The 230,686-nt window shown below is 30.0% G+C and carries 207 protein-coding genes, 2 tRNA genes, 3 pseudogenes and 1 CRISPR repeat array (2 of these 213 running past the window's edge); of the genes and pseudogenes, 155 read left to right on the top strand and 57 right to left on the bottom strand.

Annotation, left to right across the window (positions count from 1 at the left end; genetic code table 11):
- Positions 1-2,324: the 5' portion of a right-handed parallel beta-helix repeat-containing protein gene (locus ACMC9J_RS07865; RefSeq protein ID WP_427003183.1), read on the bottom strand. It extends 826 nt beyond the left edge of the window; the window shows 2,324 of its 3,150 coding nt (coding positions 1-2,324); its start codon is at positions 2,322-2,324; its stop codon lies beyond the left edge, outside the window.
- A gap of 242 nt (positions 2,325-2,566) precedes the next feature.
- On the opposite strand from ACMC9J_RS07865, the gene ACMC9J_RS07870 reads away from it, so the two are divergent.
- From ACMC9J_RS07870 to ACMC9J_RS07885, 4 genes are all read left to right on the top strand, one after another.
- Positions 2,567-4,393 (top strand): NosD domain-containing protein, encoded by a 1,827-nt coding sequence (locus ACMC9J_RS07870; protein WP_427003184.1) that lies wholly within the window; start codon positions 2,567-2,569, stop codon positions 4,391-4,393.
- 247 nt (positions 4,394-4,640) lie between these two features.
- Entirely contained in the window at positions 4,641-6,095 is a 1,455-nt protein-coding gene (locus ACMC9J_RS07875) for an ATP-binding protein (protein WP_427003185.1), read from the top strand.
- A 326-nt stretch (positions 6,096-6,421) separates the two neighbouring features.
- Entirely contained in the window at positions 6,422-6,835 is a 414-nt protein-coding gene (locus ACMC9J_RS07880) for a secondary thiamine-phosphate synthase enzyme YjbQ (RefSeq protein WP_019264194.1), read from the top strand.
- Positions 6,836-6,837: 2 nt separating this feature from the next.
- A complete protein-coding gene (locus tag ACMC9J_RS07885) occupies positions 6,838-7,020 on the top strand; it encodes a hypothetical protein (protein ID WP_427003186.1) in 183 nt (60 codons plus the stop codon).
- A 112-nt stretch (positions 7,021-7,132) separates the two neighbouring features.
- Here ACMC9J_RS07885 and pheT read toward each other — a convergent pair whose 3' ends face one another.
- Together pheT and ACMC9J_RS07895 are read right to left on the bottom strand one after the other, a co-directional pair.
- Entirely contained in the window at positions 7,133-8,794 is a 1,662-nt protein-coding gene (pheT, locus tag ACMC9J_RS07890) for a phenylalanine--tRNA ligase subunit beta (protein ID WP_427003187.1), read from the bottom strand.
- A gap of 25 nt (positions 8,795-8,819) precedes the next feature.
- Positions 8,820-9,179: a hypothetical protein gene (locus tag ACMC9J_RS07895; RefSeq protein WP_427003188.1), complete on the bottom strand. Its 360-nt coding sequence runs from the start codon at positions 9,177-9,179 to the stop codon at positions 8,820-8,822.
- Positions 9,180-9,626: 447 nt separating this feature from the next.
- Here ACMC9J_RS07895 and ACMC9J_RS07900 point away from each other — a divergent pair, with 447 nt between their 5' ends.
- The 9 genes from ACMC9J_RS07900 (at position 9,627) to cysS (ending at position 18,989) form a co-directional block, all read left to right on the top strand.
- A complete protein-coding gene (locus tag ACMC9J_RS07900) occupies positions 9,627-12,344 on the top strand; it encodes a valine--tRNA ligase (protein WP_427003189.1) in 2,718 nt (905 codons plus the stop codon).
- A 103-nt stretch (positions 12,345-12,447) separates the two neighbouring features.
- Positions 12,448-13,167, top strand: coding sequence for an SAM-dependent methyltransferase (locus tag ACMC9J_RS07905; RefSeq protein ID WP_427003190.1), 720 nt, complete (start codon positions 12,448-12,450; stop codon positions 13,165-13,167).
- 67 nt (positions 13,168-13,234) lie between these two features.
- Positions 13,235-14,551 (top strand): 3-phosphoshikimate 1-carboxyvinyltransferase, encoded by a 1,317-nt coding sequence (aroA, locus tag ACMC9J_RS07910; RefSeq protein WP_427003191.1) that lies wholly within the window; start codon positions 13,235-13,237, stop codon positions 14,549-14,551.
- 8 nt (positions 14,552-14,559) lie between these two features.
- Positions 14,560-15,189, top strand: coding sequence for an endonuclease III (gene nth / locus ACMC9J_RS07915; protein ID WP_019266232.1), 630 nt, complete (start codon positions 14,560-14,562; stop codon positions 15,187-15,189).
- A 146-nt stretch (positions 15,190-15,335) separates the two neighbouring features.
- On the top strand, positions 15,336-16,283 hold the full coding sequence (cysK, locus tag ACMC9J_RS07920) for a cysteine synthase A (protein ID WP_304160715.1): 948 nt from the start codon (positions 15,336-15,338) through the stop codon (positions 16,281-16,283).
- Positions 16,284-16,373: 90 nt separating this feature from the next.
- Positions 16,374-17,087: a serine O-acetyltransferase gene (gene cysE / locus ACMC9J_RS07925; RefSeq protein WP_019264186.1), complete on the top strand. Its 714-nt coding sequence runs from the start codon at positions 16,374-16,376 to the stop codon at positions 17,085-17,087.
- A gap of 9 nt (positions 17,088-17,096) precedes the next feature.
- Complete coding sequence (locus ACMC9J_RS07930; RefSeq protein WP_019264185.1) at positions 17,097-17,483, top strand: transcriptional regulator; 387 nt, start codon at positions 17,097-17,099, stop codon at positions 17,481-17,483.
- A gap of 50 nt (positions 17,484-17,533) precedes the next feature.
- Positions 17,534-17,605: transfer RNA gene (locus ACMC9J_RS07935), tRNA-Cys, on the top strand.
- A 37-nt stretch (positions 17,606-17,642) separates the two neighbouring features.
- Positions 17,643-18,989, top strand: coding sequence for a cysteine--tRNA ligase (gene cysS / locus ACMC9J_RS07940; RefSeq protein ID WP_427003192.1), 1,347 nt, complete (start codon positions 17,643-17,645; stop codon positions 18,987-18,989).
- Between the two features lie 7 nt (positions 18,990-18,996).
- Here the strand turns inward: cysS and ACMC9J_RS07945 are convergent, their stop codons facing one another.
- Positions 18,997-19,521: a flavodoxin family protein gene (locus tag ACMC9J_RS07945; protein WP_011953792.1), complete on the bottom strand. Its 525-nt coding sequence runs from the start codon at positions 19,519-19,521 to the stop codon at positions 18,997-18,999.
- Between the two features lie 217 nt (positions 19,522-19,738).
- Between ACMC9J_RS07945 and ACMC9J_RS07950 the strand changes: the two genes are divergently transcribed.
- The 11 genes from ACMC9J_RS07950 to ACMC9J_RS08000 all read left to right on the top strand — a co-directional run bounded on the left by ACMC9J_RS07950 (position 19,739) and on the right by ACMC9J_RS08000 (position 36,598).
- Positions 19,739-25,933 (top strand): Ig-like domain repeat protein, encoded by a 6,195-nt coding sequence (locus ACMC9J_RS07950; protein ID WP_427003193.1) that lies wholly within the window; start codon positions 19,739-19,741, stop codon positions 25,931-25,933.
- A gap of 313 nt (positions 25,934-26,246) precedes the next feature.
- Complete coding sequence (locus ACMC9J_RS07955) at positions 26,247-27,545, top strand: O-acetylhomoserine aminocarboxypropyltransferase/cysteine synthase family protein (protein WP_019266227.1); 1,299 nt, start codon at positions 26,247-26,249, stop codon at positions 27,543-27,545.
- 32 nt (positions 27,546-27,577) lie between these two features.
- Positions 27,578-28,765 carry a cysteine desulfurase family protein gene (locus ACMC9J_RS07960; RefSeq protein ID WP_427003194.1) on the top strand — a complete coding sequence of 396 codons (1,188 nt, stop codon included), beginning with the start codon at positions 27,578-27,580 and terminating at the stop codon, positions 28,763-28,765.
- 15 nt (positions 28,766-28,780) lie between these two features.
- Entirely contained in the window at positions 28,781-29,149 is a 369-nt protein-coding gene (gene nifU, locus ACMC9J_RS07965) for a Fe-S cluster assembly scaffold protein NifU (RefSeq protein ID WP_019264180.1), read from the top strand.
- Positions 29,150-29,414: 265 nt separating this feature from the next.
- Positions 29,415-30,650, top strand: coding sequence for an ATP-binding protein (locus ACMC9J_RS07970; RefSeq protein ID WP_427003195.1), 1,236 nt, complete (start codon positions 29,415-29,417; stop codon positions 30,648-30,650).
- A gap of 144 nt (positions 30,651-30,794) precedes the next feature.
- The gene (locus tag ACMC9J_RS07975) at positions 30,795-31,187 is read left to right on the top strand and encodes a desulfoferrodoxin family protein (protein WP_019264177.1); all 393 of its coding nucleotides are present in this window, start codon (positions 30,795-30,797) and stop codon (positions 31,185-31,187) included.
- Positions 31,188-31,464: 277 nt separating this feature from the next.
- On the top strand, positions 31,465-31,914 hold the full coding sequence (locus ACMC9J_RS07980) for a hypothetical protein (protein ID WP_019264176.1): 450 nt from the start codon (positions 31,465-31,467) through the stop codon (positions 31,912-31,914).
- 29 nt (positions 31,915-31,943) lie between these two features.
- A complete protein-coding gene (locus ACMC9J_RS07985) occupies positions 31,944-34,202 on the top strand; it encodes a DHH family phosphoesterase (RefSeq protein WP_019264175.1) in 2,259 nt (752 codons plus the stop codon).
- Positions 34,203-34,712 (top strand): zinc ribbon domain-containing protein, encoded by a 510-nt coding sequence (locus tag ACMC9J_RS07990; RefSeq protein ID WP_019264174.1) that lies wholly within the window; start codon positions 34,203-34,205, stop codon positions 34,710-34,712.
- The gene (locus tag ACMC9J_RS07995; RefSeq protein WP_427003644.1) at positions 34,712-35,614 is read left to right on the top strand and encodes a double zinc ribbon domain-containing protein; all 903 of its coding nucleotides are present in this window, start codon (positions 34,712-34,714) and stop codon (positions 35,612-35,614) included. Before ACMC9J_RS07990 ends, ACMC9J_RS07995 begins: the two co-directional genes overlap by 1 nt.
- Before the next feature lie 9 nt (positions 35,615-35,623).
- Complete coding sequence (locus ACMC9J_RS08000; RefSeq protein WP_019268361.1) at positions 35,624-36,598, top strand: zinc ribbon domain-containing protein; 975 nt, start codon at positions 35,624-35,626, stop codon at positions 36,596-36,598.
- Positions 36,599-36,667: 69 nt separating this feature from the next.
- Here ACMC9J_RS08000 and ACMC9J_RS08005 read toward each other — a convergent pair whose 3' ends face one another.
- Positions 36,668-36,958, bottom strand: a complete 291-nt coding sequence (locus ACMC9J_RS08005; protein ID WP_427003196.1) for a winged helix-turn-helix domain-containing protein — start codon at positions 36,956-36,958, stop codon at positions 36,668-36,670.
- Between the two features lie 521 nt (positions 36,959-37,479).
- Between ACMC9J_RS08005 and ACMC9J_RS08010 the strand changes: the two genes are divergently transcribed.
- The 14 genes from ACMC9J_RS08010 to rrp42 all read left to right on the top strand — a co-directional run bounded on the left by ACMC9J_RS08010 (position 37,480) and on the right by rrp42 (position 48,362).
- Positions 37,480-37,929 (top strand): MarR family winged helix-turn-helix transcriptional regulator, encoded by a 450-nt coding sequence (locus ACMC9J_RS08010; RefSeq protein WP_427003197.1) that lies wholly within the window; start codon positions 37,480-37,482, stop codon positions 37,927-37,929.
- A gap of 10 nt (positions 37,930-37,939) precedes the next feature.
- Positions 37,940-38,233: a 2TM domain-containing protein gene (locus ACMC9J_RS08015; RefSeq protein ID WP_019264170.1), complete on the top strand. Its 294-nt coding sequence runs from the start codon at positions 37,940-37,942 to the stop codon at positions 38,231-38,233.
- A gap of 7 nt (positions 38,234-38,240) precedes the next feature.
- Positions 38,241-39,605, top strand: coding sequence for an MATE family efflux transporter (locus tag ACMC9J_RS08020; protein ID WP_427003198.1), 1,365 nt, complete (start codon positions 38,241-38,243; stop codon positions 39,603-39,605).
- A gap of 508 nt (positions 39,606-40,113) precedes the next feature.
- Entirely contained in the window at positions 40,114-40,359 is a 246-nt protein-coding gene (locus tag ACMC9J_RS08025) for a hypothetical protein (protein WP_427003199.1), read from the top strand.
- Between the two features lie 76 nt (positions 40,360-40,435).
- Complete coding sequence (locus ACMC9J_RS08030) at positions 40,436-41,044, top strand: zinc ribbon domain-containing protein (RefSeq protein WP_019266216.1); 609 nt, start codon at positions 40,436-40,438, stop codon at positions 41,042-41,044.
- 9 nt (positions 41,045-41,053) lie between these two features.
- Positions 41,054-41,773: a zinc-ribbon domain-containing protein gene (locus tag ACMC9J_RS08035; RefSeq protein ID WP_019266215.1), complete on the top strand. Its 720-nt coding sequence runs from the start codon at positions 41,054-41,056 to the stop codon at positions 41,771-41,773.
- Positions 41,774-41,996: 223 nt separating this feature from the next.
- Positions 41,997-42,272 (top strand): hypothetical protein, encoded by a 276-nt coding sequence (locus tag ACMC9J_RS08040; RefSeq protein WP_019266214.1) that lies wholly within the window; start codon positions 41,997-41,999, stop codon positions 42,270-42,272.
- A gap of 113 nt (positions 42,273-42,385) precedes the next feature.
- Positions 42,386-43,090 (top strand): ribonuclease P protein component 3, encoded by a 705-nt coding sequence (rnp3, locus tag ACMC9J_RS08045; RefSeq protein ID WP_427003200.1) that lies wholly within the window; start codon positions 42,386-42,388, stop codon positions 43,088-43,090.
- Complete coding sequence (locus ACMC9J_RS08050; RefSeq protein WP_019266212.1) at positions 43,080-43,442, top strand: Rpp14/Pop5 family protein; 363 nt, start codon at positions 43,080-43,082, stop codon at positions 43,440-43,442. The genes rnp3 and ACMC9J_RS08050 overlap by 11 nt, the downstream gene beginning before the upstream one ends.
- 1,004 nt (positions 43,443-44,446) lie before the next feature.
- Positions 44,447-45,187, top strand: a complete 741-nt coding sequence (gene psmA / locus ACMC9J_RS08055) for an archaeal proteasome endopeptidase complex subunit alpha (RefSeq protein WP_094516136.1) — start codon at positions 44,447-44,449, stop codon at positions 45,185-45,187.
- Between the two features lie 27 nt (positions 45,188-45,214).
- Positions 45,215-45,916 carry a ribosome assembly factor SBDS gene (locus ACMC9J_RS08060; RefSeq protein WP_019266210.1) on the top strand — a complete coding sequence of 234 codons (702 nt, stop codon included), beginning with the start codon at positions 45,215-45,217 and terminating at the stop codon, positions 45,914-45,916.
- 30 nt (positions 45,917-45,946) lie between these two features.
- Positions 45,947-46,843 (top strand): exosome complex RNA-binding protein Rrp4, encoded by an 897-nt coding sequence (gene rrp4 / locus ACMC9J_RS08065; RefSeq protein ID WP_427003201.1) that lies wholly within the window; start codon positions 45,947-45,949, stop codon positions 46,841-46,843.
- A gap of 24 nt (positions 46,844-46,867) precedes the next feature.
- A complete protein-coding gene (rrp41, locus tag ACMC9J_RS08070) occupies positions 46,868-47,572 on the top strand; it encodes an exosome complex exonuclease Rrp41 (RefSeq protein WP_019264163.1) in 705 nt (234 codons plus the stop codon).
- Between the two features lies 1 nt (position 47,573).
- Positions 47,574-48,362 carry an exosome complex protein Rrp42 gene (rrp42, locus tag ACMC9J_RS08075; RefSeq protein WP_427003202.1) on the top strand — a complete coding sequence of 263 codons (789 nt, stop codon included), beginning with the start codon at positions 47,574-47,576 and terminating at the stop codon, positions 48,360-48,362.
- On the opposite strand, the gene ACMC9J_RS08080 is transcribed toward rrp42, so the two are convergent.
- The 6 genes from ACMC9J_RS08080 to ACMC9J_RS08105 are packed head-to-tail and all read right to left on the bottom strand — an operon-like array spanning position 48,359 to position 52,432.
- Positions 48,359-48,973: a molybdenum cofactor guanylyltransferase gene (locus ACMC9J_RS08080; RefSeq protein ID WP_019266209.1), complete on the bottom strand. Its 615-nt coding sequence runs from the start codon at positions 48,971-48,973 to the stop codon at positions 48,359-48,361. The two genes, rrp42 and ACMC9J_RS08080, sit on opposite strands and share 4 nt — an antisense overlap.
- Positions 48,974-48,984: 11 nt before the next feature.
- The gene (locus tag ACMC9J_RS08085) at positions 48,985-49,740 is read right to left on the bottom strand and encodes a hypothetical protein (protein ID WP_019264160.1); all 756 of its coding nucleotides are present in this window, start codon (positions 49,738-49,740) and stop codon (positions 48,985-48,987) included.
- A gap of 23 nt (positions 49,741-49,763) precedes the next feature.
- A complete protein-coding gene (cbiT, locus tag ACMC9J_RS08090; protein WP_019266208.1) occupies positions 49,764-50,327 on the bottom strand; it encodes a precorrin-6Y C5,15-methyltransferase (decarboxylating) subunit CbiT in 564 nt (187 codons plus the stop codon).
- On the bottom strand, positions 50,328-50,876 hold the full coding sequence (locus tag ACMC9J_RS08095; RefSeq protein ID WP_303999691.1) for a UbiX family flavin prenyltransferase: 549 nt from the start codon (positions 50,874-50,876) through the stop codon (positions 50,328-50,330).
- Between the two features lie 9 nt (positions 50,877-50,885).
- Positions 50,886-52,112, bottom strand: a complete 1,227-nt coding sequence (locus ACMC9J_RS08100) for an HD domain-containing protein (protein WP_427003203.1) — start codon at positions 52,110-52,112, stop codon at positions 50,886-50,888.
- Between the two features lie 5 nt (positions 52,113-52,117).
- Entirely contained in the window at positions 52,118-52,432 is a 315-nt protein-coding gene (locus tag ACMC9J_RS08105) for a hypothetical protein (protein ID WP_019266205.1), read from the bottom strand.
- Positions 52,433-52,733: 301 nt separating this feature from the next.
- Here ACMC9J_RS08105 and ACMC9J_RS08110 point away from each other — a divergent pair, with 301 nt between their 5' ends.
- On the top strand, positions 52,734-53,951 hold the full coding sequence (locus ACMC9J_RS08110; protein ID WP_019264155.1) for an ammonium transporter: 1,218 nt from the start codon (positions 52,734-52,736) through the stop codon (positions 53,949-53,951).
- An 11-nt stretch (positions 53,952-53,962) separates the two neighbouring features.
- Positions 53,963-54,301, top strand: coding sequence for a P-II family nitrogen regulator (locus ACMC9J_RS08115; protein WP_011953770.1), 339 nt, complete (start codon positions 53,963-53,965; stop codon positions 54,299-54,301).
- 22 nt (positions 54,302-54,323) lie between these two features.
- Here the strand turns inward: ACMC9J_RS08115 and ACMC9J_RS08120 are convergent, their stop codons facing one another.
- Positions 54,324-54,938: a S24/S26 family peptidase gene (locus tag ACMC9J_RS08120; protein WP_427003204.1), complete on the bottom strand. Its 615-nt coding sequence runs from the start codon at positions 54,936-54,938 to the stop codon at positions 54,324-54,326.
- 9 nt (positions 54,939-54,947) lie between these two features.
- Positions 54,948-55,622: a type I 3-dehydroquinate dehydratase gene (gene aroD / locus ACMC9J_RS08125; RefSeq protein WP_427003205.1), complete on the bottom strand. Its 675-nt coding sequence runs from the start codon at positions 55,620-55,622 to the stop codon at positions 54,948-54,950.
- Positions 55,623-55,786: 164 nt separating this feature from the next.
- Here aroD and ACMC9J_RS08130 point away from each other — a divergent pair, with 164 nt between their 5' ends.
- Positions 55,787-57,322 carry an IS1182 family transposase gene (locus tag ACMC9J_RS08130; protein WP_427003206.1) on the top strand — a complete coding sequence of 512 codons (1,536 nt, stop codon included), beginning with the start codon at positions 55,787-55,789 and terminating at the stop codon, positions 57,320-57,322.
- A gap of 106 nt (positions 57,323-57,428) precedes the next feature.
- On the opposite strand, the gene ACMC9J_RS08135 is transcribed toward ACMC9J_RS08130, so the two are convergent.
- A complete protein-coding gene (locus tag ACMC9J_RS08135; protein ID WP_427003207.1) occupies positions 57,429-61,376 on the bottom strand; it encodes an Ig-like domain repeat protein in 3,948 nt (1,315 codons plus the stop codon).
- A gap of 263 nt (positions 61,377-61,639) precedes the next feature.
- On the opposite strand from ACMC9J_RS08135, the gene ACMC9J_RS08140 reads away from it, so the two are divergent.
- The 5 genes from ACMC9J_RS08140 to ACMC9J_RS08160 all read left to right on the top strand — a co-directional run bounded on the left by ACMC9J_RS08140 (position 61,640) and on the right by ACMC9J_RS08160 (position 69,873).
- Positions 61,640-66,523: an Ig-like domain repeat protein gene (locus ACMC9J_RS08140; RefSeq protein ID WP_427003208.1), complete on the top strand. Its 4,884-nt coding sequence runs from the start codon at positions 61,640-61,642 to the stop codon at positions 66,521-66,523.
- A gap of 343 nt (positions 66,524-66,866) precedes the next feature.
- On the top strand, positions 66,867-67,592 hold the full coding sequence (locus tag ACMC9J_RS08145; protein WP_019265645.1) for a hypothetical protein: 726 nt from the start codon (positions 66,867-66,869) through the stop codon (positions 67,590-67,592).
- Between the two features lie 15 nt (positions 67,593-67,607).
- Positions 67,608-68,468 carry a succinate--CoA ligase subunit alpha gene (sucD, locus tag ACMC9J_RS08150; RefSeq protein ID WP_019266204.1) on the top strand — a complete coding sequence of 287 codons (861 nt, stop codon included), beginning with the start codon at positions 67,608-67,610 and terminating at the stop codon, positions 68,466-68,468.
- Positions 68,469-69,671, top strand: a complete 1,203-nt coding sequence (gene hmgA / locus ACMC9J_RS08155) for a hydroxymethylglutaryl-CoA reductase (NADPH) (RefSeq protein ID WP_427003209.1) — start codon at positions 68,469-68,471, stop codon at positions 69,669-69,671.
- A gap of 1 nt (position 69,672) precedes the next feature.
- Entirely contained in the window at positions 69,673-69,873 is a 201-nt protein-coding gene (locus ACMC9J_RS08160) for a hypothetical protein (protein ID WP_011953765.1), read from the top strand.
- On the opposite strand, the gene ACMC9J_RS08165 is transcribed toward ACMC9J_RS08160, so the two are convergent.
- From ACMC9J_RS08165 to ACMC9J_RS08175, 3 genes are read right to left on the bottom strand one after another with little or no spacing between them, the layout of a single operon-like run.
- The gene (locus tag ACMC9J_RS08165) at positions 69,870-70,511 is read right to left on the bottom strand and encodes a DUF116 domain-containing protein (protein WP_019265643.1); all 642 of its coding nucleotides are present in this window, start codon (positions 70,509-70,511) and stop codon (positions 69,870-69,872) included. The genes ACMC9J_RS08160 and ACMC9J_RS08165 overlap by 4 nt on opposite strands.
- 6 nt (positions 70,512-70,517) lie before the next feature.
- Positions 70,518-70,970, bottom strand: coding sequence for a hypothetical protein (locus tag ACMC9J_RS08170; protein ID WP_427003210.1), 453 nt, complete (start codon positions 70,968-70,970; stop codon positions 70,518-70,520).
- Between the two features lie 42 nt (positions 70,971-71,012).
- Positions 71,013-71,168 carry a hypothetical protein gene (locus ACMC9J_RS08175; protein ID WP_004034277.1) on the bottom strand — a complete coding sequence of 52 codons (156 nt, stop codon included), beginning with the start codon at positions 71,166-71,168 and terminating at the stop codon, positions 71,013-71,015.
- Positions 71,169-71,560: 392 nt separating this feature from the next.
- Between ACMC9J_RS08175 and ACMC9J_RS08180 the strand changes: the two genes are divergently transcribed.
- Together ACMC9J_RS08180 and ACMC9J_RS08185 are read left to right on the top strand one after the other, a co-directional pair.
- The gene (locus tag ACMC9J_RS08180; RefSeq protein WP_427003211.1) at positions 71,561-77,221 is read left to right on the top strand and encodes an Ig-like domain repeat protein; all 5,661 of its coding nucleotides are present in this window, start codon (positions 71,561-71,563) and stop codon (positions 77,219-77,221) included.
- A gap of 110 nt (positions 77,222-77,331) precedes the next feature.
- Positions 77,332-78,555 carry an FprA family A-type flavoprotein gene (locus ACMC9J_RS08185; protein ID WP_427003212.1) on the top strand — a complete coding sequence of 408 codons (1,224 nt, stop codon included), beginning with the start codon at positions 77,332-77,334 and terminating at the stop codon, positions 78,553-78,555.
- A gap of 88 nt (positions 78,556-78,643) precedes the next feature.
- On the opposite strand, the gene ACMC9J_RS08190 is transcribed toward ACMC9J_RS08185, so the two are convergent.
- A complete protein-coding gene (locus ACMC9J_RS08190; RefSeq protein ID WP_427003213.1) occupies positions 78,644-79,654 on the bottom strand; it encodes an adhesin in 1,011 nt (336 codons plus the stop codon).
- Positions 79,655-79,842: 188 nt separating this feature from the next.
- Here ACMC9J_RS08190 and thsA point away from each other — a divergent pair, with 188 nt between their 5' ends.
- The 3 genes from thsA to ACMC9J_RS08205 all read left to right on the top strand — a co-directional run bounded on the left by thsA (position 79,843) and on the right by ACMC9J_RS08205 (position 87,253).
- Complete coding sequence (thsA, locus tag ACMC9J_RS08195; RefSeq protein WP_019264142.1) at positions 79,843-81,498, top strand: thermosome subunit alpha; 1,656 nt, start codon at positions 79,843-79,845, stop codon at positions 81,496-81,498.
- Positions 81,499-81,906: 408 nt separating this feature from the next.
- Positions 81,907-86,415, top strand: coding sequence for a pseudomurein-binding repeat-containing protein (locus ACMC9J_RS08200; RefSeq protein ID WP_427003214.1), 4,509 nt, complete (start codon positions 81,907-81,909; stop codon positions 86,413-86,415).
- Between the two features lie 127 nt (positions 86,416-86,542).
- Positions 86,543-87,253, top strand: a complete 711-nt coding sequence (locus ACMC9J_RS08205; protein ID WP_019264140.1) for a metal-dependent transcriptional regulator — start codon at positions 86,543-86,545, stop codon at positions 87,251-87,253.
- A gap of 42 nt (positions 87,254-87,295) precedes the next feature.
- On the opposite strand, the pseudogene ACMC9J_RS08210 reads toward ACMC9J_RS08205, so the two are convergent.
- A pseudogene (locus ACMC9J_RS08210) lies at positions 87,296-88,503 on the bottom strand (ISNCY-like element ISM1 family transposase).
- A gap of 231 nt (positions 88,504-88,734) precedes the next feature.
- Between ACMC9J_RS08210 and endA the strand changes: the two are divergent.
- The 5 genes from endA (at position 88,735) to ACMC9J_RS08235 (ending at position 92,801) form a co-directional block, all read left to right on the top strand.
- On the top strand, positions 88,735-89,250 hold the full coding sequence (gene endA, locus ACMC9J_RS08215) for a tRNA-intron lyase (RefSeq protein WP_019264139.1): 516 nt from the start codon (positions 88,735-88,737) through the stop codon (positions 89,248-89,250).
- A gap of 108 nt (positions 89,251-89,358) precedes the next feature.
- Positions 89,359-90,447, top strand: a complete 1,089-nt coding sequence (locus ACMC9J_RS08220; protein ID WP_427003215.1) for a tryptophan--tRNA ligase — start codon at positions 89,359-89,361, stop codon at positions 90,445-90,447.
- Positions 90,447-91,106 (top strand): stage II sporulation protein M, encoded by a 660-nt coding sequence (locus ACMC9J_RS08225; protein WP_019264137.1) that lies wholly within the window; start codon positions 90,447-90,449, stop codon positions 91,104-91,106. Before ACMC9J_RS08220 ends, ACMC9J_RS08225 begins: the two co-directional genes overlap by 1 nt.
- Positions 91,107-91,150: 44 nt before the next feature.
- On the top strand, positions 91,151-92,347 hold the full coding sequence (gene thrC, locus ACMC9J_RS08230) for a threonine synthase (RefSeq protein WP_427003216.1): 1,197 nt from the start codon (positions 91,151-91,153) through the stop codon (positions 92,345-92,347).
- 256 nt (positions 92,348-92,603) lie between these two features.
- Entirely contained in the window at positions 92,604-92,801 is a 198-nt protein-coding gene (locus ACMC9J_RS08235) for a histone family protein (protein WP_004034256.1), read from the top strand.
- A gap of 157 nt (positions 92,802-92,958) precedes the next feature.
- On the opposite strand, the gene ACMC9J_RS08240 is transcribed toward ACMC9J_RS08235, so the two are convergent.
- Positions 92,959-93,375, bottom strand: a complete 417-nt coding sequence (locus tag ACMC9J_RS08240; RefSeq protein WP_177812763.1) for a helix-turn-helix domain-containing protein — start codon at positions 93,373-93,375, stop codon at positions 92,959-92,961.
- A 60-nt stretch (positions 93,376-93,435) separates the two neighbouring features.
- Here ACMC9J_RS08240 and ACMC9J_RS08245 point away from each other — a divergent pair, with 60 nt between their 5' ends.
- A complete protein-coding gene (locus ACMC9J_RS08245) occupies positions 93,436-94,968 on the top strand; it encodes an IS1182 family transposase (protein WP_427003217.1) in 1,533 nt (510 codons plus the stop codon).
- A 461-nt stretch (positions 94,969-95,429) separates the two neighbouring features.
- Complete coding sequence (locus ACMC9J_RS08250) at positions 95,430-96,344, top strand: hypothetical protein (protein ID WP_019264136.1); 915 nt, start codon at positions 95,430-95,432, stop codon at positions 96,342-96,344.
- A gap of 236 nt (positions 96,345-96,580) precedes the next feature.
- Here ACMC9J_RS08250 and ACMC9J_RS08255 read toward each other — a convergent pair whose 3' ends face one another.
- From ACMC9J_RS08255 to ACMC9J_RS08275, 5 genes are all read right to left on the bottom strand, one after another.
- Positions 96,581-96,931, bottom strand: a complete 351-nt coding sequence (locus tag ACMC9J_RS08255) for a hypothetical protein (RefSeq protein WP_019264135.1) — start codon at positions 96,929-96,931, stop codon at positions 96,581-96,583.
- 134 nt (positions 96,932-97,065) lie between these two features.
- A complete protein-coding gene (locus ACMC9J_RS08260; RefSeq protein ID WP_019264134.1) occupies positions 97,066-97,245 on the bottom strand; it encodes an indolepyruvate ferredoxin oxidoreductase subunit alpha in 180 nt (59 codons plus the stop codon).
- A 36-nt stretch (positions 97,246-97,281) separates the two neighbouring features.
- Positions 97,282-97,569 carry a DNA-binding protein gene (locus ACMC9J_RS08265; RefSeq protein WP_019264133.1) on the bottom strand — a complete coding sequence of 96 codons (288 nt, stop codon included), beginning with the start codon at positions 97,567-97,569 and terminating at the stop codon, positions 97,282-97,284.
- Positions 97,570-98,100, bottom strand: a complete 531-nt coding sequence (locus ACMC9J_RS08270; RefSeq protein ID WP_019264132.1) for a DUF134 domain-containing protein — start codon at positions 98,098-98,100, stop codon at positions 97,570-97,572. It lies immediately after the preceding gene.
- A 178-nt stretch (positions 98,101-98,278) separates the two neighbouring features.
- A complete protein-coding gene (locus ACMC9J_RS08275; RefSeq protein WP_427003011.1) occupies positions 98,279-99,622 on the bottom strand; it encodes an IS4 family transposase in 1,344 nt (447 codons plus the stop codon).
- A 677-nt stretch (positions 99,623-100,299) separates the two neighbouring features.
- On the opposite strand from ACMC9J_RS08275, the gene rpl7ae reads away from it, so the two are divergent.
- The 15 genes from rpl7ae to argH all read left to right on the top strand — a co-directional run bounded on the left by rpl7ae (position 100,300) and on the right by argH (position 109,266).
- Positions 100,300-100,671, top strand: coding sequence for a 50S ribosomal protein L7Ae (gene rpl7ae, locus ACMC9J_RS08280; RefSeq protein ID WP_019264131.1), 372 nt, complete (start codon positions 100,300-100,302; stop codon positions 100,669-100,671).
- A gap of 32 nt (positions 100,672-100,703) precedes the next feature.
- Positions 100,704-100,910 (top strand): 30S ribosomal protein S28e, encoded by a 207-nt coding sequence (locus ACMC9J_RS08285; protein WP_004034241.1) that lies wholly within the window; start codon positions 100,704-100,706, stop codon positions 100,908-100,910.
- A gap of 14 nt (positions 100,911-100,924) precedes the next feature.
- The gene (locus ACMC9J_RS08290; RefSeq protein ID WP_004034240.1) at positions 100,925-101,086 is read left to right on the top strand and encodes a 50S ribosomal protein L24e; all 162 of its coding nucleotides are present in this window, start codon (positions 100,925-100,927) and stop codon (positions 101,084-101,086) included.
- Entirely contained in the window at positions 101,083-101,535 is a 453-nt protein-coding gene (gene ndk / locus ACMC9J_RS08295; protein ID WP_019264130.1) for a nucleoside-diphosphate kinase, read from the top strand. Before ACMC9J_RS08290 ends, ndk begins: the two co-directional genes overlap by 4 nt.
- A gap of 17 nt (positions 101,536-101,552) precedes the next feature.
- Positions 101,553-103,343, top strand: coding sequence for a translation initiation factor IF-2 (infB, locus tag ACMC9J_RS08300; protein ID WP_019264129.1), 1,791 nt, complete (start codon positions 101,553-101,555; stop codon positions 103,341-103,343).
- Positions 103,344-103,382: 39 nt separating this feature from the next.
- Positions 103,383-103,766, top strand: coding sequence for a 30S ribosomal protein S6e (locus ACMC9J_RS08305; protein WP_019264128.1), 384 nt, complete (start codon positions 103,383-103,385; stop codon positions 103,764-103,766).
- A 66-nt stretch (positions 103,767-103,832) separates the two neighbouring features.
- Positions 103,833-105,047 carry a translation initiation factor IF-2 subunit gamma gene (locus ACMC9J_RS08310; RefSeq protein ID WP_302511653.1) on the top strand — a complete coding sequence of 405 codons (1,215 nt, stop codon included), beginning with the start codon at positions 103,833-103,835 and terminating at the stop codon, positions 105,045-105,047.
- Between the two features lie 9 nt (positions 105,048-105,056).
- Positions 105,057-105,449 (top strand): PIN domain-containing protein, encoded by a 393-nt coding sequence (locus tag ACMC9J_RS08315; protein ID WP_019264127.1) that lies wholly within the window; start codon positions 105,057-105,059, stop codon positions 105,447-105,449.
- A 47-nt stretch (positions 105,450-105,496) separates the two neighbouring features.
- Positions 105,497-106,024, top strand: coding sequence for an inorganic diphosphatase (locus ACMC9J_RS08320; protein WP_019264126.1), 528 nt, complete (start codon positions 105,497-105,499; stop codon positions 106,022-106,024).
- 19 nt (positions 106,025-106,043) lie between these two features.
- A complete protein-coding gene (locus ACMC9J_RS08325) occupies positions 106,044-106,601 on the top strand; it encodes a DNA-directed RNA polymerase (RefSeq protein WP_019264125.1) in 558 nt (185 codons plus the stop codon).
- Entirely contained in the window at positions 106,598-106,774 is a 177-nt protein-coding gene (gene spt4, locus ACMC9J_RS08330; protein WP_019264124.1) for a transcription elongation factor subunit Spt4, read from the top strand. Before ACMC9J_RS08325 ends, spt4 begins: the two co-directional genes overlap by 4 nt.
- A gap of 11 nt (positions 106,775-106,785) precedes the next feature.
- The gene (locus tag ACMC9J_RS08335; RefSeq protein ID WP_019264123.1) at positions 106,786-107,295 is read left to right on the top strand and encodes a GTP-dependent dephospho-CoA kinase family protein; all 510 of its coding nucleotides are present in this window, start codon (positions 106,786-106,788) and stop codon (positions 107,293-107,295) included.
- 21 nt (positions 107,296-107,316) lie between these two features.
- Positions 107,317-107,625, top strand: coding sequence for a 30S ribosomal protein S24e (locus ACMC9J_RS08340; protein ID WP_019264122.1), 309 nt, complete (start codon positions 107,317-107,319; stop codon positions 107,623-107,625).
- A gap of 10 nt (positions 107,626-107,635) precedes the next feature.
- A complete protein-coding gene (locus ACMC9J_RS08345; protein ID WP_004034219.1) occupies positions 107,636-107,791 on the top strand; it encodes a 30S ribosomal protein S27ae in 156 nt (51 codons plus the stop codon).
- Between the two features lie 56 nt (positions 107,792-107,847).
- Positions 107,848-109,266 (top strand): argininosuccinate lyase, encoded by a 1,419-nt coding sequence (argH, locus tag ACMC9J_RS08350; RefSeq protein WP_019264121.1) that lies wholly within the window; start codon positions 107,848-107,850, stop codon positions 109,264-109,266.
- Here argH and ACMC9J_RS08355 read toward each other — a convergent pair.
- The gene (locus ACMC9J_RS08355) at positions 109,263-109,484 is read right to left on the bottom strand and encodes a hypothetical protein (RefSeq protein WP_019264120.1); all 222 of its coding nucleotides are present in this window, start codon (positions 109,482-109,484) and stop codon (positions 109,263-109,265) included. The genes argH and ACMC9J_RS08355 overlap by 4 nt on opposite strands.
- 20 nt (positions 109,485-109,504) lie before the next feature.
- On the bottom strand, positions 109,505-110,536 hold the full coding sequence (locus ACMC9J_RS08360; RefSeq protein ID WP_019264119.1) for a 7-cyano-7-deazaguanine synthase: 1,032 nt from the start codon (positions 110,534-110,536) through the stop codon (positions 109,505-109,507).
- Between the two features lie 109 nt (positions 110,537-110,645).
- Between ACMC9J_RS08360 and ACMC9J_RS08365 the strand changes: the two genes are divergently transcribed.
- From ACMC9J_RS08365 to ACMC9J_RS08375, 3 genes are all read left to right on the top strand, one after another.
- Entirely contained in the window at positions 110,646-111,260 is a 615-nt protein-coding gene (locus ACMC9J_RS08365) for an acyltransferase (protein ID WP_019264118.1), read from the top strand.
- 111 nt (positions 111,261-111,371) lie between these two features.
- Positions 111,372-111,530 carry a rubredoxin gene (locus tag ACMC9J_RS08370; RefSeq protein WP_019264117.1) on the top strand — a complete coding sequence of 53 codons (159 nt, stop codon included), beginning with the start codon at positions 111,372-111,374 and terminating at the stop codon, positions 111,528-111,530.
- A 47-nt stretch (positions 111,531-111,577) separates the two neighbouring features.
- Entirely contained in the window at positions 111,578-111,697 is a 120-nt protein-coding gene (locus tag ACMC9J_RS08375; RefSeq protein WP_004034206.1) for a rubredoxin, read from the top strand.
- Positions 111,698-111,708: 11 nt separating this feature from the next.
- Here the strand turns inward: ACMC9J_RS08375 and ACMC9J_RS08380 are convergent, their stop codons facing one another.
- Positions 111,709-112,311 (bottom strand): YigZ family protein, encoded by a 603-nt coding sequence (locus tag ACMC9J_RS08380; protein ID WP_250416328.1) that lies wholly within the window; start codon positions 112,309-112,311, stop codon positions 111,709-111,711.
- A 71-nt stretch (positions 112,312-112,382) separates the two neighbouring features.
- On the opposite strand from ACMC9J_RS08380, the gene ACMC9J_RS08385 reads away from it, so the two are divergent.
- On the top strand, positions 112,383-112,748 hold the full coding sequence (locus ACMC9J_RS08385; protein ID WP_019264115.1) for a hypothetical protein: 366 nt from the start codon (positions 112,383-112,385) through the stop codon (positions 112,746-112,748).
- 22 nt (positions 112,749-112,770) lie between these two features.
- Here the strand turns inward: ACMC9J_RS08385 and arfB are convergent, their stop codons facing one another.
- Positions 112,771-113,463, bottom strand: coding sequence for a 2-amino-5-formylamino-6-ribosylaminopyrimidin-4(3H)-one 5'-monophosphate deformylase (gene arfB / locus ACMC9J_RS08390; protein WP_427003218.1), 693 nt, complete (start codon positions 113,461-113,463; stop codon positions 112,771-112,773).
- A gap of 13 nt (positions 113,464-113,476) precedes the next feature.
- Complete coding sequence (locus tag ACMC9J_RS08395; RefSeq protein ID WP_019264113.1) at positions 113,477-113,959, bottom strand: RNA-binding protein; 483 nt, start codon at positions 113,957-113,959, stop codon at positions 113,477-113,479.
- A gap of 349 nt (positions 113,960-114,308) precedes the next feature.
- Here ACMC9J_RS08395 and ACMC9J_RS08400 point away from each other — a divergent pair, with 349 nt between their 5' ends.
- The 7 genes from ACMC9J_RS08400 (at position 114,309) to ACMC9J_RS08430 (ending at position 117,725) form a co-directional block, all read left to right on the top strand.
- Entirely contained in the window at positions 114,309-114,539 is a 231-nt protein-coding gene (locus tag ACMC9J_RS08400) for an LSm family protein (protein WP_004034197.1), read from the top strand.
- Positions 114,540-114,597: 58 nt separating this feature from the next.
- A complete protein-coding gene (locus ACMC9J_RS08405; protein WP_004034195.1) occupies positions 114,598-114,786 on the top strand; it encodes a 50S ribosomal protein L37e in 189 nt (62 codons plus the stop codon).
- 141 nt (positions 114,787-114,927) lie between these two features.
- Positions 114,928-115,890, top strand: coding sequence for a DUF4041 domain-containing protein (locus ACMC9J_RS08410; protein ID WP_427003219.1), 963 nt, complete (start codon positions 114,928-114,930; stop codon positions 115,888-115,890).
- A 258-nt stretch (positions 115,891-116,148) separates the two neighbouring features.
- A complete protein-coding gene (locus ACMC9J_RS08415; protein ID WP_019264111.1) occupies positions 116,149-116,559 on the top strand; it encodes a hypothetical protein in 411 nt (136 codons plus the stop codon).
- A gap of 12 nt (positions 116,560-116,571) precedes the next feature.
- On the top strand, positions 116,572-116,964 hold the full coding sequence (locus ACMC9J_RS08420; protein WP_019267528.1) for a hypothetical protein: 393 nt from the start codon (positions 116,572-116,574) through the stop codon (positions 116,962-116,964).
- Position 116,965: 1 nt separating this feature from the next.
- Positions 116,966-117,238: a hypothetical protein gene (locus tag ACMC9J_RS08425; RefSeq protein ID WP_427003220.1), complete on the top strand. Its 273-nt coding sequence runs from the start codon at positions 116,966-116,968 to the stop codon at positions 117,236-117,238.
- A 166-nt stretch (positions 117,239-117,404) separates the two neighbouring features.
- The gene (locus ACMC9J_RS08430) at positions 117,405-117,725 is read left to right on the top strand and encodes an EFR1 family ferrodoxin (RefSeq protein ID WP_427003645.1); all 321 of its coding nucleotides are present in this window, start codon (positions 117,405-117,407) and stop codon (positions 117,723-117,725) included.
- On the opposite strand, the gene ACMC9J_RS08435 is transcribed toward ACMC9J_RS08430, so the two are convergent.
- Positions 117,722-118,072, bottom strand: a complete 351-nt coding sequence (locus ACMC9J_RS08435) for a hypothetical protein (protein ID WP_019264107.1) — start codon at positions 118,070-118,072, stop codon at positions 117,722-117,724. The genes ACMC9J_RS08430 and ACMC9J_RS08435 overlap by 4 nt on opposite strands.
- A gap of 181 nt (positions 118,073-118,253) precedes the next feature.
- On the opposite strand from ACMC9J_RS08435, the gene rnc reads away from it, so the two are divergent.
- Positions 118,254-118,925, top strand: coding sequence for a ribonuclease III (gene rnc, locus ACMC9J_RS08440; protein ID WP_019264106.1), 672 nt, complete (start codon positions 118,254-118,256; stop codon positions 118,923-118,925).
- Between the two features lie 9 nt (positions 118,926-118,934).
- Complete coding sequence (metX, locus tag ACMC9J_RS08445; protein WP_427003221.1) at positions 118,935-120,410, top strand: homoserine O-acetyltransferase MetX; 1,476 nt, start codon at positions 118,935-118,937, stop codon at positions 120,408-120,410.
- Positions 120,411-120,427: 17 nt separating this feature from the next.
- On the opposite strand, the gene ACMC9J_RS08450 is transcribed toward metX, so the two are convergent.
- Positions 120,428-121,714 carry an O-acetylhomoserine aminocarboxypropyltransferase/cysteine synthase family protein gene (locus ACMC9J_RS08450; RefSeq protein ID WP_427003222.1) on the bottom strand — a complete coding sequence of 429 codons (1,287 nt, stop codon included), beginning with the start codon at positions 121,712-121,714 and terminating at the stop codon, positions 120,428-120,430.
- A gap of 439 nt (positions 121,715-122,153) precedes the next feature.
- Here ACMC9J_RS08450 and ACMC9J_RS08455 point away from each other — a divergent pair, with 439 nt between their 5' ends.
- The 6 genes from ACMC9J_RS08455 (at position 122,154) to ACMC9J_RS08480 (ending at position 142,207) form a co-directional block, all read left to right on the top strand.
- Positions 122,154-134,981, top strand: a complete 12,828-nt coding sequence (locus ACMC9J_RS08455) for a hypothetical protein (protein ID WP_427003223.1) — start codon at positions 122,154-122,156, stop codon at positions 134,979-134,981.
- A gap of 176 nt (positions 134,982-135,157) precedes the next feature.
- Positions 135,158-137,866, top strand: a complete 2,709-nt coding sequence (locus ACMC9J_RS08460; RefSeq protein WP_427003224.1) for a type I restriction endonuclease subunit R — start codon at positions 135,158-135,160, stop codon at positions 137,864-137,866.
- Positions 137,867-138,137: 271 nt separating this feature from the next.
- Positions 138,138-138,959, top strand: coding sequence for a hypothetical protein (locus tag ACMC9J_RS08465; RefSeq protein WP_427003225.1), 822 nt, complete (start codon positions 138,138-138,140; stop codon positions 138,957-138,959).
- Between the two features lie 43 nt (positions 138,960-139,002).
- Positions 139,003-139,542 (top strand): restriction endonuclease subunit S, encoded by a 540-nt coding sequence (locus ACMC9J_RS08470; RefSeq protein ID WP_427003646.1) that lies wholly within the window; start codon positions 139,003-139,005, stop codon positions 139,540-139,542.
- A gap of 3 nt (positions 139,543-139,545) precedes the next feature.
- Positions 139,546-141,090 (top strand): type I restriction-modification system subunit M, encoded by a 1,545-nt coding sequence (locus ACMC9J_RS08475; protein ID WP_427003226.1) that lies wholly within the window; start codon positions 139,546-139,548, stop codon positions 141,088-141,090.
- A 13-nt stretch (positions 141,091-141,103) separates the two neighbouring features.
- Positions 141,104-142,207, top strand: coding sequence for a restriction endonuclease subunit S (locus ACMC9J_RS08480; RefSeq protein ID WP_427003227.1), 1,104 nt, complete (start codon positions 141,104-141,106; stop codon positions 142,205-142,207).
- A 65-nt stretch (positions 142,208-142,272) separates the two neighbouring features.
- On the opposite strand, the gene xerA is transcribed toward ACMC9J_RS08480, so the two are convergent.
- Entirely contained in the window at positions 142,273-143,268 is a 996-nt protein-coding gene (xerA, locus tag ACMC9J_RS08485; protein WP_427003228.1) for a site-specific tyrosine recombinase/integron integrase, read from the bottom strand.
- A 96-nt stretch (positions 143,269-143,364) separates the two neighbouring features.
- The gene (locus ACMC9J_RS08490) at positions 143,365-144,420 is read right to left on the bottom strand and encodes a restriction endonuclease subunit S (RefSeq protein WP_427003229.1); all 1,056 of its coding nucleotides are present in this window, start codon (positions 144,418-144,420) and stop codon (positions 143,365-143,367) included.
- A 281-nt stretch (positions 144,421-144,701) separates the two neighbouring features.
- Between ACMC9J_RS08490 and ACMC9J_RS08495 the strand changes: the two genes are divergently transcribed.
- Positions 144,702-147,014 (top strand): Ig-like domain-containing protein, encoded by a 2,313-nt coding sequence (locus ACMC9J_RS08495; RefSeq protein ID WP_427003230.1) that lies wholly within the window; start codon positions 144,702-144,704, stop codon positions 147,012-147,014.
- Between the two features lie 33 nt (positions 147,015-147,047).
- On the opposite strand, the gene cas6 is transcribed toward ACMC9J_RS08495, so the two are convergent.
- The gene (gene cas6, locus ACMC9J_RS08500) at positions 147,048-147,776 is read right to left on the bottom strand and encodes a CRISPR-associated endoribonuclease Cas6 (protein WP_427003231.1); all 729 of its coding nucleotides are present in this window, start codon (positions 147,774-147,776) and stop codon (positions 147,048-147,050) included.
- Between the two features lie 334 nt (positions 147,777-148,110).
- On the opposite strand from cas6, the gene cas8a1 reads away from it, so the two are divergent.
- The 7 genes from cas8a1 to cas2 are packed head-to-tail and all read left to right on the top strand — an operon-like array spanning position 148,111 to position 155,050.
- A complete protein-coding gene (cas8a1, locus tag ACMC9J_RS08505; protein ID WP_011953731.1) occupies positions 148,111-149,469 on the top strand; it encodes a type I-B CRISPR-associated protein Cas8b1/Cst1 in 1,359 nt (452 codons plus the stop codon).
- Positions 149,470-149,471: 2 nt separating this feature from the next.
- Positions 149,472-150,458 (top strand): type I-B CRISPR-associated protein Cas7/Cst2/DevR, encoded by a 987-nt coding sequence (cas7i, locus tag ACMC9J_RS08510; RefSeq protein ID WP_427003232.1) that lies wholly within the window; start codon positions 149,472-149,474, stop codon positions 150,456-150,458.
- Positions 150,459-151,079, top strand: a complete 621-nt coding sequence (gene cas5b, locus ACMC9J_RS08515) for a type I-B CRISPR-associated protein Cas5b (RefSeq protein WP_427003233.1) — start codon at positions 150,459-150,461, stop codon at positions 151,077-151,079. It begins immediately after the preceding gene.
- Positions 151,080-151,087: 8 nt separating this feature from the next.
- Positions 151,088-153,292 (top strand): CRISPR-associated helicase Cas3', encoded by a 2,205-nt coding sequence (gene cas3, locus ACMC9J_RS08520; RefSeq protein ID WP_427003234.1) that lies wholly within the window; start codon positions 151,088-151,090, stop codon positions 153,290-153,292.
- Complete coding sequence (cas4, locus tag ACMC9J_RS08525; protein WP_427003235.1) at positions 153,293-153,799, top strand: CRISPR-associated protein Cas4; 507 nt, start codon at positions 153,293-153,295, stop codon at positions 153,797-153,799.
- Between the two features lie 14 nt (positions 153,800-153,813).
- A complete protein-coding gene (gene cas1b / locus ACMC9J_RS08530) occupies positions 153,814-154,782 on the top strand; it encodes a type I-B CRISPR-associated endonuclease Cas1b (protein ID WP_427003236.1) in 969 nt (322 codons plus the stop codon).
- Between the two features lie 4 nt (positions 154,783-154,786).
- Entirely contained in the window at positions 154,787-155,050 is a 264-nt protein-coding gene (cas2, locus tag ACMC9J_RS08535) for a CRISPR-associated endonuclease Cas2 (RefSeq protein ID WP_011953725.1), read from the top strand.
- A 342-nt stretch (positions 155,051-155,392) separates the two neighbouring features.
- A CRISPR array of direct repeats spans positions 155,393-160,626; the repeat unit is 31 nt; unit sequence GTTAGAAATAAGACTATAATAGGATTGAAAT.
- Positions 160,627-160,680: 54 nt separating this feature from the next.
- Here cas2 and ACMC9J_RS08540 read toward each other — a convergent pair.
- A complete protein-coding gene (locus tag ACMC9J_RS08540) occupies positions 160,681-161,280 on the bottom strand; it encodes a hypothetical protein (protein WP_427003237.1) in 600 nt (199 codons plus the stop codon).
- Between the two features lie 98 nt (positions 161,281-161,378).
- A complete protein-coding gene (locus ACMC9J_RS08545) occupies positions 161,379-161,900 on the bottom strand; it encodes a hypothetical protein (protein WP_427003238.1) in 522 nt (173 codons plus the stop codon).
- 564 nt (positions 161,901-162,464) lie between these two features.
- Here ACMC9J_RS08545 and ACMC9J_RS08550 point away from each other — a divergent pair.
- Together ACMC9J_RS08550 and ACMC9J_RS08555 are read left to right on the top strand one after the other, a co-directional pair.
- The gene (locus ACMC9J_RS08550; protein ID WP_427003239.1) at positions 162,465-163,667 is read left to right on the top strand and encodes an AAA family ATPase; all 1,203 of its coding nucleotides are present in this window, start codon (positions 162,465-162,467) and stop codon (positions 163,665-163,667) included.
- A gap of 47 nt (positions 163,668-163,714) precedes the next feature.
- Positions 163,715-165,142 carry an asparagine synthetase B family protein gene (locus ACMC9J_RS08555; RefSeq protein ID WP_427003240.1) on the top strand — a complete coding sequence of 476 codons (1,428 nt, stop codon included), beginning with the start codon at positions 163,715-163,717 and terminating at the stop codon, positions 165,140-165,142.
- An 11-nt stretch (positions 165,143-165,153) separates the two neighbouring features.
- On the opposite strand, the gene ACMC9J_RS08560 is transcribed toward ACMC9J_RS08555, so the two are convergent.
- The gene (locus ACMC9J_RS08560) at positions 165,154-168,381 is read right to left on the bottom strand and encodes a C1 family peptidase (protein WP_427003241.1); all 3,228 of its coding nucleotides are present in this window, start codon (positions 168,379-168,381) and stop codon (positions 165,154-165,156) included.
- A 239-nt stretch (positions 168,382-168,620) separates the two neighbouring features.
- Between ACMC9J_RS08560 and gatC the strand changes: the two genes are divergently transcribed.
- From gatC to ACMC9J_RS08635, 15 genes and pseudogenes are all read left to right on the top strand, one after another.
- Positions 168,621-168,836 (top strand): Asp-tRNA(Asn) amidotransferase subunit GatC, encoded by a 216-nt coding sequence (gene gatC, locus ACMC9J_RS08565; RefSeq protein ID WP_019265636.1) that lies wholly within the window; start codon positions 168,621-168,623, stop codon positions 168,834-168,836.
- Between the two features lie 11 nt (positions 168,837-168,847).
- Complete coding sequence (locus tag ACMC9J_RS08570; protein WP_019264093.1) at positions 168,848-169,333, top strand: amino acid-binding protein; 486 nt, start codon at positions 168,848-168,850, stop codon at positions 169,331-169,333.
- Positions 169,334-169,340: 7 nt separating this feature from the next.
- Positions 169,341-170,360 (top strand): homoserine dehydrogenase, encoded by a 1,020-nt coding sequence (locus tag ACMC9J_RS08575; protein WP_019264092.1) that lies wholly within the window; start codon positions 169,341-169,343, stop codon positions 170,358-170,360.
- 27 nt (positions 170,361-170,387) lie between these two features.
- Positions 170,388-171,620, top strand: a complete 1,233-nt coding sequence (locus ACMC9J_RS08580; RefSeq protein WP_427003242.1) for a cofactor-independent phosphoglycerate mutase — start codon at positions 170,388-170,390, stop codon at positions 171,618-171,620.
- Between the two features lie 163 nt (positions 171,621-171,783).
- Positions 171,784-173,148: an MATE family efflux transporter gene (locus ACMC9J_RS08585; protein WP_427003243.1), complete on the top strand. Its 1,365-nt coding sequence runs from the start codon at positions 171,784-171,786 to the stop codon at positions 173,146-173,148.
- A 49-nt stretch (positions 173,149-173,197) separates the two neighbouring features.
- Complete coding sequence (locus ACMC9J_RS08590) at positions 173,198-173,905, top strand: hypothetical protein (protein ID WP_427003244.1); 708 nt, start codon at positions 173,198-173,200, stop codon at positions 173,903-173,905.
- Positions 173,906-174,468: 563 nt separating this feature from the next.
- Positions 174,469-175,260 carry an alpha/beta hydrolase gene (locus tag ACMC9J_RS08595; RefSeq protein ID WP_427003245.1) on the top strand — a complete coding sequence of 264 codons (792 nt, stop codon included), beginning with the start codon at positions 174,469-174,471 and terminating at the stop codon, positions 175,258-175,260.
- 14 nt (positions 175,261-175,274) lie between these two features.
- Positions 175,275-176,405, top strand: a complete 1,131-nt coding sequence (locus ACMC9J_RS08600) for an aldo/keto reductase (RefSeq protein WP_427003246.1) — start codon at positions 175,275-175,277, stop codon at positions 176,403-176,405.
- A gap of 275 nt (positions 176,406-176,680) precedes the next feature.
- Positions 176,681-178,297: a CTP synthase gene (locus ACMC9J_RS08605; RefSeq protein WP_304130230.1), complete on the top strand. Its 1,617-nt coding sequence runs from the start codon at positions 176,681-176,683 to the stop codon at positions 178,295-178,297.
- Positions 178,298-178,381: 84 nt separating this feature from the next.
- Positions 178,382-178,708, top strand: a pseudogene (locus ACMC9J_RS08610) (prepilin peptidase); the annotation flags it as partial.
- Positions 178,709-178,933: 225 nt separating this feature from the next.
- Positions 178,934-179,251, top strand: a complete 318-nt coding sequence (locus tag ACMC9J_RS08615; protein ID WP_304130280.1) for a peptidase A24 — start codon at positions 178,934-178,936, stop codon at positions 179,249-179,251.
- Positions 179,251-179,679, top strand: a complete 429-nt coding sequence (locus tag ACMC9J_RS08620) for a class III signal peptide-containing protein (protein WP_427003247.1) — start codon at positions 179,251-179,253, stop codon at positions 179,677-179,679. The genes ACMC9J_RS08615 and ACMC9J_RS08620 overlap by 1 nt, the downstream gene beginning before the upstream one ends.
- 28 nt (positions 179,680-179,707) lie before the next feature.
- Positions 179,708-180,457 (top strand): SseB family protein, encoded by a 750-nt coding sequence (locus tag ACMC9J_RS08625; RefSeq protein ID WP_427003248.1) that lies wholly within the window; start codon positions 179,708-179,710, stop codon positions 180,455-180,457.
- 116 nt (positions 180,458-180,573) lie between these two features.
- Positions 180,574-181,380: a hypothetical protein gene (locus ACMC9J_RS08630; RefSeq protein ID WP_019264081.1), complete on the top strand. Its 807-nt coding sequence runs from the start codon at positions 180,574-180,576 to the stop codon at positions 181,378-181,380.
- Positions 181,381-181,386: 6 nt separating this feature from the next.
- Positions 181,387-182,067 (top strand): TIGR00289 family protein, encoded by a 681-nt coding sequence (locus ACMC9J_RS08635; RefSeq protein ID WP_019264080.1) that lies wholly within the window; start codon positions 181,387-181,389, stop codon positions 182,065-182,067.
- A gap of 2 nt (positions 182,068-182,069) precedes the next feature.
- Here the strand turns inward: ACMC9J_RS08635 and ACMC9J_RS08640 are convergent, their stop codons facing one another.
- Genes ACMC9J_RS08640 through ACMC9J_RS08650 form a run of 3 tightly spaced genes read right to left on the bottom strand, consistent with a single transcriptional unit; the run spans position 182,070 to position 183,758 of the window.
- Positions 182,070-182,612, bottom strand: a complete 543-nt coding sequence (locus tag ACMC9J_RS08640) for a nucleoside monophosphate kinase (protein ID WP_250416285.1) — start codon at positions 182,610-182,612, stop codon at positions 182,070-182,072.
- Positions 182,613-182,627: 15 nt separating this feature from the next.
- Entirely contained in the window at positions 182,628-183,362 is a 735-nt protein-coding gene (locus ACMC9J_RS08645; RefSeq protein WP_019266174.1) for a 4-phosphopantoate--beta-alanine ligase, read from the bottom strand.
- A gap of 12 nt (positions 183,363-183,374) precedes the next feature.
- Entirely contained in the window at positions 183,375-183,758 is a 384-nt protein-coding gene (locus tag ACMC9J_RS08650; RefSeq protein ID WP_019264077.1) for a hypothetical protein, read from the bottom strand.
- A gap of 348 nt (positions 183,759-184,106) precedes the next feature.
- Between ACMC9J_RS08650 and ACMC9J_RS08655 the strand changes: the two genes are divergently transcribed.
- Entirely contained in the window at positions 184,107-185,162 is a 1,056-nt protein-coding gene (locus ACMC9J_RS08655) for a ribonuclease H-like domain-containing protein (protein ID WP_427003249.1), read from the top strand.
- 75 nt (positions 185,163-185,237) lie between these two features.
- On the top strand, positions 185,238-186,761 hold the full coding sequence (locus tag ACMC9J_RS08660) for a flagellar protein (RefSeq protein ID WP_427003250.1): 1,524 nt from the start codon (positions 185,238-185,240) through the stop codon (positions 186,759-186,761).
- 25 nt (positions 186,762-186,786) lie between these two features.
- Here the strand turns inward: ACMC9J_RS08660 and ACMC9J_RS08665 are convergent, their stop codons facing one another.
- Positions 186,787-187,563 carry a 4Fe-4S binding protein gene (locus ACMC9J_RS08665; protein WP_427003251.1) on the bottom strand — a complete coding sequence of 259 codons (777 nt, stop codon included), beginning with the start codon at positions 187,561-187,563 and terminating at the stop codon, positions 186,787-186,789.
- Positions 187,564-187,810: 247 nt separating this feature from the next.
- Here ACMC9J_RS08665 and ACMC9J_RS08670 point away from each other — a divergent pair, with 247 nt between their 5' ends.
- The 3 genes from ACMC9J_RS08670 to ACMC9J_RS08680 all read left to right on the top strand — a co-directional run bounded on the left by ACMC9J_RS08670 (position 187,811) and on the right by ACMC9J_RS08680 (position 190,441).
- Positions 187,811-188,890, top strand: coding sequence for a Coenzyme F420 hydrogenase/dehydrogenase, beta subunit C-terminal domain (locus tag ACMC9J_RS08670; RefSeq protein ID WP_019264073.1), 1,080 nt, complete (start codon positions 187,811-187,813; stop codon positions 188,888-188,890).
- 67 nt (positions 188,891-188,957) lie between these two features.
- Complete coding sequence (locus ACMC9J_RS08675; protein WP_004034092.1) at positions 188,958-189,989, top strand: M42 family metallopeptidase; 1,032 nt, start codon at positions 188,958-188,960, stop codon at positions 189,987-189,989.
- Positions 189,990-190,021: 32 nt separating this feature from the next.
- Positions 190,022-190,441 (top strand): acyl-CoA thioesterase, encoded by a 420-nt coding sequence (locus ACMC9J_RS08680; RefSeq protein ID WP_019264072.1) that lies wholly within the window; start codon positions 190,022-190,024, stop codon positions 190,439-190,441.
- On the opposite strand, the gene tsaA is transcribed toward ACMC9J_RS08680, so the two are convergent.
- Positions 190,442-190,927 carry a tRNA (N6-threonylcarbamoyladenosine(37)-N6)-methyltransferase TrmO gene (tsaA, locus tag ACMC9J_RS08685; RefSeq protein ID WP_331865337.1) on the bottom strand — a complete coding sequence of 162 codons (486 nt, stop codon included), beginning with the start codon at positions 190,925-190,927 and terminating at the stop codon, positions 190,442-190,444.
- Between the two features lie 139 nt (positions 190,928-191,066).
- The gene (locus tag ACMC9J_RS08690) at positions 191,067-191,276 is read right to left on the bottom strand and encodes a TOBE domain-containing protein (protein ID WP_004034969.1); all 210 of its coding nucleotides are present in this window, start codon (positions 191,274-191,276) and stop codon (positions 191,067-191,069) included.
- A gap of 208 nt (positions 191,277-191,484) precedes the next feature.
- On the opposite strand from ACMC9J_RS08690, the gene ACMC9J_RS08695 reads away from it, so the two are divergent.
- Positions 191,485-193,713 (top strand): hypothetical protein, encoded by a 2,229-nt coding sequence (locus ACMC9J_RS08695; RefSeq protein ID WP_427003647.1) that lies wholly within the window; start codon positions 191,485-191,487, stop codon positions 193,711-193,713.
- Positions 193,714-193,909: 196 nt separating this feature from the next.
- On the opposite strand, the gene ACMC9J_RS08700 is transcribed toward ACMC9J_RS08695, so the two are convergent.
- From ACMC9J_RS08700 to ACMC9J_RS08710, 3 genes are read right to left on the bottom strand one after another with little or no spacing between them, the layout of a single operon-like run.
- Positions 193,910-194,347, bottom strand: a complete 438-nt coding sequence (locus ACMC9J_RS08700; protein WP_019268346.1) for a molybdenum cofactor biosynthesis protein MoaE — start codon at positions 194,345-194,347, stop codon at positions 193,910-193,912.
- Positions 194,348-194,351: 4 nt separating this feature from the next.
- The gene (locus ACMC9J_RS08705) at positions 194,352-194,891 is read right to left on the bottom strand and encodes a nicotinamide-nucleotide adenylyltransferase (protein ID WP_427003252.1); all 540 of its coding nucleotides are present in this window, start codon (positions 194,889-194,891) and stop codon (positions 194,352-194,354) included.
- A gap of 5 nt (positions 194,892-194,896) precedes the next feature.
- The gene (locus ACMC9J_RS08710; RefSeq protein ID WP_019264067.1) at positions 194,897-195,613 is read right to left on the bottom strand and encodes a hypothetical protein; all 717 of its coding nucleotides are present in this window, start codon (positions 195,611-195,613) and stop codon (positions 194,897-194,899) included.
- 125 nt (positions 195,614-195,738) lie between these two features.
- Between ACMC9J_RS08710 and ACMC9J_RS08715 the strand changes: the two genes are divergently transcribed.
- The 7 genes and pseudogenes from ACMC9J_RS08715 (at position 195,739) to ACMC9J_RS08745 (ending at position 198,671) form a co-directional block, all read left to right on the top strand.
- Positions 195,739-196,410 (top strand): hypothetical protein, encoded by a 672-nt coding sequence (locus ACMC9J_RS08715; protein ID WP_019266167.1) that lies wholly within the window; start codon positions 195,739-195,741, stop codon positions 196,408-196,410.
- On the top strand, positions 196,411-196,926 hold the full coding sequence (locus ACMC9J_RS08720) for a DUF367 family protein (protein ID WP_019266166.1): 516 nt from the start codon (positions 196,411-196,413) through the stop codon (positions 196,924-196,926).
- A gap of 128 nt (positions 196,927-197,054) precedes the next feature.
- Positions 197,055-197,210: pseudogene (locus tag ACMC9J_RS08725) on the top strand (ArsR family transcriptional regulator); the annotation flags it as partial.
- Positions 197,210-197,389, top strand: a complete 180-nt coding sequence (locus ACMC9J_RS08730; protein ID WP_427003253.1) for a phosphatase PAP2 family protein — start codon at positions 197,210-197,212, stop codon at positions 197,387-197,389. The pseudogene ACMC9J_RS08725 and the gene ACMC9J_RS08730, both read left to right, overlap by 1 nt.
- Positions 197,376-197,975 (top strand): DedA family protein, encoded by a 600-nt coding sequence (locus tag ACMC9J_RS08735; RefSeq protein ID WP_019264061.1) that lies wholly within the window; start codon positions 197,376-197,378, stop codon positions 197,973-197,975. Before ACMC9J_RS08730 ends, ACMC9J_RS08735 begins: the two co-directional genes overlap by 14 nt.
- A gap of 144 nt (positions 197,976-198,119) precedes the next feature.
- Positions 198,120-198,266, top strand: a complete 147-nt coding sequence (locus tag ACMC9J_RS08740; RefSeq protein WP_004034072.1) for a 50S ribosomal protein L40e — start codon at positions 198,120-198,122, stop codon at positions 198,264-198,266.
- Positions 198,267-198,530: 264 nt separating this feature from the next.
- Complete coding sequence (locus tag ACMC9J_RS08745) at positions 198,531-198,671, top strand: hypothetical protein (protein ID WP_427003254.1); 141 nt, start codon at positions 198,531-198,533, stop codon at positions 198,669-198,671.
- 86 nt (positions 198,672-198,757) lie between these two features.
- Here ACMC9J_RS08745 and ACMC9J_RS08750 read toward each other — a convergent pair whose 3' ends face one another.
- Complete coding sequence (locus ACMC9J_RS08750) at positions 198,758-198,949, bottom strand: hypothetical protein (RefSeq protein ID WP_427003255.1); 192 nt, start codon at positions 198,947-198,949, stop codon at positions 198,758-198,760.
- Between ACMC9J_RS08750 and ACMC9J_RS08755 the strand changes: the two genes are divergently transcribed.
- The gene (locus tag ACMC9J_RS08755) at positions 198,942-199,346 is read left to right on the top strand and encodes a hypothetical protein (protein ID WP_427003256.1); all 405 of its coding nucleotides are present in this window, start codon (positions 198,942-198,944) and stop codon (positions 199,344-199,346) included. The two genes, ACMC9J_RS08750 and ACMC9J_RS08755, sit on opposite strands and share 8 nt — an antisense overlap.
- A gap of 17 nt (positions 199,347-199,363) precedes the next feature.
- Positions 199,364-199,633 (top strand): hypothetical protein, encoded by a 270-nt coding sequence (locus ACMC9J_RS08760; protein WP_427003257.1) that lies wholly within the window; start codon positions 199,364-199,366, stop codon positions 199,631-199,633.
- 16 nt (positions 199,634-199,649) lie between these two features.
- Here ACMC9J_RS08760 and ACMC9J_RS08765 read toward each other — a convergent pair whose 3' ends face one another.
- Positions 199,650-199,772: a hypothetical protein gene (locus ACMC9J_RS08765; RefSeq protein ID WP_427003258.1), complete on the bottom strand. Its 123-nt coding sequence runs from the start codon at positions 199,770-199,772 to the stop codon at positions 199,650-199,652.
- A 607-nt stretch (positions 199,773-200,379) separates the two neighbouring features.
- On the opposite strand from ACMC9J_RS08765, the gene ACMC9J_RS08770 reads away from it, so the two are divergent.
- The 5 genes from ACMC9J_RS08770 to ACMC9J_RS08790 all read left to right on the top strand — a co-directional run bounded on the left by ACMC9J_RS08770 (position 200,380) and on the right by ACMC9J_RS08790 (position 207,881).
- Positions 200,380-201,132, top strand: coding sequence for a geranylgeranylglyceryl/heptaprenylglyceryl phosphate synthase (locus tag ACMC9J_RS08770; RefSeq protein ID WP_094516433.1), 753 nt, complete (start codon positions 200,380-200,382; stop codon positions 201,130-201,132).
- A gap of 60 nt (positions 201,133-201,192) precedes the next feature.
- On the top strand, positions 201,193-202,251 hold the full coding sequence (locus tag ACMC9J_RS08775) for a DNA double-strand break repair nuclease NurA (RefSeq protein WP_019264053.1): 1,059 nt from the start codon (positions 201,193-201,195) through the stop codon (positions 202,249-202,251).
- Positions 202,252-202,269: 18 nt separating this feature from the next.
- Complete coding sequence (locus ACMC9J_RS08780) at positions 202,270-203,781, top strand: helicase HerA-like domain-containing protein (protein WP_427003259.1); 1,512 nt, start codon at positions 202,270-202,272, stop codon at positions 203,779-203,781.
- A 126-nt stretch (positions 203,782-203,907) separates the two neighbouring features.
- Complete coding sequence (locus tag ACMC9J_RS08785) at positions 203,908-205,131, top strand: metallophosphoesterase family protein (RefSeq protein ID WP_427003260.1); 1,224 nt, start codon at positions 203,908-203,910, stop codon at positions 205,129-205,131.
- Entirely contained in the window at positions 205,128-207,881 is a 2,754-nt protein-coding gene (locus ACMC9J_RS08790) for an AAA family ATPase (protein ID WP_019266153.1), read from the top strand. Before ACMC9J_RS08785 ends, ACMC9J_RS08790 begins: the two co-directional genes overlap by 4 nt.
- A 32-nt stretch (positions 207,882-207,913) precedes the next feature.
- On the opposite strand, the gene ACMC9J_RS08795 is transcribed toward ACMC9J_RS08790, so the two are convergent.
- Positions 207,914-208,315: a nuclease gene (locus ACMC9J_RS08795; RefSeq protein WP_427003261.1), complete on the bottom strand. Its 402-nt coding sequence runs from the start codon at positions 208,313-208,315 to the stop codon at positions 207,914-207,916.
- A gap of 95 nt (positions 208,316-208,410) precedes the next feature.
- Here ACMC9J_RS08795 and ACMC9J_RS08800 point away from each other — a divergent pair, with 95 nt between their 5' ends.
- The 3 genes from ACMC9J_RS08800 to ACMC9J_RS08810 all read left to right on the top strand — a co-directional run bounded on the left by ACMC9J_RS08800 (position 208,411) and on the right by ACMC9J_RS08810 (position 211,665).
- Positions 208,411-209,691, top strand: a complete 1,281-nt coding sequence (locus ACMC9J_RS08800) for a Mur ligase family protein (RefSeq protein ID WP_019264048.1) — start codon at positions 208,411-208,413, stop codon at positions 209,689-209,691.
- Positions 209,692-209,776: 85 nt separating this feature from the next.
- The gene (locus ACMC9J_RS08805) at positions 209,777-210,961 is read left to right on the top strand and encodes a hypothetical protein (protein WP_427003262.1); all 1,185 of its coding nucleotides are present in this window, start codon (positions 209,777-209,779) and stop codon (positions 210,959-210,961) included.
- Between the two features lie 44 nt (positions 210,962-211,005).
- Complete coding sequence (locus ACMC9J_RS08810; protein ID WP_019267481.1) at positions 211,006-211,665, top strand: nucleotidyltransferase family protein; 660 nt, start codon at positions 211,006-211,008, stop codon at positions 211,663-211,665.
- On the opposite strand, the gene ACMC9J_RS08815 is transcribed toward ACMC9J_RS08810, so the two are convergent.
- Genes ACMC9J_RS08815 through ACMC9J_RS08825 form a run of 3 tightly spaced genes read right to left on the bottom strand, consistent with a single transcriptional unit; the run spans position 211,648 to position 216,054 of the window.
- Positions 211,648-212,325 (bottom strand): DUF169 domain-containing protein, encoded by a 678-nt coding sequence (locus ACMC9J_RS08815; protein WP_019264045.1) that lies wholly within the window; start codon positions 212,323-212,325, stop codon positions 211,648-211,650. The two genes, ACMC9J_RS08810 and ACMC9J_RS08815, sit on opposite strands and share 18 nt — an antisense overlap.
- A gap of 26 nt (positions 212,326-212,351) precedes the next feature.
- Positions 212,352-213,578 carry a PD-(D/E)XK nuclease family protein gene (locus tag ACMC9J_RS08820; protein ID WP_427003263.1) on the bottom strand — a complete coding sequence of 409 codons (1,227 nt, stop codon included), beginning with the start codon at positions 213,576-213,578 and terminating at the stop codon, positions 212,352-212,354.
- Between the two features lie 16 nt (positions 213,579-213,594).
- Positions 213,595-216,054 carry a UvrD-helicase domain-containing protein gene (locus ACMC9J_RS08825; protein ID WP_427003264.1) on the bottom strand — a complete coding sequence of 820 codons (2,460 nt, stop codon included), beginning with the start codon at positions 216,052-216,054 and terminating at the stop codon, positions 213,595-213,597.
- Positions 216,055-216,210: 156 nt separating this feature from the next.
- Between ACMC9J_RS08825 and ACMC9J_RS08830 the strand changes: the two genes are divergently transcribed.
- The 10 genes from ACMC9J_RS08830 to ACMC9J_RS08875 all read left to right on the top strand — a co-directional run bounded on the left by ACMC9J_RS08830 (position 216,211) and on the right by ACMC9J_RS08875 (position 224,391).
- Positions 216,211-218,811 carry a DEAD/DEAH box helicase gene (locus tag ACMC9J_RS08830; protein ID WP_427003265.1) on the top strand — a complete coding sequence of 867 codons (2,601 nt, stop codon included), beginning with the start codon at positions 216,211-216,213 and terminating at the stop codon, positions 218,809-218,811.
- A gap of 149 nt (positions 218,812-218,960) precedes the next feature.
- A complete protein-coding gene (locus ACMC9J_RS08835; RefSeq protein WP_019264041.1) occupies positions 218,961-219,170 on the top strand; it encodes a hypothetical protein in 210 nt (69 codons plus the stop codon).
- Positions 219,171-219,304: 134 nt separating this feature from the next.
- Positions 219,305-219,682, top strand: coding sequence for a hydrogenase maturation nickel metallochaperone HypA (gene hypA / locus ACMC9J_RS08840; RefSeq protein ID WP_019264040.1), 378 nt, complete (start codon positions 219,305-219,307; stop codon positions 219,680-219,682).
- Between the two features lie 16 nt (positions 219,683-219,698).
- The gene (hypB, locus tag ACMC9J_RS08845) at positions 219,699-220,349 is read left to right on the top strand and encodes a hydrogenase nickel incorporation protein HypB (protein WP_019264039.1); all 651 of its coding nucleotides are present in this window, start codon (positions 219,699-219,701) and stop codon (positions 220,347-220,349) included.
- A 5-nt stretch (positions 220,350-220,354) separates the two neighbouring features.
- Positions 220,355-221,395, top strand: coding sequence for a DUF354 domain-containing protein (locus ACMC9J_RS08850; RefSeq protein ID WP_019264038.1), 1,041 nt, complete (start codon positions 220,355-220,357; stop codon positions 221,393-221,395).
- Positions 221,396-221,450: 55 nt separating this feature from the next.
- A tRNA-Ala gene (locus tag ACMC9J_RS08855) sits at positions 221,451-221,523 on the top strand.
- 44 nt (positions 221,524-221,567) lie between these two features.
- Positions 221,568-222,662, top strand: coding sequence for a hypothetical protein (locus ACMC9J_RS08860; RefSeq protein WP_019264037.1), 1,095 nt, complete (start codon positions 221,568-221,570; stop codon positions 222,660-222,662).
- Positions 222,663-222,675: 13 nt separating this feature from the next.
- Complete coding sequence (locus ACMC9J_RS08865) at positions 222,676-223,128, top strand: DUF1890 domain-containing protein (RefSeq protein ID WP_019264036.1); 453 nt, start codon at positions 222,676-222,678, stop codon at positions 223,126-223,128.
- Between the two features lie 4 nt (positions 223,129-223,132).
- Complete coding sequence (locus tag ACMC9J_RS08870) at positions 223,133-223,438, top strand: DUF1894 domain-containing protein (RefSeq protein WP_019264035.1); 306 nt, start codon at positions 223,133-223,135, stop codon at positions 223,436-223,438.
- Between the two features lie 8 nt (positions 223,439-223,446).
- Positions 223,447-224,391 (top strand): methionine synthase, encoded by a 945-nt coding sequence (locus ACMC9J_RS08875; RefSeq protein WP_019264034.1) that lies wholly within the window; start codon positions 223,447-223,449, stop codon positions 224,389-224,391.
- A 3-nt stretch (positions 224,392-224,394) separates the two neighbouring features.
- Here ACMC9J_RS08875 and cobM read toward each other — a convergent pair whose 3' ends face one another.
- Positions 224,395-225,147, bottom strand: a complete 753-nt coding sequence (cobM, locus tag ACMC9J_RS08880; protein WP_094516441.1) for a precorrin-4 C(11)-methyltransferase — start codon at positions 225,145-225,147, stop codon at positions 224,395-224,397.
- Positions 225,148-225,264: 117 nt separating this feature from the next.
- Here cobM and ACMC9J_RS08885 point away from each other — a divergent pair, with 117 nt between their 5' ends.
- Genes ACMC9J_RS08885 through ACMC9J_RS08895 form a run of 3 tightly spaced genes read left to right on the top strand, consistent with a single transcriptional unit; the run spans position 225,265 to position 226,542 of the window.
- Entirely contained in the window at positions 225,265-225,657 is a 393-nt protein-coding gene (locus tag ACMC9J_RS08885; RefSeq protein WP_427003266.1) for a hypothetical protein, read from the top strand.
- A complete protein-coding gene (locus ACMC9J_RS08890; RefSeq protein WP_427003267.1) occupies positions 225,654-226,148 on the top strand; it encodes a hypothetical protein in 495 nt (164 codons plus the stop codon). Before ACMC9J_RS08885 ends, ACMC9J_RS08890 begins: the two co-directional genes overlap by 4 nt.
- A 25-nt stretch (positions 226,149-226,173) precedes the next feature.
- On the top strand, positions 226,174-226,542 hold the full coding sequence (locus tag ACMC9J_RS08895) for a hypothetical protein (RefSeq protein WP_019264030.1): 369 nt from the start codon (positions 226,174-226,176) through the stop codon (positions 226,540-226,542).
- On the opposite strand, the gene ACMC9J_RS08900 is transcribed toward ACMC9J_RS08895, so the two are convergent.
- The 3 genes from ACMC9J_RS08900 to mtxX are packed head-to-tail and all read right to left on the bottom strand — an operon-like array spanning position 226,539 to position 228,843.
- A complete protein-coding gene (locus ACMC9J_RS08900) occupies positions 226,539-227,300 on the bottom strand; it encodes a TatD family hydrolase (RefSeq protein WP_427003268.1) in 762 nt (253 codons plus the stop codon). The two genes, ACMC9J_RS08895 and ACMC9J_RS08900, sit on opposite strands and share 4 nt — an antisense overlap.
- A 5-nt stretch (positions 227,301-227,305) precedes the next feature.
- Positions 227,306-228,070, bottom strand: coding sequence for a polyprenyl diphosphate synthase (gene uppS, locus ACMC9J_RS08905; RefSeq protein ID WP_094516442.1), 765 nt, complete (start codon positions 228,068-228,070; stop codon positions 227,306-227,308).
- Between the two features lie 56 nt (positions 228,071-228,126).
- Positions 228,127-228,843 (bottom strand): methanogenesis marker protein Mmp4/MtxX, encoded by a 717-nt coding sequence (gene mtxX, locus ACMC9J_RS08910; RefSeq protein WP_427003269.1) that lies wholly within the window; start codon positions 228,841-228,843, stop codon positions 228,127-228,129.
- A 92-nt stretch (positions 228,844-228,935) separates the two neighbouring features.
- Between mtxX and ACMC9J_RS08915 the strand changes: the two genes are divergently transcribed.
- Together ACMC9J_RS08915 and ACMC9J_RS08920 are read left to right on the top strand one after the other, a co-directional pair.
- A complete protein-coding gene (locus ACMC9J_RS08915; protein ID WP_019266143.1) occupies positions 228,936-229,526 on the top strand; it encodes a TetR/AcrR family transcriptional regulator in 591 nt (196 codons plus the stop codon).
- A 13-nt stretch (positions 229,527-229,539) separates the two neighbouring features.
- On the top strand, positions 229,540-230,686 hold the 5' portion of the coding sequence (locus tag ACMC9J_RS08920) for a YhgE/Pip domain-containing protein (protein ID WP_019264025.1). It continues 119 nt past the right edge of the window; 1,147 of the gene's 1,266 nt are visible here — the first part of the coding sequence; its start codon is at positions 229,540-229,542; the stop codon falls past the right edge of the window.

Raw genomic sequence — 230,686 nt, forward strand, 5'->3', positions numbered from 1 at the left:
GTATATACTCCAGGTCTTAAATAAATGTTCATTTCAACAACACCCTTGTCATCAGTGGTTTTGTTGTAAGAAACACCATTTATAGTAACTGTAATATTGGTTTTAGCTAAGTTGTATCCGTTATTGTCTTTTAAATTAATATGTAATTTAGTTCCATTTTTATAATACATTGTAACATCATCAACGATAATAACTGCTTGTGGTTCTTTTGCAGAGTCATAGTAAGTTCCTTGTGCTTTGTCAGCATCTTGGTATTTATTATCTGCTTGAACAATGTAATATGGGAATGATGGAGGGAATGGTAATCTGTCTAAATTGTAATTATTATTACTGATAGTTACATTGTAGTATCCACCACCAACAATTATGCCTATTCTACTTCCTGTTAATGTGTTGTTGAATATTGCTTCATTACCTGAACCGTATGCAGTTATGGAGCTTAAAGTACATTTAATAATAGTGTTATTGTATACTTTGTGTCCGGAAGAGTGCATAAGGTATATTCCTTCTTTTGAACCGATAACTATGTTGTTGAATACAGTTACATTTGGTCCGGTTCCGTGTCTTACGTCAATACCGTGGTTTACAGCATTGGTAACTGTGTTATTTGCAATAATGCTGTTAGCTGATCCAAAGTTTATTAATCCAGTGGTGTATTGGTCATGGATGTTGTTATTTGTAATAACAGCATTTTTATTGTATTGTAAGAAAATACCCCATGAAGATCCTTTAACATCACAATTGGTAATTGTTATGTTTTTATTAGATTCTGAGTAAAGTGAAGTGGTTTTATATTCGTCAGTGGTTGTACTAACAGTATTTGGATTATATCCTGGAGCTTTTCCAACGATGTTTAAATCAGATACAACTGCATTATCAGTATTGAATAAATATAATACTGATAAGTAAACACAACCGTATCCTCCTTCATTGGTTTTTTTCCATACTTTTGAAGGAATATTGGTGTTATTAACTCCTTTTGTTTCATATCCGATTAATGTTGCGTTGTTTCCAAGTATTTTAATGTTTTTATCAACATAAATACAAATATTTTCATAAATTCCGTTTTTTTCAAATGATAAAGTGTCACCCTCTTTCATTGAATCAATCATTTTTTGAATATTTTCACTTGTGGTGCCGACAGGAACAGTATATGTAGTTCCGGTAGGTTTTAATATTCCACTATAATCAATTACAATGTCTTTAGGAGTTTCAATGTCAGTTTTATTGGTATATGCTGGAGAGTAAGTACTGATATCACTATAAGTTCCACTTACACTTTGTGGACTTTGATATGCAGAATCTGCAATTCCTACATAATATACAAAAGTAGGTGGGTAAGGTAAATTAGCTAATTTATAGGTATTTTCACCAATGGTGATATTTGAAAATCCGGAACCTAACAATACTCCCATTCTGGATTTGAACATTGTATTGTTGTATATATAAATATCAGAAGAACCATAACAGGTTATTGAACTGATGGTACAGTTGATAATGGTGTTGTTATATACATTGTGTCCTCCGGAATGCATAAGGTATATTCCTTCTTTTGAACCGATAATTGTGTTGTTGAATACAGTTACATTTGGTCCGCTTCCGTGTCTTACGTCAATACCATGATTTATAGCATTTGTAACTTTATTATTTTTTATTATACTTTTTGCAGATCCAAAGTTTAAAATACCAGTTGTTGATTGATTTTTAATGGTATTTTGATTTATTGTAGTATTTACACAAGTTTGTAAATAAATACCCCATGAAGATCCTATTATAGTATTATTAAGTATTTCTAAATTTTTAGCTTGATATGCATAGAGTACCACATTAGAATAAGTTGTACTGTTTAAACCAACCATGGTTAATCCGTTAAGTTTTACATTTGCTGTTTTAAGAATATAAACAGTTGCAAAATTAGTTATTCCATATCCGCCAGTTTTTGTTGTGTTTTTAACAATGTCTGGAATATTTGTATTGTTAATTCCTGGTGTTTGATAACCAATTAATTGTGCACCATTACCGTTTACAGTAATATTTTTATCAATATATATGCAAATGTCTTTATATTCACCTTTTTCAAAATTCAATACATCTCCGTCATGCATACTGTTTATAGTATTTTGAATAGTTGTACTATTTGAACCTGTATGAACAGTATAATTGGAAGATGCTGTTGCTTCCCCATAAACTGCATTATTTGTCATTGAACTTGAAACGCTGTCGTCAGAAGTTGCATTACTTATGTCTTCTGCAAAAACAGAGCCTGAAGATAAAATAACAATGAATGCTAAGAATATGGATAATATCAATCCTTTTTTATTCATTATTCTACCTCATTTAATGATATTAAATACGTTATGTATTTAATGGTATATCCTTTGTTTGGTGATATGATAAATATTTCGATTTGAATTTTAATTATATTTACTTTAAAAATGGTTATTTTTTCATTTAATCTGGTTTATAGTGTTTTAAATTATTGAAAATATTTATATGCTTTGATTTTCATATACATTTTTAATCAATATAATTATTGATTTATAATGTATGTTGATGGTGGATTGATATGGTTGAAAAGAAATATAAAAAATTGTTAAATCTTTTTATCATATGTCTTTTAGGTTTAATCCTAGTTTCATCTGTCTACGGAGCTGATGAATTACAATTTAGTAATGATGATGTTGCTGTGGAAGGCACTGTCTATGATGTTTCTTCTGATTTGTCCAATAATGATATTCAGTCAATGTTGGATAATGCTGGACAGGGAGATACCTTTAATTTTGTTAGCAAGGAATATAAGGGGATTTCATTAGTTGTTGACAAAAAAGTAAATATTGTCTCTAATGTTAACAGTACGATTTATACATCTGGTGATTTGTCCAATAAAGTTCAGGAGTTAAATACTGATAAAACTTTTGGTTTTTATTTCACAAAAAATAGTGCCGGCAGTGTATTGTCAGGATTTAATATTATAGCTGCATCATCTGATTACGGAGTTATTGTTGATAATTCGGATAATACTATTGTTAAGGGAAATTCCATTGTTGGTGCTGGAAATAATCTTCTGGTTAAAGATTCTAATGATATAACTTTATGGGGAAATGTTTTAAATAAAGCTAAGGAAAACGGACTTCAGCTTCAAAATGTTTCCAATTGTTATGTAGCCAATAACACAATGATGTTTAACGGCAGATCAGGAATTGAGATTTATGATATTGATAATTCCAATATAACTTCAAATTATTGCTGTAATAATAGTTTTAACGGAATTTCATTATACGGCAAATCTTTTAACAATTCCTATACTCATAATTTCCTTAATTATAATACAAATGGTATTTATGTAAATTGTCAATCCAGTGGGGATGAAATTAAAGCAAATACTCTTATCCACAATATTCAAAACCCCAACTGTGAATTAGGTGGTTTTGAATCTGGTAATGGTCTTTTATTTGGGGATTCATATCGTGCAGTAGCTAATAATGGAGTTTATGTGTCCTATAATTCATTTGCACATAATGAAAACTTTCAGGCTAAAAACAATCCTTTACAAAATATGATTACATTAGGTCCGAATTTTTTCAATTCTGACGACCCTGAAAATACATTTGTCTGTCCGTTATTGCTTGCAAAAATCCTAAGATTAAATGCAATATCCTTACCTAATGGTATAGGAATTCAAATGGTTGAAGGAGATACACCAGTAAAAGAAGCCGGAACTGTTTCAGTTCAGGTTGAAGTTGACGGTAATATGTATACTGCAACTTTGGAGAATGGTAAAGCAGTAATTAAAGCAGATCCTAATGTTGACCATCAGGTTGAAATTCAGGTTGGCGGAGAACATAATCAGGAAGTTAAAAAAATAAAACAGAAAGTAACTTCCTATAATAAAAAGGATGATTCCGGAAGTTCTGATTCTGGTAATAAAGATAACACAGGATCTGACGGCAAACCTTCTGATACTGATGGTGATAATTCAGGTGATAAAACTGGTGATAATTCTGGTTCTGGAGATGCTTCTGGTGGAAATACCAATTCTTCAGTAATTAGTGATGGTTCAACTTCTTCTGGCGACAGCGGTTCTGCAAATATCAAAAACTCTGATGAATTTTCACAGTACCTTGGAACAAATAGTTCTGATTACTATCAGAAATATGAATCTTTAAGCGGTAAAGATGCTATGGCTAACGGAGATCAGAGTTCAGCAAAATCTTCAAGCAGCAGTGATTCTCCAAGTGATGACGGTTCATCAAAAGAAGGAAAATCTTATGAGTTAGTATCTCCAAATAAAATAGCTAAAGCAATTCAGAACAGTTCTGGAGTTATTATTCTTGCAGTAATTGCTTTATTGGTTTTATTTGTAATAGGATATAAACGTAAAAATAAAATGTGATAAACATTTTTTTCATTTTTCTTTTTTTAATTTTTAAATACTTGTTTTATATAATATTTTCATAATTGGAAATATTAGGTTTAATTTGGATACAAATAAACTAAATGAAGATGTAAAGTTAAATTTTAAAACTATGGTGATTAAAAGGTTAGTTATATATAAATAACTATAACTGTTAAAAATAGTAGTATATATAAATAACTATGACTATATATGATAATAATTATTATTTTGAGGGGGCAAAACAATGAACGAATTGCAAAATAAATATATTAGAAATCAAATATTGTCAGTACCTATGAAATTAAATCAGGAGTTAACATACAAAGATAAAAAATTTAACAAACGTTCTGATTATGATAATATTATAAAATATATTGATAATTTTCTTGAAGGGGAAGATATAAATCGTTTTATTGTTTTACCTGGGGTGCGTGATGTTGGAAAAACAACTCTGCTATTTCAGGTATATGAATATCTTCTAAAAGAAAAAGGGATATCTCCTGAAAATATTTTGTATTTTTCCTGTGACCGATTAAAAAAAATAGGTAATGCTGATATTTTTAATGTTGTTAATTCCTATTTGGAAACATATCATAATTCAATAATTGAAACATTATCTAAACCGGTATTCCTTTTAATTGATGAAGCACAGTATGATAAAGAATGGGCGTTAAATGGAAAATTAATATTTGACGGCACTAAAAATATTTTTATGATTTTCAGTGGATCATCTGCACTAAAACTTTCTTATAATCCTGATGCTGCAAGGAGATTATTAAATATTCCAATTTACCCGTTAACATATTCAGAACATTTAAAATTAAAATATGGAAATTTTAAAAATGATATTTCAGAGTCATTAATTCAAATGATTTTTGACGGAAATGTGCAAAATATTGCCGATTTAGAAAGAAGAATAATTAATATATATTCAAGTTTTTCAAACTATGATATGTATGAATTGAAGAATTTCTTAGAATTTGGAGGTTTTCCATCTTCATTTTATCAAAATACTAATGATATAACTAAAAAAATTGTTGATATGGTGGATAAAGTTGTTACAACGGATATGGCCAATATTGAAGGTATAAATAATGATACACAATATCTTGCTTTTCAGATTTTGAATTTTTTTGCTTTTCAAAATCCTGGTGAAGTTTCAAAAGGTTCTCTTTCAAATCATTTTGATGCCAAGATTGCTTTAGTCACTAAAGTATTAAATATTCTTGAAAAAACACAATTAATATTTCATATTGAACCCTTTACTTCATCAGTAAAACGAACAACAAAACCTTATGAATATTTTTTTGCAACATCAAGTTTAAAACATAATCTTATATTAAATATAGGCAATGCTACCTTTGAGGATGAAACAGCATATATGGGAAAACTGCTTGAAACTTATGTAGCTTCAAGTTTCCATGATTTGGATAATAAAAATCACATAAATTATAAAATATACTATGATGACAGCAATAAAAAAAGTAGTGGGAAAAATGTTGACTTTATTGTTCAAAGAGGATTAGAAAAACCTATTCCAATTGAAGTAAGCTGTGGTAAAAAGGATAAAAGTCAAATTAAACGTGCTATTAGTACATATAATTCTCCTCACGGTATAATTATTTCAAATACCAAATCAAATATTGCCAAAGAGGACAATATTATTTATTTACCTCCTGAAACATTTGCGTTTATGTAATTGGGGGGGGAGTTTTTGAGTAATTTACTGAATACGTCATATAATAACTTATATTTGCAAAAGTCTTTAATGAAAATAAATAGTAAGTTGATTGAATGGAGAAAAATACTTAAAATGATGATTAGAATGATATCTTTGTTTATTTCTTTATTTTTTTTAGCATTGATTTTTCAAAACCAAAATCTGAAAGATTTTTTCTGCTTTGAAAATAAATTACTAACTCAAGAATAAGTCTGCAAAGCCAAAAAATTAAAAAACTATTTAAGTTTCACTGTATTGATTTGTTTTTTAATTTTTAAATACTAGTTTCATATAATATTTTTATAATGCTAATTGAAAATATTGAGATTAATTTAGATACAAATAAGACTTTTGAAATTATTGACATAACATCTAAAATTAATGAAATAATAACTAATTCCAAGGTCAGCAATGGAATTGTAAATTTATTTTCTAAACATTCTACATCAGCTATTTGCGTAAATGAAAATGAGGAAGGCCTACTTGAAGATTTGGAATTTGCATTATCCAATATAATTTCTAATAAATTTAGTTATAAACATGATAATATTGATAATAATGCTAAAGCTCATTTAAAATCATTTTTACTTTCTTCTAGTGAGTCTGTTCCAATATATAACAATAAATTAAATTTAGGAACTTGGCAATCAGTATTTTTTATAGAATTAGATGGACCAAGACATAATAGGATAGTTAACATAACTTTAATTGGAGAATAACTATGAATAAATGGGTTTTATTTTTAATTGTAATTATAGCTGTTGGCGGTGTTTTGATAGCTGCTGAACAAATGCCACAATATGGTGAAGATTCACAAAACATTTCAGTTAACAATTCTTCTCAGAATAATCCTGATGTAAATTACTCTGAAATTGATGTTCAAATGAAAAAACTGTGGTATTAAAGGGCTAATTATCTAAATTGCCTAATAATTGGAAAAATTGCTTTATGAAATTGATTTATCTTTAAATCCTCTGATAAAATAAAATTAAAAAAAGAGAAATTAGAAAATTGAATTATTCCTGTGGGTTAAATTCAATTTCAAATCCGATTACCGGATAATCTAGAGTAAAGTTAGTGATTACTTCAGGGGAGAATTCACCAAAGAAACCGGATACATTTCCATTAGCTGAAGTTCCTTTTACATCACTTACCCTTCCAGCTATAAAACTGGAATTGTCGCTGTCACTGATTTCCATGGAATAACCTAAGTTTTGAAGTAAGCTGGTTACAACAGATTTGATTTCAGTAAAGTTTGCACTTGAGTGGCAGATTAATCCAGCTAGTTTTTTAGAAGCTCTTACTTTGGTTTCTTGGGTTTCATCCATATATAAGACATCACCTATTTCGAATATCTTTTGAGGTAAATCTTCGTGTTTATTGTCTTCTAAGAATTCCATTAAACTGTTGATTAAGCTTGTACGAATCATGGTTCTGTCAATTGTAATCGGTCTTGCTACCTGAACATGGTCGATTTCTTTTTGTTTCATTTTAGTGAAGTGTGCATCTTCATTAGTAAGCATTAAACTCATAATTTCCTGAAATCCTAATCCGATCATAACTTCTCTCATAATTGATTCTGATCTGAACCAGTCATGTTCGTAAGCTATTGTTGAAATGTCTGGAAGTTTAGCTTCAACATCATTAATTCTGTATTGTACAGCAATGTTTTCAACAACATCCACTTCGTGAAGAATATCTATTCTGTAAGATGGAATATAAACTTTCAATTCATTGTCATTTAATATTTCTGAGTCAAAACGTGCTTGAGATAATAGCTGTTGTATATCTTCAGCATTTAAGTCAGTTCCGCCAATTAAACTGTTAGCTACATCAACATGGACATTTTTTACCTGAGGAGTTAAATCAGGAGTAGTTATGATTTTATCCTCGTATTTAATTTCCATACTTTTTATTTTTCCGCCGACTTCTGCAAATGAACTGCAGATAATGTTTAAACACTGATTAACTGCACGTTCATCAGTTCCAGTTACATCTACAATAATGTTTTTTACATTTTCATCAATTTTTGTAAGTTCTCCATTAATGATTGGAGGCATGGAAAGTACCTGATTGTCTTTATCTAAAATTAAAGGATATTTATCAAAATCTTCAAGAAGATGAGCATAAGCAACTCCTTTTTCATGCTGGGTTAATACTTCTTCAGGAGTCATTGGAGTATCTTTTTCAAGAGCAACAAATGCATTTTCATCGTTAGGAGTAGCTATATAATGGAATGGCTGGGATACAACATCTGCATTGTGAATACCAATAGCTACTTTTTTCCTGTCCCTTCCGATTACCCAGTGAAGGTTTTCCTGAAAATCCATAATATATTTAAGTTTATCACCGGTAAAATCAACACCTTCGATTTTTGCAAAGGCAATGTAAGGTCTGATTTTAGCCACTTCAGCATCTACAATTACACTTTCATCTGATGGTGCAACTTCATATTTTGGAAGTCCGGTTTCCTGATTGATAAAGCCTTTAAAAGATCTGGCAACTCCTTCTACAGATAAATTGTCCGGACGATTCGGGAAAAATTCCACTTTAATTTCTTCATCATCAAAGTCTTCAATATCACTTGACATCATTGGTAAAGTGTTTATTAATTCGTCTTTTTCCATATCTATTCCTAAATCTTTTAAATCTTGATATTTGAATGTAATAACTGGCATTTAATATACTCCAATAAAATTATTTTTATAATCCATAAATAGCTATGAAGAATAATGATTCAATTACAAAATGTAATGACCTGTGTTCTAATTCATTCATATGACTGCTAATAAGTAATGTGTGGCTTACATCTATTACAAAATGAATAAATGCTGCTAATATTCCTATTTCTAAATTTAAAAATACTATTGACACAAAAATAAAGTGGAATCCTGCTTCCATTAATTCATGTATAATCCATGTTTTCCATGGAGCATTTACTGAATTGTTAATTATTCCTCCTAAAATAAGGTAGAACTTATTAAAGATTTTCCACACGATTTGGGTGTGGACTGTGTCGCTTATAGCTAGTACGATTGCAACATAAAACCATAATAATTCCATTTTTAACAGTCCTTTTATATTCTTTTATACATTTATTATTTAGTGTAGTTAATCATTATTAAAGTATCTGTTTTTATTAAGTTTCTGACTCTGTTGAAATTTTTCTAATTTTTTTACAGTAGAAGTTGCATATTGATTTATTTTAATTACTGATCTGTTATATGGTTTTTAAATTCTGGAATACTGAATTTATCTAATGAGATATTAATGAAGAAATTAAATACCTCTTGAAATCCATCGTTAAATAAAAATAAAATGAAAATTCAGTAGGATAACAGCACTAAACCGTATGGATGTGTAAATGAGGAATGCATCTTAAAATATTAGTTTTATTCAACAAAATTTCAAAAAAGATTTTCGGATAATTTAAATTTTTCTTATATATTTTTAAATAAAGAAATACATATTTAATAATATTATTTTTATTTAATTATTTGGAGAAAAGATATGTCAAATGAGAATATTCCTAAAGACTATGATTTTAAAAAAGAAAAGATTTGGGAGCAAAAATGGGAAGATGAGGAGCTTTATAAATTCCTCGGTGATGGAACTAAACCTAGATATATAATTGATACTCCACCGCCATATCCAACTGGTTCTATTCATTTAGGACATGTGTTAAATTGGGTTTACATTGATATGAATGCAAGATACAGGAGATTAAAAGGCTTTGATGTTCTATTTACTCAGGGATGGGATTGCCATGGTCTTCCTACTGAAGTTAAAGTTGAAGAAACTCATGGAATTAAGAAAAATGATGTTTCAAGAGCTAAGTTCAGAGAGTATTGTATTGAGTTAACTACCCAGAACATAGCTAAAATGAAAAATCAAATGCAATCTTTAGGTTTTTCACAGGATTGGAGCCGTGAATTTATTACAATGACTCCGGAATACATGAAAAGGACACAGTATTCCTTTTTAAAAATGTATGATGAAGGATTGATTTATCAGGGAATACATCCTGTTAACTGGTGTCCTCGTTGTGAAACAGCTATTGCTTTTGCAGAAGTAGAGTATAGTGATAATGAAACCTTTTTAAACTATGTCAACTTCCCGCCAGCTATGGAAGATTCTTATGATGATATAACCAGTTCTAAAGTTTCAGGTAAAGAGGCCAATCCTAAAGATGAGGGGGTTATGATTGCAACTACCCGTCCTGAGTTAATGTCTGCTTGTGTAGCTGTTGTAGTTCATCCTGATGATGAAAGATATGCTCATTTAGTTGATAAATATGTTGAAGTACCTTTATCTCATCAGAAAGTAAAAATTTATCCTGATGAAGAAGTAGATCCTGAATTTGGTACTGGTGCAGTAATGGTTTGTACTTTCGGGGATAAAACAGATGTAGCTTGGGTAAATAAACATAATCTGGAAATTATTGATGCTATTGATGAAAAAGGCAGATTGACTGCAGCTGCCGGAAGATATGAAGGAATGGATTTAGCTACCTGTAAAGCTAAAACTATTGAAGACTTGAAAGAAGAAGGATACCTTTTAAAACAGGAAAAAGTTGATCAGAATGTTGGTCAGTGCTGGAGATGTAAAACTCCTATTGAAATTTTAGTTAAAAAACAGTGGTTTGTAGCTGTAAATAAATTAATCGAGCAAACTAAAGATGCAGCAGAAGAAATGAACTGGGTTCCTGAACATATGAAAAGCCGTATGATTAACTGGGCAGATTCTATGGAATGGGACTGGTGTATTTCAAGACAAAGGTTATTTGCAACTCCTATACCTGTTTGGTTCTGTAAAGATTGTGGAAAAGTAATGCTTCCTGATGTTGAAGACTTGCCAGTTGATCCAACTCATGATAAACCTAAAAAAGCATGCAGCTGTGGATGTGAGGAATTTATTGGAGAAGAAGATGTTTTAGATACCTGGATGGACAGTTCTATTTCACCGCTTTCAATTGCAGGATGGCCTAACGAAGGTTATGAAAACAATTTCCCAGCTAATATCCGTCCGCAAGGACATGACATTATCAGAACGTGGGCATTTTATACAACACTTCGTTGTCTTGCTTTAACAGGTAAAAAACCATTTGATGATATTGTAATCAATGGTATGGTATTTGGTGAAGACGGATACAAAATGAGTAAGTCCAGAGGAAATGTAATTGCTCCTGATGAAGTAATTGAGCAATACGGTGCAGATGCTTTAAGAACATGGGCAGCTAACAGTGTACCTGGTTCAGATGTAATATTTGACTGGAAAGACATTAAACACGGTTACAGATTCTTAAGAAAATTCTGGAATGCATTCAGATTCATCAGTATGCAGATATTTGATGAAGAGGTAAGCTACGATGAAATAAAAGGTAACTTTGATCCTCTTGATTTATGGATTTTATCTAAGTTAAATAACCTTAATAAAGTTGTAGATAATGCATTTGCAAATTATGACTTTGCAACTATAATTACATCAATTGAAAAATTCATCTGGCATGATTTCTGTGATGAATACATTGAAGCAGTAAAATACAGATTATACAATGATGATGTAAGTGATTTATCAAGAAAAGCAGCTAAATACACTTTAAGAAATGTTATTGAAACTTCATTGAAATTATTGTCTCCAATTGTACCATTCTTTGCAGAAGAAGTTTACCAATACTTTGGTGATGGAGAATCTATTCATAAAACCTCCTGGCCGGAAGTTAATGAGGATTTAGTAAGTGAAGATTACGAAAACAAAGGTAATATCACTGTAGATTTAATTGATGAAGTAAGAAGATTCAAATCCAGTTCAAAAATACCTCTTAACGCTCAATTGTCTGAAGTTAATGTTTATACTAATGATGAGAATTTAGTTGAAATATTTGATGAATTTTCACAGGATATTGAAGGAACTCTTAAAATTGATGATTTGTCTATTAAAACAGGAAAACCTGAAGTTCATGAAAAAATCATTGAAGTTGAACCTGACATGTCTCAAATCGGACCGATGTTTAAAAAAGATGCCGGAAAAATCATCGGTTACTTAAAATCCACTGATATTGAAAAAATAGCTGGTGAATTAGAAGAATCTGGCGAATTAGCTATTGGAGATATTGTTGTGGGTAAAGATTTATTAAACATCTCAAAAGAAATTGTAGGAGCTTCCGGTAAAAAAGTAGATATCTTGCAGTCTGAAAATTTAGATGTTATTGTTGAAGTAATGAGATAATTTTACTTCAATTCTTATTTTTTTTAACAGTAAACTTTTTATTCTTCTTTTATCTAAAATTAATTTGTTTTTATTAAATTAACAATTTTTTTAAGTGATTACATTGAATTATGAGAAATCAATAAAGTATGATAAAAATTTAGTTGAAAATAAAATTATGGGTCCGAATCCTTTAAAACTAGTTGAAGAATTATTAGTAAATCATAATATTTCAGATTCTGCTGCTGTGATGGATTTAGGAAGCGGAAATGGTTTAACTTCAGTATTTCTTGTAAAAGAATATGGCTTTAAAGTTTTCCCTACTGATTTGTGGAGTGATCCTACAGAAAACAAGAAATTTTTTGATGAAATGGGGCTTTCAGGTGATGAAATAATTCCTATCAAAGCGGATGCTAATGATCTGCCATTTGCTCATGAATTTTTTGATGCAATAATTTGTACAGATTCCTATAATTACTTTGGAAGAGATTCAAGCTTTTTAGATGAAAAAATAATTCCGTTTATCAAACCTGGAGGTTATGTGTATATTGCAGTTCCGGGTATGAAAAAAGACTGTCATGACGATTTGCCTGACGAATTATTGCTTTCCTGGAATGAGGAACAGCTGGATTATATTCATGATATGGATTATTGGGAAGATATAGTTGATAAATCTGATAAATCAAGGATTATTTCAATTAAACAGATGGAAGGAAATGAAGAACTTTGGCAGGATTGGATTAATTGTGACAATGAATATGCTGCAGGTGATAAAAAAGCTATTGATGCAGGAGCCTGCAAATATCTGAATTTCATATCTATTGTACTTCAAAGAAAAGAGTAATTTTTTATTTAACTTAATTAATCAGATAACTATAATAATTATTATAAGGTAAATAAGATTGATAACAATGAATCTTAAAGTTAAAAATATTTCCAATATTGGAGGTGAGGTTAAAGCACCACCTTCTAAAAGTTATTCTCATAGAGCAGTTATACTGGCATCTTTAGCTAATGGAACATCTAAAATTTATAATATACTTTTTTCACAGGATGTTTTATCATCTATTAATGTTTGCAGGGCTTTAGGAGCAAATATTACTAAAAAAGATGATTATCTGGAAATAACTGGAACCAATGGTAAATTGCATAATTCATCAGAAGTTCCTATTGATTTAGGTAATTCAGGAACTACTTTAAGATTAATGACCAGTATAGCTAGTTTAGCTGACAATGAAGTTATTTTAACAGGAGATGAATCTTTACAGACAAGACCTATGGAAATTTTAACAGAATCATTAGCTTCATTAGGTGTAAATGCAACTTCCATCAACGGCAATGGAAAAGCACCTATTTTAATTAAACCAGGTTATGTGGGTGGTGAAACTAGTATTTTAGGTAATGTCAGTTCCCAATTTATTTCATCAATTCTAATTTCTGCCCCTTTGTCTGAAAAGGGTGTTGATTTATTTGTACTTCCTGAATTCAAGTCACGTCCTTATGTAAATATGACCTGTGATATAATGGCTAAATTTGGTGTTAAAATTAAAAATGAATTTTATATACGCCATGATGACTGTGATAAGGAATTTAAAAACTGCCGCATTGATGAATTTAACATAGCTAAACAGGAATATAAATCCTGTGATTATATAGTTGAAGGGGATTATTCATCAGCGTCTTATTTGCTGGCAGCTGTAGCTATTTATGGTGGGAAAGCTAAAATATTAAATTTATTTAAAGATTCCAAACAGGGGGATAAATTAATATTGGATATTTTAAGACAGATGGGTGCAAAAATAGAAATATCTGATGATTATGTTGAAATTTCATCTGAAGGTAATTTAAAAGGAATTGATGTTAATTTATCAAATGCTCCTGATTTATTAATTACAGTAGCTATTTTAGCAGCTCTGGCTAATGGAACTACTAACATTACTGGTGTTAAACATGCCAGAGTTAAAGAAACAGATAGAATAGATACTACATGCAGAGAACTTGAGAAATTAGGATGTAATTTAAAAGAATTTGAAGACGGCATGTCTATTGAAGGTGGAATCCATTCAGGTACTGTTGATTCACATAAAGATCATAGATTGGCTATGGCATTTTCTTTAGTTGGTCTGAAACATGATATAGAAATTACGAATGGGGAAGTTTTTGATGTGTCTTTTCCTAATTTTATTGAAGCTATGGCAGAAATTGGAGTTGAACTGGAGTTAATTTAGGAAGTGGTTTGGTGTTGGAACTAACAAAAACTGATAAGGTTATTAAAATTGTTGATGAGTTAAATAAGTTATATAAAATTAGAAAATTTCTAAATAATGATCCATACAAGGTTTTAGTCAGAACAATTTTATCTCAAAGAACCAGAGATGAAAACACAGATCAGGCTACTAAAAACTTATTTGGCAAATATAAAGACATTTATGAAGTTGTGGATGCTCCAACTGATGATGTTGAAGAGTTAATCAGATGTTCCGGATTTTACCGTGTAAAAGCAGCTAGAATTAAGGAAGTTTCAAGGATTTTAATTGATCAGTATGGGGGAGAAGTTCCGGATAATTTAAAAGAGCTGGTTGAGCTTCCTGGTGTTGGCCGTAAAACCGCTAACTGTGTTCTGGTTTATGCATTTGAACTTCCAGCTATTCCTGTTGATACTCATGTTCATAGAATTTCCAATAGGATTGGTTTGGTAAATACCAAAACACCTGAACAGACAGAAGTGGAATTAGCTAAAATAGCTCCTAAGGAATTATGGATTAAATTAAATGATTTAATGGTTCAGTTTGGCCAGACTATCTGTAAACCGATGAGTCCCCAATGTGAAATGTGTCCAATATCAGATATTTGTGATTACTGCTGATTTTCCGAAACATTTATAAATAAAAACATTGTTATATAACATTAGTTATAAACAATAACTATTGTTATATTAGGTATTCCAAAATATAACAATTAATGATAACCCTTTATAATATACCTTAAATAGATTAATTAGGAGAAATAATTATGGTAAATGTCCCAGAATTAAAAAGAGGAGTTTTAAATAGTGTTATTGATGCTATTGGAAATACTCCTATTGTAAAATTAAATAATATAACTGAAGATTTAGATGCAGAAGTAGATGTAAAAATGGAATCTTTCAATCCAACTGGAAGTGTAAAAGACCGTGTTGCAGTTGCAATGATTGAAGATGCTGAAGAAAAAGGTTTGCTTAAAGAAGGTTCTGTAATTATTGAACCAACTAGTGGAAATACCGGTATTGGATTAGGTTTTGCTGCAGCTGCTAAAGGTTACAGATTAATTTTAACCATGCCTGAAACCATGTCTATTGAAAGAAGGAAATTGTTAGGTATCTTTGGAGCAGAACTGGTATTAACTCCAGGTTCAGAAGGTATGGGTGGAGCTATAGCTAAAGCTGATGAATTGGAAAAAGAAATTCCAAATGGTATTGTTTTACATCAATTTGATAATGAAGCTAATACAAGAATTCATTCTAAAACTACTGCTAAAGAAATTTTAAGAGATACTGAAGGTAAAATTGATGCTGTAGTTGCTGGTGTAGGAACTGGAGGAACTATCACAGGTATTGGAAAAGTATTAAAAGAGGAAAATCCTGATGTTCAAATTATAGCTGTTGAACCTGAGTCTTCTCAAACCTTAGGAAAAGGAGTTAAAGGTCCTCATAAAATCCAAGGTATTGGTGCAGGTTTTGTTCCGTCTATTTATGATTCTGATATTATTGATGAGATTATACCTGTTAAAGATGAAGATGCAGGTAACACCTTACTTGATTTAGCTAAAAAAGAAGGAATCTTTGCAGGAATTTCATCTGGAGCAGCAACATGGGCTGCAATTCAAGTAGCTAAAAGGGATGAAAATAAAGGTAAAAGAATATTGGCTATTTTACCTGATGACGGTTCAAGATATTTATCTGTTGACTGGTTATTTGAATAAATTTATATATTATGTATTATAGAAAATGTATATACTATATGTTATATTTTTATAGATATACATATTCTAAATACAATTTGGGGTTTGTTAATGCTTGGTAGATTAAAGAGTGAAATCAAGACAATAAAGGAGAAGGATCCGGCAGCACGCAGTACTCTAGAGATATTTTTATGTTATCCTGGTTTTTATGCTATTATTATGCATAGAGTCAGCCATTATCTATGGAATCACTCTTTAAAGTTATTGGCTAGAATGAATTCAAATTTAGCCAGATTTTTAACAGGTATTGAAATCCATCCTGGTGCAACTATAGGTCAACGTGTTTTTATTGATCATGGAATGGGTGTTGTTGTTGGAGAAACTGCAATTGTTGGTGATGATGTACTTATTTATCAGGGAGTAATTCTTGGAGGAACAAGCACACAAAAAACTAAAAGACACCCAACTATAGAAAAAGGAGCAATTATTGGTGCTGGAGCTAAAGTAATGGGTAATATTACTGTTGGCCAATATTCTAAAATAGGAACTGGTGCTGTTGTTTTAAAAGATGTTCCTCCGGATTCCACATGTGTCGGAGTTCCCGGAAGAATTGTTAGAAGTAAAAATGCAGAAAATATTGAAATTCACCATAAAACTGTTGATTTAGATCATAATAAGCTTCCAGATCCAGTAGCTGATGCAATTAATACTCTTACAAAGCATCTTAAAGAAAATGATAAACACATTAAGATATTATATGAAAAAAATTCAATTTGTTTAGCTGAAGATGATGAAGACGAATTGGATGATTTATTGAAAAAATAGGAGATTAACATGAAACCGCCTTGTGAAATTGTTGTATGGTATGTAATACCTGCAATTAGATCAGAATTAGCTAAAGATTTATTGGCTTTAGGTATGAAACAAAAGGATGTTTCTGAACTTATGGATATAACTCAACCTGCTGTATCTCAGTATATTACTGATAAAAGAGGTAGTGGTGTTGTTTTAAGTTCAAATGTAAAAGAAATGGTTAATGAATTAGCTATTCAATTACATAATGGTGAAGCTAAAAAAACAGAAATAATTGGTAGAACATGCTCTATTTGCAAACATATTGAAATTGGGGATGTTTTAAAACAATTAAACATTGATAAAAATGATCTTGATGAAGATTGTCAAGGTTGTTTAGGTTCTGAAGTTACAGAATGTAAATCGTAAACTATATATGTAATAATAGTCAAACTATTAATTACTGTTTTATTTTTTATGGCAAGCTGACCGAGCGGCTTAGGTGCGTGGCTGCAGACCATGATACTGGGGTTCAAATCCCTAGCTTGCCTTCATTATTAATTATATTGCTTTTTTTGAGGTATTTTTATGGAAATTTATTCTACTTTAACTCGTAGTAAAGAAAGTTTTGAAACCATGAATGATAATAGAATTAATTTATTTGTTTGTGGACCTACTGTTTATGATGATGCTCATATTGGCCATGGAAGAACTTACATTTCTTTTGATACAATAAAAAGATACTGGGAATATAAAGGTTATACAGTATTTTATATTCAGAACATTACTGATGTTGATGATAAAATAATTAAAAGGTCAAAAGAAACTGGAATTCCTGCAGGTGATATAGCTAAGAAGTTTGAAAAAAGATATATTGAAGACATGGCTAAATTAAATGTCACAGGTGTTAATTTATTTGCAAGAGCTACTGACCACATGGGTGAAATAATTGACCAAATTCAAAGATTAATTGATAAAGGTTTTGCTTATGAAACTGAAGACGGAGTCTATTTTGGAATAGACAATTTTAAGGAATTTGGAAAATTATCAAATAGAAACATTGAAGAATTGGAATCCCATAGGGAAATAGCTAAAACTACTAAGAAAAATCCGATTGATTTTGCATTATGGAAAAAAAGAGAAAATGTAGATGAACCTGTATGGAACTCTCCATGGGGTGAAGGAAGACCTGGATGGCATATTGAAGATACAGCTATTACTGAATACTACTTCGGACCGCAATATGATGTTCATGGAGGTGGGCTTGACTTGATATTCCCTCATCATGAAGCAGAAATCACCCAAATGGAAGCAGTTAGCGGAAAAAGTCCTATGGTAAATTACTGGTTACACACCGGATTTTTAAATGTTTCAGGAGAAAAAATGTCCAAATCTTTAAATAATTTCATTACGATTCGTGAATTACTTAAAGAATATGATGCTGATGTATTCAGGTTCTTTGTATTGTCTACTCATTACAGAAGTCCAATTGACTTTTCAAAAGAGTCACTTCATCAGTCTGAAAAAAGTTTAGATAAAATTAAAAAATATTATGAATCATTAGAATGTGAAATCATAGAAAATGCCACTTCTGATTATGCTCCATTAAAAATTGCTAAAGAAGAATTCTTTAAAAGTATGGATGATGATTTCAACACTCCAAAAGCTATTGCAGCTATTTTCGGATTAATAAATGATTCCAAAAGTGAAATTGATTCTTTAGCTGATGAAGATGTTTCAGCTATTCGTGAATTTTTAGATGATGTTGGTTTTATTTTAGGTATTGATTTTGTTTTAAAAGATACAGGATCTTCTGATGAATTATTAACTTTAATTTCAGATGTTAGACAAAAATTAAGAAACAACAAACAATATGAATTGTCTGATAAAATAAGAAATCAGCTAACTGATTTAGGTTATGAAATAAGTGATTAGAGGAGATTTATAATTTATCTCCTATTTTTTCTATTTGTGCAATAGCTTCTTCTAATCCGTCACCTTTTCCAGCAGCTCCTTTTGCAACAATGGTATCGATTATTTCCATACCCATGTATCCAAATGGTATAACTTTCATTGAATCAATGTAGGCTGCAAATGCATCGCTTGGTTGAGCCTGGGTAAATATTTCTATTACTTTTGTACCTTCTAAGCTTTTATTTGGATTTTGTGAAACTTGATAGAATCTGTCAATTAATGTTTTTGCTTGTCCGCTCATTTGACCATAGTAAATTGGGCTTGAGAAAATAAATAAATCTGCTTCAAGCATTTCATCAATGATTTTTCTTGCATCATCATCTTTTACACAGTCACCTTTTTGACAGGCTTGACAGGCTTTACAAAAACCAATATCTAATTCATTAAGATAGTAAATGCTTTTTTCACCGTCAATTTTTTCCAATACTTTGTTTACTAAAATATCACAGTTTCCATCTTTTCTAGGACTTCCTACGATTGCTACAGTTTTCATAATTTTACACTCTCCTATACTTGTAAATTTATGTTTGTGTTATATTTAAATTATTGTTTTTTGCAACATTTTTCCTTAATTTGCTCAAAATATTTTGACAAATCATAAATATGCTTGTATTATAAATATATTGATTAAACTTAAGAATTATTTTATTTCAATAAAAAACTTTAAGTTTCAATGTATATTAATTTAAAATGAAGTTAACGGGGATATGATGATTAAAAAAAGATTTATTTTAGTTATCATGATTATTTTAACATTTTCCATGTCATTAGTTAATGCTAATGAAGATTTAAATAATGTTGGATATAATGATGGCTTGCAAGTTAATTCCACATATTCTGAGGATGTTTTAACTGCTCCTGAGGATGTTGGAACATTTAGTGATTTGAATTCGAATATTCAGGCAAATCCGAACATAAGTTTGGATAAGGATTATAAATATGATTCTTCAAGTGACGGTTCTTTATCATCAGGTATCATAATTGATAAAGATACAACTGTTGATGGTGCATCACACATAATAAATGGAAGCAATTCCAAAGATGTAAGGTTGTTTGCTGTTAATAAAGGTACTTTAACTTTAAAAAATGTTATAATAACTGATTTGAATTATAATGCAGATGATAAAGGGTTAATTTATCAAAATGGAGGTAATCTTGTACTGGATAATGTTACTTTTCAAAATTCAGGATATAAAAGTTTAATATGGGCTGATGGAGGTTCATTAACTGTAACCAATTCTTATTTTATCAATAATACTGCAACTAACATATTCAGAGTCAGCGGATATAATTCAGTTTTTATAAACAGTAATGTAATAATGAATAACAATATTTCCAATGCATTACTTGAAAATGGATTGAATGTAAACACTATTGACAATAATGTTTTTATAAACAATATCAATCATGTAAATATTGAATATATTAAAAGCTGTAGGGATAATTACTGGGGTACAAATGCAGCTACCTATGGTTCTGTTGGAATATTGTATAAATGTGATTTTACAATAGCTAAATTAAGTATTGTCGGTAATAATACTATTTCTGGAGATTCTGCTTATCAGATTGTATTTAATAATACAAAACTGCCTGTATTTAATCTTAATGCAATTATCGATGAAAAATATGCTACCTTGAATCAGAACAGTATAACTGTCAAAAACGGAGCTGCAGAAGTTAGCGTTAGCCCTAAAGCTAATGGTGTTGCAACGTTAAGTGTTGGTAAAGATTTAATTAAAGATTCCAATACTAAAAATATTAAAATTAATCTTGACGGAAGTATTGATGAGTTATGGGTAGCAACTACAGGTAGTGATACTAACGACGGCAGTAAAGACAAACCATTAGCCAGCATAACTAAAGCTATTGAAATAGCAAAATCAGGTTATACTATTCATATAATGGATGGGGAGTATTCTCAAAAAGTTTTAGAAATCAATAAAACCCTATCATTTATTGGTGAAGGAAATAATGTGGTTGTAAGAGGAACTGGAAACCGTGCATTTTCATGTACTGAAGACGGATGCAATTTGGAATTTATAAACATTACTTTTGCAAATTTAATATCTGAAGAAACAAGATCTGCAGCATTATATATTGAAGGTGATGGTTCTCTTAAAGTAATTAATTGTACTTTTAAAGATATTGGAGCCAGATATGGTGCTATGGACATAGGAACTACTGCAAATGCAGAAATTAAAAACTGTACTTTTGAAAATGTAGTGGGAACTGCTTCCAGATCAGCTATTATTCATGTTTCTGGAAGTGGGGAGTATATTTTTGACGGATTAACTATTTCAAATTCCAAATTAGCTGATAATATTGTAGAAAATGATAAGTATGCATATTTAAGGGGGATATTTTATATTGATGATTCAAATGCAGTTGTAACTTTAAATAATACTGTTATTAGAGGTTCATCCGGTCCAATGCAGGCAGTAATAGAAACAAGAGGAAAACTAACTATTTTCAATACTGTAATTGTGAATAATACTGTTGGTATGACTTCTACTGGTTTTGGTCAGTATCTTATTTACGGATCAAGTGCAAATGCCAATATTAATATTAAAAACACGGTAATTTCAAATAATACTGCTGGAGACAGCTCTGAGAGTGAAATTTTCCAGCTTACAAATGGAAATGCTCTTGATGTATCTTATTCCAGCATTGTTGATAATAAAGTTAACAAAATATTCAATGTTAAATCAGGAAATGCTGCAGTTACTATGGATTATAACTGGTGGGGAAATAATACTGTTTCCAATGATAAAATCAGCAAATGGATTATAATGACCACACCTGAGAATATAACTGCTCAAAAAGGTAAAACAATTGATGTGGAAGTATATTTCAATCATTATACAGATGCAAGTGGTAAAATTTATGATTTGGCTGTAAATGTTCCAATAACTGTTAAATTCAGTACAATCAATGGAACTTTGTTAATCAATGTTGCATATAGTGTTAATGGAATAGCTAGTGTTCCATATACTGTAAATAATAATGATACAATTACTGTAAAATCAGGTAACCAAACAGCTACTATTAAGATTATTTCCAAAGTCATTGATGCTATTTGGGTGTCAGCTGATGGTAATGATGCAAATGACGGCAGTGAAAACTCTCCGGTAGCTACAATAGCTAAAGCAATTGAGCTGGCTAAAAATTCATCTACAATATATGTTATGGAAGGAACTTATTCTCAAGGTCAGATAACAATAAATAAGGAAGTATCTATTACAGGTTTAGGTAAAGTTATTTTGACCAATAATGCATTTGTCTGCAAAGCAGATAATGTGGAATTTAATAACATTGTATTTTCACAAAATGACGGATCTGCAGTTTTAAAAGTATATGGCAATAATATTAAAATATATAACTCTACATTCAGCAATATTAATGCTGATTTGGGAGTATTGTATATTTCTTCAGGTTCTGTGGATATTGTTAACACTCTAATAAACAATGTAAACAGCAAATATTTAATTTCAATTTCTAAAAATACTATTTTAAAAATGTCAAATTCTGTTGTTGACGGAAATAACCTTGAAAACAGTATTTTTTATTTTGGAGACGGATCTTCTTTAAATGCAGATTATTGTATTATCACTAACAACAGATTTGTTAATTATACAAGTGTGGAAGAAGACGGCAAATCCGAAATTTCTCTTGATTATAACTGGTGGGGAACCAACACACCTGCAGGAAAGGATATTAAAAATTGGGTAATAATGAATGCTCCTGAAAGTATTTCCGGTGAAAAAGGTGAAACTATAAATGTCAATGTTGATTTCAACCATTATATGGGTGTTGGTGGTAAAATTCATACATTAACAAAACATATTCCGGAAACAGCAGTTGATTTTGATGGAAATATTCTAAATACTGTCAACGGATTAGTTACTTTTTCATATACTATAGAAAACAGCAATAAAATTGTTGTAAAGTCTGCCAATCAAAGTTCAGTCATTGATGTCATTATAAAAGAAGTTAAAAGAGATGTCTGGGTATCTAAGGAAGGAAATGATGAAAACAATGGTAGCCAAACCAGTCCTGTAGCTACAATCAAAAAAGCTTTAGAATTAGTAAGTGACGGATATTCAATTTACATAGCGCCGGGAACTTATCTGGAATATGGATTGGAAATAACCAAGTCTGTAAATATAATTGGTTCAGGCAAAGTCATTATTGATGCTGATAATAATGGCAAAATAATTTCTACAACAAATAAATCTGCAGTTATTAATTTAGCTAATTTGGAATTAACTAAAGCAAAAAGCAACTTTGGATGTGCAGTTTATAATTTAGGAGCTGATTTTACACTAAATAATATAAGCATTTATGATAATGAAATAACTGATGCTTTAGCTAATACTATGAGTGCTATTTACAATACTGGAGTAATGACAATCAAAAACTCTAAAATAATTCATAATATTGGACATGGATTAATATACAACAGCAATAATCTTGCATTGATTAATTCAACTGTATCAGGCAATGATATCGCTTCAGGCACTTCATCATATGGAATTGTTTATTCAACGGGAGGTACTGTAAAAATAGTTGATTCTGATTTTGACAATAATATTGCAAGATTGGGAACTGTTTATATTTCCAATGGAAACCTTATAGTTGAAAACTCTATTTTTGAATCTAACAGAGTTACTGTAGGAAATGGAGGAGCTATTACTTTATGGTCTTTAAGTTCTAAAGTAAACATAACTAATGCCACATTTAGAGATAATATGGCTGCTAAGGATGGTGGAGCTATTTTGGCTAGAGGTGATGTAAACATATTAAATTCCATATTTGAAGACAATGCTGCAGGTAATGGATATTATGGAAATGCAATTTATAATTATGGTAATTTAAACATTCATTATTCAGTATTATTGGAAAATGCTTCCCCTAATTATGTAATTTATAATTGCGGATACAATCCTTCTGCTAATGCACAATACAACTGGTGGGGAACTAATAATGATCCTTCAAAATTGGTTGGTGCAGGTAAATGGGATGAAGATACTCCATGTGAAGATGTAGATGTTTCAAATTGGATTATTATGAGTGTAACTCCAAACATTATTGAAAATATCACAGGAAATCAAGTTATAAAAGCAACATTTGATAAATATCAAGGCAACGATGGAAAACTTTATGATTTAACTAAAACTCTTCCTGAATTTAATGTTAAATTCAGTGCGATTAATGGCACATTATCAGATAATCTGGCTAAAGTTATTAATAATGCAGCTAGTGTTAATTACACAATATCTGACAATGATACAATTACTGTAGAATCTGGTAATGAAATATTTAATATTAAAGTTATTGTAGCTAAAGAAACCTCAATTATTTTAATCAATGTTAATGATATTGTTGTAGGTGAAAATGCTACAATTGATGTATTTGTCAATAAAAATGCAACAGGTAATGTGGTTGTTAGTGTTAACAATAAAAATACTACTGTTAATATTAAAGATGGTAAAGCCAGTTTAATTGTAAGTGACTTGCCTGTCGGCAAATATGACATTGTAGTTAAATATAGTGGAGATGCTAATTATGGAGCTAGTACAAACATAACCTCATTTAATGTAGGCAAAATAGCTAAATATGACATTGATGTTGATATTTCCAGGGTTCAAAGTGGAGAAAATGCTACAATAACTGTAAGTCTGCCAAAAGATGCAACAGGAAATGTTACAATAATCATTGGAAATAAAAAGTATAATGCAACTGTAGTTAATGGAACTGCTAAAATTACCACTGATGTATTGGATAATGGTACTTATAATGTTGTTGTATCTTATTCTGGAGATAATAACTATGTTAATTATACTAAACAGCTTAATATGACTGTAGATATTAATAAAAATGTTAACTTAAAAGCAAATGACATTGTTATGTTTTATAAAGATGGAAGCAGATTTACAGCAGTTTTAACTGATTATAAAGGTAATCCGATAGCTAATGAAACTTTAATATTTGTAATTAATGGTGTAAATTATACTAAAATTACTGATAATAAAGGAACTGCTTCAATGGCACTTAAGTTAATGCCCGGAGTATATGAAGGATTAGTACTGTTTAATGGAACTTCAAATTACAACAATATCTCTGTTAAATGTAATATAACAATTAAATCTACTGTTATTGGCCATGATATTGTTAAAATGTTTAGAAATGCAACTCAGTATTCTGCACTATTCATAGACAGCAACGGTAAAGCTTTAGCAAATACTGCGGTTAAGTTTAATATTAATGGTGTTTTCTATACTAAAAATACTAATGGTGAAGGTATAGCTACTTTAAATATTCAGTTGCTTCCTAAAGAATACATTATAACTAATTATAATCCGGTTACTGGTGAGGAAAACTCAAATAAAGTAACTGTCAAATCATTACTTGTTGGTAATTCTGATTTGGTTAAATATTACTTAAATGAATCCGGTTATACTCTTAAGGTTATTGGTAAAGACGGTAAAATTGCAGCTGGTCAGGAAGTAACCTTCAACATCAACGGAGTCTTTTACCACAGAGTATCTGATGACAATGGTATTGTTAGCTTGGGTATTAAGTTACGTCCGGGCACCTACATTGTAACTGCTGAATACGAAGGCTGCAGAGTCTCCAACAACATTACAGTATTGCCAACTTTAATTACTAAAGATCTTGACATGAAATACTTAGACGGCAGCAACTTCACTGCACAAACATTAGACGGTCAAGGCAAAGCATTAGCTAAACAGAACATATCATTTAACGTAAACGGTGTATTCTACTATAAAACAACAGATGAAAACGGTATAGCTAACTTGAATATACGATTAAACCCAGGTAAATATATCATCACATCTATCTGGAACGAATATCAGGTTGGAAACAATATTACAATTGCTTAAAAAAGAGGATTCCAAATTCTCTTTTTCTTTTTTTAATAAAAACCTTTATATATTTTAAATGTCTATTGTTATATGATATTATAACACACATTATAATTTCATTTATTTTTCGTAAGCCCTATTTTTAGGTTTACCCAAACATTTATATATGTTAAATAACTATTGTTATATATCACTATAACATGTGATATATTTATATTGAAAATCATAATGCACATCATATTTAGTTTAGAAGGGATATAAAATATGGGATTTTTAAGAATATGGGTTGTAGTGTAATAATATTAAATTTAAAAGAATTATAGGTGATTATATGGTAGAAAAAAGACAATACAAATCATCCACATTAGGTGTACGTGCAGGTCAAGAACCGGATCCAGTTACTGGAGCATGTGCTGTACCGATTTATCAAACAAGTTCATATGTATTTAAAGATGCTGCAGAAGCAGCAAGGAGGTTTGGATTACAGGAATTTGGTCAAATTTACTCCAGATTAACTAATCCAACAACTGAAGTATTTGAAAAAAGGATAGCTGCTATTGAAGGAGGTAATTCTGGATTAGGTACTTCAAGCGGTCTTGCAGCAATTACTTATGCAATTTTAAACATTACCTCTCCAGGTGATGAAATTGTATCTGCAGATAATCTTTACGGCGGAACTTACCAGTTATTTGATTACACCTTCAAAGATTTGGCAAGGAATGTTAAATTTGTGGATTCAACTGATTTACAGGCATTTGAAGATGCGATTACTGATAAAACCAAAGCTGTTTACTGTGAATCTATCGGTAATCCAAAATTAGATGTGCCTGATTTCGAAGCTTTAGCTGAAATTGCTCATAGTCATGATATTCCATTAATTGTAGATAATACAATTGGTGTAGGTTTAGTAAGACCTTTGGAACATGGTGCTGACGTTATTGCAGCTTCTGCAACTAAATATGTTGGAGGTCATGGAACTTCTATTGGAGGATACATTGTAGATTCAGGTAAATTTAACTGGGGTAATGGTAAATTCCCACAATTTACAGAACCTGATCCAAGTTATCATGGATTAGTATTCTGGGATGCATTTGGAGATGTTCCAGAACTTGGAAATATAGCTTTTACCTTAAGGGCTAGAGCAAGATTATTACGTGACTTGGGATCAACTCAGGCACCAGTTAACAGTTTCTTGTTTTTACAAGGGCTTGAAAGTTTGGATGTGAGAGTAAAAAGACATTCTGAAAATGCTTTAAAAGTAGCTAAATTCTTAGAATCCCATCCTAAAGTTAAATGGGTAAGTTACCCTGGTTTAGAATCTCATCCTTCACATGAAACTGCTAAAAAATACTTAAATGGTTATTATGCAGGTATTTTAGGTGTTGGTATTGAAGGCGGAGAGGAAGCAGGTAAGGAATTTATCAATAACTTGGAATTATTCTCTCTTCTTGCAAATATTGGTGATGCAAAAAGTTTAGCAATACATCCTGCAAGTACTACTCACCAACAACTTTCAGAAGAAGAACAATTAGCTACTGGTGTTACACCGGACTTTGTAAGGTTGTCTATTGGTCTTGAAGATGCAGATGACTTGATTGATGATCTTTCACGTGCTTTAGATAAAATTTAAATTTTAATAAAAAAATAAAAGGAGATTATAAGATGTATTTGGATAATTCAGCAACTACTGCAGTTAGTGAAGAAGTACTAAAAGAAATGGAGCCTTATTTCAGAGAATCCTATGGAAATCCGTCTACTTTGTACTCTGTTGGTCGTGAAGCTAAAAAGGGTTTAGATGAAGCAAGACAAAGAGTAGCTGATGCTATTAATGCTGATTCTAAAGAAATAATATTTACCAGTGGCGGATCAGAATCTGATAATTTAGCTATTAAAGGTATAGCTTTAAAATTAAGAGGTAAGGGAAACCATATTATTACTTCTGAAATTGAACATCCTGCAGTTAAAGAAACACTCCATTTCCTTGAAACTTTAGATTTCAAAGTAACTTACCTTCCGGTTTATGAAAACGGTATTGTAAAAGTCGAGGATGTTAAAGATGCTATTACTCCAGAAACAATCTTAATTACCATTATGCACGGTAATAATGAAATTGGTACTCTTCAGCCAATTGCTGAGATTGGTAAATTAGCAAGAGAACATAAAATTCTTTTCCACACTGATGCAGTTCAGACATTCGGTAAAGTTAAAGTGGATGTTGAAGAATTAAATGTTGATTTATTATCCTTATCATCTCATAAAATCCATGGTCCAAAAGGTGTTGGAGCATTATATATTAAAAAAGGTGTTAGAATAACTCCTCTTATTCATGGTGGTGGCCAGGAAAGAGGAATCAGATCAGGTACTGAAAATATTCCAGGTATTGTTGGATTTGGTAAAGCCTGTGAAATAGCTAATAGTAATCTGGAAGAAAATTATGAAAGATTAGTCAAAACAAGAGATGAAATTATTGAAAAAGTATTGGATGCAGTTCCTGAATCTTATCTTAATGGTGATAGAAATGAAAGACTGCCTAATATCATTAATTTCAGATTCTCATCTATTGAAGGAGAATCATTAATTCTTCTTTTAGATGCAAAAGGATATCAGGCATCAACAGGGTCAGCATGTTCATCTAAAACTTTAGAAGCATCTCCTGTATTAAAAGCTCTTAATCTTGATGATGTTGATGTACATGGTTCCTTAAGAATATCTTTAGGTTCCCAAACTCACTTCGATGATGTTGACGGTTTAGTAGAAGCAATTAAAGAGTCAGTAGCTACTTTAAGGAAAATGTCTCCTTTATGGAATTCTGATGAAAAATATGAAGAAATGATGGGTCAAAGTAAATAAATTGAGGTGTTAAATATGTACAGTGAAAAAGTTATGGATCATTTTGCAAATCCAAGAAATTCAGGAGAAATGGAAAATCCTGACGGAGTAGGAACAGTAGGAAACCCAACCTGCGGGGATTTGATGACTATATATATTAAAGTTAAAGACGATGTTATTGATGATATCTCCTTCCAAACTTTTGGTTGCGGAGCAGCTATTGCTACAAGCAGTATGATTACTGAAATAGCTATTGGCAAAACATTAGAAGAAGCATTAAAAATTAGCCGTAATGATGTTGCAGAAGAATTGGATGGTCTTCCACCAGTTAAAATGCACTGTTCCAATTTGGCTGCAGATGCACTTAAGGCAGCTATTGATAACTATTATGAAAAGTCTAATTAAAGCTGTTCAAGGTTTACAATCATTAATTTTCTGCTTGGTTGTTAATATTGGTGGCATTAATCTTTTAAGGAAGTTAAACTGCCCGGCTATTTGAACATTAAGAAATAATCATGATTTTATTAATATTGCGAAAGTATTATATGCTTATTATATATAATATTAAATTAAGAAATTTTTCTTTTGCAGATGGAATTTTTTATAATTCCTAGAAATTTTTCTTTTGCAGATGGAATTTTTTATAGTAAGTGTAAATGAGTTGATATTAATGATAAATAAATTAATCAAACGTGATGCTTATGTTAATCAATTAAAAGATTATATTAACTCTGATTTTGTTAAAGTATACATTGGAATTAGAAGGTCGGGTAAAACCAGTTTAATGTATAATATTATTGATGAACTTAAGTCAATGGGTATTGAAGATGAAAACATAATATTCATCTCCTTTGAATCAAGAGAATATGCATACATTGATAATTCAAAACAGTTAGATGAAATTGTTTATAACAAAACTGAAAACCTTGAGGGAAAAATATATCTATTTTTTGATGAAATTCAACAAGTAAAAGGATGGGAAAAATCCATTAACAGCTATAGAGTTTTCATTGACTGTGACATATATATTACTGGTTCAAATTCAAAATTACTGTCTGGTGATTTGGCAACACTTTTGACTGGAAGATATCTTACAATCAATGTTTACCCATTTTCATTTAAAGAGTTCCTCAAATATAAAAATGAAGTCGAAGGAATTGAACTGTCAAATGATTCAATCAATAGATTATATGATGATTACTTCAACTTTGGAGGCATGCCGGGTATTTTATCATTGGGAAGCAATGAATTTAAAAAATTAGCACTAAAAGATATTCATAACTCCATATTGTTTGAAGATGTGGTTTCCAGATTTAAGATAAATAACATTGATTTGCTGCAACGTTTCACAAGATATATGATTAGCAGTACTGGGGAAATATTTTCATCCAAAAGCATAAAGAACTATTTAAAAAGCAATAATATCTATACTTCTCAAGACACGTTGCTTAAATATAATGAATATTTAAACCAATCATTTTTCATTTCCAAATGCAAATGCTTTGAATTGAAAGGAAGAAAAGAAATGAAAATCCTTGGAAAATATTATTTGATGGATCATGGCTTTCACCATGCACTAATCGAAGATAATATTTTGAAGGTAACTAAAATCCTAGAAAACATTGTTTATGTGGAACTATTGAGAAGAGGATACAAAGTCAATGTAGGCAGAAATAATGACAATACAGAAGTGGATTTTGTTTGTGAAAAATCAGGTAAATACAAATATGTCCAAGTATCCTACAGACTAACAAGTGAAAAAACATTAAATCGTGAAATCACTCCTTTATTAAGAATACCTGACAAATATGAATCAATATTAATAACAACTGAAAATCATGATTTTTCAAAAAAAGGTGTTAAACATATTAACATTATAGATTTTTTATGCGGAGATGATTTATAAAGGGAAAATTGGCGGTAACCTATTTTCGGATATGTGTTTGTTCAAAAAGTAGAATGCAATTCAAATAGTACTGTGAAAATAATCAATAATGTTATATACTTTAAAATATAAACTTTCTTTAAATTATTATGAGGAGATGTTTGTATGGTAGAATATGGAAAAATATTCAAATGTGAAGACTGCGGAAGCATAGTTGAAGTTTTAGTAGATGCACATGAAGAAAAAGACTGCTGTGACTCTTCTAAAAATGTAATTGAACCTCAAACTGAAGGAGATAAAGCTCCTAAACATGTTCCGGTTATATCAGTTGATGGGAATGAAGTTACAGTTGCTGTTGGTGAAGTTCAACATCCAATGGACGATGACCATTTCATCCAATTTGTTGAATTAATCGTTGGTGATGAAAGATATATTAAACATTTCAAACCGGGAGATGTTCCAAAAGCTACATTTACTGTTGATGCAGATTTACTTGCTGCAAACGAAGCAATTGCAAGGGAATTCTGTAACTTACATGGCCTTTGGGCCAGCCAATAAATTTTAAGATGCTTTTCTTAAAATTTATTTCTTTTTTTTATTACTGTGGAATCGGATATTTTCATAGCTGAGCAGATTATTTGACATCTATTATTATTTTGTTTAATTAATGTTTAATGTTATGAAAAATATGGTATAATTAGGAGCACATATTCTGTTTAAATCGCGAATTATATATTAATATTTTATAAAAAAAATTTTAAGTACTTGTTTTTATAAAAATTATATTGTGTCAGATTATAAGAAAACATTAATTTTTATTTTTCTTTTAGTTATAATGGCTATTGCTATTGTTTATGTTGGATTTTCTATGAATTCTCTTGATAATTCAATGGCTGAAATTAGTGATAATATAGCTAATGGTGATAAAGAGTATAATGATGCAGTAAATTTAATAAATAATAAAAATTATGATGATGCATTAGAAAAAGCACTTTATGCAAGCGATAATTTTAATAAAAGTTCAAGGGATTTGTTAGTTATACAAAATAGTAGTGATAATTTTAAAGAGGTCCATAAAGAATATATAGTTACTATTATTGATGAAGTAGAATTAAAGCAAGATGCTGCATCTAATTTGGTTCATGCTATTTATTATTTTAAAAATAATGATAATTCTACAGGAAGTAGTTATGGTAATAAGGCAAATAGCTTAATGGATGAAGCTATTCAGTATCAAGATGCAAGAAATAAGTTAGTTAATGATAATCCAAATTTATTCAGATAAAATTTTTACTTTAAAATGAGGTTTTTAAATTGAAAAAAAAGTGTCCAAAATGTAGGGGAACAGGTTCTGTAGTTGTAGATTATAAAGACTGTGATAGCTGTGGCGGAACTGGTTACCAAGATTCCTTTGATGTAGGAAATCATTTTAAAGGAGTTAATAGTAATGCAAAAGCTAAATTTGATTTAGGGGCTGATCAGGATATTCCATGTGAAGTTTGTCATGGAAAAGGTCAAATTGAAGTTTTTGAAGAATGCCCTAATTGTCATGGCAGTGGTCAGATTAATGTATGTAATGACTGTGGAAAACCAATTAGCGAAAAATATGATTTATGTAGAGATTGCCACACTAAAAGGAAGGAAGATAGAATGAAACGTGATAAAATACGGGAGAGAGAAAATGAAGTTAAAGATGTTTATGTCTTAGATGCATTATGTCAAATGAGGGATATGGACAGAGACAGACTTTATAAAGGTAGAGTTACCCGTGTTGAAAAATATGGTGCTTTTGTAACATTAAATAATAATGTCTGGGGACTTATGAGAGGAGATATATCTAATTATAAAGTTGGAGATGATGTTATTGTATTTATAACAGCCATTAAATCAAGGGAAAGAAAAATTGATTTGGCTCCGGCATATGTTAAAAATTATAATATTATAAAACAGACAAAAAGCATTCCTAGAACTATCATATCTGATTTGGAAGAAAAAATGGGTAAATTGGTTCGTGTTGACGGTGAAGTCCTACAGGTTCAGCAAACTTCCGGTCCGACTATTTTTACAATTACTGATGAATCAAATATTACTTGGGTAGCTGCTTTTGATGAAGCAGGAGTCAGAGCATATCCTGATATTGATGTTGGAGATGCTGTAGAAGTTTTAGGTGAAGTTAATCAGCATGGTGGCAAACCTCAAATTGAATCCCAGTCTATTTCCAAATTGGAAGGTGAGAAAAAAGCCAAACTTCAGGATTTGATTGAAGATGCATTAAATAAAAGGGCAGAACCTGATGATGTTGATTTCATGGTTAAAAGTGATGTTTTAAACAGATTGAAACCTAAAATGAGGGAAGCAGCTCAAAAGATTAGGAGAGCTATTTTAGATGGCAGATCTATTTTATTAAGACATCATAACGATGCAGATGGTATCTGTTCTGGAGTAGCTATGGAAAAAGCTATTGTTCCTCTTGTTGAACAGGTAAATCCAAGTAATGATGCCCAATATTATTATTTCAAAAGGTCTCCAAGTAAAGCTCCGTTTTATGAATTGGAAGATGTAGTTAAGGATTTGTCTTTTGCTCTTGAAGACAAAGAAAGACATGGCCAAAAATTGCCGTTAATTGTTTTACTGGATAATGGTTCTACAGAAGAGGATATTGTAGCTTTAATGCAGGCTAAAATTTATGATGTGGAAGTTGTAGTAATTGATCATCACTCTCCTGGAGAATTGCTTACTAAAGAGGAAAAAGATGGGGAAATTATTGGGGGAACTGTTGTTGTTGATGAATATGTTGATACTCATGTAAATCCTTATCTGGTTGGGGGAGATTCTCAGCTAACTGCAGGAGCACTGGCTACTGAAGTGGCACATATTATAAATCCTGAAATTAAAGATTTAATCAAACATCTTCCGGCTATTGCAGCTTTAGGAGATCATGCTGAATGTGGTGAAGTTTATCAGTATCTTGAATTGGCAGCAGAAAAAGGATTTACTAAAGAACATTTAGCTAAAATAGCTGAATGTGTTGACTTTGAAGCTTATTTCCTTAGGTTTATGAATGGTAGAGGAATTATGGATACTATTTTAGCTGTTGATAATATTGATAAGCATGAAAAAATGATTGATGCATTGTATAAAGAATATTTAAAACGTGTTGATACTCAACTTAAAGCAGCTATTCCTAATATTGAGAAAGCTCATTTTGAGAATGGTATTTACTTCAATATGATTGATGTTGAAAAATATGCTCATAAATTTACATTCCCTGCTCCTGGAAAAACCTGCGGTTTTGTTCATGATAGTGTTGTTCAGGAATTAGGTGAGGATAAACCAATTATAACTTTAGGACATGGTCCTGATTTTGGTGTAATAAGAGCTACGGATGCTGTTAATGAAAAATTTGGATTCAGTGTCAATAATATTGTTCCTAAACTAGCTGAAATGATACCTTCAGCAGGTATTGACGGAGGAGGCCATGAATGTGCCGGTTCTATAAAATACATTGAAGGTTTAGGGGAAGAAGTTTTAGATGGTTTTGTTAATGAAATAAGAAACATGAGTGAACTTTAAATGAAATATTGTCCTAAATGCGGTTTTGAAAATGCTAATTATGCCAAATTTTGTGTAAAATGCGGCAATTCTTTTGTTGACATGGACATTAATACAATTAAAAAACATAATTCAATTATGAATTCCATGTATTCAAAAGAAACAAGCGAAATTTCACAAAAGAAAAAGGTTAATAATACATTTAATGAATCACATTTTAAAGATAATGTGCATACTAAACCAACTTTTAAATTCAAATTGTTTCATATATTTGATGAGAGAAAAAATAAATACAGGATTAGCAAATTAAGAGTAATTTTAGCAATGGAAGCTGTTTTCTTTTTTACAGTTTCTGTTTATATTTCCTTATTTGTAGATTCTGAATTTTTTTTAAGTGAATTTGCGGTTAATCCTGTTGTTGCGATTTTGCTGTTGATATGTGTAAGTATAGTTATAGCAGGATTATTTGTAATTCCTACGGGGATTATAGGGTGGATTTTAAGAAGAATTTATCTTTATTTGACTAAATGATGATGTGTATGGGTTTACAAAATTATTGTGGCAATTGTGGCAAAAGATTATCCCTTAATGAAGAATACTGCAGGAATTGTGGAGCTAGAACAGTATTTACGGATAATGGGGATGATTATATGTTTACACTTCCAATTTATGACATCGGATTTTTTGATTTGGATATAGATTTTTCACCTTATATTGAAAGCACCAGAAAAGATTTTAAATATGAAATCTGTTCCTGCGGATATTTAAATTTTAAAGAAAATGATTACTGTTATCATTGTGGTGTTAAAAGAACACATAGTAAATTAAGAAGAATTTTTAAATCTGAACCAAAACCTACCTTTTCATTTACAACCGTTACCTGTGAATGCGGACATGTTAATTCTAAAGAAAACTTGTTTTGTGAAATGTGTGGGAAAAAATTAGTTGAAGATGAAGAAACTCCATTAAGAGATCTTTACAGTAATTTCGAATTTGAATGTGATTATCCTATTTTTTGTTTTTGCGGACAGGAAAATGATGAATTCAGTCAGTTTTGCAGTAACTGTGGATTTCCGTTAGATAATTTTGAAAAAACTAATGGAAATATTCAAAAATTATGTTTTTGCTCTACATTAAATGATGTTACTGCTGATTTCTGTGTTGACTGTGGAATTGACTTAAAAAATGAAAACAAAGCTTTAATTTGTGTTTGTGGAACTAAAAATCCAATATCTGCCAAATTTTGTAGCAGCTGCGACAGACAATTGAATCCAAAACGTTTTGTTAAATCTAAATTGGTTTGTAGTTGTGGAAAAATTGTAGATTATGATGTTGAATTTTGCCCTAATTGCGGTAAAAACATTAAAAAAGCCATGAATCGTAAAATTAAATTGTCAAATGCTGGAAAGTCTATAAGAAATGTTTTCAGATAAGGTGTAGTTATGAAAGAATGTGATGTATGTGGAACTCCTAATCTTAAAGCAAATAATTATTGCACTCACTGTGGAAATAGAATAGCTATGGATAATATCTGTCCATTTTGCGGGGAATTAAATTCAGATGATAGCAGTTATTGCAGTAATTGCAATAAGCAAATTCGTCCGGTATCTATTGATAGCTTTGAAAAGCTGTTTACTGATTATAATAAATTATTATTAGCTAAAGCTGAAATTTCTGATGAAGATTATAATAAATTATTATCAAATATTTTTAAGAAATTAAAATTTTCAAAGATTGTAGGTCATAATCCTAAAGAAAAAATATTAAGTATAGCAGAAGTATTTGCCGAATGTAGACCAAAGGCCAGAGGTGAAGAACTCGGATTCGAATTTGGTCATGTTTTGTATTATGATGACCGTTTGGATGATTCATTTCAGATAGCTACTATTATTCATGAATTGACTCATTTTTTATTGTTTGACATAATTGAAAGTTTGCTTTGTGATGTGTTTCAAGTAAAGCAGTCTTCTACATTAGAAGGTTTTGTCTGGTATTGTTTGTCTAATGATTTGGCTTTAATGAATGAATATTGTGCTCATACTGTTGAAGGAAGGTTTATTCCTCATGGATATCAAAATTATGCTTCTTTTGAGAATTTGCTTGAAGAAACAACTTTTGATGATGAAAAAATTGGGATTTTGATGGTGCTGGGCAATACTTTTGCCGAGGAAATAATTGGTCAGCTGGAAGATTATATAGATTATGATTTAAGGGAAGCTATTAAACTGCAATATAAAAAAGATTTAAAAAATCCGGATTATAAGTCTATAGGTTACGAGTCTATGGACTCTGTGAAAATGGATGTTAAAAATCAGATTATATTTAATTATTTATTTGATAGCTTTGATGAAGCTTCAGATGTTAATAATCGTGAAAATTTGGAATTTTTAAAGGAAGGTATTAAAAACAGGGTTTAAATTATTTTTTTTAAAGAAACATAAGAAAAGAAAAATGTAATTGTTAAAGGAAGTATGAAAAGTGCAGTTTCAGTTTTCTTCCTCTTTTTTTTCATTTATAGATTCCAATACTTCTTTACCTGTATCAGTTAATCTGTACAATCTTCCTTTTCTAGCTTCTTCATTTATACATTCTACGATTTCTTTACTTTTAAGTTCACTTAAAACTTTAGAAATATGGTTTGTTCTAATACCGCTGTCTTTTGCAATGTTTGTTGGTATTTTAACATTATTTCCAATAGATTTTAAGGTTTTTTCTCTGTACTTTGAAATTTCAACATATGAAGTTAATTTCAAAAGTTCGTCATCTTTTTGTGACATGTTAGTATACTCTATATCTCATAATATAAAATGTTTTGTACTATTATATGTTCTTCCTATGGTCATCTTTAACACAATTAATATTATCTTTTTCCATTTTTTTATAATTTTGTTTAGTTTATTTAAATTTTGTTATATGTTCATTTGCTATTTTATTGTAGTTTATATATAATGTTTATTTTAGCTTTTTTGAAAGGAATGTTGATTATATCAACATTCAACTGTTTATTTTGAAACAATTTTTATAAGTTTGGTTATTTTTTTGGAAGTTGTACAATTTTTTTCAAAATTTTTTCAGGCATTTGTTGATTTGATTTTGGGGGGGGGTAAAAAGCTTTGAAATATTTTAATTGAACTTTTTAACATTTGTTTAATCTAAAAAAACGATTGCATAAACAACTGTTTTCTTAAAAACATTTATATGTTTAACTGTACAATTAAAATATATCTATTTTAAAATAATGTGGGTAGAAATGAACAGTAATAAAGAAAAATAGATATTTTTTAAATGATGTGTTAATATGGGTATGGGTAAAGAAAAGGATATATTTGATGATATGTCTTTAATTTTATTGATGTACAATATATCTCAGAATGGAATTAAGTTTGCAAGGTCAAAATCAAAGGAACTGACTAATCTTCGTGATAGTTATTATCTGCTTAAAATTTATTTTTCTGAAATTGAATTGTCACAGGAGGATCTCTGTGATATATTTTGTCAAAGTAAAGGAACTGTAGCTAAAACTCTTAGAAAATTAGAAGACAAAGGTTATATTGAAAGAATAATAAATAAGGATAATAGACGAAAATATATCTTAAAATTAACTAAAAAAGGAGAGGAAGTAATCCCTGTTTTAAAAAGAGAGGTGGATTACTGGCATAATTCAGTAGGACTTGCTAAAATAAGTGATGAATCTATGGCTGTAATACGGGATGTAGCTAGAAAGAGTTACAATTTAGTAAATGACTGAGGTTTAAATAATGGATGAAGAGATACTTTATAAAAAAGCTAAAAGCCTTGTTAATAAAAAAGTAAAATTTTACAGATACTTATACGGTTATATTATTGTAAATGTATGTTTATTTTTTATTAATCTTTCAGAAATTCATGGAAATTGGACTAATTTACACCAGTGGTGGTTTTTATGGGTAACTGTTCTTTGGGGTGTCTGGTTAATATTTCATTATATTAAAGTATTTGTTCTTCATGACAGATTTGACGATGATTGGATGGAAGAGAAAATTCAAAAAGAAATGGATAAAATGAGGAAATAGGGTAATTATGGGTAATAAAAATGTTGAAGTAATGAGAGGTAATCCTGAAACAGCTGTTAAGAAATTGGCGATTCCAATTATGATTTCTATGCTTTTAACAGCATCCTATAATATTATTGACGGGATATGGATAGCAGGACTTGGTCAGGAAGCTATTGCAGGCATTGGTTTTATAACTCCAATTTTTATGATATTAAATGGGGTAAGTGTAGGACTTGGAAGTGGTGCAACAAGTAGTATAAGTCGTTTTATTGGAGCTAAAAATCATGAGAAAGCCAGTCAGTCAGCAGCACATTCTTTGCTGATTTTTTTAGTAGCTTCCATAGTTTTAACAATTGCATTATTGATTATTCAGGAACCTTTGCTTAAATTATACGGAGCAAGTGGCGAGTCATTAGCTCAGGGAATTAAATACGGAACTCCTTTATTTTTAGGTTTATTTGCTTTTATATTTGCAAATGGTGCAAGCGGCATCCTTCGTGGAGAAGGAGATATGAAAAGAGCAATGTATGCAGTTGTTGTTTCCGTAATATTAAATGCAATTTTAGATCCGATATGTATTTACATTTTAGGATGGGGATCAGCAGGAGCAGCTATTGCAACAATTTTAAGTTCAGTCTGTTCAGCTGTTGTTATATTGTACTGGATTTTAGTTAAAAAGGACACATATGTAGATGTTAATTTAGGTGAATTTAAATTTGATTCCAGTATAGCTAAAGATATTTTAAAAGTAGGTATTCCTGCATCAATGGATATGCTTGTAATGTCCATTGCAATGTCTTTGTATATGATATTTATTTCTTCAATTGCTGGAGAATTTGGAATAGCATCATTTACATCAGGTCAAAGATTATACTTGTTTGCAATAATGCCGCTTACAGCTATTGGAACAGCAGTTACAGCAGTTGTAGGCAGTTCATTTGGAGCTAAAAACGGAGAGTATATTTCAAGGGCGCATAAATTCGGTGCAAAATTTGGAATAATATTTGGAACATGTGTAACTATTGTTTTAGTAGTTTTTGCAACTCAATTAGCTACTATATTTGCATATACTGCTGAAACTGCACATTTGGTTCCGGAAATAACCAGATATTTACAAATAGCCTGTCTTTGTCTACCTTTAACCGGTGCAGGAATGGCTTCAAGTTTCTTTTATCAGGGAATTGGAAAAGGAACAATCAGTTTATCATGGACAATTATAAGGGAAGTTCTTTTTACTGTCGGAGCTACATTTTTCTTTGGAATTTACTTAGGCTGGGGATTAATTGGTATTTGGGCAGGATTGGCTATCGGACGTGCTGCTGCCAGTATCTTAAATTACTTCTATGCCAGATACACTATTAAGGGAATTAGAGAAACACTCGGAAACTAATTTCTTTAATCTTTTTTTATTTTTACTTTTTATAATTTTATTTAAAGCTGTGCACTGGTTTTAAAAAGAAATATTTAATATTTTAATTGGAGTATAAAGTGTAAATACAATATAATAACAATTCTGTTTTTTTTGTAATGTTAAAAAGTGTTTTTACGATGGAAATTTAATAAAAATGTGTAATTAATGCAGTTTTGTCTAAACTGTGGCAGAAAATTAGATGATGATGTGGTTTTGATATTGAAAATAATAAATCTTCAATAATTAAATCATCAGATAATGAGATTTTAGGAAATAATAAGCTTGTTATCAGCGGATTTATTGCTGTAGTCATTTTTATTTTAGTAATTGGAATATTCAGCTTAAATTTCGCTGATATAACAATGGGTGGAGTTAGTTTCAATATTCCTGCAGATTTTGAAGAAAATATTGATTTGCGCAGGGACGGTGAGCCAATGCCTTATGGCGGGATTCACATGCTAGTTTTTATCAGGATGGGGATGAAAATATGGTTGGTTTGGGTGTAAGTTTAGGTACTGATTATTCATATATTGATTTAACTCCTTTTTTCGAAGCTCAAAATGCAGCTAAAAAGAATATTGGTGGAAAAGAAAGAGGGTTATGGAGAGAATGGATCAATCGGGATACAAATGGCCAAAGCCAATATGGATATCTGTTTTCATATTTGGACTGTGAAAATATGGTTGTAATATATGCTTCTGAAGAGCATCTTATTGGGGAAGTTATTGCATAAGATAAAAATCATATAATTAAATTAATATGTATCTTGTGTTAAAAATAATAATGATTAACTAAATTTTTTTGATATTATGAAATGTGAAAATTGTGGATTTGAAAATAATGGAAAGGCTAAGTTTTGTACTCGGTGTGGTGCATCTTTAGCCCAAAAAAATGAAGTCCAAACTCAACAAAAAGATGGAAATAATACAAAATATTTGATTGTTGGTTTAACTGCACTTATTATAGTTCTTATATGTGCAATTGGTTATTTTGCAATAAATTTAAATGACGGGGGTGCAGATCAAGCAAGTGACTATTCTTCTGATAGTTCAGCTAGTTCCACATCTTCTGTTAATGAGTCTAGTTCTACTTCAAGTTCCGAATCTAGTTCAAGTGAATCCGGTGAATGGAAATTAATCGGTTCATATTCAGGTTCCGGTTCAGGTTCTCAGGCTGTTAGTGTTCCAGCGGGTAAAATAATGGTTAAAATTACAGCATATCCTATTAAAAATTATGCTACTAATCATTTGTATGTTTCTGGTTCTAATGGTCAGTCAGCAGGTGTTGATTGGGGTTCTAGAAGTGCAGTTGCAAGCAGATATGATTCTCTTACGTATGAATCATCATCTTCAGAAACTTTCAATATTGATTATTATGAAACTGTAAGCTGGTCTGTTGAATTCTATAAATATGAATGAGGAGTTTTAATGTTTTGTCCTAAATGTGGAAAAGATTTACCTGACAATTCAAAATTTTGCAAATATTGTGGCAGTCAGATTAAAAATAAAGGAACTTTAAGTCATGCTCCAACATCTGCTGGAGATGATGAGAATGGTAAAAATATAATTATAATAGGTTTAGTTGCATTAATCGTTGTTTTGATTATTGTTTTTGCAGCTATCGGTACTGGAATGTTTAGCGGTTCTAATGAAGAGATTTCTTCAGATGCTTCTTCATCATCTTCTTCTGTAAGTGGTGATTCTGGAGTTCAGTCATTGTCTTTAAGCAGTTTTCCAGTTTCTGAAGCACCTGGATTAGCACAGGCTATTAAAAATAATGGCGGCAATTTCCCGGTTAATTATAAGTCATTATCTTTATCTAAAGCACAGTGTCTGTATATTTTAACAAAATCCGTGGCTTTAATTGGTCAGGGAGATAGCGGAGCAACAATTTCTGTTGGAAATCCGTCTTATGCACCTCATCCTAGCGGTCGTGATTATTCAAATTCAATAGCTCAGGCTAATTATGTGGATATGTCTAACAGGTTCGCTTCCTGGATTGATAGAAACGGTCAGGTACCAAACTATGTCGGAATTTATACTGGTGGTGTTCCGGATATTTCACCATCTAAAATGTTGGATATTGAAATAGCTATTTTACTTCAATATGGAAGTACCGGTACCTTGCCGGCATCGGTTTCTGTTTAAGTGATTATTATAATCACTTTATTTTTTTATTTATTTGTTCATTTTTTAAGCTGTTTATCAATTATTATTTCATCTTTTTCTAAAATTATAAAAGTATTTATATATTCTAATTATAGATAATATAATAATCATCAATTTTTAAGTAATAATTTGATGAATGTATTAATTTATTCTGGTTTTTTTGAATAAAAGAATAAATATTTTAAAAAATTATGTGTTGGATATGAATATTAGATATGGTAATATTTTTATTTTCTTGCTTGTTTTGGCTATGATAGGAACTTTAGTAACTGGAAGTAATGTAAATTTCTTCCCATTTACTTATTTCATGTTTTTATTATTCTTTTTAATCTCAGCAGATTATTTTTATATTATTTTCCAGTATTATAAGCAAAAAAATATTAATAAATCTATAAAATTTGGAGTTCTTATAAATATTGTATTTATGATTCTGGTTGTCTATGCAATATTTAATTCTCCTCCATTAATTTTTTCTTAGTTTTTTGTAGTTTCACTCTACAAAAAATTATTTTCTTTTTTGATACTTTTTCCATAATATTAATAATAAATAAAATTTAATATTTAATATAGCGATTCAATAGGATTTTTAAAATGTTTTTTGATTTAAATGTTAAAGGAAATAGCTATGATAATAATTTAAAATTAGCTATGGAAGCTTCAAAGTATGGCTGGAATCATATTAATTTTTCTTATGATCAAAATAAATTTATGGGAGCTTTGGAGTTTAAAGAGGATTTGCAGGATAATTTGGATATTAATGTAAATTATACTTTGGAAATAGATTCCAATAATGCTAATGATATTAGAAAAATAGCTAGAAAGTTTAGGGATAAATCATCTTGTATTAGTGTAATCGGTGGTGATTTAAAAGTAAATCGGGCTGTTTTGGAAAATATTCAATTGGATGTTTTATCAAGGCCTTATTTAAAAAGATATGATAGTGGCATTAATCAGGTTTTAGCTAAAGAAGCTTTGAAAAATAATGTAGCTATTGAAATTTGCTTTATAGATATTTTGAAATCTTATTTAACACATAGAGCTAAAACAATAGCTAATATTAAGGACATAATTTCATTACATAGAAAATTTGACTTTCCATTAATTTTATCTTCAAGGGCAGAGTCTGTTTTTGATATTAAGACAACTAAGGATTTCGCTTCAGTGTTTCTTTCAATTGGACTAACTCAAAGGGAAATTGATAAATCATTCATAACAGCTAAAAACATTTTGGAATTTAATAAAAACAGAAAAAACATGATTTTAAAAGGAGTTAGGGAGGTTAATGATGAAGCTTAAGGTTCTTCCCCCTACACTTAGGAAAAATAACCGCTATCTGGCATTAGATGTTAAAGTTAAAAGTGTTATTTCTAAAGATGATCTGGTTAATATTGTTTGGAACGGATGTATTCGCTTTTTTGGTGAAAACGGAACAGGCAATTTTAGTTTATGGGTTATGAAGTTTTATGAGCTTGAAAAAACAGATGAGTATAATCATTATCAGGCCATTCTTCGCTGCCAGAGGGAGTATGTTGATGAAGTAAGATCTTCTCTTGCTTTAATTTATAAATATAATGGAAAAGATATTTCAGTTTCCACTATCGGTTTATCCGGAACTATCAAGGCCTGTCAGAAATTTATTGAAAAATAAAAAGGAAAAATTACGCAAAACTTCAGCTCGCGGACATAAAAAATCAAAAACCTTTTTCATATTCAACTATCAATTATTTTAATCGTTTATATTATTAAATTAATAATATGTAATATGATTAAAATTACATCTAAAATCATTGTTATATGATTTAACACATGATTCACCTCCTGGAGAGGTAAAACTTAAATTTAACTTTATCCGTTTATTTTTGATAAAGTTTATAATTTTTTTATTACTTTTACTATTATAAGTAATACTATTTATTATTATATAAACTGTGAAAAAGCTTATTTTAAAAAAAGTAGTTATGAGTCTAAAAAAGTTTGTAGGCTCTTGAAAAGTTTACAAACAAAACCACGAGATTCAGACTCTTTTTTTTATCAAAAACACGGAAGTGAAAATTGATAGTTTCTGTTTTAAACAGATTATAGAAGAATATATGGATTATATATTCTACAATTAACATTATTGTTATTTTAAGTATATATACTTATGGATTGTTCTTTGATTAGTTTTTATTTGGACATTAAATCTTTAATATTGATTTTAAATCTGAATATTGCTTTAATTATGAAATAATTATCATATTTCCGTATATCTGGTTATATGTCTAAAATTGTTTATGTATTTATTTAAAAAGTTTACAAACAAAACCACGAGATTCAGACTCTTTTTTTATCAAAAACACGAAAGTGAAAACTGATAAAAAATTTCTTTTAAATACTGAATTGTTAAGGGATTTTTTCTTAATTTTTTGCTGTTTGGTTATGGAAAGGTTTTTAATAACTTTTAGTTATTTTAAAATAGAAAACTTTATTAATAATATACACATATAAATATGAATTGAATTTATGGAAAAAAGATTTAAAAAACTATATCATTACAGATATGTAATGAAATACCATTTCATGGAGAATTTGGTTTATTTTTAAAATAATTGTATTTTTATAGTAGTTGAACTTAAATTTATTATAATATTAAAAAATGTGAGGTATTAATTTATGCAACCTTTACAAAATGCTGGTTATGACAGGGCAATTACTGTATTTAGCCCAGATGGAAGACTTTTCCAAGTAGAATATGCAAGAGAAGCTGTTAAAAGAGGAACCACTTCAATAGGAATTAAATGTTCTGAAGGTATTGTTTTAGCAGTTGATAAAAGAACTACTTCCAATTTAGTTGAAGCTACATCTATTGAAAAAATATTTAAAATAGATGAACATATTGGAGCAGCAACTTCAGGTCTTGTTGCTGATGCAAGAGCTTTAGTTGAAAGAGCAAGAGTAGAAGCTCAAATAAACAAAATCACCTACAGTGAACCTATTAGGGTAGATAGCTTATCTAAAAAATTATGTGATATGTTACAGATGTATACTCAAAATGGTGGAGTAAGGCCATTTGGTTCTGCTTTAATCATTGGTGGAGTATATGACGGTAGCTGCAAATTATTTGAAACGGACCCTAGTGGAGCATTAATTGAATATAAAGCAACTGCTATTGGATCAGGCAGATCTGCAGCTATGGATATCTTTGAAGATCAATATAAAGATGACATGAATTTAAATGATGCTATTAAGTTAGCATTAACAGCAATCAATGAAGCAACTGAACATGAAACTACTGCAAACAATGTTGAAATTGCTGTTATTAAATGTGATGAAGAAGTATACACTAAACTTTCTCAGGAAGAAGTACAAACTTTCATTGATGAAGTAGTATCTAAAGAAGAAAGTGAAGAATAAATAATTTAATTAGTTGGGGGTTTTTCAATGGTAAATGTAGATGATGCAATAATAGCTAAATATGAATATTGTGGGGAACATTTTGAAATATTAGTGGATCCGGATTTAGCAGCGGAATTTAGAAATCCTGATGGGAAGGATGTAGCTATTGAAGACCTTCTAGCTGTTGAAGAAATTTTTAAGGATTCTAAAAAAGGAGATAAAGCTTCTGAAGAAGCTATGCTTAAAATATTTGAAACTACAGATCCGATTGAAGTTTCTAAAGTTATACTTGAAAAAGGACATGTTCAATTAACTGCTGAACAAAAAAGACAAATGCAGGCTGATAAAAGAAGACTTGTTATTAATAAAATCTCTAGGGAAGCTATTAATCCTCAATCAGGTCTTCCTCACCCTGCACAAAGGATTGAAAATGCTGTTAATGAAGCTAAAGTTAAATTTGATCCTTTCATATCAGTTGATCAACAGGTACAAACAGCCCTAAAAGCTATTAAACCACTTATTCCAATCAGGTTTGAAAAAGTTAAAGTAGCTGTTCGACTTCCAGGTTCTTCAGCAGGAGGAGCATACTCTGCAATTCATCATTTTGGTGAAATTCTTAATGAGGAATGGCAACAGGATGGTTCCTGGATTGGTATTGTTGAGATGCCTGGTGGCCTTCAAGATGATTTCGCCGCTAAAATGGCTGAAATTTCAAGTGGTGAAGCAGAAACAAAAACTATCAAATAATTAAATTAATTTTCAACTTATGGGATTTTTATGATATATGTGGAAAATAAAGATTTAGTTATTCCTGGTGAAGTATTGGCAGATGATGAATACTACTCAGGAAGAGGTACCTTTAAAGAGGATGGTAAAATTTGTTCTTCTTTAATGGGACTAGTTTCTTTAAGGAATAAAAAAATTAGAGTTATTCCTCTTAAAAGTAAATATGTTCCTAAAAAAGGAGATGTAGTTATTGGTAAAATTAAAGATGTCAGGTTCTCTATGTGGGATGTAGATATCAATTCACCATATTCCGGAATTTTACCTGCTTTTGAAGTGTTTGGAAGAGAGAAAAAAGAACTCAATAAAGTATTTGATGTTGGGGATGTTCTATTTTTAAGAGTTGTTGATGTTGACGAAGTTAAAAAAGTCAAACTTGGATTAAAAGGTAGAGGAATGGGTAAATTCAGAGGAGGAATAATTGTAGATATTACTCCAACTAAAGTTCCTAGACTGATTGGTAAAAAAGGTTCTATGATCAACATGATTAAGGATAAAACCAATTGTAAAATAATTGTTGGTCAAAATGGCCTTGTTTGGGTCAAAGGTGATGAAGATATGGAACAGCTTACTAAAGAAATTATCCATATGATTGAAGCTGAGGCTCATACTTCCGGTTTAACAAATAAAGTTAAAAATAAACTATATTTAGTTATTGATGGTGAATTGCCACAGGAAGACGATTATAGTGATGATTATGAAGAATTGGAAAAACCTAAACTTCAAAATTTCAAAGAAGAATTAGAACAGGAAGAAAAAGAGGAACAATCAAAAAAAGACAGTACTGATTTTTATAAAGTAATTGAAGAATTAAAAAAGAAAAATAAAAAGGATAAACATTTGTCCTACGGCAATAATTCTGGCAATTCTTATATATTAAATAACAGATAATTCTTTGATGATTATGAGGTTGATATGATGTCTGAAATGATAAGAGAGGATGGCAGAAAGTATAATGAATTACGTCCTATAAAAATTGAAGCAGGTGTTCTTGAACGTGCAGACGGATCTGCTTATTTGGAAGTTGGTGGAAATAAAATTTTAGTAGCAGTGTACGGACCTAGAGAATCATATATCAGAAGATTGCTTGAACCAAATACTGGTGTAATAAGATGCAGGTATAATATGGCTCCTTTTTCTGTTGATGATAGGAAAAGACCTGGACCAGACAGAAGATCTTCTGAAATTTCCAAAATTACTGCTGATGCATTAAGACCAGCTTTAATGCTGGAAAATTATCCTAGGTCTATGGTGGATATTTACATTGAAGTAATTGAAGCTGAAGGAGGAACACGTTGTGCTGGAATTACTGCAGCTTCTGTTGCACTTGTTGATGCCGGAATTCCTATGAAAGATATTGTTGTAGGATGTGCTGCAGGTAAAGTAAATGATGAAGTTGTTCTGGATTTATCTGAAGTTGAAGATAAGGAAGGACAGGCTGATGTTCCTATAGCTATGATGCCAAGAACTGGTGAAATTACTTTATTACAAAGTGACGGTGATTTATCTCAAGAGGAATTTGAAAAAGCAATTGATTTAGCTATGGAAGGATGCAGGAAAGTAAATGAAATCCAAAAAGAAGCTTTAATGAAAAAATATTCTGCTGAGATGAGTGATTAATATGGTTGAAATTGTACCTGAAATTACAAAGGAAAGTATAATTAATCTTGCTGTCAATGATAAAAGGGAAGATGGCAGGGAACTTGATGAATATAGGGATATTTCTATTGAAACCGATGTAATATCCAAAGCTGAAGGTTCTGCAAGAGTTAAAATAGGAGATACTCAGGTTATTGTCGGTATCAAACCGCAGATTGGTGCACCATTTCTGGATACTCCTGATTTAGGAGTTTTAATGACCAACTGTGAAATGCTGCCAATGGCTGACCCTACTTTTGAACCGGGACCACCAAGTGAAGATTCAATTGAACTTGCACGTGTTGTTGACAGGGGAATTCGTGAAAGTGAACTTGTTGATTTGGATAAGTTATGTGTTGAAGAAGGCAAACATGTTTGGATGTTATTTATAGACTTGCATATTATAGATAACTGTGGAAATCTTTTTGATGCCTGTGAACTTGCTGTAATGGCAGCTTTAAAAAGCACTAAATTACCATCTGCAAGTGTTGCTGATGATGAAGTTGTATTTGACTATGAAAACACTATAGATTTACCTATCAATAATGAAGTAGCTATGTGTACTTTTGTTAAAATAGGAGATAAATTGATTTTAGACCCTACTTTAAATGAAGAAAAAGTAGCTGATGCTCGTTTAAATGTAGGTGTTACTAAAGATGCTAAAATTTGTGCTATGCAGAAAGGCGGAATTTTACCGTTAACAAAAGAAGACATATTTTACTGTGTTGATAAAGCAATTTCAAAAACAAAAGAATTAGTTGAATATCTTTAAATGTCTGTTGGACGATTAAGATTTCTAAATTCTTTTTTTAATAATTTTTTATTGTCTATTAATATAAATTTCGTATCTATTTTTTCTATCAGTCCCTTAATATGCAGTATATCATTGGATACTAACTCTTCAATTTCAGGAATGATATTTTTACTGTAAATTGAATGGAGAGGTTCACTTGTTTTTAATCTATTTTCATTGTCATGATACGGAACAATGGCCTGATACCTTGAGTCCAATTCATTAAAAATATTTTCAATTAAATTTTCTGTTACATAGGGGCTGTCACAAGGCAGTATTAAGGCATAATTGGAAGTAATGTGCTTCAGCCCGGTCAATATTCCGGACATCGGCCCAATATTTTTTATTTCATCTTCCGCAAAGGTTACTGTAAAATTATAATCTTCCTTTTTGATGAAATTTTTATATTTGTCAATACGGTCTTTATTGTTTAAAACAATTATCACTTCATTTATTTCATTATTTAAAGTTGAAAGGACATGATTAATCATAGGTTTGTCCTGAATAATCATAGATCCTTTGTCCTGACCCATTCTTCTGCTTTGCCCGCCACATAAAATGATGCAGGAATGATGTTTTTTACTATTCATAATGCATTTTCCTAATCTTTTATATAGACATCAGCATCTTCATCAAATGGATTTGTACGGATAATTAATGAAATCATATATGGGTAATGGGTATTAAGGTATTTTAAGTAATAGAGCCATTCATATATTAATTTTGAATAAATCCTTTTGATATCTCCATTTAAATGATTGAAATCAGTATCTGTAATCTGATTCAAATCAGGTCTGTGTTCTAATTCTTCATCAAGGTGCAATATTGAAATCAATAATCCTGAAAACTCCTCTTTTTCAAATAACTGTGGATTGTTGATTAAGTTAATTAAAAATTCTCTTTTGGATTTCAGTAATGTTCTAAGATTTATTAAGAATTCTGCTCTTTTGTCACCTTCAATATCTACATTAAAGTCAATATTTGCATTTTTTAATTTTTTCAGCTGTTTGTCGTATTCTTCATCATCCCAATTAGGAATAGCTTTTAAATAACTGGTGCTAGCTTTAAATTCATTTGCACTGCTGAATTCTTCTATTAATTCATTACCTATTTCAGTAAAGAAAGTGCTGATAAGCATATCCAATTTTTCATAAATAGCTTCTTTTTCTTTTCTGCTCATTATATCTTCAAGTATAAATGCAACAATAATAATGTCTATAGGAATAAATCCGATGTGGAGCCAGACATATGAAACAATACTGTGTGTGTCTTTTAGGACAAGGTAATTGGTTCCAAAAATAACAATAGCTGCAATAATCATCAATATTGAAAATTTTATTTTCCATTCTCTTTTCATTTTATAATCTCCAAAAAATTTTTTTATCTTTTACTTGCACTAATGACAGCTATTGGATTTTCACTTATCATCATAACCCCGCGATCAAGAACTCTCCCCTTTGAAATATTAATTTCCATGATTTTAGGATTGTAATTCAGCTTCTTTAATTTGTTTATAGCTTCTATTTTAGTGTCAACAAGAATAGCTGTAATGATTATTCTTCCTTTTGAATTTAATTTGGAATCTATAATTTCCAAAATATCTTCAAGTTCCCTGCCGCTGCCTCCAACAACAGCTATATCTATATTGTCAATATTTTTTAGTGCATTGCTTCCGGAATCATTTATTAACTCTACATTATCTCCTAAATTAAATTTTTCAAGATTTTGTTTGGTAACGCTAATTGCTTCCGGATTTGTATCAATGGATGTTACTTTTTTTGCTCTTTGGGCAAATTCGCAGGTAATTCCTCCAGTTCCACAGCCGACATCTACCACATTGTCATCAGATGTTACAGCTGATTTATATAATATGATTGCTCTTATGGCTTCTTTGGTAGGGCCGGGAACATCACAAGTTTTAATAAAGTCCATATCATTTAACATTTATTCCCACCTTTTATAGATGTTATTTTCAATATTCAGTGAATCCAGGATTTTACCTACAATAAAATTAATCTGATCATCAATGGTATCACTGTCAGAGTAAAATCCAGGCATTGCAGGTAAAATCACAGCTCCTTCTTTTGATAAATTCAGCATATTTTCGAGGTGTATGCTTCTGAGAGGTGTTTCACGGGGAACAATAACTGTTTTTCTTCTTTCTTTTAAGCTTACGTCAGCTACTCGTGTAATGGTGTTAGATGCATATCCGTTAGCTATTGATGATAATGTTTTCATGGAACATGGTACAATAGCCAGTCCGTCAAATTTAAATGATCCGCTGTTGATTGATGCAGTTAAATCGTCAAATTCATAATAATTGTCTGCTAAACTGATTATCTCTTCAATTGATTCTTTTACTTCATGATTTATTACAGTTTTAGCAGCATCACTTATAATTAAGCTGTTTTCAATATTTAGTTCATTTAGAGCTTTAAGTAATCTAATTCCATAAATTACTCCGCTAGCTCCTGTAATTCCAACTACTATCATATTATTCTCCTAAAATAGTTTGATTTGGTCATAATGAATGCCATGGAATTTATCCTTATTGATTTCAGGTAAATCCAGGTAGTTTTCTAATTTAAGTTTTTCAAATTTAGCTTTATCCTCTTTTGGTACATAAACACTGATATCCGGAATGTTGAATCTTGCTTTACTTAGTGCTCCAACAATATTTGAAATTTTAGTTAAAGGATATAATTTTCCGTCAACACTTACCTGTGTTTTCATTTCATCAAAACGGGGATATTCAGCTATATTGATAGTTATATAATCTTTATCCATATCAAAATCATAAGCTATTTCCTCTTCAGCTTTCCTTAGTGTTTCCTGTGAGGTTTTGTATAATTTTTCAGGATTTTTAAAGTTTTCCAGTCTGATAACCTTTACCCGTTTAAATAAATCCCTGTTGTCCAGACGGGTAATCATATCCCGTACAAATGGGTTTTCACTGTTTCTGTAAATGCTGACCATATCCATATCATCATATTTGTACATGTCATTTTCGTCTATTTCTTTTGAGTTTATTAGCTTTTTTAAACCTCTTCTAAACATTGAATTGGCAATACGTGTTGTATGATGTTGATATACACTTGGATACATGAAATATCTAGATACTAAAGCTCCTTCAGCAGCCTGAACTCCTTTTATGTCTAATACTAAGTTTTTGGTTAGTTTCAGATTAGAGATTATTCTTTCATAATCAATGACTCCGTAAGCTACTCCGGTATTATATGAATCCCTTAAAAGATAATCCATTCTGTCTACATCCAATTCTCCAGACACAATCGGACCTAATTTGCCTTCTCCGGAGATTATCTTATTTATTTCTTTAATATCAAATTTTTCTTCCAGATAATCTCGCATTGATGTTTTGGAAATAACATACTTTGTTAATTCTTCATGAGGAAATGACAATACTCCTTCAGACACATGTGAAAAAGGACCATGTCCAATATCATGAAGCAGAGCAGAGATTCTAACAAGTTCAATTTCATCTTTACTTAGCTCTAATTCGTTAGCTAATTTGGATCCAAGATTCATTGTTCCGATTGAATGCTCAAAACGGGTGTGATTTGCACCAGGATAAATTAAGTTAATTAATCCTAATTGTTTAATTCTTCTTAAACGTTGGAATTGAGGCATGTCCAATACTTTTTGTTCAAATTTGTTTAAGCTAATGTCTCCATAGACACTATCTCTAATGAATTTCTTTTTTTCACCCATTATAATCACCAATTTGAATATTCATTCCATAAATCACTTAAATTTTCTTTTGTATTATTTAAAATGTCAGTAATATTTGTATCATCAATCCAATTTGTTTTGTTGGTTAAATTAGTATCATTAATAATTTTAGGTTCCGGGATGTATGTAGGAACATAATCCACTTTTTGAGGTGTGAAATTATCATCTTCAATAGCTAGCAGAGTATTGTCATTGGGATTTTCTATTAAAATAATATTTGCAGCTATTGAACTTGCAGCAAATGCAATAATTGCAACAATAAAAAACACAATTAATTTTGCTTTTGTTTGCCCTCTCATAATAACACATTTTTTCTTTTTGAATTTGCAAATTTAAAGTTTTCTTTTATTTAATTTTAAAGATTAACTGTTATTTATTTATATATTTATATATTATTAATATTTTTTATTGAATTTTTTTAAAGCATCATATTTTTTTGAGATCCATTTTACCAAAACCTTTATATACCTGTAAGTTCAACTACTATATATCGGAAGAAGGATTCCGACTTCCGACTTCCGTTCAATCAAAATTCATAAAAATTTAAAAAAATAATTTTGATTTATTGTTATTAATTTATTTAAAAAGAGAAAAGATATAATGGATATATTTAGCGCAGGAGATACAGCTTGGGTTCTTGTTTGTAGTCTTTTAGTACTTTTAATGAGTATTCCGGCTGTCGCATTCTTTTATGGTGGTTTAAGTAAACGTAAAAATGTTTTAAATACTATGTTTTTAACCTTTATCGCATTTTCAATTGTAAGTGTTATTTGGGTTATCTTCGGTTATCAGTTTGCCTTTGGAACTCCGTCACTAGGAGGATTTATAGGAAGCCCTTCCAATTTCTTCTTAAGTGGAATCGGACTTGATGATTTAAGCGGAACTATTCCAACACTATTGTTTGTTATGTTCCAACTTGCATTTGCAGGTTTAACAGCAGCATTGATTTCTGGTGGTGTTGTTGGAAGAATGAAAACAAAAGCTTGGGTAATTTTCATCCCGATTTGGGCTTGTCTTGTCTACATCCCTATTGCTCACTGGGTATGGGGTGGAGGATGGTTAATGAATATGGGAGCACTTGATTTCGCAGGTGGTACTGTTGTACATATTAATTCAGGGGTTTCTGCATTAGCTATCGCACTTGTATTAGGTAAAAGAAAAGACATTTCATTATTACCACATAACTTAGGATATGCAGTATTAGGTGCAGCACTTCTATGGTTCGGATGGATGGGATTCAATGGCGGATCCGGTTTAGGTGCAAATGGTCTTGCAGCAAATGCAATTATTGTTTCAAACGTTGCAGCTGCAGCTGCTTTAATCGTCTGGACTATATTAGATACAATTGTTGTTGGTAAACCAACTGTTCTTGGTGCAATTTCCGGAGGAATTGCTGGTTTAGTAGCTATTACTCCAGCAGCAGGATTTGTTGATGTTCCTGGAGCATTAGTAATTGGTGCAGTAGCTCCTTTAGTATCTTACTTTGCAATTTACTACTTAAAAGCAAAACTTGGTTACGATGATGCATTAGATGTATTTGGTATACACGGTATGTCCGGTATATGGGGAGCAATTGCTACTGGTATCTTTGCAGCACCATACATTAATGAAGCAGCAGGATTATTATATGGAAACCCATATCAGGTTGTAATACAAGTAATAAGTGTAGTAGCTACTATTATTTACGCATTTGTAATAAGCTATGTCTTAGCTAAAGTACTTGATAAAGCTATGGGTGGTATCAGAGTAGAAGATGAAGATGAAGTTGTTGGATTAGATGCAAAACTTCACGAAGAATCTGCATATAATTTTAACTAGAAGGTTTTAAAATGAAAAGTATTGTTGCAATTATTAGACAGGAAAAGTATCAGGACGTTAAAAATGAACTTACAGCTGTTGGCTGTCAGGGGATGAATGTTTCTGAAATTAAAGGAAGAGGCAGTCAAAAAGGTATCAAAGAATCATATAGGGGATCCAGTTACTGTATTGACTTAATTCCAAAAACACGTATTGAAATTGTCACAAAAGATGAAGGTGTAGATACTATTGTTAAAGCCATCCAAAAAGGTGCAAAAACAGGTAACATCGGTGATGGTAAAATCTTCATTTACCCGATTGACAATGTAATAAGAATCAGAACCGGTGAAGAAGGAGACAGTGCTGTATAAGCACTTTTCCTATCCTTATTTTTTAATATTTTATAACTACACCATAAATATCACTTGAATCAACCCATGTACTTATTCCTTTTGTTTCATATAGAACACCATTGATTTGACTGTATTCTACATTTTTATTATCACTTACAAGGTGAATTTGATTATCATTAACCTGGTCAACTCTTTTTATAATGTTTCCATATTCTGAAGAATTGGCAACTACAATATCTCCAATATGAACATTTTGTGTTTTATTAACTAAAACATTCTGTCCGTCCTGCAGGGTTGGAAGCATGGAAGTTCCATCAACCTGAAAAATAACAGGAACATTATTTTCGCCTAAAGAAGAATCAATATTGATATTGGAGGTATCAAGGCCATGACTTAAGCATATGTCATGAATTCCTGATTTTAAAGTATCTATATTTGTGTTTGGTCGGTTCATTGATTCAAGAGCATAGTTACAAATTTCATTGTTAAGTTCATCAGTATTAATTTCAGTGTTTAATTCGGGATGTGTTGATGCAGTTACATTTTCTCCATCTATATAAACATCAACAGAACCAGTATCTTCTGTTAAAAATATTCCTAAAAAAATAGCTAAGATAACTATTAAAATAAAAGCTAAAATACATTTTTTAGCCATTCTAATCACCTATTCTATAAGATTTAAATCCATATTAAGCAATGATTTCATGGTTTCAATATCAATTTGCCCCGGGGCGGTTACATCTCGTCCTGCAGCAAAAGTAATTGGAGAATCAAATTTGGAAGCCATAACTCTAGTGTAGCTGCCTAAATCACTCATTGAAATAGCTATTGTATTTTCACAATGTGAAAGAATAGCTAATATTTTTAAAGTATCATCCAAATCATTAGGCATAAAAGCTACTTTAGCGATATCTCCAAGTTTATGTTCTTTTTCAACAATATACATGATTTCATTAATTTCAGGAGTTTTATGAAAATCATGATATGAAACAATGGTAGTTACTCCGGTATCATGTATCTGTTTTATATATTTATCATCACTTTGAAGTTCAATGTCCACATAATCAACTAAAGGAGCACATTTTAATAAAATATCAACTCTTTCTTCTTCTGTTCCTTTAAAAGAACCGCCTTCAGATGAAATTCTATTGGTAGCTATCATTGGAAAGTTGATTTCTTCAATGATTTCCTGTATATCTTTAAAGTTAGGATTGTCCAGTGCATCTATTCTAAATTCAAGTACATCAGCACCTTTTTCAATACAATCTTCAGCTACTTTAATTACATCTTCCTTTTTTGCTTGAAAAATGGGTATTGCTATTTTAGTTTGTGGATACATTAATTATATTTTTTGAGTGATGTTATTAATTAATTTTTTCAATTTGAAGATGGGACACGAACTCACTAATTTTTAAATTTTTTTTACTTATTTTTCATTTAATTTTATATACTATGAAGTACAATCTATTATTATAGATATAAGTCTTTGTGGTTGTTTTATTTATGGTTTTAAGAGATGATACTATTAATCAGACCATGTTAGTGCCTATGGACTTGAGGAAATTGATTCCAAAAGACCATCCGTGTTATTTTATTAAAAATGTGGCTGATTATATTGATTGTTCCGAAGCGAACCGTGAGTTTGCTGATACGCCTGGTGAATTTGCTTATCCTCGTGAATTATTACTTAGGCTAGTTTTGATGAGTGTTTTTGATGGAGGACTATCATCACGTGAGATTGAGCGAAGAACCCAAACGGATGTTGGTTATATGTACTTAGCAGGTATGCAACATCCTAGTTATCGTACAATTTTGAGATTTAAGCGCAATTATTCTAATCTGATTGATGAAGCTTTTAAAATGACTATAAAAATTGCAACCGAAGAAGATTTAGTTAAAATCCATCATGTAAGCGTTGATGGAACTAAAATAAAATCAAAAACATCAATTAACAAATTAACAAACAAACAGCAATTAAAAATAATGAAACAACATCTTGAAAAAAGCATTAAACTAGACGAAGAAGAAGACGAAGAATTAGGTGAAGAATCCGGGAATTCTGTTCCAGAAACATTAACTGATGAAGAAAAATTCAAAGAAATCTTTGAAAAAGTCAATAAATCTTCCAAAGATGATAGAAACAAAAATAAATTAAGAGCTTCCAGCAAAAAGCTCTTAAAACAAGCAGAAGAAAATCCCGAAAAAATTCTCAAAAAGGTCGAAAAACTTGAAGAAAAACTCAATGAATCTGAAAAAGACGTGATTAGCATAAATGACCCTGATGCAAGGTTAATGAAGAATAAAAAAGGACGATGGGAATTTGATTACAATGCACAAATCGCAGTAGACGAACACAAAGGAATAATAATCGCATCACACGTTACCAATAATCCAAGCGATCATCACGAACTTATTCCAGCAATAGAACAAGTAAAATCAAATCTAAGCGAAATATACAATGAAACACCATCTAATTTCCAAGTAAGCGCTGATAATGGATATTCCACAGACATAAATGCAGAATATCTCGAACAAGAAGGTTTAGATGGCTACATATCTTCACGAAAACTCTCACGAAAAGAAAAAAAATACAATTTAACCGAAAAACCATTTTCCAAAGATAATTTCAATTACGATAACGAAATAAAGACATATATTTGCCCATTAGGACAACCATTGTACTGTGTGAAAGAATACGAATACAAAAACAAGCCAAGAATTGCTTATTGGACAAAAGAATGCAAATACTGTCCAATACAAGAGTATTGCGCAAAAAGCCAACGATATAAAACGATTAGTGATTATGGAAATCCCTCCAAAATCAGAATGCAACGGAAAATGGAAACTCCTGAAGCGCAAGAAATCTACAAATTAAGATCAAAAACAGCTGAATTACCATTTACAAACATGAAACAAAACATGCACTTAACAGAATTCACAACAACAGGATTAAAACAAGTAAATACTGAATTCAAACTATACGCAATCGGACATAACCTAAAAAGAATCTATAATGAAATAATCATGAAAAATAACTAAAAAATAAGAAACAAACATAAATTTTTCTAGAAATAGAAATTCGTTAAATTTTGCGTCCCATCTTCAATTTTAAAAAAAAGAATAATAGGGTTTTAATAACCCTTTTTTAAGATATTTTTATTGTGTTTCCTGTTTGGAAGTCGTTCCAGTAGGAAGTTATGATGTATTCGCCGCTCATTAACCTGATTCCTAAGCTTGCAATACCGTCTTTATTAGTAACTTTGTGATAGAAGACACCGTTTACGTTAAATGATACTTTTTGGTTAGCTAATGGTTTACCTTGACCATCTAAAGTTTGTGCAGTGAAATTGCTGCCGTCAAGGTACTTCATGGAGAGATCTTTTGTTACTAAAGTTGGCAATACATTAACTTTGTTTCCAATATCAAGTCCTTCATACATTGTTGTAATAGTATATTCTCCCGGTCTTAAAGCAATTCCCAAGCTTGCAACACCATTTTCATCTGTTTTTTTGTGATAGAACACACCGTTGATGTTAAATGTTACTTCTTTGTTTACTGCTAAAGATCCGTCTTTATTGTAGACAGTTGCTTCAAATCTAGAAGCATTTAAGTAATATTTGGTTAAGTCATTTTGCATGATTAATGATTTTACAGTTATGTTAAATCCTTTTTCTTCACCTGTTACAGGGTTGTAAGCAGTTAAAATGTAAGATCCAGGTCTTAACATAATGCCTAAATCAGCCATACCATCTTTATCAGTCTTTTTGGTATAGAAAACACCATTAATATTAAATTTGATTTCTGTGTTAGCCAGTGCTTTTCCAGTGCTGTCAGTAAACTTAGCATAGAATCTGGTATCATTCTGATACATTTTAACTAAATCTTTACTTATAATAGTTGGATTAATAGTTACAGTAATGTTTTTAGAAACTGCATTATACTTATCTGAACCTTTATATGAAACAGTAGCTTTGTACACATTAGACGCTAAGTTTAATCCCATGGAAGCAGTACCGTTAGCATCAGTGGTTTTATTGTAAGTTTGACCATTGATGGTAAAGTATAATGTAGCATTGACTATTGCTTTTCCTTGGAAATCTGTTAATTTAGCAACTAAACGTGTTCCGTCATGGTAAATCATTACAACATCATTAACATCTAAGTTTACATTTACATTTGGAATTACAGTTATGTTTCCTTTTTTAGTTATGGAATCATATTTAGCATCACCAGAGTAAGTTGTAGTGATATTATGATTTCCAGCACTTAATCCAAAAATATTTACTTTTGCAATTCCATTAGTTACATTTGCAGTGTATTTTTTACTGTTGATTTCAACAGTGACTGTTCCAGTTGCATCTTTAGGTAAAACCACACTAATAGTGGAGTTTACTCCTTCTTTAAATTCAGGAACAGTAATGTTCATGTTATAGTCTGATATTTTGGATACTGTGAATTTGGTTGTGTTTTGATTAGGATTATAATTGTTGTCTCCAGCGTATTTAACAGTTACAGTGTAATTGTTTGCTTTAAGATCAGCTATTGTTTTAACTGCTTTACCATCTACAATATCTACAGTGTAATCTTTACCGTCAACAGTAATAATTACATTGCCGGTGGCATCAGAAAGCACATTTACGGTTACTGTTGCGTTTTCACCGACTTTTATGTCATTAACATTAACAGTGATATTTGAATCTGCTTTAGCTACAGATATATTTTTAGTAATTTCAATAGGTGTGTATTTGTTATTACCTGTATATTTAACAGCAATTGTATAATTATTAGCAGTTAAATCTTTAACAACTTGTGTAGCTTTACCATTTTTAATAGTTACTGTGTAATTTTTGCCGTCAACTGTGATAATTACTTCACCAGTAGCATCAACAGGTAAATTAACTTCAACAGTTAAATCTTCACCAAATATTATATTATTAACTGTGATATTTAAATCTGGAGTTAATTGGGAAACTTTAAATACTGCAGTAGCCATACCCTGAGCTTCATCCCCTACAAATGATGCAGTAACATTATAAGTGCCTACTGCCAAATCAGAAATGGTAAATATAACAGTTCCGTTAACATTATTTTTAGTGTAGTTTTTATTATTTACATTAACAGTAACATTACCAGTTACGTCCGCCGGTAAAATTACACTAACAGTAGCATTTTCACCACAAATAATATCATTGGCTGTTATGTTAAATTTTAAATCAAGTTTGTCAACTGTAAATGTTAAATTATCTTTAGAGGGGATATAGTTTTTATCTCCTCCGTATCTTACTTTAATGTCATAAGTTCCCGGCATTAAAGTAAGTTTTAATGTTGCTTGTCCATTTTCTATTTTTTTTAGATATTCTTTTCCTTGGAATGTAAATACAACATTTCCAGTTGCATCGGGGTTAATTGTTGAAATAATAGTTACATCGGTTTTATTTATTTCTTTTACACCTAGTGTAAGTGTTGTGGTGTTTCTAGAAGTTATTGTTATGTTTTTGGAAGTTTTGTATCCTATTGTTGAAATTATATGGATTAATGTTTCTTTTTGAGTTATATTTAATTTAAAAGTAGGTTCGGGTCCAAATTCCTTTTCAAATACTTCATTTACATATAATTTGTAAAATGTTTTATTTAGAATATCTTTGTCATATCCATCAGGATTTTCCAGTTCTATGATTACTTTAAATTCACATTCTTTGTTTATTTCAATGTTTGAATGAGTTGGAACAATATTGAATGTTTTAAGTTTGATAGTTGAATTTAAGTAAGTATTATTTTTAAGAATTGCAGTTGTATTTGTACCTGTTTTTAATTTTATTGTTAATGTGTCTGCAGCACTAGTATGATTTATGAATGTATTGTTGATTAATTCAATGTCAGGATCATCACCATATCCTTCTACATAATATGCACATATTGCCTGTCCAATTGAAGCACTGTTATTGATAAATTTTGTATTATGTATTATTAATCCTCCTTCATCCATAACAGATATTGCACCTCCACGTCCGGTATTTTTACATATGTTGGCATTGTTTTCAAAAAGACTGTTGTTTATGGTTATGTAATATTTTGTAAGATAATCACATGCTCCAATTGCTCCTCCACCATTGTTGGTTGTACAATTGTTGCCTGTAAATGTTGTGTTGTAAATTTGTAAGTAACTGTAGGTGTATAATGCTCCACCGTTCCAACCTGCCACATTGTCTGTGAAGTTGGAGTTGTATATTGTTGTATTTGCTCCACCGTGAGTATGTATTGCTCCAGCCCACCAAAATGCACTGTTTTTGTAAAATGTGGAATTTTTAACTATTAATTGTCCACAATTGTTGATACATCCAGGTTCTACATGTGCATAGTTGTCTTCAAAGTAGCAGTTTTCAACTAACATTCCTGCAGTTGTACAGTTTTTTGTAGGGTCTTCTGCCGGGTCGTATATGCTTAAAACTCCAAACTCAGTAGTTATGTTTTTAAAACTGCAGTTTTTTACAGTTGCATATCCGCGTTTTAAATAATAAACACATCCGTGACCTGTTCCACTGTTAATATTATAAAATGTAGAATTTTCAAGTAAATTATCCTTTGAATTTCCTCCCATTTGTATAAACATACCACTTTCGGCAGGTATATTTTTTTCAAGATCCATCCATTTAAAAGTAGTATTTAATATTTTTAAACTGATTTTAGAATCATCTTCAGTTACTATTGGTGTATAGTAAATGGATATTGGGTTAGGGTTTGTGTCTCCAAAATAGGACCCTTCGCTACCGATGATTGTAACATTATTTTTAACTATAATTTGTTGGCTATAATCAGTTCCATTATCCGGATAAAAATTAGTATTTTCTTTCAGATGAATTATATAATTTTTATCTGATTTTTCACAATATGTTTTTAGTTCGTTCCAATTATTTGCATAAACTGTGTTGCCGGTATCTGTTAGAATACTCTGATTTTCATTATTTATGCCTGTGATTTCAGCAGAATATGTTTCCATATCTGTATCGTTGCTTAAATCACTTGCACTTGCACTGCTTATTCCACAGATAAATGCAAATAATATAAGTAATATTAATAAGGGCTTATATCTCATTTTTATCAGCTTTTTTAATCTATTTCTTTATAAAATACATTTTAATTATCTTAAATTATATTTTATATATAATATTTTATAGTTTGAAGTTTATTTAATCTTTTCTCTTTTAATGGCCGAATTTTATTTTAAAAATTGTTTGGTTTATTTTTTCTAGTTTAAATGGAAGTGTTTAAATAGGATTTATTTTCATATTATTAATTAGTACATCATATTTTAATTTTAATAAAATTAAACTGATGTATTGTCTTTGGTGATTAAAGATGAAATTTAAGAAATTTATTTTAATCACAATGATGTTTTTAGTCATGTTATCAGTAGGTGCTGTTAGTGCTGTTGATGATGTAAACTCTACAGACAATGTCTTTGTAGATGGAACTAATGATATTAGCTGTGATTTACAAAATGAGTATAATGATGTTGAACAGGTAAGTAATGATTATGTGATTGTAAATAGTTCAAATTATTTGAAGTACTTTGATGAGAACGGAACTTTAAAATATAATGATGATTTGTGTTTTATGGGCAATTTCAGCAATCTTAGGTTTAGTTCTTTTGTAATTGATAAGTCTATTGGTCTTGATTTTAATAATGCTAATTTTAATAATATTGGTTTTACTCTAAAAGCGAATGATTTAACTTTAAAAAATGCAGTTTTTAATTATGATGTAAGTGGAGGTAGTGTTATTTCACTAGAAGGTACATCAAATGTAATTATTGATAATGTTACAATTGATTATAAAACTTCCTCTGATTCTAATTCATATGCTGTTGATTTAATTAATTCCAATAATGTTCAATTATTGAATAATAATATTCGTTATTTTACTAATGTTACCAATACAAATGTTTATAATTATGTTATTAAAGTGGTTGGGGGTAGTAATAATTTAGTTAGGGGAAATAAAATTAATGCATTTCTTCCTTTGAAAGATTGTGATTTTAGCATACCTTTCCCAAATACTGATATTGATTTAGTTGCAGGTGTTGCTGTCCAGTCATCAAATGGATTTAAATTTTTAAACAATGAATTAAATGTATCAGTTAGTGCAAGAGACAGTAATTTGTTTTATCCTACTTTAGACTCTTTTTTAATGGTTGAATCAAACAATTCTGTTGTTGCAGGCAATAATATAATAGAATTAGATTCAACAACAGAAACTGGGTCTGCTAATTATTTGTACGGTATTGATATTTATAAATTAAATAATATTTCAATTTGGAATAATACTGTTAAAATGAATACTAATGGTGGAAATATTATTGTAAATGGATCAGGTAGTGCATATCCAGTTCAAATTACAGGACCTATTAATGATTGTAATATTTACAATAATACATTAATTACATACAATAATGGTCCTAATCTGGGAATTTATTCTCAAAATTTCTATGGTGCAACTTATTTAAATATTTATAATAATTTTATTAATGTAACCGGAAGTGCTGCTCTTCATAATTGGGCATTAGTTTCAGGTATGGAATTACAAGACACCTTTGATATAGTTCATGATAATATTATTTATGTTACAAATAATGGTGATTATGCTGACTCCAATAATATTTATGGTATTAGTTATTCCCAATCAACTTCTTCATCTCATTCTTTTGATGTATATAACAATACTATTTTTACAAATGGTAATTATGCTGTTTATTTAAATGGAGTATCCAATACTAATGTTACAAATAATGGATTGTCTGCTTATATTAAAACTGGAAATGATGCAGTTTATATTGCTGGAAGCAATAATAACATAAATGGCAATTATAATCCTAATCCAACTTCTAATAATGATGTTTTAAATTTACCTATTTTGAAAGCTAATTTTAGAAATGAAATTATTTCAGAATCTGAAAATAGTGAAAAAATAGTGTATGTTGCTGTGAATAAAAACATTACTGCAGATGGAGGTAATGGAAGTATAGAAAATCCATTTAATACTTTAAAAGCAGTTAATAATTATATTGTGAATAATCCTCATAGAAATTATATTATATATTTTATGGGAGGATATTATATAATTCAAAATAATGATTATTTGTATGCTGATACAACAATGAAGGGTTATAATGTTACAATTAAACCATATAATAATGAAAAAGTAATTATATTCAATAATAATGATGGTCCATCTAGATTCATAGATTTTACTGATGTGAATACTCTTAACATTTCAGATATATATTTTGAAAAGTTTGGTGTTGGCTTCATAAGTTTTGGTAGGTATGGAACTAATTATGTTGATAATTGTACTTTTAAAGATTATAACTGGGCTTCTTCAATGTTTGTTACTGTGAATAAACTAATTGTAACAAACTGTAATTTTATTAATATTTCTGGTTCAATTTTTGTAGAAACCATGAAAGCTAGTAGATATTTTAATGAGAATATTACAATGAACTATTGTAATTTTATTGATATAACCAGCAGTAATTGGTTTCGACCAAAGAACAATAATTTTTTAAATTTGAATAATTGCTGGTTTGGTTATAATAATGTTAATATTAATAATGCTAATGTAATTGTTTCCAATAATGCTTTATTTAGCATATCTGAAAATCAAATTGCACCTGGATTATTTGAAATTACTGGTAAATTGATGTGGAATGATACTACAATGGATGGTATTGATAAGTTAGGTTTAAAAACTGTTTATCTGTCATCTCCTTCTGGAAATTTCAGTGACAACAATCCTGTTTTGAAAAATGGTACTTTTACTGTAATTTATAAAAGTGATTCAACTGCCCATAATATAACTGCTGTTTTAGATAATGAAGTTCAAAATTTATTATTTAATGAAATTAACATGTCTGTAGAAACAACTGATATTGTTTGTGGTGAAAATGCTACTGTTAGTGTAATTTTACCGGCGAACGTAACTGGTAATGTTACTGTTAATGTAAATAATAAAAACTACACCAAAAACAATGTTAACAGAACTGTTATATTTACCATTTCTGATTTGGCAGTAGGCACTTATAATGTTACTGCATCATTTGTAGGGGATGAAGCTCAGGGTATGGCTACTGCAGTATTTAAAGTTTCCCAATTAACTCCAGATTTAAATATCACAGTTAATAATATAATATTTGGTGAAGATTTAACTGTTGAAGTTAATTTACCTGCTGATGCTACTGGTGAAGTAATTATCACAGTTGACGGCAAAAATTACACAGTAACTATTAAAAATGGTAAAGCTACACAAGTTGTTAAAGATTTAACTGCTAATAATTATACAATTGCTGTTAAATATACAGGTAATAACAAATACACACCTATTGAAATTACTAAAAATATATCTGTAGCTAAAGCAGATGCAAATCTTGATGTATCTATTGCAGATGTTGATTACAAGAACATATTCACTATTGAAGCTGTTTTAATGGGTATTAATGGTGTTAAATTAACTGGTGATGTAATTATTAATATTAATAATAAATTATACACTGTTAAAGTTGTTGATGGAAAAGGCACTACTGCAGGTGATGCATTAGCTGCAGGTACTTATAACTTCACTGCTACATGGACAGGAAATAACAACTATAACAATATTAAGTCTGAAGGTGTTTTCAAAGTTAACAAAATAGATTCAAATATAACTGTTAATGCTGATGATATTAAAGTCGGTGAAAATGCAACAGTAACCGTAAATGTGCCTTCTGATGCCACCGGCAATGTAATTATTACTGTTGACGGTAAAGATTACACTGTAGATATTGTAGATGGTAAAGCAGTTAAAACAATAGCTGATCTTAAAGCAAACAATTACACTGTAACTGTTAAATACGCTGGAGACAACAATTATAATCCTAATCAAAACACAACCAAATTCACAGTATCCAAAATATCAGACTATAACATGAACATTACTGTTCCTGAATTTAAAGAAGGAGTAAACTCCACTATTAGTGTGGTTTTACCTAAAGATGCAACTGGAACAGTCACTGTTGAAATCAACAGTAAAAAATACACTGCAAATGTAACTAATGGAATTGCAAAAGTAAATATTTTTGGATTAAGTGCTGGAAATCATAATATCACTACAACTTACTCTGGTGATGCTAAATATGATTCCATAACTAAAAAAGGAAACATAACTGTAATTCCAAATGTAAATGTAAACTTAGATGTTAATGATGTTGTAATGATTTACCATGACGGAACACGTTTAGTTGCTAAATTAACAGATTTCCAAGGAAAAGCAATAGTCAATGCTACATTATACTTTACCATCAATGGTCAAACTTACAATAAAACCACTGATGCTAACGGTACTGCTTCCATGGGATTAAACTTAGTATCTAATGTTTATCAGGTTACTGTTTCATATAACGGTTCAGAAATACATGATAAAGTAAGTAAGAATATTACTGTAACTATTAATCCGACTATTATAAGTAAAGATTTAGTTAAAATGTATCAGGATGATACCAGATTCTATGCTAAGTTTACTGACAGCACCGGAAAAGCAATAGCTAATGCAGAAATCAAATTTAATATTAATGGTGTTTTCTATACCAAAAAGACTGATAAAGATGGTATGGCTGATTTAGGTATTATGTTAAGACCTGGAAATTACATTTTAACTGCTTACAACCCGTTAACCGGTGAAGAAAAAGGATTTAACATAACTGTAAAATCATTAATCGTACAAAGTGATTTAACCAAATATTACTTAAATGCTTCTAAGTTCCAAGCAACTATCTACAACAAAGACGGATCTTTAGCAGTAAACAAAGAAGTAACATTTAACATCAACGGTGTATTCTATCACAAAAAAACAGATGAAAATGGTGTTGCAAGCTTAGGAATAGCTTTAAGACCTGGAGAATATACTATTACAACAATGTATGATGGTTTGGATATTGGAAACAAAGTTAATGTATTGCCAACTTTAGTAACAAAAGATCTCTCTATGAAGTACCTTGACGGCAGCAATTTCACTGCACAAACTTTAGATGGTCAAGGTAAACCATTAGCTAACCAAAACGTATCATTTAACGTAAACGGTGTCTTCTATCACAAAGTTACTAATAAAGACGGTATTGCAAGCTTAGGAATCAGATTAATGAGCGGCGAATACATCATAACTTCCTACTGGAATGACTTCCAAACAGGAAACACAATAAAAATCAGTTCTTAAAGAGAATTCATAATTCTCTTACTTTTTTTCTTTTTTAACTACTTAAAATTAACAACTTCTTTTAAAAAGGAGTATGCTTTGATTTTTTAATATTTTTTTGACACACGATTTTTTCGGTTTTAAAGGCAATAATATTAATTGTTTTAACAATAAGATTTTTGGGTACATAGAGAGTCAAAATATTTCAAGCTTTTTGATTTTGTATTATATTTTTTTGAATTTCATTAATCTGAAAATCCTTTCATCATTCCTTAAATTATATATTAAATAAAGGACATAATATATAACAATAAAATAAAAATTATTTTATTTATTTTTATAATCAATTATAAAAGGTGTTATTTTGAAAATTACAGCTATAGGTGCAGACATTTCTAGGAATGACGTGTCCTGTAGTAATACATTAGTAGAAAATATTGAATCTGACCTTTACAAACTTAAAGCTTTAGGTGCTAGAGATGCTGCCTTAACAAATGTAACTGGTGATGATGTAGTTATCAGTGCATTTGTAGAAGATGATTTACTTGAAAATGTTAATGAAGGTATTGTAAATATATTAAAGGACAATGCTGAAAATTTAGGTGACCTTTCAGGAATATCTCAAAGTCCGGATACTGCCGGTGAAGGCATATCTTATGCTGAAGCTAGTATTCGTCAAGACAGATATCCTGATGCTATCGTTTTAGGTTTTGATACCTATGGTGGAGAGTCATTTGTAGGAGATGCTGCCAATTCAGCTATTGAAGCAGCTAAAGGAATGAAAAATATGACTGATGTTTCTGATTTAATAGAACCTAAATCCAAAAAAATTCCAGGTGTAGGTTATGTTTCACCGGAAACTGATGATCCTGTAATAGTAGCTACTGTTGAAAATATAGAATCAGTTGGTGTAATAGCAGGTGCAATGATTGGAGCAGCACTTGGAAATAAAAATGTATATCTGGTTAAAAGAGGCACTAACTGTAATGTATTGCCTGGAAGTGTCATATTTTCTGCTACGGCTTTTATGAATGGAAATGTAATTGATTTAGCAGTTCCATTTGAAAACAAAACAAGAATTTTACGTTAAATAGGTGGTTGTTTTATGATTTTATTAGATAATGATACAAAATGTTTGGTTCAGGGGATTACTGGAAAACAGGGATCTTTTCACACTGAACAAATGTTGGAATATAATACAAATATTTTAGCAGGTGTAACTCCTGGAAAAGGCGGTCAGGACTTTTTAGGTGTTCCTGTTTTCAATTCAATTGAAGAAGCAAAAGAGGAAACCGGTGTTAACTCTTCAATTATTTTTGTACCTGCAAAATTTGCAAAAGATGCGGCATTTGAATCTATAAGACATTTGGATTTGGTTGTTATTATTTCAGAACATATTCCTGTTCATGACAGTTTAAAAATAATGAATTATGCTCGTGAAATGGGTACTACAGTTATAGGTCCAAACACTCCGGGAATCATAACTCCAGGTGTTGGTAAACTGGGAATTATGCCGACTCATATTTTTAAAGAAGGTAATGTTGGAGTAATTTCAAGAAGCGGAACTTTAACTTATGAAGTAGCCAGCCAGCTTACCCGTGGGGGAATTGGTCAAAGTACCTGTGTTGGTATAGGTGGAGACCCTGTAATCGGTACAAATTATATTGATATTCTTAAAAAATTTGAAGCAGATGATGACACTGAAGCTATTGTTTTAATTGGTGAAATCGGAGGTAATGCTGAAGAAAATGCAGCAGAATTTATTAAAGACAATATCTCCAAACCGGTAGTTTCATATATCGCAGGTAGGACCGCACCACCAGGTAAAAGAATGGGGCATGCAGGAGCTATTATTCATGGAAGTTCAGGTACTGCAGAAAGTAAAATTAATGCATTAACTGATGCCGGTGTAAGTGTAGCTAAAATGCCATCAGAAATTGTAGATTTAGTAAGGAAGTCAATTTAAATGAATTCTAAAGAAATTATTGATAAACTGTTAAATGGTGAAATGAAATTATACCAGGTAGACAAATATGTTTCACCAAAGGAAGCCACAGATATTAGAAGGGAATTTATAGAAAAAACGGCAAGCTGTGAATTGCCACATATGGCTAATTATTCTCTGGACATGGAAAAGGCATCTGCAAGAAACATTGAAAATCCGATTGGAACAATCCAGCTTCCTGTAGGTGTAGCAGGTCCGTTAAAAATCAACGGAGATTACTGTAAAAGAGAGGTTTATGTTCCCTTAGCTACATCTGAAGGAGCACTTGTAGCATCAATTAACAGAGGCGCATCAACAATTACAGCATCTGGAGGAGTAAACGCTCATGTTATTTCAGATATTATGACTAGAGCGCCGGTAATCAAAACCTCTTCAGCAACTGATGCTTTAAAAATTAAACAATGGTTTATTGATAATTTTCAGGAACTTAAAGAAATTGCAGAATCTACCACTTCTCATGGTAAGCTTTTAAAAATTGATCCGATTTTAATTGTTGGAACTTATGTTTATCCACGTTTTGTTTACTTTACTGGAGACAGTATGGGTATGAATATGGTTACTATTGCTTCAGAAAAGATTTTGGATAAATTGGCAGAAGAAACAACTGGAAGACACATTGCATTAAGTGGAAATGTTTGTGTTGATAAAAAGCCTGCAGCAATTAACATGATTGAAGGAAGGGGAAAAAGTATTGTTGCAGATATTTTAATTCCTGAAGAAATAGTAAATAAAAAACTTAAAACAACTGCTGAAGCTATTGAAGAAGTGAATGTAGCTAAAAATTTAATAGGGTCTGCAGCAGCAGGTTCTATGGCATATAATGCTCATTATGCAAATATGGTTGCAGCAATCTTTTTAGCAACAGGTCAGGATGCTGCACATGCAGTAGAAGGTTCTTTAGGTATTACAACAGCTGAAAACAGAAATGGTGATTTGTATTTTTCAGTAAATCTGCCTGATGTACCAGTAGCTACTGTTGGTGGTGGAACAAGTTTGGAAACTGCTCATGAAGGTTTGGATATCCTTGGTGTTGCAGGTTCCAATAAAGCTCGTGAATTTGGTGAAATTGTTGCAGCTACTGTATTGGCTGGAGAATTATCTTTAGTTGGTGCTCTTGCAGCAGGACATTTGGCAAGAGCTCATCAGGAACTTGGAAGAGGATAATATGGATGAAAATATATTTTATCCAGAATTAACTTTGGAAACTGATGATATTATAATGGAATTGGCTATAAAAAAAGATTATTCTAAAATCAGAGATTCAGATAAAAGAAAAGAAGAGTTTATAAAAGATTTGCATGACTTTATTGACGAATTCAGTCAGGCTGATGAATCTTTGGATTTTATAAAATATTATGATGATTAGTATTTGGAATCCAGTTTTTCAAATACTTTTTTAATATCTACTTTTGTTTCAAAACAGCCTGTTTTAGAAAGTAAAACTCCTTGAGGGCAATAATCAGAAAGCAGCATCATCATCTGATTTAAATCTTCATGACAGGCCACTCCAATAACTGCTTTAAAGTTGTTTTCTTTAACTATTTTTTTAACAAAGCTGGATCCTGGAACTATATATAAACTGTATCCCAATTTGTCTGCTTTTTTCTTAATAACTCCAATGGAACATTTACCGCATTCTGTACATATCACTCCTTCTTTTTGAAGTGCCGCCTGACAGTCCCTGTGTCTTAAACAGTGAGGTAAAAATATTAAAGTTTCCTCTGCAGGTATTTTTTTAAATTTTTCCCTATTTACATCATCTCTAACTTCGATGCTGATTCTGTCAATCATGTCATCGTCTATTTTTAACAGTCTAGCTATTGTTTTAAAAGGTGAGTAAAATACATCTACAACAAAAAGAATGAATCTTGGAAATAAAATTATGTTCTTTTTAAGCAGAATTTTACCAAGAGTAATAGCTATTATAAATAATATAATAATTAATATGATTATAAAGACTATTCCCTGTCCCAGTATTGTGTAAATAAAATCTAAAAGTTGCATTTTAATCTAAAACTTTTCAATTGTGTAATTATCAAATTCTTTGTTTAATTTAATCCCAGTTTCTGTTTTATCAATTTCTAAACCGGATAGTGAATCACAAGAACATAAAACGTCCTGTTCAGGGTGTGTTCCAGGGGTAATATTGCAGTTTAGACAGACTCTAGCACCTACAGATAGAACAGTTTCTAATCGTTTAGTAGATGGGTGATTTTTGTTTAGAATTACAAGTGGTGAATTTTCCACACGAGTTAAATATGCCTGAGAGCGGATAGCTCGTTTGTCTTTTTTAAAGTTAGATACAGCTATTAAGTCATCTTTTTCTAAAAATTGGACAATTTCTTCATTGTCCTGTGTAGCTATAAATAACATTTTATTTTCATAGGCTACTTTTATGATTCCTACCATCCCGGTTTCACCTTCCAGAAATAGAATTTCATCATTATTAAAATCAATAATCAAAGTACCACCTAAAAAATAAAAATAGAGTAAACAATTGCAGGTTTACTCTTTACATTCAACATTGTCACTTTGGCAGGATGGGCAAATTACTTTTCTGCCAAGGCCTTTGAAATCGTTTCCACAATCTAAACATCTGTATCTTTTTGTTTTTAATTTTTTCAAATCAATGTCCGCCATTGGACCTCCTGTAGAACACATTGTAAATCACCTATTATTTTAATCTATATAATATATGTTATTATGTTACTATTTATTCTTTGTTATTGTAATTTTACAGCATATTGTTATGAATAGTAATATAATTCATTGTACTTAAAATGTTTTAAATTCTTTATTTTCTTTATTTATTTGATTTTTAACTTTTTTATTTAATTTAACTAAGTTTTAGTTCAAATTTTTAAGTGTATATGATTTATATATTAAGTTTTATATAGTAAATATCAGCATATCGAAAGACATCTATATGCATTTCGATGTATATAATTTACAAGTTTTATCTAATTAAATCCAATATATTTCGGATTTTATTAGTTTTGATTAAATTTTTAATCTATTTGATGTGTGTTTTACAATAAATGGAGGTAATAATCTTGTCTAGTAAAAAAATCAGCAAGAATCTTTTGATTTTAATGGCTTTAATATTTGCTATGTTAGTTATTCCTGTATCTTTTGCAAGTGATAATTTAACTGATACAAATACTATTTCATTAAATCAGTCATCTGATGCTAGTCAAATGGCTATTGATGATTCAGGTTCTCTTGGTGATGCGGGAGATAAATCGATTTATGTTTCTACAGCAGGTAGTGACACTGAAGGCAGCGGATCTTCAGACAGTCCATATGCTACTGTTGGAAAAGCTTTAAATGAAGCTAATGGAAACCAAAATTTAATTTTTATATCAAATGGTACATATAAAGAAAACAATCTGATTATTAAATCAAATGTAAACATTACAGGTTTAGGTGATGTAACAATTGATGGAAATAAGGCTGGGGGTATTTTTACAATTGCTGTTAATAATCTTGATGTTGAGTTTAGGAATATTAATTTTGTAAATGGTAAAATTACTGAAGAGAGGCATAATGGTGGTGTTATTTGTATTGAAAATAATGGTGGATTTGTTTCTGGTGGAACTTTACTTGTAAATAATTGTACCTTTGTAAACAATACTGTTGAGAATAAATTTGGTTATGGTGGAGCTATTTATAATACTAGGTATGATTTAACTATTAATAATTCTGTATTTGTAAATAATAGTGCTCCTTGGAATGGTGCTGTAACAAATACTGGTGGAAATCTTTTAGTATTAAATTCTGTATTTGTTAATAATGTTGCAAGTAGTAATGTAGCTAATTGGGGTGGTGCTATCAGATCAAATGGTGGAATTTTAAATGTAACAAAATCAGTATTTATTAATAATGTTGCTTCTAAAGGTTCAGCAATTATGGTTGCATCTTCAGTCACAAAAGCAAATATAAATTACTGTATATTTGAAGGTTATAATACAACTATTCCGGTAATTGAATCTAATATTAAGACTATTACAGTTGATGCTAATTATAATTACTTTGGAACTAATGTTAATCCTGTAAATTTTACTTCCGGTAATATGAATCTTGCTTATTGGACTGTTTTAGGTGTAACTCCTGAAGTTGGTGAGATTATTGCTGGTGAGAGTGTTAAGTTGAATATTGATTTTACTAAGTATACTGATGGTACTGGTGTTTATGTTCTTAAGGAGGCTATGCCTGCTTTAACTGTAACTTTAAAACCTACTATTGGTGTTGTTAATCCGACAACTGTTATTTGTGAAAATGGAATAGCTAGTGTTAATTACACTTCACCGGTAACCGGTAAAGAGATAATTTACATAAATGCTCCTGAACAAGTAGGAACTTTAGAATTCAATGTTTTAAGTAAAGAAATTAATATTATCTATGTTTCACCAAATGGTGATGATTCAAATAGAGGTACTAAAGACAGCCCACTTAAAACTTTAGATGCAGCTATAGCTAAAAACCATGAATATGGTGGAGGCAAAACTATTTACTTATTTGATGGTAATTACATTGCATCTAATTTAAATATAACTGATAATGTGACTGTCATTGGTCAGTCTAAAATGGCTATTGTTGATGCTAAATCTAAAACATTTATAACTACATCTGATGTCAGTGTTAACATTCTTAATTTAACAATTAAGGATGCAGTTAATGGAATTATTAATAATGGTGATATGGCTATTGAAAATGTACTATTTTCCGGCAATAATGTAGCTATTTTAAACAATAAAAAATTAACTGTTGAAGACGCTAATTTCATTAATAACAATGGAGCTATTGTAAATACGGGTAATTCAATTATTAAACAGTCTAATTTTGACAATGATAACAGAGCAATTTCATCAACTGCAGGTAGTGTAACTGCAATCAGTTCCAAATTTGTAAACAACAAAGATTCTGGAATTTATATTGAAAACTCTACTCTTTCATTAGCTAATAATGTTATGGAAAATAATAATGTAGCTAATATTTACATTAAATCCGGTTCAATTGTATCAAATGTTAATGTTGTATTCTTAAATAATAAAACTGTAAGAGCTCAAAACAATGATTCAATTGTAATTGGAGCTGCAATTACTGATGATGCAGACAACACAATAACTGGTGGAAATATTACATTTACTGCTAATGGTAAAGTATTGGGAACTGCAGGTATTGTTGATGGAATAGCTAACTACACTATAACTAATATTGCTAATGGAATCTACACTATTTCAGGTACTTCTTCAATCGGATCTAATTTAATTATTAAAACCGGAATTTTAAATGTTTATAGTGCTTCATGGTTTATTGGTAATGTCGGATATGAAACATTAGCTGATGCTGTTAGTGCAGCAAAAGACGGAGATGTTATTGAAGGTTTACCAGGTATTTACAGATATAGTGAACCTGTTGAAATCAATAAAAACATTATTATTAAAAATAGAGGTCAGGGAGAAGTAATTCTTGATGCTTCATTAAATAAAGATAATTATATTGTGTATCAAATAGGAAAAGAATATATAAATAATATTTTACGTATTCCACAAAGAGGAATTGTCGTTGGTTTATATAACTTAACATTTATTAATGCATATAATCAGGGACATGGTGGAGCTGTTTACAACCACGGAATATTATCTGTTTATAATTGTACTTTCATAAATAATACAGTTGTAGGAGATCCTGATCATGATTTTAATTATGGTGGAGCAGCTATCTTTAACTATAACGGTCAGTTAACAGTTAGTGATTCTTACTTTGTAAATAACACTGGATATGAAGGTGGAGCTATCTATGCAGCTGCAGATTCTGATGTGGTAGCTATTCTTGATATTAACAATACTAAATTTGAAAATAATGTGGCTACTACAGTTAATGATGGAGGTGGTGCTATCTATGCAGGAAACTACCTTAAATTAATTGTAAATAATACTGAATTTATAGCTAATAAAGCTCCAACAAAAAATCCAAAAATGATTGCTGGAGGAACTGGAGGAGCAATATACATAAGATCAACTATTGAATCTTTAATAGAAAATTCCAACTTTGTTAATAACTCTGCATTCTATTGGGGTGGAGCTATTAAATCTTATGGTGCTAAATTCAATATAACTAACTGTAACTTCACTGGTAATTATGCAGGAGCATCTGGTGGAGCTCTACACTTTGGAAGGTCATCATTTGGTTCTGATATATCAACTATGATTAATAATTGTTTATTTAGTAATAATGATGCAGGTTCTATTATTAGTGCTGGTGGATCAAATAATAGGGGTGGAGCTATTTGTGTTGAAGGTATTATTGCAGTTTATAACTCTATATTCTACAAAAACACAGCTGTTGATGGTGGAGCTATTTATGCAGGATTTGTAAATAGTATAATTGACAATTGTACATTTATAGCTAACAGTGCTGTTAATGGTGGTGCAGTTAACAATTATCATAATTCACTTAATATATCTAACAGCTGCTTTGAAAGAAATATAGCAAGTTATGGTGGAGCTATTGTAAATTACCAAACTTACGGTTATGCAAACTTCTTAAACAACACTTATAAAGATAATAGTGCTGCTTATGGTGGTGCAATTTATTCTACTAAAGGATTTAATGCTTATTCATTAGATGTTTTATACTCTGAATTTGTAAACAACTCTGCATCTGCAGACGGTAATGAAATTTATGTTATTGGTAATGCAAACATCAATTACAATTCATTTGTAAATAGTATTCCAGTAAGTATTCCGGATATTTATGTTGATGCTAAATCTGTAAACTATGTTTCAATTGAAAACAATTGGTGGGGAACCAGCAATCCTGACTGGGATAAAATATTGTCTGATACTAATGTAAGCATTCCTAAAGTTTATGCAGTTTTAAACGGAACTCTTGAAGAATCTGGAATCGCTACATATGATTTAATCATTAATATGTACTGGAATGGAACTAAAAATCAAACTAATATTTCAAATATTCCAGCAAGATTAGTTAAATTAAATGCAACTGGCGGATCATTTAGTATTGATGAAGGTAAATTTGTAAATGGTGTATTTGATTCTGAATTTACAGCAAAAACCATTAAACAATTTGTAGTCATTGCTTCTATTGATAATGAAGTAATTAAATTTAATTGTACTAATTTAGATACAAGTTCAGTTAATGTTACTGTTACTGGTGGAGACAGTCTTAGAGACACTGTTATTTCTGTTGTTGTAAGTCCAAATAATGCTACTGGAAATGTAACATTTAATATTGCAGGTAAAGATTATGTAATTGATTTAGTAAATGGTAAAGGAAATATTACTATTTCTGATTTACCTGTTGGAGAATATAATGTTAATGTAACTTATAATGGAGATAATAATTATTATCCTTCTTCTACAGTAGCTAAACTCAATATAACATTTACTCCTAAAACTTCTGTTAATGTAACTGTTAATAAAGGTGATGATCCAAGGGATAATGTTATTTCAGTTATCGTTGACCCTAAAGAAGTTACCGGTAATGTAACTGTTAATGTAGACGGTAAAGAATATATTGTGGATTTAGTAAATGCTAAGGCTAATATCACTGTATCTAATTTAACTGCTGGTGAACATATAATTAATGTTACTTACAATGGTGATAAAAACTATGATTCATCAAATGTTACTGTTAAATTCAATGAAACATTCAGTCCTATTGTTAATCTGACTGTTGCTGATTTGGAAAAATACTTTGGCGGATCTGAAAAACTTGAAGCTGTTTTAACAGATTGTTTAGGTAAAGCTATTGTTAATGGAACTGTTATTTTCACAATCAACGGTAAAGACTATGTTAAATACACTGATAAAAATGGTAGTGCATTTATGAGCATTAATTTAGTTCCAGGTAAATACAACATTACAGTTAAATTTAATGGAACTGGTCTTTATAATCCAATGACTGTTAATAGTAGTGTAACTGTCAAATCTACGGTTATTGGTAATGATATTGTTAAAATGTTTAGAAATGGAACTCAGTACTCTGCTTTATTCCTGGACAGTAATGGTAATCCTTTAGCAAATACTACTGTTAAATTTAACATTAACGGTGTTTTCTATACTAAATCTACTAATGATAAAGGTATAGCTACTTTAAACATCCAATTGCTTCCTAAAGAATATATCATAACCAACTATAATCTTGTTACTGGTGAGGAAAACTCAAATAAAGTCACTGTCAAATCTTTACTTGTAGATAATCATAATCTGGTTAAATATTACTTAAATGAATCCAGCTATACTCTTAAGGTTATTGGTAAAGACGGTAAAGTTGCAGCTGGTCAGGAAGTAACCTTCAACATCAACGGAGTATTCTATCACAGGGTATCTGATGATAATGGTATTGTCAGTTTAGGTATTAAGTTACGTCCGGGCACTTACATTGTAACTGCTGAATATGAAGGCTGCTGGGTATCTAACAACATTACAGTATTGCCAACTTTAATTACCAAAGATCTTGATATGAAATACTTAGACGGCAGCAACTTCACTGCACAAACATTAGACGGTCAAGGCAAGCCATTAGCTAACCAAAATGTATCATTTAACGTAAATGGTGTCTTTTACCATAAAACAACTGATGAAAAAGGTATAGCTAACTTGAATATTCGATTAAACCCAGGTAAATATATCATCACATCTATCTGGAACGAATACCAAGTTGGAAACAATATTACAATTGCTTAAAGTGAATAAATTTTTACTTTATTCACTTCTTTTTTTAGGCTTCCACAATAATTATTAATATAATAGCGAACAAATTACTATTTGATAAAATTATATTTAGGTGATTTTTTATGAAAGCAGATGCTACTAAAATTACTGATGGAGTATATTGGGTCGGTGTATTAGACTGGGATTTAAGAGATTATCACGGTTACAGTTTAGATGGAACTACATACAACTGTTATTTAGTATTTGGTGAAGATAAAGTAGCTTTAATTGATAACGTATATCCTGGAACCTCTGCACAGTTATGGGGCAGAGTAAAAGATGCATTCCAGCAAGAAGGAAGAGACTTTAAAATAGATGTAATTATTCAAAACCACATTGAAAATGATCATAGTGGTTCACTTCCGGAATTTGTTAAAAAATTCCCTGATGTTGAAGTTTATTGTTCACAGATGGCTGTAAATGGATTAAAAAATCATTTACCATCTTTAAAAGACTATGATTTCAATGTTGTAGGAACTGGAGATAGCTTAGATTTAGGTGGAAAAACTTTAGCATTTGTAAATGCACCAATGCTTCACTGGCCGGACAGCATGTTTACATTATTAGTTGAAGATGGAATATTATTCTCTAACGATGCATTTGGTCAACATATATGTCTTAGTGAAAGGTTTAGTGATGAGGTAGAAGAATCAATCCTAATTAAAAATGCACAAAAATTTTATGCTAATTTAGTTGTTAATTCTTCTTTAATGTATAATAATAAGATGAAAGAATTAACTGACCTGGATTTAGTCAGTAAAGTTAAAATGATTGCGCCTTCTCATGGTCAAATCTTTAAAGACCCTTCATTAATTATTAATAAATATAATGAATGGGCCAACGGTGTATGTAAGGATAAGGTAACTTTAATTTATGACACTATGCACCATTCAACCCAAAAAATGGCTAAATCTATTGCAGAGGGTATTATGTCTGAAGGATTTGAAGTTAAAATGTACTTCCTCCATGAAGATGACAGAAGTGATGTTGTAACTGATGTTTTAGACAGTAAAGCAATCTGTTTAGGTGCACCTACTATTATGAACAAACCGTATCCAAGTGTTGGAGACATTATTTATTATTTGGATGCTCTTAACTTTAAAGCAACAGGATACACCAAAAAAGCAGTAGTGTTCGGTTCTAAAGGATGGGGTGGAGGAGCTAATAAAAAAATGAGTGCTGAATTGGAAGCTGCAGGTTTTGATGTTGTTGATCAATTTGACACTATTTTCATACCTGATGATGATGTTTTAGATCAATGTTATGATTTAGGTAAAAAATTAGCCCAATCTTTAAAAGATGAATAATTTTTTTTTATTTGTCTTTATACTTTTTTTTTAAAAAAATAAGAATGAAAGTTTTTATAAACTTTCAAAATTTAATTTTATTTTATAGTTAACCAATAATAAAACGTTTAACTATAACAGTTTGGGAAACAAATGATTCTCCGAATGTTGCAGTACATATATGGTATGTAGTTCCCCAATCTGCATTAATATATATGATGGCATCGATTATACCAAATTTCTTAGTAGTGCCTTTATAAATGATTCCATTTATATTAAATGTTACTAGTTGATTAGCTAAGGGGTTTCCTTTTTCGTCAAGAGTTGTTGCTCTGCATTGAGCATAAGCCTTTCCATTACCAATAGACATTACAGGTATAACATATCCCCCAGGCAGTATTACATTTGATGCATTATTTAAATCTAGCAGTTGTATTCTTGACACTACATTAATGTTATTGGATTTTTCTTCACCTGTAACCAGGTTGTAAACCGTTACAATATAGTTTCCAGGATCTAGGTTAATATTTAACTGAGCTACTCCTTTTTCATTGGTTTTACGTTCGGAGAATATTCCATTTATATTGAAACGCACGGTTTTATTAACTAAAGCTTTTCCAGTTTTATCATACAATGTAACTGAGTATTGTGTTGCATTTTTAAAGTATTTTGTAAGGTCGCTACCGTTAATACTTGATAGAACAGTTATATTATTAGTTATTGTTTCATTGGTGGTTGGATTGTATGATATTATTGTATAGTTACCTGATTCTAAATTAATATTTAATTTGGCAGTACCCTTATTGTCAGTTGTTTTAATATAGCTTACTCCATTAACACTAAAAGTTATATTTTTATTAGTTAGTGGAGTTCCATTTTCATTATAAAATGTAGCACAGAATCCTTTATCATTTTTATAATATTTCTCTAAGTTATTTGAGATTATAGATGATTTATTTCTAAGTTCATTAGATGGGGCTATTGATTCATCTATTAAAACTTCATTTAATGGATTAATATCGTTTGTAGTATTAACATCAATATTTTGTGCACTTACACTTGAAATGGAAAATAGTGCTAATGTTAATAGCAATATTAAAACTATTTTCTTAAGTTTCATAATAATCACATTTTTTAATGTAAATTAATTTTTGCATTATGTAATGTATATGTTACATTTTATATTATATATATGTTATGTAATTTTGAATATGCTAAAGTTTTTATATAACCTCAAACTCATTATTAATATATAAAACTTTTTGATTTTATATTGTTTTTTTATAGAAATTTATTAATTAAGGTGATATGATGGCAAATCAACCAATATTCATTCTTCCTGAAGGTACTGAAAGGTATTCTAAAAGAGATGCTTTAAGAATGAATATTACAGCAGCTAAAGTTTTAAAAGATATTGTAAGAACTACTTTAGGTCCTAAAGGAATGGACAAAATGTTAACTGATTCATTAGGTGATGTTATTGTTACTAATGATGGTGCAACTATAATGAGAGAAATGGATATCACTCAACCTGCTGCTAGAATGCTTGTAGAAACAGCTAAAAAACAAGAAGACATTGTTGGAGACGGAACCACTTCCGTTGTTGTAATAGCTGGTGAATTATTAGTTAAAGCTCAAGAATTATTAGAAGATGGAATTGCAACTTCTGTTATTGTAAAAGGTTACAGAAATGCAGCAGCTAAAGCTATTGAAATTTTAAACAATGTAGCTATGGATGCTGATGATAGGGAAACTCTTAAAAAAGTAGCTATGACTGCTATGACCGGTAAAGGATCAGATTATGCTAAAGATAAATTAGCTGATTTAGTAGTAGATGCAGCTTTAAGAATAGCTGAAGATGGTGAAATCGATATTGACAACATCAATATCCAAAGAATTTCCGGAGATTCAGTTGAAGATTCATTTTTAGCTGAAGGTATTGTTATGGATAAAGATCCAGTATCTAAAAACATGCCTACTGATGTTGAAGATGCTAAAATTGCTTTAATTAAATATCCTATTGAATTAAAAGAAATCAACACTGATGCTAAAATTGATATTACAGACCCTGCACAATTTGAAGCTTTCTTAAACAATGAAGAAGAAATGATTAAAGATTTAGTAGATAAAGTTGTTGCATCTGGAGCAAATGTCTTATTCTGTCAAAAAGGTATTGACGATATGGCACAACACTACTTAAACAAAGCAGGAATCATGGCTTATAAAAGAGTTAAAAAATCCGATATGGAAAGAATCAACAAAGCTACCGGTGCTCAGTATGTAACTGATATTGAAGATTTAACTGCTGACAAATTAGGTTCTGCAGGTCATGTATATGTTGATAAAATATTCGACCACAAATTAACTTTCATTGAAGAATGTGAAAATCCAAAAGCATCTTCAATTGTACTTAGAGGAAGTACCCGTTATGTAACTGAACAAATTAGCAGAGCATTAGATGATGCTTTAGGTGTTGTAGCAGCTACTATTGAAGACGGTAAAGTTCTCATTGGTGGAGGAGCTTGTGAAATTGATTTAGTAAAAGGATTAAGAGCATATGGTGAATCTGTAAGTGGAAGAGAACAATTAGCTATTTTAGCTTATGCAAATGCAGTTGAAGTTATTCCAAGGACTTTAATTGAAAATGCTGGTTTAGATACTATTAATTTAATTGCAGAATTAAAAGCTGCTCATGAAAACTCTTCAACTACTGGTATTAATGTATTTACCGGTAAACTTGTTGACATGGAAGAAGCTGGTGTTATTGAACCACTTAGGATTAAAACACAAGCTATTAAAGCTGCTAGTGAAGCTGCTGAAATGATATTACGTATTGATGATATGATTGCAGCTAAAAATGCATTAAACTCTCCAGGTCCTGATGAATCTGGAAATGATGCTAGCGGAATGCCTCCAATGGGTGGTATGCCTGGAGGTATGGGTGGTATGCCACCTATGATGTAAAATTATTTACATCTTTTTTTATTTTCTATTTTTCTTGCTTATTTTTCAATTTACTAAATTTTTTGGTTTGTTTTTTTATATAATTCAATTCAAATTAGTTTTTTTATTTTTTATAAATTGTTTGTCATTTTATTTTAATTTAAATGAAATTTTCATAATCTTTTATAATTTCATAATCTTATAAAACTTAAAAGATTACTTGTTGTAATTTTAACTTATTATCCTTTAAATCAATATAATTTTTATTAATTTCTTAATATTCTGGGGTTTTAATACTTAATTTTTTAAATTAGAACTATTTAAGCAGTTTTATTAAATAAATAGATTTATATACAATATTCTTAATATAATTAAGTACTGAAAATAATTTTTTAATTTATAGTTAAATTAAATTTATAATGGAGGTAAATGATTTTGAAAAAACGTGTAATAATCTTTGCACTGGTGATTCTAACTGTATTTTTGTCAGTTAGTGCAATCTCTGCAATGGATGTAAATACTGTTGACTCAAATTCTACAGTATTAACAGCTCCTGATGATTCTATATCTGTTAATGAATCAAATAATAATGTTGTTTCTTATAGTAATGTTATTGAAGAAAATAGCAATAATGTAATTGGAGAGAGCAACCAACAAAAAGCTGTTAATTTAGATGCTCCTAGTATAGAAATGTATTATAAGAATGGTACTAGGTTCATGATTAATTTAACTGATGAAAACGGAATTGGATTAGCTAATCAATCTATAAGTATTGTAATTAATGGTGTTACTTATAATAAAGTCACTAATGAAAGTGGTTTAGCTTCTATGGGTGTAAATTTATACTCTGGTTTGTATAATGTTACTGTGAATTACAAAGGAACAAGCGAATATGCTCCAGCTAGTACTACTTCACTTATTAAAGTAATTCCAACTATAAATGGTGATGATATTACAAAGTTCTATAGAAATGGAACTCAATATTATGCTACTTTTTTAGATGGTTATGGCAATCCTTTAGTTAATACTACTGTTAAATTTAATATTAATGGTGTATTTTATACTCGTGATACTAATGATAAAGGTGTAGCTCGTCTTGGTATTCAACTTCGTCCTAACACTTATATATTAACTGCATATAATCCTAATGATGGTTATGAATGTGCAAATACTGTTAAAGTATTGCCTACTGTTGTAGCTGATGATTTAAATAAATTATATTTAGATGAAAATCAATTTTATGCTACTTTCTTACATGGTGATGGTACTCCTTTAGTTAATACAAGTGTTGCTTTCAATATTAATGGTGTACTTTATCATCGTGATACTAATGACAAAGGTGTAGCTAAACTTAATATTAAGTTATATCCTAAAACATACATCTTAACTGCATACCATCCACTTGATGGATATGATGTAGGTTACACTATTACTGTTGTTGATTCTGTTAACACTATTATTAAAACACAACACTATGATTTTATAGCTGATGATAATAAAGTTGTAAGTATTACATTATATGATCAGTTTAATCATACTGTAAGTAATCAAAGTGTCAGTCTTAATGTTGGTGGTGTTACATATACAAGCACTACTGATAGTAAAGGTATAGCTAAATACAATATTAACTTAGCTACTCCGGGTAATTATACTGCAACTTATAACTTTAATAAAAATGGTGGGTATTTAGCGTCTAGTACATCAAGCACTATTTCTGTTTATGAAGGTAAAGATGTAGTTTTCACACCTGAAGATAATGTAGTATTAAAAGGTGATGCATTTTCAGTTTTAGTAAAAGATGACGATGGTAATTTAGTAATTAATAAAAATGTCTACTTTAATATAAATGGAGTTAATTATTTAAGGGTAACTGATAAAAATGGTGTTGCTAGTATAAATCTTAGATTAGATGTTAAAGTATACAGCATATCATATACATTGAATGATACCGGTTACAAAAAAGTCACTGGATCAACTATTGTATCTTTAATAGATACTAATAAAACAGTTATTCATGGTGATGATATTACTGTAGGTAAAAATGCAGGTCAAAAGTTCAATGTTTTATTGACTGCAGGCGGAGTTCCTATAGTTAATAGAAATGTAATTATTAATATAAATGGTGTAAATTATACTAGAACTACTGATAACAATGGTATTGCTAGTTTAACTATTAGTTTAAATACAGGTACTTATTATATTACTTATTTATTTAAAGGAGATTCTAAATTAGCTCCAAGTAATGGTGAGGCATATTGTATTGTTGTAGATAGAAAAGATTCATCATTTACTGTTAATAGTGGTACTGTATTTACTCAAAATTCAAATGATGAATTTAAAGTTTTACTTAAAAATGGTGATGGCAATCCAATATCAAATGAAAAGGTTATATTTACAATTAATAGTGTAAATTATACCAAAACAACTGATGCTAAAGGAATTGCTAGTTTAAATATAAAATTAGGAACTGTAGGTACATATGAAATATCATATAAATTTGCAGGCAATAATGAATATTTAGGCTGTGAAGGCACTAGTTCAATTGTAATAACTAAATACATTAATAATGGAAACGGATACTGGGTTCAAGGAGTTAATATGTATAATGTAGACTTAACTAGTCTAGCAGCTTCTGGAACAGGCAATATTTTCTTAAATTTCTATGCATTCACTAAATATGGAGAATCTAGTGTATTATCATGGATTAAGCAAGCTAATTCTTATGGTATCAAAGTTCATATATGGATGCAGGTATTTTATGATGGTGGATGGCTTTCTCCATTAAATAGTGACGGATCCATGAACACAGCTTTATTCAATGAGAGAATAGCTGAAGCTAAAAAATATGCTGCACTTCCTGGTGTGGCTGGTGTTCACTTTGATTATTTAAGATATCCTGGTACTGCATATAAACATCCTGGTGGAACTGAAGCTATAACTGAATTTGTAAAATTAGCTACAGCTGCTATACGTAGTGTTAATCCTAATTGTTTAATTTCTGCAGCAGTAATGCCTGAGAAAAATGATGCATATGTATATGGTCAGGATATTCCAGTTATCAGTAAGTATTTGGATATTATAGTTCCTATGGCTTATAAAGGAAATTATAATTCAGGAACCAGTTGGATTTCATCAATCACTCAATGGTTTGTTGAAAATTCTAATGGAGCAACAATTTGGGTAGGTTTACAAACATATGTCTCTGATAATGATATTACAAAGTTGTCAGCCTCAGAGTTGTCAAATGATGCTCAAGCAGCATATAATGGTGGTGCAAGTGGTGTTATGATGTTTAGATGGGGTGTTTGTAACTTTATTGATTTCAATAAATTAAACACTCATAATGTTACTCCATCTTATGGCGATTCTGTATCTGTAAGTTCTATTGTAGGGGCTTCCGCATCCTTAAAGAAATATATTGAAGCTAATGGTGTATTGCCAAAGTTTATAACTATTGGCAATTCTAATTATACAATGCCTCAGTTTTTATACTTAATGACTAAAGCTGCTGAAGAAATAGGCAACAGTGATTCCAAAGCAATTACTGCTATTTTAGTTAATGCTTCATCTAAAACTTCTGGTGATGTAATCAATAAGCAGTTAGTAAAATCTGAATTTGTATCATTAGCTAAAACATTAGCTGATTATATTGCTGCAAATGGTGTAGCTCCAGGTAATATTTCAAGTACTTTAGGTGATATTAAATATGAATCATTAATTTATGCATATGCAAGGATTTTATCATATTATAACTCTAACAGTGCATTTCCTAACTTTGTCTTTGTTACAAATTTATTGGACAATTATTCCTTAACAGTTACAATGAAAGTAAGTGCTGGAGGCACATCTTACAATCCTGGTGTGTTCTACACTACTGTTTGGTTAAATTATTGTCCTCAATGCGGGTATTACGGAACTTTATTAATTAATCCAAAAGGTACTGCAGAAGGAGAGCTTACCTGTGCATACTGTGACTGTGATTACTGTGGTGTTTCTGGTAAGGAGAAAATTTCATCTTCTACTAATGTGTTAACTAGATTAACTGAAAGTATTCCAGAATCTTCAGGTAAAGTAGGGGATAATATATCTATAAATGCCATATTGTCTGCGGCTAAGGTTTTAAAAGCACATATTCAAGCAAATAATGCATTGCCTGATTATGTAATTTTAAATGATGAACAGTATACTTTATCTCAATTCTTATACTTGATGAGTAAAGCTATTGTGAATATTAATGGTGGTAATTTAGGAGATATTGCTGTTGTTGGAGCATCCAGTCCGTCTACTCCAAGTGGTGACAGAATAACAAGTAACCTTAATAAAACTGAATATTTGGATGTTGCATCTAGAGTTTCTCAGTTTATCATTAACAATGGACAAGCTCCTAATTATGCATCTTCAAGTGCCGGTAAAATAAGCTATTCTGAATTATTAGATGCATTTTCAAGAATATTGGCTTATTATGCTGATAATAGTAAAACATTACCTAATTCAGTATTTATTAATAATACTATGGATTCTGGAGCTTCAGTAAAAGTTGCTGATAAAGCAAAAGATTTGGTCAGAGGTATAGACTCTACATGGGATAAGGCAGATGCTTTATTTAAATTTGTTAGAGATAACATTGCCTATAAAATGTATTTTGATACAGTTTATGGTGCTGAAGGTACTTTAATTAAAGGTTATGGAAACTGTTGTGACCAAGCACAATTATTGGTGGCAATGGCAAGATCTGTTGGTTTAACTGCTAGATTTGCTACAGGTAAATGTGTATTTACAAGTGGATTGGATGTTGGTCATGTCTGGGTTCAATTTTACATTGATGGAAAATGGGTTGTTGCTGATCCAACAAGTACCAGAAACTCTTTAGGCGTAATTAAGAATTGGAACACTAATTCTTACATTAACAAAGGAACTTATGATGTTTTACCTTATTAACTCAATTTTTTGAGTTAATACTTCTTTTTTTATTTTTAAAATTTTTTTTTAATATTATATTTAGGCTATCCCAAACTTTTTATACTCTTAATTCCAATATATAATTGTTTAATCTAGGTGAAATCTTATGGCAAATGATGGAATTAGTGAAAATATTGAAGAATATTTGGAAGTTCTTTATCGTAATGGTAGTAATAAAGAACAAATCTCTACTACAACTTTATCTAAGGAATTAGAGATTGCACCTGGTAGTGTAACTCAAATGCTTAAAAAATTAGAAAAGTTAAATTATGTTAATTACATTCCATATAAGGGAGCTTCTTTAACTGATGAAGGGATGAAGATTGCTCAAAAAATAACAAGGAAGCATAGGATTCTTGAAAAATTTTTAATTGAAGTTTTAAATATTAAACAAGAAAATGTACATGAACAAGCTTGTAAAATGGAACATACATTATCAGATGAAGCTGAAAGAGCACTTTGTACAATGTTACATCATCCAGATTTAGGTCCTAGTGAGAGTATTATCCCGGCCTGCGATTTGGAATTCAGTAACTGCAGTCAGTGTTTCTCAGTAAAGGATTTTGATCAAGTTATAAACAGGAAATTTAATTTATTATCTATTTCAGAATTAAATTCAAGTACGGAAGGTATTGTATCTTTTATTCGTGGAAATTCTGAACTTTTAGATAAAATTTCTGATTTAGGAATATCTGTTGGGTCAGATATTTATTATCATGATTATCATGATGATTCTGATGTTTTCGTAGTGTCTATTGGTGATAAAAACATTGAATTATCAAGGGACATGGCAAATAATATTTTTATAAGAGTTTAGCTCTTATTTCTTTTTTTCTAGAGTCTGTAAAATTTTATAGGCTTATTTGATTTTAATGTGTTTTTCAGTCCAATTTTGCATTTGATAGTCTAAAAATGTCAGGATTCCATTTTTGGTTTTGTATATTTTCTTTATTTTTTCAGGATTGGTTTGTCTGTAGTAATTTTCGACTTTATTTGATGTTTTTTCTATATTTTCATCATCAAGATATTCTACGTATCTGTGGAAGTGATTTATGATGTGTTTTCTTATGAAATCTTTTAAAACAACTGGCATGGCTGTATATTTTTGTAAATATTGTTTAAATTGTTCTATTGCTTCTTTTTTTGAGTTTTGTCTGAAACAGTTTTTTAATTCTTGTGCATTTTCGTAAAATATGGTCTCTTTGTTTTCCATTAATCTTGTTTCTTCTACAATATACTTTTAATTTTATGGTTTATTGTTTGAAACAGATGAAATATGCACAATTGATGTTTTACTCCTATTTCATCTGCTACATTACGATACATTGGGAATAAATCGGTTGTTAGGCAAATGAATGGTTTATTTTCTGTTGATTCTAAGATAAATTTTTTCGTGTTTTTTGGTATTCTGCGACGTACTATTAGTTCTGTGACTGGAATATTGAGTATTGCATCAAATAAAGTTAATCTGTAGTGTCTAGTCCCATTAAGTCTTAAAAATTGCTCATCATATAAATAATAGCCAGAATATTCAAATTTTTCATTGCTGATGCTTTCTTCGTGATTTTTGTCAGACCAGTTCTTGATTGTTTGATGAGATATTCTGATTCCAAGGAATATTTCAAAGTATTTACTTATTTTACGAAGTGATTGGTACCCTATTTTCATTATTCCTGGAATTTTATCCATTATTTCTTGTAAAAATTGTTTATTTTCACCAATTAATGGATTATTGTATATTCCGAATTTTTTTCCACATTTTTTGCATTGATATTGCTGTTCTTTGAATTCTGTTGTTTTTCCATTAGTATTTTGTTTGTTTTTCTTTATTGTGCCTTTTTTGATTATTTTGTGGCTTCCACAAACTGGACAAATGGGATTATCATATTTAAAAGTATTATTTTCATCTAAAAATAGTTTATGATTAGTATTTTCAAAATTAGGTGTTTTATTCAATCTTTTTGAAATGATTTTTTCTTGATCAATTTTTTCATCAAAAAAATCATAAAGTTTAAGTTGTATGAAGTCTATATTACTATTGAGGGCAGATTTGTTTTGTTTGGTCATAAAATATTATTTGTCCTCACTTATTAAAGTATTTTACTATTTTTAAATCATTTATATTAAAATTAAAGAAAAATTAGAATGAAATTTCATCAAAATGAAAGTTCAACTGTAAAAAATTAAAAAACAAATAAGCCTATAAAATTTTACAGACTCTTTTTCTAAAGATATATATAATATCGTAACCATAAATAACTCCATTAAATATAATTTTTTTCTTTTGATGGTGTTTTAATGCGCGGAAATTTATCTAATGATATTGTATCTATAAAAATTGAAGAAGGTAGCAAAAGACCGATAGCTTTACATGAAAAAAGTCTATTTGGTAAAATTGAAGCAGATACTTTGAATCTTTCTTTAATTGAAGCTTGTTATTTACTTGAAAAAGGTCGTTTAGATGTTTATGAAGATGAAATTAAATGTAGTTTAGATTATTTTATTGACCTTTTGAAAAATAAGGAGATTTATGGAAAATACATTGTTTTTCGTGATTTAAAAGACCGGGGTTATGTTATTAAAACCGGATTTAAATATGGTTCAGATTTCCGTTTGTATAATAGGGGAGGAGGTCCTGGAAAAGGGCATTCTGACTATTTGGTTAAAATTATTTATGAAACTTATGAGATTAATGCACTGGATTTCTCAAGTTATGTTAGAGTTTCTCATGGTGTTAATAAGAAACTTCTTTTAGCTATTGTAGATGATGATTTGGATATTACATACTATAATGTTGAATGGACAAGACCATAAGTTTTAATTAAAGAAATGATTTATATTTTTATAGGTAATTAGATTTACCATTATAATTTTTAATTATATATTTAATTTAATGTAGTTATTGGAAGTAAGGTGATTTATTTGATAGATCCATGGGCATCATCAAGTGTAGATTATGATAAGTTAGTTAATCAATTTGGAATTCAAAAATTTTCAGACTTAATTAATGATGTAGAAAATCCTCACAGATTAATGAAAAGGGGAGTAATTTTTGGACATAGGGACTTTGATAAGGTCAATAATTTAATTAATAAAAAGGAAGACTTTGCAGTTGTTGGCGGAATGATGCCAAGTGGACAAATGCATATTGGCCATAAAATGGTTGTTGATCAATTGAAATGGTATCAGGACAAAGGTGCAATGTTGTCTATTTTAATAGCTGATTTGGAATCATATGCAGCCAGAGACATGAGTTTTGAAAAGGCAAGAGACATAGCTGTCAATGAATATTTAACTAATTATATTGCATTAGGTTTGGATTTGGAAGAAGATAATGTTAATGTTTATCTTCAATCTAAAAACGATACTCTTAGAGATTTAGCTTTTAAAGCTTCTAAAAAAACTAATTTCAATGAATTAAAAGCTATTTATGGATTCAACCAGTCAACAAATATTGCTCATATTCAGGCACCTCTTGTTCAGGTAGCGGATATTTTACTTCCTCAACTTGAAGAATTTGGAGGTCCTAAAAGGGTTGTAGTTCCTGTTGGGGTAGATCAGGATCCTCATATAAGGCTAACAAGGGATATTGCCCATAAACTTAATGATGAATATGGATTTTTGCCTCCGTCTTCCACTTATCACAGGTTCCTGACTGGTTTAAGTGGAGATAAAATGAGCAGCAGCAAACCTTCTACAGCAATTTATTTAAATGAAGACAGTAAAACTGCAGCTAAAAAAGTTAAAACAGCTAAAACCGGTGGTAGGGAAAGCTTAAAAGAACAGCAGGAATTAGGCGGTCAGGTAGATAACTGCGTAATTTATGAAATGTTTGTATATCATTTAATAGATGATGATAATGAACTTGAAAAAATACGCCATGACTGTTTAGACGGATCTTTACGCTGTGGAGACTGTAAAGCAAAAGCCAGCGAATTAATGGTTGAAATGTTTGACGAAATTCATGACAGACAGGATGAAGCTCGTGAAATAGCTAATAATCTGATATAATGTTAAATATTAGAAATGAAATTAAATTAGCTTTTTTAGAAAATAAGACAGCTATTTATATTTCAGTTATCCTTTTACTAGGTACTTTAATTGCAGGTTATATATTGCACCCTTATTTGCAGAGCATATTTGATCCGGTTGTAGATAAGTTAACTGAAGATGTAAAAACTGGTGTTATAACTTTAACATTTCAAACAATTTTTACAAATAACATTTTAATTGTTTTCAGAATGTTTTTATTGGGAATATTCTTCTGTTTTTCAGGAGTTATTCTTGCATACAACGGTTTTTTTGTAGGTTATTATATAGCTGATTCTCAAAATCTTTTTAAGGTTTTGTTATACATTATACCTCATGGGATTTTTGAATTTTCCTCATGTATAATAGCTACTGCTTCCGGCTTTGTACTGTTCCATTTTTTATTCAGACTGATGTATAATATAGCAAAGCCTGATTTTGATTATATCAGATTGGAAGATAAATTTTATAATTTAACATTTAAGGATAAATTAGTATACTCACTGGAGAAAAATTATGACAAATTAAAACAGTCATTGATTTTACTTGGTGCTGCGGTTATTTTAATGGCAATAGCTGGTGTTATTGAAGTTTATTTAACTGTACCAATTGCAAATTTTATTCTTTCAATTTTTGGTTAAATTTTTATATTGATGATTATTAAAATAATATGTAGTGATTTTTTATGATTAGATGTGTTTCATGCGGAGAAGAATATGATAATGATGAGATAATTTACACTTGTGAAAAATGTGGATCTGTTCTCGAACTTGTTAGTGATTTTGATGTTTCTAAAGATATCTTTGACGGCAGAAAAGATACTTTATGGAAATTTAAAGAATGTATACCTGTTGATGAATCTAAAATAGTTTCCCTTAACGAAGGAGGAACTCCATTTTGCAAATGTGACAAATTAGGTGATGAATTAGGTATCAATTTACATGTTAAAGTTGAAGGATCAAATCCGACAGGAAGTTTTAAAGACAGGGGAATGACTGTTGGTATGACTAAAGCTATGGAATTGGGAGTTCACACTGTCGGATGTGCTTCAACTGGAAATACTTCAGCATCTCTTGCAGCATATGCAGCTAGAGCAGGTTTACGTTGTATTGTATTTTTACCTTCTGGAAAAGTAGCTTTAGGAAAATTAGCACAGGCTATGTTCCATGGTGCTGAAGTAATGTCTATTAACGGAAACTTTGATGAAGCACTTGAAGCTATGACTGCTCTTGCATTAGAAAAACATCTTTACTTGTTAAATTCAATTAACCCTTACAGACTTGAAGGTCAAAAAACAATCGGATATGAAATATTAAGGGATTTAAGCTGGCAATCTCCAGACAGAATTATTTTGCCTGTTGGAAATGCAGGAAACATTTCAGCTATCTGGAAAGGTGTTAAAGAGTTTTACGAAGCAGGTTTTGTAGATAGTGTACCTATGATGACTGGAATTCAAGCTGAAGGTGCATGCCCAGTTACAAATGCATTTAAAAAACATGCTGACAGAGTTGTTCCAGTAGAAAATCCGGAAACAATAGCTACTGCAATTCGTATAGGTGCTCCTGTAAGTGATATTAAAGCTTTGAGAGCTATTTATGAATCTGACGGATATTCTGAAACTGTCAGTGATGAAGAAATATTGGATGCTCAAAAATTATTAGCTAGAAAAGAGGGAATTGGTGTTGAACCTGCTTCTGCAGCTTCAATTGCAGGTCTTAAAAAATTATGTGATGAAGGTGTTGTAGATAAGGGAGAAACAGTAACTTGTGTTGTTACTGGCCACTTACTTAAAGATCCGAATACTGCAATTGATGCATGTACCAAACCAAAACAGGTAGATGCAGATATTGACACTTTAAGAAAAATTTTAATGAATAAATAGATTTATAGCTATTTAAATCTTTTTTCTCTTTTTTTATTTTTAATTTTTTTATAAATACTTTATATTTTCATATTTTTATCTGATTTTTTATTTTGATTACTCTTTGAAAAACATTTTACTTTTCAGTAAGTAGCACCTTAAAGATAGGATAGTTCACTTTATTATATTGAAATTTTGTAAATTTAAGGAAAATATACCAATATATTTATATATGGGAAAGTTTAAACTATCTATATAAAAAAATGAGGTGTTAATTATGGAATTACCAATTGCTCCTGTAGGCAGGATATTAAAAAACGCTGGCGCTCAAAGAGTCAGTGATGACGCAAAAATCGCTTTAACCGAAGCTATCGAAGAATGTGGAAACGAAATCGCTCAAAAAGCTGTTGGATTTGCACGTCACGCAGGTAGAAAAACTGTTAAAGCAGAAGATATTAAATTAGCTATCAAATAGATTTGTTAATTAAGTATCTGTTTTAGATAGTAATTTTTTAATTGCTATCTTCTTTTTTATTATATTGTTTTATTTTTGTACTTTTTTTCTAATTTTGAGGGTGGGAAGAAAGTAATTTGATCTTATTTTTCACATACTTTTGTTTTTATTTTTTTGTTTATTTTAGATTCATTTTGTGTATTAATGTTCTTACGTGTTTTTCTGAAAAATTTACTTGATATTCATCTTCTATTATTTGTTTTATTTCTTTTGTGTTTGTTATATTGTTTTTTATTAAGTATTTTTTTAGTTCTTCTAATTGTTCTGAAGATATTTTTGATTGTTTTCCGCCTTTATATCTTGGTTTTAAGCCTTCAATGCCTTCTTTGTTCCATCGCTCTTGCCATATGTATCCGACTCGTTTAGTAACACCAATTAGGGCTACTGCTTCATCTACACTTTTTCCTTGATATCTGTAATTAATAAATTTTAAGCGTTCTAATACTTTTAATTCTTTTTCTAAATCTTTTATTTTTTGTGTAAGTTCTTTTTGAGTTATTTTTCTCTCAATGGGTATTTGTTCTTGGTTTGTCATTAGTTTAATATTTATAGTATGAAGTATAAATATATTAGTATAAAAAGATAGGTTAATATAATGTATTTAAATAACATTATTAATAATTCAATGGATTTAAATGAACTTAAAAAGTTATTAGATTTTGAAGATATAAAAACAAAGCATGAAAAATTTGTATTTTTCATTGATTACTTTGTAAACTGGTTTTTCAACAATCATGATATTGAAAAACGAACCAATAAAATTGGCCGACCAAGATATAGTGAAATTTCACTTTGTAAAGTGCTTATTTTGGCATCAAGCGAAGGCATAACAAGTGGAAGAAAAATAAACACGAAATTATTATTTGATACAAGATATCAAAAGCTAATGAACTATGAAACACCATCTTATCATTTGATAAATGATTTCAAAAGAAAATCACATCAAATCATAAGTGATTTATTTGTTGACTGCGTTAAATTCGCCCAATATTATCAATTCTTAGATTTATCAACTATTGCAATTGATGGAAGTAAAATACGGGCAAATGCATCAAAATCAAAAATATTAAAAATGGAAGACATCTATTTCCTCCAATATATCTTTAAACAAGAAAAAACACAACAATTCACCAATCAAATCGAAAAATCACACACTATTTCAAGAAAAGACAAATTAATAAAAGAAGCACAAAAATATTTAATTGAAACTAAAAAAGAAATAAACAAAAACAACTCAAAACAAAAAAAGAAAGTACGAAAAGGCTGTATAAACTATTTTACAAAAGCAATAAAATCAATAAATCATTACACACATGCAATAATCGAATTAGATGAAATGGAGCAAATTTTAACTAAAAGCAAACAAAGAAGCATAAGCACAACAGACAAAGAAGCACTTTGGATGCTAAATAAAAAAGGAGGAACGGACTTCAATTACAACATACAATCAGTAAATGACACAAAAACAGGAATAATAATAGATATAAACTTAATACGAGACCCCATAGATTTAAACTCATTAATACCTGAAATAAACAATGTTCAAAAAAATTTAAACATCACACTCAAAAACACAGTAATACTAGCAGATAATGGATATTACTCAGAATATGCACTTGATTACATGGAAAACCACAATCTAACAGCAATAATACCAAATAGAACACAATCAATGAAAGTAAAATCAAAAAACAAAGAAAATAAACCATTTGGAAAAGTAAACTTCACATACAAAGCAGAAGAAGACACTTATATATGCCCAAATAACAAAATACTCCCATTTCAAAAAGAATACTTCTCTAATGGCACAACTAAAAAATTATATTACACAACAGAATGCAAATACTGTCACAATCAAACAAAATGTGCAGGATACAACCAATACAAAACAATAACCGAATATGGAACAGAATCAAGAAAAAACATGGCCATTAAATTCGAAGATCCAAAAGAAAAAGAAACCTACAAAAAAAGAAGCACAATAGAAATAGTCTTTGGAAACCTAATAAAAAACCTAGAATACAGACAAACAAACTCATACGGACTACAAAACGTCAAAACAGAACTAACACTACTCATAATAGCAATAAACCTCAAAAAAATATTCAACAAAATAACCGAAAATTAAAAAAAAACATAATCAATGGATAAAAATAACCCTAAAACAACTATCAAATAAAAATATAACAATTGATATAAACTTATTTTACCAATACAAAAATAACAAAACAATTAACGAAAAATAAAAGAATTTAAGATAGTAAAACAATCAAATACCAAAAAATATTAAAAAACAAATCAACTCAAAAAGTTAATTTTTTCCCATCCTCATTTTTACTGATTTTAAAAATGAATAAATGTTTTTTTCCATCTAAAAACACAAATTGTATACAATATTAATTATTTTTTTTATGATGATTTTTGTTGGATTAATTTGTTGTTCTGTCAAATTTGTGGTGGTGTAGATGTACTATCCTTGAAAATAAGAATTTAATTGTTGTTAATTTGAAATTATGTCTGCAAAAAATATTCAGTATGGAAATTAGTTAATAATATTAATATTAATTAATAAAATTATATATTGATTGTATGAATGAAGAAGAATTTTTGTTATTAAAAAACATTGCATCATCTTTAGAAAGAATTGCTGATTCATTAGAAAAGAATGAAAATAATGAAGTTAATGATAAAGTTGATGTGGCTGTTGAATCTAGTGAAGATAACCATGAAAACGCAGATATGGACTCTGGTTGCAGCATCAAAGAAATTGATGTCAGTATATTGATTGATAAACTGCAGGAGAAAAACATCACTGTTAAAACGTACGTTGATTCTTTTCAGGAAAACACTTCACTTGACAACATCGCATATTTTATGGGAAATCGGTACAAAGATATCAGAAAAGTTTATGAAACTATCAAACGTCATTTAAATAAACCTAATGGATTTCATTTAGATTTAAAGAACTCAACACAAAGCGAAATTTCAGCTTCATGCCAGCTATGCACCACTCTTTACGATATAGCATTTTTATCAGAATACAAATACGATAAGTCACCAAGATATTTTATTCATGCAACACCAAATAAAATTCCGATTGCAATTAATTTTCTTACCGGGCACTGGCTGGAGGTCTTTATTCGAAAAACAATACAGGATTCATTAAAATCATTACCTGTAGCTATTGAATATACATATTTAATTAATCCTCAGATTATTCTTCCAAATGGAAATGATTTTGAATTAGATGTTGTTTTTTTAATAAATGGTGAAATATACTGGGTTGAAGGAAAAACCGGAAATTACCAGCATTATATCAACAAATATTCTCATGTGGCAAATATGCTAAATTTGGATAAAAATCATTCATTTTTGGTTTTAACTGATGTAATTAACCCAAACACTATCTATATTTTGAGTAAAACTTTTGACATGACCATAATTCCCGTTGAAGAATTTGAAGAAGAAATAAAATATGTTTTTCATGAAAATTTAATGCCATAACTTTTTTTTAGATTTAAAAAGTGTATGGATATTTTTTAACTGAAAAATGCATTTAATCTCACTAACAGAGATTATTGGGAAAATACTAAAGACAGTTAAAATAAAAAAATCTGATTCATAAAAAACACAGGAAAGTGAAAAAAAATATTTTTGTCTGCGTCTATGAATCAATAGCTGTTTTACACTTATAATTGGGAGTTTTTTGTATTTTGGATTGTCTCAGTTTTTTTAGTAATTTAGTTTACACTAGATTCAGGAAGTTTTAATTCAGATGAATTGATTTTCCCTTTTAATTCTTTGCTTCTTTGTAATATATAATATTCCATTTGATTATTGAATTCGGTTTCATCTTTATAGCTTCTATAAATGATATATAGGGCATAGATTCCTAAAGTTATAACACTAACAAACCATGTTATAATCATTTTTCCTACTTTTCCGTTTAAACCATAAAATAAACCTGCAATAAATATGCTGGTCCACCAGTATTTTTTTTGGTTAGTAGTTCTTATATAATTTAATTCATCCATATCTTCGGCATTTGCAATTTTTTCTTTTAACAATGTCAATTCTTCATCGAAAATCATATAATCACATCTATATATCTATAATTTAATGCTTTAATCAGATATATAATTTTTGTAAGACATAATAAAGTAAAAAGTCATGTTAATTTGTTGCTGTTAGTGAAAAATAGATAAAAAAAGAAAGGTTTTAAAGTTTATTCAATAGTGATACATTCATTTGGACAGATGTCCGCACAGCTTTCACAGTAACTACATTCATCAGGTTCATTTATGGTTAATTTTTCATCTTCAAGAATTAAAACTTCCATTGGACAAACATCTGCACAGTCACCGCAATTATCACATTTATCATTGTTTATTATAATATCAGCCATTTTTTAACCTCCAATAAAAATAAAAATGAGCATGTTTTAGCATACTCTGTGGCCACAGCATTTTTTAGGGTCATGTGGGGTATTTGGATTGTGGTGGTCAGGATGTGGTTTTCCACAGGTTAACGGTCCTCTTCCACGGGCAGAACCGCAGCATCCACCCATTCTTTTATTGTGGTTTAATATGGAATCAATATCCAAATCTTTTACTTCACCAATATATTCAATTGTTTCGCTGTGGCATTTTGGACAGATATGGTGCTCACCATTTAAGGTTATCCAATTGAAACCGCATTCTTTACAAACATATTCTAAATTATCAGCCATTTAAATTATCTCCTTATTGCATAATCTTCTTTGTAGTGATGAACCGCATTTGGGACATATTTTAGTTCTGCATGGTATTCCCCTAATTTTTGCTTCACTGTAACTGCAATTAGGACAGCTGCAGGTGTCATCTGATACATTATTTTTATTATTTGCATTTAATTTACGAATATTTGTTGATTTGCAATCTGGACATTCTTTGTATTCTTTTTCTGGATTTGACCATTGAAAACCACAGTCTTCGCATAAATATTTATTTGGATCAATCATTGTATCACCTTTGACAATAACTATTGGTCGGCCTTCAATCAAAGAAGTAGACAGTTTATGTCTTGCAGAATTTAGAATTCTGTGGAATGTTGATTGTGAAATTCCCATGAACTCTGCAGATTCTGTCTGTTTGATGTTATGATAATCTTTGAATCTGATAGCTTCAAATTCATCTACAGACAGTTCTATCGGTTTTAGATTTTTATTTAATTCATGTCTGTGACATGTAACTACTCTTCTCATTCTTTTAGGTCTTACCATGATTTTGTCCCCAAATGTCTTTAGGTATTATGAATATATATTCATAACTTTATATAAAGGTTAGCTTTGCCGGTGAAAATTAAATTAAAAATTTTTAAGATCTGAAATTGCAGTATTTGATGGCTTTAGGATTAGCTTTTTTCAGTACTATCAAGTTAAGTGATTTTTTTTCTGATTTTTAGAATCCTTGGCTTTTGCTTGTTTTGCAATTTTTATTCCAATTTCTTTTTTTATCTCTTTCTGTGTGTGTTTGTGGGGGTATTTTTGTTGCTACGAGTTCTTTAGAACCTATTTCCATTATTTCTTTTATTACTTTTTGTATTTCGTCTTGGTTGTCTGTTAGGAGTCTTGGTAGTTGGTCTTTGATTTCTCCGATGAGTGTGTTGATGTTGGAGTGGTATTTGTAGGTGTATTTTGCTGTTTCTTTTGGTTTTCGTGTTATTTTTAGTTCTGCATCGTGTTTTATTCCTATTAGTAGGTTTAGTAGGAATATGTGGCTGTAGAAGTCTTGTTCGATTATGGTTCGTCTTCTTCCGCTGAATTTTTCGATGTATAGTTTGTTTTTTAGTCTGTCGTAATCGGTTTCTATTTTCCATCTTTCGCCGTATAATTGCTTTAATTCTTCGGGTGTTGCTATTTCTTTTGGTAAATTGGTAAATAGTATTTCTGTTTGTCCAGTTTTTAATTTTACTTTAACTATTCTGACTTGTATGCTTTTTTGTTTTCTTGCGATTTTTTTCAGTTCTTCGTCGTGAAATTTTTTTATTTTTGCGTTATTTAAGCTGATATCGAATGTTTCGTCGGTTTTTTTATCATTATCCATTTTTTGTTGTTGTTTTTTGAATGTATTTGTTTTTCCTCGGATTAGATAGTATGAATTCAATGTTTCTGTTTTTAACATGATTTCTGTGGAATTATAGTATCTATCATAACAGGTAATTATGTTATTCATATTTATTTTGTTTTTTACATCGTCTAAGTGTCTTAATGCTAGTGTTATTTCATCTATGGTTTGATTTTCAATTATTGATGATATTACAAAGTCCATTTTTGTATCTACTGTGCATGAAATTCTTGCATTTGCAGCAAATGTTTCAACTTCATTATTTGATGGAACTCCCATTTCTTCACGTGCCTGTGGATGATTTGGAATTTCAACATAAGATCCATCAGTTGCAAAAACGTGAAATCCTTTAAAAGTTTCCATTTCTTCCACATTGTTGTATATTTCCATTATAACTCCATCATTCATGTCTATATAAACTTTGGGATTGATATATTGCATTCTATCGCAAACACCAGAACCAGTTATTTTCATAGAATAATCACCTGTTTGACTCCTTAAATACCTATTAACTTCATTAAATTTTGTTTTCTTACGATTAAATAAAGGAAATTTAATTGCAGTTTCCAAACTCCATTTACCACTACGAACAAAAGCATTATCACTTAATATATATTTTTCATCAACAAAATTATTAAAACTTGCTAAAAAATTTGAAAACACATATTCAAAAACCATCAAAAACCACCCTAAAAACAACAATCCTCAAATAAAAACTAATATTATTAGATAATAATACTTTATAATTAATAATATATAATATTAACTATATAAAATACTTAAAAATAGATATAAATAAATTTACACCTAATAAAATAAAATTAAAATAATAACACACCGATACAAGCAAAATAAATAAAAAAATAAAAAAATTGGAAAAAATTAAAATTAAAAATCAGAAAAATCACTTAACTTGATAGTACTGAGCTTTTTTCAAAAGTATTAAAAAGTATAGATTACTATTATTAAATTGGTAAACTTATTTTTAGGAAAAAGTATGGAAAACATTTATATGTAATAAAAACATACTTAATACTGTCTAGTTCTCTAGAATTATTTCATTAATTACTAAATTTTTATTTTTAGTTTTGCTAAAAATTATATGAAATTCAGAAGTATTTGTATTGAAAGTTTAATCCCTCTTTTTTTTATTAATGGGATTATATTTAGTGATATATGAATGTATTCAAGAATTAGTATTATTAAAAACTATAAAATTATTCGCTCATTGAATAATTTGAGTAATTTCTATAGTTAAAATAATATAACTATATATAATTACGAATATTATAATTCAAGGAATTATAATATCTGCCGATGGATGGCATAGCCAGATGAAAAAGGAGGTATATATTATGGCAAAAGCAATTTATGTAAAATTTGATACACCTGAAGAATTAGCTAATCAAGCTGAAGAAGCATTAAAAACCGCACAAAACAGTGGTAAAGTAGCAAAAGGAACTAACGAAGTAACTAAATTTATCGAAAGAGGAGACGCAGCACTTGTTGTTATCGCAGAAGATGTTGATCCTGCTGAAATTGTTGCACACATTCCTGTTCTCGCTGATGAAAAAGAAATTCCTTACATTTACTTACCTACTAAAGAACAAGTTGGTGGAGCTGCAGGTTTAACTGTTGGTACTGCATCTGCTTGTATTGTTGACGCTGGAGATGCTGAAGGCGACGTAGCTGAAATTGTTGAAAAAATCGCAGAATTAAAAGAATAGATCTTCTTTTTGAAGATTAAAAGGTGATTTATATGGAAGAAGCTACTCCTGCTGAAGTCATTAATGTTTTAAAAAGAACTGGTATGACTGGAGAGGTTATGCAAATTAAATGCAGAATCCTCGATGGTAGAGACAAAGGAAGAATTTTAACAAGAAACATTATGGGTCCTGTAAGAGAAGGAGACATTTTAATGTTACTTGATACTATTAGAGAAGCTAAGGAAATTAAAACTCCTTAAGAAGGTGTAAGAACATGAGGACTTGTTCATTCTGTAATAAAGAAATAGAAGAAGGTACAGGAAAAATGTACGTTAAAAAAGATGGTTCTATTTATTTCTTTTGTAGCAGTAAATGTGAAAAAAACATGATTAAACTTGGTAGAGTTCCAAGAAAAGTTAAATGGGTTAAAGAATGATTCAAAAAAGTTTTGTAATGATGAAACCAGACGCAGTTCAAAGACGTCTTATGGGTAAAATATTATCCCGTTTTGAAGAAAAAGGTCTTCAAATCGTTGCTGTAAAGTTAATGCAAATTAATGAAGATTTAGCAAAAACTCATTATGGAGAACATGCAGATAAACCATTTTTCGGTAGTTTAATTGAATACATTACATCTTCCCCATCTCTTGCTATGGTAATTGAAGGAGAAGAAGCTATCAGTACTATCAGAAAATTAGTTGGAGCAACCAATCCTTTAGAAGCAGATCTCGGAACAATTAGAGGAGATTTTGCTATGGATACAGGTAGAAACATTATTCATGCTTCTGACTCTCCAGATTCTGCAGAAAGAGAAATCAATTTATTCTTTAATGAAGATGAAATTTGCGATTACGAAATCGTTGATAACAAATTAATTTACGAATAATTATTATTTAAGATAACATGAAAATCAGATCCCCAATTGTATCAGTTTTAGGACATGTAGACCACGGTAAGACCACTTTATTGGATTATATCAGAGGAAGTACTATTGCAGCTAAGGAAGCTGGAGGTATTACTCAGCATATCGGTGCTACTGAGATTCCTAATGATACTATTGAAAATATCTGTGGAGATTTCATATCCAAATTAGCTATTAAAGATTTAATTCCTGGTTTGTTTTTCATTGATACTCCGGGACATGCAGCATTTACCAGTTTAAGAAAACGTGGTGGTGCATTAGCTGATTTAGCTGTATTGATTTTAGATGTTAATGACGGATTTAAGCCACAAACTTATGAAGCATTAAACATTCTTAAAATGTATAGGACTCCATTTATTGTTGTAGCTAATAAAATCGACAGGCTTTTTGGTTGGGAAGTTCATGAAGGTGCCTCTTTTAGGGAAACATTTTCCAATCAGGCTAAAAGTGTTCAGCAGGATTTAGACAATAAAATTTATGAAATTGTCGGTGAACTTCATAAAGAAGGATTCCAGTCTGAGAGATTTGACAGAGTAAGTAACTTTGCTTCCCAGATTAGTATTATCCCAATTAGTGCTAGAACTGGTGAAGGAGTTATAGAAGTTTTAGCTATGCTTTTAGGACTTGCTCAAGAATATTTAACTGAACAACTTGAAATCGATGAAAATGCTCCAGCTAAAGGTACAGTTTTAGAAATTAAGGAAGAAACTGGTTTAGGAGTTACTCTTGATGCTATTATTTATGATGGTGTTTTAAGAACCAATGATGAAATAGCTTTAATGCTGTCTTCAGAAGATGTATTGGTAACTAAAATCAGATCTATTTTAAGACCTCTTCCTCTTGAGGAAATGAGGGATTCTAAAAAGAAATTTAGAAAGTTGGATGAAGTTGTTGCAGCAGCAGGTATTAAAGTAGCTGCACCTCATTTAGATGATGTTGTTTCTGGTTCTCCCCTTAGAGTTTTAAGTGAAGATACTGATGTTGAACAGGAGATTTTAAATGAAATTGACAACATTACTATTGATACAGAAGATGAAGGTATTTTAGTTAAAGCAGATACTATTGGTTCACTGGAAGCTGTTGTTAAGCTATTAAGGGAAATGAATATTCCAATTCGTGCAGCGGATATTGGTGATGTAAATCGTAGGGATATTATTAATTCTTCAATTGCTTATGATGAAAATGAACTTCATGGAGCAATTATTGCTTTTAATGTAAATGTTCATCCGAATTCTGAAGAAGATCTTAATAATTCTGAAGTCAAGCTCTTTTCCGGAGATGTAATTTATCAGATTATTGAAGAGTATGAAGAATGGGTTAAGCAAAAACAGGAAGATAAGAAAAAGTCATTTTATGATGCTATTATTAAACCTGCAAAATTTGTGTCACTTCCAAAATTAGTGTTCCGTCAAAGTAAACCTGCTATTATAGGTATTGAATCTTTAAGCGGAACTCTTAAACAAGGTCAACAGTTGATTAATAAAGATGGCCATGTTGTTGGTTCAATAGCTAGTATGGAAGATAAAGGTGAAACATTACCTGATATTTCCAGAGGTCAAAGGGTGGCTATGGCTATTAAAGATGCTATAGTTGGAAAAGACTTTGAAGAGGGAGACGAGCTATATGTTGATATTCCTGAAAAACATTACAAATACATTGAAAGGGAATTTAAGGATAAATTGACTGAAGATGAATTTGAAACCTTATATGAGTTTTTGGAAATTAAACGTAAGCAGGATCCTGATTGGGGAAGTTTTGGTCTTTTTGAATAATAAATATTTTTTTATAAAACAATTTAAAGGAGGAATACCATGGCATTCAAAGTAGTTGTATCTCAAAAAGAAGTAACTCATCAGATTGAAGTTGAAGATGGCAAAGCTCTTAATGGTTTAGCTATCGGTGATGAATTTGATGGTGGAATCGTTGGTTTAGACGGTTACACTTTAAAAGTAACTGGTGGTGCTGATAAAAATGGATTTACCATGAAAAAAGACGTACCAGGTACTAGAAGAATCAAAAGTTTATTAAGTGGTGGTATTGGTTATCATCCTAAAGCTGACGGTGTAAAAAGGAGAAAAACCGTAAGAGGAAATACCATTGCTGATGATATCGTACAAGTTAACACTGTTGTTGTTTCAGCTGGAAGTAAAGCTATAGCTGATATTCTTGGTGTTGGCGATGAAGAGGAAGAATAGTTTTACTATTTTTCTTATTTTAACTTTTAAGTTAAATTTAAAATTATAATAAAAAGGTGGTTATCTGTGAACATACAGTCAGATGTAAACATAGGTTTAGTTGGTCATGTGGACCACGGTAAGACTACTCTTACCAAAGCATTGTCAGGAATATGGACTGATACTCACAGTGAAGAAACAAAAAGAGGTATTTCAATTCGTTTAGGTTATGCAGACATTGAATTCAGAAAATGTCCAGATTGTGATGAACCTATGTGTTATACTACTTCTAAAACTTGTGAAAACTGTGGAAGCGAGACAGAATTAGTTAGAAAAGTATCATTTGTTGATGCTCCAGGTCACGAAACCTTAATGGCGACTATGTTATCTGGTGCTGCAATAATGGATGGTGCAGTTTTAGTAATTGCTGCAAATGAATATTGCCCACAACCACAAACTAAAGAACACTTAATGGCTCTTGATGTTATTGGTGTTAAAGACGTTATTGTAGTTCAAAATAAAATTGATATTGTTTCAAAAGAAAGAGCTATTGAAAGTTATCATGAAATTAAAGAATTTGTAAAAGGTACTTGTGCAGAAGATGCTCCAATTATACCTGTATCTGCTCAACAAGGAGCTAATATGGATATTTTAATTGAAGCTATGCTTAAAAGAATCCAGCCACCAGAAAGAAGTTTGGATAAAACTCCTTTAATGCATGTTGCAAGATCTTTTGATATTAACAAACCGGGTTCCGGCGCTGCTAAAATCAAAGGTGGAGTTATTGGCGGAACTTTAGTTCAGGGTACTTTTAAGCTTGGAGACACTATTGAAATAAGGCCTGGAATTACAAATAACAATAAAAGAATAACCTTGAAATCCGAAATTATTGGTCTTGAAGCTAATGGAAAAGATGTTGAAGAAATAGGTCCTGGAGGACTTATTGGTGTAGCTACAAAATTAGACCCTTCATTAACTAAAGCTGATTCATTATCCGGTTCTGTTGCTGGTGCAGTAGATACCTTACCTGATGTTTTAGACAGTTTTACAATGGAAGCACATTTACTTGACAGAGTAGTAGGTACAAAAGAAGAACGTGATGTAGCTCCAATTAAACTTAAAGAGCCTTTAATGATTAATTGTGGTACTACAACAACTATTGGTGTTGTTACTTCTACTAAGAAAAAGAATATTGAAGTTGCTCTTAAATTGCCTGTTTGTGCCAGTTCTGGAACTAGGGTAGCTTTAAGTCGTAGAGTAGGAGCTCGTTGGAGATTAATTGGTTATGGAATTATTATATAGAGGGAAATAATGGAGTCTAAAGAAGTTGTGATTGATACCAATTTTTTTATGGTTCCTTTTCAATTTAATGTTGATATAATCGACGAACTTGAAAAAGCACTGCCTTCATATAAATTAACTACTCCAAGCTTTGTTATTAATGAACTGAAAGGTTTAAAAAGAAATAATAAAGGTAAAATTAGGCTAAATGCAGATTTAGCTCTAAAGTTAGCTAATTCTTCCAATATTGAAATAAAGGATATTTCATTAGAAAATAATGAAACTGTGGATGATGCGTTACTTAGAGTTTCAGAAGTTTTAGCTACAAATGATATTGAATTAAAAAAACGTGCTAAAAAGAAAGGTATAACAGTAGCATATCTAAGACAGAAAAAGTATATAGCTATTGATGGAAAAATATAAAAATTAGACTTATTAATTTATCATAAAATTAATTATAGGTGATTTAAGTGAATTTATGGAGTGAAATTGAATCAGGTTCTGATATTCCTGATGTTGTAACAGCAGTTATTGAAGTACCTAAAGGTTCAAGAAATAAATACGAATATGATAAGGAAAAAGAAGCTTTCATGTTAGATAGAGTATTGTACTCTCCTGTTGTTTATCCGGCAGATTACGGTTTTATACCTAAATCTATATATGATGATGGCGATCCTATGGATATTCTTGTTCTTATGGAACAACCTACATTCCCAGGATGTCTTATTGAAGCAAGACCTATTGGAATTATGGGTATGATTGATGGTGGAGATAAAGATTACAAAATCTTAGCTGTACCGGAAGATGATCCACGTTTCAGTGATGTTCAAGATATTAGTGATGTTCCATCTCATTTATTAAAAGAAATTGAACACTTTTTCTCAGTTTATAAAAATCTTGAAGGAAAAGTTGTTGAAACTAAAGGCTGGGAAGATAAAGAATCAGCTAAAAAAGAACTTTTAAGATCTTTAGAAATGTATAAAGAAAAATACGAATAGAGGGATTGTTTTGTATTACATGACTAAAATTGAGGATACTGTAAGAATACCACCTTATAGATTTGAAGATCCTCTTGAAGAGGTAGCTATTCAAACTTTAAATGATACATATAATGGCCGTTTAGATAAAAAATTAGGTTTACTTATTTGTGTTAATGAAATTGAAGAAATTGGTGAAGGTAGACTCATCATGGGAGATGGAGCTTCTTACCATAATGTTGTGTTTAATGCAATATTCTTCAAACCTGAACAGCAAGAAGTTATTGATGGTGAAGTAATAGAAATAGCTGAATTTGGTGCTTTTGTCAGAATTGGACCTATGGATGGTTTGGTTCATGTTTCTCAAGTCACTGATGATTATATTAATTATGATTCTAAAAGAGGAGCACTCCTTGCAAAAGAATCTAATAAAACTTTAGATGAAGGAGATTTAGTTAGAACAAGAATTGTAGCTATCAGTCTTAAAGACAACTCTACTAAAAATACTAAAATAGGTCTTACTATGAGGCAAAATAATTTAGGTAGATTTGAATGGATTGAAGAAGCTAAAAATAAAAGTAAGAAGGCTAAATCATGAATGCATGTACAGTTTGTAAATATATTACTAATAAGGAACGTTGTCCAGTTTGCGGTAACCCAACTTCAGATAACTGGAGCGGTCTTTTGATAATTACAAAACCTGAAGAATCTGAGTTAGCTAAGGAATTGAATATAGATTTAGCTGGCGAATATTGTTTAAGAGTAAGGTAGAAGGTTTTATTGTGTTACGTTTAGATGCAGAATTAAATAAGGATACTATTTCAAAGCTTAAAAAACCATTAGGTAAATTATATCCTGACTTTGAAGATGCTATTGAAGAAATTAAATCTTCTGAGTTTTTAATTTCTGTTGGTGATGCAACTTTTAATAATCTTACTAAATATGAATTATATCCTGATATTGGTATAATTGATAATTTAATTCAAAGAAAAAATCATAATCATGAAGTTATCAAGGCAGAAAATATTTTAAAAGCTAAAAACCCTGCAGGAACCATTACAGATGATCTATGGGAAACCATAGGCCAAGCTATGGAGTTATCTGGCGATGGAAATTGTCATGTAATTGAAGTAGACGGGGAAGAAGATCTTGCAGTTCTTCCTTGCATCTTAATGGCTAGTGATGAGACTACTATCTTGTACGGTCAGCCAAATGAAGGTTTGGTACTTTTAAAAGTTTATGATGCTAAAGATTATGCTCAAAATCTTATTGATACCTTTATTAAAGAATAAAAATTTAAAAGAGGGTTAATTATGGAAATTGATATTTTTGAAGATAAAGAAAATAAAGTTTTTAACAGAAGAGAAGTAAAATTCTATGTTGAATATGAAGGAGAAGCTACTCCAAAAATTATTGATATTAAAAGTAAATTAGTAGCTTTATTAAATTCTAAAAAAGATGCTACTGTTGTAGATAATGTGCAACCTCACTACGGTGAACCTAAAGCATTAGGTTATGCTAAAGTTTATGACACTGTAGAAGATTTAGAATACATTGAAACTAAAAGTGTAATAGCTAAAAATACTGAAGCTTCTGAAGAAGCTGAAGAAGACGAAGAATAAGGTGATTTTAATGGTAAAAAAATCTGATCTTTACAAAGTAGACGGAGATAAAATCGAAAGAAAAAACCCAGTATGTCCTCGTTGTTCTGATGGTGTATTTATGGCTGATCATGGTAATAGATATGCATGCGGTAAATGTGGATACACTGAAATGAAAAAAGATTAAATAATCTTTTTTTAACTATTTTTTTTTATAAAATTTATTTTTAAGAAGGGAGTCTTGTGAATTTAAGAAGTGGTAGACTTAAAACAGAAATGACTGATGAAGCTGCTGAATATACTTCATCACTTGAATTTGATAAAATTATTTTTGAAGCTGATATTAAAACCAATTTTGCACATACTTTAATGTTAAAAGAAGAAAATATTATTGATAGTGAAATAGCAGATAATATTTTAGGTGCTCTTGACCAATTAAAAGAAGATGGCTATAATGAGCTTGTTTTCGACCCTTCTGTTGAAGATATTCACATGGCTATTGAAAATTATGTTACTGATAAAATAGGTCCAACTGCAGGTTTTATGCATACAGCCAAATCACGTAATGACCAGGTAGCTACTGATGTCAGATTAGTTCTTCGTGATAAAATTACTGAAACCCAAATCGGAATTTTGGAATTTATGGAAGGATTAGTTGAAAAAGCAGGTGAGCATTTGGAAACTGTCTTTATTGGTTATACTCATCTTCAGCATGCACAGCCAATTACAATAGCTCATCATTTAATGGCTCATGTACAGGCACTTAAAAGGGATTATGAACGTTTGGAAGACACTTATAAACGTGTTAATTTAAATCCTTTAGGTTCAGCAGCTATGACTACAACCAGTTTTCCTATTAACAGGCAGTTAACCACTGATTTGCTTGGTTTTGATGCTTATCTTGAAAACTCAATGGATGGTGTTTCTTCAAGGGATTTCATTTCAGAAACAGTTTTTGATTTATCTGCATTATGTACAACCTTATCTAAAATCTGTGAAGAACTTATTTTATGGAGCACTTATGAATTCGGTATTATAGAAATGGCTGATGAATATTCGTCTACATCATCTATTATGCCTCAAAAGAAAAATCCGGATGTTGCTGAACTTGCAAGAGCAAAATCAACAATTGTCAATGGTGAACTTGTAACTATTTTAACTATTTTAAAAGCAATTCCTTACACCTATAATAGGGACTTACAAGAAATCACTCCACACTTATGGAATGCAGTTAAAGTAACTCAAGACACTTTATCAATAGTTACAAAAATGTTGCTTTCTGTTAAATTCAATGAAGAAAGATGTTTAGAATTAGCAGGAACTAATTTTGCTACAGCTACAGATTTGGCAGACATTATGGTTCGTGAAAAACAGATTCCATTTAGAACAGCTCATAAAATTGTTGGAAGGATAGTTAATGAAGCTACTGCCAGCGGTTTAAAAGAATCAGACATTACATCAGAATATATTGATGATATAGCTTCAGAACTTGGTTTTGAAAAATTAGGTCTTGAAGATGATTTGGTTCAAAAAGCTTTGAATCCTTTGGAAAATGTTAAAATGAGAACTGTTCCGGGTGGTCCTTCTCCTGCTATGGTTGAAATAGCTAGAGATAATATTAAAGAATTTTTAAATGAAGAATTTGAGAAAAAAGGAATTTAATCTTTTTCTAACTCTTCATTTTCATCTGTGTTTTCCTGAGGATGTTTTTGTGATTCAAGATATGCTTCACGTATTTCTTCAGATAACTCCTCATTACCTTCTATAATTGGGCCTGTGTAATCACAGTCATAACATTCCCATGTTGACCAGTTTTGAGGAATAATCCATTTCACTCTTTTTGATCCACAACGTGGACAGATTTTAAATAACATATTCATTAATTTTAACTATTCCATATTTAATCTTTTGTATTATAGAAACTCCAGATTAAATCAAGAGCTTCCCCTACTTCCAGAGCTGAAGACCTTGTTTCTCTTAATATTCTTTGAATAGAATATTTTTTTAAATATGGGTATTTTTTATGGACTTCATATAGTAGAGGACATCCAAATCCGCTAAATGACTGTAAATTAAATTGCTGTGACAGGGATTTGTTTTCCTGTTTTCCAACAGCTAAACTGGCAGGTAAATTAAGGCGGTACAGGTCTTTTTCTTGCAGGGTTATACATTGTGTTCCTGTTGAGAGCATATCTCCAAATATGGCTATTGGAATATTATTGTTTATTGCATATTGGTTTATTAGCTCTTCAGTATGTTTGGAGCATCTTCCGCAGGGGTGAAATCTTCCATTTAGTGATTCTCGGATTATTTCACTGTAATCGGCTTTGATATATTCATGGTCTACATTTAACTCTTCAGTTAATTTTTTAATGTTTCTTTTATATTGATTTGGTAAAATGATAGTTCCAGGATCAATTGTAATAGCTATTGGGTTAAATCCAAGGTATTTTGCTAAAATTAATGAAAAGCTGCTGTCAACTCCACCGGATAGTGCAACTACTGCTTCTGTTTTTTCAGATTCTTCAAATGTATTGTTTTTAAAATAGCTGTTATAATCAAAGCTGTAGATGTTTTCTAATTTAGTATTTAGAATTTTTTTCAGGTTTTGGATTCCTGTTAAATTAGAGCTAAAGTTATCTAAAGTTTTTTTGGAAAGTTTAAGTTTGTATTCTTTAGTTAGGTAATCTCCGTAACTTTCTACATGGATGCTGTTTATTTTTAATTTTTCTTTTAGTTTTCCAACTACCCATCCGCCTTTTCCAATAATTGCAGATTTGTCTGGTCGGTCTTGTGTTATTATCCATAATTCCTTTTCTTTTTCGTTGTAATAAATGTCTTTAATATGAATTTCAAGTTCTTCATGACCTATTTCTTTTCTTACCTGATTTATTTCTTCTAGCAATTTTTCTTTAGTATACAAGTTTTTCACCAAATTTGCAATATTTTTCTTGATTATCTAGTAAATAATATATACTAAGATGTTATTAAATATAGTTTAATAGATATCATATTTTTAAATTAAATAAAGGTGCGATAAAATGGTTAAGTTTTTAGGAGGATTGGGTGATAATCGAGTAAGAAATGTAGAAACACCTACTTTTCTACCTGAGGACAATATAAGATTTGGTGTAGAATATTCTCCGGACTCCAGGCCTCCAGTTATTGGAAGAAATCATACAATTCGTTCTAATTCAATTATCTATAATGATGTTGTAATTGGAGATAATTTCAGAACAGGACATAATGTTGTTATTCGTGAAAATACTAACATTGGAGATGATGTTTTAATTGGAACAAATACTGTAATTGAAGGTGATGTTATAATTGGAAATGATGTCAGCATTCAGTCTAATGTTTATATTCCTACTAATTCAGTAATTGAAGACAATGTTTTTATTGGACCTTGTGCTTGTTTTACTAATGATAAATATCCTGTAAGAATTAATTATGAATTGCAGGGACCAAAAATAAGAAGAGGAGCTTCTATTGGTGGTAATACTACATTTTTATCTAATGTTGAGATTGGTGAAGGATCTATTGTTGCTGCTGGTGCTATTGTTATTCATAGTGTCCCTCCGTTTTATTTAGCTATTGGAACTCCTGCAAGAATCAAGCCTCTTCCTGATCATTTGAAAGTTCCAAACAAATTATAGTTTGTATATTTTCGAACAAATTTCGAAAAGATTATATAGTAGTTTTAATAACATAAATAATTGTTTAAATTGAATAATTTAAATTGGAATAAATTTTAGAAAGGAGATATTATGTCTAAATGGAAATGTAGTGTATGCGGATATATTTACGACAGTGAAAAAGGCATACCAGAAAAAGGCATTGAACCAGGTACTGAATTTGAAGATTTACCTGATAACTTTAAATGCCCAAGATGTGGTGCTGGTAAAGCGTTGTTTAAACAGTTATAAGTTTAGACGAAAGAAATAGATTCTAAATAATTTAAGGAGGAGTTATTATGGCTTACGTATGTAAAGTATGTGGATATGTTTATGAAGGCGACGATTTTGAAGACTTACCTGATGACTGGGTATGTCCTCTTTGTGGTGTGGGAAAAGACCAATTTGAAGAACAATAACTATTTATTCTTCATTTTATCTTTTTTAAAACCTGCTTATTTTTAAAATTAACCTTAATCTTATTGTGGAATTTTTCAAATATTTCTTTTATATTTCTATTATTTTTGGAAACTAAATCATAGCTAATTTTATCACTGAAATCTTTTTGAATAATTGTTAACTTGTTGTTTCTGATTTCTCTTTCAATATCTTTTAAATCAGAATAATTAAATGTAATATTATAAACATCATAATATTCAACTTCAATTATTTCGCTGGCTTCAATAGCTTCAAGAACAGATTTGCTGTAGGCACGAACTAAACCTCCTGCTCCAAGTTTAATTCCTCCGAAATACCTTGTAACAACTGCTGTAACATTATGCAAATCATTTTTCCTTAAAGCATTAATCATAGGTTTGCCTGCAGTTCCGCTTGGTTCACCGTTGTCATCATAACCTTCACCGTCATTTGTAATGTATGCTGTGCAGTTATGGGTAGCATCATGATATTGCTGATTTAACTTTTGAATAATCTCCTTACTTTCCTTTTTGGTTTTAGTTGGAAATAAAGAGCAGATAAACTGGGATTTTTTAATATTTATTTCACTTTGAACAGCTTTTTCAATAGTTTTCATAATATCAAATACTTTTATATATTTTTGGAGACATAATTTAAGTTAATTAATTATAATATTAAGGTGGTATTTTGTCAAGTAAACCTGCTACATTATTGGTAGTTTTTGTAATATCTGTTGCGGCATTTTGCATAGCTAGTGTTTTTGGAGCTATGACTGGTGAAATAAACATTTTACCAAATGAAACAGATCTATTAAATTCATCAGATAATATTACAGATAATGCATCTGTAAGTGATTCATCATCTTATGATTCTGGAAATGATTATAGCTATTCTTCATCAGATGATTCAGGAGCTAGTTCATCTCAAAGTTATGATTCAGGATATAGTCATGATTCTTCTTCAGGTACTCATGATCAGCTTCCAGATGGGAGTCCTTCTGAAAATCCGGATGAGGGTTCTTCTAGTTCTGGTGGAAATGAAGGGCATAACTAACTCATTTCATTTCTCTTTTTTTTTAAAAATCCAAAAGTTTTTCAACATCAAATACAACAGAGTTAATAGCTAAATCAAAGAGTTGTTTTCCATAGACTTCATCAACATAAACTCCATTTTCTTCAACATCTCTTGCACCTTCTTCAATGTTAGGATCATTTTCACGGGCTTGCTTGAAACCATATAGACCAACTTCTTCATATTTACTTAAATCTGTCTGGTTTTTAATTTCAGCTTCATTGATTATTCCTAAAACCTTTGCCATTGAAAGCTCGCCGCTGCCTCCATGAGGGCCTTCTGTTGAAATAATTTTATTATTAAAAATAATAGTCAAACCCGTTTCATCTTCAATATCATACAGTTCAGTCATTAAAGGAATATTTCCTCCATGTGAATTTACAATAACTACTTTTTCAATATCCAAATATTTTTTAGCAGAATTGAGAGTTTTAATTACATTTCCCTTTAATTCATCTAAAGAAACATGTATTCCATGGTCTATTTCATCTAATTCATAAGCCGGAAATATTATTCCCAAAAATTTAGCTCCGCTTTCAAGTGATGCCTGAAATGCAATGTGAGCACCGATTTTAGCATCAGTATCTATAGGTAACGCCGGGCCATGATTTTCCAAGTGTGATCCAAGAGCTATTATTCCAATTTTATGAACTCCGGGATTTTTAATTTTTCCTGCTCTGTATCTTAATTCTGCCATTTAAATCACCAAATTATAATTCAAAGTTCCAAATGTCGTCTCCAACATAATGTTTTGTTTCAATAGCTTTACCAGAATCATTTTCAACCATTTCTTCACCAGTAATTAAGCTTATTCCAATAGCTAATGGTTTTCCATGTGTTTCATCAATAATTAAAACAATGTCTCCAGGATTGATGTTTTCATCAGCAGCTACAATTCCCGGACTCATAATATCGGCACCATTACTTACAAAACGGATAGCACCCATATCTACTGTTACTTTTTTTCCATGGATTTCATTAGCCAGTGCAGCTTTTAAGGTTGGAAATGGCTTTTCATCAATTAATATGATGTAAGGTTCACCATCAACTAAAATAAATGAATCAGGTTCGGCTTCAAGTATTTCTACATTTTTCTTATTTTGCAGCAGTTCACCATATTCTTCTAATTCTTTTTTAATTTCTTTAATTTTCTTTTTTTTCAGGAAGTTTCTTTTTTTAACTTTTATAGTCATATTTTTTCCATACCTTAAATTTTGATATGATGTATTATCTGATTTTTATTTATTATATTCTTTGGTTATGAATTCAGTTAAATTTTTTAATGACTTTGTTTAAAATAAATTTAGATGTCTTATATAGTGTAAATTACGGTTAAATTAGTGATTTATATTATTTTTTGGGCTTAAATCAAACTAAACATTTATATAGTAGTAAAAGCATATAATTTAATATTAGTTTTAATTAGGTTTTGTCTTATCTAAACTTGATTATATTATGTCTAATATTTAAGAAAGTGATTATTTCCAATTGCTTTTAAATTATAAAATACAATAAAAAATTATAGTAATATAAGGTGATAAAATGAGCGGACAAAATGTTCAAAGACCACTTGATGCTTTAGGCAAATCTGTAAACTCTCCTGTTTTAATAAAACTTAAAGGAGATCGTGAATTTAGAGGAATACTTAAAAGTTTTGATTTACATATGAACTTAGTTCTTAATGATGCAGAAGAACTCCAAGACGGAGAAGTTACTAGAAGACTTGGTGTTGTGCTCATTAGAGGAGACAATATTGTCTATATCTCACCATAAGTACTATTTTAATTCTAATATTTGTAATAAACGAACTGATTAATTAGGAGGTGTATCAGTGTCAAAAGGTACTCCATCAATGGGTAAAAAGAATAAAAAAACCCATATAAGATGCAGAAGATGTGGAAGAAACACTTACCACATACATAAAAAAGTTTGTGCTTCCTGTGGATTCGGTAAATCTAAAAGGATTAGAAGATACAGCTGGCAAAACAAAAAACCAACTACTAGAAAAAGATTAGTTTAAGTTGGTAAAATCGGAAGATTATTTATTTAATCTTCATCAATTCTATTTTTCTATTTTTATAAAAACTTATTTAGCGTTTTATTGGATTATTTTTTATTAATTAAAATTTTTATTTTCAAAATAATTTTTAGGATTTAACGCATGTCTGAAAGGGAAGTTTTCATAGCAAAAGAATTAGGCAGTGAAATAAAAAGTGACCATTTAATTAGAAATCTTTTTAAAAATTTAAATAAATTTGACAGAGTTATAATGAATTTTGAAGATGTTAATGTTATAAGTTTATCTCCAGCTTATGAATATGTACTTCAGAGAGTGGCTGCTGAATTTGAAATTGTTGAGATTAATGTTCCTGAAAATATTCAGGGAATATTTGACATTGTTATACCATTTCATAATCTGAATACTGTTGCTGTTAAACAGGAATTAAGTGAAATTGAAAACTGGCCGGATATGAAATATAAATTTTCTGATTTTACTGCAGAAGGAAAGCGAAGAGAGGTAAATAAGATTTCTCAGGAATTAAGGGCAAAACAGGAAGAACTGGTTCAGGTTAATTATGCACTTGATGCTCAAAAGTTAGGGTTTTATGATCCGGAATATGTTTCGAAAAACTATGGAGATTTTAAAGATAAATTAAATTTAATTCGTAAAAAACAGAAGGAATTAGTTTTTGATAATCAAGCTACTGTAATTAATAAAAATAAGGAAATCAGGGGACATTCATTAACTGGCAATATATTTTATTCTTCTATTGTAAAGCTAATGATTAGAAATTTCAATATTGAATCAGAAATGATTATTAGCAATGTGAATTATTTAAATAGATTAAATTCTATAAAAAGATTGGAAAAATCTTTTGATTATATAAATGGATTACATAGAGTATTTAACATTGCATTATCTAAAAAATATCTTGATTTAAAGATTCAGGAATTAAATCTGGTTTCTGATTTTAAATTAAAAGCCAGTGAAGTTGATGATAATTTTACATATGATGAGCCATATCATAATTTAACTTTGGAGCTGATTGACGGCAAGTCTTTTAAATTTCTAATCAGGGGATTAACTAAAGATGATGGTATCAATGTAAAAACAGAAGGTTAGATGACGGAATTGCAATTGAGCGATATGTCTGTGAAAAATGTTTATTGAACTTTGATAAAAAACACTTACCTAAAAATATCTTTGATTTACTGCCTGTAGAAACAATTGAGGAAATTTTTAATTTAATCTGCAATTTTTCAGGAATCTGGCCATAATTTTTGTGTACCTAAAAAATAGTTACATTTATAAATAAGTTATGTAATAACATCATGCAATGGAATAAGTTATTTCATTAAATTTCATAGGGGGTTTTTAATTATGACTCAATTAAAAGAGATTGTTAAAAAAGAAAACATAAACTTGGATGAATATGTAACCTTTGTAACAGATAATCAGGAAGTATTGGCAGCTAATGTTAAATATGTAAAGATTAAACAAAGGCAAGATCATTTAATGGGTATAACATTTACTATAAACCCTAAACAATTGAAGGATGTTAATGAATTTTTTGATTCCTTAACTTCCGGTGAAAGAATTTATTACAATATTAGTCAAACTGGCTATATTCCTGTAAATTACAGGGGAATGTTGCCGATTTCTAAAAATGTAACACATAATCCTGAGGAAACATTTTCAATAACTGTCATGGTAGACCCGGCTATTAATATCCCTAAAGATACTTATGAAGAGCCTACCTGCGATAATTGCGTGTTTCATCATATAAAATAATAGGTGTAAAAGATGGATGATAACGAGATAAGCCCTTATATAACAATGACTAAAGTTCGTTCTGGTGAAAAACTGCAGATTGAACAGAAATATGTTAAAATCAGAGAGGGACAAAACAAATTAATGGCCGTTAGTTATCAAGCTCCAATTTATGAAATGGTTGAACTTGAAAGGTTTTTTGAAGATTTTGCCCCTTCTGAAAAAATAAAATTTAATATTGGTGGGACTGGAAGCATTGGTGTAAATTTCAGAGGCATTATTGAAGGAGGTCAAAAGAATTTCAGCAAAAATATTGACCATAAAATAATACTTTTGGAAGAGTATAAATGTCCTAAAAAAGATGAATATGCTATTCCTAAAAGGTCTTCCAAGTTTGTACCTAAAGTAGCTCAGAAATCCAAATAATATGATAATTTATTATTCTGCAACTGGAAACTGCAAATATGTTGCAAATAGAATAGCTAGTAAAACACGAGATATTGCAAAATCCATGATTGGATATAATGATTCTGTTTATTTGGAAAAAGACGAGTCTTTAGGTATTGTAGTTCATACTCACTTTTGGGGCCTTCCCACATTTGTTGAAGGGTTTTTATCAAAGATTAATATAATATCTGAAGATAAAAATCCTTACATTTTTTTAATTGCTACTTTTGGAACAAGTCCCGGGTACTGCTGAGGATATCTTGCTGATTTAATTGAATCTAAAGGGTTTAATGTATCTGCTAAATTCAGCATTCTAATGGTTGATACATGGGCGCCGGTTTTTAATTTATCAGATAAAGATATAAATTAATAAAAAGACTTTAAATTCTTATAGGCTGATTGAAGATGTAATTTCTAAAATTGCAAGTAAAAATCAGGGGGATTTTGTTAAAAGAAAGTTACCTAAATTTGCCTGTGATATTTTTAGAAAAATCAGCAAATCCAGCAGAAAAACCGGTCATTTGCATATTGATGAAAAATGTAGTGGATGTGGATTATGTAAAAACAACTGTCCAGTTGATGCTATTGAATTACAGATGAAAAAACCAGTATGGATTAAAAATGAGTGTGTTATGTGTTTGAGGTACCTTCATCTGTGTCCCAACTTTGCAATTCAATATGATAATAGAACCAAAAATCATGGACAGTACTTAAATCCACATATATATTCTCTGGATTAATCGATTACACTTGGAACTTCATCTTCTACAGCATCCCATAACTCTGTAGCCCATCCCTGTGAACCGTCAATTACCATATCCAGGAGTCTTACTTTCCCATCTTTGAAACGGAATAGTCTGTAGTCCTGCTGAGATTTTTTAGTAGTTCCTTCTTTATTGCAATCAAGGTATAATCCTTCATCATATTCTTCTTCAAAGTCTCCTGCTTTTACAAAGTCTCCAACAAGTGAATATCCGTTTTTTACTGTTTTATCTAGTTTTTCAACAGTTTTTAACCATCCGCCCTGTGCTCTAAATTTTATATCAGGGTCAATTCTTTTTATTTCTTCGAACCAATTTAATTTCATAATTACCAAATCCTGTTATTTCTAATATTGGTTATTTTTGCATTATAAAAAGAAAGGAAGAGCATTTGAAAAATAATATTTTTTTATAACAATAGTTATATATACTTCTTTTTACAACTATATATTTATATAAACCTAAAAACAAAATTTATTAACATATTTAAAGAAATCCGGTCTTATTATGAATTTATTAGAAAAATTTAACATAGTCCCAAAGGATAAACATCTCTATGATGTTGCATTTACTCATGGGTCTTACGGAACAAAACACGGTTTGGATTATACATATGAAAGATTAGAGTTTTTAGGAGATTCTGTTTTGAATATGATTGTTTCAGAATATTTATATAAACAATATCCTGATTATGAAGAAGGTAAATTAACTAAACTGCGAGCAAATTATGTTTGTCAGGCAGCATTAATTTATTATTCCCATGAATTAGGTTTGGATAAGCATATCAAAATATATGGTGATGACAGCAAAATAACTGAAAATGAGGTTTTGTCAATTACTGCAGATGTTTTTGAATCATTTTTAGGAGCAATATTTTTGGATCAGGGTATAGAATTTGCAAAAAATTATATTTCAAAAATAATATTTCCATATATTGATGCAAAAAAAGTATTTTTCTTTGATTATAAATCAGTAATAAAAGAATACGGTGACGCTCAGGAAGTGGATATTGAATATAAAATACTTGATGAGTGTGGTGTGCCTCATAATAAAACATTTATAATATCTATATTGATTGATGGAAAGGAAATGGGTGTTGGTAAAGGTAAAAATAAAAAAGAAGCTGAACAGGCTGCTTCAAAACAGGCTATGAAAAAATTGAAAATACAGAAATATTAGGTGTTTTAAATGAAAAAAGAATCAGTTGGAGTTGTTCAAACAAAGTATTATAATATTGAAGAGCCAATTGAACTAGAAAGTGGAAAGACTCTTGATAACATCACAGTAGCTTATGAAACTTATGGTGAACTTAACAAAGAAAAGGATAATGCAATTTTAATATGTCATGCATTATCTGGAGATGCACATGCAGCAGGATGGCATGAAGGAGATAAAAAACCGGGATGGTGGGAAATAGTAATAGGCCCTGGAAAAGCTTTGGACAGTGAAAAGTACTTTATAATTTGTTCTAATGTATTAGGTGGATGTAAAGGAACAACAGGTCCATTATCAATTAATCCAAAAACGGGTAAAGAATACGGTCTGGATTTTCCGGTTATTACAATAAAAGACATGGTTAAGGTTCAAAAAAGATTGATTGATGCATTTGGAATTGACAAGTTATCTGCAGTTGTTGGAGGTTCAATGGGAGGAATGCAAACCTTGCAATGGCTTGTTTCATATCCTGAAATGATGAAAAAAGCAGTTGCAATAGCTACAACAGCAAGATCTTCACCACAGCAAATAGCATTTAATGAAGTAGGTCGCCAGTCAATAGTAGGTGATCCAAACTGGAATGGTGGAAATTATTACGGAACAGGTAAAATTCCAAAAGAGGGACTGTCAGTAGCTCGTATGATAGCTCATATTACTTATTTAAGTGATGAATCAATGTATCTTAAATTTGGTAGGGATTTGCAGGATAAGGATGAAATTACATATGATTTATCAATGGATTTTCAGGTTGAAAGTTATCTTCATCATCAGGGAGCAAGCTTTGTAAAACGTTTTGATGCAAATAGCTATTTATATATTACAAAAGCAGTAGATTTATTTGATCTTGCCCAAAACAACTCCTTAATTGATGGTTTTAAAGATGTTAAAGCAAAAGTTGAAATTATTTCAGTAGATTCAGACTGGTTATATCCTGTTGAACAGGGAACAGAAATTCTGACTGCTCTTAGTGCAAATGATGTTGAAGTAAGCTTTTCAGAACTTAAATCTAATTACGGTCATGATGCATTTTTACTTGAAAAAGGACAGCTTAACTATATTTTATCCAAATTCCTGTCAGATAATATAGTTGAAGATTTAATGCTTACAGATGTAGCTACAATCACAGAACAGGCACAAATAGAAGAAGCTGCAAAATTAATGTTTAACCGTAATGTTACTCATATTCCAGTAGTTACAACTGATAAAAAACTGATTGGAATAGTAACCAGCTGGGATTTGTCTAAAGCAATAGCTACAAATTCAAATGATTTAAAGGAAATAATGACAAAAACAGTTAAATTCTGTCATGCAGATGACTCTATTGAATCAACAGCACGTAGAATGAGAAAATTGGATATTTCATGTCTTCCAGTTGTAGATGATGATTTCAAACTAAAAGGAATTATTTCTACTGATCAAATAAGTCATTTAGTATCAGAATATAGGTAGAAAGGTAAAAATCCTTTCTAGCTAACTGCTTTTTTTAATGCCTGGTCAATATCAGCTATCAAATCTTCAGCATCTTCAATACCTACAGACATTCTGATAAAGTCGGGTGTAATTCCCCCTTCAAGCTGTTCTTTTTCGGTCATATTGGAATGAGTGGTACTGGCCGGATGAATAACTAAAGATTTTGCATCACCAATATTAGCTACATGACTTAAAAGCTCAACACTTTCAATAAACTTCTTACCTTCTTCCAAGCCACCTTTAATTCCAAAACCAACAATTCCACCATAATTGCCGTTTAAGTATTTTTCAGCCATTTCATGGTTTTCATTATCTTCAAGACCAGGATAATTAACCCAGGAAACAGCTTCATGATTTTGTAAAAACTTAGCTATTTCTAAAGCATTTTTACAGTGCTGGTTAACTCTTAAGGAGAGAGATTCAATACTTTGCAGGATTAAAAATGCATTAATCGGACTTAAAACAGTACCTAAATCTTTCATTAAATGCACACGGGCTTTGGTGATGTAGGCTTTATTTCCAAAAGCTTCACTATAAATTAAACCGTGATATGCAGGATCAGGTGTGGTAAACTGTGGGAATTTACCATTTGCCCAATTGAAAGTACCTCCATCAACAATAACTCCACCCATGCTGGTTCCAGTTCCTGATAAGAATTTAGTGGCAGAATGAACAACAATATCTGCACCATGTTCCAAAGGCCTGATCATTGTAATAGCTGAAGTATTATCAACAATCAAAGGCAAATCATGCTTATGAGCTATTTTAGCTATTTCTTCAAAATCAGGAATGTCTAATTTTGGATTACCGATGGATTCACAGTAAATTGCTTTGGTATTTTCATTAATTGCATTTTCATAAGCTTCCAGATCATGAGTAGGTACAAAATTTACTTTAATTCCCCAATTAGGCATAGTGTTTTTGAATAAAGTAAATGTACCTCCATAAAGGTTATTTGATGCTACAATTTCATCTCCTGAGTTAGCTATATTTAAAATAGCAAGTAAAATTGCACTCATACCTGTTGACTGTGAAAGAGCTCCAACACCTCCTTCAATGGCAGCTACTCTTTTTTCCAAAACATCTAATGTCGGATTTGATATTCTGGTGTATAAATAACCTTCTTCTTCAAGAGCATATAATTTTTTAGCTTTTTCAGCACTTTCAAAAGCATATGAGCTGGTATGGTATATAGGTGTAGCTCTGGCTCCTGTAACAGGGTCTACTTCTTCACCTGCATGAACTTCTAGAGTTCTCTGTTTGTATTTTTTTTGATTATTCATGTTATTCCTCAACTTTTATTTTTGTTAATCATTTATTATAATTAGTTAGGTAATTATTTATATGATTTTTAGGTGGACGTAATATATTGAACGAATATTATATCATTTAAAGTATTTATTAAACATTTTCGTGTTATTTTTCATATTTTTTAGTTATAACCTAATTGAATATTATTGTTATTTTGAATGATATATAGTTAAAACTGATTATGTATGATATTTTTGCCATATTGGGGGGGGGAAATTATATATTGTTTAATTAAATTCTGTTATTTATAATATTTTGTATAATTAACTTTTTTAATTATAATATTTTGTATAGCTGAATAGAAACATATATACATCATATGTTCCAAATATAATCCTGTAGAATTTTCATGTTCACATAATAATTTACATGAGAAAATTTTTTGAATTCTATAATTGGTGTGTTGATAAAATGGTTAAAAAAATATTCGCTGTTGTAGCGTTAGCTTTATTATTTTTATTAATAATTGGAGCTAGTTCTGCAGCAGACATTGATATAAATAATGATGGAACATTTAGCGATGTTCAAAACGGAATAAATCAGGCTCGGTCTGGTGATACAATTTATTTAAACAATCACACTTTCACAGGATCTGGCAGTGAGATTTCTGTAGATGGTGGATGGTTTTCTAATAAAGATAATATTATTATTGACGGTTCTATTAATCCAAACAAAGGTGGAACTGGTAATGAGATGTCTATATTAGATGCAAAATCAAGTTCTCGTGTGTTTAACATTGGAGCCAGCAGTATAACTTTGAAGAACATTATTATAACTAATGGTAAATATTCCGGACGTGATGCAAATGGTGCTGGTGTTTACAGTTCAGGTTCTAATCTTGTTTTGGAAAATTGTGTTATAAGTAACTGTGAAGCATCATCTAGCTCAAGAGGAGATGTTCATTCTGCATTATATTCAGAAAATACAGTAACATTATCTCGTTGTACTTTGGTTAACAATAAAGCTACCAGTACTTACAATACTGTAACAAATAGTTATGTTGTCAGAACTGCCAGTTTTGACGGGTCAATGACTGACTGTATTGTTCGTGATAATTATGTTTCGTCTATAGGAACAATGGCTATTGGAATTACAATTGTTGGTTCCAGCAGTAATAAAGTGACAAACACTAAATTTATGAACAATTATGCTACATCAACAAAGGGAAATGCATTTGGTGCTGCATTACAGGTATTGGGTACAGTTTCTAATTGTACATTCGAATATAATCAGGCAAATTCGGATGTTAATAATTCCCATGCTGGTGCACTTTGTTTCAGACCTGGAAGTACTGTTTATAACTGTACTTTTATAGGCAATATTGCATATATGGGAGCGGCTACCACTTTCCATGCAAGCGGTGAATTGAAAGATTGTATATTTATTAACAACACTGCAACCGGTTTTGGTGGTGCAATCTCTACCGGATATGACGGTACTACAGGTCAAAAGGTAAAAATTTCAAATTCTTATTTTGAAGGAAACGCTGCACCTATCGGTGGTGCTATTACTACTCACGGTAACGATATAACTGTAGATAACTCCACATTCATATCAAATAAAGCTGCTGATGATGGTGGAGCTGTTTATGTTGTTGATGATGGAATCACTGTTTTAAATTCTAATTTTGGAAATAACTCTGCTAAAAACCATGCCGGAGCTATTTATGTAAAAGGAAATAATGTTAAAATTCAAAATGCAACATTTGTAAATAATTCTGCACACTTCGCAGGTGCTGTGAGGGTGGAAGGAAATTATGTTAATGTTTTGAACGCTACTTTTATAAGAAATAAAGCTATTTCTGATGGTGTTTCAAAATCTCAAGCAGGAGCTTTAGGAATCAGTGGAAATAATGTTAATATAGACAGTTCTTACTTTGCAAATAACACTGTAGAAGGTGATGCAGGAGCTATAGGTGTAAAAGGAAGTCATATAAAAGTAACCAATTCACAGTTCTACTCCAACCATGCTAATCCATTTAACAATGATTTAAATACTGGTTTAGGTGGAGCTATATATACTATGGGTAATAATATAACTTATGATAATGCAATATTCAGATATAATACAGCTGTTAACGGTTCTGCTTTATTTGTAGACGGTGTAACTTCTCTTAAAAATATTGTATTTTACAGAAACCAGGCTTATACTTATGCATTGCCTATTATTGTTCAAAATCCGAAAAATCCTTATGGAGTAACTGTTAATGTTACTGTAGTGATTATTGGTGGAAACAATATTGCAAATGCAATACATCATGTAGGTCAGCTTAATGATATTTCATTTGATAATGTAACTTACTTATTTAATGTAAACGGAACAATCATGAACAGAACAACCGGAGCAGATGAACTTCATCCGGTTGATGGTGTGGAAAACAGTAAAAACGGTACTTTAATCTATAGGGATGAACGTGAAAATACTCAGTCAATCAATCCGATTGTTTTTTATGATGAAGACGGAAACATTATTTACAATGAAACTTTAATCTCTTCAATTTATGGTGATGTCAGGTTTTCATTAAGCGGTCTTGCTCCTGGTAATTATACCATTAAAGCAGAACATCCTGAAGATCTCTTTTATAAAGCTATCAAAAATGAAACTAATTTTGAAGTAGTTGGTTTTGTTGATTTGGATGTTGATATTACAACTGATAAAAATTATTATGGATTAGACGAGGAAGTTGAATGGACTATTAGTTTAACTAACCATGGTCCGCATACTGACAATTATTGTTATGTAAATGGAATTAAACTTGATGATATTGTTGGTTTTACTCCTTCAAAAGGTACTTTTGATGCAGCTACAGGTGTATGGAATGTTGGAAAATTAGCCAAAAATGAAGTTGTTACTCTCAAAGTTAAAACAAAAACTACAAGTCTTGGCACTATTACTCTAACTGTTAATGCAGTAAACAGTACTGAAGATACTAACATAAGTAACAATGTGGCTACTAAAACCATATACATACAAGAACAGCCTAAGGTAGTTCCTACAAAAGATGTAAATGTTACTAACCCTAACTATGGTGATAAAGTTAAATACACTATAGTAATAAGTAATGTTGGTAAAATTGCTGCGGATGTAACTTTAAGAGATATTCTTGATGAAGGTTTAATATTTGCCGGTGCTAGTGGCAATTATGAATATGATTCTACTACCCGTACTATTACCTGGAATATTGGCGGTTTGCCTGTAGGTCAAAACTTAACATTCTATGTATATGCTACTGTAAATGCTTATGGTGTTTTAAACAATACAGTTGCTGTTGGAGACAATACTTTTATAAGAAATGTAACTGTTCCTGAAATTACTCCGGATAAAACCATTGACAATGATTCACCTAATTTCGGTGATAAGGTATCTTATACTGTTACTGTTACCAATGGTGAGTTTGGAGCTAATAATGTTGTTGTTAAGGATACTGTTGGAGAAGGATTAACTGTTACTGGCATTAGTGATAACGGTCAATATGATCCTATTACCCGAACTATCACTTGGATTGTTGACTTAGCTAAAAACGAAGTAAAAACATTTACTGTTGAAGCTACTGTTTCAGGCTATGGAAATATATCTAACAAAGTTGTTGTTGGAAATAAAACAATCTTTAAAAATATAGATGTACCTGAAATTACTCCTAAAAAAGATGTTAACAATACAACTCCTAATTTCGGTGAAAATGTAGCTTATACTATTGTTGTTTCTAATGATGGTATTGCTGATGCTAAGGATGTTGTTGTAAAAGATGTTCTTGCAAAAGGACTTAAGTTCATTGAAGCTAATTATAATGGTGTTTATGATAAATCTACACATACTGTAACTTGGATTTTAGATATTAACGCAAAAGATAAAGTTACTTTAAATGTAACTGCTGCTGTAGATGCTTATGGTGTTTTAAACAACAATGTGACTATTGGTGATAAAACAAGTTCTGTTGATATTACAGTTCCTGAAATTATTCCTGATAAAACAGCTAATACAACTAACACTAATTATGGTGATGATGTAACTTATAGTGTCATTGTCACTAATGATGGTGATGTAGATGCTAAAGATGTTATCATTGTTGATCAGTTAGGTAATGACCTTAAATATGTCAGTTCTTCAGATGGTGGTGTTTGGGATGAAAAAACCAACACTGTTACTTGGATTATTGATTTATCTAAAGGTGAAACTAAAACATTTACTGTTGTAGCTACTGTAGTCGGATACGGCAATGTAACTAACTCTTTAACTGTCGGAAATAAAACTTCTAAAATAAATGTTACTGTTCCCGAAATTACTCCGGATAAAACTGTAGATAACGAAAACCCTAATTTTGGCGATAATGTAACTTATACTATTGTTGTTTCTAATGATGGTATTGCTGATGCTAAGAATGTTGTTGTAAAAGATGTTCTTGCAGAAGGTCTTAAGTTTATTGAAGCTAATTATAATGGTGTTTATGATGAAGCTACAAGAACTGTAACTTGGATTGTGGATATTAATGCTAAAAATCATGTTGATTTAACTGTTAAAGTTAAGGTTGAAGATTATGGTGTTTTAAACAACAATGTAACTATAGGTAATAAAACCAGTTTCGTAAACATTACAGTTCCTGAAATTATTCCTGATAAAACTGCAAGTATTGATAATCCTAACTTTGGTGATGAAATAACATACACTGTTAATATTACCAATGCAGGTAAAGTTAATGCTAATAATGTAGTTGTTCATGATGTTTTAGGTGAAGGTTTAGAACTTATTTCAGCAGATGGTGGGGTATATGATGATAAAACTCGCACTATTACATGGACTGTTAATCTAAATTCCGGTGAAACCAAATCATTTAAAGTAGTTGCTAAAGTAATCGGATATGGGAATGTAACCAACTCTTTAGTTGTAGGTAATAAAACCTCTGCTGTAGATGTTAATGTTCCTGAAATTATCCCAAGTAAAGATGCTAATAATAAAGCTCCTAACTTTGGTGATAGCATAGATTACACAATTACTGTTAATAACATTGGTAAAGCAGATGCTAAAAATGTTGTTGTTGTAGACCATTTAGCTAAAGGATTGAAATATATCAGTTCTTCTGATAATGGTGTTTATGATGCAGCTACCCATACTGTTACATGGGTAATTGATATTGCTGCAGACAGTTCATTTGATTTGACTGTAACTGCTGCTGCTAATGAATATGGTGTTTTAACCAATATTGTATCTGTTGGAGATAAAAGCGCTTCTGTAGATGTAAATGTTCCTGAAATTATTCCTAACAAAACTGCAGACATTGAAAATCCTAACTTTGGTGACAATGTAACATATACTGTAACAGTCACTAATGGCGGAAATGCAGATGCTAAAGCAGTTGTTGTTCATGATGTTTTAGGTAAAGGTCTTAAATTTGTTTCAGCTACTGGTAATTACACCTTTGATGAAGCTACTAACACTATTACATGGATTGTTGATGTAGCAGCAGGTAAAACAGAAACATTTAATGTTGTAGCTACTGTTATCAACTATGGTAATGTAACTAACTCTTTAGTTGTCGGTAACAAAACATTCAGTAAAAATGTAACTGTACCTGAAATTACTCCGGACAAAACAGTAGACAATGAAAATCCTAATTTCGGAGATACTGTAACTTATACTGTTACTGTTAAAAACGAAGGAGATGGAAATGCTGCTGATGTAGTTATTGTTGATACTCTTGGTAAAGGTTTAGAATATATCAGTTCTACTGGTAACTATGATAATAAAACTAATACAATTACCTGGAAAGTTAACCTGGCTTCTGGAGAAACTAAAACATTTACTGTTGTTGCTAAAATCGTCGGATACACAGATGTAACCAATGAAGTAACTGTTGGTAATAAAACAGCTATTGTAAATGTAGATATACCTGAAATTATTCCTACTAAAGATGTTAACAATACAACTCCTAACTTTGGAGATACAGTTGAATACACTGTAACTGTTAACAATAATGCAAATACCGCTGCAAAACAAGTTGTCATAGTTGATACTCTTGGTAAAGGTTTAAAATTCATTAATGCAAGCCATAACGGTAAATATGATGAAGTTACAAGAACCATTACATGGATTGTTGATTTGGATGCTGGTGAAAGTGTTGTATTTAGTGTAAATGCTACTGTTGAAGCATATGGAAACATAAATAACACAGTAGTTGTAGGAAACAAGTCATTTACTAAAAATATTACAGTACCTGAAATTACTCCAATTAAAAAAGTTGAAATTACTAATCCTAATTTCGGTGAAGAAATAACTTATTTCGTTTCTGTTTTCAACAGTGCTGTTGTTGATGCTAAGAATGTAGTTGTTGTGGATCATTTGGATAAAGGATTGAAATATGTCAGTTCCTCCAATAATGGTGTTTATGATGCAGCTACTCATACTGTTACCTGGATAGTTGACATTGATGCAGACAGTTCCATTGATTTGACTGTAACTGCTGTTGCTGATGAGTATGGTGTTTTAACCAACATTGTATCTGTTGGAGATAAAAGCGCTTCTGCTGATGTGACTGTTCCTGAAATTATTCCTGGTAAGTCTGTTGATGTTGAAAATCCTAATTTTGGTGATACTGTAACTTATACTGTTACTGTTACCAATAATGGTGTTGGTGATGCTAAACAGGTTGTTGTTAGGGATACTCTTGATAAAGGATTGAAATTTGTTAAAGCTACTGGTAAGTATACTTTTGATGAATCTACTAATACTGTTACATGGATTGTTGATTTGGCTAATGGTGAGTCTCAAACTTTCTATGTGACTGCTGTTGCTGAAGCTTATGGTGTTTTATCTAACAATGTATTTGTTGGGGATAAAAGTGCTTCTGCTGATGTGACTGTTCCTGAAATTATTCCTGGTAAGTCTGTTGATGTTGAAAATCCTAATTTCGGTGATACTGTAACTTACACTGTTACTGTTACCAATAATGGTATTGTTGATGCTAAGAATGTAGTTGTTGTGGATCATTTGGATAAAAGATTGAAATATTTCAGTTCTTCTGATAATGGTGTTTATGATGCAGCTACTCATACTGTTACCTGGATAGTTGACATTGATATAGGCAGTTCCATTGATTTGACTGTAACTGCTGTTGCTGATGAGTATGGTGTTTTAACTAATGATGTAACTGTTGGGGATAAAAGTGCTTCTGCTGATGTGACTGTTCCTGAAATCACTCTTGATAAAACAGTTAATATTACTAATCCTAACTTTGGCGATAAAGTGGAATACACTATCACAGTTAGCAATAATGGTGTTGGTGATGCTAAACAGGTTGTTGTCGTTGATACTTTAAATGAAGGATTAACCTTTGTAAGTGCTTCTGATAATGGTGTTTGGAATCCTTTTAAACGTACTGTTACTTGGACTGTTGATTTGGCTAAAGGTGAATTTAAAGTATTTAATGTGATTGCTACTGTTTCAGCTTATGGAAACATACTTAATACTGTTGTTGTTGGAGACAAATCAAGTTCTGTAAATATTGCAGTGCCTGAAATTATTCCAGGTAAGTCTGTTGATGTTGAAAATCCTAATTTCGGTGATACTGTAACTTATACTGTTGTTGTTACCAATGATGGTGTTGGTGATGCTAAACAGGTTGTTGTTAGGGATACTCTTGATAAAGGATTGAAATTTATTAAAGCTACAGGTACTTACACTTGGGATGAAGATAGTCGCACTATTACGTGGATTGTTGATTTGACTAAAGGTGAATCTCAAACTTTCTATGTGACTGCTGTTGCTGATGAGTATGGTGTTTTAACCAATGATGTAACTGTTGGGGATAACACTGCTTCTGCTGATGTGACTGTTCCTGAAATTATTCCTGATAAAATTGTAGATATTACTAATCCTAATTTCGGTGATGCTGTAACTTATACTGTTACTGTTACCAATAATGGAATTTGGGATGCAAACAATGTAGTTGTCAAAGATGTTTTAGGTGAAGGTCTTAAATTTGTTTCAGCTACTGGGGAGTATACTTGGGATGAAGATAGTCGCACTGTTACATGGGTTGTTGATTTGGCTAAAGGTGAAAGCAAAGTATTTACTGTTAATGCTACTGTTAGTGGTTATGGAAATGTTTCTAACTCTTTAGTTGTTGGTAATAAAACTGCTTCTGTTAATGTGACTGTTCCTGAGATTATTCCTGATAAAACAGTTAATATTGCTAATCCTAATTTCGGTGATAATGTGACTTATACTGTTACTGTTTCTAATGAGGGTATTGGTGATGCTAAAGGTGTTGTTGTTCGTGATGTTTTAGGTGAAGGTTTAGTTTTCGTTAGTGCTTCAAATGGTGGAGTATATGATGAAACTACACGTATTATTACATGGATTGTTGATTTGGCTAAAGGTGAAAGCAAAGTATTTACTGTTAATGCTACTGTTAATGCTTATGGAAACATTCTTAATACTGTTGTTGTTGGAGACAAATCAAGTTCTGTAAATATTGCAGTGCCTGAAATTATTCCGGGTAAGTCTGTTGATGTTGAAAATCCTAATTTCGGTGATACTGTAACTTACACTGTTACTGTTACCAATAATGGAATTGTTAATGCTAAGAATGTAGTTGTTGTGGATTATTTGGATAAAGGATTGAAATATGTCGGTTCTTCTAATAATGGTGTTTATGATGCAGCTACTCATGCTGTTACCTGGATAGTTGACATTGATGCAGGTAGTTTCATTGATTTGACTGTAACTGCTGTTGCTGATGAGTATGGTCTTTTAACCAACATTGTATCTGTTGGGGATAAAAGTGCTTCTGCTGATGTGACTGTTTCTGAAATTACCTCTGATAAAACAGCTAATATTACTAATCCTAACTTTGGCGATAAGGTAGATTACACTATTAAAGTTACTAATGTTGGTATTGGTGATGCTAAAGGTGTTGTTGTTCGTGATGTTTTAGGTGAAGGTCTTAAATTTGTTTCAGCTACTGGGGAGTATACTTGGGATGAAGATAGTCGCACTATTATCTGGATTGTTGATTTGGCTAAAGGTGAATCTAAAATTTTCCATGTAATTGCTGTTGCTGAAGCTTATGGTGTTTTATCTAACAATGTATTTGTTGGGGATAAAAGTGCTTCTGCTGATGTGACTGTTCCTGAGATCATTCCTGATAAAACAGCTAATATTGCTAATCCTAATTTCGGTGATGATGTGACTTATACTGTTACTGTTTCTAATGAGGGTATTGGTGATGCTAAAGGTGTTGTTGTTCGTGATGTTTTAGGTGAAGGTCTTAAGTTTGTTTCAGCTACTGGTAATTATACCTTTGATGAAGCTACTAATACAATTACATGGATTGTTGATTTAGCTAAAGGTGAATCCAAAACATTTAAAGTAAATGCTACAGTTTCCGGATATGGAAATGTTACTAATTCATTGGTTGTTGGTAATAAGACTGCTGGTGTTAATGTGACTGTTCCTGAGATTAATCCTGATAAAACAGTTAATGTTGCTAATCCTAATTTCGGTGATGATGTAACTTACTCTGTTACTGTTACTAATATTGGTATTGGTGATGCTAAAGGTGTTGTTGTTAAAGATACTCTTGGTAAAGGATTGAAATTTATTAGTGCTACTGGTAATTATACCTTTGATGAAGCTACTAATACTATTACTTGGATTATTGATTTAGCTAAAGGTGAAAGTAAAGTCTTTACTGTTAATGCTACTGTTGATGCTTATGGAAATGTTTCTAATTCTTTAGTTGTTGGTAATAAGACTGCTGGTGTTAATGTGACTGTTCCTGAGATTAATCCTGATAAAACAGTTAATGTTGCTAATCCTAACTTTGGTGATGATGTAACTTACTCTGTTACTGTTTCTAATGAGGGTATTGGTGATGCTAAAGGTGTTGTTGTTCGTGATGTTTTAGGTGAAGGTCTTAAGTTTGTTTCAGCTACTGGTAATTATACCTTTGATGAAGCTACTAATACAATTACATGGATTGTTGATTTAGCTAAAGGTGAATCCAAAACATTTAAAGTAAATGCTACAGTTTCCGGATATGGAAATGTTACTAATTCATTGGTTGTTGGTAATAAGACTGCTGGTGTTAATGTGACTGTTCCTGAGATTAATCCTAACAAGACTGTAAGTATTGAAAATCCTAACTTTGGTGATGATGTAACTTATACTGTTACTGTTTCTAATGATGGTATTGGTGATGCTAAAGGTGTTGTTGTTAAAGATACTCTTGGTAAAGGATTGAAATTTATTAGTGCTACTGGTAATTACACCTTTGATGAAGCTACTAATACTATTACTTGGATTATTGATTTAGCTAAAGGAGAAAGTAAAACTTTCTATGTAAATGCAATTGTTAATGCTTACGGAAATGTTACTAACTCTTTAGTTGTCGGTAATAAGACAGCTTCTGTTAATGTGACTGTTCCTGAGATTAATCCTAACAAGACTGTAAGTATTGAAAATCCTAATTTCGGTGATAATGTAACTTACACTGTTAGCGTTTCTAATGTTGGTATTGGTGATGCTAAAGGTGTTGTTGTTCGTGATGTTTTAGGTGAAGGTTTAGTTTTCGTTAGTGCTTCAGATGGCGGAGTATATGATGAAATTACCCGTATTATTACTTGGATTGTTGATTTAGCTAAAGGTGAAAGTAAATTCTTTACTGTTAATGCTACTGTTGATGCTTATGGAAATGTTTCTAACTCTTTAGTTGTTGGTAATAAGACTGCTGGTGTTAATGTGACTGTTCCTGAGATCATTCCTGATAAAACAGTTAATGTTGCTAATCCTAATTTCGGTGATAATGTGACTTATACTGTTACTGTTTCTAATGAGGGTATTGGTGATGCTAAAGCTGTTGTTGTTCGTGATGTTTTAGGTGAAGGTCTTAAGTTTGTTTCAGCTACTGGTAATTATACCTTTGATGAAGCTACTAATACAATTACATGGATTGTTGATTTGGCTAAAGGAGAAAGTAGAACTTTCTATGTAAATGCTACTGTTAGTGGTTATGGAAATGTTACTAATTCATTGGTTGTTGGTAATAAGACAGCTTCTGTTAATGTGACTGTTCCTGAAATTAACCCTAACAAGACTGCAAATATTGAAAATCCTAACTTTGGCGATAATGTAACTTATACTGTTACTGTTTCTAATGATGGTATTGGTGATGCAAACAATGTTGTTATTGTTGATAGGCTTGGTGAAGGTTTGACCTTTGTAAGTGCTTCTGATAATGGTGTTTGGGATCCTGTTAAACGTACTGTTACTTGGATTGTTGATTTGGCTAAAGGAGAAAGTAGAACTTTCTATGTAAATGCTACTGTTGATGCTTATGGAAATGTTTCTAACTCTTTAGTTGTTGGTAATAAGACAGCTTCTGTTAATGTGACTGTTCCTGAAATTAACCCTAACAAGACTGCAAATATTGAAAATCCTAACTTTGGCGATAATGTGACTTATACTGTTACTGTTTCTAATGTTGGTATTGGTGATGCAAACAATGTTGTGGTTAAAGATACTCTTGGTAAAGGATTGAAATTTATTAGTGCTACTGGTAATTATACATTTGATGAAGCTACTAACACAATTACATGGATTGTTGATTTAGCTAAAGGTGAATCCAAAACATTTAAAGTAAATGCTACAGTTTCCGGATATGGAAATGTAACAAATACTGTAATTGTTGGCAATAAAACATTTAACAAAAATGTAACAGTTCCTGAAATCAATTCAAACAAAACAGTTAACAATGAAATTCCTAATTTCGGTGATAATGTAACTTATAGTGTAACAGTCACTAATGATGGAATTGGTGATGCTAACAATGTAGTTGTTTGTGATATTTTAGGTAAAGGATTAAAATTCTTAAATGCAGATGGAAATTTCACATATGATGAAAAAACTGGTACAATTACTTGGATTGTTGATTTGGTTAAAGGCGAAACTAAAACATTTAATGTAAATGTTACTGTTTTAAGCTATGGTGATTTATCTAACAAAGTAGTTGTGGGAAATAAAACAGTTATCAAAAACATTACAGTACCTGAAATTAACCCGGGAAAAGAAATTAACATTGAAGTTCCAAACTTCGGTGATAATGTAACATACACTGTAATTGTAAACAACACCGGAAAAGTCAATGCTACTGATGTTGTTGTAGCTGATAAATTAGGTGAAGGTTTAACTTTTGTTAATGCTTCAAATGGTGGAGTATACAATGAAACTACTCGTACAATCACTTGGATTATTAACTTAACTGCTGGTGAAACCAAATATTTATATGTAAATACCACAGTTTCAGCATACGGCAATATAACTAACAGTGTAATTGTTGGCAACAAAACATTTAACAAAAACGTAACAGTTCCTGAAATAATCCCTGTAAAAGAAGTTAATTCCTCTGATATCCATATTGGAGATGAAATAACTTACACTATTGCTGTTTCAAATCCTGGAAAAACCAATGCAACAAATATCGTAATTAAAGATGTACTTCCTGAAGGATTAAAATTCATTAATGCTTCAAATGGCGGAGTATATGATCCAGCTACTGGGATTATTACATGGATTGTAAACATTACAGCTAATTCAACTGTTGATTTAACTGTTGTAGCTAATGTAACTAAATCAGGAAATATTACAAATACTGTAAATGTTGGAAACAAAACTGCTAACTGCACTATTGAATCAAAGGATATTGCTGATTTGGAAATACACATAGTTGCTGACAAATCTGAAATATACATTGGGGACTCTGTTGTCTGCACAGTTACTGTCATAAATAACGGACCAAGCGATGCAATAAATACAATTGCTAATGTACTTGTACCAAATACTTTAAGCATTATTTCATATAATGCAACAAAAGGAACATTTGACATAACTTCTGGCAAATGGTATGTAGGAAACTTAACAAATGGTGAAAAAGTCGTATTAACATTTGTAGCTAAAGCATTAAATGAAGGCAATTCAACAGTATATGTTAATGTAACAAGCGAAACATTTGAGGTAATCTTGGAAAACAACTACGACAATGTAACTGTTAAAGTCCTTAAAAAAGCAGCTCCAATCGGTCCGGATAAACCAGTTCATCCAGACGATTCATCTTCAGCTGATGATGGTTCATCTTCAGATGCAGGTAGTGAATCTGTAAGCTTACCAAATACAGGAAATCCACTAGCAATATTGCTCTTATGTATTTTAAGTGTAATATTCGCGGGATCTAGAAAAAGAAAATTATAATTTATTTGTGATTTGGGTTTAAATACTCAAATCAGCTTTTTTTATTTTTTTAAGATTATCTATTTTTTCATTTGCTATTAATGGATTGCTCTTATTATTTTCTTAGAAATTAACAGTAACTTGTATATAATCAGCACAACAAATATTAAAAATAATTTAAGTATTGTTGTGATAATATGGCTAGTCAAAGTGAAGCAGCTTTAGAAAATAATTTAATTAAAACTTTAGTTGATGGAGGTTATGAGCAAGTTTTAATTAAAGATGAAAAAGAGTTAGAATCTAATTTTAAACAGCAATTGGAAAGATTTAATAACACTACTTTCACTGATGATGAGTTTAGAAAGATTCTTATTCATTTGGAAGGAGGTTCTATTTTTGAAAAAGCTAAAAAGCTCAGAGACCAATATGAACTTTCTCGTGAAGATGAAACATTCTATGTTAAATTTTTAAACAAAAAAGAATGGTGTAAAAATATTTTTCAAGTTGCAAATCAAATTACAATGGAAGGAACATATAAAAATCGTTATGATGTAACTATTCTTATTAATGGTTTGCCTTTAGTTCAAATTGAACTTAAAAAGAGAGGTGTTGAACTAAAACAGGCTTTTAAACAAATTCAAAGATATCAGCTACATTCATTCCATAATCTTTTTAATTATGTACAGATTTTTGTAATAAGTAATGGTGTAAATACTAAATTTTTCTCAAATAACTCAGAACTAAATTATAACTTTACATTTTTCTGGAAAGATAAAAATAATAACAATATCAATAATTTAGAAGATTTTGCAACTACATTTCTGGAAAAATGCCATTTATCTAAAATGATTTCACAATACATTGTTTTAAATGAAACAAAAAAATCACTGATGGTTTTAAGGGCATATCAGTATTATGCTGTTGAAGCTATTCTTGAGAGTGTTTCAAATAAATCTAACGGATATGTATGGCATACAACAGGTTCCGGTAAAACTTTAACTTCATTTAAGGCTTGTCAAATATTAACCAGTAGAGAAGATACAGATAAGGTAATGTTTATTGTTGATAGAAATGATTTGGATTATCAAACAACTAAAGAGTTTAATAGTTTCTCAGCAGGAGCAGTAGATGGAACAGATAATACAAATGCTCTTATTAAACAATTAAAAGGTAAAAATAAACTTATTATTACAACAATACAAAAGCTGCATCGTGCTGTAAAAGGTAGGGCAAAACAATTAGAAAACTATAGAAATCTTCGTATGATTTTAATGTTTGATGAATGTCACAGATCCCAGTTTGGAGATATGCACAAAGACATTACAAATTTCTTTACTAATATTAACTATTATGGTTTTACAGGAACTCCAATTTTTGCTGAAAACGCAAATAAATCAAGAACTACTGAAGATTTATTTGGAAAACGCTTGCATTCCTATTTAATTAAAGATGCTATTCATGATGAAAATGTTTTAGGATTTGCAGTGGATTATGTTGGAACATATAAGAGCAGGGTTAAAACTGATATTGAAGTTGAAGCTATTGATACAAGAGAAGTTATGGAATCTGAAGAAAGATTGGAGAAAATTGTTGATTATATTATTAAATATCATAACAATAAAACATATCACAAAGAATTTACAAGCATGTTTTGTGTTTCATCAGTTCCCGTTTTAAATAAATATTATAAGATTTTTAAAAAGAAAAATCCCGATTTAAAAATTGCAGCTATTTATTCTTATGGGGATAATGTAGATTTGGAAGAAGGCAATAAACATCCTCGTGATAACTTAGAAAGCCATATTGCAGATTATAATAAAATGTTTGGAACTAATTATTCAACAGATGATTTTGGTTCGTATTATGTTGATGTAAGTAAAAGAAGTAAAAACAAGCAAATTGATATTCTTTTAGTTGTCAATATGTTTTTAACTGGTTTTGATAATCCTTTATTGAATACATTATATGTTGATAAGAATTTGCAGTATCATGGTTTAATTCAAGCATTTTCAAGAACAAATAGGATTGATAATGTTAAAAAAACACAGGGAAATATTGTCTGTTTTAGAAATCTTAAAAAAAGAGTTGATGAGGCAGTTAGACTTTTCTCAGATACTAATGCTACGGGTTATGTAATAACTTTACCTTATAGTGAATATGTTGAAAAATTTAATTCCTGTGCAAACAGACTTTTAAAGTTAGTGCCAGATGTACAGGATGTTGATAGTTTAGAAGATGAAAAAGACATTGAAAAATTTGTTTTAAACTTTAAAAATATTCTTAGGGTTTTAAATAGGATGACTACATTTGCAGAATTTAGTTATGATGATTTAAAATTAACAGAACAAACTTTAAATGACTATAAAAGTAAATATTTGGATTTATATGAAGTGCTTGGTCGTAGTGAGAGTCCTAAAAAATCAAGTATTTTAGACGACATTGATTTTGAAATAGAACTTACAAGGCAAGATAACATTAATGTTTCATATATAATAAATCTTTTAAAAGATTTAGATCCAAAAGATTCTTCATTTAAGAAAGATGTCAGATTAATTCATGATTTAATGCAAGCTTCACATGAACTTAAAAGTAAAGCAGAGCTTATTGATAAGTTTATACATGAAAATATTGTAGAAGCTAATGGTCAAATAGATATTGATGAAGAATTGCCACAATACTTTGAAAAAGAGAAAAATAAAGAAATTGATGAAATGGTAGCTTCTGAAAACTTATCTAATGAGGAAACCAGGAAAATCATTGAAGAGTATGAATATAGTGGTAAATTACGTGATGATGATATTAAACAGTCATTCAATGAAGATATTGGATTTTTAGAACGTAGACATAAAGTTAACTTGTTAAAAAGTAAAATAATTGATTTGGTAGATAAATTTGCATTGATTTAATTTTTCTTATTTTTGTCCTAATTAATTAGGACAGAAACATTTATATGGTAAGAAGTGTAAATTATAATTTGTCCTACAAAAATAGGACAAAATTAATTTAAGAATAAAAAAACTTGCCATGTAAATATGACAAGTAAATTGATTGCACTTTAATCTATTTATTTCAACATTATTAAATCTTTGTTTAATCATGGAATTCAAATAGAAATATAAAATTTGTTTTCATATTTACAGGCAGTTTTTTTCTAAATAAGAAAACAAAGGTCTTAAAATGAACAAACAAACTACTCAACAAAAAGTACAAGAATTAAATGATGACGGAATAACTTTTGATAGATTTAATGATAAATTAGTAATTCATAACAATAATCAGGAATATCTAATTTCTGATAATGTATTGGAGGTTATTATACAACATGGAATTAAAAAAACAGTATTTAATGAAGAAGACATATTTAATCTCTTCAGAAAATATGAAATATATGAACCATTAACAATTGCAGACTATGAAAGAGTATTGGAAGAACATGAAATTCTTAAAAATGAAATACCAAATGATGAATCAATAGAAAACAGTGATGCTGTAAAATTTGGATTAAACTATTTCATCAACCATGAATATGATAATGGGGGATTATACCAAACACTAAAAATCATCGATAGTTATGATGAAATTTCTGTAATGCCATTAATAGGATTTCAGTTTGAAAACAATTATCGGGCTAAAATATTAGAAATATTTGGAATAAACGATTTTGGAAATTTTTCAAGAAAATTATATAATAAACAATATGTTTTACTTGAAAGTGAATTTGATAAACTGTTACTAACAAGAAATAAATATGCAAGGGTTGTAAATGGAGTTAGATATAATGGAATAGATGAAGTTCCCTTACACAAGATAATGGAGTACGGGGAAATTTATAATAATATTTATCGTAACCTTCGTGTGAAATGCGGATATAAATTCAATCAAAAACCTTCAACATATAAATTAATAAATCCCTTATCTTTAGTTAAATATGCTAAAATAGAATATCATGATAAGGTTGGTTGTGAATTCAGACCTATGGGATTAAAATGTTCTATATAAAAAATTTGGGGGAATTTAAATAGAAATAAAAAGATTATCACAGATAGCTGATGTTTTTTCAGGAGTTAGATTATCTAGATATGGTGATGAGCATGGAGAATCACAAGTTGTGGTTCACAAAACCTACTCTGATAATTTTTTAAAGTTTGACTGTGAATCTAAAACAGTTTCAGATAATTATCTTAAAAAATTTGAAAAATACTTTTCAAAAGAAAATGATATTATTGTTCATAGTTTTGATCTAGATAAAGTAACTAAAATTACAAAAAAGGGAATCATAATTCCAAGCGATTATATAATCATAAGATTACATGAGAATATAGATTCTGATTTTATGGTTTTTCTTTTAAAAAGTAGTATATTCCCGCGTGAACTAAATAAGTTAAGAGAAGGTTCAGCGGGAAAATGGATTAAAATTAATCATATGAGGGAAGTTAAACTACCAATTCCAGATTACAATAATCAAAAAGAGTATGGTAAATTATTAAGATTATTAGAAGATAAAATTCAATTAAAATTAAAATCAGTAGAAAACAATAAAAAAGCACAAAAAGCAATATTGGATAAATTAGTGGGGGATTAATAAATGTCAGACAAACAACAAAATTTAGAAACAAAATTATGGGCAGTAGCAGATGTATTACGTGGAACAATGGATGCAAATGAATTCAAAAATTATATTTTAGGATTTATTTTTTACAAGTATTTATCTGAAAAAATTGAATTAAGATTAACAAATGAATTAAAACAGGACGGTTTAACTTTTGAACAGGCATATGCAAAAGATGAATTCAAAGAAGATTTAAGACAGGAAGCTATTGAAAATTTAGGATATTTCATAGAACCTCAGGATCTTTTTTCAAATTTAGTTAAACAGGCTAGTGTTGGTGATGAAGATTTAATTCAAAATGTTGAAAGAGCATTTAAAAAAGTGGGAGATTCTTCAATTGGTGGAGAAAGTGCTCAGGATTTTGAAAATCTTTTTGATGATGTGGATTTACAGTCATCCAAACTTGGAAGAAAAGTATCCGATAAAAATAAGTTAATTGGACAAATAATAAAACACTTATCTGAAATAGATTTTGAACTTGAAAATGATGAAAATGACATTCTTGGAGATGCATATGAATATCTGATAAGTCAATTTGCATCAGATGCCGGTAAAAAAGCAGGAGAATTTTATACTCCTCAGGAAGTAAGTAAGATTTTAGCAAAATTAGTTACAGTTGGTAAAAACAGATTAAAATCTGTTTATGACCCAACATGTGGTTCAGGTTCACTTTTGCTTCGTGTAAGTAAAGAAGTAAGAGTAACAGACTTTTATGGTCAGGAACTAAACCAAACAACTTATAACTTAGCTAGAATGAACATGATTCTTCATGATGTAAATTTCAATGATTTTGATATTCGCCAGGGAGACAGTTTAGAGGAACCATTGTTTATTGACGAGAGATTTGAAGCAATAGTAGCAAATCCACCATTTTCAGCAAAATGGAGTTCAGATAAAAAATTCTTAGATGATGAAAGATTCAGTGCAGCAGGAAAATTACCTCCAAAATCAAAAGCAGATTATGCATTTGTAGAACATATGATTTATCATTTGGATGAAAACGGAACAATGGCTATAGTATTACCTCATGGAGTATTATTTAGAGGAGCAGCTGAAGGAACAATTAGAAAATTTTTGGTTGATGAGAGAAATTACCTTGATGCAGTAATAGGATTGCCGGCTAATCTTTTTTATGGAACAAGTATCCCTACATGTGTTTTAGTATTTAAAAAATGTCGTGAAGAAAATGATGATATATTATTTATAGATGCATCTCAAGAATTTGAAAAGGTTAAAAATCAAAATAAATTAAGAGAAGAAGATATTGATAAAATAGTTAACACATACATCAATCGTGAAGAAATAGACAAATACTCACACAGAGCTTCACTTGAAGAGATTAAAGAAAACGATTTTAACTTAAATATTCCTCGTTATGTTGATACTTTTGAAGAAGAAGAACCAGTAGATTTAGATGAAGTATGCAAAGAACTTGAAAAGATTTCTGAAGAAATGAAAGAAGTTGATGCAGAAATTAAGAAATATTGTGATGAATTGGGTATTAAAGCACCATTATTTTAGGGATTGATTTTGCATGAGTGAAGAAAAATTAGTTCCTAAATTGCGATTTAGCGGATTTACGGATGAATGGAATGAAGTCACATTAAATGATGTTGCAACTTTTTCAAAAGGTAAAGGGATTTCTAAAAATGATATCTCCAATTATGGTATTGAATGTGTGAGATATGGTGAGTTATATACAAAATATAATGAAATGATTTACAACATTGAGTCCAAAACAGATTTAGATAAAAATGAACTTAAATTATCTGAAAAGAATGATATTTTAATACCTTGTTCTGGTGAAACTGCAATTGATTTAGCAACTGCTTCATGCATTCAAAAAGATCAAGTTGCAATTGGTGGAGATATTACAGTCATTAAAACTAACCAATATGCTCCATTTATTACTTATTATTTAAATCAAAAGAAAACTGAAATTGCTAAATATGCTCAAGGAGTATCTATTGTCCATTTATATCCTAAGGATTTTAAAGTAATGAATATTAGAATTCCATCAATAAATGAACAAAAAATGATTATTAGACTTCTTGAAGAGATTACTAAAAAAGAACAATTGTTGGAATCAAAATATCAACAATATCAAGAATTCAAAAAGTATTTAATGCAACAAATTTTCACACAGAAATTAAGATTTGATGATAATTGTCACTATAAAACAAAAAAAGTTAAGGATTTTTTGACTGAAAGTAAAATTGAAGGTACTGACGATATTAATAAAAGATTAACTGTTAAATTAAATTTAAAGGGCATTACTGTTCGTGAATCAAAAACTATTGAAAAAGAAGGTGCTACAAAGCAATTTATTAGAAAATCTGGGCAATTTATTTATGGTAAACAGAATTTGCATAAAGGTGCTTTTGGAATTGTTCCAAAAGAACTTGATGGATATCTATCATCATCAGATATTCCCTCATTTGATTTCAAAGGAGAGATAGAACCTAAATGGTTTTATTATTATTTTTCTAGAAAATCTTTTTATGAAAGCTTAGAGAGTTTATCCACGGGAACAGGATCAAAAAGAATATCTCCAAAAGAATTCTTAAATATAAAACTTATTGTACCTGAATTAAAAGAACAGCACAGAATTGTTTGTTTAAATTTTATTCATGGATAAAAATTAAATTATAAAATAGAACTATTAGGACTTTAAAATCTTAATTCTATTTTATAAATCTTTTTTTAACTTAAATATTTTCTATGTGAGTTTTTCACATTGTTCTGATTAACCATAGCATAGTGCATTGTTGTATCTATTTGTACATGTCCTAATAGTTTTTGTACTTGTTCTATTGGCATTCCTTTGTCAATTGCATTTGTTGCCATAGTTCTTCTGAATTTATGGGGGTGGACTCTTTTGATATTGGCCTGCTTTCCAAGTTCACGTATTCTTCGCTCAACACCATTTATTCCCAAACGATTGTATGGTTTTTTAAATGAGACAAATAATGCAGGATTTTTATCTTTACGTGTTTCTAAATAGTTCATTAAATGTATTTTTGTTTTAGCATCAAAATATACTGTTCTTTCACTATCACCTTTTCCCAAAACAATACATTCACGTTCATTAAAGAATACATCATCTATATTTAAGTTTACAAGTTCTCCAACACGTATTCCAGTTGAATTTAAAAGTTCAACCATTGCAAGATCTCTAATATTAGTACAGGTGTCTCTTAATATTTCGAAGTTTTCATCAGTCAAAACTTCTTTTACAGTTTTTCTTGTTTTTATTTTATGAATACGTCTTACAGGATTTTTGACAATATAGTCTTCGTCTTCTAACCAGCTAAAAAAGCTAGATAAAACTCTTCTTATATTGTCGATGGTTATTTTGGATGAATTTGTTTCTTTTTTATAGTTTGCAAGATATGTTCTTAAATCGTCTGTTGTAATGTGTTCTATTTTCTTTTTAATTTTATCAAGCATTTTTATTATTGTTGCCCTATAGTATGTTACAGTTCTTTGTGAGCAGCCTTCTACTTGTTTTGCTGATAGAAAATTTAAAACAAGGTCTTGATTTTTCTTAGATTCAATTGATGTTAAAATTTTGTCTTTTTTTATCACATCAAAATGTTCTAAATTTTGTTTTAAAGTATTTTCTAATTTTTTCAGCTGATTTTTATCTAAAAAAGGTTTCATGTCTGTCTGAATATTGGTTATAATTTTAGTTTTCATTAAAACACCATTTTTAGATATGTTTCTTATTTTGTAATAATGATAAAATTAATTGTACAACAAACATTTGTTGTAACAATGATTTTTTAAATCTATTCATCTGTAAAATTTGATTTGAAATTCCATTAATTTCCTCATCAACTTTCGCAAACAAACAAACATTTGCTGGAGAAGTCCTTTTTTAAATTCTTCTGTTTCTTGAAGTTGAATTTTAGTATATTTTAATTTTATATCAATATAGGTAAATATCTCAGATATTTCATTTTGTTCTTCTAAAGTAGGTATAGGTAGCTTAATTTTTTTTATAATTGAAAAATGTCTTTTATATCCTTCAGGTTTGATATTAAAATGTTCTAAAGCATAAAATAGATATTTTGGATTGGCATTAAATTTTGGAATTAATAGCTTAACTCCATCTGCTCCAACAATAAATGGTTTATCTCTAAATTTAACAAATGTAGTATGATCTCCATAAATAATAATTGGTAATTCTTGACATAACTTAGTTTTATCATTAAAGTATCCAGCAATTTCATCTTGACCTTGATTGATGACTTCAAAATCTCCTTTATCCAATATATCAGCACTTTTAATTTGATATTTTTTAGTTGAAACAGACTTAAATATCTCACTAAAATTCATATAATTCCAATCATCAGTAAAATTAAATCTTAATTTCTGTGTGAAAATCTGTTGCATTAAATACTTTTTGAAATTCTGGCACATTTGTAGTTTATTATCTAAAATTTCTATTTTTGCATCTAGATTCTTAAGCAATATTCCTATTTTTTTCTGTTCATCATATTTAGGTATTTTAACTTTTTCAATTGAATAATCTTTAAAATATATGTGAGGGATTGTTGACCCTGTTTTATATTTATCTAAGTTAATTGTTTGAAGTAAATAGAAAATAAAATGAATATTTAGATTTTCCTTAGGCAAAATATATTCTGATGTATTAACAACAGATGTGTTTTTTTCATGAAAACTGATATTTCCAACACCAGATCCATCTTTAACAATAGAAATATAATCACTATCCATTTCATAAAAATCTATGCATTTTAAAAATCCACTAGCACCATATAAAGGATAATTACCAACATTATCCTCCAATTGATTAATAGATATACTAGATGATTTATTATGCAATAAATCTTTTAATTTGAATGATTTCCATTCATCCGTAAATCCGCTAAATCGCAATTATTATTTTTAACTCTTATTTAATGATTATTAAAAAAGCTATTTTTACATATGGAATTATAAAACAAAACCATGGTTGAATTTTTTAGTTTTCGGATAATTTCTGTTTTTTAGTTGAATCCGTTACTGATTTATATTCTAAAAACACATCTGAATTTCATAAAAATGTTTATATTTTAACATACAATCATTACATATCTGTTAATTAATAGGTTACAGGTGAATTCATGTTTAATAGAAAGTATTTTATTTTAGTTTTTTTTGTTTTTCTGATAGCTATAACTTCAGTCAGTGCGCAGGATGATGCTGTAGCTAGTCAGGATTTAGATGAATTGTCATTTAATGATAATGTGGTGTTGGATACTAACACTGATGCAGAATACTATGCAGACGGTGCCGTAAGACAGGACACAGGTCAGACTGCTGATGATTTGATTAATTTAAGTGAATGCAGTTCAGCTGTTCTTCAGGTAAGTGATAATGAAGGAGTTATCTGTGTTAGGCGTGATGCTACAAATGCTGCGGATATTTATATTGAAAGCGGCAGCTGGGGAGATATTGGTTATCTGAAGCAATATAAAACCAGTGATGGATATTTTTCACATGCAATTGTTACGTCCAACGGCTGGCTTATTGGTAATGGCGGTGTAACAGACGGTTCGGCATTTCGCCAGATTGAAAGCATAGCTTCTGAAATGGTTGTCAACAATCAGATTACAAATGACTATCTTTCAAGAATTTATAAGATAATGTCCAGATATTCTTTAGGTCATTTTGTAATTAAGGCAGCTGACGGAACCTATGGTGTTGTTTTCAGTAATTTGTATCATGTTTCTAAACTGCAGCCGGGACAGTATGTTTTATGTCCTAATGTTTATTCCATGTCTCAGAAAGGCAGTTATGACAGCAGTCTGAATCCTGTTGATGCAGCTATTAAAAAAGTTTATACTGACAGCTATGGTGTCAACAGGAGAAATATAATGACTTATCACTGGAAGCTGACTGCTTCTCCCAACGGACTGTCCTATGGAGTAGATTCCTATGCATCAAATGATGACGGTGCAGGTGTTGGCCGCTCAACATCCCATATGGCAGATAATGTTTATTACTTCAGTAATTTCCATTCAAGAAATTCCCTTCCCTTAGCAAGGGATAAAGTGTTTTTGGGAACTCATGTTTTTGGCAGCAGTATGGAAGTTTTCAGATTACTGACTCCCGTCAGCTCATGTCTTGCTGGGGATAATATTGAGCTGAAATATCAGGTTAATTATATTGCTCATTCAAGCCCTGTAGTTCAGTTTGCTCTTCCGGAAGGATTTGATTTTAATAGTGCAACAGTATCTAAAGGAAATTACAGATTGGATTCTAATCGTATTGTAGTTTGGAATTTAAATGACTGTGATGTGAATAATTACATTACACTTTCTCTTAAAGCTGTCAGATCAGGACAGTTTGATTTTTACCATTCACTGGATAATAATTTTGTCGGCAGCGATAAGTTATTTGTAAATGATTATGGTGCCGTACTTTGGGTAAATGATGTAAACAAATATTATAAAGGTCCTGAAAGGCTTAATGTATACTTAAAAGATGTTAATGGTAATCCTATTGCTGGTGAAAATGTTATCATTAATATCAATGGTGTTGATTATAAAAAAGTTAGTGATGATAAAGGCGCTGCTTCACTGGCAGTTAATTTGGAGTCTGGGGAATATCCGGCTAAAGTAACTTATAATGGACGTTTCGGCAGTGATTCTAAAGAAGTCAATATAAATGTATCAAAAACTATTGAAAGTAATGATATTGTAAAGATGTTCAGAAATGCAACACAGTATTATGCAAAATTCATTGATACTTCAGGAAATCCTTTAGCTAACAGGGCAGTTACATTCAATATCAACGGTGTGTTTTACACAAGAAACACTGATGATTCAGGTTATGCAAAATTAAACATTAACTTAAGACCAGGAACCTACATTTTAACGGCATACAACCCTGTAAACAATGAGAAAAAAGGTTTCAACATAACTGTCAAAGCACTTATCTGTGAAAACCATGATATAGTCAAATATTATAAAAACAGCACACAATACACAGCAAAAGTCTATGATAAAGAAGGAAGCTTAGCTGTTGGTAAAACCGTAACATTTAACATAAACGGAGTATTTTATAACAGAACAGTTGATGAAAATGGAACAGTAACACTAAATATCAATTTGAATCCCGGAAAATATATTGTAACTGCAATATATGAAGGATATGATGTGGGAAACAATGTGGTTGTTAAAAGTGTTCTGCTTACTGATGATTTGTCCATGAAGTTTAAGGACGGCAGTAAATTTAATGCAACTGTTCTTGACGGTCAGGGAAAACCCTTAGCTAATCAGACAGTGATATTCAATATAAACGGAGTATTTTACAATAAAACAACAGCAGATAATGGTGTTGCAAGTTTAAATATCAACCTCCTTAAAGGAAAATATATTATCACTTCAGCATGGAACAGTTATCAGGTTGGAAATAAAATTACAATCAGTTAGGAGAAATCTTCTCTTAACTCTTTTTTTATTAAATTATTCCAATAATTTAACCATTCCAAAGCCCATTGAATTTTTCTCACCTATTCCAACATCATAAGCAAATTCAATCAGGTCAAGGTCTCCTTCTAAAATAAGATCCATCATATAAGCTCTGTGATGAGTTGTAGCATTGCCTTTATTTATTGAAATTCGTTTTCTTTTTACAAAATTCATATCTGAATATATATTGATTTTTTTATCGGTTTTTGTTAAATTATTAAATTTAATATATTTTTTTATTAAATTATTTTCCAATGATTTAAAAAACTTATCTGAAGGTGCAAGATCCCAAATTTTAAGTTCACCATCAATTTCTTTTTTAGTTCTGACAATTATTGGTGCCAAGGTTTTAAATTCACTTTTAGATGAAAATTCAGGGGTTTTTAATGCTTCAATTTTTTGAATTGTTAATTTTTGGTTTTGAAAGTTTATTTCTAAATCTTCAAGAAATCCATCAACAAGACTTTTAATTAAAAAATCATTAGGTGAAGATATATAAAAACTAATAACTCCGTCTTTAGCTATTATTCCATCTTTAACGATTCTTCTTTTAGGAATATAGATTTGAGAAAAAGTAAAAAATTTAAATGATTTTGATGAGTGCAATTCATTGGCAAAATTTAAATCAGCTATTTTATTGTAAATAATTGCTGATAAAATATGATTGTAATTAAATGGAACTTTAAAGTTGTTTTTTCCTTTTAAGATAATTTCGAGTCTCATTAATATTCTTATTTATTTTGGATAATTAAAGTATCTTTTGTTTTTGAATTTAAAATCAATTTTGAACATTGTTTATAATATTTTAGAGATGGTTTTTTATTTTTTAAGATTAAAATCGATATATTTATAAATATTTGATTATAATATTATTTATTAACAAGTTATTATCTTTCATTAATAATTTTCTTAAGAATATGTTCATTAGGTTACTTTTAAATAGTTGAAGTTACAAAATATTAAATTGTATAATAAGTACATTTTGTGATTGAAAAAATGAACATATTCTTAAAATCAGTCTATTTTAGGATAAATAAATTTAATAAGGAGAAAAAGCATGTCTAAAAATTTAGATTTAAAAATAACTGGGAATCCTTTTATTGATGCAGGTATTTTTGCACTTAAAGGTATGCTAGATAAATCAATCAACAATATCACGATTGAAGATATTGAGAATGAAGCAAAATTCATTTCTAAACTTTATCTTAATGATGCTTGGAATAAAAATATGTATAGTATTTTTCCAAATTCTTCTTTAGTTAATAATGCCATTAAAGGAAATCGTTCAGAAAAATATTTTGATGATTTAAAATGTGAAATTGAAAATATTCAAGATATTCAAGATGAAGGTTCTTGTATAGGTTGTGGTAGAAGAAATTCAGTTAATGTGTTTGGAAAAAGTACAATTCCATTAACTGGATCTGGATCTTTAAAAAATTATTTTTCATTTGCTAATGATGGGGCAGATTATTGTTCATTATGTGCTATTTTAACTCAATTTTCTCCATTATTAATGTATACCTGTGGAGGAAAATTTATTTTATTGCATTCTGATTCAGAATTAGTAATGAGTTTATGGGCTAAAGAAACGATTCAAAATGTGGATAATCAAATAGCATTGAAAGATTACACTGGTTGCTGTAATGATGGAATTACAAGACCTGTCAATGCAATTTTTGAAATTATTATAAAAGTGATTTCTTTATCTGATTTGTGGGAAGATGAAAATCCATCTTTGAATTTTTATTATTTTACTAATTATAATCAAGGACCAGAACTTGAAATTTATACATTGCCTATGGAGGTGTTTAATTTTTTAGTAGATATTCCATTAGAAGATAAACATAATTGGAATTTTATTCTTAAAAAAGGATATCAATTTGTTAAATGGGATAAAAAAGAAACTTTTAACAAGGATAAAAAAAATTATTATTACAAAAACAAACCAAATGTTGTTTATAACAATTTATTATTGAATAAATCTATTTTAAAGTACTTTTACAATTTTAAATATAAAAAAACTTATTGTTCATGGAAATTAGTTAATGCATATATAAGAGAGGTTAGAAAAATGGATGAAAAAAGAATTGATGCAATAAAAACTGTTGGAGATAAATTATCAAAATACATTGAAATTAATGATAGTAAAAAAACATTATCTAGTTTGGAGAATGCGTCTTCGTATAATAATTTTAGGAATGTTTTAAGAAAAATTCTTAAAAGTAAAATTAAAGATGATAATGAATTATTATTTACTTTTGATGATTATGTAGTTAATTTATTTCCTGAAGGTAATTTAACTTGGAGAGAAACTCAAGATTTGTTGCTTTTTAGAATATATGAAAACTTGCATGATTGGATGGTTGAAAATGATTTTGTTGAAGAAGTTTCAGAAGAAGAATTATTGGAGGAATAAAAATGACAAATAATGTTGTAGGTTTAATGTTAATTGATGCACCTCATTCTGCGCTTAATAATGCAGGATCTGATGCTGGAGATAGAACAGATAATATTGTTAGAGTTAAAACTATTAGAAAAGGAATGACTAGGTATCCTTATGTTTCTGGTCAAGCTTTAAGATATTGGTGGAGAGAAACTTTGGAAGATAAATTTGATTGGGAAATGTCTCCTATTAGTCGTGAAAAAAAGATTGCGTTCACAAGTGCTAATCCTATTGAATATCCTGATGATGATGTTTTTGGATATATGAGGGCCATGTCTAAAAAAGAAGGAGGAACTGTTACAAGAATTTCTCCTTTAAAAAATTCACCTCTAATTGCAGTAATTGGTCAGAATCCAACTGAAGATTTTGGTGTCATGTCTCGTCATGAGGGGGATCCTGTACCTTATGAACATGAATTTTATTCAAATATTTTAAAAGGTATTTTTTCAATTGATTTAGGTGCTGTTGGAATATTTTCTGAAAGTGAAAAAACAGGATATAAAAATATGTCTGCTGATTTATTAAAATTAGCTGAAGAAAAAGGATTGGAACACGAAGAAGATAAATGGATAATGGATAAAGAGATTAGAGTTAAACGCACACAAGATATTATTAATGCATTACCTTATTTGTCTGGAGGTGCTAAATCTGCATCCCATTTAACAGATGTAACTCCAAAAATAATAGTTCTTGCTGCTATTGATGGTGGGAATCATATTTTCATGAATATTATCCGTGAAGAAAAAGGAGAACTTATATTTGATTTGAATGCTTTAGATGAAGTAATTTCAGATTATTCTGATATTATTAAATCAGATATTTTCATTGGTGTTAGAACAGGATTTTTAAAAGATACTCAAGATAAAATAATTGAATATGCTAAAAATAAAGAAAATGTTCATATTGGAACTATTAAAGAGATAACTGATAAATTTTCTGATGAAATTCCTAAGTTGATTTAAATGAAATATTTAAGGATTTTAATTGAGGGGTGGACTGCTTCATTTAGATATCCTGCATTTATAAGTGGATTTCAGCCAACATTGCCAGTTCCTCCTTTAAGTACAATTTATGGATTATTGTCTGCTGTTAAAGGAGAGTTAGTTACTCCTGATGAAACAAATGTTGGTTTTGTTTTTGATTATGATGCAAAAGCAGTAGATTTAGAGACAATTTATGAATTAAAAGGATTAAAAGGAAACAAATCTAATGTAGCTAAAAGGGAGTTTCTATTTAATCCTAGTTTATATTTATATATTGATAATTTGGAATTTAAAAACTATTTTAAAAATCCAGCATATCCAATTTTGCTTGGAAGATCTTCAGATTTAGCTATTATTAGTGAAATTAAAGAAATTGAAATGGAAAAAAAGAATAATGTTAAGTTAGGTAAAACAATTTTACCATTTGGTATTGAAGGTGCATTTGGAATTATTCAAGCATTACCTACACATTTTTCAAATTCAATTCCTAGAAAAGCAATTGGAACCAAACCATATCTATTGATGAATCAATTTTTTGATTATTCTGGCGATTGTTATTTTGATTCTGAGTTAAATTGGGGAGTTTGGATTCATAAGTAGGTTAGATTATGGTTATTTTAGCTAAACCTAATGAAACATTAATGGAGCATACGGAAAATACTTTAAAAGTTTTTAAATGTATTAAAGAATGTTATCCTGATGTTCCTAAAATATGTGGTGTTCCTGATTTTTGGGAACATCTTTTTTATATTTTATTTTTCCACGATTTTGGTAAAGCAGCAGTAGGTTTTCAAAATTCTTTAAATTCAAATAATTATTGGGGATATAGGCATGAAATACTATCTGCATGTTTTATTATTTCTTTAAAGGATATTTTTCCAGAAGTTACAATAAATGCAATTGGTTTAACAATTATAACTCACCATAAAGATGTTAAAAAGTTAAGAAAAGATTATCAAATAAAAAATAAAGAAGCTAAACGTGTTTTTGATGAAAAATTATTTGAGTTAAAACCTAATTTTGATGAGTTATTATCTTATTTAAATTTAGTTCCAAAATTGAGCGAAAAATATTTGGGATATAAATTAAAAACGCCTAATAATATTTCTTTTGAGGATTTAAGAAGTGTTTATAATCAAACAGTGCTTAATTATTTTAAAGATTTTAAGACAGGTAATTATAATGAATTACATGGTATTTATGGTTATTTTTTAAAAGGCTTTATGAATGCTTGTGATTATTTAGCTTCAGGATCTAAATATGAAATACTTTCAGCAGTAAAAAATGGAGATTTATATACTTTTGATTCATTAAGAAAAACACAACTGATAGCTTCTAAAACAAAAGGAAGTAGTTTCTTAATAGCTCCAACAGGCAGTGGTAAAACAGAGGCTTCTTTTTTATGGGCTGATAATAATCAGACTGATAATTTTTCTAAAAGGATTTTTTATGTTTTGCCGTTTACTGCAAGTATAAATGCTATGTATAATAGATTGGTCAAAGATTTGGGCTCTGATGAATTAGTGGGAATCTCTCATGGAAAAGCATCTTATTTTATTTATAAATCTGTTGAGTCTGGAGATTATGATGAGTCTAGCTTGGAAACTAAAAGAATTCAAAATTTAACAAAGAAAATATATCGGCCTTATAAAATTTTAACACCTTTTCAACTTATTAAATTCTTTTTTGGAGTTAAAGGTTTTGAAATGGGATTATCTGAATTAACAAACAGTTTGTTAATTTTAGATGAAATTCATGCATATGATGCTAGGGTCACTTGTTTGTTATTAGAATCTCTTAAAATTTTAAAAAGTAAATTTGGTGTAGATATTTTTATCATGTCTGCTACACTTCCGTCTTTTTTAAAAAATCTTTTTTCTAAGGAATTGGATATTTCTAATTTTATATCCTTAGATTCAAAAGAATTAGATTCATTTACTCGCCATAAAGTTAATATAATTAATAATTGTATTGAGAATTGTTGTGATAAAATATTAAATGATATAAATTCTGGTAAAAAAGTATTGATTGTCTGCAATACTGTGGATAAAGCCCAATTTATTTATGAATGGTTTAAGGAAAATGATGTGGATAATTCTGCATTATTACATAGTAGATTTATATTAAAAGATAGGGAAAGAATAGAAAAAAATTTAGATAATTTAAATCTGTTAATAGGTACTCAAGCTATTGAAGTTTCTTTAGATATTGATTATGATGTTTTATATTCTGAGCCAGCTCCATTGGATGCATTAATTCAAAGATTTGGTAGGGTTAATCGCAGAGGATGGAAAGATGATATTATTAAACAGGTTAATATTTTTAAAATAGGGTCTGATAATGATAAATATATTTATAATCAAAATTTGGTTAATAAAACATTAGATGTTTTAAATAATTTTGATATTTTACAAGAAAGTAAAATTCAAGAGATTATTGATTATGTATACAGTGAGGGTTATGATTCAAAAAATCAAGAAACTTTTGATGAAGTAAAACTCTCTTTTAACAGGTTATTAAAAAATATTGTCCCTTTTATAAATTTTAATAAAGATAATGATTTTTATAATCTTTTTGATTCTTATGAGGTTGTTCCTCAAAAATTTAGGGAAAAATATTTGGATGAAATAAATAATAAACAATATTATAAATCTATGAGTTATTGTTTGTCAATTAGTAAAGGTCAATTTTTTAAACTTCAAAAGGATAATAATGTTGAATTTGATTTAAATAGCAATACTTACTTTATCGATGTAAAATATGATTCGGAATTGGGATTAAAACTTTCGGATGAAGAATCTACAATTTTATAAATGAATTTTATGATTTCTAAAATTAATGGAACTCAAATTAATTACTATTTCATATGTAAAACTAAATTATGGTTATTTTCTCATAATATCCAATTAGAAGATGAGCATGAGAATGTTAAGTTAGGCAAATTTTTACATGAAACTAGTTTTAAAAGAGAAAAAGACTTTCTTATTGATAACTTAATCAATGTGGATTTTATTAAAATAACTGATTCTGTTGAAATTCATGAAGTAAAAAAGTCACAAAAAATGAATTTAGCTAATGAATATCAACTTTTATATTATATGTTTTATTTAGAACATGAAAAGGATATAAAAAATGTTGTGGGTTTTTTAAATTATCCGAATAGTCGCAAAAAGAAGAAAATTACTTTAACAAAAGAAAAAGAACGAGAGTTATTTGAGATAATTGAAAATATCAAAAACATTTTTGATAGTTCGATGCCAAAACCTAAAAAGAAAAGAATTTGCAGTAAATGTGCTTATTTTGAGTTTTGTTTTTCATAGAGGTGTTTTTTTAAATGTCAAAAAAGAATTATTATATCTTGTCTGAAGGGATTCTTAAAAGGAAAGAAAATACTATTTATTTTGTCAATGAAAAAGGTAAAAAACCAATTCCAATTAATAAAGTATATTCAATTTATGCATATGGTCAGATAACCTTTTCTTCACAGGTAATGAGTCTTTTATCTAAAAATGGAGTTCTTATTCATTTTTTCAATTATTATGGTTTTTATAGTGGATCTTATTATCCTCGTGAAACATTGCTGTCTGGTGATTTATTAGTAAAACAAGCAGATTATTATTTAAATATTCAAAAAAGGTTGGAATTAGCTAAATTATTTGTTGAAGGAGCAGCAAATAATATTTTAAAGGTTTTGGCTTATTATAAAATTGAAAACAATATTAAAGAAACATTATCAGAGTTAAATTCAACAAATAAAATAACTGAAATAATGAATATTGAGGGTAGAATTCGCTCGGAATATTATTCTAAATTTGATGAAATTCTTCCCGATGATTTTAAAATGGAAGGCAGATCCAGACAACCTCCTAAAAACATGATAAATTCTTTAATTAGCTTTGGAAATTCAATGATGTATTCTACAGTTTTGACAGAATTGTATAATACACAATTAAATCCTACAATATCTTATCTTCATGAACCTTCTGAAAGAAGATTTTCACTATCTTTGGATCTTAGTGAAATTTTTAAGCCGATTTTTGTTGATAGGTTGATTTTTTATATGGTTAACAAAAGAATGTTGTCTAAAAAAGATTTTAATGAAGATTTAAACTGTTGTCTTTTAAATGATAAAGGACGAAATAAATTCATAAAAGAATACAATAAACGACTTGAAAAAACGATTAAACATAAAAAATTAAAGAAAAATGTTTCTTACCAAAGATTAATCCGATTAGAAGCATATAAACTTAAAAAACATATTTTAGGTATTGAAAAATATGATCCATTCGTAAGCTGGTGGTGACTTTATGTATGTAATTATAGTTTATGATATTAAGGTTGAGCGGGTCAATAAAGTAAAGTCATTTTTAAGGCAGTATCTCTTTTGGATTCAAAATTCTGTTTTTGAAGGAGAAGCTAGTGAAAGCGAGTTTAAGATAATTCATGATGGTTTAATGAAAATAATTGACACAGAGGTTGATTCAGTTATAATTTATAAATTAAGAATGGCTGATGTGATGAATCGTGAGGTTTTAGGTATTGAAAAAGCACCTATCGATGAAATTTTATAAATTTGATATTTTTAATTTTATTTAAACTGTTAAATTTGATAAAATAAATTTTAAAAGTTTTGTTTATCACATATTTTATTTTTTGATTATTTTTTAGCTATTTAAAAAATTTTATTTTTTGATTATTTTTTTAAGTTTTATTTATTTAAATAAGTTAATTCTCTTTTAAACAGGTTATTATTTTATTTTATAAATTTTTAAGTTTTATTTTTTATTTTAAGTTATTTAGATTTGTTTGTTGATACATATAAATAAAAAACATTTTTTGTTATCGACAAATTTAAGTATATGAATAAATAAATTATAAATTGTTTTAGCCCTTTTTGAGAAAAAATGTGGCCTGTTAGAAATAAGACTATAATAGGATTGAAATTTTTGATATATTATCACTTCCTTAAAATATTCGCTGGTTAGAAATAAGACTATAATAGGATTGAAATAGCCATCATAACAAGAACTAAACTGTTTAAAAATACCGTTAGAAATAAGACTATAATAGGATTGAAATATATGAGATTATCAAATAATTTAATTTAGAATAAATGTTAGAAATAAGACTATAATAGGATTGAAATATCACAATCAACGCAACAACATTAAACGGCTTATCCTCGTTAGAAATAAGACTATAATAGGATTGAAATAGGTCAAGAATGGAATGTGTGGTGTTGCCAACAATGGTTAGAAATAAGACTATAATAGGATTGAAATCAACATTACAAACTACATGAGCATATATTTTCTCACCGTTAGAAATAAGACTATAATAGGATTGAAATAAAAATATAAATAACAACAAAACACAAAAAAATATAGTTAGAAATAAGACTATAATAGGATTGAAATAACATTTCATAACGTCTTATTATAATACTATTGTTGTTAGAAATAAGACTATAATAGGATTGAAATTTCGTTAGGAACTTATTAAGCTTAAAAATGTTGTTGTTAGAAATAAGACTATAATAGGATTGAAATTTTTTTATATTGTAGTTAATAAGAAATTTCCATAATCGTTAGAAATAAGACTATAATAGGATTGAAATATTCAATTGCAGTACTAACATAATCAATGTTTTGTGTTAGAAATAAGACTATAATAGGATTGAAATACCCATTTTATCAATTAATTGTTTGATTAATGAGGTTAGAAATAAGACTATAATAGGATTGAAATCCATACAATCATAAAAGGTGGTATAAAAGTTGTCAAGTTAGAAATAAGACTATAATAGGATTGAAATCTTTCCTTAAAGTTCCTACTGGAACTATACCAAGTTAGAAATAAGACTATAATAGGATTGAAATCAACTTTTCAATGTTAAAGTATATTTTATATCGCTTGTTAGAAATAAGACTATAATAGGATTGAAATAAGAGTAATCTACATTCTGAATCGATTGTATACAGTTAGAAATAAGACTATAATAGGATTGAAATTGTTTTCTGCCGTAGTAGTTGCTGAAGGCTGCCCAGTTAGAAATAAGACTATAATAGGATTGAAATTGTTATAATCTGACACATCACTTGTAATATGTCTATGGTTAGAAATAAGACTATAATAGGATTGAAATTAGAATACACTCCAGATTTAGATGACACTGGAATAGTTAGAAATAAGACTATAATAGGATTGAAATGTACCTGAAGTTGTTGTTCCAGCTACACTTGCAATAGTTAGAAATAAGACTATAATAGGATTGAAATTTTTCTTGACATAGGAAGCTATGATGACTCAAAAACAGTTAGAAATAAGACTATAATAGGATTGAAATAATAATTTGTTTTTCTTCTTTTAAATCATATAATAAAGTTAGAAATAAGACTATAATAGGATTGAAATAGATGTCCGCTTCCCAGGTTTTTCACTGATTCGTAACGTTAGAAATAAGACTATAATAGGATTGAAATTACACTGTTTATGAAATCTGTTTGGGTTTTGTATTCGTTAGAAATAAGACTATAATAGGATTGAAATGAATCATGAATGATGAGCAGAAAAACGCTAAATCATGTTAGAAATAAGACTATAATAGGATTGAAATCTACCATAAGTCTTTAAATTTGAACACATACATTCGTTAGAAATAAGACTATAATAGGATTGAAATTTAAGAAGTGTAATCTTAAACAAAGGCAAATCAGTTAGAAATAAGACTATAATAGGATTGAAATGTAACTCCTATTTTATTAATAATATACTCTGTCACAGTTAGAAATAAGACTATAATAGGATTGAAATTTCGTTCGTAACTTATTATCACTAAAAAGGTTGTGTTAGAAATAAGACTATAATAGGATTGAAATTTCCTCTACTATATCCGAGAGGGTCGAACATTACTCGTTAGAAATAAGACTATAATAGGATTGAAATACATAAATAAGCTAACTCATCTTCTGTTTCGTTAATGTTAGAAATAAGACTATAATAGGATTGAAATATAGTTGGGACAACTTCAACTGCGAATACACAAACAGTTAGAAATAAGACTATAATAGGATTGAAATAAATTGTATATAACTCTATTTTTTTACTTTTTTTTAGTTAGAAATAAGACTATAATAGGATTGAAATGCAATTGGCGATTATATAATCCGCGATTCCACTACGTTAGAAATAAGACTATAATAGGATTGAAATAGCTGATTTCAAGGTCTTCAATAATCCCTACAGGGTTAGAAATAAGACTATAATAGGATTGAAATGTATATGAAATATAATTTCATCATTTCATGATTTCATGTTAGAAATAAGACTATAATAGGATTGAAATATGCACTAGGGGAAAACATTAATTTACTTAAAAGAGGTTAGAAATAAGACTATAATAGGATTGAAATTTTATTTGATGTTTGGGGAGGTCGTGGATTTCTATCGTTAGAAATAAGACTATAATAGGATTGAAATTACAACAACAGATACACTGAAGATGACTATCATTACAGTTAGAAATAAGACTATAATAGGATTGAAATATCTGCATATTCAATATTTGCAGACAACTCATAAAAGTTAGAAATAAGACTATAATAGGATTGAAATTATTTAAACACATCCTTTAATTTTTTTGTAGCTGCTGTTAGAAATAAGACTATAATAGGATTGAAATTTTTTCTTCATATTTTCTTTGAAACCGTATATGGTGTTAGAAATAAGACTATAATAGGATTGAAATCTTTGAACTTCATGGCACAATAATTTTTTTTTGAAAGTTAGAAATAAGACTATAATAGGATTGAAATATAGTTATAACTTGCTTTTGTTTCATAATAAGATTCGTTAGAAATAAGACTATAATAAGATTGAAATTAAAAACTCATATAATAAAACTATAACATAATATTGTTAGAAATAAGACTATAATAGGATTGAAATGGAGGAAATAAAATCATAACAGTATATGATAATGTTAGAAATAAGACTATAATAGGATTGAAATACATTTTATCACTCTTTTTAATTTTTGCCTACTTGAGTTAGAAATAAGACTATAATAGGATTGAAATGTTTATTATATTTTTCAGATGTTGCTGTTAGTGATCGTTAGAAATAAGACTATAATAGGATTGAAATTTTTACCAAAATCAATTGGGGAATGACAGAAGTGTTAGAAATAAGACTATAATAGGATTGAAATGTCTGCACTATTACAACCTTTGACACTTATATATATGTTAGAAATAAGACTATAATAGGATTGAAATATTCCTCAGTATATGTAATATTCAATGTATCTGAATTGTTAGAAATAAGACTATAATAGGATTGAAATCAAGCACTTGCAAGTGTTAATTCGTTGATATGTATTGTTAGAAATAAGACTATAATAGGATTGAAATTGCACTAATAAAATAATTATCCCCAAGGGGACTGTGTTAGAAATAAGACTATAATAGGATTGAAATTCGAAAACAGATTTATATTATGAAACAATAAAAGAGTTAGAAATAAGACTATAATAGGATTGAAATGATAAAAAATGGATTAATTTAACTGCTTCAGAAATGAAGTTAGAAATAAGACTATAATAGGATTGAAATTTGCCCCTCTTCTAATGTCACCTGCTTATTTGATAAGTTAGAAATAAGACTATAATAGGATTGAAATGATTTTTAAGGAAGTGTTAAAAATGATATTGTTAGGTTAGAAATAAGACTATAATAGGATTGAAATATGCTGCCTGTGCTTAAATAGTATCCATCAGCTGGCTGTTAGAAATAAGACTATAATAGGATTGAAATAACATTAAAAAACAAAGGATCAGATGCTTTCAACGTTAGAAATAAGACTATAATAGGATTGAAATGTCTTAAAGGACAGATACAAAGATAAGGTAATTCCTGTTAGAAATAAGACTATAATAGGATTGAAATTAACAATCATTACATATATTGCAATATCCTTTTTTACTGTTAGAAATAAGACTATAATAGGATTGAAATTTCAAATAAAAAAAGGAAGGATGATTTATATGGATGTTAGAAATAAGACTATAATAGGATTGAAATCAGTCATTAACTGGTAGGAAGATACGATCATGTTTTCCAGTTAGAAATAAGACTATAATAGGATTGAAATTCTGATAAGCTAATGACTGAATCTGAAAGAGTAGAGGTTAGAAATAAGACTATAATAGGATTGAAATCAGTTAGTATATTAGAATAATAAACATACGAACACTGTTAGAAATAAGACTATAATAGGATTGAAATTACAGTTTTATGGTTTGTGAAAATGGGGAAGCGCCGTTAGAAATAAGACTATAATAGGATTGAAATCCACGAACATCACATCCATTATGGATTTGAAGTATAAGTTAGAAATAAGACTATAATAGGATTGAAATAATGGAGGAGATTCACAAGAAGACTTAAAGAAGAGTTAGAAATAAGACTATAATAGGATTGAAATTTAGCATAAGCATCAGTGTAACCTTTACTATAAGCGTTAGAAATAAGACTATAATAGGATTGAAATAATAATTCAAAAGTAAGATACACATTATTGACTGGTTAGAAATAAGACTATAATAGGATTGAAATAATACTCATCAACAGCACTAACATAAGACAACTTCAGTTAGAAATAAGACTATAATAGGATTGAAATACTATTGAACACATGATTTAATATTAAATTTTGGAGTGTTAGAAATAAGACTATAATAGGATTGAAATAATTAATCCGTTTAGTAGAACTGAAAAGGATAGTATTGTTAGAAATAAGACTATAATAGGATTGAAATTTAACACATAATACACTTTATAAGCATCTGTAATAGTTAGAAATAAGACTATAATAGGATTGAAATCTTTCATGGAGGGAATGGGAGTATCAGCATCAACAGTTAGAAATAAGACTATAATAGGATTGAAATCAAGGGATTACAGTCCATTCACAGTATTTGACGTTAGAAATAAGACTATAATAGGATTGAAATAAAGATAGCTATACGGACAGCTACTATGTGGTTATGGTTAGAAATAAGACTATAATAGGATTGAAATTCATTACGAGCTACTCGCTACACTACCTGCATTCTCTGTTAGAAATAAGACTATAATAGGATTGAAATTCATTTTGCACCTATTGATATATAAATTTAATGATGGTTAGAAATAAGGCACTGTCAATAACTTTGGTGATGAATGCCTCGGAAGTTTCTCTGCACCCAGTATTTGGTTTTGAGATAAAATCTTGTCCTAGCTCCTTCAAAAGTTCTTAATGTTTTTTTAATATGCTTAGGGAAAACTTTTTGAAAGAAATTTTCAATTTTATTACTTGTAGTTGGAACATTACTATTTTCAAGATGAAATGTTATTGTTTTAAAGTAAGGAATGATAAAAAACCACAATAAATTAAAAATAACTTTCGGCAAATTGTTTTGTATACTAATAAGATAATCTCTACCTTTTTTAGCAGATTCTAAATCATTAGCATTCAAAACATCAAAAACTAATTGTTTACAATAATTTAAGTATTCCAATTCTTCATCAGAATAATTATTTCTTTTCTTATCCTCTCTAATGTTCCTGTTTATCTTTTGTTTTGTGTGAAACATACAGAATTGATGTCTAACCCCAACTTTTTCAATTGCTGGATGATACTCATCTTTTAAATCAGATACAATACAAATCTTAGGCTGATTATGTAGGGAATCATCTAAAAACTTATATATAGTTTCAATATCCTCTGATTTCACCAGATCCATAGAAACAACAGAATTCAATTTAACATCAAATAAGACTAAAAAATAGTTCTAAACACTGTTAATTTTAGTCCAAAGACTATCAAACAAATAATGTCTGGAATAAGATTCATTCACACTTATATCATCATTTTCATCCAGATTATTATGCAAGATTCAATACTTTGATGTGAAATATTTACATTGAAGAATCTTTTGAGCATATACTGAATTTTATAAATGCTATTTCCAGAAACAGAGTATATTTCGTTGATATATTCTATTACAGGCTTTGTAATATTGCAATTTTCATCAACAATAGATTTAATATTCGTATAAAAAATTTTACCGCATTTTTTACATTTATATTTCTGAATAATGCATTTTTGTTCTTCAACATTTAAAAAATACAATTTACGAACATAATTACCATTTTTAACAACATTTGAGGAATAACAATTAGGACAAAAGGTATATTTATATTTAAAATAAAAATTACTATGTTTAGTAAGCCTAATTAAATTATCATCCGAATTTAAACATCCATTGCTTAATTTCTCCCCATAAGATTCATATTCAGAAAATTCTTCAAAAAAATCGAAAAGTTTAAGTTGTTTATCCTCCAATATAGAACATGGAGCTTTTATATTGTCTTTATTCATATTAATATATTAGCTCCACTTAATATATTAAATTTACTATCTTATTTTAAAAAATAAAAGCCAAAAAAGCATTTAAAAAATTTTTTGAAATTAAAAATTAAAAATTCAAATCACCAAAGTCCTTGACAGAACCTTTTAGTTACTCCAACATAAATTAAGCTAATAGTATCAATTCCAAATGAATCTCCAAGTATTTTAGTAAGATTTATACTATTTATTAACAAAATTATATCCTATGAATACTCATAAATTAATTTTAATAATATGTGCTATAATTGGCTACTCATAATTGTGGTGAAGAATAAATATTCTTAACTATAAATCCCTATACTTTCTTCCTTCAGCTCCAGTTATATCTTTCTTAACTTCATATAACAGCTTGTTTGATATATATGTTTTATTATATCACATTAGCCACTGTCAAACAGTGAGCAGAATTATGTATAACTTGATTTTACATTAATTGTACTGGGTAATGAGTAGTTAAACAAAAATGTTTATTTATTTAGTAGATTATAATAGTAGTATTAAAAGGTAGTAATGGATATTAAGGAGTGAATTTTAATGTTGGATGATTTTGATTTTGATAAGGAAAGTCCGTTTCAACCAGGTCATCCAGTCAGTCCATATTATTTTAAAGGAAGAACTAAAATAGTTAAAAAAATTTTAAGGTACTTGAATAAAGCAGAAAAAGGTGATGTTCAGCATTATTTTATCACTGGGAAAAAAGGTATGGGTAAAACATCTTTAGCAAGATATGTTCAGGACTTTGTTCAAGACAAAATGGTGGGAGTATATATTTCAAATAAAGGAAATCATTCTTTAGAAAATTTAGTAAAACAAATTTTAGAAGAGTTGATTAACTCTGCACCAAAAGATTCCATAAAATCTAAAATTAAAAATATTTTTAGAGATTATGTTGAGAGTATTGAAGTTAAAGGAACTAAATTCAATTTTAAACTAGATGAGTATGCCTCTAGAGATATTGTTGATAATTTTTTATATTATTTGAATAAATCATATGAAGAATTATGTACTGAAAAGGGTATTTTTTTAATTATTGATGATATTAATGGTTTATCTGAATCAAAAGAGTTTGTAGATTGGTATAAAAAGTTTGCAGATTCTATTGAAATGAAAAATTATAATATTCCATTATATATTTTATTAGCAGGGTACCCTGAAAAATTTAATAATCTTGTAAATCAAGATGAGTCTTTTTCAAGAATTTTTCATTATGATCATATTGATTATTTAAATTCAGAGGAAATCAATGAGTTTTTTCAAGATACATTTGATAGTGTAGGAATTAAATGTGATGAAAAATCTTTAGAATACATGATAGCTTTTTCAGAGGGTATTCCTTTGATGATGCAGGAAATAGGAGATTCTGTTTTTTGGGAAGTTGAGAGTAATAGTGTTAATATGGATTATGCAATTAAAGGGATTGTTGAGGCAGGCAGATTAATAGGTAAACGGCAGATAAAACCAGTTATGGATAAATCTATCCGTAGTAAGAATTATGAAAGTATTTTAATGAAATTAGGGGATAAAGGAGTTGATTCATTTAAGAAAAGCGATTTTGAAAAATTTTTATCACCTTCTGAAAAAAAAGTTTTTTCCAAGTTTCTTCAAAGAGCAACAGAACTTAATATTTTGGAATCTATTGGTAAAGATAAAAGTGGAGAATATAAATTTAGTAATAGATTATATTTAGTTTATTTCATGATTTTAAATTTAGAAAAAGAATATAATTTAAATTGGTAAATTAAATGTTAAATTATATTATAAAAAAGTAGGATATATAAGGTAATATGTGTTCAATAGTTGGTCTTCAAGGTAATTTCAAAGCTGATGATTTAATAGCTATGTTAAAAACCTCAAAAAGTAGGGGAAAAGATGCTTCCGGAATATTTTTAGACGGTAAAATACAAAAAGGGATTGATTTAAACGATTTTGATGATAACAACACTTATTCTTTAGGTTTAGGTCATAATCTGCTGGCTGTCCATAATTTGGAAAACAGGACTTCTCACACTCAGCCAATAGCTAAAAACAGTTTAACTTTGGTTTTCAATGGTGAGATTTATAATTATTCTTCTCTAAAGAATTTGCTGGCTAAATTAACAAAAAATAAAGATATTTCTTCTGATTCTGAGTTATTGCTTAATTTAATTGATTTTTATTATGGGGATGATCTGCTTCAGGCAGTTGAAAAAACAAATAATCTCTTAGACGGGGATTATGCCTATGCTGTTACAGACGGAAATAACTTGGCGGTCTCAAGAGATCCTTTAGGTGTCAAACCTTTATTTTACACAGATAATGCTTTTGCTTCTTCAAAACAATGTTTAAAAGGAGACATCAAAACATTAAAACCGGGCTATATCCTTTACAACTGGAAAGAGATACCTCCTAAAACAGATATTTTCCAAAAGAGATTTGAAACCGACAACAGAAAACTTGAAAAACTTGTTAAACTGGCTGTTTTAAAAAGAGTTGACGATTTGGAGGAAGTTGGTGTAATTTTTTCAGGCGGTGTTGACAGCTCTTTAATAGCTTTGCTGCTTCGCGATATTTCCTTAAATAAAAATCTTAAAGTTACTTTGTATGCTGTAGGCAAAAAGGATTCCAAGGATGTGGCTGCTGCTAAGTGTGTAGCCGAGTATTTGGGACTTCCCCTAAAGGTTCATGACATTACAGAAGATATTGTAAAGGACAATCTGAAAGCTGTAGTCAAGTCAATCGGTGAAAACAATCTGATGAAAATCGGAGTTGGAATGACTGTTTATCTTGCTTCTAAAATGATAGCTGAGGACAATATTAAGGTAGCTGTTTCCGGTCAGGGTGCTGATGAGTTGTTTGGAGGTTACAACAGATATTTAAATAGCTATATGGAAAATACTTTAGATGATGAGTTAAGATATGATATGGCTAATATGTATCATGTTAATCTGGAACGTGATGATGCATGTTCAATGGCAAATGGCGTTGAGCTGCGCCTTCCTTTTTTAGATAAAAATCTTGTTGAATTTGCTCTTAATATTCCTGTCAGGTATAAAATTTCAGGTTCTGATGATAAGCTGCGTAAAAATATTTTAAGAAAACTGGCTTTCAATTTGGGACTGGATAAGCAGATTGCTTACAGACCTAAAAAGGCAGCCCAGTACGGTACCGGAATTGATAAGATTTTAAGAAAAAAAGTTTTAAGGGATATTGATATTGAGGAGTATTTAAAATAGAGTTTAAAACTCTATTTAAGGACAGTTACTCCATATCCCATATCTAAACCAGTTACAGGTTCAATAGCTGTTATGATATATTTTCCGGGCATTAAATTTATATTTAAAGTAGCCAAACCGTTATCATCGCTCTGGCAGATATAGAAAACACCGTTTATGTTAAATGTTACATTTGTATTAGATAGCGGATTACCGTTTCCCTTAACAAAGCTTGCATTGAATTGTGATGCATTTAAATATGTTGTTAAGTTTTCAGCTATAATTGTAGGTAAAACTGTAATGTTAAATCCTATATCCAATCCGGTTTCAGGATTAGTAGCTGTTAGGGTGTAATTTCCAGGTCTTAAGTTTATATTTAACTTTGCAACACCGTTACTGTCAGTTTCACGGGTGTAGAAGACTCCATTAATATTAAATGTTACATTTGTATTAGCTAGTGCTTCTCCATTGCCTTTAACAAACCTGGCATAAAACTCTGTTCCGTTTTTATAATATTTAACAAGATTATCTCCAATAATTGCAGATAAAACAGTTACTGTGTTTGTTTTATTTATTCCGTTGAAGTAAGTTGTAATATTATAAGTTCCAGGTCTTAAGTTAATATTTAGGTAAGCTGTTCCATTTTCATCACTGGTTTTTGTGTAATTGACTCCATTTATGTTAAATGTCACATTTACATTAGCTGCGTTAACATTTGCACTGAATTTTGAAGCATTTTTATAATATTTTACTAAATCGCTGCTTTGGATTGAATTAGCTATTGTGTAAACTTTCAAACAGATTATATTTTCAGATGTATTCCATATTTTGCCGTCGGCACTTATAAATGATGTATAACCGTCATTGTGTACTCTGGTATTTATTGATAATGGAACATTTACACCTTTAATTACAGCTCTAAAAAGGTCTCCTTTGTTAACTGGAATGTAATTATTTAATTTAATAGTTGAAAAACCGCTAAATGCGCTTATTCCACTTTGTGTGTGTTTTAATATATCATTTACATAGATGCTGATTTCGTATTTTTCACCACTGTTGTTGAAGTAGGTTCCAACTGCAGCTATCAAATCATTTTCAAGGGCTTCAAATTCATTGGCATAATAAATATGACTTAAATTGAAGTTTTTATATTTGTCCATTCCGCTAATATCAATTTGGTAGTTTTTATTATATGAAACAGTGTTATTTATAATAACTCCTATTGCCTGATAGCCTGTTACAAACTGCGTATCATAATATGAAATGTATAAATATCCTCCGTCACCGAAATTGCTTCCCCAGCTGTTTTTAAGGATAAATGCACCGTCGCCAGGTGGAGTTATCAGGAAGTTGTCTTTGCTGTAGTTATCATCCCATCCGACAAGAAGAACTGCATGGTTTGCGTCTTCAGTTCCGTTATAGTACTGTGCTGAGGTTTTTGAATTGTAGTATGGTGCCTGCTGCTGAGCATTGTATGCAACCCAAAGCCCTCCATATTTAATTAAAGCATCTTTCAGCTGATTGTTGTCAGTTGAATTTATGCGGGGGTGAACAAAAATCATGTCCTGAATGTGAATATCTTCATCAGTAGATATTAACGAGGATATTTTTCCAAGTTCGTCATATGTGTCATATTTGGTTGGAAACATTCCAAGCCAGCTTAACAAATATCCTGCTCCCATAAATTCGGTTCCGCCTTCATTTTCTATGGTATGACCGTAAAGGGAGTATTTAATCATACTGTTTTGAACATTGTTTTCAGAAAAATCATATTCAGTATCTGTTGCTTTAAGAAGAGCTGATTCTAAAGATCCGCAGGTTCCGAATGTCCAGCATGCACCTATTGCACCCTGATTTTTAACTGAACTTACCCATCCGAAGTCACGTAAATCAAATCTTGAAGGAAGTTTAGTTAAAGTTATTGTATTGTTTACTAAAGTTAATGTAATTCCGGAGCCGTCAACAATTGTTGCATAGATTGTATTATTTAATGAAATGATGTCATCAGTAAAATTGCAGTTTAGTGCAGTGTAGTTTTTATCAAATGCAGAAAAAATTCCTGTTGTGTTAAATTGGGAATTATTGGTGAAATAGTTTTTATTCATAAATAATGATGTGTCATAGGTGTATATTGCCCCGCCGTCAAATGCAGCAAAGTTATTTGTGAAACTGGAATTGGTTATTGTTGCATTTGTCATGTCCAGATATAAGCCGCCTCCATTTGATCCCCTGGCATCGTCATTTAATCCGCGGTTGTCTGCAAAATTGTTATTGTTTAATTTTAAATTAACATATGATGCATATATTGCTCCGCCATCATAAAAAGCGGTGTTCTGTGTGAAATTACAGTTTTCAACAGTTAAACTGCCTTCAAGCTGAAGTATAGCTCCTCCAAATTCTGCATATGAGTGTGTAAAAGTTGAATTTGAAATTTCCACATTTTCAACTAAATCAAAGTATAGGCTTCCTCCGTTTTTTTCGCAGCTTATATTTTTAAATTCAGAGTTTTTAATTATAACTTCTTTTGATTCTTTAGATCCGATAGCTCCTGCAGTTTTGTTGGATTTTAAGTTGGTGAATTTGGATTTGTCAATCATAACTTTGGAACCTGTAGCATAAACTGCACTGGCATAATTTGAGTTTAGATTAACAAAATCAGTATTGGCAATATTTGCATTTGCACCTATAAGATACACTGCACCCCAGTCTGAATGGGATGTTCTGATTTCGCTATTGCTTATTTTAATATCTCCGTAAGCTCCAAAAACAGCACTTCCTTTTTCGGAAGTTGTATTTATAAATGAGGAATCTTCAATAGTTAAGCTTCCCCCACTTATCAGACATGAGCCTGCCTGAGTTGAATTCATGTTTTTAAAGGTTACATTATTTAAAATAATATTGGAATCTTTGGCATATATTCCTGAACCGTATGATGATAATCCGTCAGTTAAAATAAGATTGTTTATTGTTAGATTACATTGAGTTACAAGAAGTATTCTTGCATGATTGGATCCGTCAACAGCATATCCGTTCCCGTTAATTACAAGTTCTCTGTTGTTTATTGTAATTCCCTCAGAATATTTGCCGTCGGCAGTGTCATTATAAACATAATTATGATTTATGTTTAATTCATTACCTGATTCATCTATTGCTGTTTGCAAATCTGTAAATGTATTGCTTTCATTAGCCGAAACACAAGTTAAAGATAACAGCAAAACAAAAGATACAACTAAAATACTTAGTTTGGTTTTATTTAACATTTTACCCACATTTTTAATTTTTTTTTAGTTCTTATGAACATTAATATAATATTAATTTATGATTATTAAATGATGTCGCCAATACAAATAATATTTTTTACACAAAATTGTGTTTTGTCTAAGAAAAGTGATGATATAATTTTAAGTTAGTAAAAAGCCCAAGTTTTAATAAACATTTATTAATATTAAAAAACAAAATTATTTTTATTATTATTGAATTAATCATAGGAGATTTATTTATGAAAATTGAAAAAGATGCAGAAAATATTTTAAACAAGTTTTCAAAAACTTTAGAGGATATTCCAGATCTTGAAGAAACTTGGTATATTACTGATAATTTAAATCTTACTCGTGAAGATAAATCTCATGAGAAACATCCTGAAAAAATTTTAAGGAATGCTCATATTGACAAAGAAGGTAAACTTGTTGTTAAAAGAGCAGATTGGGTTAATTAGGGGAATTTTTTATGAAAATGGATTTGGTTTTAGAACTTATGGATGTTCCGGGACAGCTAGTTTCTGTTTTGGATCCGATTAGTGGCCTTGGTGCAAACCTGGTTACTGTAATCCATAAAAGAGATTCTAAAAATGAAAAAGGAATGATTCCGGTTCAGCTTACTCTTGAAGGTGAACGTGATAGTCTTGACAGGGTTATTGAAAGATTCAAAGAGTTGGGAGTTTCCATTATTGCAATGGACGGAGTTGTTAAAAAGGAAGTTGTGAGCACTATTTTAATTGGCCATATTGTTGATAACGACATTAGAGACACTATGGATAAAATTAATTCTTTGGAAGGTGTTTATGTAGTTGGATTTGATATTAAATTAGATGGAGAATCTAAATCTTCTGCTTTAATTAATATTGAAACAGACTTTGGCATGAAAGAATTTGTATTTGATAAGATTGGTAAAATAGCTGCAGAAAAAGATTTACTTATGATTAATGAAGTTTAGGGATAATATGAAAGAATGTAAAGTCATAGTAATGGGATTTGGTGCAGTTGGTCAAGGTGTGGCTAGAGCAATCTCATTAAAAAAAGACATGATTAAAGAAAGATTTGATGTAGAATTAAAAATAGTAGCTGCTGCAGATTCTTCATCTTCTGCAATTTGTGCTGACGGATTAGATGAAGAACTGCTTGTAAATACTAAAAATGAATTTGGAAAGTTATCCAATTATCCGGAATATGGCAGTACTATTTCAGGTTTGAATGTGTTGGATGCTGTGGAATATGACTGTTTGATGGAAGCAACTCCAACCAATATAACTGATGCAGAACCTGCACTGTCTTTAACTTTAAAAGCATTTAAAGCTGGAAAAGATGTTGTAACCTCTAATAAAGGACATTTAGCTTTAAAATTCAAAGAAGTTGTATCTGAAGCTGAGAAAAACAATGTTGAATTTAAATATGAAGCCAGTGTTGGTGGAGCAATGCCTATTATTAATTTCACAAAAGAAACACTTTCATCCTGTGGAATCAAATCAATTGTAGGAATATTGAACGGTACCACCAATTACATTTTATCAAGAATGGCATCAGAAGGTTCCTCCTATGATATAACCTTAAAAGAATCTCAAGAGTTAGGAATAGCTGAAACAGACCCAACTCAAGATGTTGAAGGTATTGATGCAGCTTGTAAAACTGTAATTTTAGCTAATTCACTTTTAGGAATTGATGCTACTTATGATGATGTTGATGTTGAAGGTATTTCAAATATTACTTCACAGGCTATGGATTTAGCCAGAAAAGAAGGTTATTTAATTAAATTAATAGCTGAAGTTTCTAAAGATAAATTACAGGTATCACCACGTTTAATTAAAAAAGGCAGCGCATTTGACTTAAGCGGAACTTTAAACATGGCTACTGTTCGTACTGACCTTGCCGGTGATGTTAGTGTTATTGGACTTGGAGCAGGATCTCTTGAAACTGCTTCTGCGATGTTGACTGATTTGATTAGTATTTTAAAAGTTAAATACTAATTTACTTTTACTTTTTTTGATGATAATATGAAATATGTAATTTTTATCCCTGACGGTTCAAGTGACTATCCAATTGACGAATTAGACGGTAAGACTCCACTTATGGCAGCTGATACTCCAAACATTGATAAAATGGCAAAAGCGGGTTTTGGAGGTTTAACCAATAATGTTCCTGATGCATATACTCCAGGTTCTGATGTAGCCAATATGAGTATTTTTGGATTTAACCCTGCAAATTACTATACCGGTCGCGGACCACTGGAAGCAGGAAGTATGGGTATTGAAACTACTGATAAGGATGTAATTTTCAGATGCAATACCATTACCCAGAAGGACAACCATATGGATGATTTTAATGCAGGTCATATTACTTCTGGGGAAGCTGAAATACTTATGGACAGCTTAAATGATTACTTCAATGAAAAATATGATGATTTTAAAGGCAGATTCTATTCCGGAGTTAGTTACAGACATCTGTTTGTGTATTCATGTGACAGTGCTGAAGATGCTGAGCTATTGGCTGGTTTAAAGACTATGCCTCCTCATGATATTGCCGGTGAAGATTTAAATAAAAATACCTCCGGTGACAAATGGGATGAAAAATTACCTGAATTCATTAAAAAAATCATGTGGGAATCAGGAGAAGTTCTGGAAAATCATGAAGTCAATAAAAAAAGAGTAGCTGACGGTAAAAAACCTGCAAATATGGTATGGTTATGGGGTCAGGGAGTAACTCCAACTTTACCTAATTTTAAAGAGGTTTACGGATTGGATGCAGCAGTAATTACCGGTGTTGACTTGTTAAAAGGAATTGGTGCTTTTGCAGGTTTTGATATTATTAATGTTCCTGGAGCTACCGGATACTTTGATACAGATTATGAAGCTAAAGGAAAATATGCAGTTGAAGCTTTAAAAAATCATGACGTATTGTTTGTACACATTGAAGCTCCTGATGAAGCAGGCCATGCATCAGATACTGCTGAAAAGGTTAAAGCTATTGAACAAATTGATAAATATATTGTAGGTCCGGTTTTAGACAGCTTAAAAGGTCAGGACTTTAAGGCAGCTATTCTGCCGGATCATCCAACTCCTGTTTCAGTTGGAACTCACACAAGAGATGATGTGCCTTTAATAATATATGCTTCTGATAAAACAGGTGATGAGTGCGAATCATTTGATGAACAGGGTGTTCTTAAAGGCAGTTTGGATAAAAAAGAAGGATATAAGTTAATGTCCAGACTAATTAATGATGATTTTTAGAAAAATCATCTCTTTAATTTATAGCTCACTAAAAGATTCTGCATTTATAGGGCTGGTGAGTATAAGTTTAATGTTGTTAATCGCAACAGTTATATATTAAAAAATTTATAATTTATGTTGTAATTTACAACAGTAATTTTATTTTTTTCATGGTGCAACAAATATGGAATCTTTAATTAAAACCCCGAAACATTATTTATTTTCAAATAAAGCATTATTTGCATTATTTTTACCATTGCTTATTGAACAGGGACTGGAATTTTTTGTAGGGTTTGCTGATTCTGTAATGGTTGCATCTTTAGGTGAATCAGCAATTTCCGGTGTTTCATTAGTTGATTTTCTAATGCAGTTATTAATTTTCGGATTTTCTGCACTGGCTACTGGAGGAGCAGTAATAGCCGGTCAGTATTTAGGAAACAATAAGCCGGAAAAAGCTAGAGGAGCATGTAATCAGCTTGTATGGTTTTCAGGAATTTTATCAGTTTTTTTAATGATATTTGTTTTAACAGCTAAATCATTTTTAATAAATACATTATTTGGCCAAATTGAAGCAGACGTATGGAACTATGCAAATATTTATTTATTGTTTATGGCTTTTTCAATACCATTTATAGCTATTTACAATGCAGGAGCAGCAATTTACAGAACCAGTGGAAATGCAATCCTTCCAATGAAAATAATGGTTATCTGTGATATTTTAAATGTTATAGGTAATGCAGTTGGTATTTACTATTTGGGTTTAGGTGTTGAAGGAGTAGCTATTCCTACTGTAATTTCAAGACTGGTTGCAGCAGCAGCTATAATGCATTTTACATTAGATGAAAACTTCAAACTGCATATTAAAAGAACTTTAAAACATAAATTTGATTGGAAAGTTCTTAAAAAAGTGCTGAATGTAGGTATTCCCTACGGTATTGAAAACGGTTTATTCCAGTTTGGCCGTGTGCTGGTTTTAAGTTTAGTTTCAACTTTTGGAACAGTAGCTATTGCAGCTAATTCTGTAGGTTATGCAATTGGAGTATTTTCAGTATTGCCAGGCTTTGCAATTAATCTTGGAATGACTGCAGTAATCTCAAGATGTGTTGGAGCAAATGATTATGAACAGGCAAGATATTACAATAAAAAGATTATTTTAATTGTTGTTGTGTGTCATATTATTGTCAATGCAGTAATATTTGCCCTGTTGCCGGTTATTTTAGGTCTTTATAATTTATCTCCGGCTACTGCAGCACTGTCCGCCAAGATGATTATCTGGCATGGTACACTTGGAATTTTAATTTGGCCAATAGCATTTACACTGCCTAACCTGTTTAGAGGTGCCGGTGATGCAAAATGGGCGATGGCGGTAAGCTTAGCAGTAATGTTTACCTGCAGAATAGGTTTATCTTACATTTTAGCAATAAACTTTAATATGGGAGTATTTGGAACATGGGTAGCTATGTTTATTGACTGGTTCGTAAGAGGCGGATTATACATCTACAGATACTTCAGCAATAAATGGACGGAATATAGAGATGTAGAATCCTAATTTTTCTTTTTTACATAAAAATTCAAATAGTAATGTTTATATTTTTATTTTGATAGGTTGTTTTATTGGTGAGCTTTTTGATTCAGTATATAATAGAATAATTAAAATTGGCATTATTAATCCTTTAAATACAATAAAAGATATACTGATGTATGCAGTTGGTGATTTTTTTAACACAGATTTAAACGAGTATGTTGAAAGATATGTCGCTGATCCTAAGTTTTGGGCTGGTATTGGTGGTGGATTATTGTTTGACGCTGGTAAAATTGCTATATTTACTGGAGTTGGTGCACCTGTAGGTTTAGCTTTAATGGGTGTGGGAACATTTTGCACTGCATATAGCTGTGGTTTGTTTGATATGGATAGCGAAGGTAATTATGTTGGTTTAACTGGTGAGAATATGGGTAATTTTGCTTTTTCAATGGGTTGTAATATTATTGGTAGTGGTGAGGCAGCTTATGCTTCTAGGATTGCATTTAAGAGTATGGGTGGTGAGGTGTTACAGCAGTCTACTAAAAGGGTTGTTTCAGCAAGTTCTTATGGAGGATATTATAGAACAGTGTTACGTAGTGATAGTAAAATAGTTTCATTTAAAAACCCTGCAAAGACGATGCCTGCAAAAAAATATTTAATTGATGAAACAGTGGGTGACACAAATGTAAAAAAATTAGGAAGACTTGGTAAAAACCATGTTGAAAGTGTTTTTGGAGATTATATTTGGAGAGGTATTTGGGAGTCACAGTACTCTAATAATTAGATGTTTGGTGGTATGATTATGGATATTAATGTTAAATGTGTTTTTGTTTTTATTTTTTTTGTAATATTTTATGTATCATTTGCTTGTGATAGAGATTATGCAAAGATTAATCCCATTGTAGAAAAAGATAATTGGCCATCTAGGCTATTTTATATATCTTTTATTTTAATTGCTATTATTATTCCACGTATATAATTTTGAGATAATATTATTTTGGGTGTATGTGTTCTATGATTAAAGATGTTGTAAATGTGATTTTGCTTAGTATTATAGTAATTTTGACTATTTATTATTACTGTGTCCTTTTCTTTAAGAAAATAAATATTAACTGGCCTGGAAGGATTATAATAATTGTATTTTTTTTAATTATTATAATAAATTTTAAGAATATGCTTGATTGGTTCCATTATTTTTTTAATTTGTAGCCATAAAAGGCATGAAAAGTGGAATGGAATATTTAATTTTAATTTGCAAATAACAGAAATAAAATGGTTGTTAAACACAACAGTTATATATTAAAAAAATTAAAAATTATGTTGTAATTTGCAACAGTTTGTGATATTATGGTATTGTTTAGAGGAGATATTAAGTGCAAGTCACTTCAGAGAAGAACATCTGTCAGTGTGATTTTACCTGCAGACAACATACATTACTTGCAGGGTACTGAAGAAATAGCAGAAAAGCCATATAAAACATTATATTTGCTGCATGGGCTTTTTGGTAGTGATGATATATTTTTGGCAAACACTACAATTCAGAAATTTGCAGAAGATCATAATATTGCAGTTGTATTGCCAAGTGGAGAAAATAGCTTTTATGTAGACCAGAAAGACTCTCACAAATATTATGGTGAATTTATAGGTCGTGAGCTTGTTGAAATGACAAGAAACATTTTTCCGCTATCTCATAAAAAAGAAGACACATATCTTGCAGGTTTTTCAATGGGAGGATATGGAGCTATTAGAAACGGATTGAAATATCATGGTACTTTTGGATGTATAGGTGCAATATCTGCAGCTCTGCTGAGTGATGATTTGCATAATTGGGGCGAGGGAGATGATTTACTCTCTTCAAGATCTTTTGCACAGTCCTGTTTTGGTGATTTGGATAAAGTAATCGGAAGTGACATGGACCCCAAATTTTTAATCGATGATTTGATAGCTAAAAATATTGAAATTCCAAAGATTTTCATGGCAGTTGGAGATAATGACTTCTTATATAATGAAAACATAGATTATTACAATTACTTGAAATCAAGAAATGTTGATGTGGAATTCAGATGCTCCCCAGGAGAACACACCTGGGAGTTTTGCAATGATTATATTAAAGAATTTATAGAATGGCTTCCATTATAAAAAGAGATGATAATATGAAAAAATTCGGTTTTGGATGCATGAGATTGCCATGTAACAGTGACAATCCTGAAGATATTGACATGCCTCAGGTATTTGAAATGGTTGATAAATATATTGAAAGCGGATTCAATTACTTTGACACTGCATACGGATATCATGAGGGATTAAGTGAAGTGGCAATTAGAAAGGCAGTTATTGAAAGATATCCGAGAGAAGATGTAATAATAGCTGATAAATTACCTGTGTACATGCTTAAACCTTCACATAACCTTGAAGAAATATTCCGTGAGCAAAAAGAAAGATGCGGTGTTGAGTATTTTGATTATTACATGCTGCACAATATTACAAATAACTTCTACAATGGAATTATTCCTCAGTTAAATTGTTTTGAGTTTGCAGAAAAGTTAAAGGAAGACGGATTTATCAAACACCTCGGAATTTCATTTCATGATGATGCAGACACTCTTGATAAAATATTAAAGGAACATCCTTCTATAGAATTTGTGCAGTTGCAGATAAACTATCTTGACTGGGACAATGAGGGAATTCAGTCAAGAAAATGCTATGAAGTAGCCAGAAAATACAATAAGGATATTATTGTAATGGAGCCTTTAAAAGGAGGGTCACTGGTAAATATTCCAGATGAAGCAGGTAAAATACTGACAGATTCAAATTCTGATTTGTCACTTGCATCATGGGGAATCAGATTTGCAGCCGGTCTGGAAGGTGTTTTAACAGTACTGTCCGGAGTAAGTACATTGGAACAGCTTGAAGACAATTTAAGCTATATGAAAGATTTCGCTCCATTAACTGAAGATGAACAGAAGGTTATTGGGGATGTTGTTGAAATTATTAATGATTCAATAGCTATTCCATGTACTGGGTGTGATTACTGTTTGGACGCATGCCCTACAAACATTCCAATTTCAAAGTTCTTTGCTCTTTACAATGATGTTAAACAATCTATTGAACTTCAGTTTTTACATTATTTCTACTATGATAATTTAGCAAGGAAAAATGCACCTGCATCTTCATGTTTGGAATGCGGGGAATGTGAAAAAAATTGCACTCAGCATATAAAGATTGCTGATGAACTTAAAAAGGTTAAAGACTTGCTGGAAGTTGATTTGGAATCTATGTTATGATAGCAAAGTATTTATAAATAATGCTATAAATGTTACTATCGGAAGAGTTTTACTCTTTCTGATTTTTGTTTAAAAGAATTTATCTGAGGTGATTGGTCATTCCACCACCCAACCCGATGGCTGATTGTCGGAATTCTTTTAGGTAAAAATTAGGTAGCTATACAATTACACCACCCAAGTATAGCTACCATAATTTAATCTAATTTTTTTCAAATTATTATATATATCATGAATAACTAAACTATAAATGTATATAATTTTATTTTTTTATAAAAATGGAGAGGATTTTTCTGACAAAGTATATTATTATAACTGGTGGGGTAGTTAGTTCTATTGGAAAAGGAATTACTTCTGCATCTATGGGTCGTATTTTAAGATCTTATGGTTTAAAAGTAGCTGCTATTAAAATAGACCCTTATTTGAATTGGGATTCAGGAACATTAAACCCTTATCAGCATGGTGAAGTTTTTGTAACTAATGATGGAATGGAGACTGACTTGGATTTAGGTCATTATGAAAGATTTTTAGATGTTGAACTGCCTGGTTTATCTAACATTACTACAGGTAAAGTTTATAAATCTGTTATTTCTAAAGAAAGGGAAGGTAAATTCTTGGGGGCTTGTGTTCAAGTTATTCCACATATTACTAATGAAATTAAAGAAATGATCAGGTTAATCTCTGATAATGGAGATTATGATGTTGTTTTAATTGAGTTAGGTGGTACTGTTGGGGATATTGAAAGCCAACCTTTCCTGGAAGCTTTAAGGCAACTTAGAAATGAAGAAGGGCATGATAATGTCATGTTTGTTCATGTTACATTTATTCCATACCTGAATGCTGCCGGTGAATTTAAAACCAAACCAACACAACATTCTACAAAAGAATTAAGAAGTATGGGTATTAACCCTGATGTTATTGTATGCAGATCTCAGGAACCGATTGATGATGCTTTAGAAGGAAAAATAGCTCATTTCTGTGATGTGGATCAGAAAGCTGTTGTAAACACTCCTGATGCAAGTACTATTTATGAGGTTCCATTGGTTTTAGAGGAAAATAACATTGGTGAATTAATAGTTAACAGAATAGGATTGGATATTAAACCGGATTCCTCAAAACTTGATGACTGGCGTAAAATTGTAGAATCTCTTAAGATTGAAAGTCCTGTTGTGAATATTGGAATTGTCGGTAAATATGTTGAGCTTGAAGATGCATATATCAGTATCAGAGAATCTCTGCAACATGCTGCAGCTAGTGCAGGTGTAAAAGCCAATATTATTTACATAAGTTCTGATGTTGACAAGTTGGATGAAGGTGTTATGGGCAATCTCCATGGTATTCTTATTCCTGGCGGATTTGGAGAACGAGGATTTGAAGGCAAACTTGATGCTGTAGATTATGCTATTGAACATAATGTTCCACTCTTCGGTATCTGTTTAGGAATGCATTCTATTGTAACCCAATTTGCAAGACGCAACGGATATCCTGAAGCTAACAGTGCAGAATTTGACAGCAATAATCCTCACCCAGTTATTGACATGATGGAAGAACAGAAAAAAGTTAAAAACATGGGTGGAACTATGCGTTTAGGTTCTTATGACTGTAAGCTTATTAAGGGAACTAAAACATATGAAGCTTATAATAAGGAAGATATTGCAGAACGTCACAGACACAGATTTGAATTTAACAATAATTACAGGAAAGATCTGGAAGACAAAGGTTTGATTATTTCTGGAGTTAGTCCTGATGACTTCTTAGTTGAAATTGTGGAATTGCCAAATCATCCATGGGCTGTCGGTTGCCAGTTCCATCCGGAATTTAAATCAAGACCGAATAGGCCACATCCATTATTTAAATCATTTTTAGAAGCTATTTGTGAGTATTCTAAAAACTGATTCTCTTCATTTTTTCATTTTAAAAACAATTTTACACTCTTATTTTCTAGCTAATTAATATATTTCTTAGTTTATACTAGAATTATGGATTTTAGTATTATATTTTTAGTTCAAATTATAGTTACATCTTTATTTTGTTGTTTGGCTGCAATTTTTGATGTTAAAACAGGAATTATATCTAATAAGCTAAATTTCTCTCTGCTTATTTTCGGATTAATTTCTAACCTGTTTTTGTCAGTTCTTTCTACTAACATTAAATACATTTTATGCTCAATAATTTCAATGTTTGTAACATATATAGTAACTTTGCTTTTTTGGAAATTAAAAATTTGGGGTGGGGGAGATGTAAAATTACTCACAGCTATTGCTACAGTTATACCATTTGGCATAAATATTAACTTTTTAAATATTTATCCTCAGCTATCAGTTTACCCCTTTTCATTTACAGTAATTATAAACAGTATTTTAGTAGCATTTCCATTTCTGCTGATTTTTACTGGTTATCTGGTATTAAAAAACACAATATTTAACTCAAATAAGGATATGTTATTTTCATTTTTAAATATAAATTCCATATCTCTATTTTTAAAGTTAAATCTAAATAAATTAATACTGGTTAAAGACCTGAAGGAGGGAATGATTGTCAATGACTATTATTTTAATAATGAAAAGATAGCTATTTTAATTAATGACATCAACGGCAATTTAAAAGTTTATAAAACAAAAGATAATCCGGATTTTGACTACTACTTCAAATCCCAAAGTGCAGGGGGAATAACCCTTCAGGATATGTATTTGTTAAAGATTATGAATGCTCAAAAAATCATATCCAACAACATTTCAATAAAAATAGGATTTCCATTTTCACCGGCAATACTTGCAGGATTTTTAATATCTGTTATTTATGGTGATTTGATGATGCTGTTTATAAAAAAGTTCTTTCTGGTGATGTGATGCTTAAAGAAAATAACGGCCAAATTTCAGTTGAATATCTCTTTATATTTGCAATAACTTTAATTCTTTTAACTGTTTTTACTCTGCCTTTAGCTAATCTGGCTATTGAAAAAACAACAGACATTTCAGATACCATAAATGTCAAATCCCAGTTATATAAAATAGCTGATGGAATTAATCAGGTATATGGTGAAGGTCAGGGTGCAAAACAAAGTGTTAATCTGGAACTTGATCAAAGCATTAATGTCAATATCTACAAAAAACATCTATCAGCAGGTGTAAAATTCAATGACCACTCATCTAAGCTGATTAAGGTAAATCATGATGGGGATGTTATCAGCGGAATTCTAAATTTAAATAAAGGTAAAAATACTATTGTTATTGAATGGCCTGCTGAGAGTGAAAATATATTTATCTCTAAAAAGTAAATTAATAATGTATGTGTGAGGTTAATTTATGAGTAATCTAGATAATGCTAAACTTAAAGAGTTAATGAAAATTGAACCGGAATCTATGAGTAAAGAAGAATATGAAAGTTTTGTATATGAATTTAAAAATGCACAACTTTTACTTCCTGTTGAAATATATTCTAAAACTCAAAGTGATGAAATAAATGAACCTCTTAGCTTTAAACCTGTTACAATTGAAGAAAATGGGTGCAAATGCATTCCATTATTTACCGATAATGTTGAACTGAAAAAAAACAATCCTCCAGTTTCTGTAATAGCTATTTTCATGAAAGATTTAAAGGATATGCTGGAAGATTCATCAGAAATTGATGAAATCATGATAAATCCGTCTAGTAAGGATACAGTTTGCATTGATTTGGATTCATTTTTTGACTTATTTGCCATAAATAATAATTCTAATGATTGGATTTTTGAAAAGGCCCGACCTTTAAATCAGGAAGTTAAAGTTTATTATCGTGAATTTGAACCTTTAATGAAAAAACAGGCTATTGGCGGTGTTTATTCTTCTAAAAATCCATTTAAAGCCAGTGTAAATATGCATTTTGAAGATCATATTCCTTATTTAAATGTTTTAATACTTCCAAAAGACACTAAAACTGTTTATTTGGGAGGTATGATGGATCCTGAAATGAGTTGCGATATTCTTCTAGCTCCTGAAACGGAATTTAAATTTATAAGTCAGGAAGACGAACATACAATGATTTGGAAGTGTGTTAATCAGAAATTTTATGATTGATTAATTCTTATTTATTCTTCTTTTTTTAATGGGATATAATCCATTATTCTATCCAAAACTTATTTAAATCACTTGTTATCTTAAATAGTAATATTTATTAATTGGCGCGTGAATTTATGGATATTTTAATTGCTATTGTATATGTTATTTTATTCCTTATACTGATGGTATTTGTTTTTTCTATAGGAATGTTAAAGCCATTTATGCCTAAAAAAGAAATAGTCCTTGTTCTTGTTGTAGCTTTTCTTATAGGTGCTATTGGTGGAGCATTTTTCCTGGAACCTTTATATGAAGAGTTTCCATCGGTTGTAGGCGAACTTGAAAAGAATGTTCCAGGAAATGAAGAAACATTATATTTGGATTTGTCTTCTGCCACAGATGTAGGTGAATTGGAACAGAATTTATCTAAAATTGAGGGTTTTAAGTCATTTAATGAAACTGGAATAACCTTTTTCTTATGGAGTTTTAATGACCGGGAATTATCTTATTTTAATAGTGTAATAGGCAATATTGATTCTCATTATGCAAATTATACAGTTGAACCTTCTGGTAGAATTAATATTACTTTAGAACCGGGTTACACATCTAGTTCTGCATTGCAATCATTTTCTGATTGGTATAAATTGGTTTATGGTGATTCTATTGCTTATGCTCAAATACATGCTAAGTTAGTTGTATCATCTGCTTCTTTAGAGGAATTTGAAAATGCTTTATTGGAAAGAGGAATTGTTGCAACTCATATTGAAGGACCAACACAGGATGTTATTAATCAGACTAATCAGTCAATGTTATCTGATAATGAATTTATAGCAGTTTCAGGGGTTGTTGGTGTAATTGTTTCTATTGTTGGAATTTACTTCGATGCAGTTGTTGTCAGTTATAGGAAATTCAAAAAGTTCCTTAATAAAAAGGTTAAAAGGTAGTATTTGATGAAAGTAGCTGTTTTATTTTCTGGAGGCAAAGACAGTACTATGGCAGTATATAATGCTTTAGAAACAGGAGAAGATGTTAAATATCTTCTTTCTATGAAATCTGTTAATGATGAATCTTACATGTTTCATGTTCCGAATATTCATATAACTGATTTGCTTGCAGAAGCATTGGATATTCCAATTATTACTGCACAAACTCAGGGTATTAAAGAAGAGGAACTTGAAGATTTAAAAATGGCTTTTATAAAACTTAAAGATTTAGGTGTTGAAGCTATATATACCGGTGCACTTTATTCAGTTTATCAAAAATCAAGAATTGAAAAATTAGGCGGTGAAGTTGGACTGGAAATTATATCTCCGTACTGGCATGTAGATGAACTTGAATACATGCGAAAGATTGTTTCTTTAGGTTTTGAAGTTATAATAAGTGGTGTTTTTGCTTATGGCCTTGATGAATCATGGCTAGGTAGAAAAATCGATGATAAAGCTATTGATGAATTAGTTGAAATCAACAAAAAAGTTGGTATTAATTTAGCTTTTGAAGGTGGGGAAGCAGAAACACTAGCTATTGACGGTCCAATCTTTAAAAAAAGAATTAATATTTTAAAAGATAAAAAAACATGGCATTTGGATAGTGGTTTGTATATTATTGAAGAAGCAGATTTGGAAGATAAATGAATTTAAAGTGTGGTGTTTTCTTTTAAAAATTCATTTATTTCTTTTTCATAGCTTTCAAGATCTTTTTCATTAATAATGATTTTATCAGATAATGAGATTACAGTTCCAATACCGAAATCCAATTCCATCTGGTCTCTTTTTAGGAAGTCTTCATAATTTTTAGAGTCATCTTCTCTGTTTCTTTCCTGCAATCTTTTAAAACGTATTGCAGGATTTGCAAAAATAGAAAGAATTATAAAATTATCAAAGTTTTCTTTAAACATTTTTACTTCAAAAGGGCTTCTGATTCCTTCTACAATAATTGTTGTAGCTAATTTGTCTTCAATCATTTGTTTGATTTTTTCAATAGTCAGCTGTGCTACAATATATTTTCCATGCTCTTTTCTAAGGTTGGTTGCAGTTTCCTTTGAGCTTTCTCCTCTTTTTTTAGCTTCTTCACGTATTATGTCTCCCATACTTACAACTACTGCTCCTTTTTTAGTTGCAATTTCAGACACTAAACTTTTTCCAGATCCAGGCAATCCTGATATTCCCATTATTTCCATTTTATATTCCTCGTTTTAATTATTTTTAAATAGTTTTAGTGATTCTTTAAGGTTTTCCTTGTTGTCAAAGTCATTTACCATGTTTATTAAAAGCTGTTTGTCCTGAGTTTTCAAGTCTTTAGCAATTTCTGTCATAAACGGAAATGCACGTACAACATTGTCTACAATTGAAATGTTTGAAGTTTGTGAAGTTCTAGATAAAGGATTCAAATCGATAGTGATTGTTTTTTTACCTGTTTTACTTAGAATTTCTGCTCTGTCTCCATCCTCTAAAGGTACAAGAACAGTGTCTGCTGAATAGATACCTGTTTTGCTGGCTGAAGCTCTTTCATTTTTAATGCTTTTCAGGTATTTGATGTCGTCATCTTTTGTTCCAAGTATTTGGCTGTATCCATGTTTCTTGTAGAGCTCAGTTATTTTTTCTACTCTTTCATCAGTTCTGTAAAACAAGTTGATTTCTATTTTGGCATTTACGGTTTTTGCAAATTGAATTACTTCATCAATAGCTAAAGCAGTTGTATTTCCATTTACGGATATGACGGGATTTTCAGATAACAATATTGTAGCTACTGCTGCATACATTGCTCTTTTAGCGGGAAATGTGGTTTTTTCACCAAGAAGATAGTCAAATGCTTCTCCTCTCCCATGTGCAATCATTGCAGAATCTGCCAAATATCCTTCCTTTTGGGCTTTAACTATTTTGTCTCTTAAAACTAATGATTCATAACGTGGATGTGATTTAGGTATCATATTCAAACCTCTTTATTTTAAATCTATTTCCATTTGTGCTAGATAACCTAGTAATGTAGTTGTAATGAGAGTTAATATAATCATAGAAATTACATGAATCGGATAATCGTCAATCAGGATATTTGTTTTATTGCGAAGTATAAAAAATACAAAATCACAAATAACATCCATTAAAATAAAGATTATTCCAATTTTAAATCCTTCAATAACTTCATTTTCATTTATATCTCTAATGTAGAGGATTCCAAAAAAACCGGTTACTACGATAATAGCTATTGGAGCAACAATATTGATGTATGGAATGTTGTCACTTATCAAGGGGCTAAATATTGCTGTAATTAGATATACAAAAAACCATATTAAAATTCCGTAGATTATACCTAATTTTAGCTTCATTATTGCAACCTTAATATTTTATATATTAACTAATTTTAATATTAGTTTTAAAATATTATTATAGTTTTCTAAAGAATTTTTTTTTAAAAATAGTATTTTTTGGGATTATAAGGCAAGTATTTGAGAGTTTCCTTGCCTTATAATGTGTTTGTTTTTACAAGTTTTTTAGAGAAATGAATTTTAAAATTGGCTGTTTTTTTATCTATCTCTGACTACTAATAATTGCTGAAGTTATTAGTAGTCAATTTACTATTGTATCAATCTACTATATAAACTTATTTATATTTTATTAAAATTCAATTATACTTTAATTAATAATATATACAATAAATGACTAAATTAATGTAAATGACACAAAGAGAAGAACACGAAAGGTATTTGTTGGAAGCGATATTGTCAGATTCAATATCTTCAGATAACCCTTCTGAAAAAGCTAAAGAAAAAGCTAGGAAAACTTCACCATCTTATTTTAAAGCATTGGAAGAAAATCTTCTAGTCAAATATGAAAATAAAAAGCTGTCAGATATTAACGGAAGTAAAATAATAGATACTGATGCTGGTGAAACATTATGTATAACTGAAAGTGAAAAAATAAACTTCAAATTAGCTGAAAATAATTTTAAACAACAGATGAACCACAATCTTAAATTACTTCCAAAAATAGGTGTTAAAACAGAACAAAACCTAAAAAATGCAGGATATGACACTATTGAATCTCTTGCTAATCATGACAGATACGGATCATATGCAGACAGATTCATAGCCAATATTGAAGAGATGTCATTTAAGGATGTTTTGGGATTACTGAATAAAAACAAGTACGGTAAAAAGTGCAGAGATAATTTAATTAAATGTGCAAGTATTCCTGATGCAGAAAACTTTAAATTTATGGATATTGAAACATTAGGTTTATCAAATGTTCCGGTTATTCTGATTGGTGTAGCTGAAATTAAAAACAATAAAATAACCTCTTCACAATATTTCTTAAGAGACATTTATGAGGAACCTGCAGTTTTGGAAGCTTATCTGTCTCATTTGGATGATGATTCTATTCATGTAACCTTCAACGGATCAATGTTTGATGTTCCATTTATTAAAAACAGATGCAGCTATTACAGAATGAATCCCCATTTGGATTTGCCACATCTTGATTTATTGTATTTTGCAAGAAATCTGTGGAAAGACAGTCTGCCGAACTGCCAGCTTCAAACAATTGAAAAGGAAATCTTTGGAATTGAAAGAAAAGATGATGTTCCTGGCCAATACATTCCGGGTTATTATCAAACATACTTGACTGAAAGGAATATAGGGCCGATAGTTCCGATTATAGAACACAACAGACAGGATATTGTTTCTCTGGCCAGCTTTTTAATGAAAATGTATGATATAGTAAATGAAAGCTGATGATTTTATAGATATGTTATGTTAAATAAACTATTTTTATTATAAAATATAATAAGTATCAAATGAGGAATTACAATGGGATTTTTTGATAGATTTAAAAAGAACAAAAACGCCAATAAAAAGGTAAAAAGGGTTGAAAGAAAAAGAAAAGCAATTGATAAACAGCCGGACATTGAAGAATCCCAGTTAGTTTTAAGAGAAATAGCTGTTAACAGTAAAAACAGACACGAAAGAGCACAGGCTACAGATTCAATTACAAATCAGTATGTAGCATTGGATATAGCTAAACATGTAACTGACAGAGCTATAAGATTAATAGCTGCAAATAAAATTCAGGATGAAGACCTTTTATGGGATGCAGCTGAAAATGCCGAGTTTTATGATGTCAGAAGCTTCGCTTATGAAAGATTAGGTGAAAACAATAAGTCAATAGCTGAAATTGTTATTAATCAAAAGAAAAACCAGCATGTAACTGAAATCTTTGAAAAAATCGAGGATGAAGAAACCTTAAAGGATATAGCTGTCAGTGCCGTTGACAGGAAATTCAGAAAATTGGCACTGGAAAAAATTGACACTCAGGAAATACTGGAAAGCATTGCATTTGAAGCTAAGGATAATGAAATTAGAAAAATGGCAGTCAATAAAGGCAACTTTTATAATGAGGATGTACTTCAGAAGGTAGCTGTTGAAGATAGAGATGACGGTGTGCGAATAGCTGCTGTAAATAAAATCAATGATGAATCTAAACTGGTTGAAATAGCTAAAAATGAGGAAAATACAAAAGTGAGAAATGTTCTTTTAAGTAAAATTGTAAATCCTGAATTACTGGAGGAAATTGCACTTACTTCCCAGACTGCAGATATTCGTCTTGACTTGGTAAAAAGGTTGGATAATGAGGATTTGCTTGAAAAAATAGCTTTGGAGGATAATGATACTGTTGTTAGAACAGAAGCTATTAAAAAACTTGATAATGAAGAGATTTTAACTAAAATAGCTAAAAGTGAAGCAGACCGCTTAGCCCGCCAGAGTGCCGTTAAAAAACTTACTTCTCAGGAAACACTGGTCAATATAGCTCTTGAAGATGTAGATTCATTTGTAAGAGCACATGCTATTAACAATCCTAATCTGACTGATGAGAAGTTGTTTGTTGAAATAGCTGTTAACACTCCTTTTAAAGAGACTGCTGATGAAGCTATTGAACATATCAGCAAAGAAGCTTCATTTATTCAGATTTTACATAATGCAAAATTAGAGGAAGTTAGAAAAGAGACTTTATCTCATATTGATGATATTAAAGTCCTGATTGAAATAATTAAGGAAAATGAAGATACCGAATTTTCTCTAAAAGCTTTAAATAAAATCGATGATGAGGATATTTTACTTAAAGTTTATGAGGCCAATATTGCAGAGGAATTGTCTGTAAGAGCTGTTTCTAAAGTAAAAACACAAAAGCCTTTAATTGAATTAATTAAAAATGAGCCTTCCTGGAGAGTTCGTGAAGCTGCTGTTAAAAATATTTCAAATAAGAAAGTTTTAAAGGAAGTTGCAGCAGGTGATGAAAGCGAATATGTAAGAAGCGTTGCAAAAAACAGAATTTAAAAAAGAAAATAGCTAAACTATTTTCTTATAAATAAAATTCACTTTCTTTTCTTTTGCTGAAATTAGCTAGGAATTTTTCTTTCATTCCTTCAAATAAGTCTCCGGTAAAGTATCTTGCATCTTCAGGACATGCATATATACAGGCAGTACATGCACTGCAAAGATTAGTATCTGTTTCTGCAGGGGCCATATCTGGAATAGCTTCTTCAGGACAGGATGAAACGCATTCGTAGCAGTAAACACATAATGATTCATCACATATTGGAGCTAATGGAACTTTTTTATATTCGCAGTATGGTTTATTGCCCGGAACTTCAATGTTTTCAAATTCTTCAGAATCTAATTTTTCTTTGCATTTTTCTACAAATTCATTAAGTTTTTCCAAATCTTTGCTGTCTGGTCTTCCTGTTGCAACATCTGTTACTATTGAGTGCTGACTGACTGTTGCACCGGTTCCCGCAATGTTAAATCCATTTTCTTTTAATATGTCGTTTAACTCAAGTAGTGCATCTCCGATATTTACATTTCCGTAGTTTACAATAGCTATTGCAGGAATATTTTCTCCTTTGAAGTTCATTAATTTTTTACTGGCTGTTTTTGGAAGTCTTCCAGCAAAAATAGGCATTCCTACAATTACTAATGTGTCATCATCAAATTCTTTAGGAGTATTTCCACTGGCTGCATTTAATAAATCATATTCTTCCTGTGTACCTTCGAATTTATTGGCTATTTCATCTACTATTTTCCTTGTTGTACTTGATGGGCTAAAATAGATTTTAGCAATTTTTGTAAATGTTTTCATACTCTCACCTTTGTTTTATTAATAATAATCATGTATTATTTAAATGTTTTGTTTAAATATTATTTAATATTTTATACTATAATTATATTTTTGTATAGTTTTATTTGGTATAAATTAGATTATCTAAACAAATTTTTGTTTTAATTTGCTTTTAAAGTGTTTTGTTTAGTTTGATAAAAAACTTTAAATGATATTACGACACATATATTATATTAATATGATTATGTTAGCATAAGAGGTGAAAAATATGGGTAATAAGAAAACAGCTATGGTAGGAACTCCTTGCCAAATTTTAGCAGCTACAAAAATTAATAGATATGAAGAAAAAACCGGCGGTTCTCCTATTGATGTTAAAATAGGTTTGTTTTGTATGGAAAACTTCTCATACCAGTATCTTAAAAGATATTTAAAAAGTCAGGGTATTGAATTATTTGAAGTTAAAGAATTTAGAATAGAAAAAGGACAATTTGTTGCATATTTAATAGATGGTAATGTATTTAAAATACCAATAGCTGAAACTGAACCTTTTACTCGTAAAAATTGCCATATTTGTACTGATTATACTTCTGATGTTTCAGATATTTCTGTTGGATCTGTTGGTTCTCCGAAGTATCAGTCAACTGTTATTGTAAGAACTGAAAAAGGTAAACAGATAATTGATGCATGTATAGCTGAAGGATACATTGAAGCTGAACCGATTTCCAAAAAAGGTCAGGAATTACTGGAAAAAATAGCTAATCAAAAAATCACTAAAAATACAAGGATTTACAAGAAACGGGAAGCTATCGGAAGACCTGTTTTATCAAAAAGACAAATATCTGAAGAAGAGTTTTATGATGAATGCAGCAAATGCCAATTTGATAACTTGCAAAACGATGTAATCAGTGTAGGAGCCTGTGTTTTATGCGGTGCATGTGAATATGTCTGCCCAATTGAAGCTATTCAGATAAACAACAGAAAACCGGTATCAATAAAAGAATGTGAAGAAGAATGTCACGCATGTTACTTTGCATGTCCTAGAACATTTATCAGTGATGCAATATATCCTGAAGGAATTGATGAACAGCCGTTAGGTGAATACCTTGAAATTTACTCTGTAAAAGCAGATTCAATTATGGGTCAAGACGGTGGTGTAGTATCAGCTATTTTAGTATACCTTCTTGAAAATGACATTGTTGATGAAGTTTCTGTTGTTGGTGAAGATAAAGATGCACCTTGGAGACCTGAATCTTATCTTACATCTAAAATCCAGGATGTTATTAAAGCTGCTGGAACTAAATACAGTACTACTACAATTGGATTTAAGGCATTAACAAATAAGAAGTAAATCTTCTTACTTTTACTTATTTTTTAAACTATTTATAATATAAAAAATACATTTATTTAGTGGTGATATGATGGAATTAATGAAAGAGCTTTCTTTAACTCCAGGTGTTTCTGGATCTGAAGAAAAAATAGCAAACATTATTAAAAGAGAATTAAAAGATGTTGCTGATTCTATTGAAGAAGACAGTATGGGCAATGTAATAGCTACTAAAAAAGGTGAGAAAAAAGCACCTACTGTAATGTTAGCTTCCCATATGGATGAAATCGGATTGATGGTTAGATATATTGATGAAAAAGGATATGTCAAATTCTCAACAATTGGTGGAATTAATGACCAAATGCTAATGAATCAGTCTGTAATTATTCACAGCAGCATTGGAGAAGATGTTCCGGGGGTTATCGGCTCAAAACCACCTCATGTTACAAAACCTGAAGAAAGAAACAAAGTTGTAAAAGCAGATGACATGTTTATTGATATCGGTGCAAAAGACCAGGAAGATGCAGAAAAAATGATTCGTATTGGAGATAAAATAAGTTTCAGAGCTTGGTTTGAAGAATATCCAAACGATTTAATTATGGGTAAAGCATTAGATAATCGTGTAGGCTGTTATGTAATGATGGAAGTTTTAAAAAGAGTAAACACAAGAGCTACTGTTTACGGTGTAGGTACTGTACAGGAAGAAGTAGGTCTTAAAGGAGCAAAAACTTCTGCATTTAAATTAAATCCTGATATGGCTATTGCATTAGACGTTACCTTATCTGGGGACCATCCTGGAATTAAACCTGAAGAAGCACCAGTGGTAATGGGTAAAGGTCCGGCTATAATTTTAGCTGATGCAAGCGGACGTGGAATCCTTACTCAACAATCAATTAAAGACTTGCTTATTAAAGCAGGTGATGAAAATGAAATTGATTACCAGTTAGAAGTAAGTGACGGCGGAACAACTGACGGTACAGCTATTCACTTAACAAGGGAAGGAATTCCAACTGGAGTTTTATCAGTTCCAACTAGATATATACATACTACTGTAAGTGTCTGCAGTATGAAAGATGTTGAATCAACTATTCAGTTAATTACAGAAGCTATAAACTCTTTATAGCTTTTTTCAATTTTTTTTGGAGATTATAAAAAATGTTTAAAACTACTGTCACACCAAAATTTGGAGATCTTGATGGTTTAAGGCATATTAACAACAATACATTAGGTGATTGGTTTGAAACCGGGAGAAATGAATTATTCAGAATATTCACTCCTGATTTAAAAGTTGATTATGAACACTGGAAATTAATTTTAGTTCATAATGATTATGATTACTTAAAACAAATTTTTTTAGGTCATGATGTTGAAATAAGGACCCATCTTTTAAAAATAGGAAACAGCTCTTTTACATTAGGTCAGGAAGCATGGCAAGACGGAAAATTAAAAGTTAAAGGAACTTGTGTTCTTGTTCACTTTGATTTTATGGAACAAAAATCAGTTCCAATACCTGATGATATCAGATTGCAGCTTGAAAAACATTTAATTCCTGTAGATGAATTTGGAAAAGAATAATTATTTAAATCTGTCATCAGATTTTTGAGATTTAGCCTTTTTATGGTTATTCTCAAACCAACCTATTTTTAACTCATCAATTGTGTCTTCGTATAGTTGGGGAACATAAGGTTTAATGTCCAATAGGGGTGTACCATTCAGAACATCAATATTTGAGATGTATATGGTATTTCCTTCAATTTTATCTAATTTTACTACAGAAGAACCTATGCGGTTTGGTCTTTTGGGAGATCTTGTTGCGAAAACTCCGTGTGTGTTGTTGTCCATAAAAGGTTTTACTTCCAGCAGATATCCTTCAACTTTATGGAGCAGGTAAAGCAAATGTATGTGGGAAAAATCTTCCAAATCCTTTAAACCTGCTGCATATTTTTCATCAAGTACTATTTTTCCTTTAATGCCTTTTGCACCTGTTGGCTGTATAGGCATACCTTCAATATTTTCAAACTCGGTATGTATAGTTCCAATAGATTCTAATTCGATTTTCATATTTTTTAATTTAAATTTCAATTTATTTAAAACAATCGAATCTGTATTAAATAGGAATTTTAATAATGATTCTGGCTTTTTGGTTGTAGAATTTGGATTATATATTGGTATTGGTGATAAAAAATAAGTTTGTAGGTAATTATTCTTTACCTACAATAATTTCAGTTGATTTGATGATAGCTGTTGCATCATCTCCTTCTTTTAAACCGAGTTTTTCAACGGACTCTTTGGTAATTAAAGCTGTAATTTCACCAGGTTCTTCAACTTGGATTTTAACACTAGCCATAACTCCGCCAGTTTTAATGTCGGTTATTTTTCCATTCATTTTATTTCTAGCACTGATTTCCATTTTAAAATCTCCTTAGGATATTTTCAATAATATATTAATATCGAATTGCATATAAATCTTTCGTTTTATTGAATATTAAAACTTTTTACAACGATTACATATTTTTTTACATATCGATATTTAAAGTATTATTTAAATACAATATATTAATATGAATAAAAAGGTTGTATTTTTAATAAGCTTATTTTTTCTGCTGTTAACAATACCATTGGCTGCAGCTGATGATAATATAACTCAGGAAAATTTATGGTATGTAAAAGCAGGACCTGATGATGGAGACGGTTCCAGCAGCAATCCATTTAATTGTTTAGATTCAGCGTTAAACAAAGCTAATGATAACGATACTATTATCGTCAATAATGGATATTACAATGGTCCGCATAATAACGGACTGGAAATATCAAAGAATAATCTGAATATTATTGGCTGTGAAAACACTGTTTTTACCGGGCAAAATTATGAAAACTTTTTTAAAATAACAGGCAATAACATAACAGTTAAAGGAATCACATTTACTGAAGGGTATGGCGGAATAACTGTAAATAAAGATGCCAGCTTAAAAATCATGGATTCAAAATTTATTGAAAACAGCGGAATCAATGGAATATGCATTGATAATCACGGTAATTTAACAGTAATTTCCAGCTATTTTTCAAATAATACAGCAATACGTGATGCAGGATGCATATCCAGTCTTGAAAGGAGCCATACAACAATAATTAACTCTACATTTGAGTTTAATAGTGCTGGAAGAAATGGAGGAGCACTTAAAATAAATGATTCTTATGCAGATATTTTCAATTGCAGTTTTATTAATAACACAGCTTCAGGTAATGATAATTATGGCGGAGCTGTTTATCACTGGACAGGAATAACAAGAATTTATAATTCATCATTCATTAATAATACAGCAAGCAAATGTGGCGGAGCAGTTTATACAAACGGAAAAAATGGATATGGGATTTTTGAAAGTTATAACTGCGAATATTTAAACAATACATCTCCGGAAGGTGGGGCAATTTATATAAGAAGTACAGGGGGTCAGATTAACTATTGCGGATTTATCAATAATACCAATACAATCTATTATGAAAATTTCAAAGAAAAAATGGATTTGAATGATAACTGGTGGGCAAATAACAATCCGAATTTCAGTAATTTAATAAACGGTCAGATAAGCATTAAAAACTATACTGCTGTAAAACTGAATATGGATTCTGAAGCTAAAGTTAACACACCTGTATCTATTAATCTTATATGGAATAATGCAGTTTTTAAAAGAAATGCAATATTTAAAAGCACAGGTGGGGATATAAGCGGAAACATATTCACAACCAATACTTCAGGTAAATATGTGATAACAGCTATTGTGGACAATGAAATCTTAAATACAACTGTTGATGCAGTTCAAAATGCATTTTTAAGTCTTAATGATCTTGACATGTATTATAAAGACGGATCCAGATTAATAGCTAATTTGTCTGATAATTTCAAAAAGCCAATAGCTAATGCTATAGTAACATTTAATATCAATGGGGGAGTTTATAATCGAACAACAGATAATGAAGGTTTGGCATTTTTAACAGTCAATTTGAAAGCTAATCACTATCTGGTTAATGTAAGTTATAATGGAAACTTCACTTACAATCCAACTGAAGCTAGCGGAAAAATAAATGTCAAATCAACTGTTTTAGCCAGAGATACTGTTTTAATGTATCAGAATGGTACAGACTTCATTGCTGAATTTTTAGATAATACTGGATGTGCATTAGCTAACAGTAAAGTTAAATTCAATATTAATGGAGTATTTTACACTCGTGAAACTGATGGTAAAGGTGTAGCTAAATTAGGAATTAAATTAAGACCGGACAATTATATTTTAACTGCCTATAATCCGGCAAATTCTGAAGAGAGAGGATTTAACATCACTGTAAAAAGTTTAATTGCAGCTTGTGATTTAACAAAATATTATTTAAATGCTTCCAAATTCAATGTAACACTTTATAATAAAGATGGAAGTTTAGCTATTAATAAAAATGTAACATTCAATATAAATGGAATATTCTATACTCGTGAAACTGATTTAAATGGTTCAGCTAGTTTAGCAATCAATTTAAGACCTGGAAAATATGTTATTACAACAATCTTTGACGGACTGGAAATAGGAAAACAGGTTAATGTATTGCCGACATTAGTAACACGAAATCTTACTATGGAATATCTGGACGGCAGCAGCTTTACAGCACAGGTGCTTAACGGTCAGGGCAGACCACTAGCTAATCAAAATGTTTCATTTAATGTAAATGGAGTGTTTTATCATAAAATTACTGGTGCTGATGGTTTAGCTAGTTTAAATATTCGGTTAATGTCGGGGGAATATATCATAACTTCAATATGGAATGAATTCCAGACAGGAAATACAATAAAAGTTAGTTAATAATAAAAATAATTTTAATTATATGAGAATACCTGAGTTAGAATAGCTGTTGCATCATATCCGAAGACTGTCTGAAGTGCGAAAAATAAGAAAATCAGTGCCAGAACAACAAAAATAAACTTAATGTTTTTTACTATTAAGTAAATGACTAAAAACAGGATTATTAATTTAATAAAAAAAATTAGAGGTATAAAAATCAACCTCCAGCCAGTATTGTTTTGCTTCCATTATCTGAAATTTCTTCTTTTTTAAACTCAACATCATATTTTACTTTTTCAATTACTTCTTTTAGTGCATCAAGTGACTCTCCTCTATGGCCACCTAATACAGCAACTAAAAACAGACTGTCTCCTGTGTAAAATTCTCCAATATAATGTATTACAGATATTTCAAAAACATTGAATTTGATTTTTGCATCTTCAACAATATTTTCAATGTCTTTTAAGGTTTTTTCTTTATCGGGTGTAGTCAGTATGAGTTTTTCAAGGTTCATATTTTCTTCTTTTCCACGAACAATACCTTCAAAAGTAAAGATAGCTCCAGAATAATCTACTTTGTTTGATTTTTTCAAATCAGCTATTAAATCAGCCATTGTTACTTTATCTTCTTTTGCTTCAATAACTCTAACAACCATTTTTTTAATCTCCAAGTTCACTTATTTCTTTTATAGCTAAGTTTTTTAATCTTTCAACACCATTTATTTCTTTTATAACATCTATTGTAGCTTGAGGAACAAGTTCCTGCCAGTTTTCATCTTTAAGCATTCTTTTTCTAATTTCTGTTCCGGATAAGTTCATTCTGTCATAAAGCGGAGGATTTCTGACTTCAAATCCTTCTTCATAAAAGAGCTGTTTAACTAATGAATTTCCAGAATAAACAACAGAAAAAGGAGGTGTCATCATCTTAACATGAGCAACCCATATTGCATTAAAATTAATATCTTCCATTGGTATGATGTAGTAGCTACCCGAATCGATATTATTTTCAATTAGTGCATGATTTAACATCACTACACGTTCTCCTGCAGTAAACGGGTCTTTTAATTCATGACTTTTTTGAGCACTGCCGATTCCTATTATTATTTCATCTACTTCTTCCAGTGTTTTTTTAATGACTTCAATATGTCCATTATGGACTGGCTGCATCCTGCCGATTAATATTCCGCGAATTTTTTCCATATTAATCACTTTTTCAAATTATCTAATGTGTAAATTAGTTTTTCTGCAGTATTATGTTTTTCTTGCAAGGAATTTGTAATACAGGTTTCCATTAATAATGTGTTTATTCCTTGAGCAGCTATTGGCTCTGTAACTTTATGAGGACTTGTACCTTCTGTAAAGTTAAAATTCTCAATACTTAAATTATCCGCTATTATATGAGCATATTCATTTGATTTTGCACTATTATTTGATATTGAATAAATAAAATTGGAATATTCATATTTAGGATCAATTTCATGAACATCAATTACAACAAATGGATTATCTGCTTTTATATTGGGAACAATAAAGTCATGAGCTAAATTTTCACCAGCAGGTCTTGTGTCATCACGTGAAGTTAGATTATCATTTGCAACAACATAGTAAATTACGAATTTTTTAGTTAAATTATTCGTTCCGTTTTCTCCTGTAATATTAGCAATCGTTTTATTTACTTCTTCATGGATTTCATGTTCTCTAGGATGAACTCCAAGGATTACCCCAACAGTATCATTAGAAGAATTGTTTCCGGCTATAATTTTATAAACCGTTCCGTTTTCATTATTTCCCACAGTTGTCATATTATAGCAGTTTTCATCATCACTTTTTTTTTCAGGGTGGCTGATAACAACTGCAGTGTTTATCAGTACAACACCTATTAGAATGATTAAAATTAATTCGTACTTTGCTTTTTTATTCATAATTAACAACTAAAATTCTTTGTTTAATAAGTTATTGTTTTTAGTATAATAAAAGTTTTTGTAAAATTATATAAAACATGTTGATTAAAATTAAATTATAGTAAACTTATTAATGGAGTTTTATAATGGAAAAAAAGAATATGATGATAATAGCCGCAGTTGTTATTTTGGCTATTGTAATTGTTGTAGGTTTTATTTTTATTTCTGGTAATTCTAATGATTCATCTAAAGGATCAACTTCATTTTCTTCTCCTTTCATGGAGGGTAGTTTTGTAGGTAATGTTTCTTTAGAAAATGATTCTCTAGATTATGCTCATGCGTATAAAGATAAAGCTCATGATATAGAATATAATATTACTACAATGGATAATGCATCTGCATTAATGGAAATTTATGAATTCCAGGGTATTGGTACTCCGGAAAAAAGAACTTTCAATGGTCAGGAATGGAATATTTACTTTGGTGAAGCTGTTCCTAATAGTGGAGATAATAATTCTACAAAATCCAATGATACAATGGGAATTATTATTTGTGAAGTTCAAAAAGAAAACCAAGGTTATGTTATTAATGTAATCTTTGGAAATAATTCAGATGTTAACTTTACTAAAAATACTTATGGTGATTCATATATTGATTATGTGGAACCATTACTCAAATCTATTAGTTTAAAAGAAAGCAAGGATGTTCCATCTGTAGCTGATCAATTCGGATTGTCTCAGGATGAATTTAATCACCAAATTGATTTAATACATCAATATGAAGCAGGAAATACTTCTGTATTGGAAGGCAGTGTTTAAATGAAAATTACAGTTTTTCATGCAAATGAATGTGATAGAAAGAAATGCACTTCTATTAAAATGGAAAAATTAGGTAAATGTAAATTAGTATATAATATTAATAAAATACCTAGTGGAGCTGTTGTGTTAAACCCATTTGCCCAAAAAGCTGTTTCATACGAAGATTACAGATATGTTCACAGAAGAGGAATTGTAGGACTTGACTGTTCATGGAATGAAGTATCAAGTTCTAAAAAATTCTTCTCTTTATCTAAATATCATAGGTCTCTTCCGTTTTTAATAGCCACTAATCCTGTTAATTATGGGAAACCATGTATTTTATCTACTGTTGAAGCTATTTCAGCTACTTTATATATTACTCGTTTTAAAGATGAAGCAAAAGATATTTTAGATGGTTTTAAATGGGGACATACATTTTTAGAATTAAATCATGATCTTTTAGAAGCTTACAGTGAAGCTGATACTAGTAAAGACGTTGTTCGAGTTCAAAACGAATTTTTAGAATCTAAAGAATAATTTTAGATTTTTATTTTTTTTTAAAAGCCGCTTTTTGATTTTTAAGTTAGTAAAATTACTGCAGATAATATTTTATAGTCTAAATTCTAAAACTGATATTATAATTTCATTTTAAGGATTTTTTGATTATGAAACATATTGAAAAGCTGCTTTGGTGGTTAATCACCGGTAAAAAAGGAGGCATCAACAGAGCTAAAATTATTAAAAAGCTTAATGAAAAGCCATGTAATGCCAATCAATTAGCTGGTGAACTTAATTTGGATTATAAAACTATTAAACATCATTGATTTATATTACATTAGCTATTGCAGCTGTTGTTGGATTTTCAAGAATCTATTTAGGTGTTCATTATCCGATAGATGTTTTAGGAGGTAGTGGTGTAGGCGTTTTGTCTGGTTTTGTTGCTTTAAAATTAGGAGACTATGTATTTAAAAATTTAGGTGTATATAATGGCAATTACTGAAGTTTTATCAATGTTTGTAGTTCATGTTATTGAAACATTAGGTTATTTTGGTGTTTTTATAATGATGACATTAGAAAGTGCATGTATTCCTTTTCCAAGCGAAGTTATAATGCCTTTTGCAGGCTTTGTAGTTCAGGAAGGGCAATTAAGTTTTCTTGGAATTGTAGTTATCGGAACTTTAGGAAATCTTGTTGGATCTTTAATAGCTTACTTTGTTGGTTTGAAAGGCGGAAGACCAATTTTAGAAAAGTATGGAAAATACATTTTAATTACTGAAGATAAACTGGATTTGGCTGATGATATTTTTAATAAATACGGGGCAGCAACAGTATTTGTTGGGCGTATTTTACCTGTTATAAGAACTTTCATTTCCCTGCCTGCTGGTATAGCCCGTATGGATATTAAAAAGTTTACACTTTACACAGCACTTGGATGTTTGCCGTGGACTTTAATACTTGCATATTTAGGTGTAATATTAGGTCAAAACTGGTCTGTTCTTACTAAGTATTTCCATATTCTTGATGCGGTTTTAGTTATTGCTGTTGTAGGTTTGATTTTATATTGGTGTTATAAATTTAAGAAATAATGAGGGTTTTAACTAAACATTTAAATACTATTAAAACAAAATAATTTATTAATAGTTATGATAATTAAAATTCTTATTTTTGTTTCATAACATATTTTCTTTAATTAAAATTACATTTTTCATGATTATAAGGAGGAGTTATTAATGGCAAGATTTGAAGAAGCAGAAAACAGAATGTTTAATGTTAAAATCTGTTTAAAATGTAATGCTCGTAACCCTGCTGCTGCAACTACTTGTAGGAAATGTGGGTACACAGGTTTAAGGTTCAAAGCAAAAGAACCAAGAGGATAATCTTATTCTCTTTACTTTAATTTCTTTTTTTTTAAGGCTTATGTCTTTTTTAATATAATAATTACTTTATATGTTTATTTCTGATATTTTTTAGGTAAAAATCCTTGCAGTTTAGCTAATAAAATCATTTTATTAGATTTTGATTGCTTTAAGTGCTAAAATAGCTAAAACTGAGGTTAGCACAAAATACTGTTTTATGTTAAAGTTACTATTCTAACTGCTGAAGATGCTGATGTCTGCATTTTATGTTTGGATAATGTTTACTTGTTTAATAAAAGTGAGGATAATGTTTATCGTCCTGGTTTAAAGGATAATGTGCATTGTATTAGTGATTTGGATAATGATAGTATGTTGTCTGTGTATCCTAATTGCCGTTGTACTTATTTTGAGTGTCTGGGACAGTAAAACTGGAGGTAGTGTTGAGCCTGAAGTAATTAACCTAATACTATTGAATGAATTGTCTGCTACCAATAATTTAAATAATAATTACACTAAATATATTCTAACGATAAACTAGGCATTCCTAATGCAGATAGGTATGCTATTGAAGTCAAAGAATTAACTAATAAAGAATTACTCCTTAACAAATTAAAAAAAGCAGCAGCATCACAACCTGCAGATAAATCATGGAGAGTAGACATTCCCGATGATACTTCATTTTTTGATAATTGTAGAATGTTCATCACCAAGAATGGGAGTACAATAGCTATTCGTGATGATGGGGATATTATAAGTGTATGTGCAAATAATTCAGGCAATGTAAAAGACAGTAGTAGTTCTTTATTAAAATTCGCAACAACAAAAGGCGGAACCAAACTAGACAGTTTTGATGGTAATTATAAGTTTTATTGCCATTGTGGTTTCGAACCAGTAACTCATGTTGAATTTAATGAAGAATATGCTCCTTCAAATTGGGTGAAAGGAAGAGATGAAGCTGAGAATGTGATATTCTTTAAATATACTGGTAAACAAAGTAGATATACTAAACCTGAACAGTTTTATGAAGCAGTTTCTCCAGTAACTGGTGATGATGCTTATGATAATGCTTACACAATCAGGGATGAAAACCAAACACGGTAAAGTAAGGAAGGATAATAATGAAATCTGAAACTATTGATGAATCCAAATACCCTATGACTTATGAAGAATTTGAGAAAAGAGTTAGTGAATTATTTTTAGGAGAAGCTGATTCTCCCAAGGATTTGGAATTTAGAAGATATCTTCTAAAAGAAGAAAAGGAAGATGGCATGTTAAGAAGAGAATATGAAAGTGCATGTTATTATTATTATGATCCTAAAAGTCCAGATAATGAATTCACTGATGAAGGTTTGCTTATGCAACCAGTTCGTATACTTGAAATGATTTAAAGTAGAAGTAATGATATTATTTTTCAATGTTTATGTATCCTTTCTCAATCATATAATCTGAGTTATCCTTAGGAGTATAATGGTTGTGTTCTTGTTCTGTTTTCTTAGTTTCTTGGGTTTCTTCTGGAATTGTATTCACCTCCTTTTAATTTATATTTATAATGTATAATCCTTTCATATAATCTATATTTTTTTTCTAACTGTCTAGTGTGAATATTGAAGAAGATTAAAATATGTATTTTTTTGGTTTTCTTCAAAAAAATATCATTTTTTTTATCGCCTAAAAAAACAATAAATAAAAAAACCGGAAAAAACATCTTTTTTTAATAATAGTAATGAGGATGGAGGGTGAATAGTTAACACCCTCACCTTTTACTATTAAAAAAAGATTCCTAATATAATAACGATTATGACACTTAAAAACAACCAATTCCTTGTCTACCTACCATTAACCAAAAACCAACAAACATAATATAACTTAAACGAAGACGGAACACTGAACATAATTGGAATAGCAAGTACAACAACCCAAGAATTGTAAAAATGATATTATACAATCACCAGCTGTAAAAGCATTGAATGTACTTGTTTTATGAGGTCTGTAATAAAATATTAAAAACATAATATAGAATTATTAGATGAAAAAAGAACAGAGAGTAATAAAATCTCTAACTGATGTAATTAAACATTAATTTAATATAATATTGTTTACACAAATAGTTATATTAAGATATTTAGGGATTTTTATGGAAATGGTCGAAGAACATATTAAAGGCATATTAAAAAATAGGAAAATTCATTTTACTTTAATTGATCCGGATGAACAAACACCTCAGGAAGCTTTAAACATAGCTGAAGAAGCTATTCTTGGTGGAACTGATGGAATTATGATTGGTGGATCAACTGTTAATAATGATGAAGTTGATGAAACTTGTAAAATATTATCTGAAAATATAGAAGTTCCAATTATTTTATTCCCTGGAAATATTAATAGTGTAAGTAAATATGCTGATGCAATTTTCTTTATGAGTTATTTAAACTCTACTAATCCTTATTGGATTTATGGTGCTCAGGCATTAGCTGCACCAATTGTAAGGCAAGCAGGAATTGAAGTTTTACCAATGGGTTATATGGTTGTTCAACCTGGAGGAACTGTTGGCTGGGTAGGAGATGCTAAATTAGTACCTAGAAACAAACCAAAAATACCTGCAGCTTATGCAATGTCTGCTGAACTTTTAGGAATGAGATTTTTCTATATTGAAGCAGGTTCCGGAGCAGATAAACCAATTCCACCAGAAATGGTAGGATATACTAAAAAAGCTACTGAAGACATGATAATTATTGTTGGTGGAGGTATCCGTGATGGTGAAGCTGCATATACAGCAGCAAAAGCTGGCGGAGATATAATTGTTACAGGAACAATTGTTGAAGAAACCAATGATGTTAGAGGTAAAATTGAAGAAATTACATCAGCTATCAGAAAAGCTTCAATAGAATAGTTTTCAGACACTCTTACCTAATTTTTTTATTATTTAACTAACTTATTTTTATTAGAGATTATGTTAAATTCATTATATATTAAAGCAGCTAGTAAAAGAGGATCCATTAAAGAAATTATCCCGGAACTTGAAGGAAATTCCATTGTTTCAGATAACTGGAACGAAAAAAACATTACAGGCAGTGATGATGAATTTTCAATTGGTGCTGGCGACGGCAGTTTCAATAAAAAGAAATTTTTAGGATTTAACTTTTATGCAGTAGCTGCCGAGTCATTGATTTTTGACGGACAACTTAAAACAATTGAACAAAGTGACATTGATAAATTTCCTTATTTGTCATATTTGGATGAATTTTTAAGTAATTATATGTCTATTTTTGAGCTTAAATGCTGTTTAAGTTCTCTTGAAGAATATAATGTGGATTATTATTTAATAGACGGATCTATTTATGGAGATTTGCAGAATCCATTTCCAAGAGGTGTTGAAACATCTGCCAAGGCTAAAAAAGATTTGATATCTGCTACATTAAATGATTTTGAAGATATGGTTAAAAATCCCTCTGATAAAAGTGTTTATTCTCCAAAATTATTTAATAAATATTTTAAGATCTATCAGGAGCAAAAATATCCTTATATTTTGTATTTAACAACTATTGAAAGATTAATAGTCTTAAAAGAGATTTTAAAGAATCCTAAAAAAATGATAGCTATTTCTAAAAGTTCTTCAAATAATGATATTTTCCATAGTAATATTCCGGATATAGCTATTTTTGATAAATACACTCAAAAACAGGGTATTTCAAGAGTAATTCGTAAAAAAGTATCAAAAGATATTAATACAACTTTCCCGGTTTTTGATGAATTTTTTAAGGATTTAAAATTTACAATTTTTTATTTAAGATTAGATGATTATAAAAATGTATTGAAAGTGGAGCTTCCTTATGATGCTTCTATGGCTGAAATTGAAGAAATTGCCGCAAAACTTAAAAAGTTTTCAACAGATGGATATCCATATCTGCTTAAAAAAGCACATAATGATGTGGTTATTTCAGATAAAAACATAAAAGAGCTTATTAATATAGCTAAAGTTCGTGAAAAATCAGGTAGGGAAATGTTATAAATTAAAGGTGTGATATTGATGATTATAGGAAGATGTATAGGGGAAATTTCATTATTGGAAGTTGATTTTATTTCAAATTCAATGCCTCAGGTTGGAGAATATGTTTCCATTAAATATGACGGGAAAAATGTGTTGGGAATGATTGAAAACTTAGTTAGAGGTAATGTAGCATTAAATAGTGAAATATATGATGTAGATGACATTGAAACAATAACTAAGGTTAGCGGAAATGATTTATATGTTAAGGGAAAAGTTCGCTTACTTGGTGATGTGGATGATAATTTAAAGCTGCCAAGGATCCCTGCACCTCCAGGAACTCCGATTACAAAAGCAGATGATGAACTTCTAAAAAAAGTATTTAACTTGAAAAATCCCCTTAAATTAGGAACATTAGTTAATCAGAGTGATGTTGAAGTTAATGTGGATGTAAACTCTATTATGAACAGGCATTTAGCTATTTTAGCTATGACTGGAGCAGGTAAATCAAATACAGTATCTGTTTTAATTGACGGATTATTAAAATACAATGCCCCTGTTTTTGTTTTTGATATGCATGGAGAATATGTTGATGCCACTTTTACAAATGGTGAAGTAAACGTTATTGAACCTGTAATAAATCCAATATACATGTCCTTTTCAGAAATTAAAAATTTGGCTAATATTAAAGGTTCAGCTCATATTCAGGAAAGATACTTCAGAAAAGCATTTAATGAAGCTCGTGAGGTTATAAGCAGTGGTGGATCTAGCTCAAAAGACTTTTTAGAAATTATTTTTACAATTTTGGAAAATTGGTACAATGATGAAAACAGTAGTTCCAATGAAAAAACTAAAATCATGGATGTTATGAATAAGGTTGATGATTTAAGAGAAAAATATGAAAACCTTTTCAATATAAATAAAGGCAATATTTTAGGAACTATTAAAATAGGTAAAGCCAATGTTTTGGATTTAAGTCAGGCTGATGAATCAACTGCTGAAGTTCTTGTAAGTCATATTATGAGAAATTCATTACAGTATAGGAAAAATGCAGTTCATAAAACAAGCAATAAAACCTTGGATTTCCCGGTATTTTATATTCTTGAAGAAGCACATATTTTAGCTCCTAATAAAAGAGATTCCAACTCCAAATTCTGGATTCAAAGAGTAGCCAGGGAAGGACGTAAATTCGGTCTTGGATTATGTTTGGTAAGTCAGTCTCCAAAAACAGTGGACCATGATGCATTATCTCAAATGAATAACATGATTATTTTAAGATTAGTTGAACCTGAGGATCAAAGGCATGTGCAATCAGCTAGTGAAAGCTTATCTGGTGATTTGGTAAAACAGTTACCTTCCTTAAATGTTGGTGAAGCTATTTTAACAGGACTTATGACAAATGTTCCGACACTGGTTAAAATCGATGAATTTAATGGTCGCAGACATGGTGGAGACTTGGATATTGTATCTATGCTGGATAATTTTAAGGAAGATGAAGCTGAAGAAATCAAAAAACAGGAAGAATACATTCTTAATTTAGGTTACGACTATTGATTTAATCATATTACTTTTCTAATGCTACCATAATATTAAATATTACTATTAGCTATATAATTAATTGTTAAATGCTTTAATTTTAGAGTGTTTGTTGGTTATATAAAAAATTTAAAAGGTAATATAATGAAATTTGCACATTTGGCAGATACTCATTTAGGTTATAGACAATTCGGCTTACTTGAGCGGGAAAAAGACTTTTATGAAGTATTTGATAAAATTATAGATAAAATAATCGAAGAAAAAGTTGATTTTGTAATACATAGTGGAGATTTGTTTGATTCAGCAAGACCATCACCATCTGCTCTTTTAGCTTTTCAAAAAGGTTTGCTTAAATTAAAAGGTGCAGGAATACCAATGTATGCTATTGCCGGAAATCATGATGTTGTAAACCGTAATGGAGCTATACCTCCTCAGGTCTTATTTAAAAAATTTGGTTTAAAGTTAATAAGCAAAATTAATGCAAGTTATATGCACGATAATGTTTTTATTGCAGGATTGCCATTTTATCCAGCTTCCCAAAATAAAAATGTTAAAAGCAAATTAGATGAATTGTCCAAAAAAGCAGAAAATCATGAAAAATCCATTCTTGTTTTACATCAGGGAATTGACAAATATTTCAATTTACAGTATGAATTGGAAATTGGAGATATTCCTGATAATTTTGATTATTATGCATTAGGCCATATTCATAATTATATTTGTGATGATTTTGGTAAGGGAAAACTGGTTTATCCTGGATCAACTGAAACATGGAATGTTAGTGAGTTAATAGACCTTAAAAAGAATGGTAAAGGTTTTGTTGTAGTTGATTTAGACGGACCAAAAATGAATGTTAAAAGAATTAAAATGGATATTCCTCGTGAATTCATTGTAAAAACTATTGATTATAGGAATTTAGGTGCTGAAATAGATTCTATTAAAAATACAATAAAAGACTTTGATAAACAGCCTATTTTAAATCTTAAAATCAACAACATTGATTCAAATATAGGGGAAATATATGAATTTATTAATAGGGAACTTGGTGATTTGGCATTAATGATCAGGCCTACATTTAATGTACTTGATAGGGAAGTGGATGTTAATGCTATTATTAATGATAAAAATGCTTTAGGTCCTAAAGAGCTTTTAATTGATGAATTAAAAGAGTATGATAGTGAAGATGTCAATAATTTAGCTATTGAATTATATGACTTGCTTTCAAAAAATAAAACAGATGAATCTGAGGATTTAGTTAATCAATTTTTCAATGAAAAATACAATATTATAAATGATGATTCTGGTGATGAAATAACTGAAAATAAACCTGAAGACGGTCAGGTAAGATTTAGTGGGGCTCTTCAATGATTTTTACAAAATTAACATTAAACAATTTCAAATCCTATAATCATGAAGTTATTAGATTTGGTGATGGGATTACAGTTATTGTAGGGGAAAATGGTGCTGGAAAATCTACTATTTTAGAAGCTATTAGTTTTGCATTATTCAAACAGCATACTGCTAAAAAAATTGATGATTTAGTGAGAAATGGCAGTAATGAAAACATGTATGTTGATTTGGAATTTATTTCTAATGGTAAGGAATATAAAATTCATCGTGAAAAAACCAAATCAGGTTTAAAATCAACAATTCTTAAAAAAACCACTTCTAAAGGTCAATTTATTCCATCATGTGCTGGAGATAAAGAGGTAGCTAATGAAATTCAGTCTATTTTGGATATTGATTCAGATTTGTTTTTAAATGCAATTTACATAAGGCAAGGAGAAATTGCAGAATTAGTTGATAAAACTTCCTCTGAGAAAAAACAATTAATTGGAAAATTATTAGGTTTGGATTCTCTGGAAAAAGCCTGGAAAAACTTACAGCCTATTATTAGCAATTATGAAAAAGCTCAGTCAGAACTTAAGGGTAAGTTATTTTCATCTGAAGAGTTAAAAGAGGAATATAATCATAAAAAAGCATTATTGGATAGTCTTAAAGAAAAAGGGCTTGCTTTAGAAAAACAGATTGAAGAAGTTAAAGAGATGAAAGCTGAAAAGCAAAATGAAAAAACCAATATGGAAAGAGAAAAAGAAATCTTTGATAACTTCAATAATAATTTAGATGCTGAGAAAAAAAGATTGGATTCTCTTGAAAATGATAAAAGAGCACTTCAGGATAATTTAGATGAAATAAAAAAAGCCGAAGAGCAAATTGTAAGATTGGAAAAATTTGTTAAGAAATTACCGTTATACTTGGACTTTGAAAAATCTGTTACAAGTATTCAGCAGTTGGAACTTGATAAACAAAAAATTGAAAAAGATTTAGATTCAATTGCAACACAGGAAGAACTTTTAGCATCTAAAAAAGAAGGATATAATAAATTTTTAGTAGCCGATGAGAAAATTGAAAAATTAAACAATCAAAAAATTAATCTTGAAAAAGAATTAGCTACTCTTACCCAACTTGAAAAAGATAAAAAGCAACTTCTTAAATCAATTGAAGGAAATAGAAATGAAATTGAAAGTTTTTTTTCTGTAACTAAAGATAAATTATATGATAGTGGTTTGTCTCAGGATATTTTAGCTGATGTTGATAATTTCAGTCATTTAGAAGATGTTACCAACAACTTCAGTGAGGAAGTTTCTAATAAAGTTAAAGATTTAAGTCTTGAGATTATTTCTAAAAATGAGGAAATTGTTAAATTTAAACAAGCTATTGATACAGCACAAAAACCTTTAGATGAATTATTGGATGTTGAAAATAAATGTCCTGTTTGTAAATCTGATATTAATCCTCAAAAGAAAAATGAATTAATTGATTCTTATAATAGTGAAATTAATGTTAATAAGAAAGCTATTGTAGAAAATAATGAAAATATTCGTCTTTTGAATAAAAATAAAGATAGTTTTGAAGAAAAATATAATAAACTTCAGGATTTATCTAAAGATATTATAGGATATAAAAATAAATTTGACAATTTAGAAAAAGATCTGGTTAAACTTAATGAGATTGATGAAGGATTAGAATCTAAAGAGTACACTAATAATAAATTAGGCGAACTTATACTGGATATATCTAAAGAAAAAATTGGCCGTGAAGAAAATAAAGAAGATTACAATACATATATAAAATCAAAAGGAGCACTAGATGTTTTAAGTAGTAAAACTGAACTTCAATATAAATTAAATCAGGTTAATAATGAAATTGATGTTCATGTTAAAAATATCAAATTAGCTATTGACCAAGATCCTCATTTAAGCGGTGATATGAGTACTGCTGATTTACAAGCACGTATTACTGATTTAAAAAATAAGGAAGAAGAATTTAATCAGCTTAAAGGTTTTGTTCAAAATAAAAAAGCTTTTGAATCTCAGTTAACTTCTAAAAAAGATGATATTGGTGTTTCACTTAATCAAATTGAAATCTTGAAAAATAAAATAAATGCTTCTGTTTATGATAAAGAAAAATATGAAAAAGTAATTTACTTTTACGAAGTTTATGAAAGAAGATATGATGAGTTTACAAATGAGCTTTCAGGAATTAAAGGTCAAGCTAAAGAATTAATAGCTAATGTCAATGATTTAACAGAAAAAATATTAACTAACTATAAATTCCAACAAGAATATAAAAACACTACAGATTATATTGATTTATTGAATCATATTAGAACATTATATTCTAAAAACGGTATACAAAAAGAGTTAAGGAATCGTTCAAGGCCTGTAATTCAAAAATACACTAAGGACTTCTTTGATGAATTTAACTTTAATTATTCTGATTTAACATTGGATGAGGACTATGAAGTAACTGTATTTGGTCCTGAAGGTGAATCTTCAATGAGTATGGTTAGTGGTGGTGAAAAAATAGCTATTGCACTTGCTTTAAGACTTGGTATTACTCAGGCTATGGCAAAAGGTGATTTGGACACTATTCTTTTAGATGAACCTACAATACATTTAGATAGCTTTAGAAGACATGAATTAATTAATCTGTTAAAAGACATGACTGTTTTACCGCAAATGATTATTGTGACTCATGAAAGTCAGCTTGAAAATGCTGCAGATAATTTGATTAAAGTAGAAAAAGATAATGGTATTTCAAAAGTATCTAGTTAGATACTTTTATTTAATTTTTTTAAGTGATTAATTTAGATTCTGCCTATTTCCTCAGCATTTTTTATTGCATCTATAATACAGTTAGCATTCCATCCTACAATTGTTGATGCTTCTTTTTCCAAGTTTTCAGGAATTTCTTCAAGTCCATGTGGTCTTACAAGAACTATTGGAATATTATAGTTTTCACTAGCTTTAATTAAATCATTAAAAGTTTCTTTATTGTAATTATATAAACCTGCTAAAAGTATTATAACATCTATTTTTTCAAAAAATTCTTTATTGGCTGTTGAATAAGACCCGGAAATAGATTCTTTCCATAAAAAATCATTTTTAGAATACATTTGTTCAATAAATTTCATATATTCCTTATTTTTGTCATAACCGTTACTAATGATAAGACGATATATTTTATTATCATTTTCCTCTTCAAACATTATTTCACCTTTTAAATGAATTATGAATGTTATAATATTTATACTTGAATAACAATATTTTATACTGTTATAAATAATAATAAAGGTATTTTTTTATGAAAGCAGCAGTTATAGGTTTAGGTGTAGAAGGAAAAAAAGCAGTTAATTCTCTTTTAAATCATGGTTGGGATGTTTATGCAACTGATTTAAATAGTAAAGTTGATTTATCAGATTTGGAATTACCTATGATTTCAATGAATTTGGTTAGTGGTGATGAAACTGTTTCTATTGTTTCTGATAATTTAACTGTTGATTTAGGTTTTTCAAATTCACATGCAATTGAAGAATGTGATGCAATAGCGATTAGTCCCAGCATGTATGGGGGAGCTTTTGCAAATAAATTGCTTGAAAAAGGTAAACTGTTAAGTAATGTTGTAACTAAGCATAAAGACCTTTTTACTATTGGCATTACTGGAACTAATGGTAAAACTACTAGTGTTCATATGTTAAAAACTATTTTGGAAAATGCTGGTAAAAAAGTTTTAGTCGGTGGAAATGGTGGTGGAGGCTTTTCCGGTTACTATGATTTAGTTTTAGAAGCCTCAAATGACGATTATGATATATTACTTGTTGAAGTTTGTGACATGACACTTGATTTTTGTAATTATTGTTTTGATTTTGACATGGTAGGTCTTACTAATATTGGTAATGATCATATGAATGTTCATAAGACAATAGCCAATTATAAAAATACTTTAGTGAGATTCTTTGAAGGAAAAACGATTTTTACAGCTTTTAATCAAGATTTCAATGCTGATTTTAAAGAAGTTGCTGATAAAGCTATTCCTTTTTTTGAATATGATGAAAAGTTACAGGTTTGTGGTAGATTCAATGCATTAAATGCTGGTTTGGCTGCAGCTATAGCTACTGAATTAAAAATATCTAAGGATAGTATTATGAAATCTTTAGCTGATTTTAAAGCAGTTGAAGGTAGAATGAATGTTTATAAGATTAATAATGCTTCTATTTTTGTAGGTAAAACTGATAATTCTGATGCATTAACTTCAGTTTTAAGTGAAAATGATTTCTATGCATTATTTATAGGTACTCCTAGAGCTAATGAAGAACATAGATTAAGTATTTTAGATGAAGCAGTTAAATATAATCCTGAAGTCATTGTTCTGTTTCCGGGATTAGATGATACTATTGATATGGGATTGTATCGTTTAAATAGTCTTGGTTATGAAGGCAGAATTGAGATAGCTAACTCATTAGATGAGATAATTGCCCTTATTGCTGAATTCTCTCATGAAGATGCACTTTTCATTGGAGGTAACGGTCAGGAAGCTATTATTGAAATCCAGGAAAGAATAAGGCTCTTGTCTGAAAACCTTTAGTTTGTATTCATTGAAATGAAAATATATAAATATAATAGTAACTAAATATACTATTGTTATATTATTATTGAAGGTGTTAAATAATATGAGTTATAAATGGAGAAGTACATCTATTAAGATAATATTGGCATTATTCTTTATTTCTTTACTTTTATTCGCATTTTCTTTTGTAAATCATAATACATACACTGGTGAATCCTTTGCAAATGAATATAATTTGCCTATTGGCCAATCTATGTTTGAAGGGGATTCTATTTTAGGTGAGAATCAGTCAATTCAGGTACCTTTATTAGATAATCTGCCTTTTATAGCTCACCAGATTACCAGTCTTGATTTGCAGGGTATATTAATAACTTTAACAACAGGAACTGTTCCATTTGACTTTGCTACAATATCTAGTGAAGGTATAGATTCTTATGGTAAAGCACAGGGCTTTGAAGGTCCAGGTTATTTAACTTATGAAGGTAATCAGTTAGCTGTTAAAGCGCCACATACTTATGTATGGGGTTACAGTGCACCTTATAAGGTTTTAACCAAAACATCTGATGGTGTTGATGTTGTAGAAAATGGTACTGTCGTTAAATCAATTCCTACTTCAGAAATTAAAAACACTGATTTTGGAAGTAAGTATTACAATACTACAACTATTCAAAATTGGTATAATTATGATTCTGACAAATCTAATTTCACATTAGAGCGAGGAATTGTTAACTTTTCTGATGGAAGAAATGATATAAGTGCTGGTAATGTATCAATTATATTTGGTAACAATGTATCTGATTATGTAGCTGCATATCCTGATGGCACTCCTATTGTATTGTATATGGGTAATGTTACAGAAGAGGATGGTGAAGTTTATTCTACTTCTTTAGGTTCTCACCCTGAATATGGGGATGGGGTAAGAGAATTTAATGCAAGATCTTTTGTAGATGCATGGAATAATACAGTAATTCCACCAAATTCAAGTGGAAATGGAAAAGCATATATTGATTTTGGTTCTGCTTCTGACAGTAATGCTCCTGGAGGTAGTGCTTCTCATGGAGTATGTCCGCCAGCTAGGGTATTAAGAGCAGCTGTTCTTGCTGAAGGATTTGGATTGCCAGTAGGTATGTGTGGAGATAATGATGCAGTATTATTTGGATTTAATCCTTCTGAAGATATTAAAGTTACAAATAATCATGATTATCCAGTTAAAATAGTGATGTGGACTGAAGGTTCAGGTCCGAGTATGGCAATTTATGGTAAGATAGAAAGATTTATTCCAAGTTAAAGATAATTTTTTATCTTTTACTTTACTTTTTTTTAGTGTTTATTATGACAGTTTCAGCTATTATTACCGCTGCAGGTAAAAATTCCCGTATGAGAAAAGATCAGATTTCTAGAAATATTTCAGTAAAAAACAAACTTATTCTTCCGTTTCATAATAAAACTGTTTTAGAGACAACTATTGACAATGCATTATCTTCAAATGTAGATGAATGTATTGTGGTATTAGGCCATTATAGTGATGAAATAAAAGAAGCTATTTTTGATAATTATAAAGACTCTGTAAAATTTGTAGAAAATAATCCTGTTGATGTAGGTTTATCAGTATCTCTTTTAAACGGTTTAAAAAATATCAGTTCTGATTTTGCACTTTGCATAACTGGAGACCAGCCAACAGTATCAAGTGAAACATTTGATGAAATGATTAATGTTTGTAAAAATTCAGATAATCCTGAAAAAACAATAGCTATTTTAAGACGTAGAAAAACAGGTTTATTAGACACTGCTGAGGGATTAGGAATGCCTTTTGTAGCATTTAAAGATAATTTAATAAAATATTTGGAAAATGAAAATGATAATTTAAATCCAATTTTAAGAAAAATATTTGATGATGGCTATACTTTTTATGGTATAAAAGAAAAAAATGAACTGGAATTATTAAATATAAATCATTATGATGATTATTTAAAGTTATTCGATAACTTTTAGGTTTGAAATAACTTCTTCTAATTTTTCACCACTAATTCCAATAGTCATTTCATTGTCTTTAATATCTGCTGCATTTCTGGAACCGTCACAGCCTAATGTGAAATTAACTCCACCAGTTATAAACGGATTAGCTAAAGCGTCACCGCAAAGTGATTGGATACCTGCAAAATTAGGTCTGACTTTATCTCCTGAAGAATAAACAATAGTTTGAGCTAATTTCATTCCGCCAACAGGTTCGGTAATTATTAAAACTACATCCGGTTTGAAAGTGGCTTCGTCTAAAGGTGAATATACAATTCCCCAATATCTTTCTTTTATTATTGAAAGTTTTTCAGTAGCTGCTTTTGCAGTTTCCAAATCTTTAAATCTTCCTAATTCAAAATATTTTTCTCCACTAGCTAATTTAGGAGGCATATCTCTAAGACCAATAGCTCCAGCTCCACCTAAACAGGCTTGCTGTTCAATAGTACTATAAAATTTTTCCCCATATGATGCTTTTCTAATCATTTCACAATGTCTGACCTTTTCATCTATTAAATCATAGCCTTCTGGAAGTTCATCTTCACTAGCTAAAAGTTTAACAGCTACTGCTTTACAGGTTAGTTTAACATTGTCTTCAAGTACTTTACTATACTTTTGATTGGTTTCTAAACTACTCATAATATCACTTACTTTATATATTTATTTTAAGGAATAGTAAATTCTTTTGTTTTTGTTTTTTTATTTTTACAGAATGTTTTAAAATCACATGCATCACAGGTTCTTTCATCCCCCTGTGCTTTCCATGCATCCTGAATTTTACAGCCTTTAATTTCTTTAATTAATGATGATTCAATATTATTTACAACATTGTCAAATTCATTCAAAGCCTTTTCAATTTCATCCGGGTTAATATTAATTATTCTGATGGATCTTGCTGTTTTAAATTCAGAACTTAATTCAGGAACTTTAGCGTCTTCATCCCAGTTTTCAATTAGTGCAACATCTTTTTTAAATTCACCTTCTTTCGGAATATCAGTTAGATTATTATGAATATCTTGCTGAACAACAATCAGATCTTCCTTTGAGGGAACAAGTTCATTTAAATAGAAAATAATTCCTGCAACAATTGGTTTGGCATCTGCCTGCTGGTGTCTAAGCCAGGCATATGTTAAAATTTGCCATTTGTGACGAATCCATGTTTCATCATCATCTCTTTGATTTGAAGGCCTTCTCATTCCTTTATAATCAATAATTACTTCATATTCATCACCGTCAATGTTATGCACATGCTCTTGAAATTCTTTATCATTTCTCAGATATTCGATAATCTTATTTCTATAGGAATCCAATGTTGTCTGTTGAGTATTTTCAATTGTTTCATTAATTTTTAATGAGCTTAAAACATCAATAACACCATTGATGCCATAATAATTGGAACGGCTGGTGTTTTCATCGTAATTAGGCATATTTCGAATTCCTTTTATTAACAGTTCTGCAGAATCAATTAAAGGGAATAAATGAGGACCCCAATAATTAATAGCCCTTTCAGCTCTTGCACTGGCTAATTTTTTATGGTCTCTTTCATTAACATCAACATTTTCATTACTTGGATGATTTGTTGAAAAGAAATGTTCTTTTGGAGGATAAAGCCCCCTTACCTGTAGTCTTGCATCAATCATATTTTCAATAGGTCTGATGTCTTTTTTCCAGTCCCATGGAAATGGTGTTTTATTTAATTCCCATTGTAAGTAAGCTTCTTCCATTACTCCATGTATAAATTCTCCAAACCATAATTGTATAGGCATTGATGGAGGAAGAGTACCTTTATTCTGATATCTGTACTGTAAGTTACAAGTTAAAAAGGAGAGCAAATCTCCAGTTAAACTATATTCCGGAATCATATATGCTTTTGATCTTGAAGATAATTTCATTTTTAAGCCTCCTTTTTTATATTAGATATATTTCATCAAATCCAACTAATTTTTCATCTCTGCTCCAGCCAAGTGCAACATTAGGAATTTGTTTAAGATTATTGTTAACTGAATATCCGTCAAGGGAAGATATTAATCCAATAAGCAGCAGAACATTTTCAGCTCTGGAAAATGCCACAAAATAAAGTCTTGTCAAATCATCAAAGGATCTGTCTTTTTCACTTCTTTGTGATTCTCCAAGAGAGCTGAAACAACGTATACTGTCTTCAATACTTCTGTTTTCAGGTTCAATTTTTGGAAATCTTAAGTTTTGAGTATTGAAAGTGTTCTTTTTAAATTTGCTGCCGACATCAACAATTACTAATGGAAATTCCAGTCCTTTAGATTGATGAATAGACATTATATTTATTCTGTCATCAGGCAGTGTTTCAAGAAGGTCTTCGTCAATTCCAACTCCTCCGGTAGCTATTGGAATGAAAATATTCCAGATAGCTTCAAGAACTGATTCTCTTTCGGTTTTTGAATTGGTAAATACAATATTTCCGGAATACTTATTGAAAAATCCTGTTTGCTTAATTGACCTTGTAATAGCTTCCAGATACACGATTCCTTCAACATCTTCTTGAAGGTCTTCAATCCAGGTAGTTAATTTATAAGCCAGTTCCATCAGACTTGCACTTTCAGGCCATTTGTTCCGATTTTTAGGGTGGCGGTTTTGCCAGGAAATTACAAATTCAGACAGTGAAACAGGTTCATTAGGTTCAGGTTTTAATTTAATGTAGTCTATTGCCCGGTATCTCCAGCGGGTCATGTTTCTATTAGCTAAATTCTGGATTTGTTTATCTGATTTTTGGATTATGCCTTGAGGATCAATACACTCTAAAATCAATCCGCAAAATATTGCAACTGATTTTATATCTTGCAGGTCTCTTCCTTTCGGATTGAAAACTTCAATAGGTTTTCTGAGTTTTTTAAGATTTTTTCTTAAGTAATAATTAAATGTTGGAGTGCTTCCTTTCATTTCTTTAGGAGAATATGATAAAATAGCTATATCTGATGCAGACCCGTATTCTTCATCTAATTTCAATGTAATATTTTCTAAATTTTTGCTTTTTTTAGCATTATTCTGTTTTTGCTTGTTAATGATTTGTAAGTTTGAATTGCCATTTAATGTATCGTAATAATCTTTATTCAATACTCTTCTGATTTTCAGTGATGTTTCCCCATTATTTATGAGATTATTAATTAGCTGAGTTAAATCTTTAGCTAACATTTCAGGGTTATTTCTAAACATTCCTAAAACAGGTATTTTATCTTTATCAAAATCAGGAGCAATGATTTTAGGTTTTTCATCCACTCTTGCTTTTTGATATTCTTTATCTAGTTCTACAAAATGATTGCAGTGACTGATAATATTTTCACTGGACCTGTAATTGGTTCTTAAATTAATCTCTTTAACATCAATTCCTAATTTGTCCTGTGCACGTTTTTTGAAATTTGTAAACAAATCTACAGTAGCTCCTCTAAAACGATAGAGAGATTGGTCATCATCACCTACAACAGTTATACTGCCGTTGTTTTTTAGGGCACACTGGGCTATTGTAAAGTAAATATCTTCCTGAATCAGATTGGTGTCCTGATATTCGTCAATTAGAATGATTTTTATACTGTCTAAAAAAATGTCCAGTTTATGATTTTTAAGTTTGTTTAAGAATTTGGATTCGAGCATCGGGAAATCTATAATGTTTCTATTTTGCAGTTCTGCTTCGTAATCTTTTATACAGTTAAGAGTTAAGTTAGCTCCGCTGCCCTTTTCAAATTTATCATAGATTTCATCAAAGTTCACCTGGTCATAATACATCCTATTCTTCATATTCAAAATGATTTCTGCCATTTTTGAAGGTTCTTCCAGCTTTTCTTTAGGTGTAAAACTTTTAAGATATTCCTTTAAATTTTCATTTAAGTATCTGTTGTCTTTAAGAAGAATATTTGTCATAGCTGACTTTGTAACAAATTCTTCAATTACTAATGGCTGATTTGTTCCGGGCTCTCTATGAATTCTCAGCAAATCTTCAGCTACACTGTCAGTAGTTCCAATATTGATTTTGTTTAAGTCTATCTTTTTTTCAATGAAATTCATTAATTCCAGTTCTTTAATAGGGTCATCTTCAACAATATTTTCTAAAAGATAGTTTTTAATCTGGTCTCCCCAACTTAAAATACGTGAATGTAACTCGTTTGCTGCTTTTCTGGTGAAAGTAGTTGCTAAAATTTCATCTGGAGCAATATCATCAACAAAAATATATTTAAGTATTTTAAGTACAATTACAGTAGTTTTTCCAGATCCGGGGCCTGCTACTATAAAAAGGGAGTCATTTGCATCAGATGAAATGGCTTTTTTTTGATCTTTATTTGAAGAAATGTTTCTTTTTAGTGTATTTACAACAATATCCTCAAATTCTTCATAACTAATCATTATTGTCCTCATTTTGTTAATTATTTATTATTTATATATGTTAACTATATAAACTGCTCTACAGAGCATTTGATAAGTATCATTTACACGAATAATTTAAATATTTAATTTATTCATATATTATTTTATAATAAATAACTGTTTTTCAAGATTATTATGACAAAATCAACAATTGACATGTTTAAAAATGATGTAAGGTATAGGGACAGAATAGCTCATGTAGAAACTATTCCTGCCAGAAAAGCCAGCTATAAGAAAGTTGAGAATTTAAATCCTAAAATTGTTGATTATTTAAAATCTAAAAATGCTAAATTATATAAACATCAGGCAGAAACTTATGAAGCTATTCAAAAAGATGAAAATGTAATTATTACAACGCCGACAGCTTCAGGTAAAACATTGGCTTTCAATTTACCTATTATGGAAACAATGATTGAAGATAATAAGGCTACAGCATTATACATTTACCCTGCAAAGGCACTGTCAAATGACCAGCTTCATGTTTTGGAAAATCTTGAAAAATCTCTTGATATTAAAATTAATCCACATACTTATGATGGAGACACTCCAAAATCTAAAAGATATGATATTCGTCAGAAATCAAGGATTATTTTAACTAATCCGTATCAGCTGCATCTTATTTTGTCATGGCATCATCAGTGGAAGCGTTTTTACAGCAATCTGAAATTCATAGTCATTGATGAGTCCCATTATTATAAAGGTATTTTTGGTTCAAATGTAGCTTATCTTATTCGCAGATTAAAAAGAATAGCTAATTTCTATGGGTCTGATCCGCAGTTTATATTGTCTTCTGCAACATTAGCTAATCCATTGGAACTGGCTAACAGATTAACTGGTGAAGAATTTAAATTAGTAGATAATGATACCTCTCCAAGCGGAGAAAAAGATTTTATATTGTATAATCCATTTAGAAATTACAGAAGAAAAAAACACAATAACTCTGAAGCACCTTCTGTGCATATGGAAACAGAAAATATCTTTGTTTACTTAATGTTAAAAGACATTCAAACATTATGTTTCACTGTTTCACGTAAAATAACAGAGTTAATAGCTATGTGGGCTAAAAAAGATATGGATAATATCAAAAGGAAATTAACTCATAGAATAACTGCATACAGGGCAGGTTATCAGGCAGATGAAAGACGTGAAATTGAAGACGGCTTAAAATCACGCAAATACTTGGGGGTTACCTGTACAAATGCTCTGGAATTAGGTATTAATATCGGTTCACTTGATGCAGTGATTATTTCAGGATATCCCGGAACTATGATTTCCACATGGCAGCAAAGCGGAAGAGCAGGAAGAAGTAATCAGAAATCATTAGCTATTTTAGTTGCTTTTGAAAATCAGCTGGACCAGTATTTCATGAAGAATCCTGATTTCTTTTTTGATAAACCTCATGAAAATGTAATTATTGATTTGTCAAACCATATATTGCAGGAAGCACATTTATTGTGTGCTGCTAAAGAGTTAACTCTTAAAAAAGATGAAGCTATGAATTATTTCGGAGCAGATAAAAAAGTTTTGGATAAATTAGTTTCTAAAAAAGATTTATATCAGAATCCTCGTGGAGATTATATTTATCCATATGATGACAATCCTGCAATGTCACATTCTTTGGACCAGTTATCCAATGATGAATTCAGAGTTATGAATAATGGTAAACTTTTAGAGGTTATGGAACGTTCACAGGTATATAGGGAAGCACATGAAGGAGCTATTTTAATTAATAAAGGGGAAACATATCATGTAGACAGTGTTAATTTAGATAGTCGTTTTGTAAATGTTTCTAAAAATACTGTAGATTATCATACTATGGTTTTAAATAAGGTACACATCAATATTGAGAAAAAATTATCTAAAACCCGATATGGTGATTTAAAAATCCATTTTGGTGAATTAACCGTAGAAGAAGATTATTACAGATATAAGAAAATGCATTTTTCAAAAGTAATTGGGCAGTTTAATTTAAATTTGCCTCCTTTAAAATTCAGAACAAAAGGATTATGGTTTACAATTCCAAGGGAAGTTAAAAATAAACTTGAAGATTTATATAAAGATGAAGAGGAAGTCTTTGAAGGAGGACTTCACGGTGCAGAACATGCATTAATCGGTTTATTTCCGCTTCATGTAATGTGTGACAGATTTGATATTGGTGGATTATCTACAAATTATCATGAAGATACTCAGGAAGCTACAATATTCATTTATGATGCTTATGAAGGTGGAATTGGAATAACACAGAAGGCTGTTGATGTTTTTGTTGATTTATTAAAATCTACAAGAGATTTACTTAAAAATTGTGATTGTCATAATGGATGCCCTTCATGTATTTACTCTCCGAAATGCGGAAATGATAATAAGCCCCTTCACAAAAATGCAACGGAATATATTTTAAATTATATGTGTGATTTAATCTCACAAAAACAGGAAGAAATAGTTGCTGAAAAAGTTGATAAAGAGGAGATTATTGAATCTTCTAATGATAATATGAAGCTTGAAACATTATATGAAGAAGCTTATGATTTATATTCGCAGGGAGATTATTTTAACTCAAAAGAATCCTTGAATGAGTTAGTGGATATTGATGATGAATATGCTGATGCATGGGCGTTATTTGGTAGAATATTATATGAGCAGGGTGATATGAATGGAGCTAAAATGTTTACAAAACGAGCTCTAAAAATTGACTCGGCCAATGAAGATGCTAATGAATTATGGTTAGAATTAAAATAATTTATTTTATTTTTCTTCGTTTAATCTATTACAATTTTTTTGAATATTAAATGGAAATACAGTAGGAAACTTTAAATATTTTCAATGTTAATATATACATAATACGATAATTTTGTATTGGTTTTTTAATTGAATTATGGAGGGGTATTATGGTTAGTCCAATAGTAGCAGCTATTATTTCTTTCTTCTTCCCTGGTATTGGTCAAGTAGTACAAGGTGAAACCAAGAAAGGTATAATAATGTTTGTTGCAGCAATTGTGCTTTCAATTATTTTAACATATGCATTAGGCACCATTGGTAATATTATTTATTTAATATATGCTATATATGCTGCATATGATGCTTATAATATGGGATAAATTAATTTTTATCCATTTTATTTTTTTATAAAACTTATTTTTTTTGATTTTCACATTAATTAACAATATTTATTAATCATCCTAACTATAATTATAATATTAAGATTTTTTTCTGAATATGTAGGAGAAATAAAATGCATGAATTATCTATGGCTCAAGGAATAATAAATGCAGTAATAGATACTGCAGAAAGTAACAATGCAACTGAAGTTACTGAAGTTGGTATTGAAATTGGCAGATTGGCTATGATAAACCCTGAACAGTTACGTTTCATGTTAAGTGTTTTAGTTGAAAATACCATAGTTGAAGATGCCGATATTAAAATTGAAGAGATACCTGTTGAAATTGATTGTCCTGAATGTGGATTTAAAGGAGTAGCAGAACTGGATGATAAAGATCACTATGCTCCAATTGTAGACTGTCCAAAATGTGGAAATAAAAGGATATCTATTTTAAATGGAAAAGATTGTATTGTTAAAAATATTGTTATTGAGAAACCTGATGATGATTAGATAGGAGGAATTGACTATGCATAATGTAGCTGATGTAGAAGTACAAAAAAATATTATGGATGCTAATAAAAGATTAGCAGACAGGAATAAGAAAAATCTTGAAGATAAAAATATTTTTTGCGTTGATTTTGTTGGAGCTATTGGTTCTGGTAAAACTACTTTAATTGAAAACATTATTGAGAATACTGATGATAAAATTGGTGTAATTGCAGGAGATGTAATTAGTAAATTTGATGCAGGCAGAATAGAAAAACACAATGCTCCTGTAGTTGGTTTAAACACTGGTAAAGAATGCCATTTAGATGCTCATTTAGTAGGTCATGGACTTGGAGATTTGCCATTAGATGATTTGGACATGGTTATTATTGAAAATGTGGGTAATTTGATTTGTCCTGTTGATTTTGATTTAGGTTCCCACATGAGAATTGTTGTTGTAAGTGTTACTGAAGGGGATGATACTGTAGAAAAACACCCATTAATTTTCCAGACTTCTGATTTAGTAGTTATTAATAAAGTGGATTTAGCTGATGCTGTTGGTGCAGATGCTGATAAAATGGTTAATGATGCAAAACGTTTAAATCCGGATGTTCAAGTTATTAAAGCTAGTTTAAAACAAGGTGAAGGTTTATCAGAAATAATCTCTGCTATTAATAAACAAAAAAGATAGTTAAGGTGATTTCGTTGAAAATTTGGATTGATATTTCAAATGCACCTCATGTAAGATTCTTTAAGGATGTCATTAAATACTTGGAATCTGAAGGAGAAGATTTAATAATTACAGCTAGAGACTTCGGGGATATTCATAAACTAATGAATATGTATGATATAGATTTTATTTCTGTTGGAAAACATGGGGTAAGTTTATATGATAAGCTTAAGGAAAGTACTTCACGTGTTTATGAACTTGTAGATGTTATTAATAATGAAAAGGTGGATGTTGCACTTAGCAAACATTCTATTGAACTTCCGAGAATAGCATTTGGTTTAGGAATTCCAAGTTTATATGTTTTAGATAATGAACATGCATTGGCTGCGAACAAATTAACTCTTCCATTATGCAACAGGATTATCACACCAAATAAAATTGACATCTGGAAACTGATGCAGTTTGGAGCAGATCCTAACAGCATCATACCATATAATGGAACTTCCGAATTGATGCATTTTAAGAGCTTTGAATATAATGACAATATTTTCGATGATTTGGATCTTAAATTAAAATATCCAAAAACTATTTTAATGAGGCCGGAACCATCTTTAGCATCTTATTTAGATGCAGATTGTCATAAATCAGTTTTATCTCCAATTGTTGATGTATTAAAAGAATATGCTAATATATTGATATTGCCAAGATTTAAAGCACAAGCAGAAATCTTTGAAGGTATTGACAATGTTACTATTTTGGAACCTCCCGTTGATACTTCAAGTTTAATGAAAAAAGCGGATTTGGTAATTGGAGCTGGTGGAACTATGAATCGGGAAGCAGCAATATTGCAAACTCCTGTTATTTCATGTTATCCTGGTAAAACATTAGCTGTAGATCAGTATTATATAGATCAGGGTTTAATGTTTAGGTCTAATGATATTGATGAGATTATACAAAAAGCTTTGGCTTTTATTGTTAATCCTCATGAAAAAATAGATTTTAAAACTGATGATTTATTCCAGATTATTATTGATAATATTTATGATTTAGGTAATGGGAGTAAATAGTTTTTTATATTAAAATAACTAAATATTATATAATATATTTAGTTTTTATTATTATGGGCTGGTAGCTCAGATGGTAGATCGTCGCCTTGGCATGGCGGAGGCCCCGGGTTCAAATCCCGGTCAGTCCATTTATAAATTTTCAAAAAATAAATTTTAAAATTGTGATTAAATTATGATGTTAATAGCTCAGAATCATTTACAACTAATCTTAGAAGTAGGGGCAATGTTATTTGTTACATTGGTTTTTTGTCTTAATTTAATTCCATTGTCACTTAGTGTTGTAACATTTTTATCTCTCTTTTTAGCTGGTGGTTTCACACTTCTTTTTGGAGCAGATATTCTTTTATTAATTATTTCATCTAGTCAGAATGAATTTACACATCCATTTGGGCCAATTGCTTTAATGGCTATTGTTTCTGCATTTGCATCGCTGAAGGTGATGAAGAATTCGGGAGTGGATGTAAGACCTCTTAGAAAAGTTGTTTTATTATTCCTTGCAGGTATTACCCTTTTTGGTGGATTAATGCACAGATCTTTCTTAATCTTATGGATATTAGGTTTATTTGTAGGATACATCATAATATCCAAATCTTTCAGAGAAAAATCAGTTTTTACGCTTAAAAGAATTTTAATGTTTTTCGGAGCAGCTGTTGCAGGTTTCTGCGGACTTGAAATAATAGCTAGAATAACTGGAATGACTATTTTCTCTCCATTATTAAGATTAGGAAGAATTGAACAATACTCTTCATCCAGTATTAAAATGGTATTAAATAACATTCAGTTAATTGGACATGATGGTGCAGCTTCTTTCTGGGGTACTGAAGGAACTGCATTTGCTGAAGGATATATTACTTTACCTATGCAATTAATCATATTCTTTGGTTTGCCGTTTCCACTATTCTGTGGAGTCCTTGTAAATCAAAAAGATACAATTGATTATATGCTTCCAGGTATTTTCGGATATGGATTTGACTTTGGTTATTTGGGGCTTGTTGGATTAATAGTTTTTGTTTTAGGAACTATTATTATTGGTTTAAAAATATTAACCATGTATAGAGAAAAAAGAGAACATAATAATAAAAAATACTTAGGTAAGGAAGTATTATTGACTGGTGCATTAACTGCATTTATTTCACAAGCATTAATTGGTATGTTTGTGTTTAATAGGTCTATTAACGGGCTAGCATTACTTTCATTTATATTCTTAGGAGCATTAATATTAGCTAATGTTGTCACACTTAAATCAAGAACTAATAAGAATATTTAAAGAGGTTGAAAAGATGAAAGCATTAATATTATTGGGGTGTCCAGAAACCCCGTCACAAACACCTATGTCAATTTATGCAGCTTATAAATTGGCCGAAAAAGGTTATGATGTAACAATAGCTGCTAATCCTGCAGCTTCAAAATTAGTTAAAGTTTCTGATCCGGAAAAATATTATATTCATGAAATGATTGATTTGGATGATTGTTTAGCTAATATTCAGGAAGGGGAATATGATTTATTACTGGGATTTGTACATAAAGATGCAGCCGCATCTTATTTTGTAACTTTTTATCAACTTTTACAAACTAAATCTATTGCACTTGTATTTGAAAAAGATTCTGAGTTATTAAAGGAATATACAGAAACAGTTAGTGAAAATACGGATGCAAAAGTAATTTCTGTAAGAGCATTCCATAATCCAAATCCACTTAAAGTTAATTTAGATAAAGCATTGAAGGAGTTGTAGTAATATGTCTTTTTGTTTAGATACCTATCTTCAACAATCTGATAATTATGAAATTTTAGCATCACAGGCTGGTTTTAAAGATTGTGCAAGACTTATCAGATATAAATCTCCAGAAATCATTTATGTTAATGCTGGAGAAGAAATTTTAGGATCTCGTGTCATTGGTATAACTCCAATTCCTATTGGAGTTGATTCAATAAAAGGAACTGTACTTATTCCATATACTAAACCATGTTATGGTACTGCAGTTGTAGAATTGCCTGTGGATATAGGTGAAATTGAAAAGATAAGAAAATTAAATATTAAATAGATGATTTTATGATTTCTACTGTTGTTGGTAGTTTCCCAGCTGAAATAAAATCTCCAACTACTACAAAAGACAAAATATTAAAAGTATTTGGGGCTTATGATTCATTTAAACAGTCTATAAAACAAACTGTAATCTCACAACTTGATGCAGGAGTAGATATTATTTCTGATGGTCAGGTTCGTGGAGATATGGTTTCTACTTTTACTAATTTTATTCCTGGAATGATGCTGGAGGGAAATAATACAGTTATTACTTCTAAAATCAGACAGCCTACAAAAGAAATTTCTATTAATGATTTAAAATATGCTAAAAAAGTTATGAATGATTATTTTAATGGAAATATTCCTAAAGGTAAAGGAATTAAGGGAATTATAACTGGTCCTTCTACAATTGTTTATTCATCACGAATCGAGTCTTTTTATAAACATAAGGAAGATGCAATTTTAGATTTGGCCAGAAGTCTTAAATATGAAGTGGAAGCTATTGAAAAAAAGATTAATCCGGTTTATATTCAGGTTGATGAGCCATTTTTATCTACAGGGCTTGTTGATTTAAAAGTAGCAAGTGAAGCTATTGATATAATTGGAGAAAATCTCACTGTTCCATTAGCTATGCATGTTTGCGGTAATTTAGACAGTGTTTTTAAAGATTTGATTAAATTTAATATTGATATTCTGGACTGTGAATTTGCAGGAAATGATACTAACATTAAAATTTTAGAGGAAAATGCATCTTTAGTCAAAAATAAAAAAATAGGCTTTGGCTGTCTTGATACTTCTATAAATGAAGTGGATTCTAAAGAAAAAATTGAAAATCTTGTAGCTAAAGGTGTTGAAATTCTTGGAAAGGAAAATATAATTTTAGATCCTGATTGCGGGTTAAGAAGAGCCAGCAAAGATGTAGCTTTCAGTAAACTTAAATTAATGAATAATATAAAAGAGGAATATAGTTAAAAATTATCTATATTCATGTTTAAAGTTTGGATCATATAGCTTAGAAGGTGTGAAATCTCCAGGGTTTAACACATCTCCTACTACAATCATTGCAGTCTTTGTAATATTGGCATCTTTTACTTTTTGTGCAATATCCTTTAAGGTTCCTCTAATTATTTCCTGGTCATTCCAGGTTGCTTTTTTTACAACAGCTATCGGAGTGTCTTCATTGTATCCGACCAGCAATTCATCAACAACTTTATCAATCATACCAATTCCTAAAAAGATACACATAGTTGCATGATGTTTTGATAAGCTGGAAATGCTTTCACTACGTGGTTTTGGAGTTCTGCCTTCCGGACGTGTAATAATAACTGTTTGTGAAATTTCAGGTAATGTCAATTCTGTTTCAAGTACACTGGCTGTACCAAATAGGGAACTTACTCCAGGAATAATATCATATTCAATATCATATTTCTGCAGCTCTCTTATTTGCTCACCGATAGCTCCATAAATGGAAGGATCTCCAGTATGAACTCTGGCTACTAACTGTCCTTTAGAAGTTGCTTTGCGACAGATTTCAGTTGTTTCGTCTAAATTTAATACAGCACTATTGTAAACAACACATTCTTTTTTTCTAGGATTTAAAACTTCTTTGTTAACTAAAGAACCAGCATAAACAATAACATCTGCTTTTTCAATAACATTTCTTCCTTTAACAGTTACTAAATCAGGGTCACCAGGACCGGCTCCAATAAAGATTACTTTACCTTTCATAATACAATTTTTTGATTTAACTTCTATTTAATGATTATGAAACTAAAAAAGAATTTAACACCAATATTTCACTTTAATTTAAACAAAGTTTATTAATTCTTAAGATAATTAAAAAATATGAACGAAAAAGGATTTATATCAATAGAAGCCATTTTTTCTATTTTTATAATATTATTAATAGCTACATCATTATTGTTTTACGCTCAATCAAATTTGGAATCAAATAAAAATATTGAATCAACTTTTAACCATAGGCTGATTTTAGATAATTTAGCTAATTGTATAAATCAGGTTAACTCAAATGGTGACGGTTTTTCTAAAAAAGTTTTGCTGCCTCAAAAAGAGTATTCTTATAAGATTACAGTTGAAAAAAGCAAATTAACAATTGAATACTCAAATAAAAAAGGTGAAGTAGCTATTTTGCCAATTGATATTAGTAGAAATTATGAGTTATACAGCGAACGGACTTATTTAATCGAAAAACAGGATGGAAAGATTGTGATAATATGAATGATGAAAAAGGCCAGCTTAGCGGGGAATATTTACTGTTGATCGGGTCATTAATAACTGTTTTGATGATTTCAGCATTTTTGATAGGTAATGAAAATGAACTTAATATAGCTATGGCGGCGGCTAAATCAGGTGTTAATGAGGGTGTTGCATCATCATCAAGTGCCATATATCCAAAGGAAACATTTAATGAATATGATAATATGGACGGTTTAAAACATCCTTACAGTGTAAGTGTTTTGAATATTAGTTATAATTCATCGGGAATTGATAAAAACTATGGAAAACAGAAAATACAATTTAAAGTCTATGCAAAAGCAAGTCAGGATTATAATAAAAAAGAATTAGATTCAATTGGTGATAGGATTAATTATAATTTAAGAAAATCAATAGCTATAAGTTTTAACACAACAAATTCCACAAATAAACTATATAATCCTGTATTTTCCAATAATTATGTTTTTACAACAGCAAATGTGGTATGGGTTTAAATATTATTAAAAATAATTAATCTTTATGTATAGTCAGGACGAAAAAGATGAGCTTTTAAATGAGCTGAAAGAAATGGAAAGTCTTCAGATAGATATGGATAATGAAGGTAAAATTTTACAGAATGATATTATTGACTTTCTGTTAAACGGAAAAGGAAATTTGGAAGATTTGGGAGATAGAATTGAATTATATCTTTATGAATTTAAGCTGTTTTGTAGAAAACCAGTAAGATTCGGTCAGAAGGATTTTGATGTTTATTTAAATGCTGTAGATATTCCTTTTGAAAAATTAGATGCTCTTTTAAAGGATTTGGATAAATTTAATTTGGTGATTTATACAGAAATAGATAAGGGATTTAGTGTATTAAATCTAAATCTTCTGTTAAAAGATTAGATATTAAATACTCTTTTTGCATTGTTGGTTGTTATTTCATCAACAGTGTTTAAATCCATTTCTTTAATTTCAGCTATTTTTTCACAAGCTTTAATAACATTAGCTGGTTCGTTTCTTTCTTCTTTTGTCATAGCCAGATACGGGCTGTCTGTTTCAGTTAAAACATGATCCAATTTAATGTCTTTTATTAATTCCTGATGTCTTTGTGAGTAACAAAGCATTGTGGAAAAGCTCATATAATAGTTGTCATGTTCCATTATTCTTTTAGCTGTTTTTAAACTTCCGCTAAAGCAGTGAAACACTACATATGGCAGGTCTTCGTATTCATTAATAATATTCAGTGCTTTTTTCTCACAGTCACGAACATGCATAAGCAATGGGACTTTATAGTCATTAGCTATTTCAATAAAGCTAGTAAATATTTCTTTTTGTCTTGCTCGTAAGGATTTATCTTTTACATAAAAAAAGTCCATTCCTACTTCACCAATAGCTACAATATCATTAATATTATCAATTAAATGTTTTTGAGCTTCGTGCAGTTCTTCATTTGTACATTCCTGTGAAGTTACAGGATGAAATCCGAAAGTTGGATAAATAAATCCTTTATTTTCTTTTGATAAATTTAATACAGTTTGATTGCCTTCAAGGCTTGTTCCAGAGTCAATTACTGCATCCAGCTTTTCTTTTGCTCTTTTGATTACATCTGTTCTGTCGCTGTCATAATCTTCAAAATCTATGTGGCAATGTGTATCTATCATATTTTTTATACTCCAAATCTACGTTCTCTTTCTTGGTATGATCTGATAGCTCTTAAGAAATCTACTTTCCTAAGTTCTGGCCATAAACTTTCACAGAAGTATAATTCAGAGTATGAGGATTGCCATAGTAAGAATCCGCTTAATCTTTCTTCTCCGCTTGTTCTGATGATTAGATTAGGATCATCTAATCCTGCAGTATAAAGGTTTTTACTTATTAAATCTTCATCAACATCATCAACTGTTATTAATCCTTTTTCAACATCTTTGATGATTTTTTTAACTGAATCTACAATTTCTAAACGACCGTCATATCCAATAGCTAAATTAAGTTGTCTTTTGTTATAATGTTTAGTTGCTTCTTCGGCATCGTTAATAGCTTCTTTTACATTATCAGGTAATAAATCGATTCTTCCTACTACTTTGACTTTTACTTCGTTTTTATGGATTTTTTCGTGATCAACAAGTCTTTTAAAGTTTTTAAAGAATAAATTCATCAGTCCTTCTACTTCATGTTCTGGTCTGTTAAAATTTTCTGTTGAGAATGCATATGCTGTTACTATTTCAATTCCAAGTTCTATTGTCCAGTCTAAAACTTTTTCTAGAGTGTCTACTCCAATTTCATGTCCTGTTACAACATCCATATTTCCCTGAATCTTAGAATAACGTCTGTTACCATCCATGATGATTGCAACATGTTTAGGCATTTTGGAGGATTCTAAATTTCTGGAAATATACCATTCATATATTTTATAAATAAAATTTTCACCCATAATAACTACCTGAAGTAAATAATTGTCTATTAATAAATATATATTATTTAATGCTTTTAAAGTTTGGCCAATTTATATGCTAATTCTAAGCTGCGTAAATAACCTTCTGTACTTTGATCACGGCTGGTGTCAATGTATATTTCATTAATACCAAATGTTATTGCTCCAAAGCTTGGCCATGAGTTTAATAAAACAAGGGTTCTAAAAATAGTATTTCCTACAATTCCATTTGGAGCTATTAGTATGTTACATTTATTTTTTATAGCCTGGTCAATTAATACACACTGGTTTTCAATTTTTTGATTTGTATGCTTTTCAATTAATTTGCTGAGCTTTTCAGTATCATCCAGTGACTGGTTAATTTCTTTGCTTCTGCCGTAATCTCCGGGTCTTGCATATGAAAGTGTAGCTATTTTCGGAGTTTTTTTAAGTTTTTTCATAAAATCTATGCAGTGAATAGCTATATTGAGCTTTTCTTTTAGGGTGTTTCCTTCGTCAATGCCGACGGAGCTTATTATAAATTCATGACCTTCCCCATGGATATATGTTGCTCTTGATATTTTGGGATAACTTTCTTTTAGTTGTTTTAAAACATTGGATGCAGCTAATGAACCCCGTATTGTGGCATTTATATTTTTGTCTGAAATACTTTTGGCAAGTTTTTCGTCATTTTCGATTAATTCAATATTGACATCTGGTTTTTGTGTTTTAAAAATATCACAAGCCTCTAAGATGTTTTTATTTTCTCCAACTCCAACAGCTATAGTTATCATTAATTTTAATTATTTATTGTAATGTTATTTATAGCTATTTTTTAATAAGAAAAAACTAAACATTTATATGTAAGTAAGTACTTACTTACATTATGGAAATTGAACTAGATAAAACAGAACAGAAAATTGTTGATGCAACAATATTCCTTTTAGATAAGGAAGGGATGAACGGCACAACAACTAAAAAAATAGCTAAAAAAGCTGAAGTTAGTGAAGTTACTGTTTTTAGAAAGTTTAAATCTAAAGATAATCTTTTAAAAATAGCTAAGATTTATTATTCAGATTATTTCCTGGAGAAGATAAGTGATATTTTCACTAATTACGAAGATACAGATTTGGAATCATTATTAAAGAATACATGGTGGAAACTTGTTAATTTTTTAGATAACAATTTGGACATTATTAAAATAGCCTTAGACGAGCTGATGTCCAGTCCTGAAGAGGAAAAAATGTTTTCAAAATTTTCAGATGAAGTTCTTAAAAATCTGACCAATATTTTTCAAGAACAGATTGATAAAGGAAAAATACGTAAAATCAATCCTTCCGCAGCTGCATTAACTGTGTTTAGTGTAATTGTTGAAGGGATAATATTCTGGAAATTTGAATCAAAAGTTTCCAATGATGATATTAATAAGTATCTTGATGATTTTTTAGATATATTTATTAACGGTATAACTAACTAAAACGGTGGAACTAATGTCAATAGATAAAATATTTCATATAATGAAAAAGGATTCAAAAGCAATCTTTAAAAATCCGGCTGTTGTTATTACAATAATAGCAATTATTATTTTACCTTCCTTATATGCACTTTTAAATATTGATGCATGTTGGGATCCTTATGGAAATACAGATAATTTGGATTTTGCAGTAGTAAACAATGATCAAAACGCAACATATAACAATGCTTCATATAACTTTGGAGATAATGTAGTTGATAAATTAGAAGACAATGATGATTTTGCATGGGATTTTGTAGACGAGGATGATGCCCGGGACGGGGTGGAAAATGGAACGTATTATGCTGCCATAATAATACCTGAGAATTTCTCTTCAAATTTATTATCAATCAATGATCAAAACCCAAAACAAGCAGAATTAACATATTTAATAAATGAAAAAACAAATCCTGTTGCTTCAAGAATGAGTAACAATGCAGTAAATCAGATACAAAGTAAAATAAATGATGAGGTTATTAAAACTGTAAATGGTGTGGCATTTAACCAATTATCAGTAATGGGTCAAACAACACCTCAATCAAGCTTATCACAATTATCTTACATGAATTCAAGTGGTGTAGATAACTATTTCTACTCCCCAACTGAAGTTACAAAAGAAAAAATAAATCCTGTAGATAATTACGGTTCAGAAGTATCTCCGTTTTACATAGTACTTTCAATATGGGTTGGTTGTGTAATTTCAATTGCATTGATTAAAGCAAGATACTTAGGTGAATCATTATACAAACCATTAGAACTTTACTTCGGTAGAATGGGATTATTCTTAGTAATAGGATTATTGCAATCAACAGTAACAATAATTGGTGCATTCTGGTTAGGAATTGAAGTCTCTAATCCTGGACTGTTCATAGGATGTGTTTATTTAATAACATTAGCATTTATGACATTTATTTATTCATTGCTGTCATTATTTGGTAATGGTGGTAAAGCATTAGCTATTATTATATTGGTGCTTCAAATATCTACAACAAATGGTATTTATCCTGTATATGTAATGAATGACTTTTTCCAAGCATTAAGTCCATATTTACCTATGACTCATGCTATAGCTTTACTTAGAAATGCATTACTTGGTGTTTATTGGCCAACATTTTTCACTGGTG

The sequence above is a fragment of the Methanobrevibacter intestini genome (genome assembly GCF_047402955.1).
Classification (GTDB): domain Archaea; phylum Methanobacteriota; class Methanobacteria; order Methanobacteriales; family Methanobacteriaceae; genus Methanocatella; species Methanocatella intestini.

Coding starts and splice junctions, on each gene's coding strand:
- ACMC9J_RS08675 (WP_004034092.1), top strand. CDS start 188,958: ATGATGGAATTAATGAAAGAGCTTTCTTTAACTCCAGGTGTTTCTGGA.
- ACMC9J_RS08305 (WP_019264128.1), top strand. CDS start 103,383: ATGGCATTCAAAGTAGTTGTATCTCAAAAAGAAGTAACTCATCAGATT.
- ACMC9J_RS08615 (WP_304130280.1), top strand. CDS start 178,934: ATGATTGTCAATGACTATTATTTTAATAATGAAAAGATAGCTATTTTA.
- aroA (WP_427003191.1), top strand. CDS start 13,235: ATGAATCTTAAAGTTAAAAATATTTCCAATATTGGAGGTGAGGTTAAA.
- aroD (WP_427003205.1), bottom strand. CDS start 55,622: ATGTATCCACAAACTAAAATAGCAATACCCATTTTTCAAGCAAAAAAG.
- ACMC9J_RS08370 (WP_019264117.1), top strand. CDS start 111,372: ATGTCTAAATGGAAATGTAGTGTATGCGGATATATTTACGACAGTGAA.
- ACMC9J_RS08635 (WP_019264080.1), top strand. CDS start 181,387: ATGAAAGTAGCTGTTTTATTTTCTGGAGGCAAAGACAGTACTATGGCA.
- cysK (WP_304160715.1), top strand. CDS start 15,336: ATGGTAAATGTCCCAGAATTAAAAAGAGGAGTTTTAAATAGTGTTATT.
- cysE (WP_019264186.1), top strand. CDS start 16,374: ATGCTTGGTAGATTAAAGAGTGAAATCAAGACAATAAAGGAGAAGGAT.
- ACMC9J_RS08585 (WP_427003243.1), top strand. CDS start 171,784: ATGGAATCTTTAATTAAAACCCCGAAACATTATTTATTTTCAAATAAA.
- ACMC9J_RS08660 (WP_427003250.1), top strand. CDS start 185,238: ATGGGATTTTTTGATAGATTTAAAAAGAACAAAAACGCCAATAAAAAG.
- ACMC9J_RS07880 (WP_019264194.1), top strand. CDS start 6,422: ATGCTAATTGAAAATATTGAGATTAATTTAGATACAAATAAGACTTTT.
- ACMC9J_RS08810 (WP_019267481.1), top strand. CDS start 211,006: ATGACAGTTTCAGCTATTATTACCGCTGCAGGTAAAAATTCCCGTATG.
- ACMC9J_RS08770 (WP_094516433.1), top strand. CDS start 200,380: ATGGAAATGGTCGAAGAACATATTAAAGGCATATTAAAAAATAGGAAA.
- psmA (WP_094516136.1), top strand. CDS start 44,447: ATGCAACCTTTACAAAATGCTGGTTATGACAGGGCAATTACTGTATTT.
- ACMC9J_RS08700 (WP_019268346.1), bottom strand. CDS start 194,347: ATGGTTGTTAGAGTTATTGAAGCAAAAGAAGATAAAGTAACAATGGCT.
- arfB (WP_427003218.1), bottom strand. CDS start 113,463: ATGGCAGAATTAAGATACAGAGCAGGAAAAATTAAAAATCCCGGAGTT.
- ACMC9J_RS08260 (WP_019264134.1), bottom strand. CDS start 97,245: ATGGCTGATATTATAATAAACAATGATAAATGTGATAATTGCGGTGAC.
- ACMC9J_RS08640 (WP_250416285.1), bottom strand. CDS start 182,612: ATGGAAATAATGGGAATATCAGGATTGCCTGGATCTGGAAAAAGTTTA.
- gatC (WP_019265636.1), top strand. CDS start 168,621: ATGAAAATTGAAAAAGATGCAGAAAATATTTTAAACAAGTTTTCAAAA.
- ndk (WP_019264130.1), top strand. CDS start 101,083: ATGATTCAAAAAAGTTTTGTAATGATGAAACCAGACGCAGTTCAAAGA.
- ACMC9J_RS08875 (WP_019264034.1), top strand. CDS start 223,447: ATGATTTCTACTGTTGTTGGTAGTTTCCCAGCTGAAATAAAATCTCCA.
- ACMC9J_RS08200 (WP_427003214.1), top strand. CDS start 81,907: ATGATTTTGAAAAAACGTGTAATAATCTTTGCACTGGTGATTCTAACT.
- cas2 (WP_011953725.1), top strand. CDS start 154,787: ATGTATGTAATTATAGTTTATGATATTAAGGTTGAGCGGGTCAATAAA.
- ACMC9J_RS08710 (WP_019264067.1), bottom strand. CDS start 195,613: ATGAATAAAAAAGCAAAGTACGAATTAATTTTAATCATTCTAATAGGT.
- ACMC9J_RS08005 (WP_427003196.1), bottom strand. CDS start 36,958: ATGTCACAAAAAGATGACGAACTTTTGAAATTAACTTCATATGTTGAA.
- cbiT (WP_019266208.1), bottom strand. CDS start 50,327: ATGTTAAATGATATGGACTTTATTAAAACTTGTGATGTTCCCGGCCCT.
- ACMC9J_RS08455 (WP_427003223.1), top strand. CDS start 122,154: ATGGTTAAAAAAATATTCGCTGTTGTAGCGTTAGCTTTATTATTTTTA.
- cas5b (WP_427003233.1), top strand. CDS start 150,459: ATGAAATATTTAAGGATTTTAATTGAGGGGTGGACTGCTTCATTTAGA.
- ACMC9J_RS08040 (WP_019266214.1), top strand. CDS start 41,997: ATGAATATTAGATATGGTAATATTTTTATTTTCTTGCTTGTTTTGGCT.
- ACMC9J_RS08025 (WP_427003199.1), top strand. CDS start 40,114: ATGGTTGGTTTGGGTGTAAGTTTAGGTACTGATTATTCATATATTGAT.
- ACMC9J_RS08190 (WP_427003213.1), bottom strand. CDS start 79,654: ATGAAACTTAAGAAAATAGTTTTAATATTGCTATTAACATTAGCACTA.
- ACMC9J_RS08900 (WP_427003268.1), bottom strand. CDS start 227,300: ATGATAGATACACATTGCCACATAGATTTTGAAGATTATGACAGCGAC.
- rnp3 (WP_427003200.1), top strand. CDS start 42,386: ATGTTTTTTGATTTAAATGTTAAAGGAAATAGCTATGATAATAATTTA.
- ACMC9J_RS08325 (WP_019264125.1), top strand. CDS start 106,044: ATGACTAAAATTGAGGATACTGTAAGAATACCACCTTATAGATTTGAA.
- ACMC9J_RS08225 (WP_019264137.1), top strand. CDS start 90,447: ATGTTAAATATTAGAAATGAAATTAAATTAGCTTTTTTAGAAAATAAG.
- ACMC9J_RS08395 (WP_019264113.1), bottom strand. CDS start 113,959: ATGACTATAAAAGTTAAAAAAAGAAACTTCCTGAAAAAAAAGAAAATT.
- mtxX (WP_427003269.1), bottom strand. CDS start 228,843: ATGATAACTATAGCTGTTGGAGTTGGAGAAAATAAAAACATCTTAGAG.
- ACMC9J_RS07960 (WP_427003194.1), top strand. CDS start 27,578: ATGTATTTGGATAATTCAGCAACTACTGCAGTTAGTGAAGAAGTACTA.
- ACMC9J_RS08185 (WP_427003212.1), top strand. CDS start 77,332: ATGAAAGCAGATGCTACTAAAATTACTGATGGAGTATATTGGGTCGGT.
- ACMC9J_RS07870 (WP_427003184.1), top strand. CDS start 2,567: ATGGTTGAAAAGAAATATAAAAAATTGTTAAATCTTTTTATCATATGT.
- metX (WP_427003221.1), top strand. CDS start 118,935: ATGAAAAAAGAATCAGTTGGAGTTGTTCAAACAAAGTATTATAATATT.
- ACMC9J_RS08375 (WP_004034206.1), top strand. CDS start 111,578: ATGGCTTACGTATGTAAAGTATGTGGATATGTTTATGAAGGCGACGAT.
- ACMC9J_RS08670 (WP_019264073.1), top strand. CDS start 187,811: ATGGGTAATAAGAAAACAGCTATGGTAGGAACTCCTTGCCAAATTTTA.
- ACMC9J_RS07980 (WP_019264176.1), top strand. CDS start 31,465: ATGGCTATTGCTATTGTTTATGTTGGATTTTCTATGAATTCTCTTGAT.
- pheT (WP_427003187.1), bottom strand. CDS start 8,794: ATGCCAGTTATTACATTCAAATATCAAGATTTAAAAGATTTAGGAATA.
- ACMC9J_RS08860 (WP_019264037.1), top strand. CDS start 221,568: ATGATGTTAATAGCTCAGAATCATTTACAACTAATCTTAGAAGTAGGG.
- cas8a1 (WP_011953731.1), top strand. CDS start 148,111: ATGTCTAAAAATTTAGATTTAAAAATAACTGGGAATCCTTTTATTGAT.
- cas1b (WP_427003236.1), top strand. CDS start 153,814: ATGTCAAAAAAGAATTATTATATCTTGTCTGAAGGGATTCTTAAAAGG.
- ACMC9J_RS07995 (WP_427003644.1), top strand. CDS start 34,712: ATGATGTGTATGGGTTTACAAAATTATTGTGGCAATTGTGGCAAAAGA.
- ACMC9J_RS08865 (WP_019264036.1), top strand. CDS start 222,676: ATGAAAGCATTAATATTATTGGGGTGTCCAGAAACCCCGTCACAAACA.
- ACMC9J_RS08250 (WP_019264136.1), top strand. CDS start 95,430: ATGAATGAAGAAGAATTTTTGTTATTAAAAAACATTGCATCATCTTTA.
- ACMC9J_RS08450 (WP_427003222.1), bottom strand. CDS start 121,714: ATGAATAATCAAAAAAAATACAAACAGAGAACTCTAGAAGTTCATGCA.
- ACMC9J_RS07975 (WP_019264177.1), top strand. CDS start 30,795: ATGGTAGAATATGGAAAAATATTCAAATGTGAAGACTGCGGAAGCATA.
- ACMC9J_RS08825 (WP_427003264.1), bottom strand. CDS start 216,054: ATGATTAGTTATGAAGAATTTGAGGATATTGTTGTAAATACACTAAAA.
- ACMC9J_RS08715 (WP_019266167.1), top strand. CDS start 195,739: ATGGAAAAAAAGAATATGATGATAATAGCCGCAGTTGTTATTTTGGCT.
- ACMC9J_RS08720 (WP_019266166.1), top strand. CDS start 196,411: ATGAAAATTACAGTTTTTCATGCAAATGAATGTGATAGAAAGAAATGC.
- ACMC9J_RS08010 (WP_427003197.1), top strand. CDS start 37,480: ATGGGTATGGGTAAAGAAAAGGATATATTTGATGATATGTCTTTAATT.
- ACMC9J_RS08340 (WP_019264122.1), top strand. CDS start 107,317: ATGGAAATTGATATTTTTGAAGATAAAGAAAATAAAGTTTTTAACAGA.
- ACMC9J_RS08235 (WP_004034256.1), top strand. CDS start 92,604: ATGGAATTACCAATTGCTCCTGTAGGCAGGATATTAAAAAACGCTGGC.
- ACMC9J_RS07875 (WP_427003185.1), top strand. CDS start 4,641: ATGAACGAATTGCAAAATAAATATATTAGAAATCAAATATTGTCAGTA.
- ACMC9J_RS08240 (WP_177812763.1), bottom strand. CDS start 93,375: ATGACAAACCAAGAACAAATACCCATTGAGAGAAAAATAACTCAAAAA.
- ACMC9J_RS08100 (WP_427003203.1), bottom strand. CDS start 52,112: ATGGGTGAAAAAAAGAAATTCATTAGAGATAGTGTCTATGGAGACATT.
- thsA (WP_019264142.1), top strand. CDS start 79,843: ATGATGGCAAATCAACCAATATTCATTCTTCCTGAAGGTACTGAAAGG.
- ACMC9J_RS08465 (WP_427003225.1), top strand. CDS start 138,138: ATGAACAAACAAACTACTCAACAAAAAGTACAAGAATTAAATGATGAC.
- ACMC9J_RS08655 (WP_427003249.1), top strand. CDS start 184,107: ATGACACAAAGAGAAGAACACGAAAGGTATTTGTTGGAAGCGATATTG.
- ACMC9J_RS08645 (WP_019266174.1), bottom strand. CDS start 183,362: ATGATACCTAAATCACATCCACGTTATGAATCATTAGTTTTAAGAGAC.
- ACMC9J_RS08175 (WP_004034277.1), bottom strand. CDS start 71,168: ATGTGTTCTACAGGAGGTCCAATGGCGGACATTGATTTGAAAAAATTA.
- ACMC9J_RS08265 (WP_019264133.1), bottom strand. CDS start 97,569: ATGGCTGATAATTTAGAATATGTTTGTAAAGAATGCGGTTTCAATTGG.
- ACMC9J_RS08870 (WP_019264035.1), top strand. CDS start 223,133: ATGTCTTTTTGTTTAGATACCTATCTTCAACAATCTGATAATTATGAA.
- ACMC9J_RS08425 (WP_427003220.1), top strand. CDS start 116,966: ATGATAATTTATTATTCTGCAACTGGAAACTGCAAATATGTTGCAAAT.
- nifU (WP_019264180.1), top strand. CDS start 28,781: ATGTACAGTGAAAAAGTTATGGATCATTTTGCAAATCCAAGAAATTCA.
- ACMC9J_RS08545 (WP_427003238.1), bottom strand. CDS start 161,900: ATGAATAAAGACAATATAAAAGCTCCATGTTCTATATTGGAGGATAAA.
- ACMC9J_RS08400 (WP_004034197.1), top strand. CDS start 114,309: ATGAGCGGACAAAATGTTCAAAGACCACTTGATGCTTTAGGCAAATCT.
- ACMC9J_RS07970 (WP_427003195.1), top strand. CDS start 29,415: ATGATAAATAAATTAATCAAACGTGATGCTTATGTTAATCAATTAAAA.
- ACMC9J_RS07955 (WP_019266227.1), top strand. CDS start 26,247: ATGGTAGAAAAAAGACAATACAAATCATCCACATTAGGTGTACGTGCA.
- ACMC9J_RS08820 (WP_427003263.1), bottom strand. CDS start 213,578: ATGAAATTATCTTCAAGATCAAAAGCATATATGATTCCGGAATATAGT.
- ACMC9J_RS08550 (WP_427003239.1), top strand. CDS start 162,465: ATGTTGGATGATTTTGATTTTGATAAGGAAAGTCCGTTTCAACCAGGT.
- endA (WP_019264139.1), top strand. CDS start 88,735: ATGCGCGGAAATTTATCTAATGATATTGTATCTATAAAAATTGAAGAA.
- cobM (WP_094516441.1), bottom strand. CDS start 225,147: ATGAAAGGTAAAGTAATCTTTATTGGAGCCGGTCCTGGTGACCCTGAT.
- ACMC9J_RS08165 (WP_019265643.1), bottom strand. CDS start 70,511: ATGCAACTTTTAGATTTTATTTACACAATACTGGGACAGGGAATAGTC.
- ACMC9J_RS08755 (WP_427003256.1), top strand. CDS start 198,942: ATGTTCATCACCAAGAATGGGAGTACAATAGCTATTCGTGATGATGGG.
- cas3 (WP_427003234.1), top strand. CDS start 151,088: ATGGTTATTTTAGCTAAACCTAATGAAACATTAATGGAGCATACGGAA.
- ACMC9J_RS08495 (WP_427003230.1), top strand. CDS start 144,702: ATGTTTAATAGAAAGTATTTTATTTTAGTTTTTTTTGTTTTTCTGATA.
- ACMC9J_RS08110 (WP_019264155.1), top strand. CDS start 52,734: ATGGATATATTTAGCGCAGGAGATACAGCTTGGGTTCTTGTTTGTAGT.
- ACMC9J_RS08120 (WP_427003204.1), bottom strand. CDS start 54,938: ATGGCTAAAAAATGTATTTTAGCTTTTATTTTAATAGTTATCTTAGCT.
- uppS (WP_094516442.1), bottom strand. CDS start 228,070: ATGGGTGAAAATTTTATTTATAAAATATATGAATGGTATATTTCCAGA.
- rnc (WP_019264106.1), top strand. CDS start 118,254: ATGAATTTATTAGAAAAATTTAACATAGTCCCAAAGGATAAACATCTC.
- ACMC9J_RS08460 (WP_427003224.1), top strand. CDS start 135,158: ATGGCTAGTCAAAGTGAAGCAGCTTTAGAAAATAATTTAATTAAAACT.
- ACMC9J_RS08605 (WP_304130230.1), top strand. CDS start 176,681: ATGGAGAGGATTTTTCTGACAAAGTATATTATTATAACTGGTGGGGTA.
- ACMC9J_RS08775 (WP_019264053.1), top strand. CDS start 201,193: ATGTTAAATTCATTATATATTAAAGCAGCTAGTAAAAGAGGATCCATT.
- ACMC9J_RS08750 (WP_427003255.1), bottom strand. CDS start 198,949: ATGAACATTCTACAATTATCAAAAAATGAAGTATCATCGGGAATGTCT.
- ACMC9J_RS08435 (WP_019264107.1), bottom strand. CDS start 118,072: ATGAAATTAAATTGGTTCGAAGAAATAAAAAGAATTGACCCTGATATA.
- ACMC9J_RS08570 (WP_019264093.1), top strand. CDS start 168,848: ATGAAAATGGATTTGGTTTTAGAACTTATGGATGTTCCGGGACAGCTA.
- ACMC9J_RS08275 (WP_427003011.1), bottom strand. CDS start 99,622: ATGGTTTTTGAATATGTGTTTTCAAATTTTTTAGCAAGTTTTAATAAT.
- ACMC9J_RS08270 (WP_019264132.1), bottom strand. CDS start 98,100: ATGGTAAGACCTAAAAGAATGAGAAGAGTAGTTACATGTCACAGACAT.
- ACMC9J_RS08030 (WP_019266216.1), top strand. CDS start 40,436: ATGAAATGTGAAAATTGTGGATTTGAAAATAATGGAAAGGCTAAGTTT.
- xerA (WP_427003228.1), bottom strand. CDS start 143,268: ATGAAAACTAAAATTATAACCAATATTCAGACAGACATGAAACCTTTT.
- ACMC9J_RS08020 (WP_427003198.1), top strand. CDS start 38,241: ATGGGTAATAAAAATGTTGAAGTAATGAGAGGTAATCCTGAAACAGCT.
- ACMC9J_RS08690 (WP_004034969.1), bottom strand. CDS start 191,276: ATGGAAATCAGTGCTAGAAATAAAATGAATGGAAAAATAACCGACATT.
- ACMC9J_RS08630 (WP_019264081.1), top strand. CDS start 180,574: ATGGATATTTTAATTGCTATTGTATATGTTATTTTATTCCTTATACTG.
- ACMC9J_RS08780 (WP_427003259.1), top strand. CDS start 202,270: ATGATTATAGGAAGATGTATAGGGGAAATTTCATTATTGGAAGTTGAT.
- ACMC9J_RS08915 (WP_019266143.1), top strand. CDS start 228,936: ATGGAAATTGAACTAGATAAAACAGAACAGAAAATTGTTGATGCAACA.
- ACMC9J_RS08575 (WP_019264092.1), top strand. CDS start 169,341: ATGAAAGAATGTAAAGTCATAGTAATGGGATTTGGTGCAGTTGGTCAA.
- ACMC9J_RS08560 (WP_427003241.1), bottom strand. CDS start 168,381: ATGTTAAATAAAACCAAACTAAGTATTTTAGTTGTATCTTTTGTTTTG.
- ACMC9J_RS08650 (WP_019264077.1), bottom strand. CDS start 183,758: ATGAAGCTAAAATTAGGTATAATCTACGGAATTTTAATATGGTTTTTT.
- thrC (WP_427003216.1), top strand. CDS start 91,151: ATGATTAGATGTGTTTCATGCGGAGAAGAATATGATAATGATGAGATA.
- ACMC9J_RS08000 (WP_019268361.1), top strand. CDS start 35,624: ATGAAAGAATGTGATGTATGTGGAACTCCTAATCTTAAAGCAAATAAT.
- ACMC9J_RS08665 (WP_427003251.1), bottom strand. CDS start 187,563: ATGAAAACATTTACAAAAATTGCTAAAATCTATTTTAGCCCATCAAGT.
- ACMC9J_RS08835 (WP_019264041.1), top strand. CDS start 218,961: ATGGTTAGTCCAATAGTAGCAGCTATTATTTCTTTCTTCTTCCCTGGT.
- ACMC9J_RS08480 (WP_427003227.1), top strand. CDS start 141,104: ATGAGTGAAGAAAAATTAGTTCCTAAATTGCGATTTAGCGGATTTACG.
- hypB (WP_019264039.1), top strand. CDS start 219,699: ATGCATAATGTAGCTGATGTAGAAGTACAAAAAAATATTATGGATGCT.
- ACMC9J_RS07885 (WP_427003186.1), top strand. CDS start 6,838: ATGAATAAATGGGTTTTATTTTTAATTGTAATTATAGCTGTTGGCGGT.
- ACMC9J_RS08290 (WP_004034240.1), top strand. CDS start 100,925: ATGAGGACTTGTTCATTCTGTAATAAAGAAATAGAAGAAGGTACAGGA.
- ACMC9J_RS08315 (WP_019264127.1), top strand. CDS start 105,057: ATGGAGTCTAAAGAAGTTGTGATTGATACCAATTTTTTTATGGTTCCT.
- cas4 (WP_427003235.1), top strand. CDS start 153,293: ATGAATTTTATGATTTCTAAAATTAATGGAACTCAAATTAATTACTAT.
- ACMC9J_RS08475 (WP_427003226.1), top strand. CDS start 139,546: ATGTCAGACAAACAACAAAATTTAGAAACAAAATTATGGGCAGTAGCA.
- ACMC9J_RS08345 (WP_004034219.1), top strand. CDS start 107,636: ATGGTAAAAAAATCTGATCTTTACAAAGTAGACGGAGATAAAATCGAA.
- ACMC9J_RS08760 (WP_427003257.1), top strand. CDS start 199,364: ATGAAATCTGAAACTATTGATGAATCCAAATACCCTATGACTTATGAA.
- ACMC9J_RS07990 (WP_019264174.1), top strand. CDS start 34,203: ATGAAATATTGTCCTAAATGCGGTTTTGAAAATGCTAATTATGCCAAA.
- rrp42 (WP_427003202.1), top strand. CDS start 47,574: ATGGTTGAAATTGTACCTGAAATTACAAAGGAAAGTATAATTAATCTT.
- ACMC9J_RS08705 (WP_427003252.1), bottom strand. CDS start 194,891: ATGGAAAAAATTCGCGGAATATTAATCGGCAGGATGCAGCCAGTCCAT.
- ACMC9J_RS08160 (WP_011953765.1), top strand. CDS start 69,673: ATGGATGAAAATATATTTTATCCAGAATTAACTTTGGAAACTGATGAT.
- ACMC9J_RS08830 (WP_427003265.1), top strand. CDS start 216,211: ATGACAAAATCAACAATTGACATGTTTAAAAATGATGTAAGGTATAGG.
- ACMC9J_RS08410 (WP_427003219.1), top strand. CDS start 114,928: ATGTCTGAAAGGGAAGTTTTCATAGCAAAAGAATTAGGCAGTGAAATA.
- ACMC9J_RS08680 (WP_019264072.1), top strand. CDS start 190,022: ATGTTTAAAACTACTGTCACACCAAAATTTGGAGATCTTGATGGTTTA.
- cysS (WP_427003192.1), top strand. CDS start 17,643: ATGGAAATTTATTCTACTTTAACTCGTAGTAAAGAAAGTTTTGAAACC.
- cas6 (WP_427003231.1), bottom strand. CDS start 147,776: ATGAGACTCGAAATTATCTTAAAAGGAAAAAACAACTTTAAAGTTCCA.
- ACMC9J_RS08080 (WP_019266209.1), bottom strand. CDS start 48,973: ATGAATAGTAAAAAACATCATTCCTGCATCATTTTATGTGGCGGGCAA.
- ACMC9J_RS08800 (WP_019264048.1), top strand. CDS start 208,411: ATGAAAGCAGCAGTTATAGGTTTAGGTGTAGAAGGAAAAAAAGCAGTT.
- sucD (WP_019266204.1), top strand. CDS start 67,608: ATGATTTTATTAGATAATGATACAAAATGTTTGGTTCAGGGGATTACT.
- ACMC9J_RS08095 (WP_303999691.1), bottom strand. CDS start 50,876: ATGATAGTAGTTGGAATTACAGGAGCTAGCGGAGTAATTTATGGAATT.
- hmgA (WP_427003209.1), top strand. CDS start 68,469: ATGAATTCTAAAGAAATTATTGATAAACTGTTAAATGGTGAAATGAAA.
- ACMC9J_RS08285 (WP_004034241.1), top strand. CDS start 100,704: ATGGAAGAAGCTACTCCTGCTGAAGTCATTAATGTTTTAAAAAGAACT.
- ACMC9J_RS07900 (WP_427003189.1), top strand. CDS start 9,627: ATGTCAAATGAGAATATTCCTAAAGACTATGATTTTAAAAAAGAAAAG.
- ACMC9J_RS08785 (WP_427003260.1), top strand. CDS start 203,908: ATGAAATTTGCACATTTGGCAGATACTCATTTAGGTTATAGACAATTC.
- ACMC9J_RS08795 (WP_427003261.1), bottom strand. CDS start 208,315: ATGTTTGAAGAGGAAAATGATAATAAAATATATCGTCTTATCATTAGT.
- ACMC9J_RS07930 (WP_019264185.1), top strand. CDS start 17,097: ATGAAACCGCCTTGTGAAATTGTTGTATGGTATGTAATACCTGCAATT.
- ACMC9J_RS08115 (WP_011953770.1), top strand. CDS start 53,963: ATGAAAAGTATTGTTGCAATTATTAGACAGGAAAAGTATCAGGACGTT.
- ACMC9J_RS08595 (WP_427003245.1), top strand. CDS start 174,469: ATGGTATTGTTTAGAGGAGATATTAAGTGCAAGTCACTTCAGAGAAGA.
- spt4 (WP_019264124.1), top strand. CDS start 106,598: ATGAATGCATGTACAGTTTGTAAATATATTACTAATAAGGAACGTTGT.
- ACMC9J_RS08245 (WP_427003217.1), top strand. CDS start 93,436: ATGTATTTAAATAACATTATTAATAATTCAATGGATTTAAATGAACTT.
- ACMC9J_RS08255 (WP_019264135.1), bottom strand. CDS start 96,931: ATGATTTTCGATGAAGAATTGACATTGTTAAAAGAAAAAATTGCAAAT.
- ACMC9J_RS08085 (WP_019264160.1), bottom strand. CDS start 49,740: ATGAAAAGAGAATGGAAAATAAAATTTTCAATATTGATGATTATTGCA.
- ACMC9J_RS08740 (WP_004034072.1), top strand. CDS start 198,120: ATGGCAAGATTTGAAGAAGCAGAAAACAGAATGTTTAATGTTAAAATC.
- ACMC9J_RS08015 (WP_019264170.1), top strand. CDS start 37,940: ATGGATGAAGAGATACTTTATAAAAAAGCTAAAAGCCTTGTTAATAAA.
- infB (WP_019264129.1), top strand. CDS start 101,553: ATGAAAATCAGATCCCCAATTGTATCAGTTTTAGGACATGTAGACCAC.
- ACMC9J_RS08035 (WP_019266215.1), top strand. CDS start 41,054: ATGTTTTGTCCTAAATGTGGAAAAGATTTACCTGACAATTCAAAATTT.
- ACMC9J_RS08890 (WP_427003267.1), top strand. CDS start 225,654: ATGAATGATGAAAAAGGCCAGCTTAGCGGGGAATATTTACTGTTGATC.
- ACMC9J_RS08895 (WP_019264030.1), top strand. CDS start 226,174: ATGTATAGTCAGGACGAAAAAGATGAGCTTTTAAATGAGCTGAAAGAA.
- rpl7ae (WP_019264131.1), top strand. CDS start 100,300: ATGGCAAAAGCAATTTATGTAAAATTTGATACACCTGAAGAATTAGCT.
- ACMC9J_RS07895 (WP_427003188.1), bottom strand. CDS start 9,179: ATGGAATTATTATGGTTTTATGTTGCAATCGTACTAGCTATAAGCGAC.
- rrp41 (WP_019264163.1), top strand. CDS start 46,868: ATGATGTCTGAAATGATAAGAGAGGATGGCAGAAAGTATAATGAATTA.
- ACMC9J_RS08625 (WP_427003248.1), top strand. CDS start 179,708: ATGAGTAATCTAGATAATGCTAAACTTAAAGAGTTAATGAAAATTGAA.
- ACMC9J_RS08805 (WP_427003262.1), top strand. CDS start 209,777: ATGAGTTATAAATGGAGAAGTACATCTATTAAGATAATATTGGCATTA.
- ACMC9J_RS08050 (WP_019266212.1), top strand. CDS start 43,080: ATGAAGCTTAAGGTTCTTCCCCCTACACTTAGGAAAAATAACCGCTAT.
- ACMC9J_RS08415 (WP_019264111.1), top strand. CDS start 116,149: ATGACTCAATTAAAAGAGATTGTTAAAAAAGAAAACATAAACTTGGAT.
- ACMC9J_RS08580 (WP_427003242.1), top strand. CDS start 170,388: ATGAAATATGTAATTTTTATCCCTGACGGTTCAAGTGACTATCCAATT.
- ACMC9J_RS08885 (WP_427003266.1), top strand. CDS start 225,265: ATGAACGAAAAAGGATTTATATCAATAGAAGCCATTTTTTCTATTTTT.
- ACMC9J_RS07950 (WP_427003193.1), top strand. CDS start 19,739: ATGATTAAAAAAAGATTTATTTTAGTTATCATGATTATTTTAACATTT.
- ACMC9J_RS08135 (WP_427003207.1), bottom strand. CDS start 61,376: ATGAGATATAAGCCCTTATTAATATTACTTATATTATTTGCATTTATC.
- rrp4 (WP_427003201.1), top strand. CDS start 45,947: ATGATATATGTGGAAAATAAAGATTTAGTTATTCCTGGTGAAGTATTG.
- ACMC9J_RS08620 (WP_427003247.1), top strand. CDS start 179,251: ATGCTTAAAGAAAATAACGGCCAAATTTCAGTTGAATATCTCTTTATA.
- ACMC9J_RS08815 (WP_019264045.1), bottom strand. CDS start 212,325: ATGAGTAGTTTAGAAACCAATCAAAAGTATAGTAAAGTACTTGAAGAC.
- ACMC9J_RS08365 (WP_019264118.1), top strand. CDS start 110,646: ATGGTTAAGTTTTTAGGAGGATTGGGTGATAATCGAGTAAGAAATGTA.
- ACMC9J_RS08205 (WP_019264140.1), top strand. CDS start 86,543: ATGGCAAATGATGGAATTAGTGAAAATATTGAAGAATATTTGGAAGTT.
- hypA (WP_019264040.1), top strand. CDS start 219,305: ATGCATGAATTATCTATGGCTCAAGGAATAATAAATGCAGTAATAGAT.
- tsaA (WP_331865337.1), bottom strand. CDS start 190,927: ATGAAAATCGAATTAGAATCTATTGGAACTATACATACCGAGTTTGAA.
- ACMC9J_RS08105 (WP_019266205.1), bottom strand. CDS start 52,432: ATGAGAGGGCAAACAAAAGCAAAATTAATTGTGTTTTTTATTGTTGCA.
- ACMC9J_RS08380 (WP_250416328.1), bottom strand. CDS start 112,311: ATGAAAACTATTGAAAAAGCTGTTCAAAGTGAAATAAATATTAAAAAA.
- ACMC9J_RS08130 (WP_427003206.1), top strand. CDS start 55,787: ATGGTTTTAAGAGATGATACTATTAATCAGACCATGTTAGTGCCTATG.
- ACMC9J_RS08555 (WP_427003240.1), top strand. CDS start 163,715: ATGTGTTCAATAGTTGGTCTTCAAGGTAATTTCAAAGCTGATGATTTA.
- ACMC9J_RS08355 (WP_019264120.1), bottom strand. CDS start 109,484: ATGAATATGTTATTTAAAATCTGTCCACGTTGTGGATCAAAAAGAGTG.
- ACMC9J_RS08060 (WP_019266210.1), top strand. CDS start 45,215: ATGGTAAATGTAGATGATGCAATAATAGCTAAATATGAATATTGTGGG.
- ACMC9J_RS08790 (WP_019266153.1), top strand. CDS start 205,128: ATGATTTTTACAAAATTAACATTAAACAATTTCAAATCCTATAATCAT.
- ACMC9J_RS08420 (WP_019267528.1), top strand. CDS start 116,572: ATGGATGATAACGAGATAAGCCCTTATATAACAATGACTAAAGTTCGT.
- ACMC9J_RS08735 (WP_019264061.1), top strand. CDS start 197,376: ATGGCAATTACTGAAGTTTTATCAATGTTTGTAGTTCATGTTATTGAA.
- ACMC9J_RS08600 (WP_427003246.1), top strand. CDS start 175,275: ATGAAAAAATTCGGTTTTGGATGCATGAGATTGCCATGTAACAGTGAC.
- cas7i (WP_427003232.1), top strand. CDS start 149,472: ATGACAAATAATGTTGTAGGTTTAATGTTAATTGATGCACCTCATTCT.
- ACMC9J_RS08140 (WP_427003208.1), top strand. CDS start 61,640: ATGAAATTTAAGAAATTTATTTTAATCACAATGATGTTTTTAGTCATG.
- ACMC9J_RS07945 (WP_011953792.1), bottom strand. CDS start 19,521: ATGAAAACTGTAGCAATCGTAGGAAGTCCTAGAAAAGATGGAAACTGT.